Genomic DNA, 230,686 nt, shown 5'->3' on the forward strand with positions numbered 1-230,686 from the left:
TTGTTTTTAAATTGTTTGATAATTCAAAAGTCCGAAAATGTGCAGCCGGAATTGAGAGTGATTTTCGGATTCTAACTATTTCCGAAAATCACCGAGAAACGTACGAGAGGTACTTATCGTGGTAGTACGTATTGAATTGCGAAGATTGCGTATAGCAATATCACGTAAAGAATTTTACGTGATATAATTAGTAGAGAAGGCTTAATTGAATAGCGTAATGATATTGGAACAATAGAGACAAAAAAGTATATCAGCTTCCAAGCTGTCTCACTTGATCTTCCGAGATAGCTCTCAGCAATTCTGAATGATTGATTGGTTTTGTAAAGTAACGATCAAAGCCAGCCTCAAGAAATCGTATCCGATCTTTGTCTAGCGTATAGCACGTGATTGCATACATGGGAACTTCCTGATAGTCATCCTTATCTTTTAGGATACTCATAACCTCAGAACCATCCATCTGACCGCTTCCTAAATTAATATCCATAAGAATTAGATTAAACCGATCTTGAGAAGTGAAGTTCAATGCTTCTTTTGCACTAGTGGCAATGGTATTTGTAAAATCAAAAGTCAGGTCGTTGAGGATGTAATCCATCAACTTGGCATTTATCTCATTATCCTCTACAGTCAAAATTTTCATCCAGCTAGGTTTTAATTATTCAGATATCAGCTCAATGGCTGGTAATTTTATTTCAAATTGTGATCCTTCATTTACAACACTATGAACGACAATTGAACCTCCCATCAGTTGAATAAACTTATTTGCTATTGAAAGTCCAATCCCTGCTCCTTCGTATTTATAATTGAGACCAATGTTTACTTTTTCAAAATCCTCGAAGATTCTCTCATAGTTTGTTGAATCTATACCTACACCTGTATCCTTGATTTTGATTTCAGCCCATTCTTGCTCATCAAGATTACATTCTATAGATACTTGCCCACCATTTGTATACTTGATCGCATTATGAATTACGGCATTGAGAGCAGCAGCTATCATATCTTGATCTACTAATACAACTGCTTCGCGATCAGATTTTTGTAAAGTATAGCCCAGACTTTTTTTGTTGGCCATATGATGATAGGTATCAAATGACTTTTGAACAAGGTCATTAAGTTTGCATTCCTTGAGACGCATGTTAAGCCTCATCGAATCTAAATCACTCAAAGTGATTAGATCATTAAGTGTTTTTAATAAACGTTTCTCACTGTCTTTCTGCATTTGTAAAAGCTCGTGCTCTTCCTTGCCCAGATCTGTGGCCATTAAGAGTTCTGTTGTCCCCATGATTCCGTTTAATGGGGTTCGCATCTCATGACTTAGATTCGAAAGAATACCAGATTTTAGCCTATTGAGAGACATGGCATAATTCTTAGCTTCCTTGATAGACATTTCAGCTCTCTTCCTTTTTGTTATATCCGAGAGATTTGTTAGGACATAAGTAATCTCCTCATCTTCATTCTTAATAGGTCTGTACATGACATCCAGCCATTGCATAGATCCATCTGGCACTGGGCGTTCTATCTCTTTGCGGATTGTCATCCCTTTCATTGCTTTTTCAAACTCCTCTCTATATGGCTTCTTAAATACATCTGGCATCACATTTTCATACTTCACCTCCTCTTTCCTCGGATTTACTCCATATTCATGTTCTATAATTTCTATAGACCGGTAATCAGCCATTAGTATGGTTCCGTTTTTACTCAAAAGTAGGCTGTAAATAAAACCATTATCTACCATAGCTTCTAAGCTATTCTTGGTTCTGGTCTTTTCTTGCTCTGCAAGTACTCGATCGTTTACATTGATCAGATTGCCCACCATACGGCTGGCTATACCTTCTTTATCCTTTTTCCTCCAGGCATGCACTTCATAATACTCATATTCTTCATGCCTGTTTTGAAGTCTGTAATGGTTAAAGTAATGATTACCTTCTTTGTCCAGTTGATCCATATGACGCTGGTATGCCTCATCTCGATCATCTGGGTGGATCATTTTTCTAAATTCTGCCTCAGGAAGGTATTCACCTTCTCTAGACAAGCCCACCATATCTTTAAAATCTGGACTGTAGAACACCACGTCTTTCTGCAGGTCATGGTCAAACAACCCTGACTTGATTCCTTTTAAAGCAAGTAATCTTGTCTCAGATTCCTTTTTAATTCTCTCAAGATTATTATGGAGCCGGGTACGATCAGCTGTTACACCGCATATATAAATAATCTTACCCTCATGAATCATTGGTTTAGCAATCGTCCGAATCCATTTACTTTTTCCTTTCGCACTTGTAATTTCTCCCGTGTAATCATACATCTCAAAATTTTCATAAAGCTTTTTGACTAGCTTGTCTATTTCATCTTTATGCTTGCCGGTATAAAAGCTTAAGGCCATTCCTGCATTTACATCTGATCCTACTGGAAGGTCGTGGATGTTATATACTTCTTCAGACCAATAGGTTTTATCGCGAATAGGATCATAGTACCATGCTCCTGTGTTCGTAAGTTTGGACATGTCTACCAATGATAGATGTTCCTTTGCATGATCAGTCACATCAAATCCCACCAAATAGATCTCTCCTTCTTGGTATGTCAAATCGAACTGAAACGAGAATGACTGCAAATCCTGATCTATTAGGGATATTACTTCATGGCATATTTGTCTTTCCTCTACTGCTATTTCTATTAGTTCAACAAATCTCTGTTCTTCACTATCATGTATGAGTTTAGTAATGGGTCTCCCCACTAAGTCCTCTTTCTCAATTTTGAACCTTTTAAACCATCTATCATTTGCCTTGACCACAACACCTTCAATAGTGAGTATTGCCATAAAGACTTCAGTGCCATGAGCAAATTTTTCCAGCTCTTTGATGGTAAATTCCATTTTTCTTTTTTGGTGTCTAATAAATTTAATGATTAATCTGGCATATCCTTATTCTGTCACAAGAATCTTAATTTCATTATTAGATAAAGAAAATACAGTCGATAAGGTTTTAAACTTATTCCATTTGCAGAAAACGCTTCGATTATATAATCAGGGTGGAATTACCGATCATTAAAGCTCATAAAGTCTATTTTTGAGACTTACATCTTAAATAATAAAGCAATCAGTTCAACACGCAGAATTGGTATCTTACCGAATATTCAATCAAGTCAGATTGTCAGTTAATTATGTTTACACCATTGAATACAATCTGAATCTTAATTTCATTACTAAAAACCCAGAAAAATGACAATATCTGTGACTGAACAAATCTCAAGGGAGAAAAGCATTGAAATGAAGAAGTTTGAAAAAAAAGATAAAAGTTTTCTACACTTTGTATTTAGGAATAAGTTTACAGAAGATATGTCCACTGAGGCGACACAAGTCTGGTCAAATTTCTGCGATCTGAATAGTACAAAAAAATTCATTCACATTTGGGATTGCCAGAGTATGGGTGGCTTTGATAATAGTGCAAAAAATAAATGGATATCTCATCTGAATAAATACAAAAATCAAACAGAGAAAATCATCCTCATTTCAGACAATATAATCATCAGAGGTGCTGGTAGAATTATGTCAAAAATATCAGACCATCACTTAAGTGTATATAGGACGTTTGAAGAAATGACCTTAAAAGAAATGTAAGCCCTTCCTTATATATTATATAGAAGGAATTACTGACTTTTTACGAAATCACACTCTCATCATAAGCTTCCGGGTGAGAGATAGAAACAGCATCATCAGGCTGTATACTAGAGTGGTGAGTAACTATCTTATCGTCTTTGATCACAAAAGAAAACCTAAGCTTATTAGTTTCCTCAAAACCTTTAGACTTCCAATCCAATCGGTATTGTCCGCTATCTACTTTGAAATCATTTACTTTTTGTGTGGATACCTCCTCTAAAATCAAGTGAACATCATTTTTCACAAATAGGTCACGATATAAGTTCTTTACATCTTCTTTTGTATGCCGGGTTTTGGTTGAAAAAGCGGGAATCATAATCACATCATCAGAATAGAGACCCATTAGTGCATCTAGATCATGACTATTTATCGCGTTAGCCCATTTATTTAACACAGGAACCGCAGGTTCTTGCATTATGTCAGCATTTTCCAATGCTTCATCACTTTCAGGTTTGAATGTACCAGAAAATTGTGCTAATATCTCAGAGGTGGACTTTCCAAGTCTACGCATAAATACATATTGGATTCCTGCATGAACAAGTAGTAGAAGTAACAAACCTTCAAAAATGCCTAGCTCGAAAACAAGAAATCCGCATGCTGCTGCCATAATTAAAGCATATCTCCCTTCGGATCTAACATGCGTAATATTCGCAATCATTTTCCAACCTGAATACACCATAATGATACCTAGTGCGTATTCTGGTAAATGTTCAAGAACTGACGGGAATAGGACTACTAGTAAGAGTACAATCGAAGTAAAGAGGTTTGATAGCTTCGTCACAGCACCAGCAACTGTATTGGTCGTACTTTTCGCTAACCCGTCCAAATTCGTCATTCCCCCAAAAAAAGTTGCTCCAAAGTTAGCTATCCAAATGGGTAATAGTCCACTATTTGTATCCGCTTTCCTTTTTCTTGGGTCCATTTTTTCAATGGCTACATGACTCATCACTTGCTCAATTACATCTATACTTCCTAGCATTAAAGCAAATCCCACCATTTTCAATAAAGTCAGAAGCGTTTGACTTTGATCCATACCATCCAGGTGTGGCAAGGGCATTTGAATTTGAAATGGAATTGAATCTATGGAGACTCTGGGCAATGGCAAGAAGAAGCTTAGTGCAAAACTGGTTACCATAATTACAAAGTATGGTAGTGCGGGCATTCGTTTTTTGTAATACTTAAAAAGCATCACAAAAAGTGCAAATGAGACAATACTTAAGGCAATTACCATCTCACGCTCCCAATTGAGCCAAGTTCCAGTTTCATGTTCTATATCATAGAGGAATGGAACAAACTTTAAGGCTATTTTCAATCCTACGCCCGCTAGCAATCCTTCCACCAAGTAATGCGGCACAACTCGTAGAATATACCTTTCCCATTTAAAACTCCAAACCAATGCTTGAAACAATGCTGTAAGCATAATTACAAATGGCATGTTTTCCATACCAAATGAACTTACTCCAAGTGCTAATGCTGGAGCTAAACCGGCGGCCACTCCCGGCATTCCAGTATAGTTTCCAGGTCGAAATAGGTAGGTAACAAAGCTTACTACTCCAGCGAAAATCACTGTGTAGAGCCCAGTCATAACTGGGTAATCAGACATTAAACAAATACCAATGGTGAGTGGTACGGCCATTATACCCGTTACTGTACCTGCAAGTGCATCTCTTCTCAGATGCATAAATATATTCTTCAATCGATCATTCATGATTGTTCTGTTAATTTCTTAATAAGTAAATAGGACATATGGTATTGACTCTGTCGCAAAGGCGAGAGCAATACAGAAAAGAATCAGCTTCTAAAAAGCTTGTGAACTAACAGAATGGGATTTTAAGACAGCAAAAAGCAATGAAAAGAGATACACCAGAAAGAGACTTTCGAGGAGCCTTTACTGAATACTGGTTTTGTACGTGCGAATAGAAATTAAGAGCTACCGAAGTGGATGTGGAATCTCCCCAGCTTCCAGAAAGCAGAAGATTTTCTTTTAATTCTTCTTTTTCTTTTAATTCTTCCTTGAGTTCTCGTTCTTCCTTAGTCTCCTCCGCTTGCTCATCAGATAGCAATAAGCTTACTTCTGAAAGGGTAATTAAACCCATCAGAATGATGGCGAGGTAATTAAGAATGTATTCTCGGCGCAACATAGGTAGTCTGCTTGTGAAGCAATTTACCTATTTATCTTATTTGGACAAATGTATTTCGATTAGCATGTCGAAATTGACGGATAACATTAATGCATGAACATAGGTTAACATCATGTAATCATACTATCTTCCTTTTTTTGAATAATGCTTTTAGGTTTTTACTACAAATCGGCTCTTCTTGCCTTCTTCTTCGTTCAGGGAATTATATTCTCTACCTCGCTATTAATTCACTCTGTGAAGCACCGCGATGTTTCTAGCAAATGGTTAAGTTTACTGATTTTTTTGAGTTGTCTTTATGTAGCTCCATGGATGTTGGGGCACTTAGATTGGTATGCTATGGATGGCTATCGAGAATTTCTATTCTTCGTCCCTTTCCAACAATTCTTTCTCATCGGTCCTGTTATCCTATTCTATATTAAAAGCTTGCTTGACCCTGATACCAAGGGATTAAAAAGGGAAGACTTTTTACATTTCATTCCGGCTGCTCTCTACCTACTCTATAGTTTGATCGTATTTGTAACCGATTTTCTCATTTTAGATGAATTTTATTTCTACGCAGATGGTCGGGACAAAGATTTATCCCCCTGGTATCAAATTAGTGGACTTGCATGTATTATTACCTACACAGTCTTTGGAATCAAACTCTACTCACAATATCGTAAAGAAATCGTCAATCAGGTCAGTTATGCTGAAAATATCAAATTTGGGTGGCTTAAGAAATTCCTCATTGCCCTGTTAGTCATACTTACCATTCGAATTCTTTTCTTGATATTTTTACCTAATTGGGGTGATTTCGGTATCAAGTGGTGGTATTATTTCTTCTTTGCATGCGTTTTTTACTACATCGCACTATCAGGCTACAAGAATGCCATTCAATCATCTATTCTTTTTGAACCGGGCTGGCGATTGATAAGTCCAGATAGAACTGAGGAAAAATTAACTATTTCAGCTCATGAAATTACCTCCTGGAAAGAAAAAATACGGGTGTTTATTGAAGAGGAAAGAGCTTATCAAAATTCAAACCTAACACTCAGAGATGTGGCCAATTCTCTTGGCACCAATACCAGGTTAGTTTCTCAGGTAATCAATCAGGGATTCAAAATGAACTTCAATGACTTTATCAACGATTTTAGATTGAAGACCTTAAAAGTGAAACTCCAAAATGGTGAACATAAACAATTCACTCTCCTAAGTCTCGCTCTGGACTGTGGGTTTAATTCTAAAAGTACTTTCAATAGAGTATTTAAGAAAAGTACAGGACTAACTCCAAATCAATTCATTTCTCATATTGAAAGTCAAAAAGAATAGGTGTCAAATCATTATTTGACGCGCTGGATATACTTTTTCGATCCAGATTTGATATAAAAAATCAAAATGAAAAAGCTCTTCTCGTCAATCTTAATGATTGCTAGCCTATTGGTAAATGGCCAACTTAATCATTCTCAAATCACTGAGATCGATTCTTACCTTGAAGAACTCGTTAATGATAAGGCTCCTGGAATTGCCGCAGGCATAATCAAAAATGGAGATGTCGTTTATGAAAATTATCTGGGTCTGTCGAATCTCGAACACCAAGTCAAGGTTAACTTAAAATCAACGTTCAATATAGCTTCTGTTGCAAAACAGTTTACAGCTTTAAGCATACTGAAGTTATCATTAGATGAAAAACTTGACCTTGAGGATGATACTCGAGAGTACATTTCACAGTTATATCCTGATGTAGAGGAAATTATTCGCATCAGACATCTACTAAATCACACAAGTGGAATTCGTGATTTTTATGATCTCTTAAGCATTCAGCAGAAGCCATGGTGGAGAGAAGAAGGACTAGACAATCAAGCGGTCATAGAAATGCTCACAAAGCAAGAAGATTTAGGGTTTAATCCTGGAAGTACTTACCTCTATAGCAATTCTAATTATACCATACTAGCCAAGATAGTTGAAGTTGCATCAGGACAACCATTCCATGAGTACACCAAACAACTTTTTGAAGAATTAGGAATGAATCAAACATTCTTTTTGAAAGATTATATGAATGTCATACCCCATAAAGCTAGCCCCTATGCTGACTGGGGAGATGGTGTCTGGAAAGAATACCCTATGATGACCAACTTATATGGAGATGGATTTCTATTCACCACACTACAAGATCAATTGACTTATGAAAAAGCCATGCAGAATGCTACAACCAAAAATGAACTTTTATACCTAAGTCAACAATCAATCACGAATGCCGAAATTGTTACTTACGGATTTGGGCTTGAGCTGGAAGATCGTATAGGAAGGAAAGCAGTTCATCATTCAGGAAGCACTGGGGCCTATCATTCCCAAATAGTCCGCTATATAGATGATGAAACGTCTATTGTAATAATGAGCAATAATGGAAAACTTTGGAGTGGGGCTATTGCAGACAAAATATCAGAAATTATACTGCCTAAACTTGAGGATGAAAAGAAAGAGTTCGCTATCAACACAGAAGCTTTCACCAGAAACCTACCAACTAATGAAATCACTGGAGAGTACTTAAGCCCGAAAGGAAATGTGATAAGGATAACTAAAGATGCTGAATCTTTATACTGGCAATTAGATAATAATAATCCGATACCGCTGGAATTCAAGCAAGGAAGCCTTTACCTATGGAATGCGAATGAAAGTGTGAAGATAGGATTCTCTGAATCCGCGTTTACCATACTTCAGCAAGACAAGGAACCTAGAATCTACAAAAAGTTAGATTCATTCATTCCATCTAAAAATTACATTCATAGTCTAACTGGCACTTATTACAATGAGGAACTCGATCTAACTTTTGATCTTTCAAAAGACAAAGATTTCAACATCATCATTTCTGACAAACAAACTGGACAAAGCGGTGCTTTGCAGATCATTCAAAAAGATCGGTTTATGTTTTCGGATTACAAGTTCAGAACAACATACGATGAAGTAAATAAGGTTTCGACATTACTTATGAGTTTCAGTAGGGCTAAAAACATTCGGTTTAGGAAAACAGATAGTAAGCTGTCTGATCAGTTAAAATACACAGAAGATGGAGGATATATTCAGGTAAGCACTATTTCTAGTGAAAGAGAAAAGGATCAAATATTGTTGACAAAGAACTACTCGAATGACAATGAAGAGTGGTCACAAATCTTTGGTGGTAAAAGCTATGATAGGGTTAGTAGCATTGAACTAACTCAGGATGGAGGATATCTGATTGTTGGATCTACCAGTTCCGATGGTGAAGGGAATTATGATGTACTAATCATCAAGACTGATAAACAAGGTAAGAAAGTTTGGAGCGAAACTTTCGGACAAGAGTTGAATGATTATGGTTTAAGTGCTCAGCTATTGGCAAATAATCAGATTAAGGTTAAAGGAACAAGGCAAAAGTGTGAAAGTAAAGATTTCAGTGATTGTACGGATGAAAAGTGGATTTTCACTACACAATTAGATAGTAACTAAAATGAAGAATCCATTCAATACGTTTACATCGTAAATGAAATGAATCGATAATTATTTTGGTAGTTAATAATTAGCCGATCCTCTTCATAGGATCGGTTTTTTTATGATCGGACTATCCAATACGTACTGATTTCACCATTGTCAGAAGAAGTCTGAATGCAAGAGAATTCTATCTAGTTGGCATGAAATTTTGTACGAAGCTGCGGACATTGAATCCAATACTTGGGAAATTGATCAAATTAGACTAAGTAATGTTTAGATTTAAAGTGCCATTAGAAATTGCATGGTTGAAACCAAACAAGATGAATTTTCAGAAACAGTTTTAGCAACGAAGCTGATGCCTTTTACAGGTAAGATTGCCTATCGTACCATTTACCTTTTTCTATTCAGTCTGATAATCTATATCACTTCGTCTTTGCTAGGCTTCCAGGGCTTTATCCCACTTTGGGTAACCTGCATAATCAATACGGTATGCGCCTACTTACTATTTACACCGCTACATGAGGCTTCTCATCAAAACATTAAGGGCAAAAAACGAAAACTGAAGTGGCTAGAAAATCTCATTGGGTGGGTTTCCGGATTATCGCTAATGGCTCCTTTTCCGATGTTTAGATATCTACACATTATGCACCACGGGCATACTAATCATCCCGAAAAAGACCCTGACTATTGGGTAGCTTCTCGTAATCCCATTATGATGCTCTTGAAGTGCATGACTACTTATTTTGCTTACTATAATCATTTCAGAAAGGATCAAAAGAAGTTGTGGACAAACGTCAAAACCAGGAAAGAGTATATAGTTAGTACAACCACAATTCTGTTTATTAATGTAATCATCATCTGGTCAGGAATAACCTTCGGATGGACATTTCCCTTACTTATCTATGTTGTCCCTGGATATTTAGCTCTTGGATTTCTTGCATTTGCATTTGATTGGCTTCCCCATCATCCGCATGATGTACAACAACGTTATCTGGATACTCGAATCATTCTGAAACCTGGTTTGAATACCATTTTAGTGAGTCAGAATATGCACCTGATCCATCACTTATATTCAGGCATTCCATATTACCATTACGGTGATGCTTTGAAAGTTCTAGAAGCAAAACTCCAAAAAGAGGGAGCCCGTATAGAGAAATAAAATCGTTTATAGATGATTTTTAATCATCTCTTCTACCATTTCGGTGGTGAGTGGCTTGATTTTAAAATCAGTAGTTATGTTATGCTCTTTGGCTCTTTCAAAATCATCCGGATTTTCGCTTGTGGTCAACATTACCACAATACTTGCTAGTTGAATGGATGGGTCAAGTCGTTTGTACGCCTCTAAAAATTCCCAACCATTCATTCCTGGCATATTGATATCAAGCAATATCAAATCTGGATTTACATTTTTAGTATCCTTAATTTCCTCAAAATAGGCTAGTGCTTTTTCAGCATCTTCAAAAACAATTATCTCAGGGTTATCTAATGTTTTTTTAATAACCCTACTGTGAAAAAAATTATCATCCTCATTGTCATCTATGAGCATGATAGTGATTGAATTAGTCATATTAAGTTACTTGGTAGTGTAAAATAAAAAGTACTACCTACTCCTTCTTTGGATTTAACCCATATTTCTCCCTCGTGTAGCTGTACTATTTTTTTGCAATGTGCAAGGCCAATACCATAACCCTCATACTTGCTGGATGTTTGCACTCTTTGGAAAATTTTGAATATACGATCAAAATATTTTTGTTTAATTCCTATTCCATTATCTGAAACAGAAAATCTCCATGAATTTTCAATCAGTTCGCAATTCACAAAAATTTGAGGTTCTTCATCGGGTTTTTTAAACTTAATAGCATTGATAACTAAGTTTTGGAATAGCTGATTTAATTCAACTTGATACCCATTGATTTTTGGTAGGTTTTCAATTTTTAAATGAGCATTATTTTCTTCAACTATGCCCTTCAAATCCACCATAAGTTCACTCATCAAGTCATTCGTATCAATGTATTCGAGCTCTGAACTCTTTCCTAATCTAGAGTGATCCAGCAGACCCTTTATCAAATTAGACATCCTTCTGGTAGCTCGTTTCATAGAAGATAGGTATGAAAATATAGTTTGATTCAACTCATGAGCATGGTCCTCTTCTATGACCTGAACATAGTTGGATATGGTTCTTAATGGTTCTTGTAAATCATGAGAAGCTATGTAGGTGAACTGCTCCATTTCCTTATTCTTCATTTCAATAACTCTTACTTCTTCTGCTTTCTTAAAATCGGTCAAGTCATGCGTAATATTTCCATAACCAATGATCTTCCCGGCAGCATCATTGATCGTCATTATAGTCTTACTGGCCCAAAATCGTGAACCATCTTTTTTTAGAACCCATCCTTCGTATTTAGCTACTTGGTTATTTCTTGCATCTAGCAGTAATTGTTCTGGAGTTTTTTGGATTTGAACTTCTGTAGGGTAAAAAGTACGATGATTACTACCTTCTACTTCCTCAGAAAGATAGCCTTTCAAGTTTGTGGCGCTATCAGACCAAGTCTGCACGTTACCCTCAAGGTCCATGAAAAAGATAGCGTAGTTATTTAAGCTGTTTATCACCTTGTTAAGGTTAAGGAAATCAGCTTTAGTTCGATCACCTTGTTTTATGAGGGGTCTAAAAATCAGAATAATCTCAGTTATTATAATCAATAACGTGATAGCTAGTAGGGAAAACTCTACTATCGACATTTTACTAATCCTGGCGACTGATAAATCCTCGAATAAGTTCGTGATGCTGTCCATTAGGACTAAAAAAGATTTCTCATTATCCCTTACTTTATTCGCATACATTGCTATTGAATCTCCCGATTGAGAGAATCTCAGTGCTAGTAGTCGCTCCGATGCTATATCTATTTCTTCGAAAAGAGGATCTAATTCAATGAAGAGTTTTTGTATAGGTTCATGGTCCAAAACATCCTCATGTTTCTTAAGGTAATGATGAGCTTGTTTCCAGGAATCATGTGCTTCTGCTAGTTCTTTTTTGTACTCCTCAAATCTGACAGGATCTTCTTCATATCTTAATTGAAGAGACAGCTTAGCAATCATTTGGCTATGCATTCGCTGCTTTCCCGAGATATTAACAACAGTCGCGTCGTTTCTACTTTCGATAAGTGTCTCCTGCAGATATACCTGACTAAAAAGCAGTATTAGTGTTAATACGCCTAGCAGTAAGTAATAAATGTTCTTACGGCCGAATTTTAAAAGCTTCAAACAAAGTTCCTTTCTACCGCATACATCACCAGTCCTGCTACATTTTTACATCCGGTTTTTTCAAGTAAGTTTCGTTTATGAGTCTCCACGGTTCGTATACTTATGAAAAGCTTATCCGCAATTTCCTGATTTGTATGTTCATTAGTAATCATCACCAAGACTTCCTTCTCCCGATCAGATAGTTCTGCTTCAAGTGTAAGCCGTTGTTTAGGTTTTCTTCCAGCGATGTTACCAATGATCGTCTTATATACTTCTGCGGAATAATGATCTTTGCCTGCAAGTACTTTTTCAATGGCTTCTACTAATTCATTCTTGTCTGATTTCTTCAAGACATAACCGTTGGCTCCTAGAGCAATCATTTTGTTTATATAACCTGCCTCATTAAACATGGACAGCACAAGTACTTTTTGATCTGGATAGTTTTCTTTGAGGCTTTTCATGAATTCTACACCATCCATTTCTGGCATATTGATATCTGTTAAAATGATATCATATTCATTATCCTTGAGAAGCTCAAGAGCCTGCAAGCCATTTTCAGCTTCGTCTTTGATCTCAAACTTTTCATCGTTATCAAAATAAAATCTTATCCCATCTCTGATGATCTGATGATCATCAACTAATAATAATGTGTGCATAGACATAAAAATTAACTTACAGGCATTTTCACCGTTACTCGTGTCCCTTTTCCTTTTTGCGAATCAATATTTACCAATCCATTGCTATGACGAACCCTATGAGTAATATTTTGAAGTCCATTTCCATTCAAAACCTGATCCACGGCAAAACCTACTCCATCATCCTCAATATTTAAACTAACAATCCCCCCATCTTGATGCAAATCCATTTTGACTTCTGAAGCTTCGCTGTATTTCGCAACATTGTTCAACGTTTCTTGAATAACCCGATAAATCTGCGACTTAACGAATGGGGAAAGTTCATCTTCCGTGATTTTATAATCACTCTTGACTGTAATAGACTCGGGCATGTATCCAATCAACTTATCAATTGCATAATCCAAGCTATGTTCTTCAATCTGTTTGACTGAAATATTGTTGATCAGATAACCCAAGTCATCAATCGTTTCGTGTACCAGATTCTTGACTTTTAATAAACCCTTATTGTCCGGTGTATTATCAGAAATTTGACTTATAAACATGGATATTCCATTCATTTTCTGACCGAGATTATCATGAAGTTCTCTTGCAAGATCTTTACGATCTCGTTCTTGTTTGTTCATTTGATATATCTGATTTTCGTGATCTGCTGTCACATCCACTACTGTCCCGTAGTATCTCACTCCTTTATCATCCTTATAATCAGGCCGTAGTACGACTTTGAAATGACCTATGATACTATCGTCTTTTTGATTGATATTGAACCGATGTTCGCTATGATATTCTTCATGCTTATTGATACATCTATTGATTCCTTCAGCAAAAATATCCCGATCTTCTTCTTTGATTAACTGAGAAAATTTGCGGAAAGAAATCTTATCTCCTTCAATATTAAGGTTCATCATACGCTTAAAGTTTCCGCTGCAGCTTAATACATCTAAGTCAGCGTCATATTCAAAGCTTCCCGAACGTGTCAATAACTCTGCCTGACTAAGAATTGATTTAGCTTTTATAGTCTCCTCTAGGGAGGTTTTCTGCTTGGTGATGTCTCTGCATTCACCTACAATACCATCAACTTCTCCTTCATCAATGATCGGCGTTTTAGTAATCTCAATAATTTTCCTGGAGCCATCATGGATAAAGTCTATTTCATATGCTACAGACTTTCCAGTAAATTTGACGAACTCATCATTTTCAATAGCCTTATCTGATATATTTTCCGGAAATATTTCTTCCTCTTTTTTACCCACTATTTCATCTGCATGGACTTTGAAAAAATCACAAAAAGCCTTGTTAACTTTCAAGTATTCCCCATCATTATTTTTGAGGAAAATCATATCAGCAAAACTGTCAAAGATGGTATCTAATATGAGGTTCTTTTCAACTAACTCTCGTTGAAACTTTTGTTTCTCCTTACTCATAGAGCACTCATGCAATGCACGCTCTATAGCTATAGGAATCTTTTTCAAATTAGATTTAAGAATGAAGTCATTTGCTCCAGCACGAAGCAAATCTGTTGCTAACTCCTCACCCACTGTACCAGATAATAGAATTACTGGTTTTGTGCTATCTAACTCGCGTATCCGCTTAATCGCGGAAAGTCCGTCATAATTTTTAAGATTGTAATCGCTGATCACAACATCAAAATGAGTCAGGTCCTCTTTTTCAAAATCTTCTTTGGTAGAGATACTCTTTAATTGATAATCAAGATTCGATCGTTTCAGCGTAAGGCTTAATAAATCGATATCATCCGGGTTATCTTCTAGATGAAGAATCTCTATTCTATCTTTCCAGGTGGTCATAAGTTGGCTTTTGTTTTAGGTGGCTAATTTTTTTTCATATCAAACAATTTAAGAATTTGGAATTTGGTTAATCAATACCCAATACATGCTTATCTCTTTGGTAACTTCCATGAATTTTGAAAAGTTTATCGGCTTTACTACGTAACTGTTCGCTCCCAGTTCATAGCACCTTTTCAAATCACTATTCTCCTTAGATGAAGTCATGACTACTACAGGTATTTTATCTAAATTTTTGTCTTTTTTTATTCGCTCTAATACTTGAATTCCACTCAGTTTCGGGAGTTTTAAGTCCAGTAAGATGAGTTTAGGTTTTATGGTAATATCTCTGTCAGCATATTTCCCCTTGCCTTGCAAATAGTTAATAGCATCCTCACCATCCTTTAACCATGTTATTTCATTAGCAAAATTTGAATTCTTCAATGATCTCATAGTTAATTCAGCATCATCAACACTATCTTCTACAAGCACTACCTGAACATCATTGGTCAATCCCATATTAGGTCTTTTTAAATCTTAAATAAAAAGTGGCTCCTTTTCCTTCTTCTGCCTCAGCCCATATTTCACCATGGTGCGCTTTCATGATCTTGCCACAAAGCGAAAGTCCAACACCAGTTCCTTCGAATTCTGTTTCACTATGCAGTCGTTGAAATACCTGAAACAACTTATCGGAGTAGTCCATATTGAACCCAACGCCGTTATCTTTAACTGATATTACATAAGATAGTTTTTCTTCAATAGAAGAAAGAATAATATTAGGATTTTCTTCCTTCGAACTATACTTTATTGCATTGGACAACAAATTCACAAATACTTGCGCAAGCATTTCTCTATCTCCATTTATTTGTGGAAGAGTCTCAACCGTCACTATATCCACTGAATCAAGAAATAGATCATTCATTAGCTTTTCCACCAATTTATTCAAATCAATCTCTGAGAAATTGGCTTCATTTCTATTCATTCGACTAAATTCCAAAAGATCATCAATGAGCTCACCCATCTTATTGCTGTTGGCAGAAATTCTACTTAAGTATTGGTTTGCTTCTGCTGGAAGTGTCTCTGCATAATCTTCTACCAAAGCTTCAGAAAAACCACTAATAGCTCTTAGTGGTGCTCGTAAATCATGGGAAACCGAATACGAGAAAGACTCTAATTCTTCATTTGCGGTTTTAAGATCAAGGGTTCGTTGATTCACCAGATTTTCAAGGTTTTTCCTCGATTCTATGATCTCCAATTCATAACGCTTCTTTATATCTATGTCTTGAAATAGTCCTTGTAGCTTAACTATTTCATCTTCTTCATAAATTGGCCTGCCTAATGCTCTAACCCATCTTTCATTTCCTTTTGTAGTAATGATTCTCAATTCAAGATCCCAAGAAACCTCCTCTGCAATGGATCTATTAATAGCTTCCTGAATAATATCTCGATCATCTGGATGATAATAATTTATACCTTCTTCTACCCGAATTTCTTTTCTTGGATCTTCCTCATGAATTTCATACACTTCATAGCTCCAAGCACACTTTCCACTGTTGAGATCTACCTCCCAAGTACCAATTTTGGCGATTGATGAAATCTCCGTAAAGAGGTTATTGAACATCTGAGCCTTTTGCTCCATAACTTTTCCTTTTTGCAGTGCCTCCTCTGTTTTCGTCAAGTCTTCCACCATGGCTAATGCATATTGATTATCTGTACCCGGCTCTACAAGGGTCACATTTAACTTAGCAAAAACCGTATCTCCTCCCTTTGAAAAATATCTTTTCTCAATGGTATAACTATCAATTTCTTTCTCTAACAGTTTGGTATATAATCCCCAATCTTTTTCAATATCTTCCGGATGTGTGAATTCGGTGAATGGCATTTCTGCCAGTTCTTCTTTTGAATATCCAAGGATTGTGCACAGCTGATCATTTACTAAAAAAGGCTTTCCATCACCACCAACCAACGCAATTCCAATCATTGCTTTGTCAAAAAGGTTTTCAAATCTTGCCTCACTATCTTTCAGTCGTTTCTTAATTATCACTTCATCCGTCAGTATTTCAGTGAACATCATAATGCCTCCTACAGAACCATCTGCCTTCATCCATGGCCTTAATTGCCAGCTTAAATAGGTAACATCATCTCCATTTCCGAAAGTGTCCAGGTCTTTTTTAAGCGTCTCTCCAGATAAGGCTTTGCGGTGGTCATCCAACCAATTCGGCATTTCTTTGATTTCGGGAAAAATATCATAGTGTGATTTACCGATGATATCTCTTCCTACCAATCCATAATCCTCGTACCATCCATCATTAACCATGATGTATTTCATATCCTTATCCAGCATAGCTATAGCTCCTGGTGAATATTTTACAAATAATTCAAATTGATTTTGAAGATTTTTTCTGTCATCAATCTCGGCTTGAAGCACATCCGGGCTTTTAAATTCCAGCGCTTTTGGTATCACGAACCCTAGCACAGTAGCTGTGGTTACAGACACTAAGCCTGTTAATAACTTAGAAAATCCGCTTAGACGGTACATAGGTTCCCAGAAAAGTACCACGTCAATAAGGTGGGTAAAACCGCAGAGAAGAATAAATGCACCAAACAAAGCAATGAGCCACCTGGTCCTCCCCAACTGTTTCTTTCTAATAAACCATAAAAGCATAATTGGAATAGATAGATACGCAAGGAAAATGGAGATATCCGCTGATATGTATAACCAGCCCTCCGTCTGAGACCAATTTCCACATGTCCAGCGGGCAGGCCAGTTTTCTGTAATCAGTAATCCAGAAAAATAGGAGGTGAATGTAGGGTTAGCCACTTGATCAAGTGTAGTTGAACAAACAGCAACATTACCTGATAGATTGATGGGATCTACAGATTCCTCTAGCGGAGTTTTTGCAATTTTTTTGCTTGCAACGGAGTAATGCAAAGAAAACACCATTACAGCACTAAATAGTATTGTTATTCTTTTCATTAGGTGGTAGCTAATTCTTCGTCAAAGTATTTCAAACAAACCGTTTTTGCAACGGTCTGCAGTAAAATGTCTCTTTGTTTAGATGAATCAATTATTTAAATCGTCTAAAACGGGTTCCATCAATTCTCTAATTATTAGATGGTCTTCAAAGTAGTTTTCTTAACAAAAACATCAAATCCGCATATAAACATAATAATGATCTTGTGTAGATCTCGAAAGAATCAGTTTAACTAACTATTATCCTCGTTGAATCATTCAATAATCCAGTTAAACGTCAATTTCCTTTCAAATACTGGATTTAAACTCAAACTACTCACAGAGTATTTAGGAACTACTACTTAATCTTTGGAATGGTAGATTGATTACCATCCCTTACCGCACGATAGTGCGGTGACATTATTTCAACACCAGCTTCATTGAATTTATCCTGAATATTGGCATGAAGATCCGAATAAATTCGAGGCATTTGTTCTGGAACATCAGTGAATGCATTGAGCTGATAGGCAACATACCAATCATCTAGGCTCGTTTGTAAAACAAACGGCTCTTTACTGATATTCACTCCTTCAGTGGCTACTGCCGCCTCTACCAAAAGTTCGTGAACTTTTCGCCACGGCACGTCATAACCAATGGTAACAGAAGTGTGTAGGATTAATCCTAGTTGCTTACTGCTAGAAGTATAGTTGACTGTGTGTCCTGTAAGAATAGCTGAATTGGGGACAGTGATATCTTCATTTTTTGTTGTTCGCACTCTTGTGACTAAGAGTGTCTTTTCTACTACTTGTCCAGTTATCTCTCCTATTTTGACTCGATCTCCTAATCGAAACGGACGCATATAGGTAATAACCAATCCAGCTACAGCATTGGCAATCGCTGAAGAAGATCCTAATGAAAATAGAATCCCTAGAAACACGGAGACACCCTTAAAAATATCTGAATCTGATCCTGGCAGATAAGGAAATATGACCACAAACATGAACGCATAAACCAGAAATTTCACAATGTTGTAGGTAGGCATAGCCCAGTCTTCATGAAATCCTATGATTTTAAGTCTACTAGATTCTATTTCTGAAGAAATAAACTTTAAGAACCGAATAAGGTACTTAGTGATAACATAAATAACAGCAATGGTAAAAGCATTGGGCAGGTAGTTCCAAAAGGACATGAAAATGTTTTTGGCTGGACTCAAAACCCAACCCATCAATGTCTCTGCCCAATTTTTTGTAAATGGAAATAGTCCAAAAATGACAGGCAGTGAAAAGTATAGTACCACTGCAAAAAATGCCCACTTCAATATTCCAACAGTTCGAACACTTGCATCCAACTGCCTTTCCGGAGGAAGAAATTCATAGTTACGAACTTTGATCCCAGTGAAATATTTTTTCTTATTGATTACCATCCAACCTTGAAGCCCTGTAAACAGCCTATTGAGAAAGTAAATAATCAATATTGCTACACCAATAATGAGAAACACAAGCCCTATACGTGCTGCAATATTTTTTACCGTACTTCTGTTTCGCTCAGAAGTAACGAAAGAAACTATTCGCTCTTTATAAGCCAATGCTAGGCTCTCTTTTGATTCTCCATCTATCCACAGGGCATCCCAGTCAGAAATACTGGTTACTATAAGATTCTGGTACATCAGATCAATCGTACCTTCTTGTTCTTCTATGTATAAAGAGTCTGAATAGAAGTAATCGTCACGAATGAGCAGTTCAATTTTCTCAGTAACATTCGCTGCTCGGGCCTCAGCCATCACAGGCCCAAGCTTAGTATATATGGTAAATAAAGAATCACCATAAGGGGTCACACTAAACCCTTTATTACTTTCTTTTAGTTTGAGAACCCTATTTTTTTGCTCAGCATTTCTGATAGAATCTCTTCGCTCTATTTCTTTGATTTGCTCTTTCAGGCTAGCCTGATTCACCTCTCCACTCTCTTGGAGTAATTGAATTCTCTTCATGAGATCTACTCGAGCAAGAGAATCTTGTTTTCTCTTTTGTCTATTGCTCAATAGCAAACGTTCATATGTACTCAACTGCTGATTGAGACTTTCAATTCTACGTTGAACACTGTCCATTGTTGCACTGTCCAAGCTTTGTTGCCCTACGAGGTTCAAGGAAACAATTATTGACAAAAAAACAAGAAAAACGTACTTCATGTATGTATTTGATTGCACTAGCAATGGAATTAGGAAAGGTAGAATGGAATTTACAATAAAAATTACATAAAAAAAGAGGCTAAATCATTAGCCTCTTCGAAGGTCTATTTACTTAGTGAACCTATGCGATCTCAACTAGTTCTATATCGAAAACAAGATCTTTACCAGCTAGATCATGATTGGCATCTACTGTGATTACTTCTTCTGAAACTGCCGTAACATTCACCTGTGTCTGATGTCCAAGATCATTTGTAGCAACCAATTTCTGTCCCACTTCTGGCTTCATTTCTTCAGGAAGTTGATCCTTAGGCACCTCTTGTATTAATTCATCTTTTCGTTCACCATAAGCTTCTTGTGAAGGTATAGTCACCGTCTTCTTTTCGTTTAATTCCATCCCATCTACTGCTTCATCAAACCCTTTAATCATTTGACCTCCACCTAGTGTAAACTCCAATGGTTCACGTCCCTCTGAAGAATCGAAAACCTCACCAGAAGTAAGTTTTCCTGTGTAATGTACTTTTACCTTGTCGTTCGCTTTAGCTTTCATTGTATTAATCGGTTTTAAAAAATCAAAATATAATTTCTATTAAGCAATAGAAACCTCTTCTTATCTCTGAATCTATTCAACGAATTGTCAACAACAATTCATTATTATTCATTCTTTTGAAATTATTCCACAAAGGTATAAAAATTCTAAAGGGTTATTTATATGTAACTACATATAATGTAATTACGTATAAATATTCATCATTAAATAAAAGAAAGGAAAACAATGAAAACGGTTATTCATAAAGCAGATTCGAGAGGAACCGCCAATTTTGGATGGCTAAATAGTCAACACACATTCAGTTTTGGTCAGTACTACAACCCAGAACGTATTCACTTTGGATTACTTAGGGTATTGAATGATGATATTGTAATTGGAGGTGCTGGATTTCCAAATCACCCCCATGACAATATGGAAATTGTATCTATTCCTCTTAAGGGAGCATTGGCTCACCGCGATAGTACTGGAACTGAAAAAGTGATTAACGTAGGTGAAATTCAAATCATGAGCGCAGGAAGTGGCATAACACATTCTGAGTACAATGCCAGTAAAACAGATGAAGTCAACTTTTTACAAATCTGGATATTTCCTAAGGAAAAGAATATAGTACCTAGATATGATCAGAAATTCTTCCATGTTGATGATAGGAAGAACGCATTTCAAACGGTAGTATCTCCCGGCGATGATAGTGCTCTTTGGATCAATCAAGATGCTTGGCTTTCGCTTGCTGATGTTGATACAAACAACACTATCAATTATCACATAAATAAAGAAGGTAATGGTATTTATGTTTTTGTGATTGATGGAGAAGCGGAAGTTCTGGGGGAGAAGTTAGGAAAAAGAGATGCGATGGGTATTTTAGAAACTTCATCCGTTGAAATAAAATCTAAGACAGATGCTCAGTTGTTGGTTATTGAAATTCCTATGAATTGATGTTGTGAATATTATTAACTCCGCAATCTTAATTGCGTATCATTGATCTATGGTACGCAATTCTGTTCTCTGCATTATGATCTTTTTATGTTCTAAAACTTTAATTGGTCAAATACCGACCTTAAATCCATTCTTTTTTGGTAAAAATTCTTTGGTAACAAATGTTGTTCCATCTCACTTAACTTCCATTGGTCAGTTCTATGCGGATGAAGAATGGAATGCCGGAAACATTTTCCTTAAGAATGGTGATTCACTAGTCGCTTATTACATGAGGTATGACCTTGTTCGAAATCATTTAGAAGTCATTATAGATACTAAAATAGTAGCTCTAAACGGGAGCTTCATAGATCAATTTGAGTGGTTTAGTGTTCAAAGACTCAAACCTGAAAGATTTATAAATAAGGATCATTTTCATTTTACAGAAAGCGAAGAAATTTATGGATTTTCAGAGTTATTAGAAGATGGTGAAATAAAGCTCCTAAAATCGAAGGTAGTTTTCGCACCACAAAGAGCTACTTCTCCAACATTAGTCAATAGTACTGATGAAAAAATTCAAGTGATTGAAAAATTCTTCATAGAAAAGGAAGATGTTATCTATGAAGTCTCTGGCAGCAAGAAGAAGAACTTAGAAATACTAAACTCAAAAGAACTTAAAGAGTATATCAAGGGCTCTAACCTTCACTTCACAAATGAAAATGACTTAAGACGTATCATCAAGTTTGTGAATGTAGATAACTAAAAAAGGCAACACGTAAGTGTTGCCTTTACTTTGAAGTAGTTTTTAATCTTATTGATTTTCTGCAAAAGGAGTAGGGAATGCATCTAATGCATTGTCTCCATCACGGTCAATTGGAAGATCACTCAATCTATTGTATCTTCTCAAATCGACCCATCTGTGACCTTCTCCAAATAACGAATACCTACGTTGCGTAAGCATTTCATCTTCCACTTCCGCTTCGACTGCAGCATTAGCCGTAGATGCACCAAGTCCAGCAGCAGCTCTAATTATATTAAGTACCCTTAATGCCTCAGCATTGTTAGTTCCAATATTCGCTTCTGCATAAATAAGAAGCAATTCTTCATTTCTAATAATAGAAACTGGAGCAGTATTACTTGAATACAAAGCAACTTGAAGATTACCTGAAAGTCCATCAAAGGAAATAGAAATTGGGCCCAGATCAGGATCATCTTCCGGATCAAACAAATTTGTTTTAGAGGTAACACGTGTATCTCCTCCTTCTGCATCAGCCTCAAATGACGGATGAGCCATATAACGCTGTTGGTTTGGAACATAAAATAAAGGATTGGCAATATCATTACCTGTCAATCCGAAAACGTGTGCTGGGCCTAAATCCAAGCTCGCTGCTTCATCCAAAAATGAGTCAGTTAACAGTGTGAGTGCCCCAGCTTTATCATCTTGATATATAGCAACTCTAGCAGCTATTGCTCTATTAAATAGCGTTAATGTACCAGGTTGATCAAAACCTGCAAAGCCTCCACTCAAAGCAAAATCAAATTCGCCTAGTGACTCATCAGCTGGCGTATCTGTATCATCTTCAAACTCACTTGCCGCATTCTGAAGCTCTGTATTTGCATCATTTAACATTGTTCTAATCTCCGTCAATGCATTTGCATATGAAACAAATTCTCCTAAATCATCAGCATCATTTACATCTAATCTAATTCCATTAGAAAACTGTCGAGTAGCAACCATCAACAAAGCATATGCTTTCATTGTTCTTGCATATCCACGATAACCATCCAATGCTTCTGTACTTAATGTAGTTACCGAATTGTCAACTGCAGTCAACAATAGATTCGATGATTGAACAATCTTATACCAAGCTGCATAGGCACGTGTTGTAAGGAATCCGTTGTTATCTAGAGGTCCTTTTAGAATCTCACCTGTATACCTTGGATCAACTTGAGTCAGGTCATTGTACTCTCTTCCAAGAATACTTACTGTTTGATAATGAAAACCAAGATCGTTCCGCATAACTGCCTCAAGACCTGTAGTTAACAACCTTAAATCCTGTTGAGAGGCTCCTTCTTCAAAACTTGTGACTGTGGGAGCATTAGGATTATCTACCTCATCCAAAGTGCACGCTGAAAGCGCAACCAGGACAAATAAGAGTAATATTTTGTTATATATTGATTTCATAATTATAAGTCCTTTCTATTAAAATTTAATATCTAAGTGAAAGTTGATAAACTTGCTAGCAGCATATGGAGTTACCTCCACCGTATTAGCTAACACGTTATTTCCAAAGTTTGAAGCTTCAGGATCATAACTATTGTAATCGAAAATATTAACTAAGTTTCTTCCTGACACGCCTACCTTAACCTGAGATAATTGAGGAATTAAATCACTTGGAAGTGTATAAAACAATCCAATCTCTCTTAGTCTAATATATCCTGCATCTTCAATTAATGGATCAGGATTGGCAAATGCTTGACTTGCTCTATAATCACCATTACTTAATGTTCCGGAAGGATCTATTCCAGTATCATCATAATCCCATGTAGTTCCAGCTAGATCATACAACAATGTTGTCAAGTTGATAGCATCACCACCTTTTTTCCAGTGCCATAAAAATGTTAAATCAAAGTTTCCGTAGCTGATCTGGTTAAACCAAGACATTTGAAAATCAGGCTCAGCATTTCCATAGACTGCAAACCCATCGCCATCAGGATCACAATTATCACAATCCGCAGCGATGTAAGTCCCAACAATTTGCGTTGCACTTTCCCCCTCTTTGATTAAATAAGTTCCTAAAGAAGCTGCAAATCCACCAGTAGTGAATGAAGGAACATCAAGTTTCGTAACTGTTGACTTATTCTTCCACCATCTTACAGTTGAATTCCAGGTAATATTATCATTTTGAATAACAGTAGCATTCAATCCTATTTCTATACCCTTGTTTTCAAGTTCCGCACCATTCACAACTCTATTAGTAAATCCTGAAGAAGGCTCATTCTGTGCCTGAAGCAATACGTCGTTGATTTTCTTGTTGTAAAGATTAACAGTTAATCCAATTCGGTTATCAAGTAATCCTATATCCGCCCCTACTTCTAACTCCGTCTGTCTTTCAGGTTCAACATTAACATCCCCTAGGAGATTCCCAGGTGATACACCTGCATTTCCGCCAATAAACTGCGGATTTGTAAGAATGAAACGCTGATTAAATTGAGAAAATCTCCCAGCCTCACCGTAAGCAATTCTAGGTTTGAAATTATTCAGTATGTCTATATTCCAGAAATCAAACTCATGAAGATTGATCGCTAAACTTGCCTTTGGATAATAGTATAATTTATCCGCATCTCCATTATTTGTAGACTTATCTCCTCTAATTCCCAAAGTCGCAATTAATTTATCTTGATAGTTAGCTTCTTCCTGAATGAAGAATCCTTGATCTTCCTGTGGTGTAATGATTTGCTGTACACCCACATTTGCAGACTGACCTAGGTTGACCTGAGATCCATTAAGCCCCGTCGCAGTAGTAACAACAGTATTCTTATCAAAGTTTTGAAGGAAGTAACCTGCTTGAGTAGTCAAGCTTAATCCATTATCTAGGAAATATGAATGTACTAGTGATGCAGTCATATTATAGTTTGTATTAACTGTGCTTCCTGAAATAGAAGCTCCTCCTAAAGATGTTGTTGGTCTGAAATAAGAGATTGTTCCAGGAAATATACTTGTTGTTCTTAGAGAATATTGATCTAGTCCCCCTTGTAATACAAGTTTTAGCTGGTTATCATCCTTAGTAAGGATTTTCACATTGGTTGTAATTCCTCCAATGTAACGATTCACTTCTTCCCTATTCGTTGTTACAGCCACTGTCTCTAATGCATTTGATCCCGCAGGACCTGCAGGATAAACTCCATCAACAGGACTCAAATCTTGCCATGGATAAGTAAATGCCAATGCATACCCTACGGTTCTGTTTTGATTTCCGTTGTTAAAGAATCCTTTATCAGTTTGAGAATTGATGTAATTATTGGTCACATAGATATCAATCCAATCATTGAATTTATGTCCTACATTAAGCCGTACAGATTCTTTTTCGTAACCTGTGTTGTCAACTAATCCTGGTTCATCTTTTACCGTCAAACCAAAGAAGAAATCTGTCTTCTGATCTCCGCCAGATACTGATAACCTAGAAGTTCTTGATACTCTAACGTTATCAAATATTTCAGCTTCATAATCTCTCACTCCATTATTATTAAATGCAGCTATTTGTGCTTGCTCAACGGCATCTGTTGAAGCTGGATCATCAGAGTCTTCGAAGATTGCTCGTATCCTATCTTCATTATATGTTCGTGTTCCCAATAGCTGAGTAGGTGATCGAAATCCAATAGTCTGAGAAAATGATGTTTGTGACTTACCACTCTTACCTCTTTTGGTAGTTATAAGAACAACACCTCCAGCAGCTCTGGAACCATAAATAGCTGCTGCAGAAGCTCCTTTGAGTATTTCAATTGATTCGATATCTTCTGGGTCAATATCTGCAATACGATTAGTCGCATCATCTTGATTCGTTGATGGCGCTCCACCTCCAGCTGCTTCAGAGACAATGTTGTTACCTAATGATGTAGTTGAGTTATCAACGTACACACCATCCACAATAAATAATGGTTGCTGATCTCCAAAAATGGAAGTCACTCCTCTTAATCGCATAGAGATACCCCCACCAGGAGCCCCTGAATTTGCTCTGATATCGGCACCCAAGAATTTTCCAGACAAGCTACCATCCAATGTAGATTGATTGGTAATACCTGTAAGTTGATCCGAGGATATCGAGGCTACAGAATTAGCCAGGTTAGATCTTTTAACTGAAGTCGCAAGCCCTGTCACTACAACCTCATCTAGGTTGGTTACATCTGTCTTCATAGCCACATCACCTGCTGCTGAAGCTTCTATTTCTTGACTTGAATAGCCAATTGAAGAGAATACAAGAGTTGATCCCGAAGGAACAGCTAATTCATATTCACCATTAATCCCTGTAATAGCACCATTTGTAGTCCCTTTTACTAGTACAGTTACTCCCGGTATCGGCTCTCCATTCGAAGCATCCGTGACCGTTCCACTGACCCTTACATTTTGGGCCATCAGAAAACTGAAGGGAAGCACTAAGGCCAATACCAACAGTATTCTCTTAAAGTAGTTTTTCATCATAGTAGAGTTTTTAAAAATTATTTAACAATTCGATAAAACTGTCGAAATATCCTGTAAATGACAAGAAAATCGCGTTTAAATACGGTTAAAGTAATTGTTTAAACAACAAATTGAAGGTTGGATTACATACCCAGCATATGATCTGAGTTAATTGTGATTAACTCACCTTTATAATTGTCTTCCCTAAGACATTTCTACTTTCAATCTTATGAAGTGCATAAGACGCTTCTTTCAATGGATATTCAGAATCGATATGAGGAATAAGTTCCCCATTTTGTAATCTCAGAAATAATTCTTCAATATTTTCCTTATTCTCTTTGGGGTAGTTTCTAAAAAAGTTCCCCCAAAAAACACCTGTGATTGACGCACTTTTTAGCAATGGAAGATTCCAAGGAATGGCAGGAACAGAGCCCGAAGCAAATCCAATTACCAGGTGTCTGCCCATTGGAGCAATAGCACGAAATGCTTGTTCGGAGTAGCCGCCTCCTACAGCATCAAATATCACATCAGCTCCCTTGCCTCCCGTTAAGTCTTTAATTCCTGACTTAAGGTTTTCAATAGTATACTTATGCAGAATGTCTGCTCCAACCTTTTTACAAAAAGCTAGCTTTTCATCTGTAGAGGTGCAGGCTATAACATTTGCTCCCAAGATTTTCCCAAGTTGAATGGCTGCTGTTCCTACTCCTCCTGAAGCTCCAAGTATGGCAAGTGTTTCCCCAGGTTGAAGTTTTGCTCGATCTTTCAAAGCATGTATCACTGTCCCGTGAGTCATAAGTACAGATGCAGCATCTCTAAAAGACACATTATCAGGAAGTTTATGCGTATTGAATGCAAAACCCTGTACTTCTTCTGCAAAACCTCCCCATGAGGTACCAGATGCCACTCGATCACCTGGTTTGAATTCAGTCACATCTGGTCCTACTTCTTTTATAATCCCAGAAACCTCTCCTCCCGGCGAAAATGGCAAATCGGGCTGAAACTGATACTTGCCTCGTATGATTAGTGAATCGGGGAAATTCACACCTGCATATTTAACTTCTATATTGACTCTTCCAGGTCCCGGAGGTTCTATTTTGTGATCCCTAAAAACAAGTTTCTCAGGACCTCCAAGTTCTTCAATGAGTACTGCTTTCATGTGTATTGCTCATTCATAAAAGCGCTAGAACATTTTCAGGAGGACGACCTATGATTGCCTTATGCTTGTGAAGTACAATGGGCCGTTCAATCAGTTTTGGATGATTAACCATCGCATCAAGCCATTCATCGTCAGATAAATTTTTCCCTTTATAGTGCTCTTTAAATTCTGCCTCTCCTTTTCTAACAAGATCCAGGGGTTTCATCTCAAGCAGGTCTATGATTTTTTTCAACTCATCTTTGGTAGGAGGGTTCTTTAAATACTCCTTTACAACAAAATCATGTCCTTCCTTTTCAATTAAGTCTAATGTTTGACGACTCTTGCTACATCGAGGATTATGGTAAATAGTAATCATTTGGATAGAACTTCTTTATTAATTGACATGGTGACCAACATATGTGGTACATCTACGACCTCTGCTATTTTTAAATCCCCAGCCAAAGAACATAGCATATAAGCATCATTACCACTCAATCCATGATTTTTCTTTAGGTATTCAATCATATATCTAGTTGCCTTTTTGGCAGCCTCATCAATCGTTGTTCCGAAAGCAGTAACAGCATATACATCGTCATTCTCATATTGAGGCTCTTCGAGGCTAGAACCTTTTATAAGTTCTATCTCCACCAAAAATTTCATTGGCGCCTCTATTGCGGTACCACAAACTTCCCCTAACCCCTGTGCTGCATGAGCATCTCCAATTGAGAATAAAGCTCCTTCAACGAAAACAGGCAAATACACAGTCGTACCTTCCACGATGTTTGGATCATCCATATTTCCGCCATTCGCCCTAGGTGGAATAGTAGATAATAATGAATCAGTATCTGGAGCTACCCCAAGTACACCAGGAAATGGTCTCAAAGGAATATTGATGCCATCCGTAAAACGAACATTATTTTTCCCTGCCAATTCAAAAGTTTTCAAATGTGGCTCAGTATATTCTTCCGCTAGAAAACCGAAACCAGGAAGGATAGCGGTCCACCCCCAATCTCCAATTTCAATTTTGTGAAGCGTAACAGCGATTACGTCTCCTGGCATAGCCTCATTGATAAAGATTGGACCTGTTAATGGGTGAATCGGATCAAAACTCAGATTCATCAAATCTGAAGTATCAGAATCTATGGTAAACTGACCGTCAGTGGCCTCTTCGGTACTGATTTCCACTACTTCACCTGAATTGACTGTCAAAATAGGATCAATTGTTCGACTCCACTTGTTATGCGTCTGATCAGAGGTAAGCGTGTAATCAGCTTCTGGTACTACTTTTTCTGCTAAAGAGCTTTTATCTATCTCTACTGTGGTTGTGCAGGCAATGGTCGTAACCATTAAAATCCAGATATGCTTCTTCATATATCTATGGGTTGGTTTCACAAGGTTAAAGTTTTATACTTACTAACTTATTAAAAAATCTAACCCATGAGAACCATTTACCTACTTCTCTTTTTGAGCATGTCAATTATTTTACCTGCTCAGCGTAAGAAAAAATCAAGTGAACGTCCTTCTTCGACCTCAGCGGAAGCTCGCTGGGAGGGCTACCAACAACGCTTAGAGCTTGAAAAAAACTCTTTAGTTAAAAATGTCCCATTCAGAAATGCAGGCCCGACAGTCATGAGTGGGCGTGTAGTAGATTTAGCTGTAGATCCAGATAATCCTTCACACTTCTATGCTGCATATGCATCTGGTTCGCTATGGGAAACGAAGAATAACGGTACTTCCTTCGAACCTATTTTTGATAATCAGATTGTTATGACCATTGGAGATGTAGAAGTGGACTGGGAAAATGATATTATTTATGTTGGTTCAGGAGAAAATAATTCCAGTCGATCATCCTACTCTGGATATGGAATGTTCAAATCCTCAGACAATGGAGAGAACTGGGAAAGTATCGGCTTAGGTGAAACACACCATATCAGCCGCATCCTTATCCACGCTTCGAGCCCCAACACTATCTGGGTAGCAGCACTCGGGCATCTTTATTCCGAAAATTCTGAGCGCGGTGTATATAAGTCCACTGATGGAGGAAATACATGGAACAAGACTTTATTTGTAAATAACAGGACCGGAATTGTCGACCTAATTATGCATCCCCAAAATCCCGAAATATTGATAGCGGCAGCCTGGGAAAAAGATCGAAAAGCATGGAATTTTGAAGAAGCCGGACCTGGCACTGCCATCTATCGATCAGAAGACGGAGGAAGTAACTGGTCTGAAATTTCTGATAATTCTGGATTCCCTGATACTGACGGGACTGGTCGCATAGGTCTTTCTTTTGCTCCTTCTGATCCCAATATTGCCTATGCCATACTAGACAATCAAGACAGGAGACCGAAAGAAAGTGATGAAGATGAAGGCTTGAGCAAAGATGAGTTAAGAGGTATGAGCAAGCAAGAATTCATGACCCTTGAAAACAAGGACATTAACAAGTTCTTGGATAACAATGGTTTCCCTCGAGAATACAATGCTGTAGACATTAAAAAAGATGTAGAGGCAGGTAAAGTTAAACCGCTTGACTTAGTTGTATACACAGAAGATGCCAACTCCCTCCTTTTTGACACGCCGGTCAAAGGTGGTGAAATGTATCGATCCAATGATGCAGGTAAAACCTGGACAAAAACGCATGAGGATTACATTGAAAGCATGATTTTCTCCTATGGTTATTACTTTGGTCAGGTACGTGTAGATGCTCAAAACCCTGATGTAATATATACCATGGGCGTGCCTATTGTTCGTTCGGAAGATGGTGGCAAGACGTTTAAAAGTATCAATGAAAGCAATGTACACGTGGATCATCATGCCATTTGGATCAATCCTAATAATCCTCGACATCTGATTTTAGGAAATGACGGAGGCGTATACATAAGCTTTGATACTGGAGAAACATGGACAAATTGCAACTCACCTTCTGTTGGACAGTTCTATTCTATTGCTATAGATATGGCCAAGCCTTACAATGTATATGGAGGGCTACAGGATAATGGTGTATGGAAAGGTCCAAGTACCTATGAGTATTCGAGAAGCTGGTATCAGGAAGGTCGCTATCCATATGAAAGAATAATGGGGGGTGATGGCATGCAGGTAGCAATCGATACAAGAGATAATGAAACGGTTTACACAGGTTATCAATTTGGAAACTACTTTAGAATTAACACGGAAATTGGGGATAGAAAATATATCACCCCAAGACATAAACTAGGCGATGCACCGTACCGATGGAATTGGGAAGCGCCCATTGCTCTATCCAGCCATAATCAAGACATTGTCTATTTCGGAAGTAACCGATTCCACCGCTCCATGAATAAAGGAGAGAGTTTTGAAACCTTGAGCAAAGACCTTACAAAAGGTGGAAAAAAAGGAGATGTGAGTTATGGAACGCTCACTACAATTTCTGAGTCACCGATCACTTTTGGATTGATTTACGTGGGGAGTGATGATGGATTGATTCACAAATCAAAAAACGTAGGTGATAGCTGGACGAAAATAACAAATGGACTACCTAATGATTTTTGGGTGAGCACTGTGGTAGCTTCTTCTCATAAAGAAGGACGAGTCTATGCTTCTTTCAACGGTTATCGATGGGATAATTTCCAAGCGATGGTTTATGTCAGTGATAACTATGGAAGTAGCTGGAGAAATATCTCAGCCAACCTTCCAATGGAACCGGTAAATGTGGTGAAAGAAGATCCCGAAAATGAAAACATTATCTATGTTGGAACAGATCATGGGGTTTATGTTTCTCTAGACGGAGGTAGCAGCTATCAGGCTTTTGCAGAAGGGTTGCCAAATACGCCCGTTCATGATTTAATCGTACATCCAAGAGAAAAAGAACTCGTATTGGGTACACATGGACGAGGCATATATATTGGGGATGTTTCGATTGTTCAACAACTTAATAATACAATTATTGCCAAAACGCTTCATGCATTCCCGATAGACGATATCACATTCAGCACACGCTGGGGTAGAAAAACCTGGGCATGGGGAGATCTAATTGAAGCCAAGACGAAAGTGGCTTTCTATTCCAATGGAAATGGAAATGGAAAAGTGGAGATAGTCTACAAAGATCAGGTAGTAAGTAGTATGGATATCCCTGCTGATAAAGGGCTTAACATACTTGAGCTTCCATTGGAAACAGATGAATCATTTAAAGACCTGCTGGAAGATGAACAGAAAGAAGACTACAAAGCAGCCGAAAATGGGGATTACCATTTAGTCTCAGGCGAATACACAGTGAGAATAACAGTGGGTGGCACCAATGTAGAAACACCTCTCACCATCAAGAAGCCAAGGGAAAGACCTGGCAGGAAAGAATAATAGTCGGACTTAGATATTGAATAAGACCGTTTCGAAAGTTTCATTCTGAGGAACGAAGAATCTATAAGTATTGGTAATTAGTTATCAAAAATTTGAAAGATTCTTCACATGCGTTCAGAATGACAATCCTTTAAGGTTTTCGAAACGGTTCTTTTACGTCCATTTGTGTAAGTGAATGCTTACGTATATATTTGTAAGCAAATACTTACATGTTTAACATGAGTGCAAGACGAGACGTATTTCAAGCAATTGCTGATCCCACCAGACGGGAGATCATCAGCTTACTCTCTGAAGAGCCTATGAATTTGAATGCTTTGGCTGATCAGTTTGAAATAAGCAGGCCGGCCATTTCTCAACAAATCAAGGTATTACAAGAGTGCGGATTAGTTGAAGTCTCTCAACAAGGGCGTGAACGGTTTTGTAAAATTCAACCGGCCAGTCTCGTTCCAGCATTTCTGTGGATTGAGCAATATCGTAAGCTATGGGAAGATCGTATTGACTCTTTCGAAGATTATTTAATGAAATTAAAGGCAAAACCATCAACAGATGTCACAGACAAACGACGCACAAAATAGAACCATCACTATCCAACGCACATTCGATGCTCCCATAGCGCTTGTCTGGAAAGCATGGACTCAAGCAGAACATATTGTGAAATGGTGGGGGCCGAAAGGAATGGAAACAGACATTGTGTTTCATGAATTTAAAGTCGGTGGAAAATGGAAATACATTATGGCTATGCCAAATGGACATGACTTCATTGCTGAAGGAGAATATCAGGAAATCAATGAGCCAAATAAACTTGTAACAACAGCCAACTTCCTACCTATGACAGAAGGCGTGACGATGGAAGTATTGTTAGAAGCGAATGGCAATCAAACAGACTTTACATTCAACGTCATACATCCTACAGAAGAGTATAAGCTTCAGCAAGAAAAAATGGGTGTATACAACGGGTGGGGATCAGTATTCAACCAGCTGGCAGAATTCCTGGCTAATCAAGTTATCAATCAATATCAACAACAAAATAAGACAGAAAATGAAGACAATGACATGTAACCAACTAGGAGGAGCTTGTGATTTAGAATTCCGTGCTGATACATTTGAAGAAATGGCTGAACAAAGTAAGCAACATGGTATGGAAATGTATCAAAAAGGAGACGAAGCTCACTTAAAGGCCATGGGCGAAATGCAGGAACTCATGAAATCCCCAGAAAAAATGCAAGAGTGGTTTGAAGGCAAACGGAAAGAGTTTGAGGCTTTGTAGCGACAAACTAAAGTACAAAGAAAAGGATGTGTTAGTCTTACTTATGCGTAACCATGCGTTACAATTAGACTAATGAACTCTATTTCGGACTAATAAATGTGAAACCTGAATTTGACCAATTCTTTAAAAAGAAAAGTTGAAAGGAAAAGTGTAAGGAAATATTGACTTAATCGGATTGTCTTACTCGATTATCAAAACTGAAAGCATGTGATCTATGTCTCTTACAAGCGTGAGCTTATTATTGTTAAGCGAAAGAAACATTTAACAACCCTTTTCTATCTGTATAATCTATTTTCTTCATTCTTAGATTAATAGGGTATTCTAAACCTATTCTTGCCTTGAGCTGGTATTGTAGTGAATCAAGCTTAAATAAATGTAGTCAGGCAACCATTCTAGTCAAACACTCATCCTTACAATATGACTAATAAGAATGGATTGCTTCCGGTGGTTATTTTGTTTTATCAGATGGTCTTATTTCATTTTACTGAGAAAACCGCATTTCTTAGTAAAACAATTTTTCCCTATTCCAAAGAGAGAAAGTAATCATAACTTTGGTCAATCCTTACACAATTAACTCTCCTGAAAATTGGATGAAACCATATTAAATTTTATCACTCTTATCAGTGGAGTTTTAGGATATTTCTTATGCCTTGCGTTGGTAACTACGTCTTTTTATAAAAGTCGAGCAAACAACTATCTTTCTCTATCATTATTCCTGTTAATAAGTTTAACTTTTCTAGGTAGCTGGTATGATAAAGAAGATCCCATTTTAGATTTTCTAGGTCTTATAATGTCAGAATATCTTGTTGCTGCTACGCTATTCACCTACTTTCTCATCCAAATTGAACATAAGTATCTAAAAGCAAAATGGTATAAGTGGCTTTACGCTCCATTCATTAGCTCTGTTATCATAGAAATTATTCTTCATCTAGATACTGTTTTCCATCTTTACGATTCAGATTTTGCCTTAGTAGTAGACTACATTAAGCTCACTACAGTGTTTGGCTACAACTTGTTCTTAATCTTTTGGGGAAGGCATTTAGTAAAACAATCGTACACGATCTCAAAAGAGAAAAAAAGGTGGTTACTAAAATTAAACTTTTTCATTATCTGTATTATTGCTTGTTGGCTTTTAGCCAATATAGAGATCGGTTTTTCTGAGTCGGAATATGGTGCAGATTTCTTGAGAATTCTCCTATCGCTTTTATCTTGGTGGATATTATACTATGGCGTATTCAAACTACAAATAATAGTTCAAAAAGATGAAATACATCACTATTTAGCTTCTAAAAAAGGAATTAACACAAGGACCAAAAGAACAATAAATGAAACCACCGTTTCTAAAATTGTTATGCAGCTATATGCGTTAATGGATGAGGAAGAATTATTCAAAGATCCTTTTTTAAGTAGGTCAGATTTGGCAATCAGATTGGGAACAAATGAAAGCTATTTATCTCAGATTATAAACCAAGAAACCAATAAAAGCGTTGTTCAGTTTGTAAATGAATACCGAGTTAAGGCTGCTCAGGATATACTACACAATCCGGTGTTTAATAAATATTCCGTCGACGCTATTGGAATGGAAGCAGGTTTCAAATCTAAAAGTGCTTTCTACAAAACATTTAATTCCAGTTTAGGAATGTCTCCAGGAACCTTTAGAAAGCTTAAAAAAGCGTCCTAATTCGAGAAATTCATTCGTTTCAGGACTTCTTCCATCTCGAAATCAACTTTTCATTTTGTTGTGAAACCTACATTCGCAGTAGGTAAATCAAAAAAAACAAAATCATGAAGAGAGTAAATTCCATATTATTACTTCTATTGGTGTCATTAATTTTTAGTTGTACAAATAGTCAATCGAAAATAACCTATGCAAATACGGTTACCACTTTTAAACAATATGTTGGTGAGTATGTGTATGAAGCAATAGGAGTTACAATAAGTATTTATACAAAAGCAGAAGAGAATGATAATCAACTCTATTTTTTCTTAACAGGAGAAGGAGAATTTGAATTAATTGCAATTGGAGAACACCAATTTTCCTTAGGGGGAGAAGAAGAATTTAAAGTAGAATTTAAGAACTCAGAAAATGGCGTTTTTAATGAATTATTTCTAATACAACCTCAAGGAACAGTAAAAGCAGTTCGTAAGGAAAAGGCAGAAATTAGAATTGATGATCTAGCTACCATTGACGAGAACCTTACGGCACGAGGATTTTCAGGAGTTGTTTTAGTCGCACAAAATGACAGTATCCTATTTAACAAAGCCTATGGAAGAAAAAATAGTCAAGAGAATGGACTCAATGATATAAATACTGTTTTTAGTATTTGCTCTATTACAAAACAGTTTACTGCTGCCGGAATTCTAAAATTATCCATGCAAAACAAAGTTTCTCTTGATGACAAGCTATCAAAATACTTTCCCACTGTTCCAGACGACAAAAAAAACATCACCATTCATCAGTTACTCACTCATTCTTCTGGTTTAGTTGGTGAGATAGGAGATGATTATGATGCCATTACAGAAGCAGCGTTTCTAAACCAAGTATTTAGTAGTGAACTGATAAATCCTGTTGGCACAGCATTTAATTATTCTAATGTAGGATATAGCTTACTTACTTTAATCATTGAAAAAGTGAGCGAAATGGATTATGAAACCTTTTTAAATGCAGCCATTTTTAAACCCTCTAAAATGAATCATACGGGTTATGTAATTCCAAATTGGGGTACTAATGAAGTTGCAAACGGTTATTCAGAAGGTGCTGAAGCTAAAAAACCTAATGAAGAGAATTGGAGTGAACAAGGGCCGTACCTTAATCTCAAAGGAAATGGAGGTATTCTATCAAGTGCCAGTGACATGTTACTTTGGAGCCAAGCGATACGAGACCATACAGTACTTGATGAGGCAACAACATCTAACTATTTGTATCCTCATTTTGAATATAACGATGGACGTGCTAATTATGGATATGGCTGGTGGATTGAAAACAATGATTTAGACAATAAACTAGTTCGTCACGATGGTGGGGGTAATTTGTTTGTTTCAGACCTATGGATGTATCCTAAAAAAGAAATTACAATCATTGTACTTAGTAATACGCAAGATATATATGCCTTGTCTATTGCAAGAAAAATATCAAATTTTTTACTAGCAGAGTAAAAGGACTAAACCTGACAACACCTATTCAAGGCTTTTAAGCTCATGTTTGTTTGGTGTTAATCCATTAAAACTCAATTGTAAAGCATTCAAATTAGCTATAACAATCAATCTATACTTTTTGAAGTAAAGATCCCTCAATGTATCGCCAAGCGAAATAAATAAACTAGGCTAAATGCTATTGAAAATTTTGTGAAATCAACACATTTTAAATAAACAGTAACAATGAAAAATATAACACTATTATTATTTTTTGGGCTCAGTCTTTCATCTATTGCCCAAAATATCAAATACTTTAGACATCTAAGATACAATCATGTTTCCCCATTTATTGAGCTAGTAGGGACTCATCCTATAGATGGTAATACTGCTAGTAAAACCTCTCACTACATTTTTAAATATGATATGAATGGTAGAATGTCTGAAATAATAAATAATCACTATCATACAGAAAAAAAACACCCTCTAGCTTCAATAGGCTCACATAAGGTTGTTTTTTCATATGAAGATGCCAAAGAAATTAGAACGTTTTATAACGCTGATAACACAAGAACCAGAAATGATAGAAAAGTATATAAAGAAGTTTACATATATGATGAAAACAATGTAAAAAAACAACTCAATTTTTACGACTTAGACGATAAACCTATGAAGTCTAATTGGAAAATAGCTGAATATCAATGGCAACAAACATCAAAATACATTGTAGAGAAACGGTATAATTTAAAAGGAAATTTAGTAAACATATCACCCTATTTCCCATTTGGCATTACTGGAATAGTGCTGGATGAAAATGGAATTCCAAAAGGGCATTATAACTTGAATGAACAACTAGAGATTACAGAAAATAAGCATGGAATAGCATCTTATCAAGACACATATGATGAAATTGGAAGTCATATAAAATATACCTATCACGATAAAGAAGACAACTTAGCTATGAATCAATGGAATTATGCTGTTGGTGAAAAGTTATATGATAGACTAGGAAACAATATAAAGCTTAAGCTTTACGATGCTGAAAATAAACTTCTCCGCACTGAAAATATATATTCAAATGCTTCAATAAAGGAAGATGCAGATTCAAATACTTCGATAAAAGTAAGTCCAATCGCTTCTAAAGAGGATTCACTCGAAATAAAGAAAAGATCTTTAGGTTATTTAATAGCACTTGAAAAGATGAAACCCAAACTTATGGATACGGTTTTAAATGATAATCTCAACAAGATAACTATTGACTATAATAGAATCAGAGCCAAAGAATATGGAAGAGCTACTAGTAAAAAGCAAATGATCGAATTCGCAAGAAGTTGGAATAGATCCGGAAATAGATTTCCAAAAAATCCAACCAATACAATTGAGATTCTTGATATCTATAATCGCATTGCTACTGTAAAAATTTTCTCTGACAATTGGGTTGAATATTTACACTTAATAAAACTAGATAATAAGTGGGAAATCATGAATATACTTTGGCAGCATCGAGATGTATCAAAGTATGAGAGGTAAAATAAATATACCATAACATATGTACTTCATTGCCTTAGGCATGGTTTGTTTCATGCGAACCGATACCTTATTTAAATTCGGTTTATAAAATTTCACCGAACTCAAGGGTTTATGTCAAAAGCATCTAACAAACACTATTATCCATAAGCTAACTGGGCTATTTGCAAAGGCTTATAGTAACAGGTACTTTTAATAGATATTTGAAAAGTTCAACTTACGGATGATAGTTGGACGCTAGATGTAATTTGAGCAACTTGAAAAAACCTCTCTTTTTTCTACTTCACCTAGGTTTAATTCTACTTCTAACAGTTTCGACTCAAGTAGGAGGAATTATCTACTTTCTAGTCCTTATTCTAGCACTTACTCTCAAACTCTCACGAGCAGCTTCAATAGCAATATTTCTCGGGATTTATGTGTTATCAACTTTTTTAGTAATTCCACTAATTGCACCAATTTTCGGAAGGACTGCCCTACCCTTAACTGGAAACTTGCGACCTCTCAACTTCGGAACTTGTTTGCTCAACAGGCACTATGCAACTCCAGAATTGAAAAATCAAATGGAAACTATCTGCGACAAACTAGCGGCTAAATTTAAAGGCACTTCCACTAAATATCTTGATGCCAATTTTCCCTTTGTTAATGAATTTCCCTTGTTTCCTCATTTGAGCCACAATGATGGAAAGAAACTTGATTTAGCATTCTTCTACAATATTGATCACAAACGAACTAACAAAGCACCCAGCTTTATTGGATATGGAGTATATGAAGATCCAAGAAATGGAGAATCTGACTATCCAACTGACTGTAAACAAAGTGGCTATTGGCAATATGATCTCTTATCCTCAATTGTACCGCAATGGAATAAAAACAGATACAAACTTGATATCGATCGAACAAGAGAACTCATCAGGCTATTGGCTGAGGACGAATTGACTTCTAAAATTTTCATTGAACCGCATTTGAAACAGAGATGGAAGCTCAATAAATACGACAATATCAGATTTCATGGATGTCAGTCAGTAAGACATGATGATCACATTCATACCCAGATCAAATAAAAAAAAACGTCTAACCTGTATACAAGGATTCATAAATCAACGTATATCTAGCTACCCATAAATATTTTATACATAGTACTATGCATTACATAATAATGACTTATCATTGTGTGAAATAGATACTGGAAAAAGAAATGAGGATTTTGAAAAAACTGTTATTCGCTATTGCTAGTATATTACTTATAGCCATCATATCTGTCGCATTAATTAGTCGAGTCAAAGGAGTCGGAATACGAGTGGCTGATGGGCGATATTTAGGTTATTCTGGAGCAACATCAGAGTGGCTATTCCTCGGATACCCAAATATCCCAGTGCGTAGAGATGGTCCATATGTGTTGAATGAAGGAGCGAGCCGCTTTGCTCTCTATATTCATGGAGATGGCAACATGCCTTCAAAAGCGCTTAAAAAGGATGTAACAAATGAAATTGAGGTGATTGTAGATAATGCTAAAGGCACTCGGTTTATAGTTCCACTTCGAAACAGCTATCAACGCTCAGCATTAAACATTCCTAGTCCTGAACGTCTGTTTGCCATTTCAGACTTAGAGGGTGAATTTGACGTCATGGTCAATTTATTGCGCGCAAACCATGTAATAGACGACTCTCTAAATTGGAGTTATGGAGCAGGTCATTTAGTGCTAATCGGTGACATGGTGGATCGGGGCAATAATGTGGTTCCTTTATTGTGGCTGCTTTACAAATTAGAAGCTGAGGCAAAAAGAGCTGGTGGGAACATACATTATGTCTTGGGGAATCATGAACGCTACTTGTTAGATGGAAGGACAAAATCAGTCGCTCCTAAATATTATGGAACCTATCGAGTTTCAGGAATGTCCCAACAGGAGCTATGGTCGGAGAATTCAGAACTCGGACGCTGGCTAAGAAGTAAACCTGTCATGATTAAAATTGGCAGTACGCTATTTGTCCATGGTGGTGTTTCGCCTATGGTATTAAACTCACACTCAACATTGCAATCTATTGATGAAGAAGCAGGAAAAAACTTTTTCACCGGTGACGTAATTCGGAGAACAGTGGACGGCAGTGTGATACATGACGCTACTGGAGTTATATTCTATCGAAATTTAGCTCAGGATATGAGTGCACATAATATTGGTGAAAAAGCGACAGATAAGCACGTAACGAGTGTTTTGAAAGAATTTAATGTTGACAGAATAGCGATTGGGCATACATTAGCGGAGCATATCGGATCAGATTATGAAGGCAAAGTTATCCGGGTAGATGTAGATCATTCTGCTGGGATAAGTGAAGGCTTATTGATAGAAAATGATTCATTGTGGCGCGTAGATAGTGGAGGAAAGAAGTTTCCACTGGAACAAGTTCAAAATCTTATGGACTGAGTAATCGCTACCTCTCACAAATGGCGAAAATGTTCATATAGTTTATCCAGATGGTCACCTTCATCATACCATGGTTTTAGCAAATTCGAACCTCAGACTACAGCTTGAAACTGATTTACAAATCCGCTATTTTAGAAGAAACTAAATAAGTCTAGAAGCAAATGGCAGAATCAATAGCTTATTATGAATTTGAAGATTCTGATTTCGATTCACTTCTGCACATGAGTCAAAAGCTCTGGACAGGTTTTGATGAAGATGCTCTGAAAGAATTATTGATTAAAACCAGTAAGTCAAACAATCAAAAAATTTGGATTGCGCGAGCTTACGGAAAAAGAGCTGGATTTTCTATTTTCTCAATTAGGACTGACTATGTTGAAGGAGCAGAAAAAACACCTACAGGATATCTGGAAGGAATATTTGTAGAACAAGAATTTAGAAAACTAGGAATAGCAAAAGAGTTCGTTCAACTTGGAGAGAAGTGGTGCAAGGAAAGGGGTTGTAGACAAATTGGTTCAGATACCTGGTTAACAGACACAAAATCAAGAGACTTTCACAAAAAGGTTGGTTTTTGGGAAGAAGATGAACTAGTTCATTTTTTGAAGGATATTAAATAGATAAAAGTAAACTACTCTTTAGGTAAGATCTATCAAAGACTTGTTTTTACAGCGGTTAAACCTCTATTTCAAACATATTTAGACTTATTCTTTTATCAAACGCTTAGTTAATTTCCCTAATTCAGTTTCGATAGTAACAAAATAAACTCCTGAATTCATTTTACTTAGATCCAGTTTTCTTGTTGAGTTGTCCACCTTGGATAACTCAGAACCTGAAATATCGGTAATGGAAATTGATAAAATCTGCTGGTTATTACTTAAACTGAGATATGTCACACCTCGCGCAGGATTCGGATATAATTTAAAACTAAATGCTTCTGTATCAGCACCCACACCAGTAATCAGGTTTGGATCCCTATCCCAATTGTAGACAATATTTCTTACCATATTTCCTGATGTGGTCAAATCATTGGCTGACCAATTCCCATTAGTATTTGAACCCGGTCTTAAAGCAGATGCTCCTTCATTTTTATCATTGAGAGCCCAATTACAATGACTGATATTGTTTTCTTGAAGAAAGTCCATCCAAAGCTGTGTTTCAGATGCATCTACACTACCATCACCATTTGCATTGACAGCTCCCCATTCAGTAACCATGAGCGCTATTCCATTATTTAATGCTACCTGAGCTTTATTTCTCAGCGATTGACCATGTGTCCCAGCATAGAAATGCAGTGTATAAGCAATATTGGAATAACCCATTATCGGATTGTTAGAAGCGATATCAACATCTTGTGACCAAGTAGAAGTACCTACAATGATTAAGTTATCATTATCAATAGCTCTAATCGCAGCAATAACAGCTTCTGCATATGGTTTGATTGAATTCGACCATGATGTTGTATTCAAAGGCTCATTGTAAATTTCATAAATCACATGCTCATTATCCCCGTAAAGAGTCGCCATCTCTTCAAAAAACGCTATCGCCTCTTCTTCGTAATCTTCTGCGTGATGAGAGTGCCAATCAATGATTACATAAATACCCAAATCAATAGCGGCATCAACAACGGTCTTTACTTTCTGGCTGTTCGAGGCATCTGAAAGGTATCCGCCATTTTCGTCAACTCCCATAGCTGCTCTAACAATAGTTGTATTCCAATCAGCATGTAGCCACTCGACTACAGCAGGTTTATAGAAATCTTCTCCTCCCCAACCTGTATTGCTCCAAAACAAGCTATTTCCCGCGAACGAAACTGCTTGCCCATCCTTGTTAACTATTTGATTTCCCATTACAGATAATGCACCATGAGTCTCAACTGGTGTTTGGGCTACACCGCCAAAAAGGATACAAATGGTGCATAGAAATGTGATCAATACTTTCATTTTTTGTGAGTTTGATTGAGAGAGGTTACTAGTTCTTACTTAAAATTAAAGGGTATTTTGATTAGAAACCAACACATATTTCAAGTACCTCAATTAAAACCAGAAGCAAGTCTACAATAAACAATAACTCTTACGTATAAGTTTTAGAAGTAAAGGACTCATATCTACTTCATCCATCTAAACGAATCGCTCCTTCCAAAATCAGAAAAAAGATATATTTGATTCTCTAATCATTCAATAGCTGCATGCTCCTCCTCTTCCCTGTTTTTAATCTTTATGGATCCTCTCTTTTAATTCTTTCTTCGCAAGGATTAATCTTCAGTTTTCTACTCTTTAAGCGCTATTATCAACAACGAAATACATCTGACCTATTGTTGGGTTTGATTCTGATAATCACTTGCTACCACCAGACCGCCTACACCATTGGCTTCATGGATTGGTATGACACATACAGAACAACGAAGATTAATTATTACCTGGTGGATCTTTCGTTGGCGCTGGCTCCCCTCCTTTTCTTTTACATTAAATCGATCATACAGCCAGATTTCAAACTTAAGGACATTAATCTTTGGCACTTTGCGCCAGTGCTTATTTATATGCTCATCAAACTTTTCGTTTGGATTTATGATGCTCAACAAGATGGGTTTCATGAAGTCCAGAACGGGCCTATGGTTATGCAGTTTGAGTGGAAGTTTTTGAATCCTTTTCTGTTTCTTTTCAGAACGATTCAGATGCTTTTGTATCTCGCATTCTCTTTTCAAATATTCTTTGCCTTTCGCGAAAAGATTAAACACTACTTTGCCAACACCTACCGCCTTGAGCTCAGGTGGCTTCAAAACTTTCTATTTGCTTATAGTTTTTTGTATTTATTCTATAGTATTCAGATTGTTGTTAACGAAATGATTATCGATTTGAGCTGGAAGCAAAAATGGTGGTTCTATTTATTATCCGGCATTACCATTATTTATGTAGGTATCAAGGGGTTTTTCACTGAAATCTCAGAGCTTAAAAGTGTAGATTTCGGAACATTTAAGCTCCCAAAAAATGAACCTTCTCGAACTGTGAAAAAAGAATCGGTGGATCAATTTTCAGAAAAGAAAGCATTAATCAATAATTATTTTGAAGACCATAAACCCTACCTAGACTCTGAACTTACATTGATTAGTCTGGCCAGCAGACTAGATATGTCGAGGGAAGAATTGTCTGATATTATCAACCAGGGGTTCGAGTCTAGATTTAATGACTTTATTAACTCCTATCGCATAAAGGAAACTAAAAGACTTATCCTTGAAGACAAGCACAAGACACTATCACTTCTGGGGTTAGCATTCGAAGCAGGATTTAACAGCAAGGCTACTTTTAATCGAGCTTTCAAAAAATCAGAAAATCAATCTCCTTCAGAATACCTTGAATCAATGACTTAAAACAGGTCTCAATTCATGAATTGATCCCCATACACACCATCTGAGACGCTTTCGATATACGTCATCCCGATTTTTGAGTCATCAATTTAAAATTCAAAACTCATGATGAACATTATTGAAAAACTTACACAAACAAATCCTCAGTCAAATAGATTAGCAGATGTAATGGTATCTATTCCACGTATCGTATGTGGATTGCTACTTGCCTTTGATTTTGGGGCATCCAAATTTGGTGTTCCATGGTCTTCCAACAACCTACCTTTTCTGGGAATACCAGAGTGGTTTGTAGAGGACATTGCCACCTTCGGTGGGTTATTTGCGGTGGCTCCATACTTCTTTGCCTGGATGGCGGCTGCAAGTGAAACTATTGGAGGTCTATTACTAGCGCTTGGCTTAAAAACACGTTTCGCTTCATTCCTCATTATGTGTACAATGCTGGCAGCTATCATTTTCCAACAATGGGATAATGGACTATGGAATATGCTCCCTGCTGCCGGCTTCCTCTGGGTCAGCACGTACAGTCTCGTGATGGGGTCAGGAAGATTCGGCTTGGATCATTTGCTGAGCAAAGTCATAAAAAGAAGAAGGTTAATGCATATTCCCATAGGTCAAATCAAACTAAAGACCTCTGTCCCAAAAACTCTTTCCATAATCTTTTTAGCAGGTGTTTCTCTCACAAATTGCTCGTTGTTTGCTCAAGAGCGAAAGGTCACAATCAGTGTAGATATGAGTAGGATAAATCATATAGAAAATGTGGGAGTTAAGGGAAATATTAAGCCCCTTTCCTGGGAAAAGGCATACCCACTTTTAGATGAAGATGGAGATGGAATTTATACTGCTGAGATAGTCTTCAATAGCTCAGATAGATATTTCAGATTCAAGTTTGTTAATGATGGTCAAATGGAATTGGAAGGATCAGACAATCGAATCTTATGGTTTAAAGATGAGCCCATATCGAAGACATATATTTTCAATGAATTTGAATACTATGATGAAGGTAAATTCAAGCAGCTCATATACACAGAAGAGCAAATAAAAGAAGATGTAGCTGTCTTAAAGAAGATCATTCAATACGTTCATCCTGCTATTTACAAATACAGAGATTCTGTTTCTCTACAAATCGATTTTCAACTACTAGAAGACGAGATGATCGCTCAGCCCGATTTAAGAAATGCTTATAAAGCTGTTTCAAAATTCGCAGCTACAATCAAATGCAGTCATACATTCACCAACCCATGGAACCAAGGAGCTACCATAGAAAAAGCTATGTTTTACCAGCCTGATAAACTGCCATTTACTTTCAAAAGGATCGGCAAAAGACTATTCATTGATAAGAATGCATCCGAAAATAAAAAGCTAACACAAGGCTTGGAAATTCTATCCATCAATGATAACTCTACAGAAATCATCCTAACATCCTTAGCACAATATGTCACTTCAGATGGAAATAATTATGAGAAGAAACTCGAACGTCTATCTCTTGCAGGAACAGAGAAGTTTTCATTGTTTGACATCTTCTTTCCATTAGAATTTGGAAGTAAAGAAACATTTGAGCTTGAACTTAGAGATAATCAATCTGGAAAGATTCTGCATGAAACAGTGAAAGCAACCTCCAAAACTAATCGAACCAAAACCCTAAAAGAGCGATATCAAAACTTGGAAATAAGCTTGAGGGACGGCTGGAACTTCAAACTCATAAACGATGAGGTTGGCATCTTGACCATCAAATCTTTTGCCGTGCAAAGAAATGAATTTGATTGGAAAAAGATCATTGACGAGGCTTTTGAAGAATTAAACACCAACCAAACCCCTAACCTAATCATAGACATTCGCGAAAATGAAGGAGGGCAAGGAGAAGTTGGTGAATACATTATCGAGAGGGTTATTCAAAAGCCCTTTACTGCTCCTGCCATGCAATCCTCCGTTAGATACTTATCCATCCCGGAGGAATTCAAAAAACACATGAATACCTGGGCGAAATTTCCTTATGACTTCAACGGAAAAGTAGGTAAGAAAAAGGATGGCAAATACATGCTCAAACCAAAATACACCGTAGCTGGTAAAACATACAAACCCAAAAAGAATGGTTACAAAGGGAAAGTTTTTCTCCTCACAGGTGCTTCCAACAGCTCTGCAACTCATCTTATGGCTGCATATGCAAAACAAGTTGAAGGTGTAACGTTGGTCGGTCAAGAAACAGGTGGGAATCAATTGGGAACTAACGGAAGCTTTATGTTCTTTCTCAGACTACCAAATACGAGAGTAGAAATTGATATTCCAGTGATCAATATGTTTGTTCCACCTGTATCGGGAGAGGCAAAAGATGGTGGAATTGTACCTGATGTTTATGTTGAAAAGAGTTGGAAAGATCTCGTTAGTGGAAATGACCCAGAATTAACGAAAACGCTAGAATTGATTAACAAAAATTGATAGGTAATGATGCGCACTGATCACAGGTTGGTGCGTATCTATTCTTCTGTAGATTTACTCCAATCTCCAAAAATCCAATTACCAGCAGCATCAGCATCCGAAGAATGAAAGAAATCTTCAAACGCCTTAACCAGCTCTCCCCCACTTATTTTACCATCTCCATTTATATCCAATAAGTCAAATGCCTTTTTTGCAACTGACATATAAAGGCCATATGCCTTAAACATATCCAAATACTCACCTTCATCTATATGGCCATCACCATCTTGATCAAATAAGGAGAATAAGTAAGTGGACGATTGATTTACATAATCATTCGGTTGGGAAAGAACCACATCATCAAAAAACTTCAGCCACTCTTCTAAAGAAATTTCCGCTTCCACTTTATCTATGTCCTTCAAGATTTGAATGAATAATCCGTGAGCTTTAAGTCTCAGTAATAAACGCTCACGAGAATTCTCTCTATACCCGATAATGGTACTTACCGTGTTACCCACTCTTTCGAAATCATCCTGTTCCAGAATCTCATTCCCATTATAGTCCAGGACATTGAAAAAATGAGAGAGTTTTTGCTTTTGTAAATCTGTCATTCGCGGAGTATTTGAGTGGAAAGTTAATATTTGCTTCTGAATCTTTTAGATTGTAACATAATATCTCTTTTTAAGTAGACCATAGCTATGGAATTCGGAATTGTAGAAATAATTCTCTTAACGAGCTTGATCAATTCAATCTTCTTTCTGGGACTCATCCATTTAAACCCCAAAAGATACAGTCAGGTCAATCACGCTTTGGTCATGTTCATCTTCCTATCCTCAGTAAACTTTGCTAGTTGGATTGTACTCCCTTATTGGGTTGAAGAATATGAGTGGATTTGTCTAGATCGATTTCCCGTGGTTTTCTTTCTCGGACCCTACATTTATATGTTCTCTACCGCATTATTTGGTAAATCAGACGCCAAGGACAAAAACTACAAAATATTTATTGGAGGATATTTAGATGTGTTGATTACAATCTCATTATGGATATACATCTACTTTTTTTCCTTTGAAGATAGGTTTGAGCTTCTCTTTGATACACTCACCTTACTCATTTACGAAACCTTGGCCATTTTACATACAGGGTATTTCGTATATCTCGCAATCAAGCATTTCATGAATGGGAGTATTAACATTCCGAGATTAAGGCATGTATTTATCCTAATCGTTGTTATCTATTTCTTATGGGTAGGAACATTTCTAGCAGATGCTGCAGTTTATCCATCCCAATTACCCGATACTGCATTCTATCCTACATGGATGTTGATGGTATATCTAAACTTTTATTTAGCTTATCATTTCATTCTAAACCCAACAAAGTCAGTTTCGCTAATAACTTCAGATAAAAAGCTTGCTTCAACGAAAACGCTTGATTTAGCCTGCAATTTGAAAGAAATCATGCTAGAAAAAAGACTCTATAGAAAACCTGATTTATCTCTCTCTTTCATTGCAGCTGAATTAAATACTTCATCAAACTCGCTTACAGAAGTTCTTAAGGAGCATTTTAGGCTCACCTACTACGATTTTATAAATGAATATAGGATTTTGGATATAGTAGAGAGGTTTAAGAATGGAGATGATAGGAAATACACCATAAAGACTATTTCTGAAGAAGCTGGTTTCAGGTCGAAAACCACCTTCATCAAGGCTTTCAAAAAGGAAACCGGTATGCTCCCAAAAGAATATTTAAGTTCAGTTCAACAAAAAGGAAGTCCAACTGAGCTCTAATTGAACATTTTCAAGCCTCCAAAGCTTCAAAATGACTTATTCACTGATTTAGTTTTGAAACTAAAACTCATCATGTATAAGTATCTTATTCCTTTAATCCTTCTCTCTTCTTTGACATTACTGGTCAGTTGTGGGGAAGATGAACCTACCAATAATCCTCCATCAATTAGCGATCGGTCTTTTAGGATCCCAGAAGAGATTGAAACTGGAGAAAGAGTTGGATTTATTTCAGCATTTGACTTAGAAAATGATCCACTTACCTATGCAATCATTTCAGGCAATATCGATAATACATTCGCGCTCAATTCATCAAGTGGTGAACTGACTATACGTTCCAATGAAAAAATTGATTTTCAGGTAACTAGTCAATACACTTTGACAGTAGAAGCCAGTGATGGTAAATCTAGTGTATCAGCACTTATTACGATCAATGTAGAAGAGGCCAATCGTGTACCGTTGATTAATGAACAGACCTTCAGTCTATCCGAAAATGCAAGCGTGGGACTAGAAATTGGAATGATCATAGCTACAGATCCTGAAGGAGATGAACTTGAATATACTATTCTCGGTGGTGATGTAGATGAGTTGTTTGATCTAGATTTGGAAAGTGGGGTACTTACACTCATTTCTACTGAGAAGTTGGATTTTGAAACGACGGATTCTTACATAATCACCATTTTAGTTGAAGACTCTGAAGCGCTTGTCTCTTCTGCTCCTATTACAATCAACATTCTTGATGCTGATGAACCCAATCTCTCTTTTGAGCTCGCTGGTAATAATTTCACAATAGAAGATGGATTGATACGTGAATTTGGTGTTGTGTCGAGCGTGAGTTCCTTTCATTATGCCAGAACCTTTGCCCTAGCTGATGGAGAGTATTCATTTAGTGAAGCGTCAGGTGATTTTGTTGTCAATGGAGGAACAGTTGGTGTGTTTGGAGTTCTCTTTTCAAATGCTCTTTTCTCCTTCAAACCAGGAGAGTTTATCTATGCTGATACCGCTACAACACAGGCTAGCGACTTTATAGGTAAAGATTTTATTTACTCAAGTGCAATTATCATTGATGGCAATAACGATGGGAGTGTCGGTGTAAACGAGGAAGATATTGTTTATCGTGTTACCGGGGGTTCTATAAAGGTAATCTCCAACGGAGCGAACCCTCCAACACTAAATTATAATGTAGAGGTAACGCTTTATGACGTGGCTACCAAACAGTTCGTACATACTGTTAAAGCTGACCTTCATTTTGAATATTCCGGTGATTATAAGTTTAGTGATGAAAGAGCAAGAGGTTCAGGGCGGTTAGAAACAGAAGATATTAACCATGGCATAGAATTTAACAGTAACAAATAGGGCTTTAAGCTCCAACCAGCTAAGTACTAGACCACATTTATGATGTGGTCTTTGCTTTTACTAGTTCTTCGATAGCTATGGCATATCCTTCTAAGCCCATACCATTGGTGGAGCCAATGCACACATCTTTCACATAGCTTACTTGTCGGAAATCTTCACGTTCAGCAAGATTTGATATATGTACTTCAAAAACTGGCGTTTCAATTCCGGCAATAGCATCTCTCAGGGCAATGCTTGTATGTGTGTATGCTCCGGGATTAAAAACAATTCCGTCGTAGCTAAAACCTACTTGATGCAGTTTATCGATTAGTGCTCCTTCGTGATTTGATTGAAAATATTCGAGCTTGCAATCTGCAAATAGGTTTTTCAGTTCTTTGAAAAAATCTTCAAAAGTCTGACTTCCATAGATTTCGGGTTCACGTTTACCCAATAGGTTTAAGTTGGGTCCGTTTAAAATAAGTATTCGCATATGAAATTCTGTAACGCTAATTTAGAGTGTTAAAATGACGTTTTAAAAAGCAACACCTTGTCCTGGAAAACATATACTAAGCAATTCAAGAATTACCTCAAACTAGAACGTTCATTGGCACAAAACTCGGTGGATGCTTACATAGCTGACATATCCAAGCTTCAGCAGTTCTTGGATATCAAAGAACGTGATACTCCTCCTACCAGAATCATCCAACAAGATCTTATCGACTTTCTTGAATTTATCACCGAACTAGGTATGTCTGCCTACACTCAGGCAAGGATGGTGTCTGGACTCAAGGCTTTTTTCAAATTCCTGATCTATGAAGAAGTTATTACAAAGGATCCTTCAGAATTATTAGAAGCCCCAAAACTTGGCCGCAAGCTTCCAGACACACTAAATCTACCTGAAATAGAAGATTTATTCGACGCAATAGATATGTCTTCACCTGAAGGTCAGCGTAATCGAGCTATGTTAGAAACATTGTATAGTTCTGGATTACGGGTCTCAGAACTTATCAATCTTAAGATCAGCAATATTCACGAAGACATAGGATTCTTAAGAGTTATTGGAAAGGGTAGCAAAGAAAGGCTGGTACCTATTGGTCGATCAGCATTGAAGCATATAAAAATTTTTAGGGATGATGTACGTGTCCATATAGATGTAAAACAAGGCTTTGAAGATCACCTATTTGTCACCAAGCGTGGGAAAGCGATCAGTCGGGTGATGGTATTTATGATCATAAAAGACCTGGCCGCTAAAATTGGATTAAAGAAAAATATAAGTCCGCACACATTTCGTCATAGCTTTGCAACACACTTGATTGAAGGGGGTGCAGACTTACGCGCAGTGCAGGAAATGTTAGGGCATGAATCCATTACTACCACAGAGATTTACACTCACCTTGATCGGGATTATTTGAAGCAGGTCATTACCCAATTCCATCCTAGAAGCTGATGTATAAAATCTTAAAACCTCTCCTCTTTTTTCTTTACTCTCCCGAAAAAGCTCATAGGATCACTACCAGCCTACTCCACTTTCTCTTAAAACTGCCGTTTGGCAAGAGTCTGATTCGTAGTATGTTCCATTTTGAGGATCACAGACTCGAACGAGAAGTATTTGGTTTGAGATTTAAGAACCCAGTTGGACTTGCCGCAGGATTTGATAAAAATGCGGAGCTCATTGATGACTTTTCCAATCTTGGGTTTGGTTTTATTGAAATAGGCACGCTAACTCCAAAAGGTCAGCCTGGGAATCCTCAACCAAGGTTATTCAGACTTCCGCAAGATGAAGCGTTGATTAACCGAATGGGATTTAATAATGATGGCGTAGATGAAGCAATTGAAAGACTTAAAAATCGAAAGTCCGACATCCTCGTTGGAGGAAATATCGGAAAGAACAAGATTACTCCCAATGAGAATGCTTTAGAGGATTATCTCATATGCTTTGAGAAGCTATTCGATTATGTAGATTATTTCGTTGTGAATGTAAGCTCTCCCAATACACCGGGACTTAGAGAACTTCAAGAAAAAGAACCACTATTGAAGCTACTTAAGGCATTGCAAGATGAAAATAATAAAAAAGAAACCGCTAAGCCACTCCTTTTAAAAATTGCACCTGATCTATCAGAATCTCAACTCGATGATATCATTTCCATCACAAAAGAACTCGATCTGGATGGATTAATTATCTCAAACACAACTATCGACCGATCAGGATTGTCAACCAAAGTAGAAAGTGTCGAAGCTATTGGCGCTGGAGGTTTGAGTGGCAAACCAGTCTTTGAAAAATCAAATAACGTACTGAAATATATAAGAAGGCATCTTCCACACGTTCATATTATTGCTGTGGGTGGTATACATTCAGCCCAAGATGCAGTAGAAAAAATACAAGCAGGAGCCAATTTGGTTCAAATTTATACCGGCTTGGTATATGAAGGACCGGCTCTAATTAAAAAGATCAATAAGGAACTACTTAAGCATGTTTGATCCCCGCTGAAAACTCCATTATTTTTGGACATATAACCTATGGCACAAAACACTTATAAGAAGAAGAGCGAGAAGAAGGAGAAAGCAAGTATTAAGTTCAACTTCATCACCGATCGAAAATTCCATCTATTCATTGGATTTTCACTTCTATTGATTTCACTATTTCTTGCGGTTTCATTTATTTCTTACATGAACGCAGGGCAAGCAGATCAAAGTGTGGTGGAAGCGTTCACAAATACAAACATCAAGGACTCAGGAGTAGAAGTTCAAAATGCTTTTGGATTGATTGGAGCTATTGCAGCACATTACTTCATTTTTCTATGGTTCGGTATTGCAGCTATGCTAATCCCCCCATTTCTCTTTATTGTAGCATACAAAATCATCTGGAGCAAAACTCTTATTCCTATAACTAAGTCTTTCAATTTTGTCGTGTTTTATCTGGTATGGACCAGCCTCGTGATGGGCTATTTTCTCCTTTCACAGGAGGAGACATCCATGTGGGGATTCTTAAGTGGTGGCATTGGATATGAACTGGCAATGATCGCTCAAAGTTTGATGGGTTGGGGAGCAATTCTATTCATTGTATTCTTATTCGTGGTGTTTAATATGTTCTTCTTTGACATCACCCGTGTACCTGCATTCAGTAGAGCATCCGTTTCTTTCGATAATCTTATCAATCAAATAAAGTCTTTAATCCCAGAGAAAAAACCTAAAGAAGCTAAAACTGCAGACATCAATTCTGTTCTAGACCAGATCAAAAAAGAGGTAGAAGACGAAGATGCTAGTAAAGATGAATCAGAAACCTGGGTAGTTAAGAAAATTCCTACCAAACCAGTATCCAAAAAAGAAAAAGCAGATCCTGAGTTTACAATCGATCTACCTGAGTTCAAAAAAGAAGAACCACTTCCAAAAGAAGTTGAAGAGAAAATATTCGCACCTAAAGAAGAAAAATCTTTTATCCCCTCTACTCCAGAAGAGGAACCTATAGTTAAAAACGAAGAACTTGAAGACTTATCCTTTGAGGTCGAACAAAAAGAATTTGAAGAAGAGGTTAAAGAGGAATCTGTCAACTACGACCCTACACTCGATCTTCCTAGATATAAATTCCCTAACTCTTCATTGCTGATAGAATACCCTGAGAAAGAGCTGACAGTTACTAAAGATGAGTTAGAAGCTAACAAAGATCGAATCATTGAAACACTTGTCAACTTCAAGATCGGAATCTCCAGTATAAAAGCAACCATTGGTCCTACTGTAACGCTTTATGAAATCGTGCCAGAAGCTGGTGTCAAAATTTCTAAGATTAAAAATCTGGAAGATGATATCGCTTTAAGTCTTGCTGCCCTCGGGATTAGAATTATCGCCCCTATTCCAGGAAAAGGTACTATTGGTATTGAGGTGCCTAATAAAAATAGAGAGATGGTAGATGCTCGATCCGTGATCACTACCGGCAAATTCATGGAAAGCAAAATGGACTTACCCGTTGTTCTTGGTAAGACCATTTCTAATGAAGTGTTTGTAACCGATCTTGCCAAAATGCCTCACCTATTGATGGCAGGAGCAACTGGACAAGGTAAGTCGGTAGGGTTGAACATCATACTTACTTCTTTGCTTTACAAGAAACATCCATCGCAGTTAAAGTTGGTTCTGGTCGATCCAAAGAAGGTTGAATTAACCCTTTTTAATAAGGTAGAGAAACACTTTCTTGCCAAGCTTCCGGATAGTGAAGAGCCTATCATCACCGATACTTCTAAAGTAGTAAATACGCTTAATTCCTTGTGTATTGAAATGGATAATCGCTATGATCTCTTGAAAAGTGCCGCATGTAGAAATCTGAAAGAATACAATAAGAAATTTACAGAGCGAAAACTCAATCCAAATAAAGGACATAGATTCCTTCCTTACATTGTACTTGTCATAGATGAATTGGCTGACTTGATGATGACTGCTGGAAAAGAAGTAGAAACACCGATTGCTCGTCTAGCTCAACTTGCCCGGGCTATCGGGATCCATCTAATTGTAGCAACTCAAAGACCTTCCGTAAACGTAATTACCGGTATTATCAAGGCAAACTTCCCTGCCAGACTTTCATTCCGAGTAACATCCAAAATTGACTCTCGTACCATTCTGGATGCGGGCGGTGCGGACCAATTAATTGGAATGGGAGACATGTTGCTCTCGATGGGTTCTGACATGACACGGTTACAATGTGCATTCGTCGATACACCTGAAGTAGAAAAAATATGTGAATTTATTGGTGAACAAAGAGGTTATGATGATGCTTATCTATTACCAGAATATGTTGCAGAAGGTGAAACTGGCATTGGTGAAGTGGACTTATCTGATCGGGATGCTCTTTTTGCAGATGCAGCTCGTCTCATTGTTATTCATCAGCAAGGGTCTACTTCGTTAATCCAGCGTAAAATGAAATTAGGTTATAATAGAGCCGGACGTTTAATTGATCAACTTGAGGCAGCAGGAATTGTGGGTGCTTTTGAGGGTAGTAAGGCTCGCGAAGTACTAATACCTGACGAACATAGTTTGGAACAGTTATTGTCTGAAATCGAAATCAAATACTAAGAAGAATTTAAGAACTCAATGAAAAAGCTCATAATCGCATCTTTATCTCTATTTCTACTGATAAACGTAAATGCACAGTATGATCCATCTGCATTAGCAGTACTTGATGCCATGAGCAGCAAGTACAAGAATGTAGAAGCCTTCAAAGCTTCATTTTCTCAACAGCTAACAAATGAAAGTGCTGGGTTAGACGAAACCATCTCAGGAAACATCGCTGTGAAAGGAGATATGTACGTATTGGATGTTGCAGGTCAACGAATTTTCAATGATGGTACAGATATGTACAATTATAACCCTGAGATTCGAGAAGTAACCATTAGCTCATATGATCCTGAAGATTCAGAGATCACGATCGGCAATATTTATGAAATATATAAAAATGGGTTTAAATATGCCTTGAGTGAAACAAATGCAAGTGGTGATAGGCTAATCGAATTAGATCCAGAAAGTAGAGACAAAAGCTATTTTAAAATACGAATGACCATCAATGCTCAAGATGAATTGAAGTCATTTACAGTTTTTGAAAGAACAGGCAATAAATATGTCTACTCCATTAATGCATTCACACCTAGTGATCTGAATGACAGTTACTTCACATTTGATGTAGCTAAATATCCTAACGTAGAGGTCATTGACTTCCGGTAGATTGCATTCTCAAGAAAAAGTTTACCTTTGCTGCGTTCAGAACAAGTCTGTACGCTTTTTAATATTTTATTTTTTTTAATGAACATTTTCGTAGCTAAGCTTAACTATGCAACTTCAGAAGACGCATTGAGACAAGCATTTGAAGAATTCGGAACAGTAGATTCCGCTAAAGTTATCATGGACAGAGACACTCAGAGATCTAAAGGTTTCGGTTTCGTTGAAATGCCAAATGATGACGAAGGTAACCAGGCTATTTCAAGCCTAAACGAAACAGAATTAGATGGTAGAACCATCGTTGTAAAAAAAGCTAACCCAAGAGGTTAAGCACAAGAACAGATTCTAAGTTTTTTTGAATTTTATATAATTGCTCGTGTGGAATCTTTTCCGCACGAGCATTGTTTTATATAATTGTTACGTACACATAAAATTTTATTGATTTGGCTAGACCTGCAACTACTCCGGTAAAACTTAAAGACGGATACTATATAGAACTCCGACACAAGGGTGAAAGAAAAGGAATCAAACTGAGAAGTGATACGATTCCAGAATTGCACCAATCCATCAAAAAGTACCAGAAGCTTTATGACATCCACTTCTATGGAGAAGTAAAAAAAGGAAAAGTTATAAATGATAAGCTTCCAGAGCTTAAATAATTAAACGCTTTTACTATTTGTTTGACGTCACTCCTTTTAGGAGAGTACGAAACCCATATCCTCAGGCTAATTTATTCTTAAATTAGCCTGAATTTTTATTATTAAAACATGACCCGCCAACAGCTTTTTGAAAACATTACAAAGAAGGAATCCTTTCTTTGCATAGGTCTGGATACGGATATTCAAAAAATTCCTGAACACCTACTCACAGAAAAGGATCCAATCTTTGAATTCAACAAGCAAATCATTGATGCTACCCACAAGTATGCAGTAGCCTACAAGCCAAACACCGCATTTTATGAGGCTCAGGGTGCAAAAGGATGGGAATCACTTCAGAAGACTCTTGAGTATATTCCAAAAGATATTTTCACTATAGCAGACGCAAAACGAGCTGATATTGGGAATACATCTGCCATGTATGCGCGTGCCTTTTTCGAGAACATGAACTTCGATTCTGTCACAGTAGCACCCTATATGGGATCAGATTCAGTAAAACCTTTTCTAGGTTTTGACAATAAGTGGGTCATCATTTTAGCTGCTACAAGTAATCCTGGAGGCTCTGATTTCCAACACCTGACTGTTGATGGAGACAAATTCTACGAAAAAGTTATCAAAACTAGTCAAGAGTGGGGTTCTGAAGACAGCATCATGTATGTCGTAGGAGCTACCAGACCAGAAGCTCTAAAAGAAATCAGAAAAATTATTCCAAATCATTTTTTACTCATCCCAGGAGTAGGGGCCCAAGGTGGTGATCTAAAAACAGTTTGTGAAAATGGCCTGAACAAAGAATGCGGCTTACTTATCAACTCATCCAGAGGAATTATCTATGCTGATGGTGGTCAGCATTTTGCGAAAGAAGCTGTCAGAGAAGCTGAAAAGATTCAAGCAGAAATGGCTAAAATCCTTAAAGGATTATAGAGCAAATCGTATCTTAGAAGGAAGTTACTTATGGACGAACTCTTCCTCCACTACATCTGGAAATATCAAAAATTCAATCTGACCGATTTATCAGTATCAGATGGGCAATCATTAAAGGTCTTCTATCAAGGAAATCACAATCAGGATTCTGGGCCAGACTTTGCGGAAGCTCGAATAAAAATAGGGTCAATAGAATGGGCTGGACAAGTAGAAATTCATATCAATTCTTCGGATTGGATCCATCATAAACATCAAAATGATCCAGCATACAAAAATGTAATCCTTCACGTCGTTTGGACAAATGATCAAGAAATATTAATCGAGGGACAACCAATTCCGACACTTGAGCTTAAATCAATCATAGATTTAGATTTAATCGAAAAATATAAGCGGCATATCCAATCAACAAACGAAATTCTCTGCTCTGATCAGTTTAGTTCTGTTCCGCAACTAACTAAAAGTAGTATGCTTGATCGAGTCTTGGTTGAACGGTTGATGGAAAAATCTGACAGAATCTTACATCGATTGAAGGAAAACAAAAATGATTGGGAAGAAGTCACTTACAAAACCCTTGCTGAAAATTTTGGATTTTCAACGAACAAAGAAGCTTTTAAAAGACTTACCGATCTTCTGTCCTTCTCTGTTTTAAAAAAAATTCTTCCAAAAGCTTTAGAAACTGAAGCTCTTATTTTTGGTCAATCTGGATTTCTAGAAGGTGAAGGTGATGATTATAAGAAAAAACTTCGCTCTGAGTACGATTTTATAAGCAAGAAATTCCAACTACCTGACACAATGGTACAAGCACAATGGAAGTTTGGAAAACTAAGGCCAGACAATTTTCCGACTGTAAGGTTGTCTCAGTTTGCTTCATTGCTACATAAACATTCGCAACTATTTACTTTTTTGACCCAAACAGAAAGTATGGATGTTTTAAAAAAGAAACTGGTTGTTTCAGTATCCAGCTATTGGCAAGATCACTATGATTTTGGGAAGCCTAGAAAAAAACCGATCGAAACCATAGGAATCAGCTCTTTTGAAAATATTCTAATCAATACTGTAGCTCCCCTGCTAGCTGCGTATTCCAAGTATACAGATGAGCAGAAATTTATAGATCGAGCAGTTGAATTGCTCGAATCGCTTTCTCCTGAAAGTAATCGGATTACAAGAAAGTGGGAACCGCTTGATCAAAAGGCAAAAAATGCCTTTGAATCACAAGCTCAAATCCATCTTTTTAAGAATTACTGTCAAAAAAAGAGATGTCTTCAGTGTAATGTAGGTGTGAAAATACTAAGTAAATGATCTACTGGCTTATTCACATATTGATTTTGGGGATCCTTTCTTTCGCAGGGTTTAGGTTTATTAAAAGTACCATTCCCCCATTTATCTACTGGACTGCTCTCTCGTTGAAACTAATTGCCGGATTGATTCTTGGCTATATTTTCTTTGAATATTATGAATATGGCGATACAATTACCTTCTTCGAAGTTGCAAAAAATTCTGACACGATAGGATTTGCAAACCAGCCCAGAGATCAATTTTTTGTTAAGCTCATTCGTCCAATCGTACTAATTTCAGGCAATTCCTATTGGATCACATCTCTTTGGCTGTCGTTAATCAGTTTTCTATCAAGTTGGTATACAACCACCGTAATTGTTAAACTATATCCGAATATTAGATTCGTGGTTATGGTCTGTTTCCTATTTATTCCATCCACCGTATTCTGGTCATCTGGAATGATGAAAAACACACTGGCATTCGCGAGTATGTCTATTTTGATTGCTTTTATTTTAAGATTCTATAGAAACCATAGTCTTACTATTTTCAATATCCTATTAATGATCCTATCAGGATTCCTCCTTTTCCATCTTAAGCATTACCTATTTATCTCAGTTCTGCTTTTTGGAGGCATCTTATTATCCCTTCATTTTTTCATTTGCAATAAAGGATTCTCAAGGTGGATAATACCAATATCCATTGGAATGGTATCCATCGTTTCAACACAGTTCATTCACCCCTACTTAACCTTTAATCGTATTCCACAGACCCTTTACGAAAACAACCGTACCATTATTTTAAACTCTGATGTTGAAGATCGTCTGAATTTAGTTGTTGAAAATGATTCATGGACGGCACTTATAAGCCAAGTACCAAGAGCACTTCATATTGGTTTATTTAGACCAAGCATATTTGATAAGACTCCATCATTGGGGTGGGTCCACAAAATTGAAAACCTAATTCTAGCTACACTCATAAGTCTGAGTATACTTCTTCTATTAAAACTTAGATTAAAACCTGACTGGCCTCTGTTAGTTGCAGCCTTGAGTTGTATTCTTTTATTAGCTGTTATGCTTCCTCTTTCGTCACCTAATTTGGGAACTCTCGTAAGGTACAAGAATGCTTATATGCCTTATTTATTCTTAATAAGCAGTATTCTACCCTATCGTTTCCTAACTTCTCAAACGGTCGATTAATTGCTAATTTTGCGGCTTTAACACATAAAGGACATGGAGAAACCCGTAATCATTTTAGGATCTACAGGACTAGCAAAAGCAGCTCTTGAAATATTTAATTCCAATAGCATAGTTGTTTATGGCTTTCTGGATGATGATGAGAAAACACATAATAGCGAAATAAACTCAGTTACGATACTTGGATCAACGGATGATCATGGTTTCACTAAACTCATTGGCCAAAAATGTGAGGCTTTTGTGGCTACTGACGATAATAAACTGAGGAAGAAGTATGTAGAATATCTCAACGAAACCCGAAAGATTATGCCAATGAACGCAGTTCATCATTCGGCATCAATATCGGATTCTTTTGGGATTGGACATGGAAACTTTGTTAATGCTGGTGCTGTATTGTCGAATGATTCTAAAATGGGAAATCACAATGTGATTAACTCAAAAGTAATAATCGAACAAGAGGCAGAAATTGGAGATTTTGTTCAAATTGGTGCCGGGTCTATCATCAATACTAAAGTGAAGATCGAGAATGAAGTATTCATCGGATCAGGGGTAACCATAGTTGCTGGAGTCAAGATTGAAAAGGGGGCTCGAATAGGTGCAGGATCAGTGGTTGTAGGTGATGTAAAGAAGGGGCAAACTGTGTTCGGAAATCCCGCAGTGGAAGTGAAGTAAGAATTACCTTACGGCTGTATGAAATCCAAAAGCTTAATCCTTCTCTCCTTACTGGTACTCCATAGCTGCGTTCCAGAAGGACTAATGAGAACATGGAGCACTACAGAAGATTATGATCGTCAGTTCAATAGCATTCTTGTCATGGGACTCATAAACAATGTGAACTTAAGGAATGAAGTAGAAAACGAGGTGGTTACAACAGGGGGAAAAGCAGGGCTAAAATGTGTCAATGGGATGTCTATGTTTCCGCCTGAACTCGGAAAGCCATTTGAAGATGTAGAAAGAGCAAAAGAGCGAATGAGAAACAATGGGTTTGATGGAGTGATAACAGTAGCCCTAGTTGATATAAAAGAAGAAAGATATGTTCCACCTCAAACAGGTTACTCGCCTCTGGTTTATTACAATCGTTTTGGAAATTATTTTTTTAGAACCTATGATCTTGTCTATCAGCCAGGATACTTCACTCAAGACACAAAATACTTTATAGAAACTAACTTTTACGAGTTAAGAGAAGGCAAACTCGTTTGGTCAGGTCGTTCTACTGTTTTTACACGAGAAGAATTAAACAGCTATTTGGCTAATTATTCCAGAGGCCTTTTCAAAGAATTAAAAATGGAGGGAATCATTAACAATTAATCCCCTCCATTTTTACAACAAAAAATCATTAGATTCAATTTAATCATTGACGAAAAATGGAAAAACAATCAATCGTTATCTTATTCATGCTCTCAATAATTCTTCTTGGGAATACCTCCTTCAAACCAGTTCAGACCTCAAAAACAAAACTATATGTAACTGTGATCGATGGATCCGGTAATCAGATAGAAGATGCCGCTATCACGATTTATACATCCGAAGATGACTACAAAAACAATGCAAACAAGCTGATAGAAGGTAAGACAGACAAAAAAGGGAAATTTCAATTCAAAGGACTTGGAATCAGGTCTTACTTTCTTGACGTACGGAAAAATGCGATGAATAATGACGGTGAAGATGTACAAACAGGCTTGCTTTCGGAAGGAAAGATTAACAGAGTGATTGTTGTCATAAAGTAAGTATTAAAACAGTAATCTGACTTTTTTAGCAAAAGAAATTATTTTTGTGATGTATTAACACCCTGCTGAAACAGGGCTTGGTTATTATGGAAGAACATTACGTACTACTCTATTACTGCTATAGTAAAATTGATGACCCTGAAGAGTTTAGGGAACAGCATCATACCCTTTGTTTAGATCTCAATCTTAGAGGACGCATCATAGTTGCCAAAGAAGGCCTCAATGGAACCGTTTCTGGCACCCAAGAATCATGTGAAAAATACATGAATACCATCACCAGTGACCCTCGGTTCTCTCATACTGAATTCAAGGTTGACACCAACGATCATCCTGCATTTGAAAAAATGCACGTCCGTGTAAAACCAGAAATCGTCCATAGTTCACTGAACCATGTTGATCCTACAAGCAAGACAGGCAGGTACATTGAACCTGATGAATTTAGAGAAATTCTAAAGGAAGAATCTGAGGATACTATCGTTCTCGACGTACGCTCAAACTATGAGCATATGATCGGTAAGTTTAAAAATGCAATTACACTTGACATAGATAACTTTCGTGATTTTCCTGAAAAAATAGAGGAACTTAAAAAGTTTAAGGATAAAAAGATTGTAACGTACTGTACAGGTGGTATTAAATGTGAGAAAGCAAGTGCCTACCTATTGGAACAAGGGTTTGAAAATGTTCACCAACTTCATGGAGGAATCATCAAGTATGGATTAGAAGCTAAGGGTGAAGATTTCGAAGGCAAATGCTATGTCTTTGATAATCGAATTGTGAAAGAAGTGAATACGATCAATCCAACAGTTGTGTCCAGATGCCATGTTACTGATGAACCATGTGATAGAATGGTGAACTGTGCTAACCCTCATTGCAATAAACACATTCCTATGAGTGAAAAGGGTGCTGAAATTTACAATGGTAGTTGCTCTGAAGAATGCATGAACAATCCTGATACTCGTCCATACGATGGAACTGGATTCTATCAGAAGAAAATGAATGGATATAATCCATATAAGGGGTCAAAGCGAAAGTTTGCCTCTCAAGATAGTGATTAACTTTTCATAACTTAAGCTCATCAAAGTAGTTTCTCATTACCTTTAAGAAGCTTTAGTAATTTGACTATCACCTTATGCCTCATACTTATTCTGAGACTGACTTAATTCTTAACCCGGATGGGAGCGTATATCATTTAAGTCTTCGACCAAAAGATGTATCGGATAAGATTATCGTAGTGGGTGATCCGGGAAGAGTGCATAGAGTTTCTCGTCACTTTGATTCGGTTGAATTTGAAATGAACAAGCGTGAGTTCATTACTCATACTGGAAAATACAAAGGAAAACGCCTCACTGTCATCAGCTCAGGGATGGGTACAGACAATGTGGAAATCCTTATGACCGAGTTGGATGCTTTGTTCAATATTGATCTGGTGCAAAGGGAACCCAAAGCACGTAGAAAAAAGCTTCAGATTATCCGTATAGGGACATCTGGCACCATTAGAGATGATATAAAGATAGGAAGCCATCTTGCTACGGAATATGCCATTGGGCTTGATACCATTATTCAATTCTATGAGTATAAACATCGAGGTATCGAAAAGCAGATCATCAAGAAGCTTCGTGAAGAACTTGACTTACATTATACGCCTTATTGTTTCAAAGGGTCTACTACCCTTTTCGAAAAGTTCAAAGATTGTACAATCGCAGGGAATACAGTGACTTGTCCTGGATTCTACGCCCCTCAGGGAAGAGAAATACGTATGCCCATTCGATACAAAGACATCATTGAAAAGATGCAATATTTTCATGAAGAAGGTATCTGGTTAACAAACTTAGAAATGGAAACCGCGGGGTACTACGCTTTTGGTAAACTCCTAGGACATGAGATGTTGAGTTTAAATGCAATCATGGCCAACCGTATCAAAGGACAGTTTGTTAAAGATCCCAACAAGGTCATAGACGGACTCATTCAGAAAGTTCTGGATCGAATCTAGCTTCTTTTATACGTTTTAGATCTTTTCTATTAAAGAATACTTATTCTTAGAACTACTCACAGCATTCGTCCCTTTAGTCGATTTTCGCTCTATTTTCATCTACTTTATTATCATTTGCTAAAAAAATCAGCGATATTTATTCTATATCATCAATCTGCTGAATCTTATGATGCCTTTTTTTAAGAATTTTGCAATAATCTTGTTTTTGTTCGCTTGCCCTTTTTCATCCAATTCTCAAGAGTTTATCTCCGAGGATGAAATAACCATTAATATATTAAAGTGGTACTACGATCAATATCCAAATGGGGAAACCATTTCATGGAGTAGTAGTAGTGTAAATAACGTGGATGTACTAAAAGTTAAGTTCAATTATAATGAAAACGAATATACCGCAACGTATAGTTTGAAAGGCAAACGCCTATCGGAGACAGTTAAAATCGAGAATATCCCTATCACTGTGACCAACTACTTGTATGATAATTATGCCAAGTTTAAAATCAAGTCTTTCTTAAAAAGAATAGACTTTAAAGCCAATGAAACTTCTTATGAGGTGGAAATTAAATCAAAAGAAGCTGGTCTTGAACGAATTGTTTTCGATACAAACTTTCAAAGAGAGACAAATCAGGTTTTAACATCTAACTAGAATAACTACTACTTGAATATAGTTTTGAAAGCACGTCGTATCTCTACCGCTGCTTCGTTTAAATGCATCTTTGCTTGTTCCCATTTCTCCCCAGATTGAGTATTCTGATCTTTGAAGTCTTTCTCAATCTTTTCCTTACGTAGTTTCAATTTCTTGATTCTTTCCTCCATCTCATCCGTCACCTTATTTCCTGTCCTTTTCGTCTCTGCGATAAGACCATCTATTTTCTTTCCTAGCTCTGCTAGTATATCCTCTACTTTTCGTTTCTCGCTCATAGATTATTAATTAGAACAGAAATTTAATCGTTTTTTCCATACCACCTAGCAATCACCTCTTCCGCAGGTTTATTCTGTGGAGTCCACTCTGTTCCGCGCCAATTTCCATACTTTTCACTGAAGTGCCACTTCCATAAAAAGCCTCCTGCAAACCACTGCTCATCGCTTAGGGCCTGGTATGTAGCTTCATATGAATCTGCTTGAATTTGATGATTGGAATTACTTTCTGATTTATCAACCTCCCAATGTTTTCCCGCTGCTCCATTGGCGCTTTGAAAACCGTATTCCGTAAAAAGAATAGGTTTATTCCATTTCTTAGAAAATGATGACAGTTGATATTTTACTGGTTGCCATCCTAGTCTGATTTCTTCAACAGAGGGATTATCGCCTTCAGCCAAAGGAAAGTACGCATCTATGCCTATATAGTCCACTTCGCCCCACCAGGTAATATTCTCATAATTGTCCCAATTAGATGCATATGTAATTTTGCCTGAATATATTTCTTTAGCCTCTTTTATCAGCCCCCTCCAAAAATCTGGTCTTTCTTTCGCGGGAGTTCGATACTCCGTACCAATACATAGAATTTCAACATTCATTGAATCCGCAACTTTCGCATAGTTCAAAATGTATGCTGAGAAATCCTGTTCCCATCTTTCCCAATCGTCTTCGCTACTCAATGTATAATCCCCTGTCCAGCCTTCTCCCATCACCCACACATGAGGCTTAAGCATCACCTTTAAATCATGTGATTTTGCATACTCGATCAGTTTGCACGATCCATCCGTTTGTTCCCCCCACCACTGTCGTGAATGATCAAAAGTAACGCTGGGCTGTCCAGAGCGCGAGAAACCGTATGGAATAACAGCAACCCAACCTGCATTAATGCGCTTTACCTCTCCCATTTTATCTTGTGTTATCTCTCTTGGTGGGTTAACAAGGCTTACACCATTGATTAACCCTTCTTTTTCTGATGGCATCATCACCATTGCCAAACAGCCACAAATCAGAAGTATAGATAAAAGAAGTATGCGCATAAGGAAAGATACTACAGGATCGCAAAATCGGTTTAATTTTTCTTGAATACAAGATCAATTGCTCAACTTGCTTACCAGTTTCTGATACTTCTGTATCAGATTGGTATCCCTTAGCAAGGGAGCAGACTCTTGTAAGACAAGTAAGTCGTTTCTGGAAATGGCCTCAGCACTGGCTAACTGTAGACTCAATCGATCGTAATAATATAAAAAAACACGGTTGATAAGTTCTTCTGATTCTTTTTCTCTTTTCAATAATAAAAAGACATGCCCCAACTGAACGTCTGCATATGAAGGTTTCAAATGCTCAAAATATAGTTTTTGATAGGCAAAATTCGCAAGCTCTTCTGCTCTCCTCCTATTGTCTTGCTCAAGATAGCTTCTGATTAATTGATTAAAGGCAAACTTGATCGGAGCGATCATCCGTGCCTCATAATCTTCTTGATTAAAATAAATATCTTCATTCGCGAGATTAGAATAGTCAGCATTCTTCACTAAGTTTTCGTAAGATTTCTCCAGATTCATTTGAGTTCCTTCCGAGCTGGAACGATGAGGTGTCCATTTATAGATCATGCCCTCCTGACTCAAGTAAGGTTGTATGTCTATATTAATACTATTCATCGAAGTATAGTTGAAATAAATAGGCCTATCCCATCCATTCGAATACAGCAGATCTAAGATTGCTAGCTCGTTTTTAGCTAGATAGTTCGCTTTCACGCTAAAATCAATGGGCCCTTTGGATGTGGTGAGACTAATCTGCTTTGAAGGCAAAAAATGATAATAATCTCCTGAGGCATTCTTAACTTTTAATTGAGGATTGTCAGCTTTCAAGGCGTCCATATACTTACCCCACGATATTGGTGAATTCATTACTTCGCGAATGTAAAGTGGTTCGTATGGACCGTATTGGTTTTCGTTGTACTTGAGAGTCAGGTTAAATGGTGGCGAATCATAGTATGCTCTACTCAGTTGATTAATGTACCAATCCGCATTGAAATAGCTTAAGACCATAACGCGTACATCTGTACGAAAATCCTCCACTTCTTGCAAGTACCAAAGTGGAAAGGTATCATTATCCGCTCCTGTAAATAACACCGCTCCTTCATCACAGCTGTTCAATACATTTCTTGCATGGTCAATTTGAAATGTTCTATTGGATCGATTATGATCATCCAAATTCTGATAAAACATCCAAGCTGGTACGCAAAAAGCAATGAACGCTGACAAGTAAACTACTTTCTTATTTTTGACAATGTGAGACAGACTCATAATGCCAAGCCCTATCCAAATACTAAAAGCCACGTACGATCCCACATAGATATAGTCCCTCTCTCGTGGCTCATTAGGTGTGCCATTTAAGTACATGACCAAAAGAACACCAGTAATCAGGAAGAATGACAATTGAGTCATAAACCCGTTTCGATCCTTCTTTGACTGGATGATGAAGCCTAGCAATCCCAATAAGATCGGTATCATAAAGTATTGATTATTGGCTCTATTATAATCAATCGCTGATCTATTCGCCAACCCTTTCCAGGGAGTCAACCACTCTGCATGTTGCACATCACTTGACCGCCCGGCAAAATTCCACATCATGTACCTACCATACATATGCCCCAGCTGATATTTCCACATAAAAGTGAGATTATCTCCAAAACGTGGCTTCTCACCTACTGACAAATTGGTCCATTTGCGATAGGTTTCCATATGATTGTGGTCATTACTGTATATCCTGGGAAGGATAGTCATTCGATCATCTTGATAATGATATGTTGAAATTTCTCCAACTTCCTCGTATCGTCCCTCATTGACGATATAGGATTTTGCTTTTGGTGAGACTTCATCTATTTGCGCATCAAAATAGGGCCCATATAGCAAAGGGCGGCTAGGATATGACTCCCTATTCATATAAGGTTTAATCTTAGCTAAGTTACTCGGGCTGAATTCATTGATTGGAGGATGCTGTGCGGATCGAACAAAGAGCATGATATAAGGAGTAAATCCTGCAATCACAAGCATAGCAGATGTTACGACAATTCTTGATACAGGAAACTTATTCCAGACTATAAAGGTGATTGACGCCACCAGCAAAGCCAGGAGAAATAATCCCGAATAAAAAGGGAAGTACCAATTGTTTACCAGCAATAGATCTAGTCTAAAAATCCACTCAAAAAGATCTACAGCGACAACTTTGCTGATTATTAGAATAGAGGCTACCCCTAAACCAAATGAGATAGCAATAGATTTCCAATTGAAACTCATATTGCCTCGCCAGATTAAAAAACAAACGGGCAACACAAGAATACACATGGGGTGCACACAATAAGATAAACCTGTGAGATAAGAGAGAAGTTTTATCCTTTTTTGCTGATCTGTTTCACTGAGTTTGCTTCCCTCTTTAGAAAGCCATATGAGTAACATCATACAGAAGATCGATGGACCATAGGTTTCCGCCTCTACTGCTGAAAACCAAAATGAATCTGAGAAAGCTAAGCACAATGCACCTCCAAAGCTCCCAGCAAATAACACCCTTTGATTTTTAAACAGTTTGCCACCCAAATACCAGCTGATTAAAAAAGTGAATCCGACTGCTCCAGCGGAGAAAAAAGCGGACATGAGATTAACATACCAGGCAACTCGAGTGACATCACCTAAAGCCAACATGGAAAACAACCTACCCATCAGCAAAGTCAGTGGGGTTCCTGGGGTGTGTGGTACTTGTAATTTGTAAGCCGCGGCTATCATCTCAGAGCAATCCCATAGAGAAGCTGTAGGCTCCAAAGTCAGCAAATAGGTAATGAAAGATGTAAAAAAAACTATTAGCAATCCAGCGTTCTGTAATGGTTCTTTTTTAAAATACGCAGGCCATTCGTCCATTGATCGAATACTCACCATTCCAAATACAGGAAGCAGGATACCCGTCATAAGCACGATCGACCCAACTCCTAAAGTGAGCATACCAAAACCGTGAGGTTCAGGATCAAGAGCCATCATAAGTAGCGCTACGAGTTGTAGTGCAAACCCAATTATGAAATAAATTCCTTTCCGATTGATTGCATTGATTTTCATCAAACAATCATATGTATTAGACCGACAGATGATGGTTAAACAGTATGAAGAAGTGTTAAATCCATGTTAAAATGATTGATAACCTTTCATTCTTTACGTACCAGAGTTATTTTTAAAATAAAATCCATTGAAAAAGCGACTATTATTCGGGTGTATTATTCTCAGTTTATTAGTGTGTGCTCAGATATATTGGTTTTCAAAAGCATATCACGCGAATGCTTCTGAGTTTGACCACACGGTATCCGTAGCACTCTACAATGTAGCTGATACCATGTCAGAGCAGGCTAGTGTCGAGAAAGTCTCGTCTAATTACTTTTATGTGACTACTAATAGTTCATTTTCTAGCAAGACGATTGACACCTTAATCCAAAAGGAATTTTCTGCTCGAAATCTATCTCTTGACTATGAGATAGGGGTGTATAATGCCAAAGATGATTCGTTAGTTCACGGTAAATATGTAAAAGCAGACCTTCCTGCACAGATCAAAAACGATTATCAAGAATCAGATGAAGTCATTAAAAATTTCGCCGTGTTGTTCCCAACTCGGAAAAGTTTCTTGGTGAGTCAAATGGATGTTTGGGTTCTGGTTACACTCGTACTTGTTCTTATCTTTTCATCTTATTTTCCATCTTTTTTCTCTTCAAAAAATAGTACTCAAATTCGATTAGGTAAAACTTGTCTGGACTTTCATAATCAACAGTTAAAAGTGAACGACCTCTCCTATCGACTTACTTATAAGGAAAATAAAATTCTCCAGTTGTTTTTTGAGAATCCTAATGAGGTAATTGAACGAGAAGTTTTTTTGGAGCGTGTATGGCAAAGAGATGGCTTTTTTACAGCTCGAAGTATGGACGTCTTCATATCAAAAATCAGAAAATATCTAAGCAATGACCAATCTATCAAGATTGAGAATCTTCGATCTATAGGATATCGTCTGCATGTATCACGTCGAAAAAAGTAGAATACATTGGGTATTAAATTCTACCGTACTGGGAACACAAATACCCATTAAGTAAGTACATCCGTGGTTCCTGTTGTTATTATCTTAAATTCCTGACATGGAACCATCACTGAATACCTGGACCATTATCTTCTTGATAGCTGCTACACAAGGCGTATTTCTCAGTGTCATGCTATTCTTTAGGAAGTCAGGTGCAAACAAGATACTGGGTGGATTAATCTTGGGATTTAGTCTTTGCCTTCTATTCTATGTTGCTTACTGGACCGGGTATTTCAGATTACTCCCCTGGCGCGTCTCGGCTATTCAAGGTCTAACTTTTATGTTTGGGCCACTCGCTTATTTCTATTTACGTTCGGATCGAAAAAAGCTTTTCTTTAATTACTGGCACTTTCTCCCTTTTGTTTTATACACAGTATACTTTGCCTCAGATGTACCACCTCGAATTATTCCAAGGCACTTCTTAGCAATAATTCAAGTTTCTCATCTTTTGATCTATTCAAGCATACTCTTTTATTGGCTCTCTCGAAACAAAGGGTATAGCAATGGTGCATTGAAGAGATATACATGGCAAAACAAAGTAGCGTGGGCATTCATGAGCTATTCTCTTAGTTTTCTACTTTATTATGTACTCGTCTGGACTGGACTTTTAAAGGTCGAGTATGATTATGTGATTTCTTTAGCATCCTCTTTCTTCATTTACTTTATTGGGTACCATGGCTTTCAAAAACAAGAAGTATTAAAAATGAATGAGGGTAGAAACTATGACAAGTCCTCCCTAAGTCCATCTGCAAGTCATTCTATTATGAAAAAACTGAAAGCATTGATGGAAGACGAAAAGCCCTACTTAAAAAACTCTCTTAGATTAAATGACATTGCAGATCAACTGCAGATACTTCCACACCATATATCTCAGGTCATTAATGAAATAGAGGAAAAAAACTTTTCAGACTATATAAACAAGTACAGGATTGAAGAGGCAAAAAAACTCCTAATTGAATCTAACTATAAAGTCCTTCATGTGGCATTCGATTCAGGCTTCAATAATAAAGCTTCCTTCAATAATGCTTTCAAGAAAACAACCGGTGTAACCCCAAGTAAGTACCGTGAATCCTCTATGGAGCATTACTCAAATGAGTAAAATATTATAAGAGTAGACCTTTTACTTATTTGATGTGGGTAGTTTGGATATCAGAAACAAAATATTCATTCTGATGATCCCAAGATTAACTATAGCTATTTTTTCGTTTCAAATGCTTTGCCTTGCATTTACGCAACAAACTGATAGATCCATTCTCACTGAGAGAAATTTGGTTGATGGATCTTTTATAAAAGATTACACTAACAAGTGGAAGGTGACCTATGTAGCTAATGATGGCAAAGAAACACCAAACAAAGTATGGACTGATTACGGACAAATTATTGAGCTCAATGGAAAGATATATTTTCATCGAATTCAAGACTTGTATGATCCAAAAATGAATCTTCAGGAAACCTGGATCAATATGGTTGAATATCCTTCTTTGAGGCCAGTAAGCTTTTCCAGAACTACTCCAACCGGCCAATTCACATTCATCCAATTTGATGGGAATAAGGTTAATAGCATATCGAACTTTCAATCAGAAAGTTTAACCCCTTCTGGCACAAATGTCGAGTTAGTTGAAAGTGCATATGATTGGAATCTATATGGAATGCTACTAGTGGCACTTCCTTTTGAAGAAGGTCTTACTTCTAAACTCCCCTTTTATTCAACTCAAACAGGAGCTCTGGATTGGTTAATCACGACTGTAGAGGGTCAGGAAAGTCTAGTACTATCAAATGAGGAGATTGTAACAACCTGGAAGTTATCAACTAATCAAAACCTTACTTTTTGGCTCACAAAATCAGCTCCCTATGTACATCGATTGGAACTTGAATTACAAAACAATGCAAAGCTCATCTGGGAAACTCTATAAAATTTGATCATGAAAAAGAATATAATACTACTTGTTTATCTTCTATCCACTCAAGTCTTTGGGCAGAATTTAATTCAAAATGCAAACAAGAAGTTTGGAAATCAGGAATGGGAAAGTGCTGCAAAGGACTACACCGAACACTTGAAAAAGAATGGTACAGACTCATCAGCCTGGTATAGCCTGGCCTTTTGTCAAATGAAGATGAGAGAGTATGATAAGTCGATTGAGAATTTTCAAAAAGCAAAAGAAACCAACTTTAATCCCGTTTTTGTTGATTTCAATTTATCTAAAGCATATGCTTTGAAAGGAGATACCCAAGACATGTACTCAGCGCTGGAAAGTGCTGCTCAAAATGGTCTCCCCACTTATACTCGTCTAATTTCCGATAAGGAGTTTGAGCAATATCAAGATTCAGACAGGTTTCAGAAAATTTTAAAAAAGGTGGAGTTAAATGCATACCCGTGTTTAAGTAATTCAAATTTTCGGCACTTCGATTTCTGGATAGGAGAATGGGATGTGTACGCTAATGGAAGAAAAGCAGGTGTTAATTCTATCACCAAAGCAAAAGGAGGTTGTGCTATTCATGAAAATTATACAACCGCCGGAAACTACTCAGGACAGAGCATCAACTTCTACAGTCCGGTGGATAAGAAATGGCACCAACATTGGGTAGGTAGTTCTGGAGATGTATACAACTATATTGAAACAAAGCGTGAAGAAGGACTTTTACAATTTGTAAGTGAATTTATGGGTCCGCAGGGAAGCATAACACTTTCTAGATTGACATTCACATTAAATGAGGATGGTACGGTTCGTCAATTATTTGAGAGTTCATCAGACGATGGTAAAACATGGACTCCTGCTTTTGACGGTTTATATAAAAGAAAAAACTAGGACATAAAGTAGAGTGTAGCTCCTTCTCAATTAAACTGAGTTGGGGCTATTTTACTTTTGCTACAAATCCGCTCTTACTCGCCTCATCTTTCATCCGATCTGCTTCTTCTTTACCGAGATATTTATCGATAAGAAAATGACCTAAATAGATAACAGGAGTTAAAGCAATAGCAATCATAAATTTATAGATGTAGTTGAGTAAGCCCACTGAAAAAACCTGAGATAACTCCCATCTACTACCTGCTGGTGCTAAAATATAGAAGGCAATTGCAAGCACTACGAAACTATCAATCAACTGAGATATGAGCGTAGAGCCTGTAGCCCTCAACCATATCATTTTCTCTCCTGTGATTTTTCTAAGTCGCTGAAAAACTATTACATCTAGTATTTGTCCAATTAAAAAAGCGATGATTGACCCAACAATAATACCCAGTCCCTGTGTGTAGATTTTGTTAAAAGCAAAATCCATATTAAAAGGATTTCCCTCCGGGTCCGTACTATTGACATCCAACCAGAAAGGTGCAGGGCTCAACTTTGTCACCAACCATATCATGATAAAAGCATATGTGATACAGCCCACAGCTAAAAAACTAATCTTTCTTACGCCAGATTTTCCGAAATATTCATTGATAATATCAGTGGTAATAAAAACCACAGGCCATATCATAACCCCAGCTGTAAGATTAAAATCTAGTATGTACCCGAAAATATCAAGATTTGCCGGCTCCAATCTTAACGTTTGTTCGAGTGAGAATATCTTCACTCCGATCAACTCCGCAAGGATGGCGTTGGTGAGAAAGATTACCGCTAGAATAATGAATAAATTTTGGCGTTTATTTCCCATCTACAAAGAATTTTGTTCCTTCAATAGCCAATTCTGAGTTTGAAAAAACATCTCTTGCTTCTTCTAATATTATATCTAGTTCTTTATATCTAGCAGAAAAATGACCTAGAATAAGTTTGCCGACTTTGGCTTCCTTCGCAAAGGTGGCTGCCTGCTCTGCAGTGGTATGATATGTTTGTTCTGCACGGTCTTTCATATCATTAGCAAAGGTTGACTCATGATATAGAAGATCAACTCCTTCTACTATTTCCCTTAGCTCTGGCTTGTACTTAGAATCAGAGCAGTAAGCATAACTGAAACTTGGATTTGGATCAAGTGTAAGAACCTTATTTTCATACTTAACTGTACCATTCTCGTTCAAAACATCTTCACCTTCTTTTAACCGAGCTATCTGTAGATGTGAAAGCTCCATGTCCGGCAATAGTTTCCTATTGATTCTACGCTTCTTTGGTTTTTCCTTAAACAGGTATCCTGAACATGGTACCCTATGATTCATTGGAATCGTTGTTACCGTATACTTAAGATGATCATAGATTACTTCCGATACATGTGGTGTGAATTCAATGAAACGTATATGAAAATTCAGCGCTGTTTCTGAATATCTTAATTGTAATTGAATAATCTCCTTTAGTCCGGGAGGTCCGACAAGTATCAACTCCTTCTGCCTTCCAAACAGGTGCATCGTTGACAATAGGCCAATCAATCCAAAGTAGTGATCTCCATGCATATGAGAAATGAAGATATGATCAATCCTGGAGAGTCGAACCTTATGCTTTTTCATAAGCAATTGAGTTCCTTCTCCACAATCGATTAAGAAATGTTGGTCCTGAAGCTTAAATAATTGCGCAGTATGATGCCTGCGGTGAGCAAATGCAGCAGAATTCGATCCTAGTATCAGTAATTCAAGGCTCAAGCTTATTCGCCCTGTCCTTTTTGAATCTCTGTCATCAATACATAATCAGCAGCTTCTTCTTGTCCAGCAACAATTGTCATCACCTTATCCAACTGGCTGATTGATACTAATTTCATTACATGATCAGTCACATTATATAGAACAAATGCACCCTGTTCAGTAAAAGACCTATTACCTACTAATAAGGCACTCAATCCGCTAGAATCTACATATTTAACCTTAGCCATATCAACAATAAGGCTTTTCACGCCATCTTGTGCAAGATTCATAAACTCAGACTTTAGCTCAGGGGCTATTGTGCTGTCTACTTTTTCTTGATTTATCTGTGCGATTGAATAATTCTCGTATTTATCAACTGTAAATTCCATAATTCTTCTTTATTCTACGATTTGGGATATAGCCTCTTTAATTCGCGCTAATTTATCTGAGTATTCGTCCTTAACAAACTTTTCACCAGAGATGTTCTCATAAAGTTCAATATATCGATCTGATATCATCTTTATTCTATCGTTCGACATCTCAGGGATTTGCTGTCCATCCTTTCCTTGAAAATCTTCAGATATTAACCACTGTCTCACAAATTCTTTTGAAAGTTGCTTTTGAGGCTCATTTTTATCTTGCAACTCCTGATATGGCTCTGAATAAAAATATCGAGATGAATCTGGTGTATGAACCTCATCTATGAGATAGATTTCTCCATCAAATTTTCCAAACTCATATTTAGTGTCAACCAAGATCAATCCTCTCTCTTCAGCTATTTCAGTGCCTCGCACAAACAACTTCTGTGTGTATTCTTCGAGTTGCAAATAGTCATGTTCGGAAACAATTTCTTGATTTAATATTTCTTCTCTTGAAATATCTTCATCGTGACCTTTATCTGCTTTAGTAGTAGGCGTAATGATAGGTGAAGGGAACTGTTCATTTTCCTTCATTTCTTCAGGCAGGGGCATGCCACACAACATTCGCTTTCCGTCTCTGTACTCTCTCCATGCGTGACCAGTTAGATACCCTCTAATCACCATCTCCACCTTGAAAGGCTGGCATCTCTTTCCAAAAGTCACGTTCGGGTGTGGAGAACTCTCTACCCAATTAGGAATGATATCTTTTGTAGCTTCCAAAAATTTCTCCGCAAGCTGATTTAACACCTGCCCTTTGAATGGAATAGGCTTAGGTAATACCACGTCAAATGCGGATATTCGATCGGTAGCTATCATTGCTAGCTTATCGCCAAATTCATATACTTCACGAACCTTTCCGGTATACTTTCCGGTTTGTCCATTAAATTGAAAATCTGTTGAGATGATGCCTTCTGACATAGGAGGCAAATATAACTTTATACCTATTGAACAGTTGTTGACTGAATGAAAAAAGTAATCATACTTCTACTTATTTTAAATTCTTGTGAATTCCGGATGGATGATGAAGATGCTCAAGAAGAGCTAGAAACAACTGCTACTCGTATTGAGTTTGGGGATTTACTAGTAGAGGAACGAAATATTCATTTCGCATTTACTGAACAAGGAAAAGAATTGCTCATCACCTTTGTCCATGGATCTCCAGGTTCCTGGAATGCTTTTATTGACTTTTTTAAAGCGGATAGTTTGCTTAACAACGCAGATATTCTATCAGTTGACAGAGCCGGATTTGGGGATTCTGATTATGGAAATGCTGAATCTTCTCTTAAGAAACAGGCTTTTCAAATCAATGAAGTAATCAAAAAATTTCCTCAAAAGCGCATATTGCTAATCGGTCATTCCTTGGGAGGTCCGGTAGTTGCTAGAATGGCCATGGATTACCCTCAAGCTTATAATGGAATCATTTTAGTAGCACCCTCTATTGACCCTGAAATGGAAAAGAAAGAATGGTATAGAAAAGTTATTGATACAAAATTTGGTGCTTTGCTGACACCTAAAGAGTTTGAAGTGAGCAACGACGAAATAATTACATTAAAAGAAGAATTGGAACTGATGATTCCACTTTGGGATCAAATAAAAATACCAACGATTGTCATTCAGGGGACTGATGATTCGTTGGTACCTAAAGAAAATGCAGATTTTGCGAAACGAATGCTTCCAGATTCATTGCTAGAAGTAAACTTACTTGAAGGTGTCAACCATTTCATACCTTGGAGTCATCCTCAAGAGATAATAAAAGCCATCTACACACTAGCAGATGACAGATAATATCCATCCATAGCTAGACACTAAGTGTCTGTTTCATAAATATTTCGCATTTTTCCCTACTGCCTATATACAGGATGCTAAAGCCTTTCTTTACCATCCAATCACCTGTTTGTGATTTTGTTAATCGTACTCGATCCTTGTCTTGTTTTGCAAATAACCTAAAAAGATTCATGGTGAGTTTATTTTAAGTTTGAAAATATTTTATCCTAAAATTGTAATATATAAGTATTAAACATAAATATAACACTATATGTTTCAATATAGTACAATTTTTTCTAAATATTTTTACATTTTAATAAACAATGGCAAACAAAAAAGCAATGCTTTTCAGCATTGCTTTTTTGTACGTTCTAATTCGGATAGGTGGTAAGATCGAATTACATCGCGTGACTCATATACGTCTGACATTTGTCTTTAGAGCCTATATAAAGTACTGTCGATCCTTTCCTCACAACCCATTCTCCGGAAGGATCTTTCTTAAGTTTTAGCTGGTTTCCATCGGTAGATTTTCCTAGTAGTGTTTTTACAAATTTCATTTCCGATTAAATTTCCGTTGATTTATACTTTGTCAGGAACAAATTTAACTATTCTAAGTGTTAAATTAAAATAATTAAAAAAGTTATTAAAAAAGTGCAAATACCGAACTGCTAGACTTATTTTCGTCGATAAAAACATGGGTTTTGTCCAATTCCATTTTAGAGAATAGTCGTCTTAACTACCATCTGATGAGCGCTGAAGCCCAAGTAAAGCCACTCCCAAAAGCTGCCAGACAAACCAAATCTCCCTCTTTGATTTTTCCTTCTTGCCAAGCTTCACTCATTGCTATTGGAATCGAAGCTGCGGTTGTATTTCCATACCGCATTATGTTATTAAATACCTGATCATCAGATAATCCCATCTTTGCTTGCACAAATTGACTAATCCTCAGGTTTGCCTGATGGGGTACCAAAAGGTTGATGTCCTCAGGTTTATAGTTATTAGTAGCTAGTGCCTCTCCTATGACTTCCATAAACCGAGTCACAGCATGCTTGAAAACAAAATTTCCATTCATGTGAGGGTAATAGCTCGAATCCTCAGGATTATCTTCTGATATAATCTCTGGAACCCATCTACCTGTATTAGGGCCAATTAAGGCTAGTTCTTCTGCGTGCTTACCTTCTGAATGTAAATGCGTTGACAGGATACCTTTTGAATCTTCAGACCTCTGTATGACAGCTGCTCCTGCTCCGTCTCCAAAAATCACAGTTACCCCTCTACCTCTGGTAGACTTTTCCAATCCTCCGGAATGATTCTCAGAACCAATTACCAAAATATTTTGGTACATCCCTGTTTTTATAAACTGATCCGCAATAGACAGGCTATAGACAAAGCCAGAACATTGATTTCTTACATCTAAGGCGCCTATTTCTTTAATACCAAGTTGCTCTTGAACCATAACACCAGGGCCTGGGAAGTAGTAGTCTGGGCTCAATGTGGCGAAAATGATAAAGTCAATATCATCAGGTGTTAAACCAGCATTTTTTATTGCGATTCTTGCAGCCTTAGTACCCATAGTAGATGGGCTATCTCCTGTTTTTGGGTCGATCCAACGGCGTTCCTTTATTCCAGTTCGCTCAATAATCCATTCATCATTGGTGTCCATCATCTTGGATAGATCTTCATTGGTCACAACATTATCGGGTACATAATGTCCAAGACCAGCAATTCTTGAGGTATACATGCTGTTTATTTTTAATCCCAATATACTAGAAACGATAAATATTTTGTTACTGAGAATCAGTAGGTGTTTTTATTTTACCAATATAGAAGTCTTTTAGGTAGGTTGTATTGGTTCCGCCAGTTGCATGAATTTCAAAATCATCAAGAGAGATCAACTCCTTATTATCTCTTCTAAGTTCAACTTTATATACATCATCCGCATTTATCTGCATCTCAAATTGTCCGCTTTCATCCAAGGGAGAGAAAAAGTACATATCAGTATATTCAAGTGGCCTGAAGAAAATACGTGCATCGGTAATTGCTTCCCCAGTTGGTCCATCTATGACACGACCTTTTATTGTGATCGTGTGAATCTCCCAGAAAAAGAAAATATCATAATCACCATATGTATGAAGTCTATTGGATGTAAAATATCCTGACATCTGATCTTTGTTGAGCTTAAAATGAATTTCATCATCAGGGGAGTTCACAGGGAACCCCATATTTGTAGGTTCAGACCAAGTCAGTGTTTTAGGGTCAAATTCTGATTTAAAAATATCATATCCCCCCATTGTCTCATGGCCATCAGAAGCAAAATACAATGTTTTCTCATCTGGACTCAGGTATGGGCTATCTTCATTATACTCACTATTAATGGTCGTTGCAAAGAGTGCCGGCTTACTCCAATCACCAGTTTCATGATTTCTAAAAGATTCAAATAAATCCAAATTGGATTCTTTACTGCTCCCAACATTTTTGGAAAAAATGATCCTGTCTTCATGCTCATTGATGAAAAAATGTGAACTTAGATGGGTTGAAGAAATTTTACTATCAAATTCTTGAGGGTTACTCCACCCGTCTTTACTATCTCTTGGTTCACTAAAAAATAGATCTCCTCCTTTATCGGTTCGAAACTGAAATAACCTACCATCATCTGCTACTACTTCGATATTAGAATTATCTCGTGTAAACGTACCAACATTATAAATGATTGAAGGTTCTGACCAGCTTCTTCCTCCTTCGTGCCGTGTATGATAGATTTGAAATTGATCTGGTCTGGAGTCATCCTGATTTGATAAAAACAGGAGCTCTTCCTTCTCTGAGAAATAAACGGGACTTAGCTCTGCTTTTTCGGTATTAATGCCTTTCTCTAATAGATGTATTTCATAGAAATTGGGATTATCCATAAACTTCTTGGCCGCTGTTGCCCACTTTGCCCACCTACTGGCTTCCTTAATAATTTCATCACTCTTTTTAGCTGGTAGCTTAACGAATGTTCTTAAAGATTCAATGGCTTCTTCAAACTTATACTGTTGCATGAGCACTCTGCCTTGCCAATAATAGTAAAACTTGTCTTGCTTTGACATCACCTCCTCGAATTCATCAAAAGGTCCCATATCAGTGTATTGATGATTAGAGAGAAGCTTACAGACTTCAATTTTATATGGAACATCTTCGTAAGCAGTGTCTATTTCTTGAATTGATTCATATAGTACTAGAGCTTCACCGAACTGCTCGTCATAAAAAGTCTCTTCCGCTTCTTGGTATAGTTTATATACTTTCTGAGCCTGTATATCCGTAAGCACTACAATAGCTATAATGGAACACAACACACGAAAAATTTTCATCATAAAAGGCACTATATAATTGTTGTACAAGTTTAATTAAATAACCCTAAACGCCTATTAGTAAATAAGTTATTGATTAAAATAACCAATTCGTAAACCAACAGCAAAAAAAAGACCTGAAAAGTCTTCATTTTCAACGCTTGCTAAATCCAAATCTTTCATTTCCTGAAGTCCTATAGATATATAAGGTTTGGCATAACGAAATCTGGAGAATTCTCCTATAATAGCTCCCTTTAGTAAAGTGAATTCATCACGTAAGAAAGCCTCTTCGTCTTCTTTTCTTTGCCAAGTCATATCTCCTTGATAATATCCAGCTCTAAAAATGATACTTAATGAACTGGTTTCTATAGCAGAAAAAGCAATGAATGGGCCACCATACCGATACTTTAACTCAAAAATGTTAGGAAATATTACTAAAGCTTCGACTTTTCCTTGTGTATCAAATCTATTGAAGCCAATAATCCATTTTTTATATTGAATTCCTACGCCATAGCCGCTCAATATATTTTTTTCTGGCGTGCTTGGCTCTAAAGAGCCTTTGACCTCAAAAAAAATCCCTCCATAATAAGGTGGTAATGGTTTTTCCAATGTGTCTAAAGCCAATGTATCTAAAGCCAGACTATCAAGTTCCTGTGCAGAAGCCAAACTTGAAATAAGCGTGAAGATTAAAAAGAGTTTTTTCATTTGTAAACTTATTCCTCTAAAATTAACAACAACATGCAACCCATGATTCTATTAACAGTCTTTACACCGAACTAACCTAAAAATTGGAAGCAAATACGATAAATATTCACGCAGACCTAATAGCAAGGTGTAGAAATAAAGATCGCTCAGCTCAGTTTGAAATATACAAACTGTATAACAAAGCGATGTTTAATACAGCCCTACGTATAACAGGTGATGGCAGTGACGCTGAGGATGTATTGCAGGATGCATTTGTGAGCGCCTTCCAAAATCTAACAAGCTATCGGGCAGATGCTTCTTTTGGAGCATGGTTAAAGAGGATTGTTATTAATAAGGCTCTGAATCATGTTCAGCGCATAAAAAAGGATTTAATGCTGGCTGAAGATATGAAGAAAGAAGCGAGCGAATTTGAACTGGAAAAAACTGAACCAAATTATTCAGTGGATCAAGTAAAAAATGCTATGCATCACTTGCCTTCCGGGTTTAGAACAGTACTTTCTCTCTATTTATTTGAGGGATATGACCATAAAGAAATAAGCGAAATATTGGGAATAACAGAGTCAACTTCAAAATCTCAGTATAAACGAGCGAAGGATAAATTGAGAATGATTATAACACAGGAGGTAAACTATGGGTGATCAATTAGAAAAATTCATTATAAACAATAGAGGAGAGTTTGACAATGACTCTCCATCGGATAAAGTATGGTCTTCAATTGATCAGAAGCTAGGTAAAAAAAGAGCTGAGTGGTCAACCATATGGAAAGTGGTTGCTGTTCTTTTTATGGTTTCAACTATCATCCTTGTGATTGATAAAGGCATAACCAAGATGGATGAAGGCCCTGTTTTGAGTGACGAATTTAATCAGGCAGAAGATTACTACGTAACATTAATTTCTCAACGTAAACAAGCAATCAAAGAACAACTTACTCCTGAACAGCAAGAAGAATTTTTAACTGAAATCGACCAACTAGACTCTATGTATTTAGAGTTAAAGGATACCTACCAAACTAATGCTTCCAATGACCGGATTATGGATGCCATGATCAGCAACCTGCAGCTGAGGCTTGACATCCTCAACAAACAACTGGACATTTTACAAAATATTAAAAACCAAGACAATGAAAACGACATATCAATTGAAATATAAGCTTTTAACCCTATTGTTTGTTTTTGCCACTGTAGCGATTGCTCGCAATCAGGATGAAAAGAAGAAGTACGTTGAAAAGAATTATAAGGTAAGTTCAACTACCAAATTAAAAATCGAGAATAAGTTTGGTAAAGTAGAAATCAATTCATGGGAGAAAAATGAATTTGATATCAAAATTGAAATAGTGGGGAAAGGGAGAAATGAAGAGCGTGCTCAACGAATTCTTGATGCAATAGAAATTGACATTACTGAAGGCAGTGCTCAAATTGTATTTGAGACAGAAATCCAAAACATAAAAAATAAAAATGAAGAGGGATTCGAGGTGAACTATACCGTATATATGCCTGACTCTAGCCCCCTTGAAATTAAAAATAGCTTTGGAGATGTAACAATGGGCGACCGCACAAATGATCTTGAATTGAATGTCTCCTATGGCTCAATGAGAGTAGGGGATGTATCAGGGGATACGGAAATTAAATTATCGTTTGGTAGTGGAAGTGTAAATAACATTAAAGATGGATATGTCTCTGTCAAGTACAGTAACCTGGAGATTGAAGGTGCTAATAAACTGGATCTGACTCAAGGGTTTTCAGAAATAGAAATTGGCGAAGTGGCTGATTTGGAAATTGAAAGCAAGTATGGTAATGTGGAGATTGAAAAGGCCGGCAAAATAGATGCTGATTCACATTTTTCTGGGTGGGACATTGAGGAACTAACCGGAAGTATTGAGCTTGATTGTAGCTATTTGGGTGACTTTAGAATCGATAAGTTGGCAAAGACTTTTACGCTAGTGGATATAGATGGGAAGTTTGGATCCTATGAAATCGGTTTGGAAGAAGGGCTAAATGCAGACATCAATGCTGAATTTTCCTTCGCGGATCTTAAATACTCTTCTGATGTAGACGCAACCTTTAATTACCGTGTCAAAGAATCAAACAAAAGCACATATAAGGGAAAAATTGGACAAGGCGATTCAAATAAAATTATTCGGATTGACTCAAGCTATGGAAGCCTTAGATTGAAAATGGATTAAATCATAACAGAACTTAATACCGAAAGACATGCTCATCTACCGAGCATGTCTTTTTTGTTTCTCCACTCATCAATTATTTGGTAGATTTCTTCCCAATTATCTAATAAATCAATTATGAAGAGATTACTCACCCTACTTACCTCATTGGCATTTATCTATTCTTTCGCTCAAGATCGTATGATCGATGCAAATCAATCCATTACGTCAAATCATGCGGTCACGATAAAAGGAAAATCAGTAGCCTATTCAGCTACCACTGGAACTCAACCAGTTTGGAATGAAGATGGGAAAGCAATAGCCGCTGTTCACTTTACTTATTACCAGCGATCAGATATTAAAAATAGAGCTTCAAGGCCTTTGATCATTTCATTCAATGGAGGTCCTGGGTCCGCCTCTGTCTGGATGCATCTCGCGTATACTGGTCCAAAAATTTTAAAAGTTGACAATGAAGGTTTTCCAATTCAACCTTATGGTGCAAAAGACAATCCCAATTCGGTATTAGATGTAGCAGATATTGTATTTGTAAACCCTGTGAATACGGGATATTCCAGGATCCTTGACAAAGAAGTTGATCGTTCATTTTTTTTCGGTGTAAATGAGGATATTTCTTATCTGGCCGAATGGATCAATACATTTGTAACGAGGATGAATCGATGGGAATCTCCAAAATATTTAATTGGGGAAAGCTATGGTACTACGCGGGTTTCAGGGTTAGCCCTTGAATTACAAAATCGTCAGTGGATGTATTTGAATGGCGTTATTCTAGTATCTCCTACCGAACTTGGAGTTCACAGTGGTCAAGGAAGAAGGAATGGCCCACTGGGTGCGGCTCTTCGTATACCTTATTTTGCTGCTGCTGCCTGGTATCACAACAAACTCCCATCTGACTTACAAAGTAAAGATCTGTTAGACGTACTAGAAGAGGTTGAGACTTATGCCGTTCAAGAACTCATGCCTACGCTAGTGCAAGGTGGATTTGTCAATGAAAGTGAAAAGAGAGAAGCAGCCAAGATGATATCCAGATATTCTGGGATTTCAGAAAAAGCAATTCTTCAATACAATTTGGATGTCCCTACTTCATTTTTCTGGAAAGAGCTTCTTAGAGAAGAAGGCTTTACTGTAGGTCGATTGGACTCGAGGTACAAAGGAATAGATAGAACTGATGGTGGAGATCGACCTGACTTTAATTCTGAACTTACAAGCTGGCTGCATGCATTTACCCCTGCAATCAATTATTACTATAAAAATGTACTCAAGTACGAAACAGACATCAAGTACAACATGTTTGGCCCAGTTCATCCGTGGAATAGAGATGGTAATAATACAGGTGAAAATCTTAGACAGGCGATGGCTCAAAATCCATACTTACACACGATGATACAAAGTGGCTATTTCGATGGTGCTACCAAATATTTCGATGCTAAATACACCATGTGGCAAATTGATCCAAGTGGCAAAATGAAGGATCGTTTGTCATTTAAAGGATACAGGAGCGGACACATGATGTATCTAAGAAATGAAGACCTCATCAGCAGTAATGACCACTTAAGAGAATTCATTAAAAAGACACTCCCTGGAAACAAGCCTGCTAAGTATTGAGTTATATCAATTAGGCTTTTATGATTGGGCTATAATTTTCAACCCTAGAAAACGTTTCAGCGATTAAATGAAGATTAGTTATCCTCTTATATTAATTGTGGTGGTGTTTTCAGTCAAACTGAATGCGCAAGAAACTTTTTCGAATATCCAATCCATAAGTGTAGAAGAGGATACTAACTTCAATGGATATGAACTCATTGAGACAGAAAGTAAGCAACTTTTTGTTTTGGCTGAACACTGGCACAATATCAGGTCTGTTCCAAAAGCAACTTTCAAAGTACTTAAATATCTACATGAGAATGCCAATGTTCGCATTTTAGCTATAGAACAAGGGGCAAGCGCTGCTCATATGATTAATAACTATTTAGATTCAGGAGATACTACTACTTTGAGGCAAATCATTCGTAATACCCTTTTTTGGGGAAAAGAAAACTGGATCTTCTTCAAAAGTTTGAGAGCATTGAATCAGACGTTACCCAGACAAGACAGGATTTTTGTCAAAAGCATTGATATAGAGTATAAAATGGCTTCTGCCATTTTTGTAATCAATGAATACATAAGAGACCGTGAAATTCCTGAATCTTTAACAAAAACTGTGGGCGTATTCAAGCAGATGTTTGATAAGACCCAGGATCATCGTGAAAGCTATCAAGGCTTGTCCGTCATGTACTATTACGATCGTGAGATTGTGGAGAGCCTAGTATTAAAAACAATTGATGAATTGGAAAGAAAAAGTAAGGAATACATGAAATTCTTTGGAGATGATTTCGTGGATTTTGCCACTATGATTTTAGAAATGGATGACGGGCTTACATTTGATTACACGAACCCAAACAATAACTATAAATTCAGGGATCGACTGATTTATAAAAAATTCGTTTCACTAGTTGAGGATTATCCTAACAAAGGAATTTTATGTGTTATCGGGATGCGACACGCTACGAAAGGATCCTCTATTTATAAGCTGAACAATCTTGATTCCTCTCCTTTAAAGGATAATGTGTTAACTATTAAGATTTCTGCGCTTTTCAATAAACTAATTATCTCTAGTGACCTCAAAAAAATCAACTACAACTACCCACAACAGCTCAGGTCTAACCCTGCTACTCTTATAAAGCATGATCCTAATGAAGGAAGTTTGAAGTCTAGCAAATCCTTTGACAATACATTATTTATACACGACAATGGCTATTTAACTCCGTTTGAAAACGTCTATAAGGAAGAATATTAAACTGAAGCCCGTCTAAGTCTGTCATTAACCGCACGACCTAACCCTTCTTCGGGTAAGTATTCAGCTAAAATAATCTTAAGGTGCGATTGATCCATTTTTCGAAGCGCAGTAAATATATTTCGCGCTGCTTGATTCAAATCTCCTGTATCGGACAATACTGCTAGATTTTTCATCGGTAAATCATATTCTTTTTGGAAAGAAATTATTCCTGTAGTATTTGGGTCTAAATCTTTCAAATTTTCTTCAATATTTCCTAGTAAAATTTTTCTACCTGGAGAATAATGTGATTTCAACATCCCTGGAGCAGCTGGGTTAGAGCTCATATTTACATTTATCCTAACCGAACCAATAGACCCTTCGATTTCCTCAATTTTTGTACCCCCAAGTCTATAAACAACTGGATCATTATCTTCAAAACCAATGATTGTTGATTCCAAACCTACCTCACAATCACCACCATCTAGAATATAAGAAATTTGCTCTCCAAGCTGATTTGCAACATGCTGGGCGGAGGTTGGAGAAACATATCCAAACGGGTTAGCGCTTGGAGCTGCTAACGGGAAGTCGAGTTTGGAAAGCAACTCTTGAGTGATGGGGTGATGGGGAATCCTTATTGCCATCCTATTTAACCCTGACGTAAGTAAATCAGGGACATGTCTTTTTTTCTTCAATAGGATTGTTAAAGGTCCAGGCCAGAATTTTTTTGCTAGAATTTTAGCCTTTTCAGGAATTTCATCCACTAACCCCTTCACTTTGTCTAGCGTATCGACATGAGCAATTAATGGATCAAATTTTGGCCTGTTCTTAACCGAATAAATTTTAAGAATCGATTCTTCATTCAGAGCGTTTCCAGCTAGCCCATATACCGTTTCAGTAGGTATACCCACGACCTCTCCTTTTCGAAGCAATTGCTCCGCTCTGTCGATATCTTGCCCTATTTCAACCAATACTTTTTATTCAGATGCAAAGATTATCTAACCTAACCAATTTGTCATGTGAAGATGAAATACTTATTTTCGTTTAAAACCAGACCAATGACTAAACGCACACGAAATACACTTAGAATCGTTTCTATAGTTCTCGCGATACTTGTAATCCTTATGGATTTAGGCATCATCCCTAATATCATAAACTATCATTTCTGGGTAATGGTAATTGCCTATTTCTTATTGGTTTTAAGCCTTCGTTAGCGGTTCAAGACTAATCTTCCTGTTCTACTCTGACCTTGATAGCTAATACGATAAAAATAAATACCGTTGGCCAATGGAAATCTGAAATTGCTGGCTCCATCCCAAAAAGCTGTATTCGATCCTGAATATTGAGTAGCCCAAAGGATTGTACTCACGAATTCTCCTCTCTGTGATAAAATATCAATTCGTACCTCACCATCTTCGGGGATGGTATATTGAATTTGTGTAAAATCTTCGACTGGATTTGGATAAGCAGCCAAAACCTCAAAGCTATCTCCTGACTCCTCCGGCTCCAGCTGTTTAAAATCAGGCACTTGCGTAGTGAAAACACCATTACCATGTGTGGCAATAGCAAGTTTTCCATCGCTGGCTCTATAATCCATCATAACAACTACAGCACTTCCTATGGTTGAAGGAGATTCCTTTATCCAAACAGTGCTACTACCGCTAAGGCTTTCTGTACCATACAAGCCAATGCTCGTTCCTACTAGAAACAAATTACCTGTTGTTTTAGGAATAATTTCAATCCACCGAATACTGGGACCACTTCCTGATCCATCTGGGTTTTCTTCAAGGTTTCCACTCACATTTTCAAAGCTCTCTCCTCCATCGGTACTTTCGAAAATTGACTGAACATTGTAGTTTGAAAACACCACAATAAGGTGTTGATTGTCTTCAGGATCCAGAGCTATGCTAGATACATACCCATCCTCAGGGAACGCAACGGATGTGATATCAACGACACTGAAATCAAGTTCTGAATCAGCATTATCCAATCGAAATAATTCTCCTAAGCTCGTCCCAAAAAATACTTTTTCACCTTCGAAAGATGACTCTACAGCACTAACCAATCCTTCTTCTATAGCTGATGGGGTAACTCTCTTCCACCCAAAATTTGTAGGAATTTGCGAGCCTGAAGGAATCTGAGAAACATTAGGATGATAGTACAAGTGGTTTCCACCGGCGCAAAACATGCGGTTTTCATTTGTAGGATCAAGAACAAACGGATTTACAAATAGATATGCAGATCCTGCTTGAGCAACCAACCCACCAGGATCTACTCTACCGAATGAAGTAATTTCGAAATTATCATTAAAAGTCAATCGTAACGTCTGCCCACGCTGGAAAGAAGCAAACCAGAGTGAATTATCCCTTGTAGTAGCTGCGTAACCACCGTCTCCTCCTATTACTCTCTGCCAATTAGTTGTTCCTCTAGAGAGATCTGTTCCATTATCTTGCATACCCCCAAGAATCGTAGGATCATTGGGTATCTTAGATTGTGCTATCGTGAAAAATTGTGAGGTAATGAAACCATCATTTCTACTTTCCCACATCACAGAATCAGCGCTTATATCAGCGCTTTGAATAAGGCCTCCATCACTTGCGGAAAGTGCTACATTTGGATTACTTGGACGAAACAAAAGATCGTGCTGATCTGGATGATGCTCTAGATACACTCCAGAGCCACCTTCAGGATCATAGCCACCAATCCAATCAATGTTTTCCTCAGTCCTGAAACCATCAGTAGATCGAAAAAGGTTTGTACCTCCAACGAAGACTAAATTAGGGTCTTCAGGGTGGACTCTGATCATCATATTGTATGACCCCTGTGTGTCGAGATTGCCGAGTTCATCATCAAACTGAGGTAAAACTCGAGGTTGTGGATCAAAGCCATTGATTCTATTGGAATTATTTAATAGGGAAAGTCGATGTTCTAAAATCAGAATTGGACTCGAGTCTATCATGAAATAAGTAACATCTGGGTCGGATTTGCTATTACCTATCACAATTCTTCGGTATTGTGATTCATTTGTAAGTGGCGCAATATTGTCGCTCCAGTTAAGGCCATCTGTTGAGAAATAGATTCCGGCTTCAGGAGAGTCCAGATCTGAGGGTGACTCAGTGGATAGTGCCGCATAGAAAACATTATCCTCTGATCGCTCCAGAGATGTATAAAATGATGCGTTACCTTCATTGAGATTAACAGATTCATCTAAACCGAACAATTCCTGCCCCAGCACTACAGACCATGTATCTCCTCCATCTAAAGAGCGTAAAATACCACCAAAAGCAGCTACTAGTATTTCGTCATCGACAAGGTTGCTTGGGTTAATTTCAATGTTCCATATATATTGAAACTGGCTGTTAAAAATGTTTGGATCTGAATCTTGGGTAGATTCAATAGGGTTCCAGGTTTCTCCATTATCAATGGACTTATAAATTCCATTTCCACGAAATGGGGCAGCTCCTCCTCTTGCAGAATTACCAACAATTTCACCTGTTCCATGATACCAGACATCTTCTTTTCCCGATCTAATATCTTGAACAATGCAAGTCACACTATTTCTATTCTCCGGGTCGCTTTTTCTGTCCCAAGTAATTCCTCCATCTGCACTCTTCCATACTCCTCCAGAAACACCTCCTGCAAGAATCACATTCTCATCACGTACATCAAACTCCACTGCTCTCGTTCTACCTCCTACATTTGAAGGTCCTGCTACTTGGATGTCTAGTTGTTGCGTTCGAAGTTTGACTGTTTGAGTCAATAGATTTCGTTCAAACTGTAGCTCAGCTGTTCTAATATTCGAAGGAATTTGGCCAGTTGTAGGGTCAGCTGAAATCATATTAAGATATTCAACTCTACCCATCAAATCTTCTCTGCCTTCTATTTCAGAAGGCTCCTGTTCAATATGTAGTAAATACTCGGGATTCTGATTTAAACCTGAATCACAGATAAGTAAAACAAGAAAGATTAATTGAAAAAAGTGCCTCAACTTATTCAATTACCGTATTAACTTTATTTAGCTTTCCTTCGGAAAGTTCGCTGGTCATCACTCCTTCTCCATCATTGTCTTTATCTTCAAATTTCGCTTCTACAAAATAAGCCATTGGTTTTACTTCTTTAAAGGTCACTCTACCTTTCTTATCAGTTGTCAGTGTGGCAAACGCATTTTCACTTGCTCTGTAATCTGCTTCATTTTCATAAATGGAAACTGTAGCTCCTTCAACAAAATTTCCTAAGCCATCAATCACAGTGATTCTTAATTTAGTTGGCAACAACTGTGCTTCAGCTGTATTCTCAAGCGAGCCGAAGAATAGAACAGAAAAAAAAATGAATACTCTCATCGTATTGTTATTTGTTTTTAAGTGAAAAGATATATTGTGCTAAATCTTCAAAATTAGCAGCATCCTGATATTTCCTATCCGGATACGAATTTGCTATCAATTTAATTCTCGTTGGTTTATCGTTTTCCTCGATATACTCAATCTGGACATTCCCAAATTTCTGATCAATAGGTTCAACAAATCCTAGTTTGGGCTTTAAGTAGTGCAACTCTTTCGATTCAACTACATCTCCTTTTTCTTGCATTGTATGTCTACTCAAAACTAATCGGTAATCCAATTTTTTTACTCGATCAGCTAAATAGTCAAATAGATAGTGAAAATTATTCTTATCGTATTTCGATTCATAGTTTATGGCAAAACCGTTACTGTAGGTAGATTCAAGAAGAATAACCTGCGGGTCTTTATCCACTCCTTTTTTACTCCAGAAATAAGACTGCCAGACATCATTCAAAAATTCCTCACAATATTCTGATGTTTTCCATGCTTGAAAACGATCTAGAAAAGATTGACTTCTTTGGATTAGCTCATTGACAAACACCTTAGTAGGTGTCGCACTTGACTTTCCGAAAAGTCGTTGATAGATGTAATCAAAATAGCTCATTATCTAATAAGTGTAACCGATCCATATTGTTCAATAGTTCCCAAATCTGGTGCTAAGGAACTCGAAAATTTTAATATATATGCATACGTTCCCGGTGGAAGTAAAGATCCTCTATAGATTCCATCCCATTGAAAGTCTTGATTATTTGAAGTATATACAAGTTCACCCCATCGAGTATAAATCAAAATTTCAAACTCCTCCACGTAATCATTAGGAAAAACAAAGAATTCGTCATTTATTCCATTGCCATTTGGTGAAAATGCATTTGGAGCGAAAATTACTGGACGACAATCTTCTCTTACTTCAACTCGATCTGTTATACAGGTAAATCCATTATAAAGCGTGACCTCATACGTACCGGCAGTAGAAACATTCAATATCTGATCGGTAGAGATAATTGCATCATCAGGCAGCAATCTCCATTCATAGGTATTAAAAATACCTGGATCAAGATTTACCGTAGGATCTACAGGATCTCCTGTGCAGTAACTTGCTGTCTCTGGTAATAGTAAATCTTCGGTGTTGATAGGTACAACAGCAACTACCAATTCATCAGTAGCTGTACACGTTCCTGATTCATTTGTAGCCACCACCATATAGTTTCCTGATTGTGTAACAGTAAGAATGGAATCTGTATCAGAAAGTATGGTTCCACTTGCATCTTTCCATTCATAAGTCACTGAAGGGTTAAAATAATTGGTAGTCGCAATCAGGAATACATTTCCATTGTTGTCGCAATCCGGGTCAAGTGATAATGACACGGTAAATTCTGCTTGAATTTCCACAAGATTATCGCCTGAAGTCACCTCACAGCCTGTGAATTGATCGGTTACCGTCACATTGTAAGTTCCTGAACTTGTTACAGTATTTCTCATGGCATTGCTGCCATCATTCCAGACATATATGAAACTCCCACTACCTCCAGTAACATTCGCCACTAGGGTAACCTGCCCGTCGCATGGATCTCCCTCTATCACCACATCGATTGTTTGATCCACATTGAAATTAACCTGAATATCCTCTGATCTAGGACAGAAGCCAGCTTCTGTGGCTGTTACAGTATATACTCCTGGTTGATTTACTGTAATCGGATTACCGGGATTGCCACTTACGATACTTGGGCCGGACCAAGTGTACAAAGCAGTTCCGCCACTTCCATCCATAACCGAAATCATTCCCTCCGTTCCACAAATTTCTTGAATCGCATCAAATGTAAAGTCCGGTTCGGGATCAGGATTGATTATTATTTGCTCTGTTTCAATACACCCAGGAGCGTTATTATCAGTTATCTGAACGAACAACGTGCCTGTATTTAAACCTGGTATCACTAAGGGATCTACGGTATCTGTTCCTGTCGCTACTACCACACCAGTTGCATCCTGTATCTCATAATCATAACTCGCTGGCAATGGAGTCCCTGATATGGTCAGTTCAACATCACCATCACAGTTTCCTCCGGTATTTAATACGGATAGGTTAAACGTACCCGGATCTTCAACTTGTACTACTTCTGTATAGGTACAACCTGCCACCAGATTAGTGACGGTAAGGTTATAATTTCCTGGGGCTAAATTCCCAGCTCCAGGTGGTGTTCCAGATGGAATACCAGCCGGAATACTTACCGAAGCAGGGCCGTCAACATTAAAAGGTCCAGCAGTAGCTGGTCCTGATATTTGATATGAATAACTACCTGTGGTGTTGAAATCAATACTTATGTAACCATCGTCGTTTCCACACCCACTTGTCTCGGTTGATGTAACCGTCACATCTGGCTCTTCTTGAACGGTTACCTGTACCGTATCACGACCAATACACCCAAAAATATTTACAACCTCAACAGTGTACTCGAACATGCCTGGAACAGTCGTATCTATATCCAATGTGCGATTTGAGCCAGATATTATTCCATTTATAGCCCAGGAATAAGTAGCTCTCACTACTTGGGCATCCAATGTGATGACGGGATCATTTTGACATAGGTTTCGGTCAGCTCCAAGATCTATCGTTGGTCTTACATCTGCCATAAGTATCTGAAGTGTATCAGACGTGCAACCTGTAACTGTATTAATGATTGCAACATCAATAATACCGGGTTCTGTAACAGTGATCTCTCTAGTATCTTCACCGGTACTCCAGTAGTATGAGAAATCAGGTTCATCAACAGGCCAAGCAATCAATGTAACCGGCTGACCACATAGTGCAGTATCAGACGGTACCGTTGGGCTTTCAGGAATGTTATTGATGGTAATGGTCTGTGTCAAAGTAGTATCCGTATCGCATCGATTACTTAAAATGAGTTGCACAGTATAAGTACCAGGAATATCATAAGTATGAGTCGTATCCTGAACCGCCGCAGAAGTTCCATCTCCGAAAATCCATTGGTAGTTTTCAATCGAATTATTTGGATCTCTACCTACTCCAGAGAATGTAGATAGCTGACCGGCACAACCTGCGGTAACAGTCATACTTGGCTCTTGAAGTGGTGGGGATTGATTTTGGGCAAAATTTGGAAGACCTAGTCTACTTGTTCTTCCTGATAAGTCAAACCCTCCTGCATCAAAACTAGCTCCTGCATCATCTCCATCAGGAGAACTAATGGTTCCAATGGTTCCAGAATTATCAACCGCCATATAAATCGTTCCATCAGGGCCCATCTGAAGAGCTCCATAGCTCACCCCTTGAGGGTATCCATCAAACTTAGTCGCTGTTATATCTGTAACTGGATCATCAGAATTTAGACTGTCCAAGTCATATTGAATCAATTTTGAAGCTCCTGAAGAAGTAGTGAGATAGAGTCTCAATCCTCCTGCAGAAAACTCTAAACCATACAAGTCATTTTCTCCTGTATCAATTAATCTTGGGTTAGAAATCTCTCCTTGATCAAAATCCAGTATTTCAACCTGATTGGTTCCAGGGATATTCACAGCAATCTGATTTAATGTTGGAGAAATCTTCATGTAACCCGTGGCGCTTAATTCTTGCATGAAGTCATGAACTTCACCAGAAGGTGAATAAATGGCTCCACTTAGACCATTTGGGCTAGTACGGTATGATCTAAATGTATTATTACCGAACTCATGAGCTAAGATGATATCATTCCCAGTAAATCCAGATCCGGTAATACGCTCAGTACCGTTATCCATCAGTTTGATATTTTTAACAATTACTTTCCCCCTAGCAGTATCTTCCTTCATATCCACAATCGAATAACGAAGAGCATATTCATCATCACCATAGACCTGTTCGGTAGTGAAGATGTAAAACATAGTTTCATCATCACCATATGGCATGATTAAAGAATTCTGTGCAGATGCCAAATCTCCTCCAATAGTGTCGCCGTTGACCATGACATCATGGTCTTTATTAAAGACGGTGAATCCATTTGTATAAAAGAGTAAATCTCCATTTATATCAGATATTGTGGCACAACCTTCCGGTGCGTTTTGATTATTTGCATCCAGAATAGCAACTGGACCATTAGTAAATTCAATACCTGCCTGCTCACCAAAATACCACTGATTTGAAACTTGATTTGCTACACCATATTCTATGACTTCTATATCATCAAAACCTGTGCATCCAGTGGCATTTGTTACTTCTACCCAATAGGTGCCAGCCGTATCTATCTCTATGGTCTGAGTTACTTCACCTGTACTCCACACAAAGGAAGATCCATCACCAGCATCCAATGGAAGTATCTCATCTACGCATATCGTTGTGTCGTTTCCTAAGTCAACCATCAGATCGTTGGTCAATATTTCAACTGGTTGAGTGATTGTTTGTGTTATTCCATTTACCTCGGCTGTTAAGCTAACCATGTATCCGCCTTCTGCTTGATACTCATAATTCGGTATCCATCCATTTGAGCCACTTCCATCACCAAAATCCCAAGTTAAATTATTGGGTACTGGTTCTACTACCGGAAAAAACTTGGTCACGTTAGTTGCACAACTATCAATCCAATAGAAACTGAGCGTATCGAATGTAAAGTTGTATCCTGGTGTATGTTCCGAGAACTGAGTGGAGCCAAAATCCTCTGGAAAAACGATCGCTTGGTAGGCAACCGAGTCAGCAATGCTATCAGGTCTATTGATTCTTCCAAGGTTGAAAATTGATGCTGCAGTCTCCTGATATAAATGGTATATTCTATCATCAGGTGCTCGCTTTAATCCATAGCTTCGAAATATTGGAGCAGGCAAAATCGGATTCACCGTTCTTGTGGTATCATTAAAATCTAGCTGATACAGCTGGCCTGTAGTACCACTGCTCCCGAATCGGGATAAATAGAGTTTTGAGCCATCACTTGACCACTCTACGTCATAGACGGATTCCCCTTGATCGTCGTTGAATCCAGTTCCTAATAATGTGGTATCTAGAGCTAAGACTCCTGAAATTGGATCAAAATCCATTAACCATATATTCCTATTTGCTCCTTTGGGAGCCATTGCTAGCTGAGAAGAGTCAGCATTAAAAGCAAAATGTGAAGCTTCGAACCCAGGAGTGGCGCCATCTGTAAAATCATAATTCGTTGTAGCACCTATTCCACCCCCATCTACTTGGGTTACTTGAATTTGAAATGTGGTTCGATTCTGAGAAACTAGCCAAAAAAGCTCACCATCTCCTGATGGAATAGTTATCATTCCTTCGGAAGGGTCTACTAAGCCGGTAGCCAGATCTACCATTCCAACCACTACATCTCCGTATGGAAATTGAACCGAACCATTTCCTTGTATGGTGGCATCAACAACTGTATATCTTATTTCATTTACACCCCCAGACCCTGAATTAGTGAAAAGATAATATTGGCCGGGATTGTCTGTTACTGGACAAGTAACAACAGGAACATTGATTGAAGATATTCCAGATAAACCTGCCCCGTTTGGAACGATTGAGTGAGAGACATCATAGACGTCAACTCCATCTGTATAGAAGAGTAAATTTCCTGTGAATTGATCTGTTATAGTGACCGCCCCAGAAACTCCAAATGGTGTTGCCTGATCGGTTTGAAGATATACGTCTCTTCCATTCCGATCAAAAACCAGATTTTCCACCGAATTTCCAAAGTACCACCCTGTCTCTGTTACATCTTGAGACCAAAGTGTAACGGTGGAAATTAAAAAGAGGACAACACAAATCAATCTGCGAAAAGCAGACACATAAGGGATACGAATCATAGAAATGTCCTTAGTCATGCACACACTTTGTAAAAATACGGTTAAAATACTAACGTACTAGTTGTCGTTACATTACTTATGTAAGTCAACAAAACTTAAGCCGATTTATATTAATTGTATAATTTGCTCAACGATTTATAATTAGAAATTTCATATGATCAAAAAGGTCATTTTCTTCATTACAATCTTTAGTGTCCTTTGTCAGGAAAACACTTTGAAGGCTCAAGACCCTCAGTTTTCTCAGTACTATGCTGCACCGCTATATTTGAATCCTGGACTTGTGGGCATCAATCAAAAAGGGCGAATGGGGATCAACTACCGAACTCAATGGCCAAATTTAGATGCAAATTTTGAGACATTCTCTGCTTATGCAGACTATCACTTTGAAGATTATTTTAGCAGTGCAGGTATCATTTTCACAAGAGATCAAGAAGGGATTGCCGGACTTAATTCGACCTCAATAGGCCTTCAATATGCTTATCAGCTTCAAATAAATTATGATTGGACCTTTCGTGCGGGTGTTCAAGGTGCCTATGTTATTCGTGACCTGAACTTTGACAAACTCACCTTTGGTGACCAATTTGATAACACAGGTTTAGTGAGACCTGTGACTGGCGAAGTATTTAACACAGGACTTAACGCAAAGTTTTTTGACCTTTCATTCGGAGGAATATTATATAATCCTTCGATATGGATAGGAGCCGCGCTTCATCATGTTCTAGAACCTAATCAGAGCATTGCAGGGGGTGATGCACCTCTGCCAAGAAGATTTTCGATTCATGGAGGGTACCGAATTTCGCTAAATCCCGGATCTAGAAAAACTGGCATTGGTGAACGAAGCATCACTCCTACTTTTAATTATCGAACTCAAGGAAATTTTGATCAATTGGATGTTGGAGCATATTTCACACTCAGTCCGGTCTTAGTTGGTTTATGGTATCGTGGACTTCCGATTAAAAACCTAGACGGAATAACAAATAATGAATCTATTATTTTAATGCTTGGGCTTCAAACAAACCGAGCAACATTTGGCTATAGTTTCGATTATACGCTTTCTGACCTTGGCATAGGAACAGGTGGCGCTCATGAAATCAGTATAGCTTATTCGTTTAGCTTGGGTGATCCTCTTAAACCAGCTGCTGATGTGCGTAGATTAAGGTGCCCCATTCCTTTTATTTTCTAGAAGGCAAACTCACCCTAACTTTGCGGCATGACTGAAGAAACCATTTTCTATATTCTCATTGGCATTATCTCTTTTGACTTTGCACTGGAACGTACGTTAAGTTTTCTTAATAGGAATAGTTCCAAAAAACCAGTCCCCAAAGAACTTGAGGGAATATACGATGCGGAAAAGTATGCTAAATCCCAATCCTATCAGTCAGAAGTATCCCGTTTTGGTACTTTAACAGCCACTTTCAGTTTTGTCATCCTTTTCCTGACCATCTACAATGGATGGTTTGGTGAACTTGATCATTGGATTCGAACTTTCTCTCCTCTCAGCTTAATCACTCCTCTTATTTTCTTTGGTATTCTTTATGTGATTTCTGATGTGATTAATATTCCATTTTCGATCTATAGAAACTTCGTCATTGAAGCTAAATATGGATTTAACAAAATGACGGCAAAGACTTTCATCCTCGATAAGATCAAAGGGTATATTCTTACAGCCATTATCGGAGGTCTTTTACTTGCTGTTTTGATATACTTCGTCAACGCAATTGGAAGTGATTTTTGGTATTACTTCTGGGGAGTAATGACGGCATTTGTGCTCTTTGCAAACTTGTTTTATACCTCTCTTATTTTACCTCTATTCAACAAACTGACCCCAATGGTAGGTGGAGAATTGAAGTCTTCTATCCAGGAATATTGTGAAAAGGTCAATTTTCCATTGAAGAATATTTTTATCATGAATGGATCTAAAAGATCTAGCAAGGGTAATGCCTTCTTTAGCGGGTTGGGTAGAAAGAAAAAGGTAGTTCTGTTTGACACTTTAGTAGAAAAACATACTACAGAAGAATTAACAGCTGTTTTCGCACATGAAGTTGGTCACTTCAAAAAAAAACATATTCTATTTTCTACCATTTTCAGTATCGGGTTGATGGGCTTCATGCTTTACCTGTTTTCTCGCATGGCTTACAATGCAGAAGTAAGTTGGGCTATGGGAGGCCAGACATCTGCATTACACCTAAACTTACTTGCATTTGGGATTTTGTATTCTCCGATCAGTACCATTCTTGGAATCATTGGGAATATTATTTCACGAAAAAATGAATATGAAGCTGATGCTTACGCAAAGGAAACATACGATGGTAGTCCTCTGATTTCAGGACTAAAAAAGATGAGTGCGGATCATTTATCAAACCTCACTCCTCACCCAGCCTATGTATTCATACATTATTCTCATCCTCCTTTAAAAGAAAGAGTAAAGGCACTGGAGAGTTAATCATTCGTATCTATAAAGTCAATTTCAGCTCTGAAAGGGAAACTCATTAAGTAGCCATGCGCTTCTTGAATAGTCATTCGATTGTGAATGATCTTATGAAGTGTTTCGGTGATTGGACATCTTACTTTATATGATTCAGCAAGCTGAGTCACAATATTAATGGTCTTTACTCCTTCCGCAACTTCATCCATCGATTCGATAATTTCATCCAACGTTTCCCCTTTTGCTAAACGATATCCTACAGTAAAATTTCTACTTAGATTAGATGTGCAGGTTGCTACCAGATCTCCTACGCCAGCCAATCCCAAAAATGCTTGAGCATTCCCACCGAGCGCCTTACCTATATAAACCATCTCTACAAGTCCCCTGCTTATAAAAAGAGACTTTGCGTTCTCTCCCAGATCCATTCCTTCGATGGTTCCTGCTCCAACTGCGATAATGTTCTTCAGTACACCACAAAGTTCTATTCCGATCAAATCTCTACTTCCATAGATCATGAACCGATCACTTTTCAATAACCTCTGACCTATGGACACCACCTCGTCAAAGTGAGAGGCTACCACAGAAGCTGCGGGCTTTCGTTGATCTAACTCTCTTGCCAGGTTTGGTCCAGCCAGACACCCCACACGCAAGACAGAAGTTTCTTCTTTTATGATCTCGGAAATAGTTTTAACATGCTCTCGAGTCAAAGGATTGCTAGCAGTGATCTTCTGTTTGTTAGGTACAAAAAGATCAAAGCCTTTTGTTCCATGAATGAGTACATGATAGGGTCTTAAGTGAGGAGCCAATTTGATCACCATATCGCGAACATTAGCTGAGGGTATCATTGGAAAAATGATTTCGCACTTTTGCGGTACTTCTTCTAGGATGTTTGTTATCTCGATATTATCGTGAAGTTTCTGCTTTGAGCTAACACGCTCCTTACTTATTTTTTTGGCTTTTTCAGAATCACGGACATACAGAATAACATGTGCATTATTCTCTGCCAAAATATTGGATATTGCAGTACCGAAGCTACCTGCACCAATAACACCTACGATTTCTCTAGATGTACTTTTCAAGCCCATAGCCATTCATTCGGTTGTGATAATAGTAAAGAGTATTGGTATCCTGCACAATGATTTTTTCATTCTTCTTAATCAAAGGTCTTTGATCGTGATATAAACCAACATTCTGTAATCCGTGCTCTATTGCATTTGTTGCCCGTTCCTTCATATGGTCAGCCATATCTACCAATCCCTTCTTATGGATTTTCTCAAGTCGTGTTCTCAACTTTTTGAAGTTCTCCTTGAACTCCCCATAGTCCAATTCCAAATCTTCCTCTGGCAATCTCAAAACATGGTAAATATCCAGTTTAGGATTTTTCCTTTCCAACATTTTGAAGGCCGTGAAAGCAACAAGGTGGCTTGCAAATACCCGGTTATACTTATGATATTCTTCCACAATACGCTGAGAAAGAACACGGACATATTCCTTTTCTCTTTGCGCATCAAAGGTGATTTCTTTTCCTCTTAGGAAATAGTCTTTTACATTGATCGGGTTGCCATTTTTATCAAAACTGTTACCATCATTATCCACATAGTTCCCCAAAATATCCATACCTCTCCCCAAGTTTACTGAGATATCTGAGCCTTTTGTAAAAAACTTAAACATGAATGTTCCTAACTTATAGGACGTAGAAAATTCATCCGCTTCTACATAATACCTTTCTCTTCCCGTTCTTCTCAGATGTTCTTTAATCAATGATGGAGCTTCAAGGGTAAAGTGATAGTTAATAACCACTGGTACGATAAAAATTTTACCTACTTCTTTATCTTCTTTTGCATTTTGGAATAGCTCTCTCTGAGCTTCAATGGATGTACTCAGCAATCCGATTTTTAAAGAAGACTCGATTTCACCAGATCTTGATCGTGTCCCACCTGGAAAAAAAAGTGAATGACATCCACGTTTTATTGCCTCCCTTGAATAGGTTTTGAGTGTTTCGAGGTAAATGAGATTTTTCTTTCTTCGGTCTACCTTATATGCGCCAAGGCTATTCATAAAGTAAGCTAAGATCTTTATATTAAAGAGGTTGAGTCCTGCTCCATAAATGAACGGAGGCAAACCCAAATGGTGAATTGCCCAACCTATTAGAATTGAATCCAGGTTACTAAAGTGCGTAGGCACCATCACTACCGTACCTTTTTTAGCCAATGATCTGATATGTTCTGTCTCTCCTATGACATGTAATTTATCATCTAAATCTAGCTGTCGACTAAATAACGACAATAGTCCCTTAACACGAGCAGCATTCAGCAGCCTAGCAAAACCAAAAGTGACAAAGCTCTGCGCGAAGCGATATGCTGATTTTTTAAAATTTCCAGAAATCTCTTCAGAGTAACGACGTATAATTTCCTGAAGAATTTCTTTTTCCTTTTGAGCCGCACTCTCTTTTTCATCTGGATTTACATCCAATAAGCGAGATTGAATTCCTTTCCAATACACTTTTTCATCTGGAGGATCAACTCTCCATGGATTGGCCTTCATCCTCATTTTTTCTCGATGAATGGTAGTTTCTATCTCTTCTCTAAGAGATCCATTTTTGTCTTTAAGTAGCGTTTCATAGGTTTCAGAAGTGACTTCTTCTATGAATTCTTTTCTATCTCTGGCGAGCTGAACAATAGGCCACTGACTCTTGTTAGGAATAATCTCTGTGTACCTGATTTTTTTTCTACTCATTTACCTTTTTTGGAAACTGGCGGAAAGATAGCTCTAACCCGAATAATTTGAAGATTGAATGTGAAGAAAGGTGCCGTAACAACTAATTCAACCTGTTAAAAAACAAACCAGTGCCTTAGAAATAGGCTATCTAAATTGTAACATAAGTATTATTGCATTCCAATGCCGCTTAAGCTGAAAGACATACAAGCCCCTGTTGCTCAAGAAATGGAGGATTTCGAAAAGAAATTTCGTCAATCCATGAAGAGTAAGGTGATGCTCCTAGATAAAATCACAGGCTATATCGTGCGTAGAAAAGGAAAGCAGATGCGCCCATTATTTGTTTTTCTCAGTGCGGGAGCTACAGGACAAATTACTGAAGCAACTTTCAGAGGAGCGTCGCTTATTGAGCTACTCCATACGGCTACTTTAGTGCATGACGATGTAGTGGATGATTCCAATGAGAGGAGAGGCTTCTTTTCTATCAATGCTCTCTGGAAAAATAAGATAGCTGTTTTAGTAGGTGATTTTCTCTTATCCAGAGGTCTTATCCTCTCCATGGAAAATGACGACATCAATCTCCTGAAAATTACAACTGAAGCGGTGAAAGAGATGAGTGAAGGTGAGCTATTGCAGATGGAAAAAGCTCGCAAGCTCGATATTAGTGAAGACATTTACTATGAAGTGATTCGTCAGAAAACAGCCAGCTTAATTACTTCTTGCTGCAAAGTGGGTGCTGCTTCAGTGGGTGCTGACGATGAAATCATTCACAAAATGGGTGAATTTGGATTGGCCGTTGGGATGGCATTTCAAATCAAAGACGACCTGTTTGACTATGGAACATTTGAGATTGGGAAGCCCAGGGGAATAGATATCAAAGAAAAGAAAATGACGCTTCCTTTAATATATGCTTTAAATAAAGCCTCAAAATTAGAGCGGAAGCGAATCAAAAAACTAGTCAAAAGAGCTGAGAGTAAACCAAAATATGTTCATGATGTAATTGAGTTTGTGAAAGCCTCTGGTGGACTCGATTATGCTATTTCGGTGATGGAAGAGTATCACAAGAAAGCGAAAGACATTCTCAAAACTTTACCAGAGTCAGATTATCGTAATTCACTTGAGGACTTAGTCCAATTTACGATAGAGAGGACGAAATAATTATGTCTTGTACGAGCAGGGTTATTAATATAAGGTGACTAATATCCAAACATAATCTTCGAATGTGAGGTATTAAAATGAGCGACTTATTACCTATCTCACTACAACACTTCTAATTCCTTCTATTACGAGAATTACCAATATCAGTATTAAAACCACCGCGGCTGCCCCAGCCACTTCTGGCGTTCCTACTTGCTTCTCAGTAATACCGTAAGCAGCCCATGCTACAACTGCTCCAAAAAAAGGATCTCTGTATCTAATGATCATCACTGTCCCAACAGCTCCTGCAAGAGCTAATTCCACGAATACCCAAACAGTCTTTGTCATCATCCAATTATCCATACCGATAACCGTTTGTTCAACACTGATATTAGCAAGTGTTGCTACTGTAATCCAACCCAGGTAGATACTGAATGGCACTTTTACGAAAAAGCGGTCTTTAAATCCCTGAATTTTTCCTGGCTTTACGTGACGGTACAATGCGATTAACGAACCCAGAATAACTCCCATAAGCACCAGTGCCGCAGTTATAAGTTCATAGTGCCATGCAAAAATCCACAAGGTGTTTGCCATACAGTTTATCACAAAGTGTCTGTTGATTCTATCAAATATTTTCCTATCTGCATTAATCGGCAAGGCCTGATATACAACATATATCATCAGAAAGAGATAGATCAGTCCCCAAATGGAGAAAGTAAATCCGGCTGGAGTAAACAATGAAGGATATAAATCAGATACTTCTCCGGTTGTAAGTCCTCCTATCGGAAGGTAGTTAGCCAGAAAATTAATAGTGAGCACAACTGCAAATGATACAATGGGTATGAATCGTGGCATTAAGCAAATTTACTGATGAACCATAAGTTTAAAGGTTTGTTCACAATTTCATTTCCATATACCTTCTTATGTTTGCGTTCTTAAAATTTATTCTACCTATGAAAACAATTCAGGATTTCGATTTTAAAGGAAAGAAAGCGCTTATCAGAGTCGATTTTAATGTCCCTCTCAATGCAGAGATGCATGTGACCGATGAAACTCGAATCAATGCTGCTATACCTACTTTGAAGAAAATCTTAAATGATGGAGGCTCATGTATTCTCATGTCTCATTTAGGAAGGCCAAAAAATGGTCCTGAAGATAAGTTCTCACTACACCATATCACATCAAACCTGAGTCAGAAGTTAGGAGTGCCAATCAAATTTGCAAATGATTGCATAGGGCAAGTCGCCATTGATGAGGCTGCCTCTCTGAATGATGGAGAAGTTTTGCTTCTAGAGAATGTAAGATTCTACATGGAGGAAACTGCTGGTGATAATTCTTTTGCGCAGAAGCTAGCCAACTTGGGGGATATCTACGTGAATGATGCATTTGGAACGGCTCATAGGGCACATGCTTCTACCACAGTAGTTGCTGATTTTTTTAATGAAAAGTGCTGTGGCAATGTGATGCAAGCAGAGCTTGAAAATGCTCGAAAAGTTCTAGAAAATGCAGAAAGACCATTTACAGCTATCATGGGTGGGGCAAAGATCTCTGACAAAATCATGATCATTGAACAATTGCTCGACAAAGTAGACCATCTGATTATTGGTGGAGGGATGAGCTATACTTTCTTCAAGGCAATGGGTGGACAAATTGGAAATTCCCTAGTAGAAGAGGACAAATTGACGCTCGCTAAAGAATTGATAGCTAAAGCAAAGGAAAAAGGAGTTGACCTTCAACTGCCCAAGGACTCTATTATAGCAGATGACTTTAGTAATGATGCAAACACACAAACTGCTGATAATTATGCTATTCCTGAAGGCTGGATGGGCTTGGATATAGGACCAGAATCAAGAGAAGTTTTCTCTAGAATCGTTGAGAATTCAAAAACCATCTTATGGAATGGACCAATGGGTGTCTTTGAGATGAGCAATTTTGCTCAAGGCACTAATAACATTGCTCAAGCTGTAGTCAAGGCGACCGATAATGGTGGGTTTTCTTTAATTGGTGGTGGAGATTCTGCTGCTGCAGTTAATAACTTGGGATATGGAGACAAAGTATCTTATGTTTCCACAGGTGGGGGAGCTCTGCTTGAATACATGGAAGGAAAAATTCTTCCTGGAGTTGCAGCTTTAGAAAGCTAAATCAACTCAAATTTTCCTCTGGATTCAATAACTTTCTTATCCTCGATGAGGATACGTAAGGCTTCCATTATCTGATCTTGCGTGTGGCTAGCCAAAAGTGCTCGAATTTCAGAAATATTGCGTGGAGCCTCTAATACATCTAATACACCATCAACAGGTATATCGCTGGCGTTCAATTGTTTCTTTCTTTCTAGATCGTTATCACACACTCCACAAGTGAGCGTCGTTTCCTCGTCAAAATAATGTTGAAAAATTTGGGTTCGGCATTCATGTGATCCCACATAGTCAATCACTGACTTGGCTTTCTCTCTTGCTAACTTCCTTCTCCACTCAATCTGATTCGCATCAATAGGCAATTTTTCTGCATCCTCTCTGGGTGTTAGAAAAGTAATGGTGGCAGAATCGAGTGCTGGCTGATAATCTATCACTTGGTTGTCGTTTAAAAACTTCAACCACTTCCTCACTTGAACTTTATCTGTCTTTAACAACGAACCGATATCTTTTTCTTTGATTTTGGCATAACCAGCAAATACTTCACCTCCGTACAATCTCAACAAAATTTTTATGAGTGGGTCAAGCTTAGGGTTTGATATTTGAAACTTATATGTCTCATTTTTTTCCAGTAAGAAAGTAATCTTTGAGTGCTCATAATACCCTTCTGTCATTTGGATCAACCCTTCGTCACTCAGCTTTTTTAATGCGCCGTATGTTTCAATCATAGGCAGGTTGTAGGTATTTATAAACTGTTCATAATTGAAGGGAAAATTCGAAAATTCATGACTACCTATGGCCATCTTGAAGTAGTTAGCTAATGCTTGATAAGTCCTCTTTATCTGTTCTAAAGAAACGACTGATCTCTCAGTTCGATCCTTTAATTCATCAATATCCTGGTTATGAAATAAGGCTACCGCATAAGCTTTCTTTTCATCTCGACCAGCTCGACCGGCTTCTTGGTAGTATGCTTCTAAAGAGTCAGGTAAATCCATATGAATAACCGTTCGTACATCAGGTTTATCAATGCCCATTCCAAATGCATTTGTGGCTACAATTACACGAATCTTGTTATTGATCCATGCTTCTTGCCTATCCGAACGATCTTTCCCTGAGAGACCTGCATGATAATAGTCCGCTGAGACATTACTTCTACGAAGTAAATCTGCAATCTCTTTAGTCCGTTTTCTACTCCTTACATATATGACACTTGTACCTTGTACGTTTTGAAGAATCTCCAATAATTTTTGTCCCTTATTTTCTAGCCTGAATGCAGAATAGGAGAGATTTGCTCTGGCAAAGCTTTTCTGGAAGATTTGCACATCATCCATTTCGAGCTTTTCTGTAATGTCCTTTTTTACTTCCTTCGTAGCAGTAGCAGTCAAGGCTATTAATCTTGGTGAAGATATTTCCTTTTTAAATTCTGAAATCTGCAAATATGGAGGTCTGAAATCATAGCCCCATTGAGAAATACAATGAGCCTCATCAATCGCCAGTAGGCAGATATTCATTTGTTTTGCACGTTCTAGAAATATCTCAGTTTTTAAGCGTTCAGGAGAAACATAGATAAATTTAAACCCTCCATAAATACAATTATCAAGGGTTATATCAATTTCCCTTTTGCTCATCCCAGAATAAATAGAAACTGCCTTAATCCCTCTCCTTTGAAGCTGCTCTACCTGATCTTTCATTAAGGATATTAGGGGAGACACGACGATACAAATTCCTTCCAAGACCATTGCAGGGACCTGAAAACAAATAGATTTTCCTCCTCCAGTTGGAAGCAGTGCCAATGTCTCTTTCTCATCCAAAACAGATTGAATAATCTCTTCCTGCAAAGGTCGGAAAGAGTCATAGCCCCAGTACTGTTTTAAAATTTCAGAAGGATTCACAAGGCTAAGTTAGCGGAGTGCTGATGTAAAACGAGATATGAAGACTTGAAAGAACCTATTCCATCATATTTTCTTTGAAATATTTACCTCGCCATCACTGCCCACATGGTCTTCACCTTCATTCTTCAGTTCTGCTTTTGTAACTTCTCGCAGACTAAGAATCCTTCAACGTCTCATGTACATAGCAATACATCCAATTTTCTCCTGGTTCAGCTGAGACTACTACCGGATGTTCATGAGATTTTGCATGCGAGGAAGCATGCTTGTTAGGTGAAGAATCACAACACAATGTAACTCCACACTCCTGGCACGTGCGAAGATGCACCCACCTGTCACTGCTCTTTACACACTCCTCGCATTCGTAAGCTTTAGATTCTTTTCTTTCTGCATTTCTGATGTGTTCACATGATCCGAAATTCATATCGCTTCGTTTTAAATTTTAAGTATTGGCAAGATATTCATGAACAAATTTAATGGCCATAGATCCTTCACCTACAGCCGATGCTACCCTATTCATGGCTCCAGCCCTGACATCTCCTGCTGCAAATATTCCGGGGATGCATGTTTCTAGAAGAAAAGGTTCTCTTTTTAGCTTCCAATTCTTTTCAAAATTTTCATATTTAATAAGAGCTGGGCCTGTTTCCAAAAACCCTCGCTGATCTTTAATAAGATCCAATTCAATCCAATCGGTCATTGGCTTAGCTCCAATGAATATGAAGAGAGCGGTACCTTCTTTCTCCTCTGTCGTATTTAAACTACTGTTTTTTAATACTACTTTTTCCAGACGTTCATCCCCTTTCACTTCTGTGATTTCGGTATAACCTAGAACTGATATGTTATTGGTTTCATCAATTTGATTGATCAAGTACTGTGACATGCTTGACGATAAGTCTGGTTTTCGAATTACGATATAGACATTCTTAGCAAACTTGGAAAGGTACATGGCTGCCTGTCCAGCAGAGTTACCTCCTCCAACAATGTATATATCTTGATCCTGGCATGCGTTCGCCTCCGTTGTTGCAGCTCCATAGTAAATGCCTGCACCAGTAAAGTCATCAATTCCTTTTGCAGGATGTTTTCTATAGTCTACCCCACTTGTGATAATGACAGCTTTGGTGTTAACTACCGATCCATCTTTTAATCTTATAATCTTATAATTGTCTTTGACACTAATATCAGCCACCTCTTGTGGTGATAAGAATTCAATGCCAAACCTCGTAGCTTGTGTGATCGCTCGTCTAGAAAGGTCTGCCCCACTAAGTCCATTTGGAAAGCCTAGGTAGTTTTCTATCCGAGAACTTGTGCCTGCTTGCCCACCTGGAGCTCGTTTTTCTATTAACAGCGTATTTAATCCTTCTGATCCACCATAAACTCCTGCAGCCAAACCAGCTGGACCTGCTCCAATAACAGCCACATCATACATTTCTTGCTTCGCCTGAATAGACATTCCGGTCTTCTTACCTACTTCAGCCATCGAAGGATTCGTTAAATAGGATCCATCTTCAAAAAAAACAGCAGGTAAATCCTTGTGGCCAATATTATTAATTTCTAAAAGCTCTTGCCCTTTCTCATTAACCTCAATATCTAACCATTGATATGGGATGAGATTACCTGCTAAAAAATCTTTAATCTCGTGAGACTTGGGAGACCATTGATACCCGACGATTTTTATTCCATCAAAGTCAGGGAAAAAACTACTTTGCCACGCATCTAGTTGATCATCCAAAATTGGATACAGCTTTTCCTCAGGTGGATTCCATGGCTTAAGAAGATAATAATCTAATTGGACCGCATTGATGGCTTTTATAGCTGCTTCTGTATCAGAGTATGCAGTCAAAAGGATTCGCTTTGCTTCGGGGTAGAATTTTTTAGCTTGCTCTAAAAATTCAACACCCAGCATATCAGGCATTCGCTGATCAGAAAGAAAGAGCGCCACAACTTCACCTCTGTTTTTAAGGTCTTTTAAAAAATCAAGTGCCTCATTCGCGGATTCGGTTGCTAAAATTTTGTAATCACTTTTATACATCGATCGAACATCTCGAGTCACAGACTTTAAAACAGATGGATCGTCATCTACAAGTAAAATAATCGGCTTTTTCATCGGCTAAGCTGCTTTAATTGGCAAACAAACAGTGAATACAGTATGACCAGACTTTGATTTAATATCAATGGTTCCATTGTGCTGAACTTTTACGATTTGTTGGACATTTTCCAGTCCAAGGCCCGTTCCTTTACCTATTGGTTTGGTGGTGAAGAAGGGGTCGAAAATTTTATCTCTTATATCGTCAGGAATGCCTGAACCAGTATCCGAAATCTTAACCTTTACAAAGTCACCATCTTTAACAGTACTAATGGTTAACACTCTACTTTCCCTTTCTTCCATCGCATCTATAGCATTATCAATGAGATTCGTCCAGACTTGATTAATGGCATTTGGCATTACTTCCGGTTGCGGGAGCTGCTCATCAAATTCTTTTTGTACCTCAATTCGATTATCCTTCAGCTTATGATTGAGCATGGTTAGCGTATTGCTGATACCAACGTGTAGATCTGTTTCTGTCTTTGCTGGAGCTTGATCCATGTGCGTATAACTTTTTACTGAAAGCACAAGGTCATTGATTCGCTGAGAGGCATCCTCTATTTCGCCAACTAATCTTTCAGTTGTCATGACTTGATTGATCCAGCCAAAAACAGCTCCATAATCCCATTTAGGAGTAGTCTGCCCAATTACCTCAAGATCTTTAATTTCAAAACCATAGTCTATAAAGTTGTCTGTTAGTTCTTCAGGGTCATCAATCTTTCTTTTCTCCAACCACTCAATCATCTCATCTTCTTTCTCGCTCCTCTCCATCATTTTGATCTCACGCAGACCTCCATTGATTTTATCGAAAAGCAAATTATTGACACGATCAACATCCTCATCCTCCATGTCAATTTTTATGACTGCTTTGAACTTATCAGGTAAAAACTTCAAATGCTTTGACAATTCTTTTGAGCTTCTCACCACCGCCGCAGAAGGGTTGTTTAGTTCATGTGCTAAACCTGCCGAAAGCTTTCCGAGTGCCATCATCTTATCATCTTGCTGCTCCAGCTTTGTGAATTGTCTTATACGGCTACTCATCGTATGCACAAGAGCTGTGGTCAACTCGTGACATTCCTTTATCATATCACCGAAGAAAGACTGATGCAGACTTACGACACATGATTCTTTTTTTGCTTCAGCGAAAGCTCTGGCCTTATCGGCTCTGGAGTAAGGAAGCATGCCTGATATGACTGGTGCTTCAAAAGTTCCTACTGTTTGAAACTGATTCTTCCTTGGCATTTTGATCGTAAATGATCCATCCAATACGATAAGTAACTTATCGATAGCACTCCCTGGCTCAAACAGGTAATCACCCTTTTTGATTGTTAAGCAATCGCTTTTATCCATCATCCATTTCAACTGCTCCGCTGGAACATTTTCAAACTCTGGTACTTTCTTTAATAGATCAATTACTTCCATTCAAATCAATTTTACTCTAAAATAGTATGCTTGTCTTATATAGCTAAAAACAGGCAGAATTTACTAAAGCAGAATTTGTCAACATCATCCAATCTGATAATAATTCGAAAATCATCCACTAATCTTTAAAGATGGTTATTCAATAAATAATTATTGTTTTTAAATAATTATTTATATAATTGCAGATATAAATTTTAAAAAATGAAAAACAATCTCCTTAAATTATCGATTGCTGTCGCCAGGTTTATCCTTGTATTAGATATTTTCCTGGCCGTGCTTCTAGTTTTCTTCATGATTGCCTGGCAAATAGATGTCAGCATTTTCGATTCTATTAAGATGGTTAATGATTCCAGCGTTTTCAAATTCCAGACAAGTCCGTCTGCTGAGGGCATTCCTTTAAGTGATTATGGAAACTTTTATTTCTACTTTACTTGTCTGAAAGCATTAATCATTACTGGAATAATTTATTTGGTACTCAAAATTGCCATACGCATTGTTAGATCGATTTCAAGTATTGAAACATTTAGAATTGAGAATGTAAAATCTTTTCGAAAAATGGGAAAGCTCTTTCTTCTTTGGTTTGGCATAGGCTTAGTATCGATTAAAGAAATAGAAAGTAGTATGCGACTAATCACAGAGCTTAACTTGCAATATGCTATCTGGGCTCTTATTTGTTTCATTCTCGCAGAGATTTTCTCCGAAGGAAATAAGTTACAGGAGGATCATAAACTAACGATATAACCCATGGCTATTATTGTGAATCTTGATGTAGTGATGGCCAAGCGCAAAATACGGTCAAAAGACCTTGCAAATAGGTTGGGAATTACTGAAGCCAACCTATCAATATTGAAGACGGGAAAAGCAAAGGCCATGCGCTTTACAACGTTAGAGGCGCTGTGCGAGGCACTAGATTGTCAACCAGGAGATCTTTTGGAATATCAGAAATAGGGAATATTAAAGTTTCAATTCAGAATTCGCAGATATAAAAAGAAAATAATTCTGATGCCTCATTGATGACCAATGGAATTTTGAAAGGTTAGTTCTGTGAAATAACTAAGAGGGATCAGGTCACTCTGCAACCCGATCCCTTAATCTTAATAAACAGTGTCTTACTGGTCCAGGTGAAGAACATGTAAATGCTCATCAACACGTAGTACCAACTTATCTATCTTCTTCAAATACTTAGATATCTCCGTTTCTAAAACAAGGATCTTCCCATCGTAAGATTCTACTCCCATACCTCGTTTCAGGTTATCAGCATTTGCTTCAATTTCATTGCGAAACAGGCATGACTTTCGCATTTGATCTACGAATCCATGCATGCTATAATCTTCTTCGAGCTGAAGAACATCATTCATGGTTTTCTTCTCTTCTTTTGAATTCCAACTAAAATAGGCTGTTGGATCTTCAAGTCTAGCAACTATCAGGGAATCAAATCCATGTATCTCATTCAATAACCTATCAACTGATTTTCGAAAGGCAGGATTCTGACAATACTCATTTACTCCACTGTATGTCTTTAGATAAGCAGACTTTGCAAGCCATTCATTTGTAACAACATCGTATTGATCTTCTAGAGGGAGTTCAATTTCAGATTGTGAATACCCTGCAATACAGAAAGACAGAAAGAAAATGGAATATAAAATTTTCATAGTATTAATATCTTTTTAAATAGCAATACTATCATTAACGATTACATTACTTATATGTTTCATTTTTTGCTCATCTCTATTAGAAATCTATCTTTTTAAAAAGAAATCTCGTATGAACTAGGAATGAAAGAGTTTATCGTCTCCACCATATTCAGTTTTATATTATATGGATGTCATTCTCAAACCAATAATCAAAAAATAGTAGGAGGACCATGTGAGGGGTGTGAAGCGCTTCTAGAGTATGAAGAAGAATCATTAAATTCAACCGATACTTTACCTGGTTTTCAACCGAATGGCCCAAAGGTTCATCTGTATGGCACAGTGTTTCATAACAATGGAAAAACTCCTGCCAAAGACGTGATTGTCTATATCTATCATACCAATAGGGAAGGCATTTATGAGACTACAGGAAAAGAAAAAGGCTGGGGTAAAAGACATGGATTTATACGAGGATGGATAAAAACCGGAGAGAATGGCCGATACGATTTCTATACTTTCAAGCCTGCTTCATATCCTAACACGACCATCTCCCAACATATTCATATGACAGTGAAAGAATCAGATACAAATCCTTATTACATTGATAATGTAATCTTTACTGACGATCCACTCTTGACACGATCAGAAATTGAAAATCAAAAAAATCGTGGTGGGTCAGGAGTTACAACTCCAAAAAAAGAATCAGAGAGTGCTCTCGTGAAGGTAAAGAGGGATATCATACTGGGGAAAAATATACCTGACTATTAAGTATTAAAACCAATGTGAGTCTGGCGAGTTAAGATAGTAGTAACACATTTTCTTATGTTTTTATCCCTATACTTTCTTTTAATGATAAACTTATCCAACTCGATAATCCTCTTTGATTTTGATGAAAAGTCAAAAATTTCTAGCTGGCAAATTGTCGACGATGTGGTGATGGGAGGCCGATCAAATGGGAATTTCTCATTGAGTGAAGAGGGTCATGGAGTTTTTTCTGGGGAGGTCTCTCTTGAAAATAATGGTGGGTTTTCGTCAGTAAGATATCGTTTGGATTTAGAAAAGGTATCACCAGACGGAGTGATAAAGATTTATCTAAAAGGTGATGAAAAAGACTATCAATTTCGAGTCAAAAATGATACTCGAGCATACTACTCGTACATATTTCCCTTTCAAACTTCTGGTGAATGGGAGGTTATTAAAATTCCACTCAAAGAGATGTATCCCTCCTTTCGAGGAAGAAAATTAAGTGGGTCAAACTTTACTCATAATTCTATTCAGGAAATCACTTTCCTTATCGGAAATAAAAAACCTCAGAGCTTTGAGTTGCTCTTGGATAGAATTGAGATTGTGAATTAGTGATTATAAATTATTTCACCTAGTCTTTGTATTTCATCTGAAAAGCCATCATCAGCTTCAGATATTATTGGTGAATTAGCTAAGAGTGTAATGACAAGATTATGCTCAGGGTAAATGACAACAAAGGAACCTGATGAAGGGAGCTCTCCAGCATGATACCAGGCTTTGGTATCATTAGAATCTTTTCCAAGATACCAACCAAGTCCATATCCAGTGGGCTCATCTTTAGATGTGTATTGTGTGTTAAAGGTTTGATCGAGAGAAGATTCGTCAAGCAGTTTACCATTCAATAGCATTGATCCAAACTTGACCAAATCCTCTGAAGTTGATACCAATCCTCCAGATGGATATATATAACTCAAATCATATGGCGAAGCTTCTTCTCCTGTCAGAAAGTAAAACTTGCTTTTATCATTCATTGTGCTATCTGCAATGTCACCATACGTAAAACTCATCTTCAGAGGCCTCCAAATTTCATTACTCATATAATCAAGGTATGATTGGTCAGAAGCACTTTCTATTATGGCTCCTAAAAGGGTGTAGCCAAAAGATGAGTAGACGAATTGAGTCCCAGGTTCTGCTACTAAACTATCATTGCTAAATATAGAAATGGCTTCATTCGAGCTGTTATAATGCTCTTGAATAAATAATTCATCTTTCCAGCTTACCCCATAGTAATCCCTGATACCTCCCAGGTGGCTTAAAAGCTGTCGGACTTTTATTGGATATTTCTTTTGAGGAAATGTTGGGACATATTCCCTCACTGATTCATCCAAATCAACCTTGCCTTCTGAAACGAGTTTCATGATACCGGCAGAGGTCAATGTCTTTGATACACTTGCAATCCTAAATTGAGTAGTAGGGTTGGCTTTTACCTTATTCAATTGATCGGAATAGCCAAATGCATTAGAATACATCAGGCTATCATTCTTCATCACAGCTAGTTGCAAACCAGGAATATTCTGTTCCTCTCGAAATGATTCAGCCCATTGGGTAATTGAATCCGTAATTGATAACTCTCTAGTCTTTCTCTCTATCGAGTTCGGCTCTAACGGATAATTAGCGATTTTTATTTTAGCGGATAATGTATGAGCTAGCCGGTCCCATTCACCAAAACTGTGATTTCTGGAATAACACAAAAAACTGTTCAAATCCTTTGTTGAACTAGTTATTCCAAAAAAGGTCCCTGCCAAAGCCCTTGGTAATACATTAGTCATTATCACTTCACCATCAACTATGGTAGTGTCGTATCGAATGTTTTCCGGGTATGCATTAAAATACTCTTCATAGACATCATGTATATATTTTCTATCCTCCTTATTCAATATCCACTCAAACATTAAGTAAAAAGCATCATTTTCTATTTGATGGACTTTCTCTAACGGAAATTTCAACCATCCCTTTTTTATGGAAGATTGAATCACCACCTGTTCAAAGAGAATATCATCGCCAGGTTTTAATCCATTTGTGCTATCCACTGCCATCAGTCGCATGCGCACTTTAAAGGACGGCATTTTGTTCCTAGCTATATATAGGGAAGCCTCCTGTATATAAGTAAGATCAGGATATTGATGCTTATCAATCAATAGAGCGGCAGCAGCACCTGCATAAAGTGTATCTCCTTTAGTTAATCCATTTAGTAACAAACTCTTTCCGTTTCCAAACACCTCTTTCTGCTTTTCAAATTTTTCAGAAGTCACAACAACTTCTTCTAGTTTTCCTACCAATTCCTTAAGTAAGATTTTCAGTGGTTTTGATAAATCAATATCATTTACTGTAATTGACTTCTGTTCGTACCCTATAGACGAAAATATGATATTTTGATCTGTATATTTTGCTAATATTCTGATTGAAAAGGACCCATCTTCATTGGATAGTGTACCAATCTCAGTGTTGAGTATTCCAATGTTAGCATAAGGAATTGGGGCACTGGTTTGAGCATTAAGAATAAAGCCTTCAACTGAAAACTCTTTGTGCTTTTGTGCTTGAGTCTCTAGACTGATAAAAATTATTAGAACCAGAATCTTTGTGAAAAATCTCATATAAGTCTCAATGATATTACTTACACAAAGGTTGCCTTCGGTCACTTCATCCCTATCACAAAATCAGTTAAACAACATTAAAAGATGTGAAGAAAAAAGCCTCAGAACTTTGAGTTGTTTTTAGATAAAATTGAAATGATTTATAATAGTTTAGAATAAACCGAAAATGAGTACGAAGAAAGTGATAATTACTGTTTTGGTATGGGGGTTAATCACAGGCAGTATTCATACCGCCTTTATGAGGCTAATATTAGACAAGAACTTCAGCTCCACCTCTATTTGGGTCATCTGTTTAATATGGATGATCGCAGGACTTTTATTTGGATTTACCATGAAGTGGTGGATCAATAAAAGAAAAAAAGTTAATTAGTCGTTTGATTTATTCACTAATCTCGCAAACACATGTGACCAGATGTAATCAAAGAGCTTCATCTGCAAGATCGAGATGATGACCATGAAAATGAGAGAATCTACAAATTCCTAATGGCTTGATATTATATGTTCAACCTATCTCAATCACCAAATCATCCTGTGCTACAAGTTCTCCTTCTTTTAGGTATATTTTCTTCACGACTCCATCCTGAGTTGAAGAAACAGATGTTTCCATCTTCATGGCTTCAATAACAAACAATACATTATCCTTCGATATTTTGTCGCCTTCTTTGACTTTGATCTCTCCTATCTTTCCTTGCAGCGGTGAACCTATCTCATTATCCGCTTCTGCTTTTCTATTGGAGACATGCTGAACTGCTACTTTCTTGTCTCTTATTGCAATTCTTCTAATCTGGCCATTCAGGCGAAAAGCCACTAATCGCATACCATGTTCATCCGGGTCAATGATACCTACCAATTCGATAATAATGTTTTTTCCTCGTCCTATCTCTACCATGATCTCTTCTCCTACTTTCATTCCGTAGAAGAATGCAGGTGTTGGAAGATGGGTGACCTCATCGTATTCCTGGATGTGTTCGTAGTATTCCTTGAACACTTTTGGGTAGAGTTTGAACGACAAAAACTCCTCAAAATCCATTTCTGGATATTCTTTTTGGAAGGCTGCAAATTCCTTATCAAAATCAACCGACTCCATGTTATCATTGGCCCTTCCATTCATGGGCTTCTGGTTCTTCAAGATGAGATTGCTAATATTTTCTGGAAAGCCGCCATGCGGTTGACCCAGATCTCCTTTAAAGAATCCAATGACAGATTCTGGAAAAGAAAGTGACCCTCCTTTTTCCATCACATCTTCAGCAGATAGATCATTGGCTGTCATGAACATAGCCATATCCCCTACTACTTTCGAGGAAGGTGTCACCTTCACAATATCCCCGAACAACTCATTTACCGCTGCATAGTTTTTCTTAATCGTTTCAAACTTATGCTCTAGTCCCAGAGCAATGGCTTGTGGCCGTAGGTTCGAATACTGACCTCCCGGAATTTCGTGATCATACACTTCTGCTGTCCCTGCTTTCAGTCCTGACTCAAATGGATAATAAAATTCTCTGACGTCTTCAAAGTAAGTTGAGTGCGCATTCAACGAGTCCATATTCATTTTCCTACCTCGCTCATGATACTCAAGTGAAGCAACCAATGAATTGAAATTTGGTTGAGAAGTAAGCCCAGACATAGACGCCAATGAAACATCCACAATATCAACCCCTGACTCGATTGCCTTCAAATACATCGCAGATTGAATAGATGATGTATCATGCGTATGTAGGTGAATAGGCATATCTACTACTTTCTTCAATTCACTCACAAGTATCTCAGCACTATAAGGCTTCAACAATCCAGCCATATCTTTGATTGCCAACATATGAGCACCTTCATCTTCAAGCTGACGTGCCATGTCTAGATAATACTGCAAGGTGTATTTTTTCTGATCGTCATCCTGAAGTTCTCCAGTATAGCAAATGCATGCTTCCGCCAATGATTCTGTTCGTTCGCGAACGGACTTGATGCTTACCTTCATGTTCTCGATCCAGTTTAGTGAATCAAAAATTCGGAAGATGTCCATCCCGTTCTCAGCGGACTTTTCAATAAATTTTTCAATGAGATTGTCTGGGTAGGCTGTATACCCCACACCATTGGACCCTCTCAATAGCATTTGAAATAAGATATTCGGAATAGCTTCTCGCATCAATTGCAATCGCTTCCATGGGCTTTCTTTCAGAAAACGCATGGATACATCAAAAGTCGCTCCTCCCCACATTTCTAGAGAAAAAATTTCTGGGTTTTCAGCAGCATAACTGCGAGCTACCTTCATCATATCCTCCGTTCTGAATCGGGTAGCTAAGAGTGATTGATGTGCGTCTCTGAATGTGGTATCCGTAAAGTAAATCTTCGGATCTTTCTTGATTGAATCTATAAAACCTTCTCTTCCCAATTTCTTCAATAGATCTCTTGATCCCTCAGGAATTAGAGCCCTCTTCTCAAGCGCAGGTGGCTGAGGCAATCTGAATGTTTTTGTTGGGTCGAATGATTTAACATCTGGGTTTCCATTAACTGAAACTTCGCCGATGTATTTTAAGGTTTTAGTTCCCCTATCAAAGCTCTTTTTGATTTCAAACAATTCAGGGTGACTATCAATGAAGTTTACAGTGGCTCTTCCTTCAAAGAAATCTTTTGTATAGATCACATTTTCAAGGAAACCTATGTTTGTCTTTACTCCTCTCACTCTGAACTCTCTCAAAGCTCGGTGTAGGCGCTGGGCACTTCCTTTCAATGTGCGGCCTTTTGCGGTAACCTTCACCAACAATGAATCAAAAAACGGAGAGATTTTCACCCCTTGATAGACATTTCCCGCATCCAATCGAATCCCAAATCCGCCGGCACTACGATACGCAATCACGGTACCATAGTCTGGTTTAAACCCATTGGTCGGATCCTCAGTTGTCACCCTACATTGAATGGCAAATCCCTTGGTAGAGATATCTTCCTGAGATCGTATGAATATTTGTGGGTGTGAAAGTTCACAACCTGAAGCAATCAATAACTGAGAACGTACAATATCAATCCCTGTAATCTCCTCAGTGATGGTGTGCTCCACCTGTACCCTAGGGTTAACCTCAATGAAATAAATATTTTCATCAGGATCTACTAGAAACTCTACCGTTCCTGCATTGTTATAGTTGACCTGCCCTGCGATTTTCAAGGCATATTCATATAGTTTATATCGAGTCTCATCTTTTAATCCATAACTGGGTGCTATTTCTACTACCTTTTGAAATCGCCTCTGCACAGAACAATCTCGTTCGTACAGGTGAACCATATTACCCGAATTATCTGCAAGTATCTGTACCTCTATATGCTTTGGATTCTCTACATATTTTTCCAGAAAAATGGTGTCATCACCAAAAGCCTTTCCAGCCTCAGATCTAGCTTCATTGAAGGATTTCACCAACTGTTTTTCATCGCTAACCACTCGCATCCCACGTCCGCCACCACCAGCTGCTGCTTTTATAATCACAGGATAACCTATTCGATCAGCCTCTTTCACTGCAGTTTTTTCATCTACCAAGACTTCTTGGTTATCCTCAATCACGGGGACATTTGCTGCTCTAGCTACTTTCTTGGCCATCACTTTGTCTCCTAGTTGGGCCATCACTTCAGGTGCTGGGCCGACAAACGTAATACCCTCTTCCCTGCAACGAGTAGCAAAAGCTACGTTCTCCGAGAGAAATCCATACCCCGGATGTATGGCATCTACTTCATTTTCTTTTGCTACAGAAATAATCTCTTCAATATCCAAATATGGTTTCAATGGTTCTTCATTTACTCCAATTTGATAGGCCTCATCAGCCTTGTATCGGTGCAGTGAATAACGATCTTCATGCGTGTAAATAGCTACTGATCGTACATGGAGCTCGGAGATTGCTCGCAGTACGCGAATAGCTATTTCGCCTCGATTGGCAACCATGATTTTCTTGAAGATTTTCTGATTTTCCATACAGAATTGAAATTAATAAAAATGAGTGATCTAAAGGCTCATAGACTTAATTTACTAAAGAGAATTTGATAGCAACTATCTTATTTAGTCCTTATCTTTCTTTTCAATAATTCAATTTACGATTGAAAGTCATTACCAAAAAAGGTGTAGTAAAGGAAGAACTAGAAGCTTCTTTGATCAGTTTCGATAGAGACGACATTTCTCCATTTGTAAGAGGACTGCATACACGTCTTTTACAAGCGAAAATTAGATTCCCACTTTTGGAATATTGTGGAGTAGAAATATATGATTCTATTTCTGTTGATTTACATATTGAAATCTGCGACCTGATTGAACAACTAAAAACGATTGGCGGAAATGTAATCATTGGCATCATCTTACAAAAAAGGCTTACAGAATACCCAGACCAGTCTATTGAAAAAGCAACTGAATATATCTCGATGGCTGATGCATGGTATATCTGTGATATCATCGGAGAACGTGTATATGGCTATCATTTTTTAAATGAGCCTGCTTACATGCGAGGAAAACTTGATCAACTATTTCAGCATGAAAATAGATGGGTCATTCGATCATTGGGTGCTGGTGTGCATTATGCCATTAAAAAGGGATTGGACAAATCAAACGTTACGTTTGCTTTCGAGCACCTAATCAAACGCGCAAATTCAAAGGATAAAGAGATAAGACAAGGGATGGGATGGGCTGCTAAAACTACCGCCAAGTTTCACCCCGATATCATCGAAGCATTCAGTGAAAAAATTGACAATGAAGAGCTAGTCGAAAACTGGTTTAGAAGAAAGATTAAAATGGGATTAGACAGATATAATTATGCCCAAAGAAATTGAGGTAAAATCTGTATTAAATAAGACTAAGAAACGAGACTCCTGGTTTCTCGATGATTACACATTCAACCCGTATAGCAGTTGCTCATTTAACTGTTTGTATTGCTACATACGAGGAAGTAAGTATGGAATAAATCTAGAGCAAAGCTTATCCGTCAAAACCAATGCCATAGAGCTTCTCGATAAGCAGCTCTCTAATAAAGCTAAAAAAAATCAATATGGAATTATCGTGCTTTCCTCTGCAACCGATCCATACCTGCAAGTAGAAAAGAAGTACCAATTAACACAAAGGGCTTTAGAGGTAATATTAAAACATCGATTCCCTGTCCATATCATTACCAAATCCGACTTGATCGAACGAGATTTTGACTTATTGAAAGAAATAAATGAACAAGCCATACTTCCGGAAGATCTAAATACACTAGATAGAGGCACTATCATCAGCTTCTCTTTCTCCACTTTACTAGATGAAGTGGGGAAGATCTTTGAGCCAGGAGCAACTAAACCTACACAAAGGTTAGCAGCACTGGAAAAAACGGTGAATGAAGGATTTCTCACGGGGGTAAGCTTGATGCCTCTTTTGCCCTATATATCTGACACTACCGAACAACTTGATTTGGCATTTCAAACATTCAGCGATATGCAGGTCAACTATGTCCTTCCAGCAACAATCACCCTGTTTGGAAATGGAGATGCTAATAGTAAGAAACTAGTAATGAATGCCTTAGAAAAGCATTATCCCGAATTAGTTGAAAAGTATGAGAAGTTTTTCCAGCATGGATCGCAAATGCCATACTATTATCAAACTGCTTTTAAAAAGAAGATGGAGGAGCTGAGTCTGACATACAAAATTCCAAATGCTATTCTTAAGTATACCTCTTCATGAGAAATCCTCGCTTACTCTTGATTTTATAGAACTCTTTTTCTTGAGGAGAGATAGCTCTTGAGATTCACATACGTCGCTAGAAGAATACTCAAAATAAGACCTGTTGCAGTTCCAATATCAACCAGCTTTCTATCAAAGTCAATTCCAGTGATTTTTTCCAACATGTACTCAGTAAATGAACTTGGAATATTACGTTCGCCCAATGCTCTTTTGATATCCCAGTGCCAATCTGTGAGTGGACAGTAGCCAATGACTCCTTTGTAAAGTCCGATCACCAGCCAGGCAAACAAGACAAGTAAAATAGCTAGAAGGTGTGCTTTCCTCGTTGACTTGGGTATCCATCCAAACAAAACAAACAGTACAAAAGCGCTGTGGAAAAATGTAAGAAAATAATCTAAAAAAACATTCATGAGCTCGTAATTAACGAAGATGATGCCAAATCCTCGATAATCGAACTCAATAGTCAAATAAGTAGATAAAGACTGATTGTTCAACGATTAAAGCAATGATACTCTAGATTATTTCTGTTTGAAATGACTCTTGTAAAACTGTTTTTGATGGATCAACTATCTAATCTTAAATTTGACTTATGAAATGAGCATGTTGTAAAAAATATTTTTAATAAAAAAAAGTCATTCATGCGAATTCCATGTGTCCAATAAAATCTAACTATCAACACATGAAAACTAACCTTACCATTCTTCTACTATTCATTCTAGCATCTTGTTCTACTCCTCAAACCAATGAAGAAGAACCCAAGCCTATTCAGGTTGAATTGCAAACCACAAAGGGAGCTATCGTCCTAGAGTTATCAGATAAAACCCCTCAACATCGCGATAACTTTGTAAAGTTGGTTGAGGAAGGTGCATACGATAGTGTATTGTTTCATCGAGTGATTAATGACTTTGTCGTTCAAGCAGGTGAACGCGATAGCACAGATATTTCTAAAAATGATAAAATAAGAGATTATAAAGTACCCGCAGAATTCGACTCTTCTTTATTTCATAAACGTGGTGCTTTAGGAGCAGCCCGAGATGGTAATCCGGAAAGAGCCTCCTCTGCGATTCAGTTTTACATTGTACAAAGAGGACCGAATGCAGATAGTCTGATAGATAAAGGAGAAACACGTATCAATAACTGGCTTGCAAATCATTACACTCTGAACGCACCTGAAAATCAAGCTTTAAAAAACTCATTGGTAAATGCAATGGAACAGGAGAATTGGGAGATATATTCCGCACTTAATGATTCTATTCAATCACTATCAGAATCATTCGATTTTGATAAATATGAAATACCTGAGGCTCACCGAGAAATTTATCGCAACATTGGTGGTGCTCCGCACCTCGATCAGAATTACACCGTCTTTGGAGATGTTATAAAAGGCATGAACGTTGTAGACTCCATTGCTACCATACAGGTTAATGACCAAGGTCGTCCAATTGAAGATGTGCGAATTATCTCTGCTCAAATTATTAAATAGATTTTAATATCTACCCCCTTCTCAAATGGAATAGAATAATTATTTTATGTAGTTGTCTACATATTTATTTATATTTATGTAGACAACTACATAAATATGCAATACGATTTCGTCAATGAGCTGGGTTACTTAGGCTTATCAGTCCGTTTGAAGCGTCTCAGTGATGCCATGGTGCACAGTGGACGACAGATGTACAAATCACTGGATTTGGATATTGAACCCAACTGGTTCCTCATATTTAGGCTCCTCCAGAAATACAATCAACTATCTGTTACAGAAATAGCTGCAAAGCTTCATTTCTCCCACCCTTCCATAATTACCATGATTAATAAAATGGAGACAGCCGGTTATCTCAACTCTTCAGTAGATAAATCAGATTCCAGAAAGACAAATTTCACCCTATCTAAAAAAGCTGAAGAAAACCTACCTCGGTTTGAAGAAATATGGACTGCTGGGACAGAAGGCGTAAGAAAGCTCTTTCCAGAAGAAAACAATTTCATGGATCAGCTGGAAGCATTAGAGATCCATTACAGTCAAAAAGATTTTAAAACACGCACATTAAACGAATTAGGAAATGAATAACTCACTAGACTTTTCTCCGGAGCACTTCGAAAAACTTCTTGATAAAACATCTGATCTTGTTATCAACCAGCTTTCTGATCTGGAAAAAAAGAAAGCTTACCATTCCTTTTCGCAGAAAGAAGTAGAAAGTTGGTTTGCTGAAAACTTGCCTCAAGAAGAAATGAAACCGGAAGAGGTTCTTGATGTTTTCAAAGAAAAAGTAATGGATACTTCCACTCACAACATTGGTCCGTATATGTATGCCTATGTTATGGCAGGTGGATCGCAAATGTCCATACTAGCAGAAAAACTGACAGCCACCATCAATCAAAATGTTGGTAAGTGGCATCTGGGGCCAGCCGTAAGTGAAATTGAGAAACGAGTAGTCAAATGGACTGGAGAGCTTACTCATTTCGGAAAAGACTGTGGCGGAGTGATGGTCAGCGGTGGTTCGGCAGCTAACCTTGCTGGGCTAACAGTAGCTCGCAACGTCTTTTTTGAGAATCACAAGATTAGGGAGAAGGGCCTATTCGGCATGAAACCATTCACAGTATATGCATCTACTGAGGTTCATGGATGTATAGACAAAAGCATGGAAGAGCTAGGCATTGGGACAGATCTGCTAAGAAAAATTGAAGTGAATGAGGACTTCACCATTAACCTTGATGTGTTGAAGGAAGCTATTACTAAGGATAAACTAGCCGGCTTCACTCCTTTTTGTTTGGTTGGTAGCGCAGGCACGGTAAACACCGGAGCTATCGACGATCTGGCCGCACTTGCATCCATTGCAAAAGAGCAAGATATGTGGTTCCATATTGATGGAGCATATGGTGGCCTTCCCGCTTGTCTGGATTCTATTCGAGAAGAATATAAAGGTATAGAATTGGCAGATTCATTAGCTCTAGACTTCCACAAGTGGATGTATCAAACATTTGAGGCTGGATGCTTACTGGTAAAGAATTTCGACATTCTTCAGCGCACCTACTATAAAAAAGCCTCGTATCTGGATACTCGTCTGGAAGAACAAGGTAGAACCAATTTCAATGAGCATTATTTCCAGCTATCCAGAAATGCCAAAGCGGTGAAGGTCTGGATGAGTCTGAAAACGTATGGTATGGAAAAGCTTAGATCTATGATCCAGAAGGACATTGACTTGGCACACTACCTCGCTGACCAAGTAAAAGAGGCAACTGATTTTGAGTTGAAAAGTAAATCACATTTAGCAGTTACCTGTTTTCAATTTACCCATGGATTAACAGATGAAGTTGAAATAGATAAGCTAAATAGGAAGCTTATTCCAGCACTTGAACAAGACGGACGAGTGTTTATCACTGGCACTATCATCAACAATCAATTTGTAATTCGTGCCTGCTTGATCAATCACCGTATGAATAAAGACACAGTGGATTACTTGGTGAAAGTCATTCGAGAAGTGGGTGGAAAGCTAGTATTACAAGTTTCTGCTTAACGTCAAAAAAGAAAATGCCGCACTTGATTCGGCATCTTCTTTTTGATATCTATATATTAAAACTCTTTAATTTCCGTTACCTTTTTTCTTTTTCAGGCGTTCCACATTTCGCTGGGCACGAGCTAATTCACGCTCCGCTTCTCGCAATTCCTGATCGATGAGTTGTGGGTCTGTAGAATTAGGATTCGACGGTGGCTGAGGCTGACTAGGCGGTTCAGGTGTAAAAGGTGCCCATGTGTGTGGGGTATGAGACTGAACAATATCTCTAAGATCGTCTCCCAACTCATCAATTAAATCATAAAAATCATCTGATGCTACCTCTCGATTTAGGTTTAGATTTAACCTTCGATCTGATAGTCGGCAGCTAAAAAAGATTCTACCTTTTGATTCTTTGCTCCACTCATATATGTCTCCTTGCTTTCTAAGGTCATCACTACCCAATCGGTCTATCAAAATCGCACGTAGTTGCGAATTCTTACGTTTGTCAAATCGGGCATCAAACATATATGACTTACTTGAATGAGTAATACTTGATTCAGAACTAATACTGTTAGATGAAGAGGTTGTTCTTGAGGTCTCTTTACTTTCACTAGTTGTTTGTGCTACTATTGCTACTGAAGCAATCAATCCTAAAATCATTAACAATTTTTTCATGCCTTTTTCATTTTGTTTAAGCCAAATGTAGAAGCTCAAATGATGAAGAAAATATATTTTGGGAGCGTTAACCTGACATTAACTCAGTTGACCTTTCTATTAACCTACCTTAAATTCCAGCCCCACTCCCCGCATACTTTCAATGGAAATAGTGGGATCATCTTTGAAGTATTTCCGTACCCTGCTAATGAAGACATCCATGCTTCTACCAGAGAAGAAATCACTACTGCTCCACACCGCTTCCAAAATTTCCTCTCGTTTCATCACTGCATTTTTATGAGCAGACAAGAACTGAATGAGCTCCACTTCTCGCTTAGTTAGGTTCTGTGTTTCACCTTGTCTAGTAAGCGTCAGGCGAGTGGTATGTAAAGTGTATGTACCAATGGTAATTGTTATTGATTTATCGTTAACCGGAATATCTCTACTATTCCTTTTTATGATATTATTCAATCGCAAAACCAGTTCATCCGCTTCAAATGGTTTAAGGATATAATCGTCGGCACCTAGCTTCAGTCCTTTGATTTTGTCTTCTTTAAGTGTTCTAGCTGTGAGAAATATGAAAGGAGTGTCGGGATTTATTTCAATCAGTTTTTCGGCCAGTGTGAAGCCGTCCATCTTTGGCATCATCACATCCAACACACAGATATCAAACGTTTCTTTCTTGAAAAGCTCCAATGCCTCTTTTCCATCTTGTGCGCACTCCACATCGAAATCAAACACTTTCAGATACTGACTCAATACATTTCTGAGATCCTCATCATCTTCTGCTAACAACACACGTTTTGTCATCTTCTCAACTTTGAGTTAACGGCAGCTCTACGATAAACGAGCTTCCTTGATTCACTTTGCTTTTCACTTCAATTTTTCCTCCATGCGCTATAACAATTTGGTTCGCATAATAGAGTCCAAGGCCCAACCCTTTCACCTCATGAGTTTCATTATTTCCCACCCGATAGAATTTTTCAAATAGACTTTTCTGTTCTCTCTCAGAAATTCCTATTCCATTATCTTCAATCACAATTCTGAGCGAACCACTAGCGCTCGCCTGAAACTGAATTTTCACTACGCTTTCGTTGTATTTAACAGCATTATCAAGCATGTTAGACAAAGCAGTGGAGAGATAAAAACGGTCGATAGAGGCCTTCTTTTCATTGAGCGTAAAATTGCGGCTTATCTCCGCATTTTCATTCAGCATAGCTAGCTCAAAATCATCTAATAGTGTTGATAAAAAGTCTTCAATATTAACTAGTTCCTTATTCAATTTGATTTCGTTATAGCTAAGTGAATTATCTAACACTTGGTCCAGCAACTTCTGGAGTTTGTGATTTTGTCTTTCTATAATTTTAATGGTATCCGATTGCCTTGCACCTTTGGTCTTCAGTATCCCTGTAGCCAGCGTCAGAGTTGCTAGTGGTGTTTTGAATTCATGAGAGATATTGTTGATAAAATCAGTCTTCACTTCTGCTATTTTTTTCTGGGTGATCAGATTCTTGATTGAATAGAAAAGTACTCCGAAAACGAACAGAAAAATTGAAGCAGAGATCAATAACAACCCTTTCATCTGCAGTAGAACCTCATTCTCCCACCCTTCAATGCTCATTATCGTCTCTGTCTCAAAATTCATCCTCATCATTTCTGAAACTTCATTACCATCTCGAATGGTGTTAAAAGTGTATTCCGAATATGAAGTAGACTGACCCAATTTATATTCTTTATCGTCAAAATCATCACCAAGAATGTATGATGTACCATTCAGATTACCAGCATACAAGGTGTCATTTTTGATAGAATCCAGAATCACAATAGAGCGTACTCTTTTTTGAAATTGAATGGGAGAATTGATTTCGTTTTCTTTTAGTTCAGTCCTTAAAACACTAAGAAAGCCGGGGTTCATTGCTATTGTTTTTTCTCGAAATTGTTCGAGGATTGCATCTCGTTCAATCTTGCCTTTCTTGAATTCTGCGGTTATTTCAATGAGATCATCTCGCCAAACAGAACGGATCGAGTCTATTTTGGTCAGGTGGTCATCAATGAAAGAGACAGATTCACTCATATCCTCAATAAAAGCTTCTTTCCTTAGTTGATAGGTATTATTGATTAAATATGTTTGAACAACAGAAAGTGACACCAAGCCAACAACTGAAGCAATAATAAGAAGTGTGATCTTATTCTTCATGTTGCGTCAAACCTAATAAGAATCTGGCCTTCATTTATTTAAATTAAAGTCATTAACCTAGCATTAACTCTGATCTATACTTCATTAATTGGTCCTGTTATTATATGTGCATTCTTGATTCCTCTCCTAATTCAGTCCATCTTTGTTTTGCATGATTGACACCTCACTCGATTCGTTCAATTTCTACTTTTTCATCGCAGTAGTTCAAGGCTTCATACTTTCTGCCGTGATTCTTTTTAGAAAGCCAGTAAGAAAGCCTAACATATGCCTGGGGTTGTTGATCTTCTTATTCTCACTTTCATTACTTCACTTGATTTTGGAGTCTTCCATTAGTGGGTTTAATTCCAGATTCCCCATACCAATGGATTTTGGCATGGCTTACGGTCCATTGGCATACCTTCATGTACTTTCTTTAAAAAAACCTAAAGTTCATACCAGTTTTCGGACGTATTCGCATTTTGTTCCCAGTCTGGTCATCGATGGAATACTCTTCACAGCTATCTTTCTTTTCATCAGATCAAATGAAGATTGGGCATACGCCAACCTTGAGAACATTCAAGCATTTGCATTATGTATCATAGCATTGGGATTGATACAACTTGGAATCTATACGTACCTCATTTATACTGAGGCCAAGTCTATTCATATACTTCCGAAAGAATTCCCGGCAATCCGCAAATGGTTCAAGATTCTTACCGTGATCTGGTTAGTAATCATTGGCTTTCTAGCTATAGCCATTCCTATTGCTCTTATCAATATTGAACTTTTAGATGAAAACGCACACCTACTTTATATTCCTGTAGGCGTCATAACAGGATTATGTATTTACGGGCTCGGTTATGTATACCTTCTCAAATACATCAATCCAGTCAATACCTACATAGATCGTTCGTCCAAAGTCAAGTTTTCAGACAATGAAATGGAAGCGAAAAAGATCACTCTTTTAGAAGTGATAGAAACAAATGAATTGTATAGAGATCATAAACTGAGTGTAACCAAACTTGCAGAACATCTTCAGTGGCCTATCAATGATGTGTCAATTATCATCAATGAAACTTTGTCCACCAATTTCAATGATCTCATCAATGGATTTAGAGTTAAAACCTTTAAAGAATTATCTCATAAGCCTGAGACAAAAAAGTATTCTATTTTGGGTGTCGCCCAAGAAGTTGGTTTTGGGTCGAAAGCCTCTTTTTATCGCGCTTTTAAGAAAGAAATGGGCATTACACCCAGCGAATACTTGAAATCTCAGGGTGAATAAGTTTCAAATCCTCATCTGAGACTTATTCAATTTTTTTGATAGTATGCATGGCTTCAGTTTTGGTCAAAAATGAAAATGACTAAGACAATATTTTTTATTGGCGTACTCATAGTGAGTCTCTCCAATGCATTCGGGCAAGGCAAGCTAAATCTTAAACAAAAAAAGTTTAAGACAACAGGAGAATCTATTATATCAGGAGATGTAGGGTATCTCACAGTTCCAGAAAATCGATTGAATCCAGAATCGCGAAAAATCAAGATTAAATTTATTAGGCTTAAAAGTCTATCCAAAAATCCTAAAGAACCAATTCTTTATCTAGAAGGTGGAGGAGGTGCCTCCACATCAGAAGCTGAGAATCCCAAATTTCTGGATGACTGGCTATCGATACTAGAAGTGGCAGACTTGATCTTAATTGATCGAAGAGGAACAGAGGATCGAAAGTTAATTCACATTCAAAAAGATGGGTATCCCGAAAATTTTTTAGTCTCTGAGGATGCTGCCAATAAGTACTATCAAAAGTTCACGAAGGAAGCATTAAGCTCATTTGAAAAAAAAGGTATTGATGTTCAGGGTTATAACATTGTTGAACATGCCAAGGATGTTCATGAATTGACAACAGCACTTGGCATTGACAGATATTCCATCTTCGGATTCAGCTTTGGCACAAGCATTGGAATGACTATGATGAAGTTATACAAAGAAAAAATAGTAAATGCAGTATTGGTTAGCGCAGATGGACCAGGGCAGTCATTCAACTATCCTTCCTATCTAGATCATCATTTTCAAAAAATAGCTCAGATGGCAAATCAAGATGAAGCAATTAACGAAGAGGTGCCCGACCTGAGTAAACTACTAATTCGCGTCATGGATAAGCTAACCAATGAACCAGCAGTAGTTAACGTAAAACATCCACTAAACAAAAAGTCAATCCAAGTAAAGGTTGGATCATATGGTCTTGGGATGATATTGAGGCTTGATATCGATGATGTTAGTGATATCCCTGTCATTCCAAGATTACTCCATAGCATTGATCAAGGTGATCATTCCATTCTTCAATGGTTTGTTCAAAAGAGAATACGCTATGCAATTGGGCTCCCAGGACATGGGATCAATCAAGGGATTGTCTCTGGGGCTTCTCCAGAACGATGGGCACGTATTCAACATGAAGCGAAAGAAAGTCTTTTCGGAAATGTTGTGAATTTTCCATTTAGCTCAGCAGTACCTGCTTGGCCGGAGACTGACTTATCCTTTGATACCTCCGAGCCACTTCAGTCTGATGTAAGAACACTCTTTATTACGGGAGACTTAGATTGCAGAACACCTGTAGAACAAGTGGATGAATTAACTAAAGGCTTTAGCAACTCTACTCATCTGGTTGTGAAAAATGCAGGACATGAACAAGCTAAGTGGGCTGGCGCAATTTGGAATGGAGCAATACCTCAATTTTTTAAAGGTGAGGATGTTTCAGGTATCAAAGCCGCTTACACAAAGGAAATAAAGTTTATTTCTGTAACTGGCCCAGCAAAAGGTCATCCATCATTGGATGGAAAATAATTCAATCCTGTCTGCTAAGAATTAATTTTTTGGCAGATTGGCAGACAGGATTCATCTTAATCTATATTGATTTTATAGGCACTCACGCTATTCCCTAAGAAAGTAGGGACAATTAATAAATCTTTTTCAGGGATCAAGGTGATATCAGCAGCATTTAATCCTGCGTCTTTCGTATCAAGAATTTTGGTAGCATCCCCTCCTCTTTGATCTTTTGGAACAAAGAATATTTCTCCGGGCCAGGTAGATATCAAATAACCCTCATCTATTGCTACTATGCCATCTCCTCCTTTAATACCTGTTGCGAGTATTTCTTTTACTCCACTTTCTTTATTAAACGCATAAAATTCACCCAAACCATAAGAAATAATGAGTACTCGGTTTTCTTCTACAAATACTCCATTGGGATTCAATCCTTCAATCTTCTGCCATACCATTACTTCTCCATCTACCAATTTCAATACTTGATCAGATCCAGTATCCGTGAAATAGACATCACCGTTCTCATCCACGTCTGTATCATTCAAAAACTTAGGATCTATTGAAGGGTATCTTTTCTCTACCGTTGCTGTAATAATATCAATCTGAACTAACTCATCAATATCGGCCACATAAAGTTTACCGTTTTGAAAATTGGCGCCTTTAGGTGAATTCAATCCTGTTACCCATTCTTTTTCTAATATTTCACCATCTACAGATAATTTTGAAATAGTACCATCTCCATCCTTTTCTGAGTTGGGTTTCACGCCCATATTCATCACATAAATCATATTATTTTCTGCATCAAACCGTACAGCCTCTGGCGTATTCATTACAGAGTCTGTTTGCCATACCAACTCTAGCGAAACAATGGGGCCTTTTTTTGACTCTTCTTGCTCAGCTTTCGTTTCTTTTTGCGATGACTGACAAGCAGCAAGTAATGTCAAAATCAAAAAAAATGTAGTGATATATTTCATAAAAGATTGTTTGTAATTTATTCCCCAAGTTAGCAGAAAAAATAGCTATAATAACCAGCTATATTAATGTCTATCTTCTTTCACTTAGTTGATTAACAGCAGTCTGAAGATCTCTCTTCAACTTCACCTGTTTTTCTCTCGCCTTTGTCTTGTGATCCTCAAATTCTGCAAGTAGAATTTCATGTTCCTTTTTCACTTTTGAAGTCACTGTATTGCTCCTCAAAAACATGAAATAAGAAATAATTCCTAGTACTGCTAGTGTAACAATTATAGCCCATACCATCAGGTGATAGCCAAGCTTAGAAAATGGAATGCCTATGAAGTTGATCGTATCATTCAGATCAAGGCTACTGTCAAGTTGGGTTTGTAGTTCATTCACCTGTATATTCAGCGCGACAACAGATTGCTTTTGAGCATCTAACTCGGATCTCAGTTCAGTGATGACTTCCTTACCTCTATTAAGCGAATCAACTGCTTCAGACCAAAATGAATTGAGTCTAGTACGAGGAATCACCTTGTACTGCTCGAACGTCTCAGTTTTCTCTAGAAGCTCATCATACTTTTCCTGAAGTGACTCTTGCCCAATAGCTTGAAAGAATAAAATGCAGAAAGTAATGATCAGGGTGAATTTTGGGTGTTTCATTTTAGATTTTGGCTGATTAAATACAGTGATATTTTTATAAAACGCGAAGTAACGTCTTTTAGAGAAAAATTTTCTTATCAATCTGAATAAAATATGAATATTCTCTTATTTTCTATCATTAAATAAATAACGTGATTGATTGGAAGAAATTATAGCTTATTCAAAATCAGCGAATGAAGTATACAGAATTAATTCATTTCAACGTATTTACTTCCGACAATGGTTCGCTGAAATTCATAGGACTTTCCTCCATAACATAAATGTGAACAACCAATCAAAAGAGTGTCTGTTGCCGGGATTATATATTTTCTAGGAATGTATCCCTGATCACCTTCTATATCATAATCCCCGCGTATTACAAGAGTTATTGTTTGATCCGCAGAGTTGATAAGCGATAGTATCTTACCGCAATCCTCCTCTCCACACGGATCTCCTTTAGAAATGGTTAAAAATTGCGTTAGATCGTTTGACATTTCTTCCCCATGCCACTCAATACGCTCACCCTCATCATCATACACCATAGCTACTACATCTTGATAAGTCAGCTGGTCCACATCTTCCCTCGCATGAAGAGTTTCAGATTCTTTATCCGGCTGTTTTGAACTGTTTTTTTTTGTTGTTTGGTTGCAAGAGATGAGTATAAAAACAGATGCAACAGTAAATAAATAGTAGGTTGATCTTTTCATTTTCTTAGGAGTTAGATTGTTGAGACGTAGTTTGAGACATATATCACTAAATTATCCATTGATCACATAATGAAGATAGTAAATACACCAAACACGTAATTTTATCATGGAGTAAATCCGCTTAAGCAATCAATGAATATCAGTAGTATCAAGACCAAGCATGCATTTATACTCGCCTTTATGGTAAGCGGCCTGCTCATACTACGCCAATACATCGATTATGTAATCAATAATTACGGATACGACTTCAGCTGGTTTGCTGTTACTATCCGTATCATCATCAACTACTCTCTATGGGCCGCTTTTTTTAGTTTGTTGCTAAAGGTCGCTCTCTATTTCCAGCAGCGTAGAAACAGTTTTAGCATATGGGCCAAGCACATTTGCATGAGCATCATGATTGCTGCAGTACACAGACTACTTGCTGTCCAGCTTTATGATTTAGCCTATTATGCATATTCAGGTTTCCTAAGAGGTTTTTTTACACCTGGAAACAAAGTAGCCATTGGGGCTGGGCTATTTTCTAGTTTTCTCGAATATTGGATCATTATGGTCTTAATAATGAGTATTTCCTACTATGTACGCTATACAAGTCAACAAAAGGAATTGAATATTGCGAAGCTGAATGCTTTGCAAATGCAGCTTCATCCTCATTTTCTATTCAATACACTTAATTCTATCACCTCGCTTATAGACATTGATTCCAAGAAAGCGCAAAAAATGCTGACACAGCTCGGCTTCCTAATGCGAGAGATTCTAGAGAAGGATCATAAACATCTCATCTCATTAGAAAGTGAGATGGAATACATCAAAGCTTATCTGGAAATTGAGCATATCCGATTCCAGGATAGACTCAAACTTGACTTGTCCATTGAGAAGGATGTATCTAATGCAAAAATACCAGCACTTATTTTACAGCCTATCGTCGAAAACGCTATTAAGCATGGCATATCCAAATGTCCCGATGGCGGAGAAATTTCTGTTCATGCTTCAAGGTCAAATGGATCCAAATTAATCATTGAAGTACTAAACGACTTTCAGGAACTGAATAGTTCTTCAAAAATCGATGGTTATGGCATTGGTACCTCCAATGTTTCCAAGCGACTAAAGCAAATGTATGGGGATGATCAGACTTTCATACAACGGATAGCTGGGACTAAATACATTACAGAAATTACTTTTCCACTTCAGCTGTCATGATTAGAGCTATAATTGTAGATGATGAATACCTAGCGCGTCAACGAGTGATCAAGCTACTAGAAAATCATCCCGAAATCAATGTGATTGCGGAAGCGAAAAATGGATTACAAGCTGTAGAGTTAATTGATCTAAGAGAACCAGATCTTGTTTTCTTAGATGTACAAATGCCAGACTTTGATGGATTTGAGGTGGTGAAGAAGATCAAAATCAAGCAACTCCCCTATATTATTTTCACCACTGCATACGATAGCTATGCGATTCAGGCTTTTGATATACACGCACTTGACTATCTCCTAAAACCTATTGATGAGGATCGATTCAATGAATCTATAGTCAAGCTATTGAAACATCTTGAAGTTCAGAAGACTTCAGCTTTCAATAAAAAATTGATGAAACTGATGAAAGATTTTGAACGACCTCAGGATGATTTCACCTCTGTGATCACAATAACAGATCGTGGATGGGAACACGAAGTAGAATTAGATGAAGTCTTTTACATAGAGGCCAACGGCAATTACCTAAACCTTCATACCTCAGACAAAACCCACCTTTATCGATCCACAATGAACACCTTTTCAAAACAGCTTAACCCTGAAAGCTTTCTACGTATACATCGGTCCATAATTGTGAATAGACGGTACATTAAGAAGTGCATATACTTGAGTAATAATGAATATGAGTTCATCTTGAAGAATGGAAAAGTATTGCTATCAGGTCGCTCCTTTCGGCAGGATATCATGCAATACCTCAGCTGATTTAACTGTTCATCACATCAATCACACTTGGTCATAAACATTCATTGAATGGGTCTTCTTGTTCGTAATCTTATCTATAAATAGATTAAACAATGAAAGTCATGAACTACAACTCGAGCAAAGTAATTACCTCATTGGCATTAGCACTAATGTCAACGTTCGTATTTGCACAAAATGTAACACTACCCCGTCCCAGTCAATATGCTGAAGTGACACAACAAGTGGGTATTTCTCATGTAACCATCAAATATCACAGTCCTGCAGTAAATAATCGGCAGATTTGGGGTGGTTTGATACCATATGGAGCAATGTGGCGGGCAGGAGCCAATGAAAACACCACCATCACTTTTTCACATGATGCTGAATTAGAAGAACAGCCAATTGCTGCTGGCACTTACGGTCTTTTTATGTTTATCAAAGACAAAGAAAACATTCGAATCATCCTTTCGAAGTATGCCAAATCTTGGGGGACCAATTACCCCGCAGAACAAGACGCTGTATTGATAGCTGATGTTAGTACAAATAAAATTCCGTCACAAGACTGGTTGAGCTATGATTTCAAAGATCGATCTGGTGATGATGTAACGGCTGTGCTTCGATGGGCCGATCTGGAGGTTCCTTTCAATATTTCTTTTGATGTAGATGACATAGTAATCGAAAATGCCAGAGCTGAATTAAAAGGACCTGTAGGTTTTACCTGGAGAGGTTACATGCAAGCCGCTAACTACTGTTTGCAAAATGACTTCAACCTTGAAGAAGCAATGACCTGGATAGATCAATCTATTTCTATGAGTAGTGGTTTTTCTAATCTGCAAGTAAAAGCCGGTCTTTTAGCTAAAAACGGAGAAGTGGAAGAAGCTAAAAAAGTAATGGACCAGGCATTACCTACAGCAAACCCATTTCAGCTTAATCAATACGGATATCAACTACTTGCAGTTGGAGATACGAAAAAGGCCATTGAAGTATTCTCAATGAACGTGAAGAAAAACGCTAGTCATCAGTTTATCTGGGGCTTCACTGATAGTCTGGGCGAGGCGTATCTCAAAGACGGCAACAAGAAACTAGCGCTCAAGTATTACAAAGAAGCCCGCAAGGTTGCTCCTGAAAATCAATATGCGTATTTGGATGGAGTAATCAACGGAATTGAAGGAAAATAACATGAATAGGTTTTTAATAATTATTTTGATCAGTCTGAGTTACAGTTGTGTAGCTCAGACCTCCAAACGAGTCTTCAAATCTTTCGATTACCAAGGCAAAAAAATTAGCTATGCTATTCAATTACCTAAAGATTTCGATTCCAATAAAACGTATCCCATAGCAGTTGGTCCTTCAGAAGCAAAGTCTAATGATGACCAATCCTTTTACTGGAGGGGTGTAAAGGATACACAAGGTTGGATCTTACTTGATTTTCCTATTTATGAAGGAAAAGAGACTGAGGTTGCCGCCTTTTTGGATTACATCAATAGCACCTATAATGTAGAAGGTGATAAATTCCATACCATCTGCTTCAGCGCCAACAGCGCAAGCATTTTCCGTCTGGTCATGAGTATACCAGAATATTTTCATTCTATAACAGGAGTCGCAGGAAATCCAGGAACACGAAATTTTCAGGAGTTGACCAAACTCAAAGAAGTAAAAGTCAGATTTGTAGTGGGCGACAAAGATACCTACTGGATGGGTGCCGCCAAGGATAGGCATTCTAAACTACTGGAAGCACGGGTAGACAGTGAAATTGAAATCATAAAGGATGGAAAACATGTACTGACTGGGTTGATTGGCGCGGGAGTCATCAAAAGGATGAATAAGTTGAGGTAAACAATATTAAGGGATCATCAAGGCGGTGATTCCCTTTGAATACTTTACTCCACTACTTCAATCACTAAATTATGATTCGTGTAAATACAGATATCTGCAGCAATCGTTAATCCTTCACGTACCATTTCCTCTGCTGTAAGATTGGGTGCATGTTTCTTCAGAGCTAGCGCTGCTGCTCTAGCATACATACTTCCTGATCCAATAGCCGCAACTTCTTCATCTGGCTCTATTACATCCCCAGTTCCTGAGACAACAAGGACCTCTTCTTTATCAGTCACTATCATCATGGCTTCTAACTTCCTAAGGTACCTATCAGTCCTCCAGTCTTTAGCCAGTTCTACTGCGGCTCTTTTCAAATTTCCAGAATAATTACTCAATTTTTCATCAAAACGATCCAATAAAGTAAATGCATCAGCAGTGGAACCTGCAAAGCCGGTTACAACCTTCCCATCTCCCAGCTTTCGGATTTTTTTCACATTTGATTTTGCAACGGTATTGCCAAGAGTGGCTTGCCCATCTGCACCAATTGCTACTTTACCATTGTGTTTGATTGCAAGGACGGTTGTTGATTTTATTTTTTCCATAGAATTATAGTCTCGCCTTAGTAAAGGAAAAGATGCTTCACTTCGTTCAGCATGACATTAAAAAAGTTAGAATTACAATTAAATCAGAATTCGAACCGGGTCTTCCAGCAGGTCTTTGAATGTTTTCAAAAAGGCAGAGCCTACTGCACCATCTACTGCTCTGTGATCACATGAAAGCGTCACTTTCATCACATTCCCTGGCTTCATCTCTCCGTTTTTCACAATTACCGTTTCTTTAATACCTCCTATTGCCATGATACAAGCATCTGGCGGATTAATGATTGCGGTAAACTCATCAATTCCAAACATTCCCAAGTTAGAAATGGTGAATGTATTTCCAGAAAATTCTTCTGGTTGTAATTTTTTGTCTTTTGCTTTCTGCGCTAGCTCTCGTACTTCTGCCGAAATATGAGACAATGATTTATTATCAGCAAATCTTACCACTGGCACAATCAATCCATCAGGAATGGCAACTGCTATTCCCATGTGAATGTGTGAATGTTTTACCATGTGATCACCCATCCAACTAACATTTACATCTGGATGTTGACGTAAAGCCGCTGCGGCTGCTTTCACCACCATGTCATTGAAGCTAATCTTTACCGGAGCAACTTCATTCATAGACTTACGAGCTTCGATAGCTTTATCCATGTTTATCTCCATGGTGAGATAGAAATGAGGAGCAGTGAATTTACTGTCACTCAATCGCTTCGCGATCACCTTACGCATCTGCGAAAGATCTACCTTCTCTGATCGCTCCTCACCTACTATTTGAGGAATATTAACAGCAGGCTTATCTCCAGAAACTGTCCCTGTTTGTTGAGGTTGTACAGAAGGTGTGAAATCTTCCACATCCTTTTTCACAATTCTTCCATCGGTTCCAGAGCCATTTACCTGAGCTAGATCTATTCCCTTTTCGGAAGCTATTTTCTTCGCAAGTGGTGACGCCTTCACTCTTCCGTTACTTGAACTGCTTGGCTGTGATACAACGCTCGGACTAGCTGATGATACAGCTACAGGAGTTTCTGTTTTCACTTCTTCCTTAACTTCCTCTTTCGCGTCATTTCCTCCTTGCTTCTCTGCCTTCAGTAAAGATTCATAATCTGCACCTTCTTCCCCTATAATAGCAATCACTCCATCAACTGCCACACCACTGCCATCTTCCACTGCCGTATAAAGTAGTGTACCATCTTCATAGGCCTCCAATTCCATGGTGGCTTTATCCGTCTCTACTTCCGCTAAAATGTCTCCTGATTCTATGCTATCTCCTTTTTTCTTTAGCCATGAAGCAATAACGCCCTCCTCCATAGTATCACTCATCTTAGGCATTCGGATTATTGAGGCATTTATATTGCTGGTATCAATTTTTTCTGATGCGTTATTTTCTGGCTTTTCTTCCTTACTATCCTCAGTTTTACTCTCCACAGCAGATTGTCCGTTGCTTGCTTCTTTGAGTAAATGCTGAAAGTCTTCTCCTTTTTCACCAATCACAGCTAATATTCCATCTACTGGAACTGCCTCTTTTTCTTTTACTCCAATATGTAATAACACACCATCTTGATAAGATTCCAGTTCCATTGTCGCCTTGTCCGTTTCTACTTCAGCCAGGACATCACCAGAACTTACTTCATCACCCTCTTTTTTCAACCATGCAGCAATGACACCTTCTTCCATGGTATCACTCATTTTGGGCATTCTTATTACTTCAGCCATTTAGATCGTCTTTTATTCTTAAGTCAAAATTAACCCATCCTTTAAATAAAATTTGGTTTCAGCACAAAATGAAATTGAGTAAGCCATGTTCTCGTGTTAAATTGCTGAAAATGCTCGATCGATACACGATAACATTAAAACCAGATGAACTGGCACTTGTGCTTGGAGCTGAAGTACCGGCTGCCTACAATCCACAATTCAATGCCGCGCCAACCAAAGTTTTACCCTTGATTACCAGCGATAATCCAGATAAGATTTCTTTCTACAATTGGGGTTTAATGGCTATGTGGTCAAATAATAAAGCAATGAGTCCTAAATTTTTTAATCTCCCAATGGACTCGGTGATAAGTAAACCTAACTATCGTAAAAAGCTAACCACACATCGATGCGTTATTCCAATGGACGGTTTTTATGTCTGGAAGCAAGTAGCTAAGAAGCAGCAAGTACCTCATTACTTCTTTTATCCAGATAAAAAAGTATTTTCCGTAGCAGGGCTATGGGAAGAAGGTGAGGATAGCGCACATTCCTTTATTATGATTACAAGGCCAGCAAATAATCAAATAACTGATTTTCAAGACGACATGCCAGCAATACTTGATGCTGCGTCTACTAGAAGATGGCTAGAGTCTGATGACCTTGAAGAGCTTCAAGGGCTATTGAATCAAGAATCGAAAGAAGAACTATTATCACATACTGTGACTCCCAAGATTAGGGATATTGAGGGTAATGATGTTTCATTTACAAAGCCTGCTCCACCTTCGGACCAGCATGGAAACTACACACTGTTTACTTAATGGCATTACGATTCTTATTCATATTCTTCATTCTTTCTTCATGCTATCTAAGCGATGAGGTAGTACCTGATCAAGATGTATGGAAATATGCATTACCATCAGATGTAGGCATATCAAATGATAGTTTACTAGTCATTGATAGTAGAGCAAAAATCGGAGGGTTCGAGGTAATCAATGGACTAATAATCATTCGCAACGACAAGCTAATTTTTGAAAACTATTATCAAAACAACAACAGACAGACAACTCAAAATCTGGGTAGAGCAAGCATGGTATTCACTTTAGCTGCCATCGGAATTGCTGAAGATAAGCGTTTGCTTTCAATAGAAGATCCAATTGCTGATTATTTGCCCGAATATGAAAATATTTTTCAGGATAATATCGGGAAACAAGAAATCACTATTGCACACCTATTGGCTCATAGAGGAGGGTTTTCCTGGAACGAAAGTATAGAACCAAGATTTAGCGATAATAATAATCTCAATCAAATGAAAGCATCTGAAGATTGGGCCAGATTTGTATTAGACCAGCCTCTAGAAGCACCAGCAGGACTAAGGTTTAACCTAAATACTGGCACTGGTGTAATTCTTGGTAAGATTATAGAAAATGCTTCGGGACAAGATTTTGTCAGTTTTCTAACAGAAAATATACTAGATCCCTTACTAATCGACTCTTTGACTATCAGCACGGATCCAAATGGCAATTATAATGGTGGTGATGGTATTGAATTATCACTAATTGATTGGACAAAGTTTGGCTACTTAATCTTAAATGAAGGTATATGGAGAGGAAGAAAAATCATAGATCCAAATTTTCTGCTAAATACAACCTCTACACAGACTACAGTATCTGGCACCTTTGAGCTAGGCTATGTATGGTGGCTATTTGGTGATGATTTTGCTAATGCTTTTGGAATAGATCATGAAGATATTTTTTATATACCAGGGGAATTAGGTCAACACATGTACATTATTCCCTCAGAAAAAATGATTGTTTCTATATTCGCCGATAACTTCTTTTTTGGTTTTGTTAATCCATCGCTAAACTTGTTCGCAGAAATTACTTATACGCTTCAATAGTTCCAATGAATCCAGAAAATGACCTTTTGCTTTTCCAACAAGTGAAGAGTGATGACTTCTCATCATATGAGGTCATTTTCAAACGCTACTATAAAGAATTGTATCGCTTTGCCTTCACCTATGTCAGAGATGGCACTATAGCTGAAGAAATGGCTCAGGAAGTGTTTTTGTACATCTGGGAAAAGCGAGGAAACATTGAAATTCAAACAACACTTAAAACCTATCTGTACTCGGCTGTAAAAAACAAATGCTTGAATTACATAAAGCTAGAATTGCCCAAGCAGCAATCCATGGCAGATGTGAGTGAGGTAATGCTAAGTGTGAATGTCCCAAAGAAAGATGAAGGTGAAAACGAGAAATTAAAAAAGTACATAAAAGGAGCAATTGATGCACTTCCTAAGAAATGCAGAAGAATATTTATTCTAAGCAGGAATGCAGGAATGACCTATGAGGAAATTGCCGAAGAACTTGATCTTTCTAAGAAAACTGTTGAAAATCAAATGGGTATCGCTCTAAAAAAATTGAGAGAATCATTGGAGCATGTATATAAGCATTACAAAGAGCATATGAGCTAAGAAAAAAAACAAAAAAAATTAGGGGTGCAACCCTAGTTTGTTGACAGACAAATGAGATGGCAAAGGACCTGAAAGTATATAACCACCTAAATTATAACGAAGAGTCTTCTTCAGAAAAAGATGAATTCGTTGATTTTCTTTTTCAGAACACTGAAATAAGTGCTCCTGAAGTAGATGAAAACAAAGCTTGGGAATCATTGAATCAAAAGATTCATAATCCTAATAAATCCTTCATGTGGATGAAGATAGCTGCAACAGTCGCTATTCTGGCCATACTATCAGTATCACTATTCCTATTTAATCCATCACCATCTCAAATTCAGGTTGCCTCCACGAACGAAAAAATAAACGTAACATTTCCTGATGGTTCTACTGGTATATTAAATACCAATTCGTCATTTAGCTATCCTGAAAAATTTGGTGATGAACGTAATGTTTCTTTCACAGGTGAAGCTTACTTTGATATTAAAAAAAGCGAGAAGCCTTTCATTATTGACGTAAATGGAGTTGATGTAAGAGTATTGGGAACCGCTTTTAATCTTATAACAACAGAAAATGATGTTAGACTTTATGTCGATAGAGGACTTGTTGCATTTGAAAAAGCTGGGGAGCAAACTCAAGTTCCAGCAGGAAAAGAAGCAATCTTTAATCGCAAGAATACATCTGTGGATGTTAAATCAATACCATCAACTAATATCATGAGCTGGAGAAATGGAGTATTCACTTTTGATAACACTCCTCTAAGTCAGGCACTTGCCGAATTAGGTGAATACTATGATGTTGAATTCAAGCTTTCGGATAATCAATTACAAAAATGTAGATTAACAGTAACGTTTAATAAGCAATCGCTTAATGAAGTTTTAAAGACAATTGGTAAAGCTTTAAACGTCAAAACATCATATAAAGATCGTATTGTAAAAATTTCAGGTCAAGGCTGCTAATACTAGCATATACGATTCATTACTTTTGCAGGTGTGTTTTTTTCCTGCGTTTCTAAATCTCGTACTTTTTTAAGCATTGCACTTTTGTGTGGGGCTATTGCTGTATGTTCTCAACAAAGCATATTAAATCAAAAACTTCCATACTGGGGTGAGATATCCCTATTCAATGCTCTTGATTCCTTAAGATCTCAAGACTTCAATATTGCATACAGTGCAGACAAGCTTACTAATCAGTCACTTAAAATTGATAGAGGAACTACCGTTCAGGAATTTCTTGACTTATTAAGAGAAAATTTAATAGCAGATATTGCCTTATTTGATAGTCAAATTATTATATCTCCACACATCCCAAAGATTTACACTGTACATGGAGTATTGAAAAATGCAGAATCTGGTGAACACATCATTGGTGCTACTGTGCAGGTATTGGGTAGCAAGCTAGGCACTACCACAAATGGATATGGGTACTATTCCATTACTTTAAGAGAAGGAGACTACAACCTTCAGTTTTCGCACTTAAACTACGAAGCAAGAAAATCCGAAATATCTCTTTACAGGACTACTTACATGGAAGTTTCAATACTCTCAAAAATTACAGAGTTGGAAGAAGTGGAAGTCTCTTCTCTCTCCGATGATATAAACCTATCTGAGAATATTCCATCTATTAACAGAATTTCAATTTCCGGTGCTGATGGGCAAATACCTTACTTCTTAGGAGAAGTTGATGTTGTGCAAAATGCTCTGTTAAAACCCGGTATTAGAGCCATTGGTGAAGATGCCAGTGGTGTACATGTTCGTGGAGGTGGTGTAGATCAGAATCTTACCCTACTCGATGAAGCAACAATTTATAATCCCAGTCATTTGTATGGCTTTATATCCGTTTTTAACCCTGAGGCAGTAAATGATGTTCGAATTATGAAAGGTTATATCCCACCCTCCTACGGAGGTCGCACATCTTCAGTAATTGAGGTTAGACAAAAAGAAGGAAATGCTAACAAAACAAGTTTTTCAGGAGGCATAGGAATAGCCTCCGCTAGAGCATTATTGGAAGGTCCTATTCATAAGGGTAAAAGCTCTTACCTTATCTCAGGAAGACAAAGCTTACTAAATCTTTCCGTTGATGATTTTGCGAGTACTTCAGTGCAAAGAAATAGGATTCGATTCCAAGACTTGAATTTAAAGTTGAATTTCAAATATAGTCAGGCAAGTACCTATTACCTATCTGGGTATATTGGAAATGATCGAAATATAGCAGGCCTTAATTCTACAAGAAACTGGGGTAATAGAATGCTAAATTTTAGGTGGAATTACCTATTTACTCCGAGGCTTTTTTCAAATATTTCTGCTTTTGTTTCTGAATACAATTATAAAATTGAAAGCACAGAAGAACCGGGCGCATTTATCGGTCGATCAAAAATTGCAGACTATAGTGTTAAAGGAGATTTAACTTATGTGCTAAGCCCCCATAATGAAGTTTCGTTTGGATGGAGTGCCGTGTATCACAGGCTGCTACCTGGATCTCGTGAGCCTTTGGATCAAACTACAAGCACAAACGAAGTAGAATTAGAAAACGAACAAGGGTTCGAGACAGCCTTTCATATCAGCCAAGAAATACGTAAAAATAATTTTACAGTTAACTATGGCTTAAGAGTAAGTAGTCTTCACACACTTGGATCAGGGACCGTCTTTAAATATGAAGAAGGAATACCAATTGCCGACTCAACAATAACTGATACGTTATCATTTAAAGGTCTTGAGCTCATAAATAAAGATTACAATCTCGAGCCACGAGTTTCAATAAACTGGAGGGTCAATGAAAAAACTTCAATCAAAACTTCTTTTTCACGGACCGCACAGTATCTCCACCTAATCTCTAATACAATTACACCTGCCCCCACGGACATATGGAAACTGACAGATACATACATTCCACCATCAACAACCAATCAGTATACCGTTGGTTTTTACAAAAACCTTAATAACAATATGTGGGAGTTGTCTTCTGAAGTTTACTTCAAAGACATCAACAACAATATCCAATATAAAAATGGTGCTGACTTGGTATTTAATGAAAACATAGAAACTGAACTGATTTTTAGCCAAGCCAGAGCTTATGGGTTGGAATTATATGCTCACAAGAAATCTGGAAGGCTCAAAGGTTGGATTAGTTATACGCTTTCTCGTGCGGAAAGTAGGATTCCTGAAAACAATGAAGAGAAGTTTATCTTAGAAAATCATGATAAAACTCACGATTTTGCTACATCATGGAGTATGCAATTATCCAAACGCTGGAGTGCATCAACTAACTTTGTATTTAACACTGGCATACCCGTAACCCTCCCAACAGATAAGTATGTGTTTGAAGGGAATCTCGTGCCGCATTTTCAATTTAGAAATAATGCAAGATTGCCAAACTATCATAGGTTGGACCTTTCGGTTAGATGGGAGGGCAGAAAATACAAGAAAAAAGGTGGTCAGCGGAAAAACACTGATTATTGGATTCTTACGTTATATAATGTCTATGCAAGGCAAAATGCTTACTCATATTTCTATCGTGAATCCCCAACTGACCCTGGACTTGCTCAAGTAGTCAAGTACTCAATCTTTGGGACAATTATTCCAGCAGTAACATACAATTTTAAATTTTAGTGTTAAAAAAAACCATCTACATATTACTAATCGGTCTGTTCGCCTGCGAGAAGGTAGTAATTGTGGACCTACCCGATCCGCAAGGGCTTGTTGTGGTAGAGGGTTGGGTAACAGATACTGTAAGTACCCATCAAATTAGACTGACTAGATCGAATGCTTTTTCTGCTAATTCCGATGTATTACCCATTGAAGATGCCCAGGTTATTGTACAAAGCAGAACTGGACAAATCTATTCCTATTCCTACTCTTCAAATGGGTATTATGAAGCCGAAACACCATATGAAGGTATCAGTGGTATTGAATATCGTGTAAGAATTTTAGTTGATACTTCTGAAATTAGGTCCGATTGGGATATGATGCCAGAAAAAGTTTCTATAGAAACCTTAGAAATATCATCCTTTCAGGAAAATGATCCAAATAACCCAAATCAGCAGATTACTATCTTTTTCCCTAAGATTAGCAGCTTAGATCCTGATAGCAATGAAAACTATTATCGCTGGGTATTCTTTAAGAATAATGAAATTTTTATTGAACCAGAATCTATTACTATTCAAAACGATCGCTTTTTTGATGGCAACCTTATTCCTAACAATTTTCAAAATTTTTCCTACGATCCTGGAGAGAAAATTACAGTCGAGCTACAATCGATTTCATCGAATACATTCAATTATCTATCTCTTCTAAAATCGCAAATAACCACTTTAGGAACATCCTCCGGAACTACTCCAGCAATTGTTTCAGGAAACCTTAATTACTTAGATATAGAGAATGAACATGTATTAGGTTTTTTTGGAACCAGAGCAATTAGTGTCGAGTCAATCGACGTTCCATAATTTTTAAAGAAATAAATTAAGAGACTAGTAAAGATTAGAGGGAAAAAACAAACGGAGCGCCCTCACCAAAGCAACTCCGTTCTAATTCAACCAGCTATGGATTGTTTTTGAATTCTTTTATGACTCAAGGTTAGCTAAGTTTTTTGTAACGAAGAGGCCTCATTCGTCCATTAAGGGCTATTGTTAGATAAACCCTTCCATATTCCCGATTAAGAAAAAATGGTTTAAATATTTCCAGAAAGAACTATCTAATTTTGAATTATTCAAACTTAAAATAGGATTCTTCGATGATAGTTAATCTGACCAAGATGATAATTGAGGTGTCCTTGCAAATGCATAAGGAAGTAATGCACAGTCATAGGATGACCGAAGAGCTCTAGAGGATATGTAGACATGAGTTCTTCTTTTTCGACTGTTTCAAAATACTCACTCACCAATTTTATCGTTGCTTCAACTTGTTTCATCAATTGATCAAAAATCATTCTTCCTTCAAACTCAAATTCCCGCTGACGAACATAACCTGTTTCATTAAGAACAGTTCCTATAAAATGTTGGAGATTACCACATAAATGCATGATCAAGTTACCTGCAGAGTTATTTATCCCTTCGGTTTTAACCCAAAGATCTTCTTCATTAGTGTAAGCCTCGAGTTCTGTTCTTAGTCTATCTAAATCTCGTAAAAAGAGTTTTTTAAAATCCTCAATCATAAATCTTCTATTTGAAAAGTCATCGTATAAAGGTCATCTATTTTTTCTCTAAAAGAATCTATAAGGTCTTTTTTTAAGCTACCTGTGATGGTGCATGAAAGCTGAAAATCTCTATTCTGGACATCTATATCAAATTCCTCTACAAGGCGTTCAGCCGTGCTCATCATTTCATATGGAAATTTCATTTCCAAAGTTTTGGTTTCAAAGATTGTCAATTTTGCAGCTTGTTTTAGAGCAGCTTCAGTTGATATTCTATACGCATTGATGAGGCCTCCTACTCCAAGTTTTGTTCCTCCAAAATATCTTATTACGACGACCAATACATTTGTAAGTTCAAATGATCTTATCTGTCCAAGTATGGGATCTCCTGCTGAGTGTGCAGGCTCTCCATCATCATTGGCTCGCCAACTTTGCTCATCCATCCCAAGGACCCAAGCATAGCAATGATGCCTCGCATCATAAAAGTCTTTTCTTAATTGCTCTTGAATATCCTTAACAGATTTTTCAGAATCAACAGGGAAAGCAAAGGAGAGAAATTTACTCCCTTTCTCTTTATACAATCCTTCAGTTTTGTTTTGGATGGTGTAGTAGTTGCTCAAAGTTTTGATAAAAGCTCCTTCGCTTCTGATTTGACCTGTTCTGTTTCAGCGTAAGAAAGCGACAAATCTAAAAACTCTTTTGCTTCACTATTTTCATTCTTCTTTATAAGCACTCTTCCTAATCCCAGATATCCAAAACTCTTAAAAAATTCACCATGCGATGGTAACTCATCTCCGTATTTTAAACCCAATCGATACGCATACTCAGCTTTTTTTTCATTGCCAATGATTACCTCCTCCAAATAGCCTAAGAAAACATATCCCGCGAGTTTGTAATATGGACTTTTATGCTTAATCAATGAATAAATTAGATTAATCGGAACCTTTTTGAAGTCAGTAGGATTTGCCAACGACTCCAAGTATTTTGCTTTTGCGTAGAAGTTATTCGGATACATATCACAAAGCTTAGATAGATAGTACTGAGCTTGAATAGGCTCATATTCATACCTTAGGTAGATGTAGCTCAAATACACATGCGCCTCTACGCTTGTCAAAAAAGAAGCACTTGTTGCTTCCTTTAACTGCTTTAATCCTAGTTCCATATCACCACTTCTAAAAAACCACAATAGCGGTTTATAAATAGGGTGTTTTTCCGGGTACTTCTCTCTAAAGTAATTATAAAGCCCTGTGGTTAAGAGAAATTCAGGATTATCATCTACTATCTCAAATCCTTTTTTCATTAAACTATATGCTCTGTTTGCTTCCCCCACCGCTTTCATTGTATAGTCTTGATCTGCATAATATTCAGCAAGCAACCCATATGAGGCCATAGCAAAAAATATCATCTCTGGATTTTTCAAATCTGGGTCTTTAATTTTCGCTCTTTCTATCGCAAGGTCTAATTGAACCTCCATCTCTGAGAATAACTCCTCGGATATTGTTGGAATATTGGCCCATAAAATGGTCATTGCTCTCATCAGAGGGATAACTGGATGTTGTGGTATAAATCTTTCAGCCTTTCGGATGTAATACTCCGCTGAATCTGGTGATGCATTATAGATGTGATCAGTCCCCTTCTTTATGAACTTCTGCACATATCCAGACTCAAAGACCTGAGCAGATAGCGACAGAGTCGACAGAAAAAGAATAAGCGTGAGTATTTTTTTCAAAACTGAAGATAATTAAGATTTTATTGTAAAAATCTAATATGCAAGATAAGGCTCGTTTTCAGGTTTTTAAGAAGTTGTGTGTTTTAATTTTACACTTATATGGCAATCAACATTTCCAAATCACCTATTGATCACCAAAATAATATTCCAGTTACCTATTTCAAAAAGGAATACATAGAAACTCAAGATTATAACCAGTTCATTTCCTTCAGTAACGACGATTGCTTCATATCATTTGACCTAATTGAAGAAAAAGCAATAAGTATTCCTAGAAGCCCCTTTGGCTCCATATTTTGCATGAATCAATCCATCAATAATTCAAGTGTATTCTTGCAGAAAGTGCTACTAGAACTGGGTCGAAAAAACATAAAAGAAATTGAAATTCATCTACCTCCATCAATTTACGATGATTTCGAATCAGCTGAACTTTACGTAGGAAGCGGTTTTGAATTATCATATTCCGATTTGAATCAACATATTGATTTGGACAATACATGGGAAAAGTCCATTCATAAAATGCAAGAAAGAAAGCTTTCTTCCTTGAACAGTGAAGGTTTTGTTTTCAGAAAAATGGAGGATAATGAGCTTGAAAAAGCCCATAATTTTATAACTGTCTGCCGGCAAGCTCAAGGGCTCCAAATAAATATTCCATGGAATAAATTGAAATCATTAAATGATAGCCTTACTGGTGAATACGAGTGTTTTGGTGTGTTTAGAGATGAAAAGATCTCAGCTATTTGTATTGCGGTAAATGTTACTTCTAAAATTGCTTACTATTATTTGCCTGCTACAAGCCCAATGTTTCGAAATCAAAGCCCCATGGTTCTTCTCATTGCAGGTATGGTTGAATACTATCGGAACAAGAAATACAAATATCTAGACTTAGGCGTTTCGTCTTCAAATGGTATCACTCAAGAAACACTGAAGCTTTTCAAGGAACGCATGGGTGCTAAATCCACTGAAAAACCTTGTCTTAAATTATCTCTTTAAATATTTTCTCCAGATTTTTAATCCATATCTTAGGAGCGTATCTCGATAAGGCGTTTCTTCTAATAATTTTTGCATCAAAAGATTGAAAATTTTGAATCATCATATCAATCTTTTCCGCTAGATCTGAAGCATCAATATCTGTAAGGTATCCAGTTTCTGCCGTGACTATTTCCTCAGGTCCTCCGCATTTTGTAGCCACAACTGGCTTACCACAAGACATAGCCTCCACCACTACATTTCCAAAGGTTTCATGTCTACTCGATAGAACATAAAAAGAACAACCTTGCATTTCTTCAACAACTTCCTCGCGACTCAATTGCCCCAGCCATTTGACTTTGTCCCTCAATCCTAAGTCATTTGACATTTTCTTGTAGTAAGAAATTTTTGATCCTGCTCCGCCTATTCTCAGCTCAAATTTGGCATCAATAACACTCATGGCTTTTAAAAGCAGATCTATCCCCTTTTGATCTTCGACTCGTCCAACAGTCAATACTTTGCACTGTGTAGCGTTTGATTTTTCCTCCATCGCGAGTTTGAATTTCTCAATGTCTACAGGATTGTTAATTATTCTTACATTATTAAGGTCAAACTCAGATAACCGATCCTTCAAAGAGTTGCTAGTGGCGATCAAGCGACTTGCACTATTTAGTGGTTGAGAAATCATACTTGTAAGAGCTCCATTCTTTGTAAGAAATTCAGAGAAAGGAAATGGGCTCATCCGTATTGTAACTGTATAGGGGAGATCAAATTTTTGAGCTAACCTTTTAGCTATTAGTGCTGCAGGGTATGTTGCCTGGGCGCTAATCACTTCCGGCCTACCATGGTCGTGAATAAAAGAATTAAGGTTTTCTTCATTAGCTCTAAAAATTCCTTCTATGTTTCCATTTCTCCACTTTCTGGTCCAGCTAAATGCTGGGGAAAAGTATTCTTTTACATTGGAGTCAATGCTATACTGACTCGTTTGATGCTTTGCAAATAGTCTAACTATTGAAAGGGGATTTCTAATTGGAATTAAAAAAGAACTATCACCTTGCCCCCACCGACTCACTCCTACATTCCATGATGGTCTCAATTGTCCCATAAGTACGGCCTGTTCTTTGTTAAAAGTTCCGTAGATTGGATTTGACTCAGATGGATACCATGATGGAATAATGAAGATATTCATTGTCTTATTAGATGATTTGGTCTAATCATTCCCCCGAATTTAATTGGTAAAAAAGTTCTGAGATATGATATTACTAAAATGAATCAATTACCATTGGTTTCCATCATTTGTTTGTGCCATAATCAAGCAAAGTATGTCAAGCAAGCAATTCACTCAGTTTGGAAGCAGAGCTACCCAAACATTGAACTGATCATTGTGGATGATGGCAGTACTGATGGTAGCAAAGAAATTATTTTAGAATTATTGAAAGAACATAAAACTAAGTTCATCAATATTGAGAGTAGTATAGGTAACTGTCGTGCGTTTAATCACGGATTTTTCGAATCTATCGGAGACTATATCATTGATCTAGCTGCAGATGATGAATTGTGTGTGGAAAGAGTGCTTCAAGGAATCAATGCATTTATGCGGTCAGACGCTGGTGTGACCTATTGTGATGTGATGAAATTGGACCAGAATAACCTTGAAATGGGAACTCATTTTAAGCGGAACAAAGAAGAAGTATTGATTGAAGAAGTCCCTGAGGGAGATATTTATATAGATCTGATTAAACGGTATTTTATTTCCCCTCCTAGTATGATGATTAAACGAGAAGTTCTGGAACAGCTTAATGGATATGATGAAACGCTTTCGTATGAAGATTTTGACTTTTGGATTCGCTCAGCCAGAAAGTGGAGTTATGCTTTCACAAATGATGTTTTAGTAAAAAAGAGGATATTACCCCATTCACTCTCAACTCAACAGTTCAGAAAAAAGACCCAGCATCAATTAAGTACGCTAAAAGTTTGTCAAAAAATTAAAGTCCTCAATCAAACAAAAGAGGAAGATTTAGCTTTAAGGAGAAGATGCCTGTACGAAGTAAAACAGTGTGTAAAACAGAAAAACTGGAAATTAATCCCAGCCTTCCTGAAATTGATTAATTGATCTGAATGTATTCCTAATTTCTTCTTAGGAGATCTAACGCAGCTACCAATACACCATCTTCTTTTTTCCTTATATCTTCTGTTGTAGTTTTCACTTCAATGTCTACCGGTGTGCCTAATCCTTCATAATTTTTCATATCTGTAGAGTAGTATCGTTGATTGCTCAAGGTAACCTTCCATCCATTGGGGAGCTTTCTTCCATACAGATCAGAAGCTTTCTTCCATACAGATCAGAATAGGATCCATTTGAAGGTTCACCAATGATGGTCGCGTTAGGTAATGAAGCCATTATCAATGCCAGCACATCCGCGGCACTAAAAGTCTGATCATTAGTTAAGAGTACAACAGGCTTTAGGAAAGGGTTATCACCTACAGGCTTGATATATTTCTCTTTCAGAACACCAAACTCTTTCTTTTTCCTAGTTTGCTTTTTAAAACCAACCACTTTTTCATCTACAAACCTTCCAGCTATTTTCTGTGAAAATCCATCATCTCCACCCATGTTAAACCGTACATCAATAATAATAGACTCAACACCTTCAAAGAAATCAAAGATCTCATCCAATTGAGAATCTAATGAAGGCCCTACCATCTTCCTAAGTGTACTGAATGATCTGAAAAATCTCAAATAGCCAATATCATCAGTTCTGGTGTAGCTGAATAATGTATCATCTCTAAATACAGGGCCAACCTTAATTATCTCGTCAAACCCATTTTCAAGTAGAGTCTGTTGCGTCATGGCCATAATATAAGGCTTCTTTCTACCTTCCAATGGTTTTAATTCTTCCAGCACTCTTGAATATCGATCTGCACTAAAGGCAGTATCAATATTCTTCGCAATCAGATTAATATGCGCATCACCCAGAGGTTTGAGCATATTAGTAAGTATGATAAAGAGTTCCTTATCGGTCGTCTTTTCAGTCACTTGAGGACTGTAGATATCATAAGCCTTGTTCCAATCAATGTTTTTTTCTTCAAAGCTTGCGTAGCTTTCATCAAAAAGATTCCAACAAGTCTCAAATGTTTCAACTGGCTTGTTTGATTGAGCATCAGCTAGAATATTGACTAGGCACAAAATTATCATTACGCCTAGTCTGTTTGCATATCTATTCATACTTCAATGTTTTAGCTGGATCGAGTTTTGCCACTTTCAGTGTTTGATAACCGACTGTAACAAGAGAAAATACCAAGACGATGATGAGGGATATCACAAGTAAAACCCATGGAAAACTGATGCGATAGGCGTAGTTGTCAAGCCAACCATTCATGAGGAAATATATAAGCGGAAATCCAAAGAATGATGATATCCCTACCAAGCTAAAAAAGTCTTTGTAGAACAGAAATATGATTTGACTTTCTGAGGCTCCTAGTACTTTTCTGACTCCAATCTCTTTAGATTTTTGCACTGACATGAATGAAGCCAACCCGTAGAGGCCAAGAATCGCTATGAAAACAGCCAAAATCGCAAAAACCATAAACGTATCGCCGAAGCTTCTGTCTTGATCATAAAGTGCTGCAAAGCGTTCATCCAGGAAGGAATAGTTTAAAGGGGCGTCTTGATAAAATTGATCCCAAGTATCCTTTATATGATCCAACCCAGCTTGATAGTTATTTGAGCTTAGCTCGATTACCAAATCATCCGCATTAAACCAGGGGAAATAAAGACTTGGTTCTACCTGCTCTTTGAGCGTTGTTCTGTTAAAGTCTCTCACAACCCCTACTAATGTGTATTTGGTGTTTGTTTCTCTGGTTCCAAACTGAAGTTTTTTCCCTACCACAGAAGCAAAGTCAGGAACATTAAGTCTGCGGAGAAAAGCCTCGTTGGCCATAACGGCGACAGAATCTGACTTTATCGCTTCACTAAAATTTCTTCCAGCAACAAGTTCCATATCAACAGCATCTAAAAACCCTTCATCATTATACTGAATGTAAGTCGTGCCCTCGGTAGGTTCAGTATCTCCTGCAAATCGTACAACTGTCGTTGTGGAGTTAATGTCAGCAACATCTCCTCCCGGCAGATTAGAAGCAGCTCCTACCGATTCTATTGCTGAATGATTTGCCAATTCCTTTTTGAAAGCCTTGAGTTTATTCCTAGCAGCTATATTCTCTTCCTCAGTTTCTGCGTCAGATTCCGGCACAGTCACATTAACTACCTGATCAACTGAAATTCCTATATCCTTTCCTTGCATATAGTTTACCTGCTGATAAATAATGAAAGTAGAAGCTATCAAAATTAGAGAGGCTGCAAACTGAGCGATCACTAACCCTTTTCTCAGTGCAATTCCTTTTTTGGAGTTTTGAAACTTTCCCTTTAAAACACTGATTGGTGTGAAATTCGACAATACGAGTGCTGGATAAAACCCGGATGCAAAGGTTCCGATGAAAACAAAAGCAGCTATAGATATCAGGAATGGTAATTGGTTCCAAACACTATCTATTACTTCCTTTCCAACAAGTTGATTGAAGTATGGCAGTGTGAGTTCGGCCAAACCTATAGCAATCAAAGCACTAATTAGATTTACAATGAATGCTTCGCATAAGAATTGAATAATTAGTTGCTTTCTAATTGCACCAATTACCTTTCTTAAACCAACTTCCTTTGCACGCTCCACTGCTCTGGCGGTGGATAGATTGATGTAGTTCACCCAGGCTATAACAAGAATGAAAACTGAAATAATTATTAAAAAATCTACCGCTTTTTCACTTCCATGAATTTGAGGTTCATACGTAAAATCAGATTTTAAATGTATACCCCGTACTGGGTGAATATCTAATCGAGTTCCATTCGTTTTCCAGTTTTCATCCTTATCCAGATTATTTGTGTGTTCATTTACTGCATCGTTTGCTTTGGCTTCTAATACCGCAAGGTCTACTTCTCGATCTGATTTAAGATATACGTAGTAATTGTTCCAATCCCAATTATTATAGTCTTGACCCTCCTCTAGGGTCTTATCAGAAACCAACATATTAAATGAATAGTGGGTATTATCCGGTATATCTTTCAGAATGCCGGTTACCTTCAATGAAGTTTTATATGGAGAGACCACTTCAAGTATTTTACCCATCGCATCAGCATCTCCGAAATATGCTCGAGCTCTACTTTCAGTTAAAACAACTGACTCTGGTTCTGAAAGCATACTTTCTATATCTCCTTCAAGCACTGGGTAATTAAATAACTTTAGAAAGTTCGGATCTGCCGAAATAACAAGCCTTTCTTTGAAAGACTTGTCTCCATTTTTGATTAAAAGAAAATCAAACTTTTTCGAGACCGTATGATCAATAATTTCAGGCAAAGTCTCTTCAAGAATTTTTCCTGTAGGATATGCTGCCATAGCATCCTTATCTGTGTCCATACTATTTTGTACTCTGACATAGGAGACTCTATAAATCTTATCAGAATCGGAATGAAAGGCGTCATAGCTCTTCTCAAACTTTATGTATTCATACATCAAAAGGAAACTAGCTAGTCCGATGGCTAGTCCTATTACATTGATCGCGGTGAACATCTTGTGTCTAGCAAGATTTCGAACGCTTACTTTAAAATAATTTCTAAACATACCTGAGTCCTTTATAATTGAGTTTTGAAAAATTGGTCGAAGTAATGAAATCCTAAAAAGAAGAATTACGTCTACCAGATATTTAAGCTGAGCTTTTTTTTTATTTTCCACCAAATGATCTGAATAGAGTTCTTCAAGATCACCTTTGATGTCTAGATAGAAATCTGGGTGACAGTACCATTTAAATATTGTATCAGCAATGTGCTTGATCATACCATTTTCAAGTCGAGTGCCACTTCTGGTATCGCATTCCATAGCTGTGTCCTCACATCTTTAGAATACTCAAGTGCCTCTCTTCCATAGGCAGTAATCACAAAAAAACGTTTCGGTTTACCACCCCGCTTAGCATTCGCCTCTCCTTCTCGGCTTTTTAAATAACCCTTCTTTTCCATTCTCCGCAACGCAGACTGGAGTGCCCCCACACTGACCTTTCTTTTCAATCGAGTTTGTATCTCTTCTTTAATGCCTACTCCGTAAGCTTCATCATAAAGCACACCTACGGTTAAAAGAACGATTTCCTCGAATTCTCCTAATTGATATTTTTTCATGGTGTATTTCTGTTTGTGATATTCTTGAATCGATCCCAAAGTTTGATTCTTAACTCATTTTTCATATCTGTAATTTGTCTCCCATCAGCATTCACTAAAATCACTATTCCCAATTTTCTATCGGGGCTTATCAAAACGGCAGAAGAGAAAGTCCCTAAACTACCTCCATGGTAACTAAATCGCTGATCAGTATCTCCAACATTACCATTGTACCAACCAAGGGAATACTCCTCATATCCATAATGAAGATATTCGTAAGTTTCGCTCTTCAAAACATTATCTATGCCTAAAAGCCCTTCTAGATGATGACCCACAACCTTTGAAAGGTCTCTTATACTTAGGCTAAAATTTCCAGAAGGTGAAAAATAACTTCCGAGCTCAGTTTCTTGATCAAAATCAACAGGTTTATAATCTCCTACTTTTTTTTGATGACCGTTTGTTTCTTCTAAATCTTCTTCAGCAGGGAATCCACAAAAAGCATCGATTTTAATTTTCATACAAAAATCAAAAACCAACTGACTCCACTGCTTATTAGTAGCTTTCTCCAACATTAGAGCTGCAATAATATAACCTGCATTAGAGTATGAATGAGTACCAATATTCATTGGTTCAAGATCTAAAGCGTATTCAGCATACGCCAATCTTGGATTTATTGAATTTTCAATGCCCTTTGGAATACCTCTCCATTCTTTACTTTTATTGTCTTCAAATGCTGGAAGCATTGCCCTATGGTTCAACAGCTGACTCAGGGTTAGATTATGGTATGACTCATGACATTTACTAAGTTCAGGTACCACATCCAGTAGTTTGCTATCCCATTCAATAACTCCATCCTCAACCAAATCAGCAGCAATGGTAGCAGTAATTGCTTTTGTGTTTGAAGCAAGTTGAAATTTAGAATCAAAATCAATTAGACGATTAGATCCATTCCTCTTAACTCCTGAAACTGCCATGAAAGTAGTATCAGGGAAAATAATTCCTACCGCTAAGCCAGGAACTTTAAACCGATCCCTAAACTCATTTGTAGTTTTCAAAACGAACCCACCCAAATCTTGCCCAGAGGCAACTTGGATCAATAGCGTTGTGAAAACAGTAACAAAAAACTTCATATTATCAATGTCCTAATTGTAGTATTCGTATATAAACACAAAAGGTTTCATCAATTTCCTAAATGTAGTATTGAGATAAAAAGAAAAAGCCCGAATAGGGCTTCACACTGTTGAATATTTACTTAGAATTATTGATTGCTTCCAAAGACTCTTTCAATAATTGCACTACTCCAGGCAAAAGGATCGTCTCGTATTTTCTTTTCTTCCTCGCCTACAAGGTGAAATAGTCCATCCACTGCTTTTCCTGTAGCGTATTCCTCAATACTACTCGGGACTTCCACATTGACGAAATCACTTACTGTTGTTCCAAACCCTACTGATTGATTGAGAAATCCTGAAACGAGTCCAAACAATTCTATTGCTCCCGTTCCATCTAATGCATTTTTCACATCCGGTGAAAATGCGGTAACCAGGTCTAGTCTTGTTTGCTGTTCAAAGAAATCGGTGGCAGAACGCTGACCTCCATCTAAAATACCCCTAGCATCGGTTATTGTCATACTTGTAATAGCATTTCCAAAAATAGGTAGTGCTTTATCAGCAGCGTTCTCTGCACCATTATTCATGGCCGCTATCAGTTCTTCGAAAATATCATTCCCCCCATTATTTGTCGCTAAATAAACGTCATAAACTGGTTTAAGTATCGAACTTGAATTAATGGTAGATTGTAGTTGCACAACCTCATCAGGAAGCAAGATCTTTATAATTTCATTTTGTAAATAGCCTCCACTTTTAGAAGCTGTATTCACAGAAGTATTTAAACCTACACTCAAAGCTTCTTTCAGTCCTTGCGTAATTTCTACATCCGTTAAAGGTAAATCGATGATTTCGTCCAACCCGTCACACGATATAGCAAAACCGATTGATGTGATTAGGCTTATTGAAAATATGTTTTTTAGTGTTTTCATACCCCGTCTTTTATTGTTGAATTTGAAGTTACAAAAATGATTCCATGTTACTAATCTCTTTCGATAAGCTAGCAATACTTTCAGACTTGCAACATCATCTTCTATTTTCTTCGACCCTCAAAATAGACAAGTAGCTTTCATATCTGAGAAAAGAAATTGATTTACCTACCTCGTCCTTAACTGCACATCCTGGTTCATTCTCATGGAGGCAATTATGAAACTTACATTGGCCTAAAAACTCCCTCATCTCTGGGAAATAATGAGATAACTCCTCGTCTTCTATCTCTGAAAGTCCCAATTCTTTTATCCCGGGTGTATCTATTATTGAAGAACTATCATCTACAAAAAAGAGCTCAGCAAATGTCGTTGTATGTACTCCTTTATTTGCAAAATCTGATATTTCACTTACTTCCTGCTTTGCATCTGGTATTAATTGGTTAATCAATGTTGATTTACCTGCCCCACTATGACCTGATATAAGACTTCTTTTCTTGCTAAAAATATTCTTAATCTCCTCAGATATCGAGTTATTAAGCTGACACAAATGGACACTATATCCTATTGATTCGTAAATAGACTTGAGTTCATGAAATTTATCAAACTCTTTTTCCGAGTATATATCTTCTTTATTGAAGACAAGCACTCCTTTTATTCTAAAAGCCTCAAGAGTTATTAGAAATCGATCAATAAATCCTGTAGAAGTTCTTGGTTTCTTGAGAGTGACAATTAGAACTCCTTGGTCAATATTACTTGCTATGATATGATCATGACCTTTTTTTCTGGGGCTTTCACGGATAACATAGTTTTGTCTATCCGATATCTGAATGATCACCCATTCTCCTTCAACTTGACTACTTCGTTCAATTTCTACCCAATCACCCACTGCGATAGGATTTGTCAACTTCTTGTCATCTAACTTAAACTTACCTCTAAGTCTCGCAGTTACCCTTTTTTGACCATTCATTACTTCGTACCACAGTCCTGTAGACTTAACGACAAGTGCTTTCATATCACTTAAAGGAATTTAGAAATGCAATAGTACCTCAATAGATAAGCATTTGAAATAAAAAAGGCTAATCACAAATGATTAGCCTTTGATTGAATTTTAAGAAATCTTAATTGTTTGAAAGGTATTCTGCTACACCATCTCTTGTTGCATTCATTGCTGTTTTACCTTCTTCCCAGTTTGCTGGACATACCTCACCGTGCTTTTCAATATGCTGCCAAGCATCTACCACTCTTAACATCTCATTGATGTTCCTTCCAAGTGGGAGATCGTTGATTGTTTCATGACGCACTACTCCTTCTTTATCTATAAAGAAAGTTCCTCTAAACGCTACTGGAGCACCTTCAAATCCTAGGTTTCCTTCTTCATCATAAGACCAATCACCAGCTAATACGCCGAAGTTAGATGCTACCGTTTTTGATGAGTCAGCAACTAATGGATAAGTCACACCAGATATTCCTCCTTTATCTCTATCTGTCATTAACCAGGCAAGGTGTGTCTCTTCTGTATCACATGATGCACCTACTACTGCTACACCTCTTTTTTCAAATTCTTCCAATTTCTCTTGAAAAGCATGAATTTCTGTTGGGCAAACGAAAGTGAAATCTTTCGGGTAAAAGAAGAACATAACCTCTTTCTTTCCAATGTATTGATCCAGTGAAAAATTTTCCACGATCTCTTCTCCGTTAATTACCGCTGGTGCGTTTACAATAGGTGCTTTTTTTCCTACTAATGACATTTACTTTTTTTCGTTTTAAGTGTTTAATTAATTGTGACGTCCACTTCAGGGTCTATGCGTTCTCCATTTACCTGAAGCTTTATTTCATTGATTTTGAAATTCCTTATTCGCTTCTTTTTAAAGAAGTCATTAATCAGACTGTATAATTCCTCATCATAAAAGTCCTGTATTTTATTGGTCTTCAAGCAATAGATATGACCATGGGGGTTGAGGTTGGCATCATACCTTTTGGATCCTGACTTCACAGAAACACGCTGTAATAAGCCTGAGTCAACCAAAACATCTAATACTCGATAAATACTTCCCAAAGAGATTGAAGGATTGTCGTTTCTAATCTCCTCATAGATGTTTTCAGCAGAGGGGTGATCTTCTGATGTCATGACCTCCCTTAATATAACCATCCGTGGATGGGTAGCTTTTAAGCCTGCTTCACTCAAACGGTCTTTTATTTGATTAATTATTTCCATTTAGGAATTTTTCTCAAATGTGAAGTTAAATCAATAACCTGAAACAGACAAAAAATTCGACCAATCAATCAAAATACCATGACCTTCAAATTAAAAAAGTGCAAAAAACTTGGTTAATTGCAGTATAAATTAGATTTAAACATCTTTTCACTCAATCAGATCACTATCTATTATGAAAAACTTTACTACTAAGATTTTAACGCTTGTACTAGTAGGCCTATTTGTTGTTAATCACTCGGCTAAATCGCAAGATTTTGGTGCTATCTTTCAAGGAGGTACCGAGGACGCCAACTTGTATTTACAAAAGTATGCTGAACCGATTATGTTTTCATTTAACAACGGACTAGGAGGTGGATGGTACAACACAGCTAAGCCTCATAAATTATTGGGTTTCGACTTAACAGCGTCAATCAATATTGCTAACATTCCAAACGAAGACAGAAAATTCAATTTCAATGACGTTTCTTGGAATGATCTTGAATTATTAGATGGATCTCCTAGTTTACCTACGGCAGTAGGAGGCTCAACCACTTCAAGACTAAGGATACCTATAGGAACAGAAGTAATTGATCCTGTAACGGGTAATTCAATTACTTATCGACAAAATCAGGATTTTGATGCTCCGGATGGGTTTGATGTAGAGGATTTACCTATAGCTGGATTTCCAGTTCCCACTGTACAGCTTGGAATCGGCTTACCAAAAAATACTGATCTTAAGATCAGATATGCCAGTGATTTTGGTGCTATAGATGATGGAAGTTTTACACTAATAGGATTTGGGGTAATGCATGACCTAAAGCAGTGGGTTCCAGGTTTAAAGCAGGTTCCATTTGATTTTTCAGGATTCATTGGATGGACTAGACTGAGTGCTGAGTTTAATATTGACGAAGGAGGCCCTGGAGATGATTTTGAAGCTGATGGAATTGCGAAATTGACCGCATCTTCTACAACGATCCAAGGAGTGATTTCAAAGCAGATTGCCATTTTAACTCCATATTTAGGCGTTGGATATAACATCGCTGGTAGCTCCTTTAATATTGATGGAGACTTTACTTACAGGGATTCTGATACAGGCGATGAAATCACGGTCTCTGATCCTGTTTCTCTTAACTTCAAAGGAGGTAGTTCTCCAAGAATCAATGCAGGGCTTAGAATTAAACTTCTTATACTTACAATTCATGCTGAATATACTATTCAGAAATACAACACCTTTACGGCTGGACTAGGAATCAATATAAGATAAGAAAGAAAAAATAATATCGTATAAAAAAAGAAAAGTCCCGTCAAAAACGGGACTTTCTTTTTTACTTGTCAAACAGGTGTATGAATAATTTGTGTTATGCATTAGGTATATACTACACAGCGTGAAAAAGTAACCCCCTATTATGATAAAAATTTTATTCGTTTGTTTAGGTAATATTTGCAGGTCTCCATTAGCTGAAGCTATTTTTAAGAAAAAGCTCGAAATAGAAGGATTAAGTCATAAAATTTTAGCTGATTCCGCCGGTACAGCAAATTATCATGTAGGCGAAAATCCCGATCCAAGAACCATTGAAATTGCTGAAAAACATGGAATCCCAGTCAAACACAAAGGTCAGCAGTTTAAAAAAAAGCATCGGGAAGAATTTAATTACCTGCTGGCAATGGACCAATCTAACTTTCAAAACATGACAAGGGAGATGGGCGGTACACCAAGTAATTTGATCTTGATGAGAGATTTTGACCCTTATGGGAAAGGGGAAGACGTGCCTGATCCATGGTACGGTGGAATGAATGGATTTGAGAATGTATATCAAATTCTTAATCGCTCTTTAGATGAATTTCTAAAACATATAAAAGAACAACACAGTTTATGACTGACTTTTTCCAGCAAGTCATAAAAAAGAATTTTGCTGATAGTCAAGTCATTTCATCATCTCCTATCTCAGGAGGATGCATCAACAATACAGTTAAAATAGTTACCGATAATGGTCAATTTTTCCTAAAATGGAATAAAGCTGAGTATGAAAGTATGTTCAGCAATGAAAAACAAGGACTAGACCTGTTATTAAAAAAATCACCTCTCTTCACTCCTACTGCAATTGATTTTGGAGTACTTAATGATAGGGCTTACTTGCTTACCGAGTGGATTGAAACAGGAGTGCAATCCAATCGATTTTGGGAATCCTTTGCAGAAAATCTAGCAAATCAACATAAGTCTGTCGACGTTCTATTTGGCCTAAATCACAATAATTACATAGGAAGTTTACCCCAATCAAACAAACAGCATCATAAATGGTCGCGTTTCTTTATTGAAGAACGCATCGTTCCCCAACTAAAACTTGCGGAATCAAAAAAGCTCATCAATAAAGAATATCGACATAAATTTGATAAGCTCTTTAGAGAATTAGATTCAATAATTCCTAATGAACATCCCTCATTACTTCATGGTGATTTGTGGAGTGGGAATTTTATGTGTGGGAAAGATGGTGATGCCGTAATATTTGATCCTGCCATTTATTATGGACACAGAGAAACTGAATTAGCCTTTACACATCTTTTTGGAGGCTTCTCTCAAGTGTTTTATGAAGCTTATCAAGCAATATCTCCTATGGAGTCAGGCTTTGAAAATAGATTTGATATTCACAACCTTTATCCCCTCTTAGTTCATGTAAACTTATTCGGAACTTCTTATCTATCTGGAGTATCTCAAACACTTCAGAGGTTCACCTAACGATATAGAACTTGATAGTTATTTATTGTTTTCTGTTCCATAATCACTGTTCTATCCCAAGGTAACTTATCAAATGAATCGGGGGTGTAATTCTTAATTGTAGCAAGATTTAGCTCGCTTTCAAATGATAAAATAAAATCCCTGTTAAGCAGTTCTTTTATCCGCTTTGATTTGAATTCCTTATAATCGATACAAAATGAGAACGTTAGAGCTGAGTTCTGCATTAGGTTAATCTTGATATTGAGCAAATCAAGCACCTGAAGTATCAAACCCAATTTTTTCTCATCCATAAAACTATGATCCTTTACCTGTGCTGTCACTAGTAATTGATTTCCCTTGAATACAAAGCACGGGATTGTTTTGGTTGTGTTATCCGAAGAGATGGTAGTTCCTTCTAGTTTTCTATCCAGAAAAGAACGCACTATCAAAGGAATGCTTTTTTGAGCGATAGGTTTCAAAGTCTTCGGGTGAATTACCTGAGCTCCATAGTAAGTCATTTCAGTTACTTCTCTATAGCTCAGCTTTTTGTACTGTTCCGTTCCTTCGAGAATCCGCGGATCTGCATTTAGAATACCAGGCACATCCTTCCAAACAGTAAAACCATCCGCATTGAGGCAATAAGCCAAAATAGATCCTGTATAATCTGACCCTTCTCTTCCAAGAGTAGTGGAATTTCCTTCTACATCAGAACCAATAAATCCCTGAGTTACAACTACTCTCTCTTCTGCTACAGGTTTCAATAGATTAATTACTTGCTTCTCAGTCACTACCCAGTCCACATTAGCTTCCGTAAAATATTGATCTGTTCGAATAGCAGATCTTGCATCAAACCACTCACTACCCACTTGAGTCTTTAAATAAGCTTCCACTAAAGATGTAGACATTAATTCTCCATGTGGCACCACTTTATCATAAGCGAGCATTGGATCATATTCGCTTAGATTATTCAGTGTATTCTCAAGTGATTCTTCGAATTTGAGATAGTTTTTGGGAAGTTCCTTCGAGAGGTCCTCAGCAATATCATGATGAAATTGCTTTATTTCATTTAAAATCTCTGAGTAGTTCAAACCTGCATGAGCTAACTTCACGAGCTCTTCGAGTTTGTTTGTTGTCTTTCCCATTGCGGAAACTACGACTACTACCTTCTTTGATCCGAAAGAAGAAACGATATCGGCTAAATTCCTAACACCTTGAGCATCCTTAACGGAGGCACCTCCAAACTTGAAAATCTGCATTATGCAAACGTTATAAATATGTGAATGAATTAATTTCGTGGCAAGAAACAAAAAATACTCAAATCCTTCTGATCCAGACACCTATGAACAAAAGTAAGCTTGGCCTACCTATTGGAACAACCTTAGATCGCTTTATTAAGCAAAAAGAGGATGAATTTTCTTCTGCAACTGGTGAGCTATCACAACTTTTAAGAGATATCGCCCTAGCCGGGAAGATTATTAACAAAGAAGTGAATAAGTCTGGGTTGCTTGATATCACAGGTGGTTTCGGTGAGAAAAATGTGCAGGGAGAAGATCAGCAAAAATTAGATGTCGTTGCTGATATACGTTTTACTCGAGCTTTGAAAAATGGTGGCATGACATGCGCTGTTGTCTCTGAGGAAGAGCAAGAAATCATTCATCTAAATCCTAATTGTCGATATGTGGTTGCGATAGATCCTTTAGATGGTAGTTCTAATATTGATGTTAATGTTTCGATAGGCACGATTTTCTCGATTTATAAGCGAATTTCACCCGTCGGTGGTCCTGTACAAGAAGAAGACATTCTTCAAAAAGGCACAGAGCAAGTTGCCGCTGGCTATATACTTTATGGCTCTTCCACTATGCTGGTTTATACCACGGGAAGAGGTGTTCATGGCTTTACCTTGGAGCCAAGTTTAGGTGAATTTGTACTTTCACATGATCATATGACATGTCCAAAAGATGGTAATATTTACTCCATCAATGAAGGGAATTATTTTGCTTTTGATGAATGGGTGAGAGAGTATGTTTATGATTGCAAAAAGAAATCAATGACAGCAAGATACATTGGCTCTTTAGTGGCTGATTTTCACCGAAACATGATGAAAGGTGGCATCTATCTTTATCCAAATACGGAAAAAGATCAAAATGGAAAACTACGGTTGTTATATGAATGTAATGCACTTGCTTTTATCGCAGAGCAGTCTGGAGGTATCGCAACAAATGGGAAAGAACGAATACTTGATATTCAACCAACGACATTTCATCAGAGAACTCCGGTATACTTAGGGTCAGAAAAGATGGTGGAGCACGCTATGTCTTTTGTTAAGGTTGATACTGCTGTCTAGTCATTACTTTTTGTTTTTCTCGATTAATAATGGCTTGAGCTAGATTTTTAGCTATCTCACCTTGTTTTGATCCATGAAGAAGGTCCTTCACTTTGTTTTCTGGTATATCAATTCGATAGAGTGCATTCAAAAGTTTATTTAGATCATGATCCAACAGATGATTTATTTGCTTTGTTAGAAATGTGAGCAACCGATCAGCGGCATTTTCTTCTTTCCCAAATTCCATTTCCTCCTCTAATCCCAAATCCTTTCGAATAAGGTGATAACTCTGCTCTACTAATGTAAATTGATCCATACAAAGAGTTAATTGTTGAAAACTTTTAAGATTTTCTGCAATTTTTAACTGACTACCAAAGATGAAAAAAATATTAATTATTCTCCTTGCTTTTGCATCGATTCACGTAACTGCTCAAGAAGAGAAAGAAGCTGTCATGAAAGTTGTAAATCAGGTTTTTGAAGCCATGAGAAAAAATGATAGCACGCTATTGAAAAATTGCTTTGTAGAATCTCCAAATACTTTTACTTCTTTTACTAATCCAGAAGGAATATCCACACTTACTAAAGGTGACTTTCAACAATTCATCAACGCAATAGGCCGGCCAAAAGAACAGGTATTGAACGAACCTATATGGAATGAAAAAGTAGAAATTGATGATAACCTAGCTTCCGTTTGGGTAGATTATGCTTTTTATATAGGTGATCAGTTTTCTCATTGTGGAGTTGATGCATTTCACCTAGTCAAACTTGATAATGAATGGAAGATATTTCACCTTGTTGATACCAGAAGAAGAAAAGATTGTGAAATACCAGAAGGTATTAAGCCTTAGTCTTGTCCGGAATCCATTCAAAATCCTCAGACTTAATTGAATCTATTAGAATAGCGCTGAGTTCACTTGGAGGCACGGCTGTTCTTCGTTTAGCTGTATCAAGCCAAGCACCGTCTACATCTACTTTTGCAGACAGGTCTCCATCTTTTGTGTAAATATTATGCCTAAAAGACCACTTAGATCCATCTTTTCGCAGTTTGGATATCGTAAATCCCACTTCAAATTCTTCGTTCATTCGGATTTCTTTGAAGAAACGTGTGTCTTCTCTAAATAAAATAGGCCCAATATTCATACTCAATAACTTATGAAAGGGCATGCTTATTTCTTCGAAGTACATTAAACGAGCTTGCGCACAGTAATCGTTATATGCCGTATGTCGCATATGCCCATTGGGATCTAAATCAGCCCATCGTACTCTAAATTTAAATTTTATTTCACTCACCCTCAGCCTCCTCTTTTTTCTTTGCGGGCTTTTTAGTTTCCTTTTTCTTCTCTTTCTTTTTTTCCGCTAAAACATCCGGCGCTTGTTTTACGATTTGATCATACCAGCTTACCACCTTCTTGATGTCAGAGACATAAACACGATTTTCATCATATTCGGGAAGGATAAACTTTAAGAATGCCTTTAATTCCTCAGGGCTGCTGTTTTTATCTAAATCTGTATCACCATCGAATTCAGCATGTATTTTTTTCATTACATCCTCCAAAGGAACTGCACCTTCAGCATCAGTTGTGTAGATCGAAATCTCAGATAAGATGCTCACCTTATTATGCATGGTGGCTACCATTTTTTTCTTGTGTTCATCAAGGCTTTCCAGAATTACACCTGTACGTGTAGGCTGAATGATGTTGAATAATGTGCCTTTTCCAGAAACTGATGCGATATCACTAAACTCCATAAATTGTATTTTGAGGTGGCAAAAATATCCTATCCTACTATCTCTGCATTAATTCGACCAATAAATTCCAAAATTTCTTTCCCACCCACTTTTTCAGCCGATGATGTAACGAAAGTTGGAGGTAATTCTTCCCATGTATTTTTCATGACCTTCTTATAAGAAGCCACATTGGATTGAGTTTGCGTTTTCCCCAGTTTGTCAGCCTTTGTGAAAGCGATGCTAAAAGGGATACCCTCCTCACCTAGCCATCGCATAAAATCTAGATCGATTTTTTGTGGTTCATGGCGAATATCTACCAGCACAAAGACACAAGCTAGATTTTGTCGTTCTTCCAGATAGGTATTAATCATCTTTTTCCAAGCCGCTTTATTCACCTTGCTAGTTTGTGCCCACCCATAGCCTGGTAAATCCACTAAATACCATTGATCATTGATCACAAAATGATTGATTAGTTGAGTTTTACCTGGTGTTGAAGATGTTTTTGCCAATTTCTTCCGATTGGTTATGTGGTTGATCAAACTTGATTTTCCGACATTGGAGCGACCTATGAAGGCATACTCAGGTCGATCGGGAGCTGGACATCCGGACACGTCCGGGCTGCTGATTACAAATTCTGCTGATTTTATCTGCATAGAGAAGAAACTGATAACATTTCGACCGCACAAGGGTTTAATCCACTAATATTGCGGCAATTATGACGGTACTACCATACAAAGATAAGTCGGATGCGAAGAAGAAGCAGGTAGCGGAGATGTTCGACAGCATTTCAGGCAAGTATGACTTCCTTAATCATTTCCTAAGTCTGGGAATAGACATCAGATGGCGGAAAAAAGGAATTAAAATGCTTAGAGACTTACAACCTAAGCAAATTTTGGATATAGCCACTGGTACAGGAGATTTCGCTATTGAGTCATTGAAACTGAATCCTGAGAAAGTAATAGGTGTGGATATCTCTGAAGGTATGCTTAATGTCGGTCGGCAGAAAATGAAGAAACGAGGATACTCTGAGATCATCGATATGCAATCCGGAGATTCAGAAAACCTTCACTTTGATGATAATAAATTCGATGCTGTAATCGTTGCATTCGGTGTAAGAAACTTTGAAAATCTAGAAAAAGGATTGTCGGAAATGAATCGAGTTTTAAGACCCGGCGGCAGGGCCATCATCCTAGAATTTTCAAAACCTACGGTATTTCCGTTCAAACAATTATATAATTTTTATTTTCGTTGGATATTACCGAAGATTGGAAAGGTGGTTTCAAAAGATAACACCGCCTATACCTACTTGCCAGAATCAGTAAATGAATTTCCTTATGGAAATAATTTTCTGAAAATTCTGGAAAAAACAGGATATAAAAACACTAAATGCAAACCATTAACCCTAGGCATCAGTTCTATTTACGTGGGAGAAAAATAGCCCTAGTACTCGTATTGCTTTTCGGGATGAGCTACTCGTCAACGGCTCAAAACAATCCTGCAGATAATCTTCTAAATTATGAGGAGCAATGGATTCATTACGGTTTTCTTATAGGCGTACATTCATCTAAATACGTTATCAGATACTCTGATTACTTCACTTCCCCTGCTATGGACACTGTTCACTCCATTGTGCCAGGGAATCTTGGTGGATTCAAATTAGGCTTTGTTATCAATATGAAAATCTCAGAATATCTTGATTTTCGATTATTGCCTACTGTTGCATTTTACGAAAATGATTTGAGTTATCGTTTTACCAATGGTATAACGCAGCGAGAATTAAAAGACGCAACGATGGTCGAACTTCCTTTGTTGATAAAATATAAGTCAGCTAGACGAGGGAATCTGGCTATGTATATGGTATTTGGCGTAAACCCTTCACTAGAAGCCTCCGGCAAAGGCGATGAAGAAGATACTACCCAAAAATTGGAATTGAGAAACTGGAATCTTGCTATCGACGTAGGAGTTGGACTTGATATTTTTTATCCCTTCTTTAAGTTTTCTCCTGAGATTAGGTACTCCTATGGTCTCAGAAACATGCTTACTGATAATACCAACGACTTCAGCATTGGTCTGGATAAACTAACTACCCAAAACCTTGGAATCTTTGTCACCTTCGAAGGTGGGCCGAGTACTAAGCGAAAACTAGGCAAGAAGACCAAGGGAGCTGGTCAAATCAAAAGCAGACAAAAGAAACGTCTAAAGAAAGGAAAAGGCTAAAATGAGTCAATCTATCGCATTAATTACAGGAGCTACCAGTGGTATTGGAGAGGCAACTGCCCGATTGCTTAGCAAGAACTATCGTTTGATTATTTGTGGGAGAAGAACTGACAGACTGGAGAAACTCCAAAAGGAACTATCTACTGAAACACGAATGCTTTCATTTGATGTTAGAGATAAAGATGCTGTATTCGAAGCTATCCAATCTCTTCCTGCAGACTGGCAAGAAATTGACGTTTTGATTAATAATGCTGGTAATGCTCATGGTTTAGATTTGATTCATGAAGGAAGTACCGATGATTGGGATGCCATGATGGATATCAATGTGAAAGGCCTTCTTTATGTAAGTAAAGCAATCATTCCAGGGATGGTTGAACGTAAGAAGGGGCACATCATCAATCTTAGTTCCATTGCAGGTTTAGAAGTATATACTCGAGGAAATGTCTATTGTGCATCTAAACACGCCGTAGATGCCCTTACAAAAGGAATGAGACTTGACTTAAATGAACACTCCATTAAAGTAACTTCTATTGATCCCGGTCTAGTCGAGACTGAATTTAGTGAAGTACGTTTCAAGGGTGATTCTAAAAAAGCAAACAAAGTATATCTAAACTACACCCCTTTGAAAGCGATTGACATAGCAGAAACGATCGAATTTGTCCTCAATCGACCTCCACACGTAATGATTGGAGATCTTCTTATTCTCCCAACCGATCAAGCAAGTAGCACGGTTGTGAATAAAAAAAGTTAATTCTACCTTTGAAAGATGGAAGCAGCAATTTTCAATACAAATGATTCAGAAAAGCTTAAAAAGGCTTTTGAAGCACTTAAAAAACTAGGTGTTTCATATACTCCGATTAGCAAGCAAGAGTTATTGGATATTGGTTTATATAAAGCCATAATTGAAGGTGAAAAAACTGGAGAAGCTACTCGAAAGGAAGTCTTTGACTTGCTTGATTAATGAACACTAGATTTCGAAATCAATTTCTCAAAGACCTCAAAAAGGTCAAAAACCAATCTTTAAAGCAAAAGATAAAGAGCACAATTATTCAAATAGAAAATGCACCTTCCATTCAAAATATTGAGCAGATCAAAGTACTAAAAGGAGCAGACAATTATTTCAGAGTTAGAATCGGAGACTATCGCATGGGCTTATTCTTTGATACTCAATCCTCAGAAGTCTGGATAGAGCGATTTCTCCATAGAAAAGACATTTATAAAAAATTTCCTTAGTTTAATGCAAAATATCTTAATCATTGGGGCGGGTAAATCTTCAACCGCACTTATCAACTATCTTCTGAGCCACGCACAAGAAGAGCAATGGAATCTGACCATTGCTGAAAAGGATATAGAGCTGGCAAAATCAAAAATTGAAGGCCGTTCTACTGCAAAAGCTGTTTCCTTTGATGTCTTTAATGCAGAGTTGCTTACTAGCTTGGTCAGTAGCAATGATTTAATCATTTCCATGCTTCCTGCATCATTGCATATCCATGTGGCTAAAAAGTGTGCAGAACTCAAAAAACATTTTCTTACAGCCTCCTATCTCACTGAAGAGATTAAAGAATTGAATGATCAATTTGAAAGCAATGGTAAACTAATGATCATGGAAATGGGACTTGATCCTGGAATTGATCATATGTCAGCTATGAAAGTGCTGGATGACCTAAGAGATAAAGGCTACAAACTGACAGGATTCGAAACATTTACAGGAGGTTTGGTCGCCGAGGAGTCTGTGGGTGACAATCCATGGAAGTATAAGTTTACATGGAATCCAAGAAACGTGGTTTTAGCTGGTCAGGGAACTTGTAAATTCATCCAGGAGGGTCGTTATAAATACATTCCCTATCAAAAACTTTTTAGAAGAACAGAAGCGATCTATATCCCAGACCATGGGTACTTTGAAGGTTATGCAAACAGGGATTCGTTAGCCTACCTTGATGTATACAACCTCAGAGGTATACAGACTCTATATCGTGGTACATTGAGAGGATCCGGCTACTGCGCTGCTTGGGATGTCTTTGTTCAGCTTGGTGCTACAGATGATACTTATAAAATGGAAAACGTGTCTGAAATGACGCATCGTCAATTTATTAATTCATTTCTTTCATATAATCCCAATGACTCTGTTGAGCTTAAACTTGCGCACTACCTGAGTCTAGACTTGGACAATGGCATCATGTTTAAATTAAGATGGCTCGGCATGTTCGAGGAGGAATTAGTAGGCCTAAAAAAGGGAACTCCGGCTCAAATACTGGAGCATATCTTAAAGAAGAAATGGACATTAAATCCAGATGATAAAGATATGATAGTGATGTGGCACAAGTTCAATTTCATTGCAGATGGAAAGCCCAGACAGATAGAGTCTAGCATGGTCACATTGGGAGACGATGAGGTGAACACTGCCATGTCAAAGACTGTAGGTTTACCGCTTGCTATTGCCGCAAAGTTAATTTTACAGGGAAAAATAGATCTTAGTGGAGTACATGTACCTATCAAGAAGCAAATCTATGAACCAGTACTAGATGAGCTCACAAGCGCAGGCTTAACGTTCATTGAACGTGAGGTAGATCCTACTTGATCACATGTGCCTTTACTACCGAGTCAATTTCGGACATAACTAAATCAATTTGAGAAATGTCACTCTCCAAATGCTCATCGATGAGTTTTTGTAAATGACTTGCAATTCTGATTTCATCCTCTTTTTGCTGGCCCCTTGCGAATTTTATTGAGTTTTGAAGGTGATCCATTGCATAATTAATGGTTACTCTAGCTTCCTCCTTTTTTCCTTCTCTAATAAATTGCTCAGAAACCCTTAATGAAGCAAAAGCAAGTGAATTCATTGCATCAGCAAAAGCTTCATACATTAAATCATCATTGATATCCTCGGCTTTTATATGATCTTCAACGATCTCAAGGTCACCAATGGCTACTTCAATAGCTTCTGTACTGATGCTATCGCCATCCTTTTCCAACAACTTCATCATTTTAATCGCATCCTCAAGGAACCCTATTGCTGTTAAGGATTTATGGTCTTGCAGAGTCCTATCTGCCGTATTCATCAATAAGTCTGGCTCAGTAGCTAAATCGGTAAGACTGGGGTTTTCCAACTTCATATCTCGTTGAACCTTAAAATAGATCACCATCGATCCTATTACCAATATAGCAAACAAGAAATAAAAAATGCCTTTGTTGAAATTCATATGATATGTGTCCTTAAACTCTAAATTCGCTACTAAAATAAGTCATCATCTTTTACTCTCTTCAAAAGCAGTATCAACTTTCAATGTTTTTCGTTCAGCAGCCTCTACCGCCAGACCATCACATCTTTCGTTTTCTGGATGTCCTGCATGACCTTTTACCCATTGAAATCTCACATCGTGAGGAGCAGACGCTTTCAAATAACGCTCCCACAAATCTCTGTTCTTTTTCCCCTTAAAATCTTTTATAACCCATCCTTTAAGCCACCCCTTTGTTACAGCATCTACTACATATTTGCTATCCGAGACAACCAATACCTTCCAGCCTGGTTTTTTAATAGCTTCAAGTCCTGCAATCACTGCCAGAAGTTCCATTCGATTATTGGTGGTCATTCTAAAACCATCCGATAGTTCTTTTTCATTTTGACCATGTTGCAAGATTGTGCCATAGCCTCCAGGGCCAGGATTTCCTTTTGCCGCACCATCTGTAAAAATTTTGATCATGTGAAGAGGTGGTTTTTAAAGATTTTGATAGCGATTGCTAATAAGACAATTCCGAATACTTTCCGCAGTACGTTAAAACCAGCCTTACCAATCACTTTTTCTAACCAACCGCTGGTTTTCAGTACAATATAAACGAATAAGAGATTGACAGCTATGCCTATCAAAATATTAGCCGTACTGTACTCAACCTTTAAGGAGATCAAAGTTGTCATTGTACCTGCCCCAGCAATCAAAGGAAAAGCGATAGGAACAATGGAAGCACTTTTGGATTCCTCAGGGTCTGACTTAAAGAATTGCAAGCCAAGGACCATTTCCATCCCAAGGAAAAACATAATAATAGCTCCGGCAACAGCAAATGAGCTGATATCAATTCCAAATAGCGCTAAAATACTTTCTCCAACAAAAAGAAAAATAACCATGATAATGCCCGAAACAAGGGTAGCCTTTTCCGACTGAACATGACCAAATTTTTTCCGTAAATCGATGATAATGGGAACACTTCCCAAAATATCAATTACCGAGAAAAGAATGAGCGAAACACTTATGATTTCCTTAAAGTTGAACATTGAATTAGATTGCAGGTTGATATTTAACACAAAACTAATGTGATCATATGCCGTAATAGCATAAAAATTTGTTCATTTTGCAAATCATTTTAACAACCATCTTGCAAAACCAAATGGCATTGTTTTCGCCTATTGATAAACTACAGATAAAAAAGGCAACTCGAAATACAACTCAAAAGGACATGATGAAATCATTTTTTACTGCACTTTTTGTGCTACTAACTACGTTTTCCATCGCTCAAGACGGCTGGAATTGGCCTGAAGATCCTGACTTGAAAAGTCAGGCAATGGAAAGACAAGCGTATTACAAGCTGCTAATTGCTCAAAGCAAATACAACGAAGCGATGAAGCCTCTGAACTGGCTTTATACAAATAATCCAGACTTAAATCAGTCTATTTACATTGAAGGTATTGATTGTATAGAAAACATCATTAAAAGCTCCGATGATTCAAATAGAAAAGAACGCCTTCAAGATTCGTTACTGTGGATGTATGATCAACGAATTGAATACTTTGATAATGACGCGTCAATAATGGATCGAAAAGCTTTTGCTGCTTTTAAACTTTACTACCGAACGCCTTCAAAATACTCTTTATTAGCTGATTTATATGCAAAAGCATATGAAATGAATGGACCCGAAATCTCCACTTTCAACTTAAATCCATACATGCTATTGGCCAAAAATTATCATCAGTCTACTCCTGATAAAATGCCCGCAGAGAAGGTACTAGATATTCATACACAGATCTCTGACATCATTGAAGAAAAACGGAGAAACGGAGAAAATGCAGCAAAACTTGATAAAGAACAGTCCAAAACTGATGCTTGGTTAAGCTCTATTCCAGGCATCCTTACATGTGACTTCATTGAAAAACAGCTAGTCCCAAAATTTAAATCCAATCCAGCTGATCTAAGCACAGCTAAAAAAATATTTAACTATTCCCTTCAAGCTAAGTGTATTGATCAGCCTTATTGGCTGGAAGCAAGTGAAGCTGTTTACAAAGAAAATCCAAGCTTTAAGCTGGCTTACACGATGGGGAGCAGATACAACAATAATGGCGAGCCTAGAAAGGCGCTTCAATATTATGAAGAAGCATCAACGCTTGCTTCCTCTGGTGAGGAAAAGTATGACGCTTTGATCGGGCAAGCAGTAGCTAACAGCAAACTTGGCAACAAGTCTAGATCGCGAACACTAGCGTATGAAGCGCTGAGTACTAAGCCTGGTAGCTCCGAGGCATACAATCTTATTGGCAACTTATATTTCACAAGTTTTGACGACTGCAGAGGTGATAAGAGTATAGTAATGGATAGAGGTGTTTTCCTTGCCGCTTACAAGATGTATGAAAAGTCCGGTAATAAATCTCAAATGCAGGCTTCAAAGGAACAGTTTCCATCAATAGAAGAAATTTTTAACGAGGGAATGGAAGAAGGTCAATCTATTACTGTTGGCTGTTGGATTAATGAGTCTGTCTCCCTACAAAGAAGATAAATCCTAAAAGCTGGATAGACCCCAACTCTATCCAGCTTTTATCAATTAACCTTTATCCTTGATTCTTTCTCTCAAGTTGATCAAGTTTTCATTTTCAGGTTCTATCTGAAGGCCTTTCTTGACACAAGCAAGTGCCTCTTTCTCCTTACCCAATGAATTCATAAATCTCGCCAACGTTTGATGAGTTATGGTTTCTTGTGGAAATAGTTTCGTATTTAATTCAAACACAAATTGGGCCTTAGGGATTTGAAAAGAGGTCCAAAGAACGTAACCATAAGTGTTTAGCTCGTAAACATTCTCTCCTTCACTAAATTCATTGATTAACTGTGATTTTTTCTTTCTGAGTTCCTTCAGAGAAGACTCATTAAAGTACTTAATCAGTTTATTGGCTGTTGGGTAAGCAGTCTGATAGTCATCTCCTTTTAAGACCTTAAGAATATCTTGCTCAAGTGAAATCACAGGTTCTTCCACAATTCGTCCAATCTCCAATCCTTCTCTCTCATGAAATACAAATGTTGGAACTCGATGAATGTCTACCCCTCTTTCTTCACGCTCTGGTGCTTGTTTGTAGTTTTGAAATCCTGTGTTAAGACAAATTATTTTCAACTTATGCATGTCATAATTCTGAGATTCCAGGATTTTTATGAACCTAGGAACTTCTCTCCTACTATCTCCGCACCAAGTGCCCATGAAAACAGTGATAGAATCAGGTAATTCTATAGTAGATAAAATATTTATATCTACTTGATGATCTTTATAATTTTCCTCATACCATTCACCAAAAGGCTCCTCTGTTAATCTTTCTAGAGTGATTTGTCCAAGAAGTTTAAGTGATCCATCCGGATTTTCAAATGACCTGTTCAAAGGTTGACTAACCCCAAAAAAAGCGCTAGAAAGAAGAATTAAGAAGATTAAGTTACGCATGTTTTTTTTATTCAAAGAACCATTATTCAAATCAGTGTTGCTGTTAATAGAATCCTAATAATGCTTAACGAAATGTTAAACCCATAATCTTTCAAACCAATCCCTCAGAAAGAATAGGTTAGATTTAACTTATGAGATTCTTCATCATTACTCTTTTACTCTTAATAGTTCAAAGCATATTCGGTCAACACATCATAGTGCTTGGTACTGCTCAGGATGGGGGATTCCCACATATAGGCTGTCAAAACGAATGTCAAAGAGCTCATAGGAATCCTGATTTCGCAAAATATGTGACATCATTAGCACTGGTCGACCCCAAGACAAAGCAATGGTGGTTGTTTGAAGCTACGCCCGATATGGATAAGCAGCTTCAATATTTTCAAACATTGACACACAAAGAGTATCCATACCTACCAGAAGGAATATTCATTACACACGCTCATATTGGACATTACACAGGACTCATGTCGCTTGGCAGAGAAGCTTTAGGAGCTAACAAAGTAAAGGTCTATGCACTCCCCAGGATGATTGATTTCTTGAAAACTAATGGTCCCTGGAGTCAGCTTATTGACTTAGAAAACATATCACCAGTCATACTTCCTACAGATTTACCCGTGGTAATTGGTGAGGATCTTACCGTGGAAGCCTTCACTGTACCGCATAGAGATGAATTCTCAGAAACCGCTGGTTTTAAAATCAGTAAACGACTAAAGAGCTATCTGTTTATCCCCGATATTGATAAATGGCGCAAATGGGACAGGAGTATTGTAGAACTTCTGGATCAAAGGGAAATTGATTATGCTTTTTTAGATGCAACTTTCTACCAAGAAGGTGAGCTACCTAATAGAGCTATGGATAAAGTGCCTCACCCTTTTGTGGTTGAGAGTATGGCTCTTTTTGATAAAGAATCCAGAGCTCTTAAACGAAAAATTCAATTCATTCATTTTAATCATACGAACCCCTTACTTTTTGATAAAAAGACACAAATTGATTTGATGAAGGAGGGTTATGGAATAGCAGAACAGGGAAAAACCTATTATTAGCTTATACCTAAAAAAAGGTTTCATCGTTCAAATTAATAAGCCTAATCCGATATGAAAGTCAACCATTTAATACTCCTCATCTTCCTGTTTATTCCTCAGCTATCACTCAGTCAAGAATATGAAGTCCTAGATTCGAAAAAAGTAAAAAAAATTGATGGTAGTAAAGTAAAAAAAGGGCAACCCCTTTCTACCCTTGATTCAATTAGTATAGGAGAGAAAGGATATCTCACACTAGACGTTGAATCCGCAATGCATCTTAAGCTTGCTCCCGGAAAATATGACGTTGGTAGAGAAGCTAAACGCTTGAACGAGTGGTATGACACGCATCTAGAACTCACGAAGAAATTGAAAAGAGACGGTCTAATTTCCTGTAAATTCAGGTATAAAACACTGGCAGTACCTGGCAGTAATCGTCATTACGAAGTGGATAGAATTGAATTATATGAAAAAGGGTTGGTGAAAATCAATAGCGACACAGCCTCGATGACCGTCAAATGGGTAAATCCCGATCATAAATACTCGGGTACTTACCGTTTAGTCATAAGAGACTTCTATAATCAGGGATTTATTGACATCATTGAGACTGATGAAAACATGATTACCTTTTATCCTGGAAAGTACGGACATAGGCATATGTATTATAACATCATTGCCAATGACTGTAGAGCGAGTTTAAGGTATAAGATCCAGGTCAACAGCACGAGCTCCTCACCTTTCAGTCAGACCAATTTTCTATCTTCTGATAATTAAGATAACCGCTCAATCTTTGCTCCCATGCTATTCAAACGATCATCAATAAATTGGTAACCTCGATCGATCTGATCAATATTATGAATAGTGCTTACCCCTTCAGCTGACATAGCAGCAATTAAGAGAGAGACTCCAGCACGTATGTCCGGAGATGTCATCGTTATACCTCTTAGAGAATAAGCCTTATCCAACCCAATGACTGTGGCTCTATGAGGATCGCACAAGATAATCTGAGCTCCCATATCTATCAGTTTATCAACGAAAAACAATCTACTTTCAAACATTTTTTGATGAATAAGAGCCGTTCCTCTTGCCTGAGTTGCAGTAACTAAAATCACACTTAATAGATCCGGTGTTAGACCAGGCCATATCGCATCTGCTATTGTGAGAATAGAACCATCAATATATGATTCAATTTCATAGTGATCCTGCGCTGGAATATGAATATCGTCACCGACGAAATTCATTTTGATACCCAATCGTTTGAAAGTATCCGGAATGATTCCCAGTTCTTTGATTTGAACGTCTTTAATGGTGATATCTGAGCCAGTCATGGCTGCCATACCAATAAAACTTCCTACCTCAATCATATCTGGAAGCAACGTGTGTTCAGTTCCATTCAATGATTTCACTCCTTCAATACGAAGTAAGTTTGAACCAACACCTTCGATAGTTGCGCCCATCCGAATGAGCATCTTACATAGCTGTTGGATATAAGGCTCGCATGCCGCATTGTAAATGGTTGTAAGTCCGCCTGCCATTACAGCTGCCATGATTATGTTAGCCGTTCCGGTCACGGAAGCCTCATCCAGAAGCATGTAAGCCCCTTTCAGGTTAGTACCATCTACTGTATAAAAGGACGTTTTAGCGTCGTAGTTGAATTTAGCTCCAAGACTTTGAAAGCCTACAAAATGCGTGTCTAATCTTCTTCGTCCAATCTTATCTCCTCCAGGTTTTGGCATTTTACCTGTACCAAAACGACCCAAAAGTGGCCCCAGGATCATGATAGATCCGCGGAGTGAAGATGCTTTTTCTTTGAAGTCATCTGTATTTAGAAAATCAAGATTGACATTAGCCGCTTTGAACGTATAGGATTCACTTCCATTCTCTGTGATATCCACTCCAAGATCTGCTAGAAGATCTATTAGTTTTAATACATCACGTATCTGAGGGATTTTATTGATGACAACCTCTTGGTCTGTCAATAAAACAGCAGAAATAATTTGGAGCGCTTCGTTTTTAGCCCCTTGCGGAATGATTTCACCTAAAAGTTGGTGTCCGCCCTCTACCCGAAAAGATGCCATGATTGATTTGGAGATTTGATGATTTACCAGATATTCTATTAGAGGACTAAACTATCTAAACCATCCTCAAATCAAAAAAACAAATTAATATCTTCTTCTATTGTTCCCGCCCTTATTATTGTTAGAGCTATGAGGGCTATTTCGACGCTGACCACCTTTGCCACCTTGATTGTTATTTCGACGGCCTTTGTTATTGTTGTTATTTCTTCTGTTCGTGAATTTCTTCTCTGAATCAAAAAGACCTAACTCCTTAACAATTTCGATATCTATGGTTAACTGATCATTTGAAAGCTTCTTGATATTTTTAAGAACCTGTTCATCTTCAATACTTTCTTTATTCCATGTTTGGAAAAATCCTTTCATCAATCGTCCAATGGCGACTATAGCACCTTCTTTTTCTTTAGGATCCTCCATAGCGATAGCCTGATCGATTAAAAGCTCAACACTACGTCCATAATGACGAAACTTGATCTCGTTCGAATAATACCTTAATCGTTCAGGTTTTTTATTTAAGACAGAAGCATCTGGTTTAGTAAATGGAGCGTCTATGTCTAATTCGAAATTTGAAATGATATGTAGGTCATCCCAAACTTTCTGATCACTCTCAGGATCATTCCCTAAGTCAGGGTTGATCATCTTCATAAGCTCAACAAGTGTTGCTGCTTTTTTACTCTGTTCTTCTTTGTCCTTGACCGTTTTTAAGTGAGCGACAAGGTTTTGCACGTTTCTCCCGTATTCTCTCAATTTCAGATGAGCACGCTGAGTATTGTATTCCAATGATTTATTCATAATGATATTCTACCTCAAAAATAGTGATTTTGAATCTCTATCGTATAAGGGAGTAACAGTTATTCTTTTTTATGTAGCCATGACATTGAGATTACTCCAACTACTTTTATTTATACCCTTTATCAATCTGATAGGTTATGGGCAGCAAAGTATTGCATATCCCACCAAAAATTCTATCCAAAAACTTGATTTAAAGACGGGCATCCGAGAGTTGAATTTGACTATGACATCTGGAAGTGATTGGCCTGTAATGGTCTCAGTACCCGAGCAAATCAATAAACAAAACGTACTGATGATATTAGCCCTTCATTGGGGAGTCTCCGCAAATCGATATCAAGAATTCATGAACTGTTTGATGCTACCAGCCATAGATACCTCTAAATATCTTGTAATTGCTCCGCTATCGCAACATCAGGCCTGGTGGGAGAATCCCAAAGAAAAACAACTGGTAAAACTTTTAGAATTAATTAAAGAATATTGGCCTGTGGGCCAGGTTATCGTAGCTGGTTATAGTGATGGAGGTACGGGTGCTGTTCATTTTGCATCCAAGTATTCAAACTTGATTGATGGAGCTATCGCAATGGCTGGATATTATCGGTATGTTGGGCAATATGGGGTTCCCACTTATGTCATCCATGGTGTCAAAGATGAGTTGTTCAGCTATAGTCGCTCCAAATCTATTATGGAGAAGAATCAAATTAAAGATCCCAATCTAATGTTTGTCACTATAGAATCGTTAGGACACTATCAAGGGTGCGCTTATGTCAAACACCTGGAAGATGGTTTCAAATGGATAGAACAAAAATTAATCATTGACTAAAACATTCCGCCCATAAAACCTCCCATCAAAGCGAATAAAAGAGCCAGAGCATAGAATGACAAAACAACGATTGTCATCACTCCCATGAAGAGAAATAATCTTCTTAAGTTATTATAAGCTTCCGAGCATAACTCTTGATTCTTTTCATTAATACCTTGCTTTATCTGAGTACTAAAACGGAAAAGATATAACGAGGGGAAAACGTATAGCAACGATAAGAGGATATAAATAAAACCAAACGCTCCAAATTGGACAGGAATATCGGCAAATGATCCAGTCATCATAGATAGACCAGCAACAATCATTAACCCACTAAGAATAAATCCAACGATTGCAAGAAACTTGCCCCACTTTGCTGTCTCTAAAAAATTATCTTTATCCTTACCCGTTAGTTTAAGTTCATTTTCTTCCATTGATTAATTATTTGATCGCAGCTATGCATTTAAGCTCAATAGCAATTGGTGTAGGTAGCGAGCTAATCTCTACTGTTGTTCTGCACGGCTGATTATCCTTGAAATATTCAGCATAGATCGCATTGTAGATTTTGAAGTCATCTTTCATATTGGTCAGAAATACGGTTACATCTACCAAGTCCTCCCATGTGGCTCCAGATGCCTCCAATATCAACCGCACATTTTTAAAGACTGAATGACACTGTTCGGCTATATCGTAACTCACGATCTCTCCCTTCTCATCCAGCTCTACTCCAGGTATTTTCTTCGTTCCTCGCTCTCTAGGTCCCACACCCGAAAGAAAAAGCAGATCACCTACTTTTCGTGCATGAGGATATAGTCCAACAGGTTCTGGTGCTTTCTCTGAATCAAATTTTTCGCTCGACATACTAGCTATTCATTAGTTCTTCAATTTCTTCTGCTTCAATCGGTATATTCTTCATCAAATTAATATGTCCGCCTTCCGTAATAATGACATCATCTTCTAAGCGAATACCGATTTTTTCTTCTGGGATATAAATACCCGGCTCTACTGTAAAGGCCATTCCAACCTCAAACTTCTTATAAATGGATGCTATATCATGTACATCTAATCCTATATGGTGCGACGTTCCATGCATGAAGTATTTTTTGTATGCTGGCCAGTCTGGATTTTCGTTCTTAATATCTGTTTGATCTATTAACCCAAGATCTAAAAGTTCTTTTTCCATCAACTTACCCACCTCAGCATGGTATTCAGGAATTCGATTTCCCGGCTTTAACAAATCTGTCGCTGCATTTTTCACACGGAGGACTGCATCGTATACTTTTCGTTGGCGCTCAGTAAATTTTCCATTGATAGGAATTGTGCGGGTCATATCTGCATTATAGTTGCCATATTCAGCTCCCACATCCATCAGCAAAACATCTCCATTATTCAGTTGCTGATTATTCTCTATGTAATGCAGAACACACGAATTTCCTCCCCCACCTATAATTGGAGTGTAAGCAAATCCCTTCGACCTATTTCGTACAAACTCATGAAGGTATTCAGCTTCCACTTCGTATTCCATCACACCCGGTTTCACAAAGTCTAATACTCTACGAAAGCCCTTTTCTGTGAGGTCACATGCATGCTGCATGATATCTATTTCTACTTGAGACTTTATGCACCTCAGATCAGTAAGAATTGGTGACAGTCTTTCGTACCCATACAATGGGTACTTAGACTTACACTCTTCGATAAATCTTGCATTTCGAGTCTCTACTTCACTTGCATTCCTGATATGCTCATTGCTATCTAAATAAATATGATCACACTCTGCCAAGATTGTGTAAAAGGCTTTTTCAAATTCATCAACCCATTTTACATTCTTAATTCCTGATGTTTGAGTTCCTTCATCCTTGGTCAGTTTATGCCCCTCCCAGACGGCTATTTCATCATTTGTTTCTCTCACAAACAACATCTCCCTCATTCTTTCATCAGGAAAATCTGGAGCAATAATCACAATTGATTCTTCCTGATCTACTCCAGTCAGGTACAACAGGTTTGCATTTTGAACGAACTTCATCGTTCCGTCTGCATTGGTAGGCATAATATCATTCGCATGTACAATCGCTACCGAACGAGGCTTCATGCGCTTAGCCAGCTTTTCACGATTCTGAATAAAAAGTTTATTGTCTATTTGATCGTAGCGCATGGTTTATATTCGTTGGGATTAAATAAATCTCCTCTTATGAGATGGCTAAAATTAGCATTTCTTTTTCTGACTGCTCCAGTATTTGGACAGCAATTAGGCTTTGCGCTCGAGCAAATCAATGCACGTGCTATCATCGATGAGGGGCTAACTGGAAAAGGAGTTAAAATAGGGATTATCGATGGAGGATTTTTACGAGCAGATAAGAGTCAATCACTTAGTCATTTTTTTGAAAACAAGAATATTGGAGGATACAAAGATTATCTTGATTCAGAAGCTGACCCTTTTTCAGGAAGTGCGCATCTTGATGACATCCATGGTACAGAGGTGTGGGAATTAATCGGTGGTTTTAACAAACAAAAACAGGTACAATACGGACTAGCGACTGGAGCTACCTATTATTTAGCCCGAACTGACCATGGCGGTTATGAGCGAAGAAGGGAAGAAGAGTTTGCTATCGAAGCGATGGAGTGGATGGCAAAAGAAGGAGTGCGTATCATCAACATTTCTTTGGGTTATAATTTCGGATTCAATGATAAGAGAGAAAACTATCAACGTGAACAAATGGATGGCATGAGCACCATCTTAACAAAAGCAGTTGATCGAATAGCTGAGGAATACAATATACTTTTTGTGGTCGCTGCTGGAAATGATGGTAATCATCGATGGCAAATTGTTAGCTCTCCTGGTGATGCTAAGCGTGCGCTCACGGTAGGAGCTACCAAATTCAAAGTTTGGGATGGAATGAAATACAGTTCTAAAGGTCCTGAATGGCTAGATTATGTGAAACCAGAAATTTCATGTTACTCATCATTAGGAACATCATTTTCTGCCCCGATCATTACTGGACTAGCTGCATGTCTTCTAGAAAAAGACCCTTCCTTGACGAGAGAAAAGTTAAAAGAGTTGATCATTCAATCTGGAAATCTCATGACGCCTAATAATCATATTGGATATGGCGTGCCTAATACAGAAATAACTCTTGAAAAATTGGAAAACGCTAAAATTCCATCTGATCATGAAAGAACTGCTAAAAAGAATTTCACTTTAGAGTTACCAAAATCTTCGATCTACATCACTGTTTATCATAAGATAGACTGGAAAGTACTTAAGAAAGAAATTTTACGAACAGATAAAACTAAGATCAAAATCAAGCAGAGAGAAAGTGCTGAATCTAGTACGGTGATTTGGGAAGGTGGGAGTTTAGAAGTGGTATGGGAGTAGTAATTTAGGATCAATGATTTTCGGGAAAAAGAAGGAGAAAAGTATAGGTATTCATCAAAGTCAGAAAGAAGAATATTTTGATTTTGATCGCATAGAATCATTCTATCGATGGAAGTACAATGCTCCTAGTTTCCAAAACATCAATGACCATACATGGGCCGATTTAGACATGAATGAAGTATTTATGTACTTGGATCGAACTCACTCACGCCTAGGTCAGCAGTATCTATACTATTTACTCCGTTCCATTTCATCATCCGATAGAATCGAAAAAATAGAACAGACTATTTCCAAACTCAATCAAGAAAAAGAGAACACTTCCAAACTCATTGATTCACTTAGAAAATTGAATACCAGGGGTAGCTACTTTTTGATAAGTTTATTTTCTAAAGAAACATTAAAAAAACCTCGATGGTTCTTGCTTGTTTACTTTCTCTTTTTCGTCACCATCAGTGCTATTTTAAGTTCTTTTTTTTATCCCCAAATTATTCTTGTATTACTCTGCTGCCTTGTCACAAACTTCGTTATTCATTATTGGAATAAAGCAAAGCTGCTAGAGCACTCAAATGCAATTTCACAACTTTATCACTTCGATAAAGCATGCAGTCAACTATCCTATTTTGATAGTGGATCTGGTAAAGGAAAAAGTTTTTTAAGTGCTCAAAGAGCATTAAAGAGGCTAACCAGAAAGTCTTCATTACTCAGAGATAACTCATCTTCACAAAACGAATTATCCATCTTAGCTGACTCAATAGTTGAGATACTAAAAGCATCTTTCCTGATTGAGCCTATCATGCTCTATCACATAACGCAAGAAATTGAAAAAAGAAAAAATGAAATTGAGTTACTTTTTGAATCCATTGGCTTTATTGATGCGTGCATCTCAATAGAAGCATTGAGGATTACATCGGATCATACGATTCCAAAAACTACAGGTGAAAGAATCCTAAAAGCAACACAATGCTTTCATCCGTTAATCGATAATCCTGTTGCCAATTCAATTGACATCACATTTGACAAATGTATTTTAATCTCAGGATCTAACATGTCTGGTAAAACTACTTTCATCCGCACTTTAGGTGTCAATGCCTTGCTTGGCCAAACGATTAACACAGTTTTTGCTGCTGAGTGGACTTTTCCAAAAGCTAAAATATTCTCTGCTATCAGGATTTCTGATAATTTGTTAAATGATGAAAGCTTCTATCAAAAAGAAGTTAAAGTCATACAGGAGATGATTGAAGAAAGTACTTCGAAAGAAATGAATCTATTCCTAATCGATGAACTTTACAAAGGCACTAATTCAATTGAACGTATTGGAGCTGGTGTTGCCGTCCTCTCCTATCTTCATAGCAAAAACAACATTGTATGCGCTTCCACGCATGACCTAGAACTCGCTGATTTCTTAACAGAATTTTACACTAACTATCATTTCACTGAACAGGTAAATAATGCCTCAATCAAATTTGATTACAAACTAAATGAAGGGAAGCTCCAAAATACCAATGCTATAAGAATACTAGAGACCAATGGCTATCCGAAAGAGGTTACTGATCAAGCCAGAAGGATTGTCACCACACTATCAAAGAAGAATGAATAGTAAATCATGCTTCAACATTGGTGATAAATGTGATTAGATTCTTCTGATCATTATCTGAGAAGGCAACACCTCACTCCCAACATGAATATCATCTCCGCCTCCTACCATTTCAAAGTCTATTTTTTGATAGAACTTCTGAGCACGAGGATTCTTTTTTGATACGTTCAACCAAACATACTCCTTCTCCTCTCCTTTGATTCTTCTAAATACTTCTTCCATCATTTGATAAGCTAGTCCGGAACCATATTCCGAAGGAAGCAAATACAACTGTTTTAGTTCCGAAGCAATTAGATTTTCTAGCAAAGGGCATTTTTGATGCGCAACTATAGCAACTCCAACTGTTTCTTGATCTCTCAAGGCCTTTAGACAAAAATGAATCTCACTGGACAATACATTGTTTGCCTCTTCTAACGTATAACTCTCATCAAAGTAAGCCTCTATATTTTCTTTGGTATGGATATCTACGTAAGCAGCCAAAAAACTTTCTCTCCAGAATTGTACTAGTTCCTCTGAAAATCTGACATCAGCAATTTCGAATTCAATCATATCATTGTCAAACTACAAAAATTAATAATTCTGAATTGTCCATTCTTCATCTTATCACTCGTCTTTAGAGAAATATTTAACTTAACTAAAACTCTACAAGAAAAATGAAAAAGTATTTATATGTATTCCGCGGTGGCGAAGGAGGTTATACTGATCAATCACCTGAACAAATGCAAGCTCACATGCAAAGATGGGGCGAATGGATGGCTAAAGTAAAGGCCGAAGGTTATCCACTTCAGCAGGAAGGTAAAGTGGTTGGTCCAGGTGGAAAAATTGTCACCGATGGCCCATTCATGGAAGGAAAGGAAATGGTAGGTGGTTATGTTCACCTGGATGCCAAAGATTTGGATCATGCAGTAGAGCTCTCCAAAGATTGCCCAATTTTTGAATTTGGCGGTACTACTGAAGTACGAGAGATTATTACTGATTTTTGATCATACATTCTCACGAACAAAGTGAAGTAATCTTAAAAATGAGATTGCTTCACTACGTTCTCAATGACGTTTTAAAATCATGCAAACCTCTCACCTTGTAGATCACTTTTTTCGAACGGAATATGGCAAGGCTGTTTCTTACCTCACCAGCAAGTTTGGTGCATCCAATTTGGAACTGGCAGAGGATAGTGTGCAAGAAGCGCTGATCAAAGCCATGCAAACCTGGCCCTACTCGCAAACACCTGATAATCCAACCGGATGGATCTTACGAGTAGCCAGAAATAAAATGATTGATCAGCTACGAAGAGATCAAAAGACAAATAATCAAGAAGTCCCGGAACGTGTAGAAGAAATGAATGAAGATTTATCCTTGGAATCCATTAACGATGATATGGTTCGAATGATGTTTGCTTGCTGTCATCCTTCGTTAAGTCAGGAATATCAAATCATCCTTACCCTAAAGATTTTGGGCGGCTTGTCTATTCGTGAAATATCTAGCTCTCTTCTTAAAAAAGAAGAGACGGTTGCTAAGGCATATACCCGAGCAAAAAAGAAATTTAAGAAAGACGAAATCAAGTTACTTCTCCCTCCTGCTAACGAAATTGAGAAAAGATTGGATATGGTGCTTAAAATCATCTATCTACTTTTTAATGAAGGTTACAAATCTGCCGAAGGAAATCAATTGATCCGTACGGATCTTTGTGATGATGCTATTCGATTGAATGTTGTGCTCCTAGAAAGTGAAATCTGTAATACGCCGGCGGCTAATTCGCTGATTGCACTCATGTATTTTCATGCTTCAAGATTTGCAGCTCGTACAGATGAAGATGGCCATGTGATCACCCTTGAAAATCAAGATCGATTGAAATGGGATCAAGAGCTTATTCAACGAGGACTCGAATATTTAGATCAAGCATCTGAAGAAGGTGCTATCAATGAGTACCTTATTCAAGCAGCCATTAGTGCTACACATTGTCAGGCGGAAACTTTTCAAGATACCGATTGGGGAAACATACTGGCGTTATATGATCTTCAACTTCAACTTTCTCCAAGTCCCATTGTTGAACTTAATCGGGTTGTTGCGCTTGAAAAAGTACATGGTTCCCTATTGGGAGTTAAGGAAATTGAACGGCTGGAAGACACCCAATTCTTTGATGAGTATTATCTCTTCTACGCCATTAAAAGTGAGATGCTTCAAAAGTTTGGAGATAATGATCAATCAAAATTGGCATTACAAAAAGCTATTGCTTTAACCAAGAACGAGAAAGAGAGAGACTATCTAAAAAAAAAATTAGCTAGAATTTAATAGTTTTGATAATCATGAATCAACGATTACTATATCCTTTTTTAAGATTGATCTTCATTGCTGGTACTGCCTCCTATATTTTTTCTTTAGGTTATTCCAATAAAGAGTTGAATCCTGTAATATTTATCGTTTTAATGACGTGTTTTATTCCAGATGCAACAAAAGCTTGTAAAAGCCTCATCCATGCGATAAAGTCTTTGAAAGTTTAATCATCACTTTGATATAATTCATGTCCTATCCTAACTGAGATCAGTCATTTCGACCCATCTCCTTTTGATCTTGCTGAAAAAATCAAAACAGCATATGAAAAAGGGCATCATCATTATACTCACTTTTTTAACCTCAGCGTGTGCCGTTACCGTAAAAACGTATCAAAAACCAGATCAATCTTTTGATTCTTTTGAAACGTGGTGTTGGCTTAAGGGATGTGAAATCACTTATCAAGGGCCTGATCACTTATACAGTCAAAAGGTGATTGATGAAATCGCAAATGCAGTCGCCTACAATATGCATCAAAAAGGTTATCGACAAGAAGATGATTCCTCTGATTTAATGGTTAACTTTTTCATGATTTTAAAGGAAGACTCTATGGAAATAGATGACTCATATGATGATGGCTTTATACCTGAAATTGGCTGGCTTGACCGCATGCACCCTGAGTATCAAAAGTTTTTAAAAGGTAGCTTAGTGATCGATGTAATAGATCGTGAACAATCAGAACTCATCTGGAGGTCCAATGCTATCAGATACCTAGAAACTAATCCTATCTATGACCGTGACATGATTTGGTCTGGTGTAGAAAAGGCCATGAAAAAATTGCCAGGAAAGGAATAACTCAATGCTTGAAACTCTACCTACCTTTGCACTCTAATGAGCAAGAAGGAATACGAGCTGATAGAATTGCCTAATGGCATCCGAATCATCCACAAAGAAGTAAATCACACGAAGATCGCCCACGTAGGTATCATGTTGGATATCGGCAGTAGAGATGAATCCCCAGAAGAGCAAGGTCTTGCTCACTTTCTTGAGCATATGGTATTCAAGGGCACTACAAAAAGAAGCTCATATCATATTATCAATCGGTTAGAGTCACTTGGAGGTGAGTTGAACGCATATACCACCAAGGAAAAAATTTGTTTCTACGCCTCATTACTAGACATTCATTTAGATAAGGCCGTAGAGCTTCTTTGTGATATTACGTTCAATTCTACCTTTCCAGAAAAACAGATTGAAAAGGAACGAACTGTTATCCTTGAAGAGATGAGCATGTATCGTGATACTCCTGAAGATTCCATTCAGGATGAATTTGATGAACAATTATTTCCCAACCATTCACTCGGTAGAAATATTCTTGGAACTGAACAAACAGTCCGATCTTTCCAGCAAGGAGATTTTAGAAGTTTCCTAAATCGCAATCTCAATACGGAGAAAATTATCCTATCCAGTGTGGGTAATTATTCAGCAAAAAAGATTCAGCGGTTAGCAACCAAGTATTTAAAAGAAATTCCTCATAAAAATCATACACCAAAACGAAATTGGTTTTCTGGTTATGAGCCATCAAGGAAAGAACTCAAAAAGTCTATTTCTCAAGCTCATATTGCTATGGGTATGCCATCGCTAAGTATTAAGGATGAAAATCGCATTCCTTTCTTTTTCCTTGTAAACCTACTGGGAGGGCCAAGTATGAGTTCTCGTTTGAACTTGAGTTTAAGAGAAAAACATGGACTAGTTTATGGGGTGGATGCCAGCTATGCACCATACTTAGAGATCGGTCAATTTGCTATTTACTTCGCTACAGATCCTAAAAACCTGAAGAAAAGTCAACGAATAATCTTAAAAGAAATAGAGACGCTCAAGCACAAACCATTGGGTAATATGCAGCTGCACAAGGCAAAAAATCAGATAAAAGGTCAAATGGCGCTCTCCGAAGAAAACAAAAATGCGATCATGCTGATGATGGCCAAAAGCCAGTTAGACCTCAATAAGGTGCCGGATATCAATAGTGTATTTGATAAGATCGATGGCATTACTTCATCAGGTATTCAGGACTTGGCCAAGCGCTATTTACCTACAGAAGAGATGAGCGCATTGACTTATCTGCCAGAATAATTTCTATCTTTATTATCCATTATGAATACTCGAACTATAGACTACATAGATGAACAAGAGGATTTAATGGAGCTTGAGCTGGATCAAGCTTTGAGTAATACAATGGAACAAAACCTGAAGTTATACTTTGCATCAATTGCGGCACAATGTGCTATAATGGGAGTCGATATTAGAAAACCTTCAAATTCTAGAAAAATCTACTTTATAGATGAGCTCGAATAATCAATTCCCTTCACACTACAAGGATTTTATTGTCGCATTAAACAATCACAACGTTGAGTATCTCTTGATTGGTGGGTATGCTATGGGAGCTTACGGACACATAAGGGGTACGAACGATTTAGACATTTTCATCAATGCAAATGAATTGAATGCAGGAAAAATGCTCAACGTCTGTGAAGAATATGGCATTCCAAAAGAAGCAATTCAAAAGGAAATGTTTTTAGTTCAGAAAATGATTGGAATTGGAGATCCTCCATTGAGGATAGAAATCTTAAAATCTGTTGGGAGTTTTGATTTTGAATATGCTTTTCAAAGACGTGTTGTTAGGAAAGTAGATAATGTAGATATTAATGTTGTTGACCTTGATGATCTAATTATTCTTAAGAAATCAGCTATAAAGGATCGTAAAAAAGCACGAGATGAAGAAGATCTAACTTTCTTAGAGCGTCTTAAATCAAGGCTTTCCAAAAAGTAAATCATATCTTTACATACATGGAATTTCTGACTGAAGATCTCCAGCAATACGTAGAAGATCACTCCGAGCCTGAATCCGATTTGCTTCAACAAATCAATAGGGAAACTCACCTCCATGTATTGAAGCCGCGCATGCTCTCCGGCCATCTTCAAGGGCGTGTCTTATCAATGTTATCTCATATGATCAAACCAAAAAACATCCTGGAGATTGGTACATATACTGGCTATGCTGCATTATCTATGGCTGAAGGTATGCAGTCTGATGGGAAACTTGTCACTATTGATAATAATGCAGAACTCTCCATTCGTACAAAAGAATATTTTTCTAAATCTAACTACGCAAATCAGCTAGAAATGATCTTAGGAAATGCTTTAGAGGTAATTCCTTCCTTAGATAAGAAATGGGATCTTGTCTTCATTGATGCTGACAAAGAAAATTACACCAACTACTTTGACTTGATAATTGATCAAGTAAATGTTGGAGGATTCATTATTGCGGATAATGTGCTTTGGAGTGGCAAAGTATTTGACGAAACAAAAAGCGATAAGGACACGGAGGCCATCAGAGATTTCAATCATAAGATGCATACTGATTCTAGAATACAGAACGTTTTATTTCCCATCCGTGATGGGTTGATGATATTAAGAAAATTATGAAGTTGAGAGTTTCGAGTTTAAAGTTTCGAGTTTTGAGTTGGTTATTTTTTGCAATTATCCTCTCAAACAGCTTCGCGCAAACTGTTCCTAGCAAGATGATGATTGGGGATGTTCATCTAAGCATCAATGAATCGGCCAGAAAACAAATACAGAAAGATGTAGATCGCTTGACAAAAAGTGAAACGTACTATGGCATTCTAGTAGATCGAATGAACCTATACTTCCCCTACATTGAACGGGAACATAAAAAAGCAGGCATTCCTGATGAAATCAAATTCTTAGCAATACAGGAAAGTGCACTGATATCTGATGCTGTCTCCTCGGCTAATGCTGTAGGTTTTTGGCAGTTTAAAGATTTTACTGGTCGCGAAGTTGGACTAACTGTCGATCGAAAAGTAGATGAACGACTAAATATAGTTTCCGCATCGCGAGGGTCTGCTAAATACTTTAAAACCAATAATTTCTACTTTGACAATTGGGCATATGCCGTAATAGCCTATCAAGCTGGTGCTGGAGGAGCAAAAAAACATACGGATAAATCAAATTATGGAAAAACGAAATTGAATATCACGACCAACACTTATTGGTACCTAAAGAAGTTTATTGCTTATGTCGTGGCATTTTCACCAACAGTAGGTAGACCTCACTCCGAAGGAATCTGGTTGGATGAGATTACCAATGTAGGAGGTAAAACACTGGAACAAATAGCTCGGCAAGAAAAGATAGATGTAGAAGAATTAAAAAAATATAACAAATGGTTGATGCGAGGGTCTGTCCCAACCGATCGGGCTTACTCCATCATGATACCTAAAAAAGGCACTCCTCCTAAAAACCTGGTAGTTGAAAAGTCAACTAAGACCAACAAGATTTCAGAACCACAAACCAAAATTTATCCTACTGAGCTAAAGCCAGGGATCACAGAAGCAAATAAATCAACCATTATTCCTTTGAATGGAATCCCATCCATTTTAGCCAGAGCATATGATGATGTACACAGCATATCTGCCAGAGCAGGTATTTCTGAGAAACAGTTTAGAAAGTACAACGATATGGGATTGGATGATTCTGTCATTTCCAATGAATTCTATTATGTCAAAAAGAAAAAAGGAAAGGCAAAAGTTGGATTTCATGTAGCAAAATCTAAAGAATCTCTATGGGGAATTTCGCAACAATATGGAATCAAAGTCTCGAAGCTTGCCAGTAGAAATAGAATGAGCGTTATCGATGAGTTAAAACCTGGAAGAGTTCTTTGGATGGATAAAACTCGCCCATCAAGCGAGCCAGTAGCCTATCATGAAATCAAAACATTGGCTCTCACAAAACCATTGACAAAACCAACAGCATCTACCAAAGAAGTTGAAGACGCTATACTAACGAAAGAGTCTGTTGAAGAACCACTAGATGAAGAAGTCATTGAAGAGGAAGTACCGAGCATTGAAGTTCCTGTCGTTGATACCAAAGAAGAGCGTCTAAGAAAAGTTAAAATTCATACAGTTGCACCTGGAGAATCTCTTTGGAGTATCTCCCAACTCTATGAAGTAAAACTCGATGATTTATTGAGATGGAATGAGCTTCCAAACCCTGATGCCATCAAGGTTAATCAAAACATTCAAGTCAAAGCGCCTATTGAAGAAGCCTCTGAAGGAAAAAATATTATCAAGCACACCGTACAGCCGGGTGAAACACTTTATGCTATTTCAAGAAAATACGACATGACTGTTGATGAAGTTATGGATCTCAATGAGATGACCACATTTGATTTAGATGTAGGACGAGATTTGAAGGTTTATGGAGAGTAAGAATTTAGAATTTAGAATTTAGAATTTAGAATAATTAAAAATTTAACATCTAATCATAATTCTGCTGAAAAGGCACATTTAGATCTTCAGCGATTTTTTTAATCGCCTCCATATCTCGCTGGTCGTTTCTATTGCAGGATATCAATGCCCGGTTATCTCCATCTTGAATATATGCTTTGTAGAAATACATTTTCACATTGGTAGAGCTTCCTCTCGAATTTACCGTCTGAGAAACTCGCACCTCATTCATGAAAACTATGGATGGCTCTACTAATTGAATGATGTCTTTTCCAGATTTGACCAGTTTGTTTCCTGTATCGACCGTAATTCTTTTTCCTCTCAACTGAAACCAAACCAGGAATGAACCAATAGTGATAAAAAAAATAGCTCCCGGTATAGGCCCTACAAAAAGAACAACTACACCAATGATGATAAATATCCATCCGAGAGATGAAACAATCTGCATATTGTTTTCAAAATGTCTTAAGCGATAAATCATATGAATGAATATATGAGGCTTTAATAATCAAAATCTAATCCTAATCGATCTTTGAGATCTTTCAGATCAGGATTCTGTTTCACCATGTAATCGAAGATATCTGTGCTGGTGTAGAGTTTCTTTTCATCTTCAATTTCAGCAATCTCTGTTCGGATAACTACATGATCATTTTGTAGATCTGTCCGTAAGAATTGAACCAATTCTGTATCAAACTTCTCTAGGAAGCTCACTTCCAATTGGCTTCCTAACATAATGATTACACTGTGGTCATCTCCTTTCTTCACAGACTTGCTCAACACCAATCTATCTGTGTCTCCAGCGTTCGTTTTTTGATCAGCGAACGCCTTCCATGCTTCTTGTAAATCTGTTTCCGAGAATTCGGTCTCTTTCTTTTCAATAGCTGCAGAAGAGTCCTCCGCTGCTTCTTTCTGTTTTTTCTTCCCAAAAATACTTGGTGTCTCCTTCGGTTTATCAGAGGTTGAAGGTTTAAGAACAGGACTGGTCTTAGGCTTTACAGGCTCTGGTGGTGGATCATTAACTTCATTTATTGAAGGCTGTGGTTCCTCTGTTGGTGGAGGCGGAGCATCATCCTGAACAGGAATTATTTCCTTTTTTGACTCTTCTATTATTGGAGTATTATCTGTCGGCTTTACTGAATTCTCTGGTTCCTCTATTGGTGGATTTGAACCTTCGTCGCTAGTCTCTTTTTCTATGCTGTCGTCAGGTCTTTTTTTTTTGCCCCAGTTTCAGTGGAGCTAAGCGAAAGCGCGCTGGTTAAGTGAGCAAGCTTCATTAAGCATAGCTCAACATGTAATCGTTGATTCTTACTTTGCTTGAAACTTAACTCAAACTGATTGGAGATATTCAAAGCTGACAGCAAAAAGGAAGGACTGCACTTCGCAGCTTGTTCTCCATATTTTTCTTTGAGGTTATCGGTGACTTCTAATAATGTAATGGTCTTCCCATCTTTAGAAATCAATAGGTTCCTCAGGTGCTGTTGAAACCCATTGAGGAAATTATTGCCATCAAACCCATTCCTGAGAATCTCATCGAACAATATCAGAGCCCCTGACATATTCTGAGCCAATAGATCATCTACAAGTTTGAAGTAGTAATCATAGTCAAGAATATGCAGATTCTTAATCGTATCCTGATAGGTAATCTTACCGTCGGAAGAAAATGTGGTGATCAAATCAAAAATAGAAAGTGCATCTCTTAATGCACCATCTGCCTTTTGCGCGATGAGGTGAAGTGCCTCGTTCTCTGCATCTACTTTTTCGCTAGTAGCGATCTTTTCTAGCTGTTTTACAATATCGCTAACCTCAATACGATTGAAATCATAAATCTGACACCTAGATAGGATAGTTGGAATTACTTTATGTTTTTCTGTTGTTGCCAGAATAAAGATGGCATAATCAGGTGGTTCCTCAAGAGTCTTCAAAAAAGCGTTGAATGCCTGAGTCGAAAGCATGTGAACCTCATCAATGATGTAGACCTTATACTTTCCTTGCTGTGGTGGATATCTTACCTGATCGATCAGGTTTCGAATGTCTTCTACTGAGTTATTGGACGCAGCATCCAATTCGAAGATATTGAAGTTATTCGTGCTATCCCCTGATTCGCTCTCAAATTCATTAATGGTTTTAGCAAGTATTCTAGCACATGTGGTTTTTCCTACTCCTCTAGGTCCACAGAACAAAAGTGCTTGTCCGAGGTGATTAGAATTGATGGCATTTTCCAACGTTGTAGTAATATGCTCCTGCCCCACTACCTCCTCGAAACCGAGAGGTCTGTACTTCCGTGCCGATACCACAAAATTTTCCATCAGAGAGGCAAGTTAACATGCTCGACTTTTCTTAAAAAATCTACCGCACTTTTAATAACATAATTTTCTAAAACAAGAAGGTTAATTCTTTTTCTTCAACTCAAAAACATCTGGTCGCGCATAATGACCCGTCACATCAAAATCCAGTTTGCTCTTGATTACAAGGTTCATGTCCAGTTCCGCATGCAGAATACCTGACTTATCCCATAGAGGACCTTCCACTGTATTTCCAAAAGGATCCACAATAACACTTCCTCCTTTGCTCATCACATGATCCTGCCCGCTTAATTCATCCAACAAGTCTTTTGGGTAGTCTTCTTTGGTTACGTACTGATTGCATCCGATTACAAAACATCTTCCCTCACAAGCTATATGTTTCATGGTTGCCTGCCAGCTATCTCGTTGGTCGGCGGTAGGAGCGATATAGATATCTATTCCAGATTCGTACAAGTACGCTCTTGGTAGTGGCATATAATTCTCCCAGCAGATAAGCCCACCTATTTTACCAAAAAGTGTTTTGTAAGTGGTCAGGTCACTTCCATCCCCTTCTCCCCAAATGACACGCTCTGTACCTGTAGGTTTTAACTTTCGATGTTTTCCCAACAGCTTACCCTGTTTATCAAAGTAAAGCACAGAGCAATACAGTGTTCCTGATTCACTCTTTTCAATCACCCCAATAATTAAGTAAGTATCGAATTCTTTAGCTATCTCTCCTAAAATATTGGTTTCAGCACTTGGAATCATGAGGCTATTTTCCGCATACTTTAGCCATAGTTCTCGGCCTTCATCAGACCTACTTCCTACTGACGTTCCAAAGGATAACCCTCTTGGATAACCAGGAATAAATGCTTCTGGAAAAATTAATATGTCAGGATTGCCAATACTAGCTGCTTTTGCAAGCTGATGAATTTTAGTCAAGCTTTTCTTCAAATCGAACAACACAGGAGCATCCTGAATTACTGCCACATTTACTTTCATCTCTACAATTTACTTTGATGGAATTGATTCTAATGAGAAATTACACCACTTTTCAAACGATCAAATTCTGATTGGCCAACCTCTGTTAAATATGGATACCATAAGTTAAAAGCTTCAAGTGAGAAAAAATCGATGACGTTAGCATTCGGGAATAAATAAGCAGCAGAAAGCCACGAATTGATCATAATTTGATAAGCATTAATAAAGCTTTGAATCTGATTATCATTAATATCCGATCTAAATACATTATTCAATTGAAGTACTCGAATAGCCTCTTTTAGCTGCCTGCTTTTAATAATTATTAATGCCTGGGTCTCCCTTTTAATTATGGGAATCCTACGCCAAACAATTTCTCTATCAACAAATAAGAACTTATAGTCATACATCCAACCAAAGTTTCGCCTTAGAGAGGCGTAGATCTCTTGCAACCCAAAGGCTCCGCTCTGATAGCCAGCCAAAGATGCCAGGCCCTTTTTAAAATCCTCATACAGATACTCTATTAACTCATTTTTGTTCGGAAAATGATAATGAAGATTCCCTTGACTGATCTTAAGGTGTGATGCAATATGTCTAGTCGTAACATTTTCTACTCCTCCTTCATTAAAAAGAAGTTTTGCAGCATTCAGAATTTTATCTCTAGTCTTCACAAGATAAAATTAGTTCTTATGAACTAATTTGTTTATTTTTAGTTCAAATGAACTAAAATGAAAATCAATCATCTGATCCTACTCGCTTTACTATCATCTTGCTTCGGGAAAAAAGCTCAATACGAGCCTCTAATTAAAACCATTGATAGTCCTGATGAATTGCTTATATCTAACATTAATATTTTCAATGGAATTGACTCTACCCTATTGGTAGAGTATGATGTTTGGATAACAAACGGTGAAATCACTAATATATACCCGCACAGTACAGAAAAGTCTGTTGATGTGCACGTGATAGATGGTACTAACAAATACTTAATTCCGGGTTTAATAGATACACATGTTCATAGCATGGCCAGTGGATCTGCTCCATGGAGTATGGTCAGACCAAATGCTGAAAAAAATATGGAGGCTTGGTTAGCTGCTGGAATCACAACAGTGTATGACCTTGGCGGTATCCCATCTCAGTCTAAGAAACTAAGAAACAAAATAGAAAACAAAGAAATAATAGGCCCTGACATCTATTTCACGGGTTCTCCAATCACCGCTCCAGGTGGACACCCCATTAAAGCATCTAAATCTATGCTTCCTTTTCCTCTTTCGCTATTGGTTAATTTCATTATCCAATCTGCAGATCATAAAACCAATATCCCAAAACTTATTGATGGATATGTGTCTGATGAAGTAGACTATATAAAGATCATCAACGATCAGTTACCTGAAGGATCGCCACAAATTGATCAAAATGTCATGAAATCAATTATTGATGAGTCCCATAAAAGAGGTTTAAAAACCTTCGTCCATATTGGCAATGAGAAAGATTTGATGACTGCTTTAGAGGCAAATGCTGACATAATTGCTCATTTTCCATATAGGAGTTCTCTATCATCCGATAGTAATGGGCACAACCTTCTTTCATCGGAAACCAAAATCATACATACCTTCACTGGTTTTGAGAATACGCTTAAAATCAGTCGAGGGATATACGAACCTACAGAGCTCGATAAAAGGATGCACCCTTCCGAATTTACCATACCTGTAACTGGAAAAAATGGTTTAGAAATTAACGAGACTGATATTTTGGATGAGTTTAGCCAAACTTTATCCAACAACCAGATTAATTGGGAGAAATCATTACGAATACTTAGGGAGAAAAGCGTCTCCTTCACCATAGGAACAGACAGCCCACTTCCAGGAGCATACCCGGGAAGTAGCTTTCATCAAGAATTGCAGAGACTGAATCAGGAGGGTTACAATACATTCGAATTATTAAGAGCCTCCACCTATGAAGCAGCAAATCTCTTTCTTGAGCGTCCAAATTTTGGAACCATTGATGTTGGAAAGATCGCCAACTTATTAATAGTGAATCGAAATCCAATTGAACAGATTGAGCACACTTCTGATATTCATCTTATTATAAAGAGAGGCACCATCCATGAGCCATTGTATTGATACTCGGACCAGGGTTGACTTCTCGATAGGAATCTATTCGATGAATTAAATGTTAGCATTTGGGAGACAAATGATAACTTTGCCTTTTTGTTCATTGAAAGTATGGGGTCGACCGGAATCGACAGGAAGTGCAAAGCATACGCTAGCATGCAGGGTGTTGAATGAGCACGCTTAATCAATTCGTTCACAATTGTAATTGGCGAGTCTAACTACGCTATGGCAGCATAATTTCGAATAAAGTAGAAATTACTAAGGGTTGAACCATATAGGTTCCCCCTGTCACATCCTACCATGCCTCTGTCCTTTAGGCAGGAATATAGGGTGTCGAAATTTAGGAATAGTGCAGACGGTTGTTGCAACGTCTACATGAAATAAAGCAACTGACTTTTGGAGTGGGCTGTTATTCGCCAGCTTCATTAGCGAGAATTAATGAATAACTAAGCATGTAGAAGGTTTATGGTTTCCTTAGCTGGACGAGGGTTCGAATCCCTCCGACTCCACTTTTTACAAATCAAATTGTTTAAAACCCTCCATAAGAAATGTATGGAGGGTTTTTTGTTTCTACACCTATCCAAATTATCTAGATATTTTCATATAATTGGTTACTTATTCGGTTACCGATAAAATAGGTAACCGAATCTATCAAAATATCATAAATAGAGGTTATTTGATGTTTTTTGAGTGTATTTAAGTAGGGATTTGAACCCTCATCCCAATCAAAATGACTTAAAAAAGCACCATTTAAAGCACTTTTGAAATGAAACACACTTACAGCGTCCTATTCTGGCTTCAAAACCACAAAATCAGTAAGAAAACAGGTGAAGTTCCTATCTCAGCCAGGATCACTGTAGATGGTAAAAGATCAGAACTTTCTACAGGAAAGAAAATCTTACCTGAGAAATGGAATGTGAATGCTGGAAAGATGAAAGGCAGTAGTGAGGAGGCCAGACTCATCAATAACCATTTAATGAAGCTGAAATTGAGATTGGATAAAATTTATGATCGATTAGATGAGGAAGATAAATTCATTTCAGCTTCAGCTATAAAGAGTGTATACCAGGGTAAGGAGACAAAACAGCATTTATTACTAAAGCTATTTGAATATCATGTTCAGCAAATAAAAGATCAGATAGGAAAGGGCTATGCAAAAGGAACTTATCTGAGATTTCAAACTACTTATCAACACACCTCTGATTTTGTCAAACACCAATACGAAAAGGAAGATATCAATTTCAACGAGTTGAAGTATGAGTTCATTACTGAATTCGAATTTTACCTAAAATCAAAGAAAGGAATTGGGCACAATACGGTGATGAGATATTTGAAAATCTTCAAAAAGATTGTCTTAATTGCTCTGAAAAATGAGTGGATAATGAGAGATCCTTTTAAAGGTTATACCATGACCATGAAAGAAGTGAAACGAGGATTCCTAACGAAGGAGGAACTCAAGACATTGTATCAGAAAGAATTTGAAATCGAACGGCTAGAGCAAGTGCGAGACATCTTTTTGTTTTGCTGTTACACAGGACTAGCTTATGCCGATGTTCGAAAACTTACACCAGATCATATTTCAAAGGGATTAGATGGTGAATATTGGATTTCCGTTGATCGAACTAAGACAGGCTCCCCTTCTAATATCCCACTTTTACCTGTTGCCGATGAAATCAAGACAAAGTATGAGAATCATCCTGACGTAATGAATTCGGGCCATTTATTACCAGTCATTTCTAACCAAAAAATGAATGCTTACTTAAAGGAGATAGCAATCATTTGCGACATCAAAAAGCACATTACCTTTCACATGGCTAGGCACACGTTCGCCACAACCATCACTTTGTCTAATGGAGTGCCAATCGAATCGGTTGGCGATATGTTAGGTCAGAAGAACCTTAAAACAACTCAGATATATGCCAAAGTCGTGAGGGAAAAAGTAAGCCATGATATGAAAGCACTAAAAGAAAAATTAAGTGGGGCTGAGCTTGGAAATGCAATCAATCAATAAATTCCTCCACGACTTCCTGAGAGATCCCTGAATAATTGCAGAACTCTTGGACCGTTACCAGCTGGTGATCGTCTTTTTTTAGTTCTTCTTTAATTCGCTGGATCACAAGCCTTCCGTATCGCTCACTTTTACCTGTGATACGCTGAATATCCTTCGGGTATATTATGGCTCGTTTACTTTCTTGTTTAAATCGGTTATATTTTTCAACAGTATCGAATGAAAAAATACATACTACAACTCCCCCTCTTCTTTTCTACTTGAAAGGAGCCATAAAAAACTCCATCGAAATCATGAATTAGCTCTGCGAATCTTTCCAGATACTTATTAAAGTATGATTTTTTAGATGGATCAATGCTATATTGGATTCTGCAGATTGGCATACTAAAAACCAGTGAAGTTTATTCCTATGGTGGTCATTTGTGGATTCACGTTGGTATCATCGATACCTGAGTTAAACATCTCTGATAAATATTGCTTAAAGAAAAAATGAGTGCCTTTAAAGCCTGCTCTAATTTGAAATCCGTACCTAAAAGGATTGAGATCATAAGCTCCTCTTGTTTTTAGCACCACATCTTCACCATCTTCCGGATATTTCCATTTCATATGTGAGCTTAGCCTTAAACCGACTATCGCACCAACACCTATAAAGAGACCTTCTCCATCTTCTGTTCCCTTTGGATGAAATCGGAAATCTATTGGAATATCTATATAGGTTATTGCAAGTCTGTTTTTACTAATTGGTGATTCACTAATATCGAAAGGAAAATCATCAATTGAAACGTCATCATTCTGACTAAATAACGTGTTGTTTTCACCGAGATCTATTTTCTCTAAGCCTAAGCCTAGTCCATAATTGAATGATAGCTTGCTTCCGAAAATCTTTCTTTTAGAATAATAAAGTCCGACAGATTTAGAGGGCCAACCTCTTTGGTTTAAATCCTCAGGTGTTTCATTCCAGTAGTTAAGACCAATATCAATCATTAATTCTCCAGGAATATCTGGTCTGTTCAAAGTTGACTCCTGGCTATTGGCTATTGTGGAGTATATCACACAAAATGCAAAAACTATTTTTCTCATCTATTCTTTTTTCTAAATCTTCTTTTTATAAAACTTCCCTCTGCTAAGAGGGAAGCTGTTCAAATTGGTCACCTTGACCAACTACCTACCTGATCCTATTTTAAAAAGTCACCTCCCCATATAAAGAGAAGGTGCTCTCCATACTCAACTGCCTACTCGCCACTTCTCAAATTCATATAATTATAAAAAAGCTTCTTCCTTCCGGTGAATCGAAAGTTAAATCCTACCGAAAGAGACAAATTATTGAAGTAGGGTTCTGCTACTTCTGTAATATTCTTCAGGTCATTACTCCACCTAAGACCAGTTTCAATCATCAACCTTGGACTCATATTATACTGGAGTCCAGAAGAGATACCAATGGTGGGACTCCTTATCGATTCAAAATCCTCAGGGCTAAAACTGTCAGGCCGTTCAAATCCTCCGCTGGAAATATCTCCAGGATCAACTTCGATGGTAGTTTCAGTAGCGTCGATTGAAGATACGCCCAAGCGAATACCTACATAGGGGTTTAATTTTCTATTCTCAGGCAGAAATAAGTACCTGGTCTCCAGACCAGCTGATGCCAGCACATGTGCTTGTATAGTTATCTCTACTTCATCATCGGAGAATCCTACCGATTGAATTTCTCTCTGTATTTTGTTTTGACTTGGTAGATTTAAGCCAATAGTCGCGTCTAGATTGGTTTGCCATCTTCTACTCCATCTGTGATAAATATTCAAAGAAAAAGTTCTAAAAAAGGGCTTAATGTTTGTTTCTATGCCATCATAGAAAGGCCTTACCCCACTCACTCTTATACCCATTCCCGTCTCAATCGCATTCTGGTTTAAGTCACTTACATTTTCCTCCTCTATTTGCTCAAGCCTTATTTGCCACAAGTAGTTTTGTTTCAAGTCTGCTATTACCTTACTGACTTTTACAGTGCCCAATCCACCTACCATGAAATTAGGTGCTGCTACGCTTTGACCATCTGTCAAGAAATATCTACTCGAGAATAAAAGAGAGTTTCCTAACCTATGATATTTATCGAATAGTTGCTGATCCCCGATGAGCAGTAAGTAACATCTTTGAAGATCAATCCTATCAGTATAGTTTAATCTATTGTTGATGGTGTCTTTCAGAGATTCTATTGATTGGTTGGCGACCTTAATAAGCAGAAAAGAACTTGCTTTATATTCTCGGATATTGTCATCAACAAAATCCGTCTGCTCATTGTCATAAATAACAACTACGAAGGGAGTCATTCTCTTTGGTTGATTTACAATTTCAACCTCTTGGCCGACTCCCTTAGTTGTAGTTACAAACAACATAATCACTAACCCCACTTTCTTAAGTAATGGTACAACCACATTACTCTCTGTCATGAAAAAGTTATCTTATATGAAAAAATATTACTTTTTCGAAAGTCATCAATAGCACTTAAAATCTATCTCTTTGATCTTCTGAAACGGACAAATGAAGCTGCGAAACGGACATCAAATTGTAGATTATGTCTAGTCATACGCCCTTTTCCTGAACCAAACATCTCTTATAATCACACTGAAACTTAATGTCGATGCTGTCTCCCTTATTAAATTAGACGAGGTAGTTCCAGTTGAGTAAAATTGATAGCTAAGATTTAGTGAAGCTGCACTGCGATTGATTGGAATACCTATGCCAGCCGTATAGTACTGGCTAATGAAATCCTCATTATCAATCGACACGTAGTTAGAGTGAATACCTCCACCAAATCGAAATGCTATTCTTTCTATGAGCTTTTCTGAAAATCGATCTTTGATGAATTGAGCACCTACTGATGTAATAAACCGATCTCTGTAAGTATATCCATCCTGTGACTTGTTTGACCCCCAATTTTCAAATTCATAATCCAGGTTCACATTCCAAGACTTAATATTAACTCCAAGGCCTAATCCTAATTTTTGAGGTATATATACATCAGAATCATCCTGAGACGATAGCGTATCAGTCGTTATACCAGAATCACTTATGATCAACTCTTCTTGGTTTACTGTAGCACTTCCACCTGTTCTAAAAGTGGAACCTAACACAATGCTTTTAGCTTCACCCAATTGGTATTCATATTGAAGCCCTGCTTCCAAAAGTGCTTTTACAAAACTCTTTTCATTGATGATTTGGAGGTTGGTTCTAGGCTGTGATACGGAGAGCACTTCATCTTTATCCTGACTGCCAAATAGAAAATGGGTTTTAAGACCTAAATGAAAATTCTTATGGATGGAATAACTTCCTGCGAGATACACTTCTGAACTTCCTCCTTCTCCAATATGCCTGGAGTCTGATCTTCCCGAACTATTGCTGCCCGATTGTGAATCCAGAATATCGTATGAAGCATCGCTGAACTTAGCTATCCCCAATGAAAGAGCAGTTCTTGGACTAGCTCTAAACCAATAATTTAAATCATGTATTCCGCCAAATGAACTATTAAATGAATCATCATTAGCACTTTGAGTAAGATTAGAAAATGTCACACCTACATCAAATATTTGTGTAAAGCCCCTTATTGAATTTAGTGCTGCTGGGTTTTTCAGATTCACCATATCCATTGGACGCGAACCTAGTGCGGCATATCCCATTGCCTCATACGGAACTAAGCCTGTTTGTTCCAGTGTGCCAATTCCAAACACATTATATGCTGAATTACCAATCGACTGGGAGGTACTCGCAAAAGTCAAAAAAATGAAAAAAGAGGCTAAGAGAGACCTCTCAATCAAATTCTTCATATTCCTCGTTTGGTCTCCAAGCCCAAATATCATCGTGTCTCTGCGATGCACTTCTGCCTGTAGTCACATAACCTTGCCCGTCAATCACAAAGGAGATAGCCCCACCTCTGGCCCTGCCTTCAAATTCTGTGTAATCTTCATCCCAGATTTGTGAGAATGGATCAAAAGAAATTACATCTGATAGATAAGAACCATTTTCACCTGTAGTAATATATGCGATATCGTCCATGACAAATGCAACTGCATCAAAACGCTCCATTGCATCAATAAACTCATCGAAGTAATCATTGTCGTCATCCTCTATAGAAAAGTCCAACCATGTATCAGCTTCAGGGTCATACGCCCAGAAGTCGTAAAGAAATTGATTATTGTTTAATCCGGATCCGACAAACGCCTTACCGTCCAAAACAAAAGCAAATGCACTTTCTCTCTTAGATCCAAACAAACTCAATGATTGTGTCCATGTATCAGTTGCTGGATCATATCTCCAAAAGTCTTTGAGAAAGCTACCGTCAAAGCCTGTTCCAACATAACCTTGGCCATTTAATGAAAATGCTACAGCTGAATACCTTGCTGTACCTTCAAATGATGCTACTTCTGTCCATGCATTTGAATTAGGGTCGTATTCCCAGAAATCAGCTAGTTCTTCAGTTTCTAATTCATCATTGAAACCGGTACCAACATAGCCTTTTCCACCGGTACTAAATGCTACTGCGGATATCCTACCAACACCCGGAAACGGAGCTACCTCTTCCCAAAAATTTCTACCAGCATCATACCTCCAAAAATCCTGAAGGTAATCATCCCCATCAGAGCCCAGGCCTACATAAGCTAACCCGTCAATCACAAAGCTGACTGCACCTGTACGTGTGTCACCTTCATAGTCGGATAACTTGACCCAATTTCCATCCTCATCCGAATCATCCGAATCATCTGGCGTACAGGAAATAAGCCCTATCATCAGCGACGATATAAACAACAATATGATTTTTTTCATCTTTTGACTTTTAGTTTTTGATTGTATAAATATTTATTTCACTATCACTCGATCGATCTCCAAGAATTACATGGGTAGGCGAGGTATTGAAATCACTTGCAGTAAGTAGTAGATAATATTCGCCCCCAAATGGCTGATTGAGTATGAATTCGACAATTTGGGTAGCATCCATCAGATAATAGTTATCCCTACCGTATTCATCATCGAATACCTGATTTAATGTGAATGTCTGACCACCTGTAACGTCAGCAAAATCTTCGTTTATGAGACTCACAGTTAAAGTCTGTGGATACTTCTCCTGCTCATGCTCAAACCACCTTATTTTCAGTTCTGCATCAGCCAGGATAAACTCCTCGCCATCTAGTAAAAGATCTCTTACACCTGTTATGTCAATCTTGGTAGCATACCCCAGACCTCCAATGATATATGCATTGTCATCCAGATTATCAGAAGCTATTTCATCATCTAGCTCTTCCACCACTAGGGCATCCGGAATATTGGTATGTGAAAATTTTGAATACTGAGGTTGTAAACCAATGAAAAAGTCAAAATCTATGTTCGATAGCGATGTGGAGCTTATATCGGTTGTATGTATGGTGAGTTTCAAACTGTCTCTTGACAGTCCTACTATGAAAGCCGGATCTTTTAGATAGAGCCTGAATCCTTTCAAATACTCATTTGCTTCTTCCTGGTCAGAAAATATATCATCATCATTTTCTAAGCGATTGAAAAGATCCTCACCAAATAAATCAGGAAGCCTCATTTCTAAATCTCTGATACGATCGGTCGCCCAAAGAAATTCTCTTTCTGCTAGGATAGTACCGGGTACGTCAGTTGCCCCCTCAATATCTGAGTAATTGTAAAGAGCTGCTTCATCTTCCAGGTACTCCAGCTCTCCTACTAGTTGTTCTAAAACGACGGTTTGACGTATAGTAACGTCATCCAGGTAAAGCGAGTACCCATCCATCGGGATAGTCAATGTGATGCTATCGTATTGAAGATTATCGGTAGACTCTGATTCAATCAGGTCTAAAAGAAAATAGGTTTCTATATTGAGATCGCCGAATGATGTATCATTTTGTCCGCCGATCAATAACCGATCTGATTGACTTGTAATCAATGAGTCGAAACGAACGGTTGTAAATTCTATCGGAATGGAGTTGTTGAGCGTGATCTGATAATCCGTACTCTCAATAAAGTCTTCTCCTATCACAGAAGATTCTGAACAAGATAAAATCCCCACACATAGGACTAAAACGCCTATGACTCTTTCTTTTCTCATAAGTGCTGCAAATAGAATACTTCAGTTTTCGACTAGTAAGTCAGAAGATCCTAGAACGGACAAATTGAAGCTTGAAGTGGACAACAAGATATTACCCATTGTCCTTTTTCTTTTTTCCTTTCTTTTTCTTCTTAGCCTTCTTAGCGACTTTCTCTGCCTCTATTTGTTCTTCTGTTTTCTTGCGGTTTGCAGACCAATTCATTGACCTTCCACTCATGGGACCACTTGAAAAAGAAGATGTACCTGACATTCTGTTTTCATTCGAGATCTTGCCTTTAAAGCTGGCAGCCATCGCCCCCATTGGTGTTGTGATGTTTCGATCCCAGCTCACATTTTGGCCATCGATTGTCATCACATATTCTCCTTCATTTGACCAGACTGTTGCTTTGCTTCCATCTTGTTTGATGCTTATATCAGAAGATCTTTTCCCTCTTGGTGTATCTTGGGTAATCGTCCAGTCTCCAGAGATATCTATTTCTTGTGCTTGGACAGTCAGGATTAACAAAGTGATAAAAATTGATAGAATTGCTTTTTTCATTTTAATAAGTTTTTTAATGACTGAAATAAAGACGCTCTGTTGGGAGGTCTAGTTTGTCGTAAACGGCCTAAACGGGCAAAATCGATGTTCAGGCAGACAGTATTAAACTTGAGCTTTACCCTTTCTTGAAGTTCCTAATGGTATACATGAAGGATAACATGAAATACTGATTTAATACTAGTGATTCTTGCTCTTCAAAGTAAGCTGCAGTCACATTTTGGGTTACGCTCTGGTTCTGGTTCAACAGATCATAGACACTTAAGGATACTTCTCCTGCATTATCCTTTAGGAATTTTTTTGCAATACTTCCATTCAACAATGCATAGCTGGTATCAAATTCGTCTGAGATCCCATCATACATCTGATACTGAATGTCACTTCTCAGAACAAATCCTTTCCAAAAAATAAGATTGAGATTACCACCCACGGTGTGGGTACTGTATTGGTTATTTTGATTCTCCTGAGTAGAGTTTTCTACCTGGTTTCCATTCCATGTGTATGATACATTGAAATCAACTTTTTCACTGATATTGCTCGCGAAGGTAAGCCTGGAATTTAAGTTGAATGTTTCTGAGATATTTTCTATCCCATTCACAAGACCAGGATTTCGGATGTAGGAAACACCTGCTGTAGCATTTACGTTTAGCTTGAACGCTTCCAGTACGAAACTGTAGGTGGTGTTATTCCTCACATTCCAATATCCATCAATATTAACTGGTGAAGCAAGCTGAGCTCCACGCTCTAAAACTATCCCAGGAGCCAGCGTAGAATCCTGGGGTGTTATAAATGTGCCATTTGTAATGAAATTGGATGTGGTATTGATAATCGAGAAATTAGATATAGAAGTATTCTTTTCCACGTTCGTTTTAGCTATCCTCATAAAAAGCTGATGGGTATAGCTTTGGTCCAGGTTCGAATTTCCAACGGACAAGAATAATGGGTTACTATTATCTATTACTTCCTGAAGTTGACTAGTGCTTGGGGCTGAAGTACTGGTACTATACCTCATAAACATGTCTACTTTATTAGTAATTGGAATCCTACCAAAGAAAGTAGGAAGCAACACATTGAATGAACGATTGTCCAGGCTCGTATTTACCCCTTCGTTTGCATTATCAAATTGAGAATGCTGAAAAGCCAGACCTGCTGAAAAGAAATTTGAAAATGACCTGACGCTATAGTTCACTGAAGGTCTATGGTAAGTTAATTCACTGTTGAGATTTCCGGAGAGCGCATCATTCACTGAAGCCGCACCTCGGTTAGTTTCATCAAATTCAATTGTATTAATGATTCTTTCCCGATCTTCTTGCCTCAACTCATAGCCTATTTGTACTTGGCCACTTTTGCCCACTGGCTCTATGTAACCGACCTCAGCAGCGTAGGTATTGTTTAGTCGCTCGTTTTGATAAATGGTAGTAGAGTCGTTTTCAAAGTCACGAAAGGTATCTTCCCCTTCAGAGTTAAATGTGTTGAAGTTTAACTCTGTAAACATGGACCTCCCTTGTTTCCCAAATTTATGCCTGTAGATCAGGTTATTATTAACATCGTAAGCATTACTGACCGTTGTAAAATCATTTTCAGTAGCATTCAAGCTTTCTTCACGAAAAACCGTATTTGCACTGGTACGATCTACTGAACTGAAATCTTGAATTGTAACTGACGGGGTATAGATAATCGTGTTTTTATCATTTATCTGGTACTCCCCTCTTGCATTGAGCCGATGATTGGTATTATCCGAATCAGAGGCTCTTTGCTCGTTGTAAACTTGTCCTTGTTGTTCTCCAAAAAATGTACGTTGGGTTTCCTCGATATTGTCCAATCTGGATCTATCATAAAAATAGCTCGACTCCAATCGCCATTTATTTTCTTCCCCTTCATTGGAGTAATTAAAACCAAACGTTTGTGTATTGGTAATTCCTGTTGGAGCCTGGGCAGCTCCTCCTCCAAAAAACCGGTTACCTCCTCTTTGGCCCCCACGACCTCCCGAAGCATCTGAATTGGAAAAATCACTCTTATTGATATCATTTGTAAGGCCTAGTAGGGTGAGTTGTCTTCTGTTTTTGAAACTATTAAGATTCCCTTCAATCCAGTGACGTTCATCTGTACCTACCCCTGCTCTAATCCTTCCAAATTCACCCTGTCGTTTACCTTCTTTGGTTACCACGTTCATGGTTTTTATGGTATTCCCATCGTCAAAACCTGTGGCTCTCGCTCGTTCGCTCTGCTGATCAAAAACTTCTATCTGATTGACCACCTCTGCAGGTATGGTATTGAGTGCCAATAAAGGATCTTGTCCAAAAAATTGTTTCCCATCGACTAATACCTGTCTCACACTCTCTCCATTTGATTCCACCGTGCCATCACCCACTACCATTCCAGGCATCTTAGATACTAAATCGGCAGCAGTAGCATCAGGATTAACCGTATATGCACCTGCTTTGTAAAGTACAGTATCGCCTTTTTTCTGCACAGCAATTTCTTCCGCCTCTACCACCACCTCATCCAGCTCTGTGGCTATTGACTCTAACAGAATTGGATTAATAGTCATATCTTGAGTCACTCGTATGTATTGCCTGAATGTACGGTACCCTAAGCTTTGTATTCTGATTTGATAAAAAGCTTGATTTAGATTTTTTACAGTAAAGCTGCCGTCTGTATTCACTGAAGTAAACGCTGATTTAAGGGAATCTTTGACATTTACAAATAGGACGGTGGAACCGATCATTGACTCCCCAGACCCGTCTTCTAATACTCTGCCTGAAACGTTAAATTGTTGACTATTTACGATCGTACTGACACAAAGCGTCATTAATATGATAAAGTTTTTCATTAAATGATTGGGTTAATCCTGACCGTCGGGTTGATTTTGACGACCTCTTGGATTTCTTCCGGCTATAGCCATGTATTTTTGATATTGATCGTTATTCAAAACGTCTTTGACCAGAAGGTTTTTTTCTTCTTGCAGAGAAGACATTTTAGTACGCATCTCTCCAAAGTTTCTGGTCTTTCGTATCTCTTCAAAGGTCTCTTTAATTGTCTGGCCGTACTCTTTGTAAATACCTTCGAGCAGTTCTTCCTGCATCCAATTAATCCCTTCAATCTTCATCACATTCTCTTGCTCTCTTAGTACCATTTCGTTAAAATTGAGGCCTACTGGAGGTTGAGCCATTATACTAAGGCTTGATAAGGCTAAAATTCCTATTAGTAATTTCTTCATTGCATTTAAGGTTTGAGAAGTAGACGGTTCACCTGGTTGAATGTTTATAAAGAAACTCATGAGACAGGCGAATAAAACGCTAAAGCGGACAGAATGCAGTCTATTCTATTTCCGAATCCTTGGAAATACGATGCGCCCTCCATTTAACTGCCCGTCCGCTGTAAATCCCATGGTGTACAAGCAAAACGCCCTTGAGGTAATCACTGTTTTTAATTACACCATTAAAAGTGGCTAGTTCTTTACCTCTTCTAAAATTTAGCGGATATGACCAAGCAACTTGATTATGATCAATCCTAATTTCAAACTTCCCTATGGAAGACGTAGCTTTTGCTAAGGTATCTGTGCTTTCAACATATAGCGTTAGCAATTCCTTACCGTCAGGCATTTTATAAGATAGTTCCCATTTCCCTGATAGATCGGTCTGCTGAGTGAAAGCGTTAAAGCCTAAGATGAGAGAGATTCCAAAAATCAATTTTCTAAAGATCACTTGCATCAAGCAAATGACGGAATGCCGATAGTGTATTCCCAGTATTTTTGTATTGAGGTGGACAAAATGAAGGAAGAGGTGGACAAAACTCTATGCTTGCTTTTACTATGATTCAGAAAACATCAATCTAAAAGCAAGCCTGCCAGCTGTCTAAGATTCACCTCCGCCACTTTGAGATCGTATTTTGCACGGGTATAATTATTTCGGGCATTAAACAGATTGATTTGGGCTTGCCGAAACTCAATGGAAGTGACCTGACCTAAACTGTATTGCTTCTCGGTGCGTCTGAAGTTTAGCTCGTTGGTTTCTATATTTTTTGCTTCTGCTTCAAAGGTCTTTGCTGCTATTCTGTAGGTTTCAACTGCGTTTAACAATTCGGTGTTGACCTCACGCTTAATTTTTTCCCGCTCCAACCTCCGGTTTTCCTGAGTGATCCTGCTGGTCTGCGTTTGTGTCACATTCCGTCCATCAAACAATGCCCAGCTCAAAGAAAGCCCTAGATTGATTCCGCTAGTCTCGGTAGCTAGTGCGAATGAGGTGGGTGGGTTTTGGCTTTCATTCCAACGATAAGCACCGCTTCCACTGATCTTCGGTAGGAATTTTGCCTTGCTAATGTTAATATCCAAATCACTCAGGTAGAGGTTTTGCCTGGCCAACTCCATTTGAATGTTGTTTTGCTGCGCCTCGTTAATCAGCTCCGTCATGTTTTCAATCGGTGAAAAACGAATAGCTGTGTCAGTCTTAAAACTGGTTTCTATTGCTCTACCTAAAATAAGATTGAGGTTTCTTTTAAGGTTATTTAGGTCTCTAACCGCTTCGAAATAAGCGATGCTATCATTGTTGAGATCAACCTGTGCATTAGAAACATCCAATGAGGTACCTTGACCGTACTTAATGTTTTTTTGAGCACGTAGAAACCTGATCCTCGAGTTTTCGATGGTTAGCTCCAGGTTCTCTACTACTTGCTTTTGAAACGCCACATTGAAGAAGCTTTGATAGACAGAGATGATCGTATTCTCAATTTGTTGTCTTTCTTGTAGAGTGGAAAGCTTAACGTTCTCCTCTCGTTTATCCTGATTGAATTTTCGTTCCATTCCATCAAATAGGACGTATTCTGCAGTTACGGATGCATTGTACGATTCCGTTACCGCACCATCAATAGAAGTGCTGTTCCCATCTGCGAAGGTTACACTTTGATTTTCTTCAGCGTAATTAATCCCGCCACTTGCTCGAAGGGTTGGCAAATAGCCGCTGTTCAGCGTCCCGGCTTGCTTCTCAGCAATAACTGTATTGTTCCCTGCAATTTTAAGGTCGTAATTGTTCTTCACCGCAATAGCTAATGCATCTTCTAGTGACAGAAGCTCTTGCGTAGCTCCCGAGCGGACAATAAAGCAGGTGAAAATTAGTATCCAATTAAATCGTCTCATGCTCTGCTTTTAGTTCTTTGATTGCACGTTCTACTTGCTCCCTTTCAGGCTTAGTGCCGGTTATTAGTTGCTTAAATCTTACTTTGACACTGTTGGCCACTGAGAGGAAAATGGGCAGCATAAAGAGTGTAAGTAATGTAGCTACCGCGATTCCATAAGAAATAGAAATAGCCATTGGGATGAGAAACTGAGCCTGTAAACTCTTTTCCAACATCAAAGGTGCAAGACCTGCTATGGTAGTAATGGAGGTAAGGAAAATAGCGCGAAATCTTGCACGACCAGTTTCATACAAAGCTTCAGTGAATGGCAAACCTTCCTTAAGAAATGCATTAAATCTCCCGATGAATACAAGACCATCGTTGACCACAATGCCGATCAGACCAATGATTCCCAAAAAGGACAGCACATTGATAGAGAAACCATGTATGTAATGACCCCATCCCACACCTATAATCGAAAAGGGCACCAACGCAATCAGAATGAACGGTTGGCTATACGACCGAAAGGCAAAAACAATCACGATGTAAATGAGGAAAATGACGGCAGGCATGACTACTGCTGCAGAATTGATGATCTTATTCGTCTCCCTATTCTGACCTTCTGCGCTTGCTGTGATTCCTGGATATTCCTTCTCAATTTCTTCAGCAACCGGGCCAGTCAGCATTGACATGATATCTGCCGCATTTGTGTTACCAATTACATCAGCTTCTACGGTTACTTCTCTCACACCATCTGTGTGGTTGATAGCAACTTCTCCTCGTTGAATAGTGTATTCCGCAATCTCACCTAGAGCAACCCTGCCTTCTTGTGTGCTGATCTCAATGTCTCGGATACTTGATAGAGATGACCGGTCTTCACGTGCATACCTTACCCATACTTTTACCTCATCTTCATCTCGCTGTACGCGCTGCACCTCATTGCCAAAAAAGGCATTCCGAACCTGCCCCATCACGTCATTGAGGGTCAATCCTAAAAGCTCTGCGTTAGGTTTCAGACTCAGGTTGATTTCTTTCGTTCCATCAGGACTGGTATCCACAATGTCTTTGACACCTGGTGTATTTTCTAGGACTTCATAGACTTTTTGTTTGGCTGCATCAAGTTTTTGAGGGTCTTTTCCTCGCAGGGAAAGCGATATCGGGCTTCCTCCCACGTTTGCCCCAGAGTTAAAGCTGAGCTTCTCAAGCTGAGAAATGGAGCTCACCGTGCTTCGAATGTTATCTGCAATCTCCGGGGAGCCAAAAGCCCTTGTTTCGCTAGGTGAGAGATTAACAGTGATAGACGCAGTAGAACTTCCGCGTCCAATTTGCTTCACTACATTTTGCACATGATTTTCACCTTCCAGGTTTTCGCCTAAACCTTCATTGACCTGCCAAACGGACTGCTCCACGTATGTAGCAATAGAATCTGTGATTTGCTCTGCCGTTCCTTGTGGAGTGTTCATGGAGATACGAATCTGATCACTTGCGTTACTGGGAAAAAAGGAAAAGGTGATGATCTTTCCGGCAAAGGCACCCATCGTGAGCATGAAGAAGAAAATGATCACTGCTAACGAGAGGAACTGATGTTTCAAGCTAAATCGATACAGCGGGCTGTATAGCTTGTCACGCATAAAAGCCATTACCTGATCACCGTATTTATTTAGCTTATACGTTTTTGACTGATCTGCCAGATCTTTGGAATGGGCCAAATGTGCCGGAAGTATGAGCAATGCCTCGATTAAAGAAACAGCCAGTGTAAGAATCACAACTACAGCAATATCTTTGAAGAAAGCACCTATAGCTCCATCAAGGAAGAAAAAAATGGAAAAGGCCAAAACAGTAGTAGCAATTGCCGATAAAATAGGTACAATCACTTCCATCGTTCCATTTATTGCTGCTTTGATTCGCGAATCTCCTTTCTCCGCTCTGCTGTAGATATTTTCTGCAATCACAATCCCATCATCAACTAAAATTCCGATAACAAGGATCATACCAAACATACTGAGCATATTAAGTGTGACCCCAACCTGTGGCAAAATGATAAACATGCCGAAAAAAGAAATAGGTAAGCCAAAGGCTACCCACATAGCAACTCCCGGGCGTAGGAAAAATGACAAGAGAATAAGCACCAATACCATCCCAATAATGGCATTTTCTAACAATAAGTCTATTCTGCTTTTGATAGCTTCAGATGAGTCAGAGGTAACAATTAAGTTGACATTGCTATGTGTTTCATTGAATGTTTTGATATATTCTTTCACCATGTCGGCACTCCCGATAAGGTCTTCTGTATTCGTATTGGTGATCGAAACGTTGATAGCTCGTTTGCCATTGACGGAAAGCTGATCGGTCGTCTCGCTAAATGTATTGGAAATAGTGGCGATTTCTTTGAGTAATACCTTGCCACCCGAAGGGTCTGTTTTTACTACAATACCTCTTAATCCTTTGGCATAATATGCTTTGTTATCTGCTCGTATCAGGTACTCTTCTTTACCTGTTTTTATGGATCCCCCCGTGATCTGGATATTAGCGTTTGCTACAGCACGGGAGACCTCTTCAAATGTGAGGTTGTAGCTTCTTAATTTTTCCTCAGTTACCGCTATTTCGACCTCTTCCTCAGGAAATCCGGATAGGGTTACTTGTGAAATCCCTTTAATAAGCATGAGTTCATCTTCGATATCTTGCGCGGTTTCTTTGAGCAGGTTGAGTGGTATGTTATCCCCCGTTACCACGAAGACTATGGACTCCCGCGTAGGGTCCACTTTCTCTACTACGGGTGGTTCAATCCCTCTTGGAAAAGAGGGTATTTTATCTACTGCATTTTTGACATCTTCAAGCAAGAGGTTGATGTCATAGTCCGTCACCATTTCTACAGAAATAGTACCTGCATTTTCATTTGAAATAGAGGTCACACGATCAATCCCCTGGATGCCCTTCAGGTTTCGCTCTATTTTTTCAATAACGCCTTCCTCCACTTCTTCCGGAGATGCTCCGGGGTAGGTCACCGATATCCTGACAAGTGTAGGGTCTGCCAACGGAAAGAATGAGGAGTTCATTCGTTGATAGCCCAGGTAGCCGAAAATCAAAAAGCCTATAATGAAAATATTGACTGCTACCGGATATTTGATGAAATAGCTAATGAATGATCTCATAGACCTGCTGTACTTTTCTTAACCTCCACTTTCATTCCAGGATACGCACTGGCAATGGCTTGCTTCACCAACCATGTTCCTGGTTTTAATCCACGAACAACGAGGCTATCCTCAACGTAATTGATTGGCTCAACTTTTTGTAATTCGAGCTGCTCGTTCCGTACTACATACACACTTTCATTCGCAGTAAGTAAGTTGCTGGTGATCGGGACTACATCGAATATCTTTTCACCCCGAATCTTTGCATTGAGGTACTGGCCTTCTTTTAGATCAGGATGTGAGACTTCCACATACACTTCTATGGTTTGTGTTTGCTGGTTGATTTTAGGATTTATACGACTGATCTTTCCTGAATACTCGGATCTTCCTTCTACAGTTTTAAGCGTAGCACTGGACCCCATTTTTAAGTATTCATTTTGACTCGCAGGTACCATGATCTTTAATTCGAATACGGAAGGATCGATCAATTCCCCGAGCTTCTGTCCATTCCTCACCAATGCACCAGGGTTTACGTTGGCTTCCGTAAGTACTCCACTGAAAGGAGCGTAAATGGTGTATTTACCCAACCGTTCTTCCTGGTTCTTCACATTGTAATAGGATTGAATGATGTTTCTTCCCGTGATGAAAAATTTTACTTCATCGCTCTCCACTTTTGGTAAAGGCCTCAGCGGTTGGTCGACATCAAATTCTCGTAAGTACTTCTCCCATTTCTGCGCTGCTTTTGGAAATTCAATCTCCATGTCTGGGAGTATAGCAGCTATTTGACTCATGAAATTACTCTTGCTGGATTTTAATTGTGCCAGGTATTCAGCGTCATTAATCTTGATAACCGGCCTACCTTTTTGAAAGATATTACCTTCTTTGAAAGCAGGGTTATTAGGAAGCAATAGCCCTTGCACTTCGCTGAAAATCTCGATTTTTTCCTTTGCTCTTAAAGTCCCTGTAGCTGAAATTAAAAACGATCTGGAGGAAGGGTTCACTTCAATAACCTCTACCAAAGGTGCCTTGGTATTAGTGGTTTCTGCTATGGCTTCTTTAGTGCCTTGCTCTCCTAGCACCCTGAATAGTAAAAAGGCTATGACTAAAACCGCTATTCCGATAAGTACGCTATAAATTCTTTTCATTTTGTTTTCAATTTCCAAAACCCATTTTTGGACTCACACTAAACCTTAATCCTATCCTAAAAAAAGCACCTGCATCAGCGTTGAGGTCAAGCAGTTCATTATTGGCACTATCTTCTATTGTGAGAATTGGAGCAGGGACAAATCCTCCTGCTGCTACCGCAGAAATATTTTTGGATAGCTTTCGGCGATATGATAGCTCTGCATTAAATCCATTGAACCTCAACTTGGTGTTTTCCAGCACTTCACCATTCTCTACCAAGACAGGATTTGGATTATTAGCATATACTCCTTGTGGTCGCATGCTTAAGGAAAGTCTGTTTTTATCATCGATCCGATAATCGATCCCAGTCATGGGGATTCCGATAGAGAAGCTCAGCTTTTCATTAACTTTCCTTCTTAGGTTGATAGTAGGGATGATTGTTGGTCGCCCAAGCTGTGAGCCATACAATACTCCAATCATAAGTGTCGTATTTTTATTGAAGTCACCCCATCTCTTTGATACTGCTCCCAACGTATTGACAATGATGTCTTCAGATCCAATACCGTCATCGAGGGTAGACATTAAATTCGGTCCAACTGATATCATGATTGACCAATTATTCTTTAATGGCTTTCTAATGAAGAAGTTTGTCCTAATGCTATGGATCTGCTCATAGGTGGATAGATCCGTATTGATATCACTTTCATCAAAATCGAACTGCAAATACTCATAATTCACTCCAAAGCCTATCATCCATGTAGAGAGAGGTTTCATGAAGTTAAGATTCGCTCCATAGTTTGTAACTGAATGTCCGCCAATATCCGGCAAATATCCCGCATCCAGACCAGCTATATCAATGCCATCTCGTGGATCGAATGACATCATTTGAGCTGTTGAGTAGCTAAAGCACGCGATTAGAATAATCCCTGAAATAAGAGGTCTCGACATAAGTGTTTTATTAAAAAATCAGGATTAAGTGATAGTTTTAGCCACAAAAAACGAGGATGAAAAAGGGAATGTTAGCTCTATTAGCGATCTATCGGGCAATATCCTTTATGAAATGGGCAAAAGGATGTTTGAATCTAAGAGGGGCTTAGGTGTTCAACTGATTAACTTACTTGAAGGATATACTACGACTCAAGCCACTTTAGAAAATTACTCGCATTGGCTTTGCTTACAATGACTCGCTCATCAAAAGGAATTTTAATCTCGACAAGGAGTTTTCGTGCAAAGTATTGTGAGACATGTATGATTGCTTCCCTATGAATAATAATCTGTCGATTGGCTCGGTAGAAATCCTTTCCAAGAATGTCATCCAGCGCATCCAAACTGTAATTTACTATATGCTTTTTATGATCTTTCGTGATGATGGAAGTGATGCCGTTGTTTAAATAAGCTAGCCGAACATCTGCATTTTTTATCGGAAATATTTTGGAACCACGATGTACCAATAATGAATTCTTCTGACTAATCTCATTGTTCAGCGTTTGAAATAGACTTCTGAGTTCACCGGATAAATCCTTAGGCTTTGTAAGCTTTTTATATTTCGCAATCGTTCTTGAAATAGCTTCATTATCAAATGGCTTAAGTAGGTAATCAATCCCATTGGCGTTGAAAGCCTCAAGTGCATACTCATTAAACGCTGTGCAAAAAATTATTGGGATCGAATTGTCAATTTCCTGAAATATTTCGAAGCTCAAACCATCTGAAAGCTGTATGTCAGAAAAGAACAGGTCTGGCAATTCATTTTTAGTCAAGTAAGTGAGTGAATCCTTAACGGATTCAAACTTCCCAAGAATCTCAATGCTATCGTCAACCTTGAGTATTTCATTTTCCAATTCTTGAGCCATCAATGGCTCGTCTTCTATTATGACAACTCTCATTTTCTTGTATTATCTATCACTTTAAAAGATACCTTGAATTGATTATCCTGCTTTTCTACAGCAATATCAGATCCAGACAGTATTTGAAATCGCTCTGACAAGTTATTCAGGCCAATTCCAGTAGACTCAGGCTCCTTCCGCTTCGGATTAATATTGTTCGAAAATATTATAGACTCATTCTTGTACTTAATTGAAATCTTTAAGGGGTGCTGTTTACTCATGCTGTTATGCTTCGTAGCGTTTTCGGCTAAAATTTGTAGTGTGAAAGCAGGTAAATAATTTGTTTCCTGAACCTTTAATGGTATGTCGCATGCATAATTTAATGCATCAGGAAATCTTACCTGTTGTAGTTGCATGAAATCTTCAAATATCTCAAAATCCTTTTTGATAAGCATTATCTCAGTGCTTTGGTCTGTTAGTGTAGATCTTAAGAAGTTGGATAAGTTAATCACGAAATTTTCTGCATTTTCCGTTTTATTCTTTACGAGTAATTTGAGTGTATTTAATGCATTAAATAAGAAATGAGGTTTGATTTGTTGCTTCAGTTGATTGTACCTGGATTTTTCATTCAACACTTCTAACTGAGCCTTTTCCAGCTCAAGCTGAGCCTTCCTGCTTCTTGTCAACATTAATTCAATGAGAATCAAAATAATCGTGTTGTTGACCATTGCACCTATAAAAGGGAAATACCGCATATTTCCTATCTCTATAGGAATTGGTCGTACTTTATTCATTGTTTGTTGAATCAAAAGCAGTAGTAAAAAAACAAAGGCGTAGGATAGTAGATACCTCAGATTCCCTTTTATAGTTATTTTCTCTCTTTGGAACCAAGAGACCAACCATATGTTAATCCCCCACAGCATTAGCGCATTCACCGTTATGAAACTAGCTGGCAGCAAGAACCCAAATGGATTATCAAAAAAAGGTGCCTGGAGGTTTGAGATAACAAGGTCTGAACTTAGCAATAATGAAATAGGTGTGACATTATAAATGCCCAATAATGGCGATGTGATTAACGCCATAATAAATAGTCTTTTGTATTTGCTAAACAATGGGGTCTGCTTTGTTACTAGCGACCAAGTTCATCATATGAGTGAACTAGTGCAATTCTTTAAGATATTTTAACTATTTTGGTCAAATCATAAAGTATTAAACAAAATCGAAAGAATCGGTGACCATAAAATCTTAAGTAACTGATAATCAATCATTTAATTATAATAGGTCAGTGCCTCCGCTGCTAGACTTTTAATACTTGATAGGTCAACTCAACCATGCCATCATTGAAAGCAGTCGTATCTTTTAAATGCAACTTGATCTCTGATCCGATGTAGTCAAAGAATAGCTTTCCTCCACCTAGTAGGATTGGCATAAAAGTCACTACAATTTCATCGACCAACTTGTGCTTCAAAAAGTCTTTAGTTGTCTCAGAACCACCAACCATCCAAATATTTTGAAACTTTGATCTGAGTTGGCTAGCAAGATTGCGAGGATCACCTGAGTAAAACTCGACGCTTTCTTTGAAAGCTTTTAAATCTCTGTTAGTCAATACCACAACTGGAGTATCACCATAGGCCCAACCCAGCTCTACCGCATGTTCATAGGTTTTGGATCCCATAACATAGCAATCGATAGACTTAAGGAATTCATTGATGTAATCTTCAGTAAGCGCAACCCCCTCTTCATAAGAATCGGTTGAACGCATCCAATCAATGGTACCCTCTTCATTAGCGATAAAGCCGTCAAGACTTGATACCATGTGTATTGTTACTTTCGACATATAGATTATCAATAAGTCCGAATAAAGTTATTTGATCTGTTTCACTTTGTACATCAAGCACTTGATTTCAAAAAATAAACATGACTATGGCAAACGAAAAAGCCTATAATCCTTTTGAGGTTATTAACAATCAACTTGATAGAATTGAGACCCTTCTTTCCGATATTGACCAAAGAATCGTCAAATTGGAAAATAACCAGGTTGAGAATGATAGATTCATGGATATTAATGAAGCGTCTGAATTTTTGGGTGATGCAAAAGCCACCTTATATGGAAGGACAAGCAAGAATGAAATTCAATTCTACAAACGTGGTAAGAAGGTATATTTCAAGAAATCTGATTTAGTCAAGTGGATTGAAGGGGGTAGGATGAGAACCATCGATGAGATAAAGGATGATGTCAGAAAGAGACTCTAAGCATAAGTCGAATAAATTACCTTTTGCTTATTCTATCCCGCTTTGATCGGATAGCGATATGGTGAGTGTGGTAGGGTTCGGTAAGGATCATTAAATTAAGTATCAAAAAAAGCTATTATGGATTATTGGATAGGAAAACTTGATGAGTTGATCTGGTTTATGATTTTTTCGACTGTTTGGTATGTTGTGTTCAGGTACAGAAACCTTATCAAGGATTATTTTATCACTACTTATAGTAAGGCAAGATTGCCTCTTCCTGAAGGGATTCAGCCTAAAAATCAAAAGATTAGAATTCTAATGTTTTGGTTTATCGGGTTCGTGGTGATGCTACCAATTGTATCATTTGCAAGTGGAGGAATAAATGCAAAGAGTACCTGGAATGATCTCGCCTGGATTGGCCAATGGTTACCAGATGTTCCACTTCGAAGTGAAGACTATCTAGTTAGTTGGTCAATAATACTTTTTTCGCTAATCTATGCTTCACTTCTTTACACAACTTCGCATTTATTTGCATTGGGTATTGCAAGAATTTGGAGGAATCAAATAAGTAATGAAAATGCCTGGAATATACTACATGTATGTACATCAGTTTTGTGGGGAATTCCTTTGTTAGCGATGTTTTGTATTCCTCTGTTCGGAACTAGTTTCATTCATAACCTTCAAATGATTTTCTCAATCTTGATTCTTCTTACAATGCTGGCTGTGGCAGGTAATCATCAAGCCAAGAAGCAAGGCAATTTAGGATGATCTGGACGAGGGTTCGGGAGTCAATTACGACCAAAAAAGTGCAAAATGCGCGGTTACCAAGTCGGTTACCTGTATGAAAATAAATTCTTAACTATTTGATTATCAATGCATAATTTTATAGGTGTGAGCTCCTCCGACTCCACTTTAAAGCTGCCCCGTGCAGCTTTTTTTTGGTTTTATCGAACTGAGATGGAATTAATTTTTAAAGCAAGGACCTAGAATCGGGACTTTTGCAGTTTCGTTAATCGGCGTATTAATGCTAACAAATTTGAAACAGTCGGTTACATTGCTGGTATCCCACCCGCTTAGATCTTGATCAAAAGCAATAGCGTCCTCAAACATTCTGGAAATAACAGTAACGCTACTCACATCCCAAGCACTGATGTCTTGATTAAAAGCGAACGCATTCCAGAACATCCCAGTCATCTGTGTTACATTGCTTACATCCCAATCGCCAATATCCTGATTAAAACTGTTCGCTCCATAGAACATGAAACCTGTTGATGTTGCACTGCTCAAGTTCCAGGTGCCTATATCCTGGTTAAAAACACTTGCTCCAGTGAACATGCCAGAAATGTCTGTTACACTACTTACATCCCAACTGCCGATATTCTGATTAAAAGAAGAAGCATTGTTAAACATCTGACTGATATCTGTTACACTACTTACATCCCAGCTGCCAATATCCTGGTTAAACGCATAAGAACCATTTTCATCCGGGTCTAAAAACATAGACCTCATGCTGGTCACATTACTAACATCCCAGCTCCCTATATCCTGATTAAAAACATTCGCACGCCTAAACATTTCACTCATATCTGTAACGCTACTCACATCCCAATTCCCAATGTCCTGATTGAATTCACGAGCTTGATCGAACATCCCACTCATAATGCTCACACTACTTACGTTCCAGTGACCAATTTCACCATTGAATAATGACGCATTCTGAAAAAAGCCTCTCATGTTGGTTACGCCAGTTAAGTCAGGTGCATCTGTTGCAGAAAATTTTTCTAAAAAGCGACAGCTGAAAAAAGTACCTCGATCATTTCCTAGTTTAACACCTCCCCACTGAATCACATCCCTAATAAGGTTCTTCGATGTACTATTCTGAAAAAAATTAAAACCTACCAAAGTCCCCGAAATAACAACCGTGTAGTCAGCTATTTTATCATACGTATGGCTGGCATCTGGATCATTGAAGCTAGTTATCTCTCCGGTGGTACCATCCCCCCAATCCACAGTAAAATCATAATTTGTTGCAGTCGCTGTTGTGGGCAAATAAAGTGGTAGTTGCACTGTTTCTTCTGACCTCCACACAGTGATGAACACGTCACTGTCAACTTCAATTACTTCAATAGTAATCTCACTAGATGCGCTTGCTTTTCCATCAGACACCTGTACTGTAATGGTATGAGAGGAAGCCATTTCAAAGTCCAAGCGCTTCCCTTCTTGCAGGGTGATAATTCCCTGATCAGCAGAAATCTCAAACAAATTACTCACATCTTGAGTAATGCTGTAGCTAAGTACATCATCATCAGGATCACTTGCCTGTACAGTCCCAACTTCATTCACTAAGATGATTTCTGATGCACTGAACGACTGACTTGCAGGTATCACGGGAGGAATGTTTTCGTCTACATCTGTGACCGAAATTGTAATAATTGCATCAGATTGCTCACTACCATCACTTACCTCAACTGTCAATTGATGACTCGTCTCCATTTCAAAATCCAACGACTCTCCACTCGCCAAAGTAATCTCCCCTTCTTTAGTGATCTCGAATAGGCTACCACTGTTTACTGAAATAGAAAAAGATAGTGCATCCCCATTCGGATCACTAGCTCGTACCTCTCCAATACCAGTTGCATCATCTACATCCTCGCCAACTGTGAATGTCTGGTTGCTAATCACGGGAGCTTTATTTGTCTCCTCCGGTTCTGGGTCAGGAGACATACCATCATCTTCAACGCAGGCTGCCATTAATAGTGTGGCAAAAACAAAAACGAGATGTTGAATTTTTTTCGTCATTACTTTAATAATTGGAGAGTGAAATGTTTGTAAAATCTATCTGTTAGTTTCGAGAATCTGCAATCAATGAATGATCCCCTCAAAGTAATTAAAACAGCTCTGCAAACGTAGGGTGGTTTGGAGACCAGTCACTATCTAAAAACTGACAAAAATGATCTGTTTTTGGACATTTCTATTTTTCAAAACTAAAATTTGAAATGTTTGTCATTCTCTTAGATAATAAAGTGAGAATTTTGGTGATCAGAATCTGCTTGAATTATTAAAATACAGATGAGCGAAGTAAAAAGAATTAGCATCGTTTTCCTTATCCTAACATTTGGATCACTGCATGCGATAAGTAAACAGACTCAGATTGATAGTTTACAAAACTTGCTCACGGTACATACTAAACCTGATACAACGAGAGCTAAGTTATTAACGTCGTTAAGTTTTCGTTTTCGGCATATCGCTCCAGATAAAGGTTTGGCATATGGAAGAGAATCCTTGTCTATTGCTAAAACGATAGGTGATAGCGCATACCAAGCGCTTGCTCTTAAAAACATTGGATACAACCACTATTATCTCAATGATTATGATAGCGCTATTGAGTACTATTCAAGATCCCTGGTAATTAACGAGGCATTGGCTAATAAAAATCAGATTGCTAGTCTTTTGAATGCAATGGGAATCGTGTTAAATACTCAAGGAAATATCCCGGAAGCCTTGGCATACCATAAAAAAGCGCTTGCTATAAATGAGGAACTGGAAAATAAACTCGGAATTGCCAGTAACCGAATAAATATGGGCAATCTGTATTTCTCAGAAGCAAATTTTGCCAGTGCTTTGGAATACTATTTAATCGCATTAGCCATTTATGAAGAAATGGGAGATGCTCGCAGAACTGCCAATGTACTTAACAATATCAGCACTGTGTATTTAAATCAGAAAAACTATCCATTAGCCTTAGAAGGCTATAACAAGGCACTGGCAATCAATCAAAAGAGCGACAACAAACATCGTGTTACAAGTAACTTATTCAATATTGGCTTAGCTCATAAGTTTCAAAATGAATATGATTCAGCATTGGAATATTTCACAAAGGCACACACGCTGGCTTCTGAGCTAGAAAATCGGTCTTTGATGGCCTCAACCAAAGATGAAATCGGCATGACCTACCTGCTATTGGACCAGTATCAGCTGGCACTTGCAAATGCAAAAGAAGGCTTGAAAATACGGAAAGAATTGGGGGAGACCTCCATGGTTCTTGCTTCTAATTACACGATAGCCTATATCTATCACAAAATGGAACGGCCACATTTAGCATTAAAGTATGCAAAAATGGCTCTTTCTATTAGCGAGGAGACTAACAACTTATCAAATGTTAAAGACGCCTCTGAAATCATGTACAAGTCAAGTAAGTCAATTAGAGATCATGAAGCAGCGTTAAAATACCTGGAGAAGTATATGACAGCCAAAGATTCATTATTCAGCATCTCAAAAACTAAAGAAATAGCAAAGCTTAGTGCTGTGCATGAGTTGAAACAAAAGGAAGCAGAGAACACGCTTCTCCAAAAAGAAAGGGAAGTCATCCAATCCAATATAAAAGTACGAGATGCTTTGATAAACAAACAACAACTTTGGATAGCGATTGTGCTTTCTATTCTCATTTTACTCGTACTGTTTGCGGCTTTTATGTATCGGAGCTGGCAAGCTAAAAAACGGATGTCCAATTCCATTAAAGAATTGAATCAAAGCCAATCTCGATGGTTTACGAATATTGCGCATGAGTTTCGTACACCCCTTACCTTAGTTACAGGCCCACTAAGCAATATTTTGAGCCGGGAAGGACACCAATTAAACACCAAGACTCTAGAAGAAATCAAACTCATCAAAAGAAATGGTGATCACCTCACTAAACTAGTGAACGAAATTCTGGACATTTCAAAACTGGAAGCAGGTGTTTCGAGTATAACTGTTAGCGAAACCGACATGAGTCTGTTAGTACATAATATACTCACAACTTTTCAACTGCAAACGCTGGAGAAAGACATTAACATTGAGACGAATGTTCCAGAGTCTTTGTTTCTGGGTATTGATAGAGAAAAAATAACGACTGTAATCAATAACCTTATTTCCAATGCCTTGAAATTTACAGACCCGGGTGGTAAAATCACCATAAATCTGACCAAAAACGAATCCATTGAAAAGGTAGTTCTAACGGTTGGTGATACTGGGGTTGGTATTGCTCCCGAACATCAACCGTTGGTGTTTGATAGATATTTTCAAGCAGTTAACTCAATTTCAGAAAAAACAAACATGAGTCAAGGAGGATCTGGTCTGGGGCTGGCACTGTCTTATGAAATAGTTAATCTACTAGATGGAGAAATTTCAGTAGAAAGTAAACTAGGAGAAGGCTCTGAATTTACTGTGTCATTACCTATGAATACAGTTGCTGAGACAATGAGTAGCGAATCCCCACTTTCTTCAGCAAGTGACGATATCATATCTATGGAGCGAGAGACAGTGACTTTGACAGAAATAACAACTGTACTTTTGGTTGAAGATCATACGGAAATGCGTAAATACATCAAAGACCTCCTAACTGACAGATATCAGGTCATAGAAGCTAGAGATGGCATAGAGGCTTTTGAATATCTTACTGACAAATCTTCAAAGAGCGTCGATCTAGTATTGTCTGACATAATGATGCCTGGAATGAATGGCCTGGAATTAGTTAAAAAAATAAAGTCAGAGCTTCCAGAAAAAATACTACCTATCATCTTGATTACTGCCCGCGCAGGTGAGCAGGATAAGCTGAGGGGTTTACGAGTTGGGGTAGATGATTATGTAGTAAAACCCTTTCAGGCAGAGGAGCTACTTGCACGGATTGAAAACATTGTAGTTAATACCATTAGTCGCAAGAATGCCGCTATCGAAATTGCTGCTGACAGTGGTCTAGATGAAATCTCAAGTTCATATACAGAAAAACTATTGCTACGACTTGAAAATGAAGTCATTGATCAGGTGTCTAATTCGCAATTGTCGGTGGAGTACCTCGCAGATTTTGCTTCCATGCACTCAAGAACATTATCGAGGTACCTGAAAAAAACAACAGGGCTCACTCCAGGGAAGTTTATCAGAGATATTCGATTACAACTCGCCTTACAATTTCTTGAAACCAAAAAGTATAACACCGTTCATGAGATCGCGAACGCTGTGGGTTTTGAAAGCCCGGCTCATTTTACGCAAGCTTTTATCAAACGCTATGGCAAAAGGCCTTCTGAATATTTATCATAACTCATCGTTATCTAGTTTTGTAATTAAGCCGGACGGGATTTATCCGTGGCGACCGCAGTAAATCTCTCAAAGCTGCTTGTAGATCTTCTAAACGCAGAAATATTTAGATTTTAAAGGGATTCAGGTTATTAGGCACTCATGCTCCCTGCACTGCCATTCCCTACGGTTTTGCGAAGCTCCCTCAGAAAAACTCCGGCCTCAACTCTTAGATCTAAGTGTCTGATTACCTCCACTCTTCCAGCTGTTCTTTAATCAGGTTTGTGGAGACACAAACCTAGGCTTGAACGAGCCTGCCTGCGGCAAGGCAGGTTCAGCATAGCGTTCTCCACTGATCTAGTCGTTCTTTTGCTTGATGGTCATCCTAACATTTATTTCAAGGGTCTAACTTAAAAACGCAGGAGTAAGAGCTCATCGCTATCTACAGAAACCAACATGCAAAATATGGCGAGAACGAAGGATCTAAATCAGATTCCTTCTTGGTGATTCCTGAACGTCTCGCATTTTTCTTTTGTGCCAATGTAAAGAATAGATGTGCCTTTATGAACCATCCATTCGTCGGATTCAGTCTTTTTTAACCGCAAGCTATCCTTGTCTAATCTTTTCAAGAGTTTTCTTAACATGATTGAAATAGTTGATAACTATTAAATGAAGGCGGCCCCTTTTGGAGCCGCCATGTAAAGCCTTAGGTTTCGCGTCCTTAGTGTTGCGAGCCTATTCAGGTTTAATGATTCTCTTAACTCGTAGCTCTGCACCATCTTGAATGTAGAGCAGGTACGTTCCTGACTTGACAGTGCTCATGTCTAGCTTTAGGTTCTTACCTGTTACTTCTGAAATAATGGTCTTACCCGCAAGGTCTGTGAGATAAATGCTCACCGCTTCGGCGGATTGGATTGACAAAACATCTGATGTTGGGTTTGGATATATCAATAGGCTTGCCTCAGCTAATTCATCTTCCACTTCGAGGGTCTCTTCTGTAGCTGTCTCTTCTGCTGTTCTTGCACTAGCATTTTGGGTTTCTGAAGATCTACTGGAATTGCATGATCCCCTACGTCCTCCATCGTCAATGATCCACCCATATTCGCTGATCAATTGCTCACGTGCATCAGCTCCTGAGCAGAACTCAACTGTTCTAGCTCCCAGAAGCACCCCTGCATTCAGATTTTCTTGTGCAGCCCAACCGATCAGCAGTTTATCATAATTGGTTCTGCTGATATTAGAGAAATTAAATGCCTCGTCGGCTCCTGTGCCAGCTCCTGCTTCTAAACCGCTTACATCCCAGTTGCTAAGGTCTTGATCAAATACATCCAAGTCGTAGATGTTTGCAACAAATGTAGTACCATGAAATATTCGACTCATATTTTTCAAACTGCTTACTTCCCAATTTCTTACGTCTGTTTTATGACGAATTTCAACCCCTTCAAACATGCTACGCATATTGGTCACGTTGCGTACGTCCCATTCGTCAATTCTCATTGACATAACTCCAATGGATCGAAACATATCACTCATGTCCGTCACATTACTCACATCCCAATCGTTTAGATCACTAGAGAAATTATCAGCGTTTCTGAACATACCACTCATATTGGTCACATTACTTACGTCCCAGAGTTTTATATTCCTGTTGAAACTAATGATACCTCGAAACATGTGACTCATATCCGTTACCTTATTTACATCCCACGCTTTCAATTTTTCATTAAATGAAGTTGCATTTTCAAACATGCTACTCATGTTGGTCACCTTACTTACATCCCACGCATTTATTTCTTGGTCAAATGAAGTTGCATTTTTAAACATGCTGCTCATATTGGTCACGCTGCTCACATCCCAGTCATTTAGATTATCAAAGTTGCCATTGAAATCAGAAGCACCTTCAAACATGCTACTCATATTGGTGACTTTCCTTACGTTCCATTTTTTGAGACTTCTATTGAAAGTGGTGGCTCCAGCAAACATGTGACTCATATCTGTGACTTTGCTCACATCCCATTTCTTAACTTTGACATTAAAGGAAGTAGCACCAAAGAACATCCTACTCATATTGGTGACCTTACTTACATTCCAGTCCGTTAATTCGAGACTATTATTATTGAAGGACCTGGCTCCTTCAAACATACTGCTCATGTCAGTAACCTTTGCTGCATTCCAGCTGTCAACGTTTCTGTTGAATTTGGATGCACCAGCAAACATGCTACTCATATCTTGGACATTGCTTACATTCCATTGATCCACTCGTCTGTTGAAAGAGGTCGCGTCTTTAAACATGCTGCCCATATCTGTCACGTTGCTCACATTCCATGGTCTTAGATCAATACCATCATTATTATATGCAGTGGCACCTTCAAACATGCTACTCATATTGGTGACATTGCTCACCTCCCACGCGTCTATTCTTCTGTTGAATGAGGATGCTCCTGCAAATAGGGAGCTCATGTTTGTTACGTTGCTCACATCCCATGAGTGTAGGTCCTTACCATTATTATTATACGATGTGGCATCTCCAAATGTGCCAGACATGTTGGTGATATTACTGACATCCCAATTGCTCAAGTCGCCATTAAAGTTGGTCGCGCCAGCAAATGTCAAAAACAAATTTGTTGTCCTACTTAGGTCAGGCACATCTGTAGCACTAAATGATTCTCCTGACCATAAATAGAAACTACCTGCAAAATTTTCCCATGGGATGTCTCCCCAGTTCAGTACATCTACTAGATCCTGGTTGTTAGCGTGATCATACCTGAAGTGAGGGAAAGCTCCTCTGATTGCTAACGTGTAGCTACCGGCAGCTGAAAAAGCAGTGGTAAAATCACCGTCTGATAACTTATGCGCACCCGATGCGGTAGTGATGCCGCTAGCATCTTTCCATTCATATTCAAAGTCATAGTCAAATGCTGAGTTGATTTCAATGGTGATTTCCTGCTCTCTCGATATAGACCATTCGGTAATGAACTCATTGCAGAACGGAAACTTCCCTGCATCAGTGATACTCCATCCAAAATTATCGTCAAGCACTGTTCTAGCAGCACCAGCTTCACAGTATGAGCGTCCGGAAGCACCAAATATTACTCCAGAACGAACTTCTTGTTGTGACCAGCCAATTAGAATTTTATCATAGGTATCCGTTGTAATTCCTGATCCATTCAACATGTTACTCATGTTGCCAACACTGCTGATATCCCATCCACTAATATCTTGATTGAAAACATTTGCATTTACAAACATCCGATTCATGGTTGTAACATTAGTGGTGTTCCAGCCACTGATATCTTGATTGAAAGCTAAAGCAAACCGGAACGTACGTTCCATATTAGTTACGTTACTTACATCCCAGCCAGAAAGGTCCCCATTGAAAGATGACGCGCCCTGAAATAACCCGAAGAAATCGGTTACTTGATTCAAATCAGGGACATCTTTTGCAGTAAATTTTTCACCTCCCCATGATCGAAAACTTTCTTTAAAACTTTCCCATACGACATCTCCCCATTGCTTCACATCTAGCAGTTGATCTTTGGGGTAGTCTTGGAAGTGTGGGAAAGCGCCTTCGACTTCTAAAGTAAACTCACCTGTTTCAATAAAATCCGTAACAAAAGCTCCATCTGCTGAAGTATGCGTGCCCGAGGTTAACTCCGCTCCTTCCACATTTTTCCACGTATAGGTGAAGTCATAACTAAGGTTTCCATTGAGGCCAATAGTAATACTTTCTCCGGCAGTTGCTGACCATGAAGTGATGAAAGACTTGAAATTGTCTACACGTACAGTCCATGCTTGAGAAGCGCCATCTGCAGCTGTCACTGTATAGGTAACCGGGTTTACGAAAGACTGTGACTCTTCACTCGCTGGGACACTGGTGGAACCGTCAAATAGTATGAAAAATGGAGTAAGTGCTGAACGATCCGCTCCTTTAGGTAGTAATACGTCAATTTCAAAATTGGCGGCATTAATAACCGTTGATCCAAATTGTCCAGCAATGGTGAAGTTCCGAATATCTATAGTACAAAACCTTTCATCTCCGGTAATGATCCAATTTTTATCATTGGTTAACACATTTTTTGCTTCCTCTCCTTCACAGAAAAACAGGCTACTTGCTCCCAGGTTTACACCTTCCTGAACATCTTGCTGTGACCATGCGATTAATAGAGCATCGTAATTCTCTATAGATAAGCCTGAGTTTTCCAGCATCCTTGACATGTTGGTGACATTGCTCACATTCCACCCGCTGAGATCTCCATTAAAATTGGTCGCATCCGTAAACATTCGGTTCATATTAGTGACACTACTTACATTCCATCCACTTATATCACTATTGAATAGTGATGCCCGTTGAAACATTGAAACCATATTCGTGACATTACTGACGTCCCACAAACTCAGATCTGGGCTATAAGTGATCTCAACAAACATTTGATTCATGTCTGTGACATTACTGACGTCCCATGCACTAAGGTCGGAATTAAATGATACAGATTGAAAGAACATAAACGCCATGTTGGTGGCACTACTGACATTCCAGCCACTCAAGTCTGAGTTGAATAGTGGTGCCCGTGAAAACATGCCAGACATGTTCTGAACGTTGCTCACATCCCATCTACTGAGGTCTGTACTAAAATTGACTGCATCTCTAAATGCAACGAACATATTGGTGACTTGTGTTAAGTTAGGAACATCCGTAGCACTGAAACCTGTACCTGGCCAACCTTCAAAACTTTCTTCAAAGCTTCCCCAAACAATATTCCCCCACTGTACTACGTCCAGTAATTGATCTTTTGGATAGTCTCTGAAGTGAGGAAAAGCTCCGCTGATCGATAAGGTATACGTACCTGCGGCTGAAAAAACAGTGGTAAAATCACCATCTAATGATGTGTGTGTACCTGATGCTGTAATTCTTCCATTGACATCTCGCCATTCATAGTTAAAGTTGTACGCAAAGTCAGGGTTTAGTGGGATAATGAGCGCTTGTCCTGCTATAAGAGACCACTCCGTGACAAACTCATCGCAGAACGGGATCTTCCCTGCATCGTTAATGATCCAGCCATGGTCATTGATCAATCGCTCTCTTGCTTCTGCCCCTGAGCAAAACTTAATATCTGGAGCCTCTAAAAGAACATTTTCTTGAAGGATCTCTAATGCAGCCCAACCGATTAGTATCTGGTCATAGTTTGCGGAAGAAAGTCCGGAATTACTAAAAAGTCCTTTCATCAATTCCACATTGCTGACTTTCCAGTTGCTAAGGTTCTGATTAAAGCTACTCGCTCCGGAAAACAAACCACCCATGCTAGTAACATTTTCAACATTCCAGTTGCTGATGGCTCCATTGAAATTGCCTGTATTTCTAAAAACTCGTCTCATGTCGGTGACGCTACTGACATCCCAGTTGCTAAGATCTTGATTGAAAGTACCTGCTCCCTCAAACATACGAAGCAAGGTGGTCACATTTTTGACATTCCAGTCATTGATAGGGGTATTAAAGGAGCTGGTATTTTCGAACATCTGTGACATGTCCGTCACTCTGCTTACATCCCAGGAGCTTATGTTTTGATTGAATTTGGACGCTTTTCTGAACATACTGTTCATGTCGGCGACATTCTTTACATCCCAATCACTTAGGTCACTATTGAATGAAGTGGCGTTTGCAAACATGCTGCTCATATCCGTTACTTGCGTTAGGTCCGGAGCATCTGTTGCACTAAACATTTCTCCAGGCCATTCACTAAAACTTCCCTCAAAGCTTTCCCATTGGATGTCTCCCCAATTGAGTACATCTAGTAATTGATTTTTGGGATAGTTGAACAGATGTGAAAAAATACCACTGATCGAAAGGGTGTAAGTACCAGCCGTTGACAGTGTTGTGGTGAAATCCCCGTCTAATTTGGTGTGCACCCCAGATGCAACGGTGGAATCATTGGCATCTTTCCATTCGAAGGTAAAGTCATATCTGCGAGTCCTATTGAGTTGGATGGTTATATCCTGTCCATCAGATGAGGTGGACCACTCGGTGATAAAAGGGTTTGATTCTTGTGCACGCAGTGGCAACAACGAAATGCAACCCAAGAAAAAAATGAATAGATATTTCTTATTCATCGCTGATAATATTTAGTTTAAAAAATAATTGAGATATAAGGTGAATAAATCCACCTGCCCTGAAGGGTGACATGCACCTTTCAGGGGTAGATAAATAGTTTGATAGATGATTCGCCTATTCAGGTTTAATGATTCTCTTAACTCGTAGCTCTGCTCCGTCTTGAATGTAGAGCAGGTACGTTCCTGATTTGGTAGTGCTCATGTCTAGCTTCAGGTTCTTGCCTTTTACTTCTGAAATGATGGTCTTACCCGCAAGGTCTGTGAGGTAAATACTGACTTTTTCGGATGATCGAACGGACAAGACATCTGTGGTAGGGTTTGGATACACCAATAAGTATGCTGCATCGGCTACTTCATCTTCTACCTCAAGGGTCTTCTCCACCTTATCTGTCTCTTCTGTTATTCTTGCGCTAGCATTTTGGGTTTCAGAAGATCTGCTGGAATTGCATGACCCCTTGATCCCCCCATCCGTAATGATCCAACCATATTCATTGACCAATTTCTCTCGCGCATCAGCTCCAGAGCAGTAGGTTAGATCTTTAGCTCCTAGAGGTACACCTTCGTTTAGGTTTTTGAGGGATGCCCAGGCAATTAGCAGGTTGTTGTATTTGATATCGTCCAGGTCAGAATCATCAAACATATTACTCATGTCTGCCACGTTACGCACGTCCCATTTAGTCAAGTCTCTGCTGAATCGTACAGCACCGTTAAACGTGTTGCTCATATCTGTTACATTACTAACATCCCAATCGTTTACTTTAACATTAAACTGGGTAATGGAAAACATAAAACTCATATTGGTGACCTTACTTACATTCCAGTCATTCAAATTATTGCCTAT

At 37.9% G+C, this 230,686-nt stretch carries 212 protein-coding genes and 1 other RNA gene (1 of these 213 cut by a window edge); 105 read left to right on the forward strand and 108 right to left on the reverse strand.

The genetic code is table 11. The annotated features are described in order from the left end of the window. Positions 1-250 precede the first annotated feature (250 nt). Both ABJQ32_04710 and ABJQ32_04715 read right to left on the reverse strand, forming a co-directional pair. Positions 251-637 (reverse strand): response regulator, encoded by a 387-nt coding sequence (locus tag ABJQ32_04710; GenBank protein MEP5288926.1) that lies wholly within the window; start codon positions 635-637, stop codon positions 251-253. 15 nt (positions 638-652) lie between these two features. Then, positions 653-2,866, reverse strand: coding sequence for a PAS domain S-box protein (locus ABJQ32_04715; GenBank protein ID MEP5288927.1), 2,214 nt, complete (start codon positions 2,864-2,866; stop codon positions 653-655). A 345-nt stretch (positions 2,867-3,211) separates the two neighbouring features. On the opposite strand from ABJQ32_04715, the gene ABJQ32_04720 reads away from it, so the two are divergent. Further along, positions 3,212-3,610 carry a hypothetical protein gene (locus ABJQ32_04720; protein MEP5288928.1) on the forward strand — a complete coding sequence of 133 codons (399 nt, stop codon included), beginning with the start codon at positions 3,212-3,214 and terminating at the stop codon, positions 3,608-3,610. A 40-nt stretch (positions 3,611-3,650) separates the two neighbouring features. Here the strand turns inward: ABJQ32_04720 and ABJQ32_04725 are convergent, their stop codons facing one another. Both ABJQ32_04725 and ABJQ32_04730 read right to left on the reverse strand, forming a co-directional pair. Further along, positions 3,651-5,357, reverse strand: coding sequence for a SulP family inorganic anion transporter (locus tag ABJQ32_04725; protein MEP5288929.1), 1,707 nt, complete (start codon positions 5,355-5,357; stop codon positions 3,651-3,653). Between the two features lie 106 nt (positions 5,358-5,463). Beyond that, positions 5,464-5,790: a hypothetical protein gene (locus ABJQ32_04730; GenBank protein ID MEP5288930.1), complete on the reverse strand. Its 327-nt coding sequence runs from the start codon at positions 5,788-5,790 to the stop codon at positions 5,464-5,466. A gap of 282 nt (positions 5,791-6,072) precedes the next feature. On the opposite strand from ABJQ32_04730, the gene ABJQ32_04735 reads away from it, so the two are divergent. From ABJQ32_04735 to ABJQ32_04745, 3 genes are all read left to right on the forward strand, one after another. Continuing rightward, a complete protein-coding gene (locus ABJQ32_04735) occupies positions 6,073-7,098 on the forward strand; it encodes a helix-turn-helix domain-containing protein (protein MEP5288931.1) in 1,026 nt (341 codons plus the stop codon). Positions 7,099-7,164: 66 nt separating this feature from the next. Then, entirely contained in the window at positions 7,165-9,249 is a 2,085-nt protein-coding gene (locus ABJQ32_04740; GenBank protein MEP5288932.1) for a serine hydrolase domain-containing protein, read from the forward strand. Positions 9,250-9,532: 283 nt separating this feature from the next. Then, positions 9,533-10,390: a fatty acid desaturase gene (locus ABJQ32_04745; protein ID MEP5288933.1), complete on the forward strand. Its 858-nt coding sequence runs from the start codon at positions 9,533-9,535 to the stop codon at positions 10,388-10,390. 6 nt (positions 10,391-10,396) lie between these two features. Here ABJQ32_04745 and ABJQ32_04750 read toward each other — a convergent pair whose 3' ends face one another. The 8 genes from ABJQ32_04750 to ABJQ32_04785 all read right to left on the reverse strand — a co-directional run bounded on the left by ABJQ32_04750 (position 10,397) and on the right by ABJQ32_04785 (position 20,569). After that, positions 10,397-10,798, reverse strand: coding sequence for a response regulator (locus ABJQ32_04750; GenBank protein MEP5288934.1), 402 nt, complete (start codon positions 10,796-10,798; stop codon positions 10,397-10,399). Continuing rightward, a complete protein-coding gene (locus tag ABJQ32_04755) occupies positions 10,795-12,492 on the reverse strand; it encodes an ATP-binding protein (GenBank protein MEP5288935.1) in 1,698 nt (565 codons plus the stop codon). Before ABJQ32_04755 ends, ABJQ32_04750 begins: the two co-directional genes overlap by 4 nt. Next, entirely contained in the window at positions 12,489-13,127 is a 639-nt protein-coding gene (locus ABJQ32_04760) for a response regulator transcription factor (protein ID MEP5288936.1), read from the reverse strand. The genes ABJQ32_04755 and ABJQ32_04760 overlap by 4 nt, the downstream gene beginning before the upstream one ends. Positions 13,128-13,138: 11 nt before the next feature. After that, positions 13,139-14,908: a PAS domain-containing protein gene (locus ABJQ32_04765; protein MEP5288937.1), complete on the reverse strand. Its 1,770-nt coding sequence runs from the start codon at positions 14,906-14,908 to the stop codon at positions 13,139-13,141. Between the two features lie 48 nt (positions 14,909-14,956). After that, the gene (locus ABJQ32_04770) at positions 14,957-15,403 is read right to left on the reverse strand and encodes a response regulator (protein ID MEP5288938.1); all 447 of its coding nucleotides are present in this window, start codon (positions 15,401-15,403) and stop codon (positions 14,957-14,959) included. A gap of 1 nt (position 15,404) precedes the next feature. After that, on the reverse strand, positions 15,405-17,861 hold the full coding sequence (locus ABJQ32_04775; GenBank protein MEP5288939.1) for a PAS domain S-box protein: 2,457 nt from the start codon (positions 17,859-17,861) through the stop codon (positions 15,405-15,407). A 334-nt stretch (positions 17,862-18,195) separates the two neighbouring features. After that, positions 18,196-20,022 carry a mechanosensitive ion channel family protein gene (locus ABJQ32_04780; GenBank protein MEP5288940.1) on the reverse strand — a complete coding sequence of 609 codons (1,827 nt, stop codon included), beginning with the start codon at positions 20,020-20,022 and terminating at the stop codon, positions 18,196-18,198. A gap of 121 nt (positions 20,023-20,143) precedes the next feature. Continuing rightward, on the reverse strand, positions 20,144-20,569 hold the full coding sequence (locus ABJQ32_04785) for a peptidylprolyl isomerase (GenBank protein ID MEP5288941.1): 426 nt from the start codon (positions 20,567-20,569) through the stop codon (positions 20,144-20,146). A 225-nt stretch (positions 20,570-20,794) separates the two neighbouring features. On the opposite strand from ABJQ32_04785, the gene ABJQ32_04790 reads away from it, so the two are divergent. Further along, positions 20,795-21,502 carry a pirin family protein gene (locus tag ABJQ32_04790; GenBank protein ID MEP5288942.1) on the forward strand — a complete coding sequence of 236 codons (708 nt, stop codon included), beginning with the start codon at positions 20,795-20,797 and terminating at the stop codon, positions 21,500-21,502. 76 nt (positions 21,503-21,578) lie between these two features. Continuing rightward, positions 21,579-22,241 carry a hypothetical protein gene (locus ABJQ32_04795; protein ID MEP5288943.1) on the forward strand — a complete coding sequence of 221 codons (663 nt, stop codon included), beginning with the start codon at positions 21,579-21,581 and terminating at the stop codon, positions 22,239-22,241. A 48-nt stretch (positions 22,242-22,289) separates the two neighbouring features. Here ABJQ32_04795 and ABJQ32_04800 read toward each other — a convergent pair whose 3' ends face one another. The 5 genes from ABJQ32_04800 to ABJQ32_04820 all read right to left on the reverse strand — a co-directional run bounded on the left by ABJQ32_04800 (position 22,290) and on the right by ABJQ32_04820 (position 29,163). Further along, a complete protein-coding gene (locus ABJQ32_04800) occupies positions 22,290-23,663 on the reverse strand; it encodes a RagB/SusD family nutrient uptake outer membrane protein (GenBank protein MEP5288944.1) in 1,374 nt (457 codons plus the stop codon). Between the two features lie 18 nt (positions 23,664-23,681). Next, on the reverse strand, positions 23,682-26,675 hold the full coding sequence (locus ABJQ32_04805; GenBank protein ID MEP5288945.1) for a SusC/RagA family TonB-linked outer membrane protein: 2,994 nt from the start codon (positions 26,673-26,675) through the stop codon (positions 23,682-23,684). Positions 26,676-26,835: 160 nt separating this feature from the next. After that, entirely contained in the window at positions 26,836-27,813 is a 978-nt protein-coding gene (locus tag ABJQ32_04810) for an NADPH:quinone oxidoreductase family protein (protein MEP5288946.1), read from the reverse strand. 13 nt (positions 27,814-27,826) lie between these two features. Beyond that, the gene (arsC, locus tag ABJQ32_04815; protein MEP5288947.1) at positions 27,827-28,174 is read right to left on the reverse strand and encodes an arsenate reductase (glutaredoxin); all 348 of its coding nucleotides are present in this window, start codon (positions 28,172-28,174) and stop codon (positions 27,827-27,829) included. Beyond that, complete coding sequence (locus ABJQ32_04820; protein ID MEP5288948.1) at positions 28,165-29,163, reverse strand: acetamidase/formamidase family protein; 999 nt, start codon at positions 29,161-29,163, stop codon at positions 28,165-28,167. Before ABJQ32_04820 ends, arsC begins: the two co-directional genes overlap by 10 nt. 66 nt (positions 29,164-29,229) lie before the next feature. Here ABJQ32_04820 and ABJQ32_04825 point away from each other — a divergent pair, with 66 nt between their 5' ends. From ABJQ32_04825 to ABJQ32_04870, 10 genes are all read left to right on the forward strand, one after another. Then, positions 29,230-32,124, forward strand: a complete 2,895-nt coding sequence (locus ABJQ32_04825) for a hypothetical protein (protein MEP5288949.1) — start codon at positions 29,230-29,232, stop codon at positions 32,122-32,124. Between the two features lie 218 nt (positions 32,125-32,342). Then, positions 32,343-32,699, forward strand: a complete 357-nt coding sequence (locus tag ABJQ32_04830; GenBank protein MEP5288950.1) for a metalloregulator ArsR/SmtB family transcription factor — start codon at positions 32,343-32,345, stop codon at positions 32,697-32,699. Beyond that, on the forward strand, positions 32,671-33,183 hold the full coding sequence (locus ABJQ32_04835; protein ID MEP5288951.1) for an SRPBCC domain-containing protein: 513 nt from the start codon (positions 32,671-32,673) through the stop codon (positions 33,181-33,183). The genes ABJQ32_04830 and ABJQ32_04835 overlap by 29 nt, the downstream gene beginning before the upstream one ends. Next, positions 33,164-33,391: a hypothetical protein gene (locus tag ABJQ32_04840; GenBank protein ID MEP5288952.1), complete on the forward strand. Its 228-nt coding sequence runs from the start codon at positions 33,164-33,166 to the stop codon at positions 33,389-33,391. Before ABJQ32_04835 ends, ABJQ32_04840 begins: the two co-directional genes overlap by 20 nt. A 790-nt stretch (positions 33,392-34,181) precedes the next feature. After that, the gene (locus ABJQ32_04845) at positions 34,182-35,072 is read left to right on the forward strand and encodes a helix-turn-helix domain-containing protein (GenBank protein MEP5288953.1); all 891 of its coding nucleotides are present in this window, start codon (positions 34,182-34,184) and stop codon (positions 35,070-35,072) included. A 104-nt stretch (positions 35,073-35,176) separates the two neighbouring features. Further along, positions 35,177-36,547 (forward strand): serine hydrolase domain-containing protein, encoded by a 1,371-nt coding sequence (locus tag ABJQ32_04850; GenBank protein ID MEP5288954.1) that lies wholly within the window; start codon positions 35,177-35,179, stop codon positions 36,545-36,547. A gap of 222 nt (positions 36,548-36,769) precedes the next feature. Beyond that, positions 36,770-38,053 carry a nuclear transport factor 2 family protein gene (locus tag ABJQ32_04855; protein MEP5288955.1) on the forward strand — a complete coding sequence of 428 codons (1,284 nt, stop codon included), beginning with the start codon at positions 36,770-36,772 and terminating at the stop codon, positions 38,051-38,053. A 254-nt stretch (positions 38,054-38,307) separates the two neighbouring features. After that, on the forward strand, positions 38,308-39,111 hold the full coding sequence (locus ABJQ32_04860) for a hypothetical protein (GenBank protein ID MEP5288956.1): 804 nt from the start codon (positions 38,308-38,310) through the stop codon (positions 39,109-39,111). A 143-nt stretch (positions 39,112-39,254) separates the two neighbouring features. Beyond that, positions 39,255-40,469, forward strand: coding sequence for a metallophosphoesterase (locus ABJQ32_04865; GenBank protein ID MEP5288957.1), 1,215 nt, complete (start codon positions 39,255-39,257; stop codon positions 40,467-40,469). 161 nt (positions 40,470-40,630) lie between these two features. Then, complete coding sequence (locus tag ABJQ32_04870) at positions 40,631-41,083, forward strand: GNAT family N-acetyltransferase (GenBank protein MEP5288958.1); 453 nt, start codon at positions 40,631-40,633, stop codon at positions 41,081-41,083. Between the two features lie 84 nt (positions 41,084-41,167). Here the strand turns inward: ABJQ32_04870 and ABJQ32_04875 are convergent, their stop codons facing one another. After that, positions 41,168-42,406 carry a cellulase family glycosylhydrolase gene (locus ABJQ32_04875; GenBank protein ID MEP5288959.1) on the reverse strand — a complete coding sequence of 413 codons (1,239 nt, stop codon included), beginning with the start codon at positions 42,404-42,406 and terminating at the stop codon, positions 41,168-41,170. 245 nt (positions 42,407-42,651) lie between these two features. Between ABJQ32_04875 and ABJQ32_04880 the strand changes: the two genes are divergently transcribed. Together ABJQ32_04880 and ABJQ32_04885 are read left to right on the forward strand one after the other, a co-directional pair. Next, positions 42,652-43,830 (forward strand): helix-turn-helix domain-containing protein, encoded by a 1,179-nt coding sequence (locus ABJQ32_04880; protein MEP5288960.1) that lies wholly within the window; start codon positions 42,652-42,654, stop codon positions 43,828-43,830. A 102-nt stretch (positions 43,831-43,932) separates the two neighbouring features. Continuing rightward, the gene (locus ABJQ32_04885) at positions 43,933-46,260 is read left to right on the forward strand and encodes a S41 family peptidase (protein ID MEP5288961.1); all 2,328 of its coding nucleotides are present in this window, start codon (positions 43,933-43,935) and stop codon (positions 46,258-46,260) included. Between the two features lie 38 nt (positions 46,261-46,298). Here the strand turns inward: ABJQ32_04885 and ABJQ32_04890 are convergent, their stop codons facing one another. Then, positions 46,299-46,850: an EF-hand domain-containing protein gene (locus tag ABJQ32_04890; protein MEP5288962.1), complete on the reverse strand. Its 552-nt coding sequence runs from the start codon at positions 46,848-46,850 to the stop codon at positions 46,299-46,301. Between the two features lie 87 nt (positions 46,851-46,937). On the opposite strand from ABJQ32_04890, the gene ABJQ32_04895 reads away from it, so the two are divergent. Then, positions 46,938-48,023 carry a helix-turn-helix domain-containing protein gene (locus ABJQ32_04895; GenBank protein MEP5288963.1) on the forward strand — a complete coding sequence of 362 codons (1,086 nt, stop codon included), beginning with the start codon at positions 46,938-46,940 and terminating at the stop codon, positions 48,021-48,023. Between the two features lie 72 nt (positions 48,024-48,095). Next, positions 48,096-49,376 carry a cadherin repeat domain-containing protein gene (locus tag ABJQ32_04900; GenBank protein MEP5288964.1) on the forward strand — a complete coding sequence of 427 codons (1,281 nt, stop codon included), beginning with the start codon at positions 48,096-48,098 and terminating at the stop codon, positions 49,374-49,376. Positions 49,377-49,413: 37 nt separating this feature from the next. Here the strand turns inward: ABJQ32_04900 and aroQ are convergent, their stop codons facing one another. After that, positions 49,414-49,845 carry a type II 3-dehydroquinate dehydratase gene (gene aroQ / locus ABJQ32_04905; protein ID MEP5288965.1) on the reverse strand — a complete coding sequence of 144 codons (432 nt, stop codon included), beginning with the start codon at positions 49,843-49,845 and terminating at the stop codon, positions 49,414-49,416. Between the two features lie 57 nt (positions 49,846-49,902). Between aroQ and xerD the strand changes: the two genes are divergently transcribed. The 15 genes from xerD (at position 49,903) to ABJQ32_04980 (ending at position 63,457) form a co-directional block, all read left to right on the forward strand. After that, complete coding sequence (xerD, locus tag ABJQ32_04910) at positions 49,903-50,802, forward strand: site-specific tyrosine recombinase XerD (GenBank protein ID MEP5288966.1); 900 nt, start codon at positions 49,903-49,905, stop codon at positions 50,800-50,802. After that, entirely contained in the window at positions 50,802-51,833 is a 1,032-nt protein-coding gene (locus ABJQ32_04915; protein ID MEP5288967.1) for a quinone-dependent dihydroorotate dehydrogenase, read from the forward strand. The genes xerD and ABJQ32_04915 overlap by 1 nt, the downstream gene beginning before the upstream one ends. Positions 51,834-51,872: 39 nt before the next feature. After that, positions 51,873-54,413 (forward strand): DNA translocase FtsK, encoded by a 2,541-nt coding sequence (locus ABJQ32_04920; protein MEP5288968.1) that lies wholly within the window; start codon positions 51,873-51,875, stop codon positions 54,411-54,413. Positions 54,414-54,431: 18 nt separating this feature from the next. Next, on the forward strand, positions 54,432-55,058 hold the full coding sequence (locus tag ABJQ32_04925) for an outer membrane lipoprotein carrier protein LolA (protein MEP5288969.1): 627 nt from the start codon (positions 54,432-54,434) through the stop codon (positions 55,056-55,058). Between the two features lie 78 nt (positions 55,059-55,136). Further along, positions 55,137-55,382: an RNA-binding protein gene (locus ABJQ32_04930; GenBank protein ID MEP5288970.1), complete on the forward strand. Its 246-nt coding sequence runs from the start codon at positions 55,137-55,139 to the stop codon at positions 55,380-55,382. Between the two features lie 113 nt (positions 55,383-55,495). Then, the gene (locus ABJQ32_04935) at positions 55,496-55,711 is read left to right on the forward strand and encodes a hypothetical protein (protein MEP5288971.1); all 216 of its coding nucleotides are present in this window, start codon (positions 55,496-55,498) and stop codon (positions 55,709-55,711) included. Between the two features lie 108 nt (positions 55,712-55,819). Beyond that, complete coding sequence (pyrF, locus tag ABJQ32_04940) at positions 55,820-56,629, forward strand: orotidine-5'-phosphate decarboxylase (protein MEP5288972.1); 810 nt, start codon at positions 55,820-55,822, stop codon at positions 56,627-56,629. Between the two features lie 30 nt (positions 56,630-56,659). Beyond that, positions 56,660-57,928: a DUF2851 family protein gene (locus ABJQ32_04945; GenBank protein MEP5288973.1), complete on the forward strand. Its 1,269-nt coding sequence runs from the start codon at positions 56,660-56,662 to the stop codon at positions 57,926-57,928. Next, positions 57,925-59,100 (forward strand): hypothetical protein, encoded by a 1,176-nt coding sequence (locus ABJQ32_04950; protein MEP5288974.1) that lies wholly within the window; start codon positions 57,925-57,927, stop codon positions 59,098-59,100. The genes ABJQ32_04945 and ABJQ32_04950 overlap by 4 nt, the downstream gene beginning before the upstream one ends. 33 nt (positions 59,101-59,133) lie before the next feature. Then, the gene (locus tag ABJQ32_04955) at positions 59,134-59,769 is read left to right on the forward strand and encodes a NeuD/PglB/VioB family sugar acetyltransferase (GenBank protein MEP5288975.1); all 636 of its coding nucleotides are present in this window, start codon (positions 59,134-59,136) and stop codon (positions 59,767-59,769) included. Positions 59,770-59,787: 18 nt separating this feature from the next. After that, complete coding sequence (locus ABJQ32_04960; protein MEP5288976.1) at positions 59,788-60,405, forward strand: hypothetical protein; 618 nt, start codon at positions 59,788-59,790, stop codon at positions 60,403-60,405. Between the two features lie 56 nt (positions 60,406-60,461). Beyond that, a complete protein-coding gene (locus ABJQ32_04965) occupies positions 60,462-60,824 on the forward strand; it encodes a hypothetical protein (GenBank protein MEP5288977.1) in 363 nt (120 codons plus the stop codon). A gap of 86 nt (positions 60,825-60,910) precedes the next feature. Then, the gene (locus ABJQ32_04970; protein ID MEP5288978.1) at positions 60,911-61,879 is read left to right on the forward strand and encodes a rhodanese-related sulfurtransferase; all 969 of its coding nucleotides are present in this window, start codon (positions 60,911-60,913) and stop codon (positions 61,877-61,879) included. 74 nt (positions 61,880-61,953) lie between these two features. Then, positions 61,954-62,814 carry a nucleoside phosphorylase gene (locus ABJQ32_04975; GenBank protein MEP5288979.1) on the forward strand — a complete coding sequence of 287 codons (861 nt, stop codon included), beginning with the start codon at positions 61,954-61,956 and terminating at the stop codon, positions 62,812-62,814. 166 nt (positions 62,815-62,980) lie between these two features. Then, positions 62,981-63,457: a hypothetical protein gene (locus ABJQ32_04980; GenBank protein MEP5288980.1), complete on the forward strand. Its 477-nt coding sequence runs from the start codon at positions 62,981-62,983 to the stop codon at positions 63,455-63,457. A gap of 8 nt (positions 63,458-63,465) precedes the next feature. Here ABJQ32_04980 and ABJQ32_04985 read toward each other — a convergent pair whose 3' ends face one another. From ABJQ32_04985 to ABJQ32_04995, 3 genes are read right to left on the reverse strand one after another with little or no spacing between them, the layout of a single operon-like run. Then, a complete protein-coding gene (locus ABJQ32_04985) occupies positions 63,466-63,732 on the reverse strand; it encodes a hypothetical protein (protein MEP5288981.1) in 267 nt (88 codons plus the stop codon). Between the two features lie 23 nt (positions 63,733-63,755). Beyond that, a complete protein-coding gene (locus ABJQ32_04990; GenBank protein ID MEP5288982.1) occupies positions 63,756-64,766 on the reverse strand; it encodes a hypothetical protein in 1,011 nt (336 codons plus the stop codon). A 54-nt stretch (positions 64,767-64,820) separates the two neighbouring features. Continuing rightward, positions 64,821-67,832 (reverse strand): DUF2723 domain-containing protein, encoded by a 3,012-nt coding sequence (locus tag ABJQ32_04995; protein ID MEP5288983.1) that lies wholly within the window; start codon positions 67,830-67,832, stop codon positions 64,821-64,823. Positions 67,833-67,959: 127 nt separating this feature from the next. Between ABJQ32_04995 and ABJQ32_05000 the strand changes: the two genes are divergently transcribed. The 4 genes from ABJQ32_05000 to ABJQ32_05015 all read left to right on the forward strand — a co-directional run bounded on the left by ABJQ32_05000 (position 67,960) and on the right by ABJQ32_05015 (position 71,639). Then, positions 67,960-68,793 carry a winged helix-turn-helix domain-containing protein gene (locus tag ABJQ32_05000; GenBank protein MEP5288984.1) on the forward strand — a complete coding sequence of 278 codons (834 nt, stop codon included), beginning with the start codon at positions 67,960-67,962 and terminating at the stop codon, positions 68,791-68,793. A gap of 97 nt (positions 68,794-68,890) precedes the next feature. Then, a complete protein-coding gene (locus ABJQ32_05005; protein ID MEP5288985.1) occupies positions 68,891-69,931 on the forward strand; it encodes a helix-turn-helix transcriptional regulator in 1,041 nt (346 codons plus the stop codon). A 73-nt stretch (positions 69,932-70,004) separates the two neighbouring features. Continuing rightward, entirely contained in the window at positions 70,005-70,745 is a 741-nt protein-coding gene (locus ABJQ32_05010) for a hypothetical protein (GenBank protein ID MEP5288986.1), read from the forward strand. 9 nt (positions 70,746-70,754) lie between these two features. Beyond that, a complete protein-coding gene (locus tag ABJQ32_05015) occupies positions 70,755-71,639 on the forward strand; it encodes a tetratricopeptide repeat protein (GenBank protein MEP5288987.1) in 885 nt (294 codons plus the stop codon). A 46-nt stretch (positions 71,640-71,685) separates the two neighbouring features. Here the strand turns inward: ABJQ32_05015 and ABJQ32_05020 are convergent, their stop codons facing one another. The 4 genes from ABJQ32_05020 to ABJQ32_05035 are packed head-to-tail and all read right to left on the reverse strand — an operon-like array spanning position 71,686 to position 74,712. Beyond that, positions 71,686-72,483 carry a queuosine precursor transporter gene (locus ABJQ32_05020; GenBank protein ID MEP5288988.1) on the reverse strand — a complete coding sequence of 266 codons (798 nt, stop codon included), beginning with the start codon at positions 72,481-72,483 and terminating at the stop codon, positions 71,686-71,688. Then, a complete protein-coding gene (locus ABJQ32_05025) occupies positions 72,473-73,396 on the reverse strand; it encodes a ribonuclease Z (GenBank protein ID MEP5288989.1) in 924 nt (307 codons plus the stop codon). The genes ABJQ32_05020 and ABJQ32_05025 overlap by 11 nt, the downstream gene beginning before the upstream one ends. Positions 73,397-73,398: 2 nt before the next feature. Continuing rightward, a complete protein-coding gene (locus tag ABJQ32_05030; GenBank protein MEP5288990.1) occupies positions 73,399-73,764 on the reverse strand; it encodes an STAS domain-containing protein in 366 nt (121 codons plus the stop codon). Positions 73,765-73,773: 9 nt separating this feature from the next. Further along, on the reverse strand, positions 73,774-74,712 hold the full coding sequence (locus tag ABJQ32_05035) for a phosphoribosylaminoimidazolesuccinocarboxamide synthase (GenBank protein ID MEP5288991.1): 939 nt from the start codon (positions 74,710-74,712) through the stop codon (positions 73,774-73,776). Between the two features lie 45 nt (positions 74,713-74,757). On the opposite strand from ABJQ32_05035, the gene ABJQ32_05040 reads away from it, so the two are divergent. Next, entirely contained in the window at positions 74,758-75,579 is an 822-nt protein-coding gene (locus tag ABJQ32_05040) for an alpha/beta hydrolase (GenBank protein MEP5288992.1), read from the forward strand. A gap of 377 nt (positions 75,580-75,956) precedes the next feature. Here ABJQ32_05040 and ABJQ32_05045 read toward each other — a convergent pair whose 3' ends face one another. The 4 genes from ABJQ32_05045 to ABJQ32_05060 form a co-directional block, all read right to left on the reverse strand. Next, positions 75,957-76,115 carry a hypothetical protein gene (locus ABJQ32_05045; GenBank protein ID MEP5288993.1) on the reverse strand — a complete coding sequence of 53 codons (159 nt, stop codon included), beginning with the start codon at positions 76,113-76,115 and terminating at the stop codon, positions 75,957-75,959. A gap of 179 nt (positions 76,116-76,294) precedes the next feature. Then, a complete protein-coding gene (locus ABJQ32_05050) occupies positions 76,295-77,299 on the reverse strand; it encodes a beta-ketoacyl-ACP synthase III (protein MEP5288994.1) in 1,005 nt (334 codons plus the stop codon). A gap of 46 nt (positions 77,300-77,345) precedes the next feature. Next, positions 77,346-78,908 carry a hypothetical protein gene (locus tag ABJQ32_05055; GenBank protein ID MEP5288995.1) on the reverse strand — a complete coding sequence of 521 codons (1,563 nt, stop codon included), beginning with the start codon at positions 78,906-78,908 and terminating at the stop codon, positions 77,346-77,348. Positions 78,909-78,974: 66 nt separating this feature from the next. Next, entirely contained in the window at positions 78,975-79,589 is a 615-nt protein-coding gene (locus ABJQ32_05060) for a hypothetical protein (protein ID MEP5288996.1), read from the reverse strand. An 83-nt stretch (positions 79,590-79,672) separates the two neighbouring features. Here ABJQ32_05060 and ABJQ32_05065 point away from each other — a divergent pair, with 83 nt between their 5' ends. The 5 genes from ABJQ32_05065 to ABJQ32_05085 all read left to right on the forward strand — a co-directional run bounded on the left by ABJQ32_05065 (position 79,673) and on the right by ABJQ32_05085 (position 84,601). Beyond that, positions 79,673-80,227, forward strand: coding sequence for a sigma-70 family RNA polymerase sigma factor (locus ABJQ32_05065; GenBank protein MEP5288997.1), 555 nt, complete (start codon positions 79,673-79,675; stop codon positions 80,225-80,227). Beyond that, entirely contained in the window at positions 80,220-80,738 is a 519-nt protein-coding gene (locus ABJQ32_05070) for a hypothetical protein (protein ID MEP5288998.1), read from the forward strand. The genes ABJQ32_05065 and ABJQ32_05070 overlap by 8 nt, the downstream gene beginning before the upstream one ends. Continuing rightward, positions 80,710-81,771 (forward strand): hypothetical protein, encoded by a 1,062-nt coding sequence (locus ABJQ32_05075; protein MEP5288999.1) that lies wholly within the window; start codon positions 80,710-80,712, stop codon positions 81,769-81,771. The genes ABJQ32_05070 and ABJQ32_05075 overlap by 29 nt, the downstream gene beginning before the upstream one ends. Positions 81,772-81,885: 114 nt before the next feature. Then, complete coding sequence (locus tag ABJQ32_05080; GenBank protein MEP5289000.1) at positions 81,886-83,370, forward strand: hypothetical protein; 1,485 nt, start codon at positions 81,886-81,888, stop codon at positions 83,368-83,370. A 67-nt stretch (positions 83,371-83,437) separates the two neighbouring features. Beyond that, a complete protein-coding gene (locus tag ABJQ32_05085; GenBank protein ID MEP5289001.1) occupies positions 83,438-84,601 on the forward strand; it encodes a hypothetical protein in 1,164 nt (387 codons plus the stop codon). Here ABJQ32_05085 and ABJQ32_05090 read toward each other — a convergent pair. Next, the gene (locus ABJQ32_05090) at positions 84,598-85,548 is read right to left on the reverse strand and encodes an L-threonylcarbamoyladenylate synthase (GenBank protein ID MEP5289002.1); all 951 of its coding nucleotides are present in this window, start codon (positions 85,546-85,548) and stop codon (positions 84,598-84,600) included. The genes ABJQ32_05085 and ABJQ32_05090 overlap by 4 nt on opposite strands. A gap of 87 nt (positions 85,549-85,635) precedes the next feature. Between ABJQ32_05090 and ABJQ32_05095 the strand changes: the two genes are divergently transcribed. Continuing rightward, a complete protein-coding gene (locus ABJQ32_05095) occupies positions 85,636-85,791 on the forward strand; it encodes a hypothetical protein (GenBank protein MEP5289003.1) in 156 nt (51 codons plus the stop codon). On the opposite strand, the gene ABJQ32_05100 is transcribed toward ABJQ32_05095, so the two are convergent. From ABJQ32_05100 to ABJQ32_05115, 4 genes are read right to left on the reverse strand one after another with little or no spacing between them, the layout of a single operon-like run. After that, complete coding sequence (locus ABJQ32_05100) at positions 85,788-88,565, reverse strand: T9SS type A sorting domain-containing protein (protein MEP5289004.1); 2,778 nt, start codon at positions 88,563-88,565, stop codon at positions 85,788-85,790. The two genes, ABJQ32_05095 and ABJQ32_05100, sit on opposite strands and share 4 nt — an antisense overlap. Before the next feature lies 1 nt (position 88,566). Continuing rightward, a complete protein-coding gene (locus ABJQ32_05105; GenBank protein MEP5289005.1) occupies positions 88,567-88,917 on the reverse strand; it encodes a SpaA isopeptide-forming pilin-related protein in 351 nt (116 codons plus the stop codon). Between the two features lie 7 nt (positions 88,918-88,924). Next, a complete protein-coding gene (locus ABJQ32_05110) occupies positions 88,925-89,518 on the reverse strand; it encodes a hypothetical protein (GenBank protein ID MEP5289006.1) in 594 nt (197 codons plus the stop codon). Then, positions 89,518-94,710, reverse strand: coding sequence for a PKD domain-containing protein (locus ABJQ32_05115; protein MEP5289007.1), 5,193 nt, complete (start codon positions 94,708-94,710; stop codon positions 89,518-89,520). Before ABJQ32_05115 ends, ABJQ32_05110 begins: the two co-directional genes overlap by 1 nt. Positions 94,711-94,846: 136 nt before the next feature. On the opposite strand from ABJQ32_05115, the gene ABJQ32_05120 reads away from it, so the two are divergent. Continuing rightward, positions 94,847-95,875, forward strand: a complete 1,029-nt coding sequence (locus tag ABJQ32_05120) for a type IX secretion system membrane protein PorP/SprF (GenBank protein MEP5289008.1) — start codon at positions 94,847-94,849, stop codon at positions 95,873-95,875. Between the two features lie 27 nt (positions 95,876-95,902). Then, complete coding sequence (locus ABJQ32_05125) at positions 95,903-97,135, forward strand: M48 family metallopeptidase (protein ID MEP5289009.1); 1,233 nt, start codon at positions 95,903-95,905, stop codon at positions 97,133-97,135. Here ABJQ32_05125 and ABJQ32_05130 read toward each other — a convergent pair. Further along, positions 97,132-98,196 (reverse strand): NAD(P)H-dependent glycerol-3-phosphate dehydrogenase, encoded by a 1,065-nt coding sequence (locus tag ABJQ32_05130; protein MEP5289010.1) that lies wholly within the window; start codon positions 98,194-98,196, stop codon positions 97,132-97,134. The genes ABJQ32_05125 and ABJQ32_05130 overlap by 4 nt on opposite strands. Then, complete coding sequence (locus ABJQ32_05135) at positions 98,180-99,853, reverse strand: 1-acyl-sn-glycerol-3-phosphate acyltransferase (protein MEP5289011.1); 1,674 nt, start codon at positions 99,851-99,853, stop codon at positions 98,180-98,182. Before ABJQ32_05135 ends, ABJQ32_05130 begins: the two co-directional genes overlap by 17 nt. A 162-nt stretch (positions 99,854-100,015) precedes the next feature. On the opposite strand from ABJQ32_05135, the gene ABJQ32_05140 reads away from it, so the two are divergent. Next, on the forward strand, positions 100,016-100,990 hold the full coding sequence (locus tag ABJQ32_05140) for a polyprenyl synthetase family protein (GenBank protein ID MEP5289012.1): 975 nt from the start codon (positions 100,016-100,018) through the stop codon (positions 100,988-100,990). 93 nt (positions 100,991-101,083) lie between these two features. Here the strand turns inward: ABJQ32_05140 and ABJQ32_05145 are convergent, their stop codons facing one another. After that, entirely contained in the window at positions 101,084-101,824 is a 741-nt protein-coding gene (locus ABJQ32_05145; protein ID MEP5289013.1) for a TspO/MBR family protein, read from the reverse strand. 98 nt (positions 101,825-101,922) lie between these two features. On the opposite strand from ABJQ32_05145, the gene ABJQ32_05150 reads away from it, so the two are divergent. Continuing rightward, positions 101,923-103,110, forward strand: a complete 1,188-nt coding sequence (locus tag ABJQ32_05150) for a phosphoglycerate kinase (GenBank protein MEP5289014.1) — start codon at positions 101,923-101,925, stop codon at positions 103,108-103,110. Here ABJQ32_05150 and ABJQ32_05155 read toward each other — a convergent pair. The 4 genes from ABJQ32_05155 to ABJQ32_05170 all read right to left on the reverse strand — a co-directional run bounded on the left by ABJQ32_05155 (position 103,107) and on the right by ABJQ32_05170 (position 108,495). Then, positions 103,107-104,993, reverse strand: coding sequence for an ATP-dependent DNA helicase RecQ (locus ABJQ32_05155; protein ID MEP5289015.1), 1,887 nt, complete (start codon positions 104,991-104,993; stop codon positions 103,107-103,109). The two genes, ABJQ32_05150 and ABJQ32_05155, sit on opposite strands and share 4 nt — an antisense overlap. A gap of 154 nt (positions 104,994-105,147) precedes the next feature. After that, positions 105,148-105,414: a UBP-type zinc finger domain-containing protein gene (locus ABJQ32_05160; protein MEP5289016.1), complete on the reverse strand. Its 267-nt coding sequence runs from the start codon at positions 105,412-105,414 to the stop codon at positions 105,148-105,150. A gap of 18 nt (positions 105,415-105,432) precedes the next feature. After that, positions 105,433-107,094 (reverse strand): FAD-dependent oxidoreductase, encoded by a 1,662-nt coding sequence (locus tag ABJQ32_05165; GenBank protein MEP5289017.1) that lies wholly within the window; start codon positions 107,092-107,094, stop codon positions 105,433-105,435. Positions 107,095-107,097: 3 nt separating this feature from the next. Then, positions 107,098-108,495: an ATP-binding protein gene (locus ABJQ32_05170; protein ID MEP5289018.1), complete on the reverse strand. Its 1,398-nt coding sequence runs from the start codon at positions 108,493-108,495 to the stop codon at positions 107,098-107,100. Between the two features lie 201 nt (positions 108,496-108,696). On the opposite strand from ABJQ32_05170, the gene ABJQ32_05175 reads away from it, so the two are divergent. Continuing rightward, positions 108,697-109,236: a DUF2975 domain-containing protein gene (locus tag ABJQ32_05175; protein MEP5289019.1), complete on the forward strand. Its 540-nt coding sequence runs from the start codon at positions 108,697-108,699 to the stop codon at positions 109,234-109,236. Positions 109,237-109,239: 3 nt separating this feature from the next. Continuing rightward, the gene (locus ABJQ32_05180) at positions 109,240-109,443 is read left to right on the forward strand and encodes a helix-turn-helix transcriptional regulator (protein MEP5289020.1); all 204 of its coding nucleotides are present in this window, start codon (positions 109,240-109,242) and stop codon (positions 109,441-109,443) included. Positions 109,444-109,604: 161 nt separating this feature from the next. Here ABJQ32_05180 and ABJQ32_05185 read toward each other — a convergent pair whose 3' ends face one another. Next, a complete protein-coding gene (locus ABJQ32_05185; protein MEP5289021.1) occupies positions 109,605-110,147 on the reverse strand; it encodes a hypothetical protein in 543 nt (180 codons plus the stop codon). A gap of 123 nt (positions 110,148-110,270) precedes the next feature. Here ABJQ32_05185 and ABJQ32_05190 point away from each other — a divergent pair, with 123 nt between their 5' ends. Together ABJQ32_05190 and ABJQ32_05195 are read left to right on the forward strand one after the other, a co-directional pair. Then, positions 110,271-110,894: a hypothetical protein gene (locus tag ABJQ32_05190; GenBank protein ID MEP5289022.1), complete on the forward strand. Its 624-nt coding sequence runs from the start codon at positions 110,271-110,273 to the stop codon at positions 110,892-110,894. 81 nt (positions 110,895-110,975) lie between these two features. Continuing rightward, complete coding sequence (locus ABJQ32_05195) at positions 110,976-111,482, forward strand: CIA30 family protein (protein ID MEP5289023.1); 507 nt, start codon at positions 110,976-110,978, stop codon at positions 111,480-111,482. Here the strand turns inward: ABJQ32_05195 and ABJQ32_05200 are convergent. Beyond that, the gene (locus ABJQ32_05200) at positions 111,479-113,524 is read right to left on the reverse strand and encodes a serine hydrolase (protein MEP5289024.1); all 2,046 of its coding nucleotides are present in this window, start codon (positions 113,522-113,524) and stop codon (positions 111,479-111,481) included. The genes ABJQ32_05195 and ABJQ32_05200 overlap by 4 nt on opposite strands. Before the next feature lie 166 nt (positions 113,525-113,690). Here ABJQ32_05200 and ABJQ32_05205 point away from each other — a divergent pair, with 166 nt between their 5' ends. Then, on the forward strand, positions 113,691-113,894 hold the full coding sequence (locus ABJQ32_05205; protein MEP5289025.1) for a hypothetical protein: 204 nt from the start codon (positions 113,691-113,693) through the stop codon (positions 113,892-113,894). Positions 113,895-114,026: 132 nt separating this feature from the next. On the opposite strand, the gene ABJQ32_05210 is transcribed toward ABJQ32_05205, so the two are convergent. After that, positions 114,027-117,470 carry a pyruvate carboxylase gene (locus ABJQ32_05210; GenBank protein MEP5289026.1) on the reverse strand — a complete coding sequence of 1,148 codons (3,444 nt, stop codon included), beginning with the start codon at positions 117,468-117,470 and terminating at the stop codon, positions 114,027-114,029. Positions 117,471-117,592: 122 nt separating this feature from the next. On the opposite strand from ABJQ32_05210, the gene ABJQ32_05215 reads away from it, so the two are divergent. Beyond that, the gene (locus tag ABJQ32_05215) at positions 117,593-118,315 is read left to right on the forward strand and encodes a DNA alkylation repair protein (GenBank protein MEP5289027.1); all 723 of its coding nucleotides are present in this window, start codon (positions 117,593-117,595) and stop codon (positions 118,313-118,315) included. Beyond that, positions 118,299-119,198 carry a radical SAM protein gene (locus ABJQ32_05220; protein MEP5289028.1) on the forward strand — a complete coding sequence of 300 codons (900 nt, stop codon included), beginning with the start codon at positions 118,299-118,301 and terminating at the stop codon, positions 119,196-119,198. The genes ABJQ32_05215 and ABJQ32_05220 overlap by 17 nt, the downstream gene beginning before the upstream one ends. Positions 119,199-119,221: 23 nt before the next feature. On the opposite strand, the gene ABJQ32_05225 is transcribed toward ABJQ32_05220, so the two are convergent. Further along, the gene (locus ABJQ32_05225; GenBank protein MEP5289029.1) at positions 119,222-119,608 is read right to left on the reverse strand and encodes a DUF2784 domain-containing protein; all 387 of its coding nucleotides are present in this window, start codon (positions 119,606-119,608) and stop codon (positions 119,222-119,224) included. A gap of 269 nt (positions 119,609-119,877) precedes the next feature. On the opposite strand from ABJQ32_05225, the gene ABJQ32_05230 reads away from it, so the two are divergent. From ABJQ32_05230 to ABJQ32_05240, 3 genes are all read left to right on the forward strand, one after another. Continuing rightward, positions 119,878-120,681, forward strand: coding sequence for a peptidylprolyl isomerase (locus tag ABJQ32_05230; GenBank protein ID MEP5289030.1), 804 nt, complete (start codon positions 119,878-119,880; stop codon positions 120,679-120,681). Positions 120,682-120,777: 96 nt separating this feature from the next. After that, the gene (locus ABJQ32_05235; GenBank protein MEP5289031.1) at positions 120,778-121,263 is read left to right on the forward strand and encodes a MarR family transcriptional regulator; all 486 of its coding nucleotides are present in this window, start codon (positions 120,778-120,780) and stop codon (positions 121,261-121,263) included. Beyond that, positions 121,256-122,710, forward strand: a complete 1,455-nt coding sequence (locus ABJQ32_05240) for a pyridoxal-dependent decarboxylase (GenBank protein MEP5289032.1) — start codon at positions 121,256-121,258, stop codon at positions 122,708-122,710. The genes ABJQ32_05235 and ABJQ32_05240 overlap by 8 nt, the downstream gene beginning before the upstream one ends. Before the next feature lie 66 nt (positions 122,711-122,776). Here ABJQ32_05240 and ABJQ32_05245 read toward each other — a convergent pair whose 3' ends face one another. From ABJQ32_05245 to ABJQ32_05255, 3 genes are all read right to left on the reverse strand, one after another. Next, complete coding sequence (locus ABJQ32_05245; protein MEP5289033.1) at positions 122,777-123,364, reverse strand: hypothetical protein; 588 nt, start codon at positions 123,362-123,364, stop codon at positions 122,777-122,779. A 99-nt stretch (positions 123,365-123,463) separates the two neighbouring features. Beyond that, positions 123,464-124,153, reverse strand: a complete 690-nt coding sequence (locus ABJQ32_05250) for a response regulator transcription factor (protein ID MEP5289034.1) — start codon at positions 124,151-124,153, stop codon at positions 123,464-123,466. A 4-nt stretch (positions 124,154-124,157) separates the two neighbouring features. Beyond that, entirely contained in the window at positions 124,158-125,540 is a 1,383-nt protein-coding gene (locus ABJQ32_05255) for a HAMP domain-containing sensor histidine kinase (protein MEP5289035.1), read from the reverse strand. 151 nt (positions 125,541-125,691) lie between these two features. Here ABJQ32_05255 and ABJQ32_05260 point away from each other — a divergent pair, with 151 nt between their 5' ends. Next, positions 125,692-126,801 (forward strand): helix-turn-helix domain-containing protein, encoded by a 1,110-nt coding sequence (locus ABJQ32_05260; GenBank protein ID MEP5289036.1) that lies wholly within the window; start codon positions 125,692-125,694, stop codon positions 126,799-126,801. Between the two features lie 75 nt (positions 126,802-126,876). Further along, positions 126,877-128,355: an alpha/beta hydrolase gene (locus ABJQ32_05265; protein ID MEP5289037.1), complete on the forward strand. Its 1,479-nt coding sequence runs from the start codon at positions 126,877-126,879 to the stop codon at positions 128,353-128,355. A gap of 56 nt (positions 128,356-128,411) precedes the next feature. On the opposite strand, the gene ABJQ32_05270 is transcribed toward ABJQ32_05265, so the two are convergent. The 3 genes from ABJQ32_05270 to ABJQ32_05280 all read right to left on the reverse strand — a co-directional run bounded on the left by ABJQ32_05270 (position 128,412) and on the right by ABJQ32_05280 (position 130,637). Next, on the reverse strand, positions 128,412-129,308 hold the full coding sequence (locus tag ABJQ32_05270; GenBank protein MEP5289038.1) for a hypothetical protein: 897 nt from the start codon (positions 129,306-129,308) through the stop codon (positions 128,412-128,414). Positions 129,309-129,378: 70 nt separating this feature from the next. After that, positions 129,379-129,951, reverse strand: a complete 573-nt coding sequence (locus ABJQ32_05275) for a hypothetical protein (protein MEP5289039.1) — start codon at positions 129,949-129,951, stop codon at positions 129,379-129,381. A gap of 188 nt (positions 129,952-130,139) precedes the next feature. Beyond that, positions 130,140-130,637 carry a hypothetical protein gene (locus tag ABJQ32_05280; GenBank protein MEP5289040.1) on the reverse strand — a complete coding sequence of 166 codons (498 nt, stop codon included), beginning with the start codon at positions 130,635-130,637 and terminating at the stop codon, positions 130,140-130,142. A gap of 132 nt (positions 130,638-130,769) precedes the next feature. Here ABJQ32_05280 and ABJQ32_05285 point away from each other — a divergent pair, with 132 nt between their 5' ends. The 4 genes from ABJQ32_05285 to ABJQ32_05300 all read left to right on the forward strand — a co-directional run bounded on the left by ABJQ32_05285 (position 130,770) and on the right by ABJQ32_05300 (position 134,404). After that, positions 130,770-131,834 carry a histidine kinase gene (locus ABJQ32_05285; GenBank protein MEP5289041.1) on the forward strand — a complete coding sequence of 355 codons (1,065 nt, stop codon included), beginning with the start codon at positions 130,770-130,772 and terminating at the stop codon, positions 131,832-131,834. Continuing rightward, the gene (locus tag ABJQ32_05290) at positions 131,831-132,589 is read left to right on the forward strand and encodes a LytTR family DNA-binding domain-containing protein (GenBank protein MEP5289042.1); all 759 of its coding nucleotides are present in this window, start codon (positions 131,831-131,833) and stop codon (positions 132,587-132,589) included. The genes ABJQ32_05285 and ABJQ32_05290 overlap by 4 nt, the downstream gene beginning before the upstream one ends. Before the next feature lie 101 nt (positions 132,590-132,690). Next, positions 132,691-133,746 carry a DUF2911 domain-containing protein gene (locus ABJQ32_05295; GenBank protein ID MEP5289043.1) on the forward strand — a complete coding sequence of 352 codons (1,056 nt, stop codon included), beginning with the start codon at positions 132,691-132,693 and terminating at the stop codon, positions 133,744-133,746. 1 nt (position 133,747) lies between these two features. Continuing rightward, positions 133,748-134,404, forward strand: a complete 657-nt coding sequence (locus ABJQ32_05300) for a hypothetical protein (protein MEP5289044.1) — start codon at positions 133,748-133,750, stop codon at positions 134,402-134,404. A 44-nt stretch (positions 134,405-134,448) separates the two neighbouring features. Here ABJQ32_05300 and hslV read toward each other — a convergent pair whose 3' ends face one another. Both hslV and ABJQ32_05310 read right to left on the reverse strand, forming a co-directional pair. After that, positions 134,449-134,988 carry an ATP-dependent protease subunit HslV gene (gene hslV, locus ABJQ32_05305; GenBank protein MEP5289045.1) on the reverse strand — a complete coding sequence of 180 codons (540 nt, stop codon included), beginning with the start codon at positions 134,986-134,988 and terminating at the stop codon, positions 134,449-134,451. 78 nt (positions 134,989-135,066) lie between these two features. Beyond that, positions 135,067-136,701 carry a pyruvate dehydrogenase complex dihydrolipoamide acetyltransferase gene (locus tag ABJQ32_05310; GenBank protein ID MEP5289046.1) on the reverse strand — a complete coding sequence of 545 codons (1,635 nt, stop codon included), beginning with the start codon at positions 136,699-136,701 and terminating at the stop codon, positions 135,067-135,069. Between the two features lie 110 nt (positions 136,702-136,811). Here ABJQ32_05310 and ABJQ32_05315 point away from each other — a divergent pair, with 110 nt between their 5' ends. The 6 genes from ABJQ32_05315 to ABJQ32_05340 all read left to right on the forward strand — a co-directional run bounded on the left by ABJQ32_05315 (position 136,812) and on the right by ABJQ32_05340 (position 143,572). Then, entirely contained in the window at positions 136,812-137,495 is a 684-nt protein-coding gene (locus ABJQ32_05315) for an SOS response-associated peptidase (protein MEP5289047.1), read from the forward strand. Continuing rightward, positions 137,495-138,574, forward strand: coding sequence for a serine hydrolase (locus ABJQ32_05320; protein MEP5289048.1), 1,080 nt, complete (start codon positions 137,495-137,497; stop codon positions 138,572-138,574). Before ABJQ32_05315 ends, ABJQ32_05320 begins: the two co-directional genes overlap by 1 nt. 5 nt (positions 138,575-138,579) lie before the next feature. Beyond that, positions 138,580-139,149, forward strand: coding sequence for an RNA polymerase sigma-70 factor (locus ABJQ32_05325; GenBank protein MEP5289049.1), 570 nt, complete (start codon positions 138,580-138,582; stop codon positions 139,147-139,149). A 56-nt stretch (positions 139,150-139,205) separates the two neighbouring features. Beyond that, complete coding sequence (locus ABJQ32_05330; protein ID MEP5289050.1) at positions 139,206-140,090, forward strand: FecR domain-containing protein; 885 nt, start codon at positions 139,206-139,208, stop codon at positions 140,088-140,090. A gap of 84 nt (positions 140,091-140,174) precedes the next feature. Next, positions 140,175-142,739 carry a TonB-dependent receptor gene (locus ABJQ32_05335; protein MEP5289051.1) on the forward strand — a complete coding sequence of 855 codons (2,565 nt, stop codon included), beginning with the start codon at positions 140,175-140,177 and terminating at the stop codon, positions 142,737-142,739. Next, complete coding sequence (locus ABJQ32_05340; GenBank protein MEP5289052.1) at positions 142,739-143,572, forward strand: DUF4249 domain-containing protein; 834 nt, start codon at positions 142,739-142,741, stop codon at positions 143,570-143,572. Before ABJQ32_05335 ends, ABJQ32_05340 begins: the two co-directional genes overlap by 1 nt. A gap of 269 nt (positions 143,573-143,841) precedes the next feature. Here the strand turns inward: ABJQ32_05340 and ABJQ32_05345 are convergent, their stop codons facing one another. The 3 genes from ABJQ32_05345 to ABJQ32_05355 are packed head-to-tail and all read right to left on the reverse strand — an operon-like array spanning position 143,842 to position 145,987. Continuing rightward, on the reverse strand, positions 143,842-144,279 hold the full coding sequence (locus ABJQ32_05345; GenBank protein ID MEP5289053.1) for a DinB family protein: 438 nt from the start codon (positions 144,277-144,279) through the stop codon (positions 143,842-143,844). Then, entirely contained in the window at positions 144,276-144,878 is a 603-nt protein-coding gene (locus ABJQ32_05350; protein ID MEP5289054.1) for a YigZ family protein, read from the reverse strand. The genes ABJQ32_05345 and ABJQ32_05350 overlap by 4 nt, the downstream gene beginning before the upstream one ends. After that, positions 144,875-145,987: a hypothetical protein gene (locus tag ABJQ32_05355; GenBank protein MEP5289055.1), complete on the reverse strand. Its 1,113-nt coding sequence runs from the start codon at positions 145,985-145,987 to the stop codon at positions 144,875-144,877. The genes ABJQ32_05350 and ABJQ32_05355 overlap by 4 nt, the downstream gene beginning before the upstream one ends. Positions 145,988-146,086: 99 nt before the next feature. Here ABJQ32_05355 and ABJQ32_05360 point away from each other — a divergent pair, with 99 nt between their 5' ends. After that, positions 146,087-146,977 (forward strand): GNAT family N-acetyltransferase, encoded by an 891-nt coding sequence (locus ABJQ32_05360; GenBank protein MEP5289056.1) that lies wholly within the window; start codon positions 146,087-146,089, stop codon positions 146,975-146,977. Here ABJQ32_05360 and ABJQ32_05365 read toward each other — a convergent pair. Further along, positions 146,961-148,142 carry a glycosyltransferase gene (locus ABJQ32_05365; GenBank protein ID MEP5289057.1) on the reverse strand — a complete coding sequence of 394 codons (1,182 nt, stop codon included), beginning with the start codon at positions 148,140-148,142 and terminating at the stop codon, positions 146,961-146,963. The two genes, ABJQ32_05360 and ABJQ32_05365, sit on opposite strands and share 17 nt — an antisense overlap. Positions 148,143-148,220: 78 nt before the next feature. On the opposite strand from ABJQ32_05365, the gene ABJQ32_05370 reads away from it, so the two are divergent. Beyond that, the gene (locus ABJQ32_05370; GenBank protein ID MEP5289058.1) at positions 148,221-149,066 is read left to right on the forward strand and encodes a glycosyltransferase; all 846 of its coding nucleotides are present in this window, start codon (positions 148,221-148,223) and stop codon (positions 149,064-149,066) included. A 13-nt stretch (positions 149,067-149,079) separates the two neighbouring features. Here ABJQ32_05370 and ABJQ32_05375 read toward each other — a convergent pair whose 3' ends face one another. The 9 genes from ABJQ32_05375 to ABJQ32_05415 all read right to left on the reverse strand — a co-directional run bounded on the left by ABJQ32_05375 (position 149,080) and on the right by ABJQ32_05415 (position 157,396). Beyond that, positions 149,080-149,202: a hypothetical protein gene (locus tag ABJQ32_05375; protein ID MEP5289059.1), complete on the reverse strand. Its 123-nt coding sequence runs from the start codon at positions 149,200-149,202 to the stop codon at positions 149,080-149,082. Positions 149,203-149,228: 26 nt separating this feature from the next. Continuing rightward, positions 149,229-150,179: a S41 family peptidase gene (locus ABJQ32_05380; protein MEP5289060.1), complete on the reverse strand. Its 951-nt coding sequence runs from the start codon at positions 150,177-150,179 to the stop codon at positions 149,229-149,231. Continuing rightward, positions 150,172-152,835 (reverse strand): ABC transporter permease, encoded by a 2,664-nt coding sequence (locus tag ABJQ32_05385; GenBank protein MEP5289061.1) that lies wholly within the window; start codon positions 152,833-152,835, stop codon positions 150,172-150,174. Before ABJQ32_05385 ends, ABJQ32_05380 begins: the two co-directional genes overlap by 8 nt. After that, complete coding sequence (locus ABJQ32_05390) at positions 152,832-153,170, reverse strand: helix-turn-helix transcriptional regulator (GenBank protein MEP5289062.1); 339 nt, start codon at positions 153,168-153,170, stop codon at positions 152,832-152,834. Before ABJQ32_05390 ends, ABJQ32_05385 begins: the two co-directional genes overlap by 4 nt. Beyond that, positions 153,167-154,279: a serine hydrolase domain-containing protein gene (locus ABJQ32_05395; GenBank protein MEP5289063.1), complete on the reverse strand. Its 1,113-nt coding sequence runs from the start codon at positions 154,277-154,279 to the stop codon at positions 153,167-153,169. Before ABJQ32_05395 ends, ABJQ32_05390 begins: the two co-directional genes overlap by 4 nt. A gap of 128 nt (positions 154,280-154,407) precedes the next feature. Beyond that, on the reverse strand, positions 154,408-155,184 hold the full coding sequence (locus ABJQ32_05400; protein MEP5289064.1) for a DUF4197 domain-containing protein: 777 nt from the start codon (positions 155,182-155,184) through the stop codon (positions 154,408-154,410). A 94-nt stretch (positions 155,185-155,278) separates the two neighbouring features. Then, entirely contained in the window at positions 155,279-156,193 is a 915-nt protein-coding gene (gene rsgA, locus ABJQ32_05405; GenBank protein ID MEP5289065.1) for a ribosome small subunit-dependent GTPase A, read from the reverse strand. Positions 156,194-156,299: 106 nt separating this feature from the next. Beyond that, the gene (locus tag ABJQ32_05410; protein MEP5289066.1) at positions 156,300-156,929 is read right to left on the reverse strand and encodes a peroxiredoxin; all 630 of its coding nucleotides are present in this window, start codon (positions 156,927-156,929) and stop codon (positions 156,300-156,302) included. 23 nt (positions 156,930-156,952) lie between these two features. After that, positions 156,953-157,396 (reverse strand): Fur family transcriptional regulator, encoded by a 444-nt coding sequence (locus ABJQ32_05415; protein ID MEP5289067.1) that lies wholly within the window; start codon positions 157,394-157,396, stop codon positions 156,953-156,955. 172 nt (positions 157,397-157,568) lie between these two features. On the opposite strand from ABJQ32_05415, the gene ABJQ32_05420 reads away from it, so the two are divergent. The 3 genes from ABJQ32_05420 to ABJQ32_05430 all read left to right on the forward strand — a co-directional run bounded on the left by ABJQ32_05420 (position 157,569) and on the right by ABJQ32_05430 (position 160,109). After that, on the forward strand, positions 157,569-158,639 hold the full coding sequence (locus tag ABJQ32_05420) for a DUF6588 family protein (protein ID MEP5289068.1): 1,071 nt from the start codon (positions 157,569-157,571) through the stop codon (positions 158,637-158,639). A gap of 142 nt (positions 158,640-158,781) precedes the next feature. Next, positions 158,782-159,252, forward strand: coding sequence for a low molecular weight protein-tyrosine-phosphatase (locus ABJQ32_05425; protein MEP5289069.1), 471 nt, complete (start codon positions 158,782-158,784; stop codon positions 159,250-159,252). Next, positions 159,249-160,109: a fructosamine kinase family protein gene (locus ABJQ32_05430; GenBank protein ID MEP5289070.1), complete on the forward strand. Its 861-nt coding sequence runs from the start codon at positions 159,249-159,251 to the stop codon at positions 160,107-160,109. Before ABJQ32_05425 ends, ABJQ32_05430 begins: the two co-directional genes overlap by 4 nt. On the opposite strand, the gene ABJQ32_05435 is transcribed toward ABJQ32_05430, so the two are convergent. Then, the gene (locus tag ABJQ32_05435; protein ID MEP5289071.1) at positions 160,106-161,344 is read right to left on the reverse strand and encodes an aspartate kinase; all 1,239 of its coding nucleotides are present in this window, start codon (positions 161,342-161,344) and stop codon (positions 160,106-160,108) included. The genes ABJQ32_05430 and ABJQ32_05435 overlap by 4 nt on opposite strands. 83 nt (positions 161,345-161,427) lie before the next feature. On the opposite strand from ABJQ32_05435, the gene fbp reads away from it, so the two are divergent. Beyond that, positions 161,428-162,432 carry a class 1 fructose-bisphosphatase gene (gene fbp / locus ABJQ32_05440; protein MEP5289072.1) on the forward strand — a complete coding sequence of 335 codons (1,005 nt, stop codon included), beginning with the start codon at positions 161,428-161,430 and terminating at the stop codon, positions 162,430-162,432. Here the strand turns inward: fbp and ABJQ32_05445 are convergent. Beyond that, positions 162,410-162,727 (reverse strand): hypothetical protein, encoded by a 318-nt coding sequence (locus ABJQ32_05445; GenBank protein MEP5289073.1) that lies wholly within the window; start codon positions 162,725-162,727, stop codon positions 162,410-162,412. The genes fbp and ABJQ32_05445 overlap by 23 nt on opposite strands. Before the next feature lie 61 nt (positions 162,728-162,788). Here ABJQ32_05445 and ABJQ32_05450 point away from each other — a divergent pair, with 61 nt between their 5' ends. After that, positions 162,789-163,259: a nuclear transport factor 2 family protein gene (locus ABJQ32_05450; GenBank protein MEP5289074.1), complete on the forward strand. Its 471-nt coding sequence runs from the start codon at positions 162,789-162,791 to the stop codon at positions 163,257-163,259. Here ABJQ32_05450 and ABJQ32_05455 read toward each other — a convergent pair. Genes ABJQ32_05455 through yihA form a run of 3 tightly spaced genes read right to left on the reverse strand, consistent with a single transcriptional unit; the run spans position 163,249 to position 164,790 of the window. Then, positions 163,249-163,701 (reverse strand): acyl-CoA thioesterase, encoded by a 453-nt coding sequence (locus ABJQ32_05455; GenBank protein MEP5289075.1) that lies wholly within the window; start codon positions 163,699-163,701, stop codon positions 163,249-163,251. The two genes, ABJQ32_05450 and ABJQ32_05455, sit on opposite strands and share 11 nt — an antisense overlap. Beyond that, entirely contained in the window at positions 163,694-164,158 is a 465-nt protein-coding gene (locus ABJQ32_05460; protein MEP5289076.1) for a DUF5606 domain-containing protein, read from the reverse strand. Before ABJQ32_05460 ends, ABJQ32_05455 begins: the two co-directional genes overlap by 8 nt. 29 nt (positions 164,159-164,187) lie before the next feature. Then, positions 164,188-164,790, reverse strand: coding sequence for a ribosome biogenesis GTP-binding protein YihA/YsxC (gene yihA, locus ABJQ32_05465; GenBank protein MEP5289077.1), 603 nt, complete (start codon positions 164,788-164,790; stop codon positions 164,188-164,190). A 62-nt stretch (positions 164,791-164,852) separates the two neighbouring features. Between yihA and ubiE the strand changes: the two genes are divergently transcribed. The 6 genes from ubiE to ABJQ32_05495 are packed head-to-tail and all read left to right on the forward strand — an operon-like array spanning position 164,853 to position 168,932. Further along, on the forward strand, positions 164,853-165,575 hold the full coding sequence (gene ubiE / locus ABJQ32_05470) for a bifunctional demethylmenaquinone methyltransferase/2-methoxy-6-polyprenyl-1,4-benzoquinol methylase UbiE (protein ID MEP5289078.1): 723 nt from the start codon (positions 164,853-164,855) through the stop codon (positions 165,573-165,575). Continuing rightward, positions 165,524-166,354 (forward strand): outer membrane beta-barrel protein, encoded by an 831-nt coding sequence (locus ABJQ32_05475; protein ID MEP5289079.1) that lies wholly within the window; start codon positions 165,524-165,526, stop codon positions 166,352-166,354. The genes ubiE and ABJQ32_05475 overlap by 52 nt, the downstream gene beginning before the upstream one ends. Before the next feature lies 1 nt (position 166,355). After that, entirely contained in the window at positions 166,356-167,105 is a 750-nt protein-coding gene (locus tag ABJQ32_05480) for an SDR family NAD(P)-dependent oxidoreductase (protein MEP5289080.1), read from the forward strand. A 15-nt stretch (positions 167,106-167,120) separates the two neighbouring features. Continuing rightward, positions 167,121-167,315, forward strand: a complete 195-nt coding sequence (locus ABJQ32_05485; GenBank protein ID MEP5289081.1) for a hypothetical protein — start codon at positions 167,121-167,123, stop codon at positions 167,313-167,315. After that, complete coding sequence (locus ABJQ32_05490; protein MEP5289082.1) at positions 167,315-167,587, forward strand: type II toxin-antitoxin system RelE/ParE family toxin; 273 nt, start codon at positions 167,315-167,317, stop codon at positions 167,585-167,587. The genes ABJQ32_05485 and ABJQ32_05490 overlap by 1 nt, the downstream gene beginning before the upstream one ends. Before the next feature lie 4 nt (positions 167,588-167,591). Further along, entirely contained in the window at positions 167,592-168,932 is a 1,341-nt protein-coding gene (locus ABJQ32_05495) for a saccharopine dehydrogenase family protein (protein MEP5289083.1), read from the forward strand. Here ABJQ32_05495 and ABJQ32_05500 read toward each other — a convergent pair. The 3 genes from ABJQ32_05500 to ABJQ32_05510 are packed head-to-tail and all read right to left on the reverse strand — an operon-like array spanning position 168,925 to position 170,621. Further along, on the reverse strand, positions 168,925-169,554 hold the full coding sequence (locus ABJQ32_05500) for a hypothetical protein (protein MEP5289084.1): 630 nt from the start codon (positions 169,552-169,554) through the stop codon (positions 168,925-168,927). The genes ABJQ32_05495 and ABJQ32_05500 overlap by 8 nt on opposite strands. Positions 169,555-169,599: 45 nt before the next feature. After that, a complete protein-coding gene (gene rnhA / locus ABJQ32_05505; protein MEP5289085.1) occupies positions 169,600-170,055 on the reverse strand; it encodes a ribonuclease HI in 456 nt (151 codons plus the stop codon). Continuing rightward, positions 170,052-170,621, reverse strand: coding sequence for a MarC family protein (locus ABJQ32_05510; protein MEP5289086.1), 570 nt, complete (start codon positions 170,619-170,621; stop codon positions 170,052-170,054). The genes rnhA and ABJQ32_05510 overlap by 4 nt, the downstream gene beginning before the upstream one ends. A 182-nt stretch (positions 170,622-170,803) precedes the next feature. On the opposite strand from ABJQ32_05510, the gene ABJQ32_05515 reads away from it, so the two are divergent. Continuing rightward, positions 170,804-172,111 (forward strand): hypothetical protein, encoded by a 1,308-nt coding sequence (locus tag ABJQ32_05515; protein MEP5289087.1) that lies wholly within the window; start codon positions 170,804-170,806, stop codon positions 172,109-172,111. A 45-nt stretch (positions 172,112-172,156) separates the two neighbouring features. On the opposite strand, the gene ABJQ32_05520 is transcribed toward ABJQ32_05515, so the two are convergent. Beyond that, positions 172,157-173,035: a hypothetical protein gene (locus tag ABJQ32_05520; GenBank protein MEP5289088.1), complete on the reverse strand. Its 879-nt coding sequence runs from the start codon at positions 173,033-173,035 to the stop codon at positions 172,157-172,159. 131 nt (positions 173,036-173,166) lie between these two features. Here ABJQ32_05520 and ABJQ32_05525 point away from each other — a divergent pair, with 131 nt between their 5' ends. Next, entirely contained in the window at positions 173,167-174,078 is a 912-nt protein-coding gene (locus ABJQ32_05525; protein ID MEP5289089.1) for an MBL fold metallo-hydrolase, read from the forward strand. Positions 174,079-174,129: 51 nt separating this feature from the next. Continuing rightward, the gene (locus ABJQ32_05530) at positions 174,130-174,828 is read left to right on the forward strand and encodes a hypothetical protein (protein ID MEP5289090.1); all 699 of its coding nucleotides are present in this window, start codon (positions 174,130-174,132) and stop codon (positions 174,826-174,828) included. Here ABJQ32_05530 and murA read toward each other — a convergent pair. After that, complete coding sequence (gene murA / locus ABJQ32_05535) at positions 174,825-176,132, reverse strand: UDP-N-acetylglucosamine 1-carboxyvinyltransferase (protein ID MEP5289091.1); 1,308 nt, start codon at positions 176,130-176,132, stop codon at positions 174,825-174,827. The genes ABJQ32_05530 and murA overlap by 4 nt on opposite strands. Before the next feature lie 84 nt (positions 176,133-176,216). After that, positions 176,217-176,921 (reverse strand): DUF4290 domain-containing protein, encoded by a 705-nt coding sequence (locus ABJQ32_05540; GenBank protein ID MEP5289092.1) that lies wholly within the window; start codon positions 176,919-176,921, stop codon positions 176,217-176,219. Between the two features lies 1 nt (position 176,922). On the opposite strand from ABJQ32_05540, the gene ABJQ32_05545 reads away from it, so the two are divergent. Next, positions 176,923-177,741: an alpha/beta hydrolase gene (locus ABJQ32_05545; protein ID MEP5289093.1), complete on the forward strand. Its 819-nt coding sequence runs from the start codon at positions 176,923-176,925 to the stop codon at positions 177,739-177,741. Here ABJQ32_05545 and ABJQ32_05550 read toward each other — a convergent pair. Genes ABJQ32_05550 through ABJQ32_05560 form a run of 3 tightly spaced genes read right to left on the reverse strand, consistent with a single transcriptional unit; the run spans position 177,738 to position 179,872 of the window. Beyond that, positions 177,738-178,154 carry a DUF5362 family protein gene (locus tag ABJQ32_05550; GenBank protein ID MEP5289094.1) on the reverse strand — a complete coding sequence of 139 codons (417 nt, stop codon included), beginning with the start codon at positions 178,152-178,154 and terminating at the stop codon, positions 177,738-177,740. The two genes, ABJQ32_05545 and ABJQ32_05550, sit on opposite strands and share 4 nt — an antisense overlap. Positions 178,155-178,161: 7 nt before the next feature. Next, positions 178,162-178,581, reverse strand: a complete 420-nt coding sequence (locus ABJQ32_05555; GenBank protein MEP5289095.1) for a Rid family hydrolase — start codon at positions 178,579-178,581, stop codon at positions 178,162-178,164. Position 178,582: 1 nt separating this feature from the next. Next, on the reverse strand, positions 178,583-179,872 hold the full coding sequence (locus ABJQ32_05560) for an aminopeptidase P family protein (GenBank protein MEP5289096.1): 1,290 nt from the start codon (positions 179,870-179,872) through the stop codon (positions 178,583-178,585). 36 nt (positions 179,873-179,908) lie between these two features. Here ABJQ32_05560 and ABJQ32_05565 point away from each other — a divergent pair, with 36 nt between their 5' ends. After that, positions 179,909-181,093 (forward strand): S8 family serine peptidase, encoded by a 1,185-nt coding sequence (locus ABJQ32_05565; protein ID MEP5289097.1) that lies wholly within the window; start codon positions 179,909-179,911, stop codon positions 181,091-181,093. 13 nt (positions 181,094-181,106) lie between these two features. After that, positions 181,107-182,690 (forward strand): hypothetical protein, encoded by a 1,584-nt coding sequence (locus ABJQ32_05570; GenBank protein ID MEP5289098.1) that lies wholly within the window; start codon positions 181,107-181,109, stop codon positions 182,688-182,690. Positions 182,691-182,723: 33 nt separating this feature from the next. Here ABJQ32_05570 and ABJQ32_05575 read toward each other — a convergent pair whose 3' ends face one another. Next, complete coding sequence (locus ABJQ32_05575) at positions 182,724-183,236, reverse strand: GNAT family N-acetyltransferase (protein ID MEP5289099.1); 513 nt, start codon at positions 183,234-183,236, stop codon at positions 182,724-182,726. A gap of 104 nt (positions 183,237-183,340) precedes the next feature. On the opposite strand from ABJQ32_05575, the gene ABJQ32_05580 reads away from it, so the two are divergent. The 8 genes from ABJQ32_05580 to ABJQ32_05615 all read left to right on the forward strand — a co-directional run bounded on the left by ABJQ32_05580 (position 183,341) and on the right by ABJQ32_05615 (position 190,237). After that, on the forward strand, positions 183,341-183,670 hold the full coding sequence (locus tag ABJQ32_05580; protein MEP5289100.1) for a YciI family protein: 330 nt from the start codon (positions 183,341-183,343) through the stop codon (positions 183,668-183,670). A 79-nt stretch (positions 183,671-183,749) separates the two neighbouring features. Continuing rightward, complete coding sequence (locus tag ABJQ32_05585) at positions 183,750-184,976, forward strand: sigma-70 family RNA polymerase sigma factor (protein MEP5289101.1); 1,227 nt, start codon at positions 183,750-183,752, stop codon at positions 184,974-184,976. A 303-nt stretch (positions 184,977-185,279) separates the two neighbouring features. Then, complete coding sequence (locus ABJQ32_05590) at positions 185,280-185,810, forward strand: DUF4136 domain-containing protein (protein MEP5289102.1); 531 nt, start codon at positions 185,280-185,282, stop codon at positions 185,808-185,810. A gap of 36 nt (positions 185,811-185,846) precedes the next feature. Further along, a complete protein-coding gene (locus ABJQ32_05595; protein ID MEP5289103.1) occupies positions 185,847-187,085 on the forward strand; it encodes a pitrilysin family protein in 1,239 nt (412 codons plus the stop codon). A 21-nt stretch (positions 187,086-187,106) separates the two neighbouring features. Then, positions 187,107-187,307 carry a hypothetical protein gene (locus tag ABJQ32_05600; protein ID MEP5289104.1) on the forward strand — a complete coding sequence of 67 codons (201 nt, stop codon included), beginning with the start codon at positions 187,107-187,109 and terminating at the stop codon, positions 187,305-187,307. Continuing rightward, entirely contained in the window at positions 187,294-187,782 is a 489-nt protein-coding gene (locus ABJQ32_05605) for a nucleotidyltransferase (protein ID MEP5289105.1), read from the forward strand. Before ABJQ32_05600 ends, ABJQ32_05605 begins: the two co-directional genes overlap by 14 nt. A 17-nt stretch (positions 187,783-187,799) precedes the next feature. Continuing rightward, positions 187,800-188,438 carry an O-methyltransferase gene (locus ABJQ32_05610; protein ID MEP5289106.1) on the forward strand — a complete coding sequence of 213 codons (639 nt, stop codon included), beginning with the start codon at positions 187,800-187,802 and terminating at the stop codon, positions 188,436-188,438. Between the two features lie 32 nt (positions 188,439-188,470). Next, entirely contained in the window at positions 188,471-190,237 is a 1,767-nt protein-coding gene (locus ABJQ32_05615) for a LysM peptidoglycan-binding domain-containing protein (protein MEP5289107.1), read from the forward strand. 49 nt (positions 190,238-190,286) lie between these two features. Here ABJQ32_05615 and ABJQ32_05620 read toward each other — a convergent pair whose 3' ends face one another. From ABJQ32_05620 to ABJQ32_05640, 5 genes are all read right to left on the reverse strand, one after another. Then, positions 190,287-190,736 carry a hypothetical protein gene (locus tag ABJQ32_05620; protein ID MEP5289108.1) on the reverse strand — a complete coding sequence of 150 codons (450 nt, stop codon included), beginning with the start codon at positions 190,734-190,736 and terminating at the stop codon, positions 190,287-190,289. A gap of 20 nt (positions 190,737-190,756) precedes the next feature. Next, positions 190,757-191,032: a hypothetical protein gene (locus ABJQ32_05625; GenBank protein MEP5289109.1), complete on the reverse strand. Its 276-nt coding sequence runs from the start codon at positions 191,030-191,032 to the stop codon at positions 190,757-190,759. A 413-nt stretch (positions 191,033-191,445) separates the two neighbouring features. Then, positions 191,446-192,561: a DNA polymerase III subunit gamma/tau gene (gene dnaX, locus ABJQ32_05630; protein ID MEP5289110.1), complete on the reverse strand. Its 1,116-nt coding sequence runs from the start codon at positions 192,559-192,561 to the stop codon at positions 191,446-191,448. Between the two features lie 81 nt (positions 192,562-192,642). Beyond that, complete coding sequence (locus ABJQ32_05635) at positions 192,643-193,539, reverse strand: carbon-nitrogen hydrolase family protein (GenBank protein MEP5289111.1); 897 nt, start codon at positions 193,537-193,539, stop codon at positions 192,643-192,645. A 29-nt stretch (positions 193,540-193,568) separates the two neighbouring features. After that, a complete protein-coding gene (locus ABJQ32_05640; GenBank protein ID MEP5289112.1) occupies positions 193,569-194,186 on the reverse strand; it encodes a TetR family transcriptional regulator in 618 nt (205 codons plus the stop codon). Between the two features lie 57 nt (positions 194,187-194,243). On the opposite strand from ABJQ32_05640, the gene ABJQ32_05645 reads away from it, so the two are divergent. From ABJQ32_05645 to ABJQ32_05655, 3 genes are all read left to right on the forward strand, one after another. Continuing rightward, positions 194,244-195,638 carry an amidohydrolase family protein gene (locus tag ABJQ32_05645; GenBank protein MEP5289113.1) on the forward strand — a complete coding sequence of 465 codons (1,395 nt, stop codon included), beginning with the start codon at positions 194,244-194,246 and terminating at the stop codon, positions 195,636-195,638. Positions 195,639-195,742: 104 nt separating this feature from the next. Continuing rightward, positions 195,743-196,141: a transfer-messenger RNA gene (gene ssrA / locus ABJQ32_05650) on the forward strand. 254 nt (positions 196,142-196,395) lie between these two features. After that, positions 196,396-197,640 (forward strand): site-specific integrase, encoded by a 1,245-nt coding sequence (locus ABJQ32_05655; GenBank protein ID MEP5289114.1) that lies wholly within the window; start codon positions 196,396-196,398, stop codon positions 197,638-197,640. Positions 197,641-198,021: 381 nt separating this feature from the next. Here the strand turns inward: ABJQ32_05655 and ABJQ32_05660 are convergent, their stop codons facing one another. The 16 genes from ABJQ32_05660 to ABJQ32_05735 all read right to left on the reverse strand — a co-directional run bounded on the left by ABJQ32_05660 (position 198,022) and on the right by ABJQ32_05735 (position 217,294). Continuing rightward, on the reverse strand, positions 198,022-198,717 hold the full coding sequence (locus ABJQ32_05660) for an outer membrane beta-barrel protein (GenBank protein MEP5289115.1): 696 nt from the start codon (positions 198,715-198,717) through the stop codon (positions 198,022-198,024). A gap of 152 nt (positions 198,718-198,869) precedes the next feature. Then, the gene (locus ABJQ32_05665; GenBank protein MEP5289116.1) at positions 198,870-200,078 is read right to left on the reverse strand and encodes an opacity family porin; all 1,209 of its coding nucleotides are present in this window, start codon (positions 200,076-200,078) and stop codon (positions 198,870-198,872) included. A 129-nt stretch (positions 200,079-200,207) separates the two neighbouring features. Further along, positions 200,208-201,452 (reverse strand): hypothetical protein, encoded by a 1,245-nt coding sequence (locus ABJQ32_05670; protein MEP5289117.1) that lies wholly within the window; start codon positions 201,450-201,452, stop codon positions 200,208-200,210. Next, entirely contained in the window at positions 201,436-202,449 is a 1,014-nt protein-coding gene (locus ABJQ32_05675) for a hypothetical protein (protein ID MEP5289118.1), read from the reverse strand. The genes ABJQ32_05670 and ABJQ32_05675 overlap by 17 nt, the downstream gene beginning before the upstream one ends. A gap of 10 nt (positions 202,450-202,459) precedes the next feature. Next, positions 202,460-203,731, reverse strand: coding sequence for a DUF4270 family protein (locus ABJQ32_05680; GenBank protein MEP5289119.1), 1,272 nt, complete (start codon positions 203,729-203,731; stop codon positions 202,460-202,462). 91 nt (positions 203,732-203,822) lie between these two features. After that, positions 203,823-204,269: a hypothetical protein gene (locus ABJQ32_05685; GenBank protein MEP5289120.1), complete on the reverse strand. Its 447-nt coding sequence runs from the start codon at positions 204,267-204,269 to the stop codon at positions 203,823-203,825. 115 nt (positions 204,270-204,384) lie between these two features. After that, positions 204,385-207,099: a TonB-dependent receptor gene (locus tag ABJQ32_05690; GenBank protein ID MEP5289121.1), complete on the reverse strand. Its 2,715-nt coding sequence runs from the start codon at positions 207,097-207,099 to the stop codon at positions 204,385-204,387. Positions 207,100-207,111: 12 nt separating this feature from the next. Next, complete coding sequence (locus tag ABJQ32_05695) at positions 207,112-207,486, reverse strand: hypothetical protein (protein ID MEP5289122.1); 375 nt, start codon at positions 207,484-207,486, stop codon at positions 207,112-207,114. 100 nt (positions 207,487-207,586) lie between these two features. Continuing rightward, positions 207,587-207,979, reverse strand: a complete 393-nt coding sequence (locus ABJQ32_05700) for a hypothetical protein (GenBank protein ID MEP5289123.1) — start codon at positions 207,977-207,979, stop codon at positions 207,587-207,589. A 116-nt stretch (positions 207,980-208,095) separates the two neighbouring features. Then, a complete protein-coding gene (locus ABJQ32_05705) occupies positions 208,096-209,400 on the reverse strand; it encodes a TolC family protein (protein MEP5289124.1) in 1,305 nt (434 codons plus the stop codon). Further along, positions 209,387-212,530 (reverse strand): efflux RND transporter permease subunit, encoded by a 3,144-nt coding sequence (locus ABJQ32_05710; GenBank protein MEP5289125.1) that lies wholly within the window; start codon positions 212,528-212,530, stop codon positions 209,387-209,389. The genes ABJQ32_05705 and ABJQ32_05710 overlap by 14 nt, the downstream gene beginning before the upstream one ends. Continuing rightward, on the reverse strand, positions 212,527-213,654 hold the full coding sequence (locus ABJQ32_05715; GenBank protein ID MEP5289126.1) for an HlyD family efflux transporter periplasmic adaptor subunit: 1,128 nt from the start codon (positions 213,652-213,654) through the stop codon (positions 212,527-212,529). Before ABJQ32_05715 ends, ABJQ32_05710 begins: the two co-directional genes overlap by 4 nt. Before the next feature lie 7 nt (positions 213,655-213,661). Then, positions 213,662-214,582 (reverse strand): DUF6268 family outer membrane beta-barrel protein, encoded by a 921-nt coding sequence (locus tag ABJQ32_05720; GenBank protein MEP5289127.1) that lies wholly within the window; start codon positions 214,580-214,582, stop codon positions 213,662-213,664. A 182-nt stretch (positions 214,583-214,764) separates the two neighbouring features. After that, positions 214,765-215,517: a LytTR family DNA-binding domain-containing protein gene (locus ABJQ32_05725; GenBank protein MEP5289128.1), complete on the reverse strand. Its 753-nt coding sequence runs from the start codon at positions 215,515-215,517 to the stop codon at positions 214,765-214,767. After that, positions 215,514-216,539, reverse strand: a complete 1,026-nt coding sequence (locus tag ABJQ32_05730; GenBank protein ID MEP5289129.1) for a histidine kinase — start codon at positions 216,537-216,539, stop codon at positions 215,514-215,516. Before ABJQ32_05730 ends, ABJQ32_05725 begins: the two co-directional genes overlap by 4 nt. Before the next feature lie 215 nt (positions 216,540-216,754). Further along, on the reverse strand, positions 216,755-217,294 hold the full coding sequence (locus tag ABJQ32_05735) for a dihydrofolate reductase family protein (GenBank protein MEP5289130.1): 540 nt from the start codon (positions 217,292-217,294) through the stop codon (positions 216,755-216,757). Between the two features lie 86 nt (positions 217,295-217,380). On the opposite strand from ABJQ32_05735, the gene ABJQ32_05740 reads away from it, so the two are divergent. Beyond that, positions 217,381-217,710 (forward strand): helix-turn-helix domain-containing protein, encoded by a 330-nt coding sequence (locus tag ABJQ32_05740; GenBank protein ID MEP5289131.1) that lies wholly within the window; start codon positions 217,381-217,383, stop codon positions 217,708-217,710. Positions 217,711-217,827: 117 nt separating this feature from the next. Continuing rightward, positions 217,828-218,457: a hypothetical protein gene (locus ABJQ32_05745; protein ID MEP5289132.1), complete on the forward strand. Its 630-nt coding sequence runs from the start codon at positions 217,828-217,830 to the stop codon at positions 218,455-218,457. A gap of 195 nt (positions 218,458-218,652) precedes the next feature. On the opposite strand, the gene ABJQ32_05750 is transcribed toward ABJQ32_05745, so the two are convergent. Beyond that, on the reverse strand, positions 218,653-220,488 hold the full coding sequence (locus tag ABJQ32_05750) for a BspA family leucine-rich repeat surface protein (protein ID MEP5289133.1): 1,836 nt from the start codon (positions 220,486-220,488) through the stop codon (positions 218,653-218,655). Between the two features lie 270 nt (positions 220,489-220,758). Here ABJQ32_05750 and ABJQ32_05755 point away from each other — a divergent pair, with 270 nt between their 5' ends. Further along, positions 220,759-223,764, forward strand: a complete 3,006-nt coding sequence (locus tag ABJQ32_05755; protein MEP5289134.1) for a tetratricopeptide repeat protein — start codon at positions 220,759-220,761, stop codon at positions 223,762-223,764. Positions 223,765-224,228: 464 nt separating this feature from the next. Here the strand turns inward: ABJQ32_05755 and ABJQ32_05760 are convergent, their stop codons facing one another. The 3 genes from ABJQ32_05760 to ABJQ32_05770 form a co-directional block, all read right to left on the reverse strand. Continuing rightward, positions 224,229-224,384: a hypothetical protein gene (locus tag ABJQ32_05760; protein MEP5289135.1), complete on the reverse strand. Its 156-nt coding sequence runs from the start codon at positions 224,382-224,384 to the stop codon at positions 224,229-224,231. Between the two features lie 91 nt (positions 224,385-224,475). After that, positions 224,476-229,845 (reverse strand): BspA family leucine-rich repeat surface protein, encoded by a 5,370-nt coding sequence (locus ABJQ32_05765; protein MEP5289136.1) that lies wholly within the window; start codon positions 229,843-229,845, stop codon positions 224,476-224,478. A 115-nt stretch (positions 229,846-229,960) separates the two neighbouring features. Beyond that, positions 229,961-230,686: the 3' end of a BspA family leucine-rich repeat surface protein gene (locus ABJQ32_05770; GenBank protein ID MEP5289137.1), read on the reverse strand. It continues 1,695 nt past the right edge of the window; the window shows 726 of its 2,421 coding nt (coding positions 1,696-2,421); its start codon lies off the right edge, out of view; the stop codon is at positions 229,961-229,963.

The sequence above is a fragment of the Marinobacter alexandrii genome, assembly GCA_039984955.1.
GTDB lineage: Bacteria > Bacteroidota > Bacteroidia > Cytophagales > Cyclobacteriaceae > Ekhidna.

Excerpts from the sequence above, each read along its gene's own strand:
- ABJQ32_04710 (MEP5288926.1), bottom strand. The coding sequence starts at position 637 with ATGAAAATTTTGACTGTAGAGGATAATGAGATAAATGCCAAGTTGATG.
- ABJQ32_04715 (MEP5288927.1), bottom strand. The coding sequence starts at position 2,866 with ATGGAATTTACCATCAAAGAGCTGGAAAAATTTGCTCATGGCACTGAA.
- ABJQ32_04720 (MEP5288928.1), top strand. The coding sequence starts at position 3,212 with ATGACAATATCTGTGACTGAACAAATCTCAAGGGAGAAAAGCATTGAA.
- ABJQ32_04725 (MEP5288929.1), bottom strand. The coding sequence starts at position 5,357 with ATGAATGATCGATTGAAGAATATATTTATGCATCTGAGAAGAGATGCA.
- ABJQ32_04730 (MEP5288930.1), bottom strand. The coding sequence starts at position 5,790 with ATGTTGCGCCGAGAATACATTCTTAATTACCTCGCCATCATTCTGATG.
- ABJQ32_04740 (MEP5288932.1), top strand. The coding sequence starts at position 7,165 with ATGAAAAAGCTCTTCTCGTCAATCTTAATGATTGCTAGCCTATTGGTA.
- ABJQ32_04745 (MEP5288933.1), top strand. The coding sequence starts at position 9,533 with ATGGTTGAAACCAAACAAGATGAATTTTCAGAAACAGTTTTAGCAACG.
- ABJQ32_04750 (MEP5288934.1), bottom strand. The coding sequence starts at position 10,798 with ATGACTAATTCAATCACTATCATGCTCATAGATGACAATGAGGATGAT.
- ABJQ32_04760 (MEP5288936.1), bottom strand. The coding sequence starts at position 13,127 with ATGCACACATTATTATTAGTTGATGATCATCAGATCATCAGAGATGGG.
- ABJQ32_04765 (MEP5288937.1), bottom strand. The coding sequence starts at position 14,908 with ATGACCACCTGGAAAGATAGAATAGAGATTCTTCATCTAGAAGATAAC.
- ABJQ32_04770 (MEP5288938.1), bottom strand. The coding sequence starts at position 15,403 with ATGGGATTGACCAATGATGTTCAGGTAGTGCTTGTAGAAGATAGTGTT.
- ABJQ32_04775 (MEP5288939.1), bottom strand. The coding sequence starts at position 17,861 with ATGAAAAGAATAACAATACTATTTAGTGCTGTAATGGTGTTTTCTTTG.
- ABJQ32_04780 (MEP5288940.1), bottom strand. The coding sequence starts at position 20,022 with ATGAAGTACGTTTTTCTTGTTTTTTTGTCAATAATTGTTTCCTTGAAC.
- ABJQ32_04785 (MEP5288941.1), bottom strand. The coding sequence starts at position 20,569 with ATGAAAGCTAAAGCGAACGACAAGGTAAAAGTACATTACACAGGAAAA.
- ABJQ32_04790 (MEP5288942.1), top strand. The coding sequence starts at position 20,795 with ATGAAAACGGTTATTCATAAAGCAGATTCGAGAGGAACCGCCAATTTT.
- ABJQ32_04795 (MEP5288943.1), top strand. The coding sequence starts at position 21,579 with ATGATCTTTTTATGTTCTAAAACTTTAATTGGTCAAATACCGACCTTA.
- ABJQ32_04800 (MEP5288944.1), bottom strand. The coding sequence starts at position 23,663 with ATGAAATCAATATATAACAAAATATTACTCTTATTTGTCCTGGTTGCG.
- ABJQ32_04805 (MEP5288945.1), bottom strand. The coding sequence starts at position 26,675 with ATGAAAAACTACTTTAAGAGAATACTGTTGGTATTGGCCTTAGTGCTT.
- ABJQ32_04810 (MEP5288946.1), bottom strand. The coding sequence starts at position 27,813 with ATGAAAGCAGTACTCATTGAAGAACTTGGAGGTCCTGAGAAACTTGTT.
- ABJQ32_04820 (MEP5288948.1), bottom strand. The coding sequence starts at position 29,163 with ATGAAGAAGCATATCTGGATTTTAATGGTTACGACCATTGCCTGCACA.
- ABJQ32_04825 (MEP5288949.1), top strand. The coding sequence starts at position 29,230 with ATGAGAACCATTTACCTACTTCTCTTTTTGAGCATGTCAATTATTTTA.
- ABJQ32_04830 (MEP5288950.1), top strand. The coding sequence starts at position 32,343 with ATGAGTGCAAGACGAGACGTATTTCAAGCAATTGCTGATCCCACCAGA.
- ABJQ32_04835 (MEP5288951.1), top strand. The coding sequence starts at position 32,671 with ATGTCACAGACAAACGACGCACAAAATAGAACCATCACTATCCAACGC.
- ABJQ32_04840 (MEP5288952.1), top strand. The coding sequence starts at position 33,164 with ATGAAGACAATGACATGTAACCAACTAGGAGGAGCTTGTGATTTAGAA.
- ABJQ32_04845 (MEP5288953.1), top strand. The coding sequence starts at position 34,182 with ATGTCAGAATATCTTGTTGCTGCTACGCTATTCACCTACTTTCTCATC.
- ABJQ32_04850 (MEP5288954.1), top strand. The coding sequence starts at position 35,177 with ATGAAGAGAGTAAATTCCATATTATTACTTCTATTGGTGTCATTAATT.
- ABJQ32_04855 (MEP5288955.1), top strand. The coding sequence starts at position 36,770 with ATGAAAAATATAACACTATTATTATTTTTTGGGCTCAGTCTTTCATCT.
- ABJQ32_04870 (MEP5288958.1), top strand. The coding sequence starts at position 40,631 with ATGGCAGAATCAATAGCTTATTATGAATTTGAAGATTCTGATTTCGAT.
- ABJQ32_04875 (MEP5288959.1), bottom strand. The coding sequence starts at position 42,406 with ATGAAAGTATTGATCACATTTCTATGCACCATTTGTATCCTTTTTGGC.
- ABJQ32_04880 (MEP5288960.1), top strand. The coding sequence starts at position 42,652 with ATGCTCCTCCTCTTCCCTGTTTTTAATCTTTATGGATCCTCTCTTTTA.
- ABJQ32_04885 (MEP5288961.1), top strand. The coding sequence starts at position 43,933 with ATGATGAACATTATTGAAAAACTTACACAAACAAATCCTCAGTCAAAT.
- ABJQ32_04890 (MEP5288962.1), bottom strand. The coding sequence starts at position 46,850 with ATGACAGATTTACAAAAGCAAAAACTCTCTCATTTTTTCAATGTCCTG.
- ABJQ32_04895 (MEP5288963.1), top strand. The coding sequence starts at position 46,938 with ATGGAATTCGGAATTGTAGAAATAATTCTCTTAACGAGCTTGATCAAT.
- ABJQ32_04900 (MEP5288964.1), top strand. The coding sequence starts at position 48,096 with ATGTATAAGTATCTTATTCCTTTAATCCTTCTCTCTTCTTTGACATTA.
- aroQ (MEP5288965.1), bottom strand. The coding sequence starts at position 49,845 with ATGCGAATACTTATTTTAAACGGACCCAACTTAAACCTATTGGGTAAA.
- ABJQ32_04915 (MEP5288967.1), top strand. The coding sequence starts at position 50,802 with ATGTATAAAATCTTAAAACCTCTCCTCTTTTTTCTTTACTCTCCCGAA.
- ABJQ32_04920 (MEP5288968.1), top strand. The coding sequence starts at position 51,873 with ATGGCACAAAACACTTATAAGAAGAAGAGCGAGAAGAAGGAGAAAGCA.
- ABJQ32_04925 (MEP5288969.1), top strand. The coding sequence starts at position 54,432 with ATGAAAAAGCTCATAATCGCATCTTTATCTCTATTTCTACTGATAAAC.
- ABJQ32_04930 (MEP5288970.1), top strand. The coding sequence starts at position 55,137 with ATGAACATTTTCGTAGCTAAGCTTAACTATGCAACTTCAGAAGACGCA.
- pyrF (MEP5288972.1), top strand. The coding sequence starts at position 55,820 with ATGACCCGCCAACAGCTTTTTGAAAACATTACAAAGAAGGAATCCTTT.
- ABJQ32_04945 (MEP5288973.1), top strand. The coding sequence starts at position 56,660 with ATGGACGAACTCTTCCTCCACTACATCTGGAAATATCAAAAATTCAAT.
- ABJQ32_04950 (MEP5288974.1), top strand. The coding sequence starts at position 57,925 with ATGATCTACTGGCTTATTCACATATTGATTTTGGGGATCCTTTCTTTC.
- ABJQ32_04955 (MEP5288975.1), top strand. The coding sequence starts at position 59,134 with ATGGAGAAACCCGTAATCATTTTAGGATCTACAGGACTAGCAAAAGCA.
- ABJQ32_04960 (MEP5288976.1), top strand. The coding sequence starts at position 59,788 with ATGAAATCCAAAAGCTTAATCCTTCTCTCCTTACTGGTACTCCATAGC.
- ABJQ32_04965 (MEP5288977.1), top strand. The coding sequence starts at position 60,462 with ATGGAAAAACAATCAATCGTTATCTTATTCATGCTCTCAATAATTCTT.
- ABJQ32_04970 (MEP5288978.1), top strand. The coding sequence starts at position 60,911 with ATGGAAGAACATTACGTACTACTCTATTACTGCTATAGTAAAATTGAT.
- ABJQ32_04975 (MEP5288979.1), top strand. The coding sequence starts at position 61,954 with ATGCCTCATACTTATTCTGAGACTGACTTAATTCTTAACCCGGATGGG.
- ABJQ32_04980 (MEP5288980.1), top strand. The coding sequence starts at position 62,981 with ATGATGCCTTTTTTTAAGAATTTTGCAATAATCTTGTTTTTGTTCGCT.
- ABJQ32_04985 (MEP5288981.1), bottom strand. The coding sequence starts at position 63,732 with ATGAGCGAGAAACGAAAAGTAGAGGATATACTAGCAGAGCTAGGAAAG.
- ABJQ32_04990 (MEP5288982.1), bottom strand. The coding sequence starts at position 64,766 with ATGCGCATACTTCTTTTATCTATACTTCTGATTTGTGGCTGTTTGGCA.
- ABJQ32_04995 (MEP5288983.1), bottom strand. The coding sequence starts at position 67,832 with ATGAAAATCAATGCAATCAATCGGAAAGGAATTTATTTCATAATTGGG.
- ABJQ32_05005 (MEP5288985.1), top strand. The coding sequence starts at position 68,891 with ATGGAACCATCACTGAATACCTGGACCATTATCTTCTTGATAGCTGCT.
- ABJQ32_05010 (MEP5288986.1), top strand. The coding sequence starts at position 70,005 with ATGATCCCAAGATTAACTATAGCTATTTTTTCGTTTCAAATGCTTTGC.
- ABJQ32_05015 (MEP5288987.1), top strand. The coding sequence starts at position 70,755 with ATGAAAAAGAATATAATACTACTTGTTTATCTTCTATCCACTCAAGTC.
- ABJQ32_05020 (MEP5288988.1), bottom strand. The coding sequence starts at position 72,483 with ATGGGAAATAAACGCCAAAATTTATTCATTATTCTAGCGGTAATCTTT.
- ABJQ32_05030 (MEP5288990.1), bottom strand. The coding sequence starts at position 73,764 with ATGGAATTTACAGTTGATAAATACGAGAATTATTCAATCGCACAGATA.
- ABJQ32_05035 (MEP5288991.1), bottom strand. The coding sequence starts at position 74,712 with ATGTCAGAAGGCATCATCTCAACAGATTTTCAATTTAATGGACAAACC.
- ABJQ32_05040 (MEP5288992.1), top strand. The coding sequence starts at position 74,758 with ATGAAAAAAGTAATCATACTTCTACTTATTTTAAATTCTTGTGAATTC.
- ABJQ32_05045 (MEP5288993.1), bottom strand. The coding sequence starts at position 76,115 with ATGAAATTTGTAAAAACACTACTAGGAAAATCTACCGATGGAAACCAG.
- ABJQ32_05050 (MEP5288994.1), bottom strand. The coding sequence starts at position 77,299 with ATGTATACCTCAAGAATTGCTGGTCTTGGACATTATGTACCCGATAAT.
- ABJQ32_05055 (MEP5288995.1), bottom strand. The coding sequence starts at position 78,908 with ATGATGAAAATTTTTCGTGTGTTGTGTTCCATTATAGCTATTGTAGTG.
- ABJQ32_05060 (MEP5288996.1), bottom strand. The coding sequence starts at position 79,589 with ATGAAAAAACTCTTTTTAATCTTCACGCTTATTTCAAGTTTGGCTTCT.
- ABJQ32_05070 (MEP5288998.1), top strand. The coding sequence starts at position 80,220 with ATGGGTGATCAATTAGAAAAATTCATTATAAACAATAGAGGAGAGTTT.
- ABJQ32_05075 (MEP5288999.1), top strand. The coding sequence starts at position 80,710 with ATGAAAACGACATATCAATTGAAATATAAGCTTTTAACCCTATTGTTT.
- ABJQ32_05080 (MEP5289000.1), top strand. The coding sequence starts at position 81,886 with ATGAAGAGATTACTCACCCTACTTACCTCATTGGCATTTATCTATTCT.
- ABJQ32_05085 (MEP5289001.1), top strand. The coding sequence starts at position 83,438 with ATGAAGATTAGTTATCCTCTTATATTAATTGTGGTGGTGTTTTCAGTC.
- ABJQ32_05095 (MEP5289003.1), top strand. The coding sequence starts at position 85,636 with ATGACTAAACGCACACGAAATACACTTAGAATCGTTTCTATAGTTCTC.
- ABJQ32_05105 (MEP5289005.1), bottom strand. The coding sequence starts at position 88,917 with ATGAGAGTATTCATTTTTTTTTCTGTTCTATTCTTCGGCTCGCTTGAG.
- ABJQ32_05110 (MEP5289006.1), bottom strand. The coding sequence starts at position 89,518 with ATGAGCTATTTTGATTACATCTATCAACGACTTTTCGGAAAGTCAAGT.
- ABJQ32_05115 (MEP5289007.1), bottom strand. The coding sequence starts at position 94,710 with ATGACTAAGGACATTTCTATGATTCGTATCCCTTATGTGTCTGCTTTT.
- ABJQ32_05120 (MEP5289008.1), top strand. The coding sequence starts at position 94,847 with ATGATCAAAAAGGTCATTTTCTTCATTACAATCTTTAGTGTCCTTTGT.
- ABJQ32_05125 (MEP5289009.1), top strand. The coding sequence starts at position 95,903 with ATGACTGAAGAAACCATTTTCTATATTCTCATTGGCATTATCTCTTTT.
- ABJQ32_05135 (MEP5289011.1), bottom strand. The coding sequence starts at position 99,853 with ATGAGTAGAAAAAAAATCAGGTACACAGAGATTATTCCTAACAAGAGT.
- ABJQ32_05140 (MEP5289012.1), top strand. The coding sequence starts at position 100,016 with ATGCCGCTTAAGCTGAAAGACATACAAGCCCCTGTTGCTCAAGAAATG.
- ABJQ32_05145 (MEP5289013.1), bottom strand. The coding sequence starts at position 101,824 with ATGCCACGATTCATACCCATTGTATCATTTGCAGTTGTGCTCACTATT.
- ABJQ32_05150 (MEP5289014.1), top strand. The coding sequence starts at position 101,923 with ATGAAAACAATTCAGGATTTCGATTTTAAAGGAAAGAAAGCGCTTATC.
- ABJQ32_05160 (MEP5289016.1), bottom strand. The coding sequence starts at position 105,414 with ATGAATTTCGGATCATGTGAACACATCAGAAATGCAGAAAGAAAAGAA.
- ABJQ32_05165 (MEP5289017.1), bottom strand. The coding sequence starts at position 107,094 with ATGAAAAAGCCGATTATTTTACTTGTAGATGACGATCCATCTGTTTTA.
- ABJQ32_05170 (MEP5289018.1), bottom strand. The coding sequence starts at position 108,495 with ATGGAAGTAATTGATCTATTAAAGAAAGTACCAGAGTTTGAAAATGTT.
- ABJQ32_05175 (MEP5289019.1), top strand. The coding sequence starts at position 108,697 with ATGAAAAACAATCTCCTTAAATTATCGATTGCTGTCGCCAGGTTTATC.
- ABJQ32_05180 (MEP5289020.1), top strand. The coding sequence starts at position 109,240 with ATGGCTATTATTGTGAATCTTGATGTAGTGATGGCCAAGCGCAAAATA.
- ABJQ32_05185 (MEP5289021.1), bottom strand. The coding sequence starts at position 110,147 with ATGAAAATTTTATATTCCATTTTCTTTCTGTCTTTCTGTATTGCAGGG.
- ABJQ32_05190 (MEP5289022.1), top strand. The coding sequence starts at position 110,271 with ATGAAAGAGTTTATCGTCTCCACCATATTCAGTTTTATATTATATGGA.
- ABJQ32_05195 (MEP5289023.1), top strand. The coding sequence starts at position 110,976 with ATGATAAACTTATCCAACTCGATAATCCTCTTTGATTTTGATGAAAAG.
- ABJQ32_05200 (MEP5289024.1), bottom strand. The coding sequence starts at position 113,524 with ATGAGATTTTTCACAAAGATTCTGGTTCTAATAATTTTTATCAGTCTA.
- ABJQ32_05205 (MEP5289025.1), top strand. The coding sequence starts at position 113,691 with ATGAGTACGAAGAAAGTGATAATTACTGTTTTGGTATGGGGGTTAATC.
- ABJQ32_05210 (MEP5289026.1), bottom strand. The coding sequence starts at position 117,470 with ATGGAAAATCAGAAAATCTTCAAGAAAATCATGGTTGCCAATCGAGGC.
- ABJQ32_05220 (MEP5289028.1), top strand. The coding sequence starts at position 118,299 with ATGCCCAAAGAAATTGAGGTAAAATCTGTATTAAATAAGACTAAGAAA.
- ABJQ32_05225 (MEP5289029.1), bottom strand. The coding sequence starts at position 119,608 with ATGAATGTTTTTTTAGATTATTTTCTTACATTTTTCCACAGCGCTTTT.
- ABJQ32_05230 (MEP5289030.1), top strand. The coding sequence starts at position 119,878 with ATGAAAACTAACCTTACCATTCTTCTACTATTCATTCTAGCATCTTGT.
- ABJQ32_05235 (MEP5289031.1), top strand. The coding sequence starts at position 120,778 with ATGCAATACGATTTCGTCAATGAGCTGGGTTACTTAGGCTTATCAGTC.
- ABJQ32_05240 (MEP5289032.1), top strand. The coding sequence starts at position 121,256 with ATGAATAACTCACTAGACTTTTCTCCGGAGCACTTCGAAAAACTTCTT.
- ABJQ32_05245 (MEP5289033.1), bottom strand. The coding sequence starts at position 123,364 with ATGAAAAAATTGTTAATGATTTTAGGATTGATTGCTTCAGTAGCAATA.
- ABJQ32_05250 (MEP5289034.1), bottom strand. The coding sequence starts at position 124,153 with ATGACAAAACGTGTGTTGTTAGCAGAAGATGATGAGGATCTCAGAAAT.
- ABJQ32_05255 (MEP5289035.1), bottom strand. The coding sequence starts at position 125,540 with ATGAAGAATAAGATCACACTTCTTATTATTGCTTCAGTTGTTGGCTTG.
- ABJQ32_05260 (MEP5289036.1), top strand. The coding sequence starts at position 125,692 with ATGATTGACACCTCACTCGATTCGTTCAATTTCTACTTTTTCATCGCA.
- ABJQ32_05265 (MEP5289037.1), top strand. The coding sequence starts at position 126,877 with ATGACTAAGACAATATTTTTTATTGGCGTACTCATAGTGAGTCTCTCC.
- ABJQ32_05270 (MEP5289038.1), bottom strand. The coding sequence starts at position 129,308 with ATGAAATATATCACTACATTTTTTTTGATTTTGACATTACTTGCTGCT.
- ABJQ32_05275 (MEP5289039.1), bottom strand. The coding sequence starts at position 129,951 with ATGAAACACCCAAAATTCACCCTGATCATTACTTTCTGCATTTTATTC.
- ABJQ32_05280 (MEP5289040.1), bottom strand. The coding sequence starts at position 130,637 with ATGAAAAGATCAACCTACTATTTATTTACTGTTGCATCTGTTTTTATA.
- ABJQ32_05285 (MEP5289041.1), top strand. The coding sequence starts at position 130,770 with ATGAATATCAGTAGTATCAAGACCAAGCATGCATTTATACTCGCCTTT.
- ABJQ32_05290 (MEP5289042.1), top strand. The coding sequence starts at position 131,831 with ATGATTAGAGCTATAATTGTAGATGATGAATACCTAGCGCGTCAACGA.
- ABJQ32_05295 (MEP5289043.1), top strand. The coding sequence starts at position 132,691 with ATGAACTACAACTCGAGCAAAGTAATTACCTCATTGGCATTAGCACTA.
- ABJQ32_05300 (MEP5289044.1), top strand. The coding sequence starts at position 133,748 with ATGAATAGGTTTTTAATAATTATTTTGATCAGTCTGAGTTACAGTTGT.
- hslV (MEP5289045.1), bottom strand. The coding sequence starts at position 134,988 with ATGGAAAAAATAAAATCAACAACCGTCCTTGCAATCAAACACAATGGT.
- ABJQ32_05310 (MEP5289046.1), bottom strand. The coding sequence starts at position 136,701 with ATGGCTGAAGTAATAAGAATGCCCAAAATGAGTGATACCATGGAAGAA.
- ABJQ32_05315 (MEP5289047.1), top strand. The coding sequence starts at position 136,812 with ATGCTCGATCGATACACGATAACATTAAAACCAGATGAACTGGCACTT.
- ABJQ32_05320 (MEP5289048.1), top strand. The coding sequence starts at position 137,495 with ATGGCATTACGATTCTTATTCATATTCTTCATTCTTTCTTCATGCTAT.
- ABJQ32_05325 (MEP5289049.1), top strand. The coding sequence starts at position 138,580 with ATGAATCCAGAAAATGACCTTTTGCTTTTCCAACAAGTGAAGAGTGAT.
- ABJQ32_05330 (MEP5289050.1), top strand. The coding sequence starts at position 139,206 with ATGGCAAAGGACCTGAAAGTATATAACCACCTAAATTATAACGAAGAG.
- ABJQ32_05345 (MEP5289053.1), bottom strand. The coding sequence starts at position 144,279 with ATGATTGAGGATTTTAAAAAACTCTTTTTACGAGATTTAGATAGACTA.
- ABJQ32_05360 (MEP5289056.1), top strand. The coding sequence starts at position 146,087 with ATGGCAATCAACATTTCCAAATCACCTATTGATCACCAAAATAATATT.
- ABJQ32_05365 (MEP5289057.1), bottom strand. The coding sequence starts at position 148,142 with ATGAATATCTTCATTATTCCATCATGGTATCCATCTGAGTCAAATCCA.
- ABJQ32_05370 (MEP5289058.1), top strand. The coding sequence starts at position 148,221 with ATGAATCAATTACCATTGGTTTCCATCATTTGTTTGTGCCATAATCAA.
- ABJQ32_05375 (MEP5289059.1), bottom strand. The coding sequence starts at position 149,202 with ATGAAAAATTATGAAGGATTAGGCACACCGGTAGACATTGAAGTGAAA.
- ABJQ32_05380 (MEP5289060.1), bottom strand. The coding sequence starts at position 150,179 with ATGAATAGATATGCAAACAGACTAGGCGTAATGATAATTTTGTGCCTA.
- ABJQ32_05385 (MEP5289061.1), bottom strand. The coding sequence starts at position 152,835 with ATGATCAAGCACATTGCTGATACAATATTTAAATGGTACTGTCACCCA.
- ABJQ32_05390 (MEP5289062.1), bottom strand. The coding sequence starts at position 153,170 with ATGAAAAAATATCAATTAGGAGAATTCGAGGAAATCGTTCTTTTAACC.
- ABJQ32_05395 (MEP5289063.1), bottom strand. The coding sequence starts at position 154,279 with ATGAAGTTTTTTGTTACTGTTTTCACAACGCTATTGATCCAAGTTGCC.
- ABJQ32_05400 (MEP5289064.1), bottom strand. The coding sequence starts at position 155,184 with ATGAAAACACTAAAAAACATATTTTCAATAAGCCTAATCACATCAATC.
- rsgA (MEP5289065.1), bottom strand. The coding sequence starts at position 156,193 with ATGAAAGCACTTGTCGTTAAGTCTACAGGACTGTGGTACGAAGTAATG.
- ABJQ32_05410 (MEP5289066.1), bottom strand. The coding sequence starts at position 156,929 with ATGTCATTAGTAGGAAAAAAAGCACCTATTGTAAACGCACCAGCGGTA.
- ABJQ32_05415 (MEP5289067.1), bottom strand. The coding sequence starts at position 157,396 with ATGGAAATAATTAATCAAATAAAAGACCGTTTGAGTGAAGCAGGCTTA.
- ABJQ32_05420 (MEP5289068.1), top strand. The coding sequence starts at position 157,569 with ATGAAAAACTTTACTACTAAGATTTTAACGCTTGTACTAGTAGGCCTA.
- ABJQ32_05425 (MEP5289069.1), top strand. The coding sequence starts at position 158,782 with ATGATAAAAATTTTATTCGTTTGTTTAGGTAATATTTGCAGGTCTCCA.
- ABJQ32_05430 (MEP5289070.1), top strand. The coding sequence starts at position 159,249 with ATGACTGACTTTTTCCAGCAAGTCATAAAAAAGAATTTTGCTGATAGT.
- ABJQ32_05435 (MEP5289071.1), bottom strand. The coding sequence starts at position 161,344 with ATGCAGATTTTCAAGTTTGGAGGTGCCTCCGTTAAGGATGCTCAAGGT.
- fbp (MEP5289072.1), top strand. The coding sequence starts at position 161,428 with ATGAACAAAAGTAAGCTTGGCCTACCTATTGGAACAACCTTAGATCGC.
- ABJQ32_05445 (MEP5289073.1), bottom strand. The coding sequence starts at position 162,727 with ATGGATCAATTTACATTAGTAGAGCAGAGTTATCACCTTATTCGAAAG.
- ABJQ32_05450 (MEP5289074.1), top strand. The coding sequence starts at position 162,789 with ATGAAAAAAATATTAATTATTCTCCTTGCTTTTGCATCGATTCACGTA.
- ABJQ32_05460 (MEP5289076.1), bottom strand. The coding sequence starts at position 164,158 with ATGGAGTTTAGTGATATCGCATCAGTTTCTGGAAAAGGCACATTATTC.
- yihA (MEP5289077.1), bottom strand. The coding sequence starts at position 164,790 with ATGCAGATAAAATCAGCAGAATTTGTAATCAGCAGCCCGGACGTGTCC.
- ubiE (MEP5289078.1), top strand. The coding sequence starts at position 164,853 with ATGACGGTACTACCATACAAAGATAAGTCGGATGCGAAGAAGAAGCAG.
- ABJQ32_05475 (MEP5289079.1), top strand. The coding sequence starts at position 165,524 with ATGCAAACCATTAACCCTAGGCATCAGTTCTATTTACGTGGGAGAAAA.
- ABJQ32_05480 (MEP5289080.1), top strand. The coding sequence starts at position 166,356 with ATGAGTCAATCTATCGCATTAATTACAGGAGCTACCAGTGGTATTGGA.
- ABJQ32_05485 (MEP5289081.1), top strand. The coding sequence starts at position 167,121 with ATGGAAGCAGCAATTTTCAATACAAATGATTCAGAAAAGCTTAAAAAG.
- ABJQ32_05490 (MEP5289082.1), top strand. The coding sequence starts at position 167,315 with ATGAACACTAGATTTCGAAATCAATTTCTCAAAGACCTCAAAAAGGTC.
- ABJQ32_05495 (MEP5289083.1), top strand. The coding sequence starts at position 167,592 with ATGCAAAATATCTTAATCATTGGGGCGGGTAAATCTTCAACCGCACTT.
- ABJQ32_05500 (MEP5289084.1), bottom strand. The coding sequence starts at position 169,554 with ATGAATTTCAACAAAGGCATTTTTTATTTCTTGTTTGCTATATTGGTA.
- rnhA (MEP5289085.1), bottom strand. The coding sequence starts at position 170,055 with ATGATCAAAATTTTTACAGATGGTGCGGCAAAAGGAAATCCTGGCCCT.
- ABJQ32_05510 (MEP5289086.1), bottom strand. The coding sequence starts at position 170,621 with ATGTTCAACTTTAAGGAAATCATAAGTGTTTCGCTCATTCTTTTCTCG.
- ABJQ32_05515 (MEP5289087.1), top strand. The coding sequence starts at position 170,804 with ATGATGAAATCATTTTTTACTGCACTTTTTGTGCTACTAACTACGTTT.
- ABJQ32_05520 (MEP5289088.1), bottom strand. The coding sequence starts at position 173,035 with ATGCGTAACTTAATCTTCTTAATTCTTCTTTCTAGCGCTTTTTTTGGG.
- ABJQ32_05525 (MEP5289089.1), top strand. The coding sequence starts at position 173,167 with ATGAGATTCTTCATCATTACTCTTTTACTCTTAATAGTTCAAAGCATA.
- ABJQ32_05530 (MEP5289090.1), top strand. The coding sequence starts at position 174,130 with ATGAAAGTCAACCATTTAATACTCCTCATCTTCCTGTTTATTCCTCAG.
- murA (MEP5289091.1), bottom strand. The coding sequence starts at position 176,132 with ATGGCATCTTTTCGGGTAGAGGGCGGACACCAACTTTTAGGTGAAATC.
- ABJQ32_05540 (MEP5289092.1), bottom strand. The coding sequence starts at position 176,921 with ATGAATAAATCATTGGAATACAATACTCAGCGTGCTCATCTGAAATTG.
- ABJQ32_05545 (MEP5289093.1), top strand. The coding sequence starts at position 176,923 with ATGATATTCTACCTCAAAAATAGTGATTTTGAATCTCTATCGTATAAG.
- ABJQ32_05550 (MEP5289094.1), bottom strand. The coding sequence starts at position 178,154 with ATGGAAGAAAATGAACTTAAACTAACGGGTAAGGATAAAGATAATTTT.
- ABJQ32_05555 (MEP5289095.1), bottom strand. The coding sequence starts at position 178,581 with ATGTCGAGCGAAAAATTTGATTCAGAGAAAGCACCAGAACCTGTTGGA.
- ABJQ32_05560 (MEP5289096.1), bottom strand. The coding sequence starts at position 179,872 with ATGCGCTACGATCAAATAGACAATAAACTTTTTATTCAGAATCGTGAA.
- ABJQ32_05565 (MEP5289097.1), top strand. The coding sequence starts at position 179,909 with ATGAGATGGCTAAAATTAGCATTTCTTTTTCTGACTGCTCCAGTATTT.
- ABJQ32_05570 (MEP5289098.1), top strand. The coding sequence starts at position 181,107 with ATGATTTTCGGGAAAAAGAAGGAGAAAAGTATAGGTATTCATCAAAGT.
- ABJQ32_05575 (MEP5289099.1), bottom strand. The coding sequence starts at position 183,236 with ATGATTGAATTCGAAATTGCTGATGTCAGATTTTCAGAGGAACTAGTA.
- ABJQ32_05580 (MEP5289100.1), top strand. The coding sequence starts at position 183,341 with ATGAAAAAGTATTTATATGTATTCCGCGGTGGCGAAGGAGGTTATACT.
- ABJQ32_05585 (MEP5289101.1), top strand. The coding sequence starts at position 183,750 with ATGCAAACCTCTCACCTTGTAGATCACTTTTTTCGAACGGAATATGGC.
- ABJQ32_05590 (MEP5289102.1), top strand. The coding sequence starts at position 185,280 with ATGAAAAAGGGCATCATCATTATACTCACTTTTTTAACCTCAGCGTGT.
- ABJQ32_05595 (MEP5289103.1), top strand. The coding sequence starts at position 185,847 with ATGAGCAAGAAGGAATACGAGCTGATAGAATTGCCTAATGGCATCCGA.
- ABJQ32_05600 (MEP5289104.1), top strand. The coding sequence starts at position 187,107 with ATGAATACTCGAACTATAGACTACATAGATGAACAAGAGGATTTAATG.
- ABJQ32_05605 (MEP5289105.1), top strand. The coding sequence starts at position 187,294 with ATGAGCTCGAATAATCAATTCCCTTCACACTACAAGGATTTTATTGTC.
- ABJQ32_05610 (MEP5289106.1), top strand. The coding sequence starts at position 187,800 with ATGGAATTTCTGACTGAAGATCTCCAGCAATACGTAGAAGATCACTCC.
- ABJQ32_05620 (MEP5289108.1), bottom strand. The coding sequence starts at position 190,736 with ATGATTTATCGCTTAAGACATTTTGAAAACAATATGCAGATTGTTTCA.
- dnaX (MEP5289110.1), bottom strand. The coding sequence starts at position 192,561 with ATGGAAAATTTTGTGGTATCGGCACGGAAGTACAGACCTCTCGGTTTC.
- ABJQ32_05635 (MEP5289111.1), bottom strand. The coding sequence starts at position 193,539 with ATGAAAGTAAATGTGGCAGTAATTCAGGATGCTCCTGTGTTGTTCGAT.
- ABJQ32_05645 (MEP5289113.1), top strand. The coding sequence starts at position 194,244 with ATGAAAATCAATCATCTGATCCTACTCGCTTTACTATCATCTTGCTTC.
- ABJQ32_05655 (MEP5289114.1), top strand. The coding sequence starts at position 196,396 with ATGAAACACACTTACAGCGTCCTATTCTGGCTTCAAAACCACAAAATC.
- ABJQ32_05660 (MEP5289115.1), bottom strand. The coding sequence starts at position 198,717 with ATGAGAAAAATAGTTTTTGCATTTTGTGTGATATACTCCACAATAGCC.
- ABJQ32_05665 (MEP5289116.1), bottom strand. The coding sequence starts at position 200,078 with ATGACAGAGAGTAATGTGGTTGTACCATTACTTAAGAAAGTGGGGTTA.
- ABJQ32_05670 (MEP5289117.1), bottom strand. The coding sequence starts at position 201,452 with ATGAAGAATTTGATTGAGAGGTCTCTCTTAGCCTCTTTTTTCATTTTT.
- ABJQ32_05675 (MEP5289118.1), bottom strand. The coding sequence starts at position 202,449 with ATGAAAAAAATCATATTGTTGTTTATATCGTCGCTGATGATAGGGCTT.
- ABJQ32_05680 (MEP5289119.1), bottom strand. The coding sequence starts at position 203,731 with ATGAGAAAAGAAAGAGTCATAGGCGTTTTAGTCCTATGTGTGGGGATT.
- ABJQ32_05685 (MEP5289120.1), bottom strand. The coding sequence starts at position 204,269 with ATGAAAAAAGCAATTCTATCAATTTTTATCACTTTGTTAATCCTGACT.
- ABJQ32_05690 (MEP5289121.1), bottom strand. The coding sequence starts at position 207,099 with ATGAAAAACTTTATCATATTAATGACGCTTTGTGTCAGTACGATCGTA.
- ABJQ32_05695 (MEP5289122.1), bottom strand. The coding sequence starts at position 207,486 with ATGAAGAAATTACTAATAGGAATTTTAGCCTTATCAAGCCTTAGTATA.
- ABJQ32_05700 (MEP5289123.1), bottom strand. The coding sequence starts at position 207,979 with ATGCAAGTGATCTTTAGAAAATTGATTTTTGGAATCTCTCTCATCTTA.
- ABJQ32_05705 (MEP5289124.1), bottom strand. The coding sequence starts at position 209,400 with ATGAGACGATTTAATTGGATACTAATTTTCACCTGCTTTATTGTCCGC.
- ABJQ32_05710 (MEP5289125.1), bottom strand. The coding sequence starts at position 212,530 with ATGAGATCATTCATTAGCTATTTCATCAAATATCCGGTAGCAGTCAAT.
- ABJQ32_05715 (MEP5289126.1), bottom strand. The coding sequence starts at position 213,654 with ATGAAAAGAATTTATAGCGTACTTATCGGAATAGCGGTTTTAGTCATA.
- ABJQ32_05720 (MEP5289127.1), bottom strand. The coding sequence starts at position 214,582 with ATGTCGAGACCTCTTATTTCAGGGATTATTCTAATCGCGTGCTTTAGC.
- ABJQ32_05725 (MEP5289128.1), bottom strand. The coding sequence starts at position 215,517 with ATGAGAGTTGTCATAATAGAAGACGAGCCATTGATGGCTCAAGAATTG.
- ABJQ32_05730 (MEP5289129.1), bottom strand. The coding sequence starts at position 216,539 with ATGGCGTTAATCACATCGCCATTATTGGGCATTTATAATGTCACACCT.
- ABJQ32_05735 (MEP5289130.1), bottom strand. The coding sequence starts at position 217,294 with ATGTCGAAAGTAACAATACACATGGTATCAAGTCTTGACGGCTTTATC.
- ABJQ32_05740 (MEP5289131.1), top strand. The coding sequence starts at position 217,381 with ATGGCAAACGAAAAAGCCTATAATCCTTTTGAGGTTATTAACAATCAA.
- ABJQ32_05745 (MEP5289132.1), top strand. The coding sequence starts at position 217,828 with ATGGATTATTGGATAGGAAAACTTGATGAGTTGATCTGGTTTATGATT.
- ABJQ32_05750 (MEP5289133.1), bottom strand. The coding sequence starts at position 220,488 with ATGACGAAAAAAATTCAACATCTCGTTTTTGTTTTTGCCACACTATTA.
- ABJQ32_05755 (MEP5289134.1), top strand. The coding sequence starts at position 220,759 with ATGAGCGAAGTAAAAAGAATTAGCATCGTTTTCCTTATCCTAACATTT.
- ABJQ32_05760 (MEP5289135.1), bottom strand. The coding sequence starts at position 224,384 with ATGTTAAGAAAACTCTTGAAAAGATTAGACAAGGATAGCTTGCGGTTA.
- ABJQ32_05765 (MEP5289136.1), bottom strand. The coding sequence starts at position 229,845 with ATGAATAAGAAATATCTATTCATTTTTTTCTTGGGTTGCATTTCGTTG.